Below are 229,162 nucleotides of genomic sequence, written 5' to 3' on the forward strand. Positions count from 1 at the left end.
GCACTGAAATGCCTGACCGTCATCGACGAATACACCCGCGAGTGCCTGGCGATTGATGTGGCCGGCTCGATCCGTTCAGCGCGGGTCGTGGAGGTTCTTTCCCGACTGATCAGCATCCACGGCGCCCCACAGGTCTTGCGGTCGGACAACGGGCCCGAGTTCGTGTCCTGCGCGCTACTGCGCTGGGCGGCCAGCCAGAATCTCGACATGGCGCTGATCGATCCGGGCAAGCCTTGGCAAAACGGGACGACCGAGAGCTTCAACGGCAAGTTTCGCGATGAGTGCCTGTCGATGGAGTGGTTCCGCCATCGGCTCGAGGCCAAGGTCGTCATCGAGCAATGGCGTCAGCACTACAATGAGGTTCGCCCGCATTCGAGCCTGGGTAACCAGACGCCAGCGGCGTTCAAAAAAGCCCGTTTATCAACCACCCAACCGGAGGCCGTTCTCCAGGAATAAGTGGTCCGAAGAATTCAGGCAGGTCAGACCGAGCGCGCCGCCAACTTCATCGAGTCCGACGAGTACCGCTACATCAGCCCGGTGTTCGAGTACGACGCCAGCGGCGCGCCGGTGCGCGTGCTGCATGTGGCGCTGACCAATTTCCCTGCCCTCGATTTGCAGCCCGGGCTCACCGCCGCCGTGGCGGCGAAGTATTCCGCCGCCCTTTCCTTCACCCCTCAGGAGAACCCAATGGATGAACTCCTCGAGCAGCTGCGTTACCTGCTCAACCTGCCCGTCGGCGCCACCGCCGAAGAAGTCACCGCCCAGCTGCAGAAGCTGATCGATCAGATCAAGTCGGGTCCGGCCCAGGCGGCAACCTCGTTCGACCTGGCGCAGTACCTCGCCGACCAGGGACGTGAGATTGCCGCGCTGAAGAGCGCCGCGCCCGATCCGGCCAAGTTCGTACCGATCGCCGCGCTCACCGCCGCCCAGGGCGAACTGGCGAGTGCCCGCGCTGAAAACGCCGCGCTCAAGGCTGCCGCCGCCGAGCAAGAAAAGGCCGAGGTGATCACCGCGGCGCTGTCTGCCGGCAAGTTGCTGCCGGCGCAGGAGGCGTGGGCGAAGACGGTCGACGTCGTCGCGCTCAAGGGCTTCATCAAGGATGCCCCGGTCGTCGCGCCGCTGAAGACCCAGACCAACGGCGTGCCGCCGAAGCCTGTTATCGGCGGTGGCGACTTTGCCGCTCCAGCCGGCGCGCAGGTTGATCCCGCCCAGCTCGCGATCCACCAGGCGGCGCTCACGTACCAGGCCGAGCACAAGGTCGATTACCTCGTCGCGGTGAAGGCCGTCGGCGGTCACTGATATCCACTCCGGGAGACATCATGAGTCAGCAAGCCATTTCCATTCTTTCCCTTCCGTTTCTGGCCAACGGCGCCGTTCAGGAGTACCGCGCTGTCGGCTTCAACGGCGCTCAGGCCTCGGCTGCCGGCCAGAAGGTGCTTGGCATCGCCGAATTCAGCGTCGCCTCGGGCGCCTACGGGCGAGCATGCCGTCTGGGCACCGCAGTTGCCGAGGCCGGCGGAGCCTTCGCAGTTGAGACTGCTCTGACTGTCGATGCCGTCGGTCGGGTGGTCGCAGCGGCTCCAATCGCCATCGCAGCGGGCGCGACGGCGGTCACATCGGCAGCAGCGAACGGCGCCACCGACATTACCGGCGGCGACCCGGCCCAGTACATCGTCGGCTACGCCATGCAGGCCGCAGGCGCTTCCGGCGACCTCGTCGAAATCGCGATGGCCTGATCCGCCGCCCCCTCTTCGCTAATCACCCCAAGGAACCGTCATGCCCAACGCTCTCTCTCCCTCGTCGGTCCGCGTCATCGATCCGATCCTGTCGTCTGTCGCCCAGGGCTACAGCAATCAGGAAATGGTCGGCAACGTGCTCTTCCCGACCGCTTTTGTCGCCGTCTCCGGTGGCCAGATTCTGGAGTTCGGCCGCGAGGCCTTCCGCCTGTATTCCTCGGCGCGCACGCCGGGATCGGCAACCCGTCGTGTCCAGTACGGTTATCTCGGCAAGCCCTTCGCGCTCTTCAATCACTCCCTGGAAGGCATGGTGCCGCGCGAGTATCAGCGCGACGCCTCGCTGGTGCCGGGCGTCGATCTGGGCAGTGGCGCCGTTCGCAAGACGATGAAGGCGCTCAAGCTGTCGGTCGAAGTCGAGCAGGCAGCGCTGGCAACGAATGCCGCCAATTACGGCGCAGGCAACAAGATCACGCTCGCCGGCGCCACGAAATGGAGCGTCTCCACCGGCGTTCCGCTGGCCGATATCGACACTGGCCGCGAGGCAATCCGCAGCCAGTGCGGCGTCTATCCGAACGTGCTGCTGCTCTCGGCCGTCGCCTTCAACGCCTGCAAGAACAATCCGAACATCGTCGCGCGCTTCCAATACACCAGCGCGCAATCGATCACGCCGGACATGCTGGCCGGGCTTTTCAACGTCAAGAAGGTCATCGTCGGCGCCGGCGTTTACTGGAACGACGCCAACGTCGCGACTGACATCTGGGGCAATAACGCCGTGCTGGCCTTCGTTCCCGAAGGCCAGCTCTCCGATCCGGATGAGCCGTCGTATGGCTACACCTACACGATGACGGGCAACCCCGCCGCCGATCAGCCGTACTACGACGACAACTCCAAGTCGTGGATCTATCCGGTGACCTACGAACGTGCGCCGGTGCTGTCCGGCATCAGCGCCGGCTATCTGATCCAGAACCCGGCCTGACCGCCTTCGCCATCAATCATTGACCAATCAGCCCCCGGTTCGTCCGGGGGCGTCAGGAGACTGCCGTGGGAACCTACATCGCCAACACCCCGATCAAGACCATGCCGAACGCCGAGACGAAGGAAATCGTCGTCGTGCCCGAAGGCGGCTCGCTCGAACTTTCCGACGCCGAGGCCGTTGACCTGCTCGCCATCAAGGCAGTGAGCGGCCCCGTCGACGCCAAGAAAGGCAAGTAGCCATGTCCTACGCCACCGCCGCCGACCTGCTCGCGCGCTTTGCGGCCGAGGAGATCGCCCAGCGTGTCGATCGGTCGACGCCGCGCCTGGTTGGCCCGGAGTTGCTGGCGGCCGCGGTGGCGGGCGAGAGCCTGGCGGCGTGGTCTGCCGCCGAGCGCGCCGCCGTGGCCAGCGCGCAAGCGCTGATTGCGCAGGCGCTGGCCGATGCCGACAGCACCATCGACGGCTATCTGGCCACGCGCTACACCGTGCCGATGGCCAGCCCGCCGGCGGCAGTGAAGCGCCTGGCGTGCGACATGGCGCGCTACTTCCTGCATGACGACCAGGCGTCGGAAACCATCCAGAAGCGCTACGACGCGGCGCTTTCCTTCTTTCGCGACGTCGCGGCCGGCAAGGTCTCGCTGGGCGATCCGGCCGACACGCCGGCCGCCAGCGGCGGCAATGTCGAGATGACCAGCGCGCCCGCCGTGTGGCGGCGCAGCGCGTCGGCGGACTTCATCTGATGGACGCCTGGATCAAGATCGAAGACGGGCAGATCAACGGCGCGCTGCGCCGGCTGATCGCGCTCGGCCGCGACGCCTCGCCGGCGATGCGCGACATCGCAGCCATTGGCGAGAACAGCACGCGCGCCCGCTTTCGCAGCGAGACCGGCCCTGATGGTGTGAAGTGGCAGCCGAGCCTGCGCGCTCAGCTGGCCGGCGGCCGCACGCTGACGAAGGATGGCCACTTGTCCGGGTCGATCAACGGCCGCGCCGGCGCCGACTTTGCCGAGTGGGGCGTCAATCGCATCTACGCGGCGATTCACCAGTTCGGCGGCACCATCCGCGCCAAGTCCGGCGGTGCGCTCAAGTTCCGGCTGCCGGGTGGCGGCTTTGCCGTCGTCAAGGCCGTGAAGATGCCGGCGCGCCCGTTCCTCGGCGTCAATGCCGACGACCGCGACGACATCCTCGACGCGCTCGCCCGGCGCATCAATGGCGCGATCGGAGGGGCTTCCCATGCTGGTTGAACTCGAAACCGGCCTCGTCGCGCTGCTGCGTGCGTCGCCGCTCGCCTCGCGTCTGCGCCAAGTCGATTCGCTGCCGGACCTCGACGGCGACAGCCTGCTCGGCCGCTTTGCCACCGACGCGCCGGCGGTCTATGTGGCGATGGGCTCGTTCCCGGTTGTCCGCGGCTATGCGCGGCCGAAGTTCGGCATCGCTTGCGTGGCCAAGAACAGCCGCAGCCAGCAGGCAGCGCGCCACGGCGACGGCGTCGCCATCGGCCTGTACGAAATGCTGGACGCGGTGATGACGCTGGTCGACGGCGCCACGGTCGGCATGGGCTTTGCCATAGCCGGCTTTGAGGTGCTCTCGTGCGACCAGGTCGCCAGCGAGGCGCTCTACCAGAAAGGTCTTTACGTTGGCGTAGTGCAGATCCAGGCATCCGCCGATGTACGCCTGCAGCTGCCGATCAACGAGGCGGACCTTGCCGCTTTCCGCACCTTCCACGCCGCCACCGACATCGACGCGCAGGCCAGCGCGGCCGAGCACAGCAAGTGGCTCCAGGAGCCGCCGGATTACAGCACGTCGGCACCCGGACTGACCGACACCCTAAAACTTCAGGAGTAAGCAGTGATGCCCGACCAAATCGAGAATGAAATCCAGGCAAAAGGTCTGACGGCGCCGCGCATCACGCCGGCGGACATCGAGGCGAACATCGCCAGCGAGCACTACTTCACCGCCGCCGATGGCTTGTTGTCGGTAGGCGGTTCTGGAGTGCAACACATCGAGGGGATCGATAACTTCAAGGCGCTCGGCTTGCTCACTTTCTGCGTCCTCGTACTGCGCAATGGCTTCACCGTCACCGGCGAGTCGGCTTGCGCCTCTCCCGACAACTTCGACGCCGAGATTGGCCGCAAGATCGCCCGCCAGAACGCCATCGCCAAGATTTGGCCGCTGATGGGCTACTGCCTCAAAGACCGCCTCGCCAACAAGGAGTAACTCAATGGAAAAAATCTTCGCTACGCCGAAGCCCGGCGTTCTCGTCCGGCACGAAAACGGAAAGCCGCTCGACCCCGCCGGCGAAGCCGTCGAGCGCACGTCGTACTGGCTTCGCCGCGAGCGCGATGGCGACGCCACGCTCGGCCCGGTGCCTGAGCAGCCCGCGGCCGCCGCCGAAACGGCCGTTAAAGCCAAGTCCTGATCAACGGAGCCCACCATGCCCGACAACATCAACTTCCTGACCATCCCCATCGATTGGCGGGTGCCCGGTCAGTTCATCGAAATCGACCACACCAAGGCGGTTCGCGGCCTGCCGGGAATGGCGCGCCGCATCCTCATCCTCGGCCAGCGCCTTGCCGCCGGCGCCGTTGCCGCTGGCGTGCTCACCCGGGTGACGCGCGCCGCCGATGGCGTCAATTACTTCGGCCGCGGCTCGCAGCTGGCGCAAATGATTGCCGCCGCCATCCAGGTCAATCCCTACACCGAAATGTGGGCCTTGGCCGCTGACGATCTGCCTGCCGGCGTGATGGCCACCACCACGATCACCGTCACCGGCGCGCCCACCGAGGCGGGAACGGCCTATCTCTACATCGGCGGTCGGCGGATCGCCATCGGCATCAGCTCGGGGCAGGCCGTTGCCGCCATTGCCACGGCCATCGCCGCGGCCGTCAATGCCGACCTCGATTCGCCGGTGACGGCCACCTCCGCCGCTGGCGTGGTAACGCTGACCGCCCGCCACAAGGGCGCCGACGCCGGCGCCATCGACGTGCGCTGGAACTACTACGACGGCGAGGCAATGCCGAAGGGCGTCACGATGGCCATCACTGCCGGCGTTGCCGGTAGCGGCAACCCCGACGTGCTCGCGCTGATTGCCGCCATGAGCACCGGCGCCTACTACAGCATCGCCATGCCGTGGAGCGACACCGCCAACCTGGTGGCGATGGAGACCGAGCTGCAGAGCCGCTGGGGCGGCATGGACATGCGCGCCGGCCACGTGTTCGCCTTCAAGTCCGGCACGGCCGCCACGCTGTCGACCTTCGGTTCCACCCGCAATAGTCCGCACAGCACGGTCTTCGGCCTCAACGGCTCGCCGACGCTGCCCTGGGTAATCGCCGCGCAGGCAGCGGCTGCAGTCGAGTTCTCCGGCGGCAACGATCCGGCGATTCCGTTCCGCGGCCTCTCCCTGCCCGCGGTGATGGCGCCGGCCGAGGCGGTGCGCTTCACGCAGACCGAGCGCAACCTGGTGCTGCACGATGGCATCAGCACGATCATCTTCGACGAGTCGGGCGCGGCGATGATCGAGCAGGTCATTACGACCTACCAGACCAACACCTTCGGCATGGACGATCGCAGCCTCCTGAAGCTGAACACCAAGTGGACGGTCGACTACATGCGCTACGTCTTCCGGTTCGCGGTCGCTCGCGACTATCCGGCGCACAAGCTGGCCGACGACGATGTGCTCGCTCGGATCGCGCCGGGGCAGAAGATCGCAACGCCGAGGCTGATCGAAAACACGCTGATCGCCGCCGCGGCCCAGTTGGAGTACGTCGGCCTGCTCGAAGACCTGGCGAGTTTCAAGAAAAACCTGAAGGTGCTGCGCTCGACTGCCGACGAGTGCCGCGTCAATGCCGTGCTGCCGCCGAACATCGTCAATCAGTTCGATGTCTTCGCCGGCGCCGTTCAATTCAATCTGTGAGGTAAACAATGGGACAACTGACTGGACGCGCCTACGTCACGATCGCCGGCAAACGCATGGCATCGAAGGAAGGCGCCAAGCTCGGCTTCGGCAATCCGGAGCGCACCGCCGAACTGGGCGACTCGGGCGTGCTCGGCTACAAGGAAAAGCCGACCGTGCCTTTCGTCGAGTGCTCGATCGCGCACAGCGCCGACACGTCGCTGCAGGAGCTGGCCGACATGGTCGACGTCGTCGTATCGTTCGATACCGACACGAAAAAGAGTTACGTGCTGCGCAACGCCTGGTGCGCGAAAGCGCTCGAGCTCGACAAGGGTGAAGTGGCCTTGCGCTTCGAAGGCATGAGCTGCGAGGAGGTGTGAGATGAGCGAGAAGACCGCAACGATTGACATCCCGCTGGCGCATCCGATCAGCTACGGCGAGAAGACGATTTCGCTGCTGCAGCTGCGCCGCCCGAAGGCCGGTGATTTCCGGGGGCTGAAGGGGATGGACAAGCCCTTCGACATGATCCTCGACTTTGCCGCCGCGCTCACCGATCTGACGCCGGCGGTGATCGACCGGCTGGACGTTGAAGACATGCCCAAGCTGATCGAGGTGGTCAGCGGTTTTTTGGGGGGATTCCCCGCAACTGGGAAGACGTGATGGGTGACATCGCCGTCACCTTCCACTTCCAGCCGTCCGAGTTGTGGGAGATGAGCGTCGATGAGTTCACGTTCTGGCACGCGCAGGCGGTGCGGGTCAACCGCCGCGACGAGGGCTGACGAGGTCGCTCAACATCCCGGCGGCGGCTGCGAACAGGCCGACGAAGATCAGCGCGGCAAGGCCGCCCTGCCAGCCGGCGGCGGCGATGCCGACGCCGATGAAGGCAAGCCCCAGCACCAGCCCGAGCAGCGCGACCATTGAGAACAGTCCCTTGAACAGAGCAAGCAGCGGATCAGCATAGCATGTCAAATAGCATGATCATGATGGGGGTGACCATCAAGCTGTTCGACCAGATGTCGGGCGGCATGCGCGGCATCGGTCAGCAGGTTGATGGGCTGCGCGACAAGTTCAAGCAGATGGGAAGCGCCGGACGCAACGCGATGGCAACGGGCTTTCTGGCTGGCGGAACCTTGATGAAATCGGTGTCGGCGTTCTCCGATCTGGAGGATGCGTCGATGCGTCTGAAGGTAACGATGACTGACCGCGACGGCCTCACGGGAGCCTTCGAGAAGGTCAACGCGCTGGCGATCAAGCTCGGCAACCTTCTCCCAGGAACGTCGGCCGACTTCCTGAACATGATGGCGGCGCTGAAAGCGCAGGGTATTACCGACGACTCCATTCTCGGCGGCGTCGGCGAAGCGGCGGCGAGAATGGCGGTTCTGCTGAAGAAGACGCCTGAGGAGATGGGGGTTTTCGCGGCCAAGCTGAAGACCGCCCTCGGCGTTGCCGACAGCGACATGCTCAAGTTCATGGACACGATTCAGCGCACCTACTTTCAGGGCGTTGACGCCACGGAGATGATGTACGCCTTCGCCCGCTCGGGCGGCGCGTTGAAGACTCTCGGGCAGCAGGGGCTGGCCGCCGGCAAGGCACTCGCGCCGCTCTACGCGCTCTGGGTCAAGGGTGGCTTGTCCGGCGAGACAGTCGGCACCGGCTTCGCCTCGATCAGCGCCTCGCTGCTCGATCGGAGCAAAGTCGGCAAGGCAAATGCGCTGCTCTCAGCCCACAACATGCCGACACTCAAGTTCACGGACAAAAAGGGGAACTTTCTTGGCATCGAAAATATGGTCAAGGAGTTCGACAAGCTGAAGGGGCTTTCCGCCGAGCGGCTGAACGCGGTACTCAAGGAAATCTTCGGCGGTGGCCAGGATCAGCAGATGATTGCCACGCTGGTGAAAGAGGGCGTCGATGGCTATCAGAAAATGGTCGAGGCGATGGACAAGCAGGCATCGCTGCAAAAGCGCACCGACATGCAGCTCGGCACTCTGAAAAACCTGTGGGATGCGGCGAGCGGCACCTTCACCAATACGATCGCCGGCTTTTCCGGGGCGATGGGCGACGACTTGAAGAACCTCGCCGATTGGTTCGGTAAGCTCTCCGAGGCCGTGGGAACGTGGATCACGCAGAACCCGGTTCTGGCGCAATGGCTCGGCCGGATCGCGCTTGCCTTCACTGGTCTCGCGATCGGCGGTGGCGTTGCGGCGCTGGCGCTGGCAGGTGTCGGAGCGGCCGTCGGCGGCTTGGCGACGGTGCTGCTGGGTGTCGGCGGGGCGCTGGCGTCCGCGCTGACCATTGTTTCGGCCTTCGGCGTCTTCATGCTGGCCAACCCGATCGTTCCCGCCGCGCTGCTGATCGGCGCCGCCGCCGGTATCATCATCGACAACTGGGCACCGATCAAGGCGTTCTTCGTCGACCTCTGGGAAGGCGTCAAAAACTCCTTCGCCGGCGCTATCGACTGGATTTCGAGCAAGATGCAGACGCTCGCCAATCTACTGCCGGGGTCTGGAAAAGGGTCTTCCGACTGGAAGCTGGGCGATGCCCGGCCCTCGGCAATCACGCCAGGCGGGCAAGACGCTACGGTCGGAGGCGAGATCCGCGTCCGCGTCGACCAGGACGGCCGCGTGAGTTCGGTCGCCGCGAGCACCAGCAACCCGCGCGTGCCGCTGAACGTCGATGCCGGCCGCACGATGGTGACGCCGTGAGCAAGCCCTACGTCGCGCCCTGGCGCAAGTCGCTCAAGCCGGGTTCGTTCCGCGGCGTGCCGTTCGGCGTGAAGAGTGCGCAGACGCAGGTCGGCCGGCGCGTGGCGATCCATGAGTACCCGCAGCGCGATGACGCCTACCCCGAAGACCTTGGCCTCAAGGCCGATGCCTTCACGATCGAAGCGATCATCGTCGGCCCGGACTATTTCAAGGCACGCGATGCGCTGATCGAGGCGCTGAAGCAGCGCGGCGCGGGCACGCTGATTCATCCGTACTACGGCGAGCGTACCGTCACGCTGGCCAGCCCGGCGCGAATCTCCGAATCTCCCGAGGACGGCGGCGTCGCCCGCTTCTCGCTCGACTTCATCGTCGCCGGCGAGAACACCGAACCGTCGGCGCGGCAGGATACGCAGGCCGCCGTCGAGTCGGCCGCTGACGACGCCAACGACGCGATCGCCGACGATTTTGCTAGCGACTTTTCCGTCGACGGCCTGCCTGATTTCGGGGTCGCCGCCGGCCTCAAGGCGGCTAAGGACGCCATGAAGTCGCTGGAAGCCGCGCGCCGCTCGCTGGTGCCTGACCTTTCGGTGCTGTCCGACGTGATGGCGGCAGCGAATGGCGTGGTCGGCAGTCTCAACAGTCTGATCCGCGCGCCGGCCGCCCTTGCACAGAGCATTCTCGGCGCGATCGGCACGCTCAAGGCGCTGGCGAAGAGTCCGCTCAACGCGCTCAATTCGTACCGCGGCCTGTTCAACTTCGGCAGCAGCCAGTCGCGCGTGCCGACGACGACGCCGTCACGGGTTCGCCAGGCGGCCAATCAGGCAGCAATGTCCAACCTGGTGCGCCGAGCGGCGTTGGTCGAGGCCGCCCGCATGGCAAGCCGGGCGAGTATCGCCACCGCCGACGAGGGCGCCGCGCTGCGCGAGGATCTGTCGGCGCGACTCGACGACGAAGCGGCCGGAATCGTCCCGGCGCCGACCGGAAACGGCACGCCAGCGCAGACCGTGGTCGAGGTGTCGGAGCCCGTCTATCAGGCGCTGACCGCGCTGCGCGTCGCCCTGGTACGCGACCTGACGGCACGCTCGATCAACGCCCCGCGCGTGACGAGCGCCACGCTGCCGGCGACACTGCCGGCGCTGGTGGCGGCCTACCGCATCCACGGCGACGCCACGCGCGAGGACGAGCTGATCGCGCGCAATCTGCGCGTGATCCGCCACCCCGGATTTGTTCCGGGCGGCGAGGCGCTGGAAATCATCTCGCGTTAAACCCTCGGGCAGTCTCGGGGCAGTGCGCCGGTTTTAACGCCGGTTAATTGGCCGATCGCGCGCGCGAACGTAGCCTCGCTGCATGGCTACGCAAGAAAACCTCTCAGGCATCGCAGAGCTCCGGGTCGCCGGCGCCTATTACGGCGGCTGGAAATCGCTGCGCGTCACTCGCTCGATCGAGCAGCTGGCCGGGACCTTCGAGCTGGAGATCGCCGAGTGCTGGCCGGGTTCGCTGCAGCGCCGGCCAATCCGCCCCGGGCAGCCGTGTCAGTTGCTGCTCGATGGCGATGTGGTCATCACCGGCTACGTCGATACCGTGATGGTGGATTTCGATGCGACCCGCCACACGCTGCGCGTGTCCGGCCGCGACAAGACGGCCGACCTGGTCGATTGCTCGGCCGTCTATAAGAGCGGCCAGTGGCACAAGGTCAAGATCGACCAGCTGGCGCGCGATCTGCTCAAGCCCTACGACATCGCGGTCATCATCGACGACGGCGTCGACATCGGCAGCGCGCTCGACTCGTTTTCGATCCAGGAGGGCGAGAGCGTTTTCGAGTGCCTGGAGCGTGCGGCGCGCCTGAAGGCGCTGCTGCTCACCAGCAACCCGGAGGGCGACCTGGTGATTACCCGCGCCGGCACGCGGCGGCTCGACTTCGGTCTGGTCGAAGGCGACAACATCAAGGCGGCGCGCGGCGAGTTCTCCTGGAAGGAACGCTTTTCCAGTTACACGGTGAAGGGCCAGGGACGCCTCGGCGCCGAGGGCGACCAGGCGCATTCATCGCCGTCGGCCAAGGTCGCCGACGACATCATCACGCGGCCACGGCCGCTGATCGTGCTGGCCGAGGCGCACAGCAAGAACGCGACGCTGAAGGATCGCGCCGAGTGGGAGCGCAACGTCCGCCGCGGCCGCAGCGCTCGCGGCTCGGTCACCGTGCAGGGCTGGGTCGATCCGGCCGGCAACATCTGGCAGCCGAACACCATCGTTCCGGTCACGTCGTCGATGCTCTTGCTCGACGCCGCTGAGATGCTGATCGTCGGCTGCACCTATACGCTCGACGACCAAGGCGGCACCCTCACCGAGTTGGCCATCTCGCAGCCGGAGGCCTTCCAGTTGCTCGAAGGTGTGACCCAGTCGCGCCTGTTCGGCAAGCTCAAGACGAAAGAACAGCGCGACCGGAAAGAGAAGGTCGAAGACTGGAGCGACCAATGATGGACGCACAGACGCTGGTCGCGCGCATGATGGCGCCGCTCGCCCGGCGCTTGCGCCTGATGGTCGGGCGCGGCGTGGTCACATCGATCGCCGATGGCGGCAAGGTGCAGACGGCGCAGGTGAAGCTGCTCGACGGCGAGGTGCGCGACGGGGTCGAGATCCTGCAGCAGTACGGCATGACCTCGATTCCGCCGGGGCAGCGCGAGGGGCTGTATTTCGCCGTCGGCGGCGATCGCGACCACGGCGTGATGATCTGCGTCGCCGATCGCAAGTTTCGCCTGCGCGAGATCGCGCCAGGTGAAGCCGCGCTCTACGACGATCTTGGCCAGCGCGTGCATCTGACGCGCGAGGGCATCGTCATCGACGGCGCCGGCCTGCCGGTGAAAATCTTCAACACGCCGCTGGTGACGATCGACGCACCGCTGGTGAGCATGACGGGCGACCTTGCCGTTGCCGGCAACATCGTTGCGCAGGGCGATATCAGCGACCACGGCACGCGCAGCATGGCCGGTATGCGCGGCACCTACAACGACCACACCCATCACGAAAACGGTGTCGGCGGCAACACCAGCAAGCCGTCGCAGGCGATGTCATGAGCGACCTGCGCAGCGTTTTCGTGGACATGGATCGCGGCGCCGATCTGGCGCTCGAGCAGTTCGCGCTGGCCACCGACGACGGGCTGGAAACGGCAGTCATCCTGTCGCTATTCACCGATGCTCGCGCTGCCGACGACGACACGCTGCCGCTCGGGCAGAGCGACCGCCGCGGCTGGTGGGGCGACGCGTATCCGCCGGTCGCCGGCGATCGCATCGGTTCGCGGCTGTGGCTGCTGCGTGCCTCGAAGCAGCTGCAGGCGTCGCTCACAGAAGCAAAAGAGTACGTCGAGCAGGCGCTGGCGTGGCTGGTGGCCGACGGTGCAGCGCGGCGCGTCGAGGTAGAAACCTTCGTCGCTCGCGATGAGGTGATGGGGATGATCGTCCGCATTCATCGGCCGGACGGCAGCGTCGCCCCGATCCGCTTCGAAACCCTCTGGAACCAGGTGTGAGATGCCTTTCGTTCGCCCCGATCTGCCAACCCTGATCGAGCGCGCCGTCGCCGATATCGAGAGCCGCTTTCCCGGCGCCGATGCGCGCCTGCGCCGCTCGAATCTCACCGTACTGTCCCGCGTGCATGCCGGCGCCGTGCATGGGCTGTACGGCTACCTCGACTGGATCGCCCGGCAGATTCTCGTCGACAAGTGCGACGACGACGTTCTCGAACGACACGCCGCGATCTGGTTGAAGTCCGGTCGCGTGTCGGCGTTCTACGCCGCGGGAGCGGCGACGGTAACGGGGAGCAACGGCACCGTCATCGAGGCCGGGGCGGTCTTCAGGCGGCAGGACGGCGCGGCCTTCGTGACCAAGGGCGAAACGACGGTCATCGGCGGCACGGCGGTGCTGGCGCTGGAGGCCAGTGAGCCGGGGCAGGCCGGTAACACGCCGGCAGGCTCGCCCCTGGGCATCGAGTCTCCGATCGACGGCCTTAACGCCACCGCGACGGTCGGGATCGACGGGCTTTCCGGTGGCGCCGACATTGAAGACATCGAGAGTCTGCGCGCCCGCGTGCTCGCCCGCATTCAGCAGACGCCGCACGGCGGCGCGGCGCATGACTACGTTGCGTGGGCGCTGGAGGTTCCGGGCGTGACGCGCGCCTGGTGCTATCCGCTGGAGATGGGCGACGGCACGGTGACGGTGCGCTTCGTCCGCGACAACGACGCAAGCCTGATTCCGGATGCGGCAGAGGTAGCGGCGGTTCAAGCCTACATCGATGCGCAGCGGCCGATCGGGATGGAGCTTTTCGTCGTCGCGCCGATCGCCGCTCCTCTCGCCTTTCAGATCCAGCTCACGCCGGCCACGGCCAGCGTCAAGGCGGCCGTCGAAGCGAGCCTGCGCGATCTGCTGATCCGTGAGGCCGAGCCGGAAGGCGGCGGCAACGAAGGCAAGATTCCGCTCTCGCACATCCGTGAAGCGATCTCGCTGGCCGCCGGCGAAACGGACCACGTGCTGCTCTCGCCCGTCGCCGACATCACGCTGAGCGTTGGCCAGATCGCGACCTTCGGAGGTATTGCATGGGTCTGAACGCTGCCGCTTACCGCGCCCAGCTGCAGGCGCTGCTGCCGCCCGGTGCGGCATGGCCGCGCGCCGCCGATGCGACCCTTACCCGGCTGCTAGATGCACTTGCCGAGGAGCTCGCGCGCGTCGATGCGCGCGGCTGGTCCGCGCTCGACGAAGCCGATGGACGCATGGCGCTGGAGCTGCTTGCAGACTGGGAACGCGTCTGCGGTCTTCCCGACACTTGCGGCGCCGGCGTGGCCACCACGCTCCAGGAGCGCCGCGCCGCAGTCGTCGCCAAGCTGACCGCGCTCGGCGGCGCCAGTCCGTCCTACTTTCTCGGCCTGGCTGAGGCGATGGGCTACACCGTCGAACTCGACGAGTTCAGGCCCTTCGTCACTGGCATCAATCGCTGCGGTGATCGCCTTGGCGGTGGCCATGCGGTGCGCCATCAGTGGCGCGTTCGCGTCACCGGCCCACGGTTTACCGCCTTTCGCACCGGCGCCAGTCAGTGCGGCGATCTGCTCGGCAAGATCGATCGCGCCGCCGATCTGGAGTGCAAGCTTAAACGCCTCAAGCCGGCACACACCCGGCTGATTTTCTCTTACGAAGGAGCCTGATCGATGAAATACGTTCCACCCATAGGTGCGGCGGCGGGCGCTCCGTACGTCGACGGCAATCCGGCCAGCGGAGTAGAAGGAAGCCCGGTTCCCTGCGCGGCGATTGAGCATCCGATGCGGGAGATCGAGGCCGTCATCACAGGCGCCGGCCTCGCCCCCGCGACTGGTGACCTCACGCAGCTGCGGCAAGCCATCGCCAAAATGATCCAGGCTGGCCAGCGCGCGGTCATCATCAACAACGCCGCCTTTGCCGGCGCTGTGACGGGATCCGGCAAGGCAGTCTATTGGGACTCGGCCAATAGCCGCTTCGACCTCGCCATCGCCGACGGATCGGGTAAGCAGTCGATAGTCGGTTTCGCCGATGTGCCCAACGCTGCAGTCGTGGCCTTTGGCGACGCAGTGCTGTTCACAGGGCTTACTCCCGGTGCGCGCTATTACCTCGACAGCGCGACGGCAGGGGCGATCACGACAACGGCGCCGACCAATGCGGTCTTCGTCGGCATCGCGCGCAATGCGACCGAGATGTTTGTTGATGTTGATGCGCCGGGCGCCTCGGGCATGCCGACCGGCGCAATCATCTACGTACCCGCCACGACCGCGCCTGCCGGCCACATCAAAGCCAACGGCGCGCTCCTCTCGCGCGCCGCTTACCCCGCGCTGTGGGCCTACGCACAGGCCAGCGGCAATCTCGCGGACAGCGATGGCGCGTGGCAAAACGGTCAGTTTTCGCCCGGCGACGGCTCGACGACTTTTCGCGTCCCGGATCTGCGCGCCGAGTTTTTGCGCGGTTTTGATGACGGTCGTGGGATTGATGCAGGGAGATTGATCGGCAGCGCGCAAGCAGGAGCTATACAGTCGCACAGTCACACAATGCCAATACAGCTAGTGCAGTGCAGCAGCGGCAATGCAAATATGACAGCGATTTCAGGTGGCCCAACAAACACGGGCGCAACGGGTGGCACAGAAACGCGCCCGCGAAACGTCGCAATGCTCGCATGCATTAAATACTAACCAGGGAGGCCACTATGCAAAAAATCGTTTCCCAGCTCGACGCCGAAGGGTATTTCATTGCGCCGGTCGTCGCCGATCCGTCTCCGCGCGAGCCGGGGGTCTACTTGATCCCGGCGGGGGCCGTTGATCTGCCCGTGCCGACCGTGCCACCGGGAAAACGCGCCAGGCTGGTCGGGCAAGCGTTTATTTTTGAGGATATCCCATCGCCGCCTCCCGAACCCTCGCCGCCGGCGGCGGACGCCAACGCTGTCCGCATCGCGCAGATCGACGCGGCGCTCGCTGAGATCGACCAGCGCAGCATCCGCCCTTCGCGCGAAATTGCGTCAGCGCTCGCCAGTGGCCAGCCGGTGCCACCATTTTTGATCGCAAAACTCGATGCGCTCGAAACCGAGGCGGTGGCGCTACGCACGGAGTTTCGGGCGCTGCTGGCCTGACACGGATTGTCGGCTTCTTTTTACGAGAGGCAATTCGTTATCAGGTATCGGTACAATCCCCGCGTTCAAAATATCGCGCAAAACGACGCTAAATTTCGCGCGCCGCTACACACGGAGCGCTGCCATGACCGCACCCCACCCCCTCGCCGTCCGCACCCTCCTCGACCTGATGGGCGCCACGCCGCCACGCCCGCATCTGGGCGACTCGGTTCTCCTGATCATCGACGCCCAGCGCGAATACGTCGACGGTGCCCTGCCGCTCGTCGGCATCGACGAAGCGCTGACAGCGGGCGGCAACGTGCTGGCGCGAGCGCGAGCCGCCGGCGCGCCCGTTGTGCACATCCTGCATCGCGCCGACGGCCCGCTCTTCAACCCGCAAGGCCACGGCTACCAACCGGCGCCGCCGCTGCTGCCGCGAGACGGCGAAACCGTCATCGAGAAAACGAAGGCCAACGCCTTCGCCGGCACCGCGCTACACGAGGCGCTCATCGCCACCGGGCGCAAAAGCCTCATCGTCATCGGCTTCATGACGCACAACTGCGTCAGCTCAACCGTCCGCGCCGCCAACGAAAAAGGCTTCACCTGCACCGTCGTCGCTCCCGCCACCGCCACGCGCGACCTGCCCGACGGCGACGGCGGCACGCTGCCCGCCGCCGCCGTGCAAGCCGCCTGCCTCGTTGGCCTCAGCGACACGCTGGCACGAATCGCCTGGACGACGGATGACCTGATCGGCTGAGCGCCCTCCCTGCCTTCGCTGCTCGCGGGGAGGCGCGGCGCATGACGCGGGGGCGCCAAACGCCCCCTCAGCGAACATGGCAAACGGCTAAATTTCTGGCTGACTAGCGTTTTGTCATCGGACTACAATCGCCCGGCGGCGACACCGCCACACGGTATCGCCCCTTGATTTGCAGAGACACGCCAGGTGGGTTTTCTCGCGGTTCAACCAGAAAGGATGCAGCCATGTCACACAAGACGGTCAAGCAGTGGGCATTGTTTGTTTTCTCCGCCGTGCTCATCAGCAGCGCGGCAATCGCTCAAACCAAGCCGAACGTGGTCATCCTCGCCACCGGCGGAACCATCGCCGGTGCGGGCGCCGACGTGACCAACAGCGCCACCTATCAGGCGGCCAAAGTGCCGGTCGACAAGCTGATCGCCGGCATCCCGCAACTAGGCAGCGTCGCCAACGTGCGCGGCGAACAGGTCTTCCAGATTGCCTCCGAGAGCTTCACCAACGCCAACCTGCTGACGCTCGGCAAGCGCGTCGCGGCGCTCGCCAGGCAGGACGACGTCGACGGCATCGTCATCACGCACGGCACCGACACGACCGAAGAAACGGCCTACTTCCTCAACCTCGTGGTGCATACCGACAAGCCCATCGTCGTTGTCGCCTCCATGCGCCCCGGCACCGCCATGTCGGCCGACGGCATGCTCAATCTCTACAGCGCCGTCACCGTCGCCGGCAGCAAGGACGCGCGTGGCCGTGGCGTCATGGTCGTGATGAACGACGAGATCGACAGCGGCCGCGATGTCACCAAGGCCGTCAACAACAAGGTCGAGGCCTTCAAGAGCCCGTGGGGGCCGCTCGGCTTCGTCGTCGAAGGCAAGAACTACTGGTTCCGCCGGCTCGACAAGCGCCACACCGTGAATTCCGAATTCGATATCGAGAAGATCAACGCGCTGCCGCTCGTCGAAATCGCCTACGCCGGCGGCAACGTGGACGACGTCGCCTACCGTGCCTTTGCCAAGGCTGGCGCCAAGGCCATCATCCACGCCGGCCCCGGCAACGGCTCCGTCTCCGGCGCGCTGGTGCCTGTGCTGCAAGAACTGCGCGGCAAGGGCATCCAGATCATCCGCTCCTCGCATGTGAACGCCGGCGGCTTTGTCCTGCGTAACGCCGAGCAGCCCGACGACAAATACGACTGGATCGTCGCGCACGACCTCAACCCGCAAAAAGCCCGCATTCTCGCCACCGTGGCCCTGACCGCCACCAGCGACACCAAGGAACTGCAACGGATTTTTATGGAGTATTGATGGGGTAGTCGGTATTTGGTGAAGGAAGGGACGTAAGGCTGAAGGTGGTTTTACGTCCTTCCGGAAAAATGATTAATTTGCCATCTTGAATTTGATGGGCTGAAAACGGCCAGGAACGGTCAGTCGGAATGTGCGCCCCAAAGCGGTCGCGCGCCAGTGCTGCTTTTTCTGGCTCTTTAGTAGAACTTAAGTCATAAGTCATCCAGATTTTCCGTAAAACCCTTGGTCGTACGCTATTTTTAGCGAAGAACGTCCGGCTAGTTAATGCTGCAACTTGCCAAGTTAGGGCGTAATTGCACTGTCCAAATTTAACGTTAGACATACCCCGAGGTATTCCATGCCTGAAATACTCAATGTCCGGGTTGAGCAGCAGCTAAACGAAGTCGGCGACGAGGTCTCTGCAATCATCGCAGTTATTCGGCCCATCCTTTACGGTCTTTTGCACGCGCTAAAACAGGAAGTGGTCCGAGAAGTCGGTGGCTACGCGGAGGTAAAGCTGTTCATGCTCCCGCGCCTCTATCGACCCGGGGATGGCGATTGCGGAATTTGCTTTGAATATGCAGTACACGATGCAATTCGCCGTCGAGACCAGCCAATTATTGAGAAAGTCAATGACAGCATGAGGCGTTACTGCCGAGTTCCGGGGCAGGACACGTCATCAATTCTGTTCGGTGCGGAAAAGTCAGGCGCCATCCAGTTGCTTGAGACCGCAGAAAACCTCTTAACCGACGATTCGCGCTTGCTCACTGGTGAACAAGCGCAACCTATCAAGCTGCGGCGGTACATAAATATGCTTTCCGCTGCTTTCAAGAAACCAACAACGCGATTGGCTTTGCCGTACAGCATCAGCGGCCTTTGGAAGGCGGACCTATTTCTTGGGATGCGAGATTCCGACCGCTGGGTGGGTACAACAGTAAAAATCAACCCTAGGCACCTCGAAGGAGCTAAGGGACTACGCATCGCAATCGTTCCATCCCAACAAGGTAGAAATGATCGTATTCAGGTCGATCACGGAAAAAATCTAGTGGTATGCCCACTCCCCTATGACGGTGCCTTTATGGAGTTGTTTTATGTTGCATGGGGAATAGTTCAACAATTCATTGCCGCAGATGCAAAATTACCTCGGGAGGTCAGCCTACCAATTGCATCTCATCGTATGGTTGCGAAACTATTGGAAGATCGCAGAGAATTCCCGCTAATCGATATTATTGAATCATTAGCACCGTTGGCGCAGCCTGAATTGCTTAATAGCGCAGAAGCTCAAGACCGCATTGATACTCTCGGCGATGTTACCCCCGACCTAACAACAGTAATTGCACCGGTGTCCCGTGAAATCGTCTAACCACTCCGTTAAGAGGGACCGCCCACAAGCTGCGTTTGTGGGTTCCTTTCGCGGCTTCGCCGCTCGGCGGCCCCTCACGTCAAACGTTGAACAACAGCTTTCCACAGGTGCCAATGTCCGCTTTGGATCGAATGCGGTCCTACGACAACGCACCCCATAATCACCGAATAAACTCCCGACTAACCGCCCGAAACGTCTCCGTGCCTGCGCGTTGCAGCCACTCGAAGGCGACCATTTCGCGCGAGACGATATCGGCGCCGTGGCGGCGCATGCGGTCGAGGGCCAGTGCCTTGTCGCTGGCGCGTCGGGAGCCGACCGCTTCTTCCACGACGAAAACCTCGCGCCCGAGGGCGAGCAGATCGAGCACGGTCTGCTGTACGCAAACGTGCGACTCGCTGCCGACGACCACGAACTGCCGGCGCTCGCCCCCCGGCGCCGCGAGAAAGCCGCCGCTACTCTCCGGCAACTCGGGGCGCCCCGCTGCCGCGCCACACTCCGCCACGGCGGAGAAGTAGATTTTCTCGACCACCGCGCTATCGCCGAGCAGCTCGCGCAGCGCCGGCACGGTCGCACCGAGGCCGCGCGGGTATTGCTCGGTACAGATCACCGGCACGCCAAGGCGCTTGGCCACCTGCACCAGCCAGCAACACGCGTCGAGCATCGCCTCGCCCTGTTCGATGAATGGCTGAAGGCGCTCCTGTACGTCGATGACGAGCAGCGTCGAACGGTCGGGGTGAATGAGCACGGCAGAACTCCCATCAAAGAGGTCCGCGAATCTTAGCGGCTCGCGCGCGGGGCGGGCAATTGGCCGCCGGCTCCGCGAATGGCAGCCACCTTCTGTGGCGGCGGGCTTATCAAAAATCCTGAAGTCATTGGACGGAAAAGTGATTTGGCCGGCGCGGGTCAGGTTGCTAGATTGGCTGCCGGCTCCCGGCTGACGGCGGACTCCATTCCCGGCGCCTCGCCCCGGAATTCCTTTGAATTCACGAATAGGAATCAGCACATGAAATCGCTTAAATCCCTGATTGCCATTGGACTCGTTCAGATTTTCGCCATTGCCGCATCCGGGTCGGCTTTTGCCGATCCGGCGCTCGATCAGATCAAGGGCAGCGGTGTATTCCGCGTCGGCACCGAAGGCACTTATGCGCCTTTTACCTTTCACAACAGCGCCGACACGCTCGTCGGCTTCGATGTCGAGATCGCCCAGGAGATTGGCAAACGTCTCGGCGTAAAGGTGCAATTTATCGAGAGCAAATGGGATGGCCTGATCGCCGGGCTCGATGCCAACCGCTACGACGCCGTTATCAACGAAGTAACGATCTCCGACGCACGCAAGGCGAAATACGATTTCTCGACGCCGTATATCGTCTCCAAGGCCGTGCTGATCGTGCGTAGCGATAATTCGACGATCAAATCCTTCGCCGACCTGAAGGGTAAAAAATCCGCCCATACACTGAGCAGCAATTTCGCCAGAATCGCCAGCGATAACGGCGCCGAACTTCTCGGCACCGATGGTTTCAATCAATCGATTGATCTCGTGATCTCCGGCCGCGCCGACGCGACGATCAACGATTCGCTCTCCTATCTCGATTTCAAGCACCACAAACCCGAAGCCAAGGTAAAGATCGCCAGCACGCTCGACGCCGCCGATTATCAGGGGGTATTGATCCGCAAAGGCAATCCCGATTTGCTGGCCGCCATCAATAAAAGCCTCGCCGATATCAAGGCCGACGGCACCTATCTGAAAATCTCGCAAAAATACTTCGGCACCGACGTTTCAAAATAATGCGTCGCTGCTGAGTGACTGAGCTACCGGGTTTTCAGGAAAAGGGTCGGAACGATGCCGCACTGGTTGTCGCTGATGGTGGATTCGTTCTGGCCCTTGTTGTACGCGGGCGTGGTGTTTACCGTCCCGCTCACGCTGCTGTCGTTTGCCGGCGGTTTGTTGCTGGGCTTTGCGGTAGCGCTGGCGCGCCTCTTCGGCCCCTCGCCGCTGGTGAAGGTGGCGCGCTTCTACGTCTGGTTCATTCGCGGCACGCCGCTGCTGGTACAGCTTTTCGTGATCTTTTACGGCCTGCCGAACATCGGCATCGTTCTCGACGCCTTCCCGGCCGCCTTGATCGGTTTCACGCTCAATGTCGGCGCGTATACCTCCGAGGTCATCCGCGCTGCTATCGCCTCGGTGCCGCGCGGCCAGTGGGAGGCCGCCTATTCGATCGGGATGAGCTGGACGCAGGCCATGCGGCGAACGATTCTGCCGCAGGCGACGGGCCTCGCCGTGCCGCCGCTCTCGAACTCCTTCATTTCGCTGATCAAGGACACCTCGCTCGCCGCCGCGCTGACCGTGCCGGAGATCTTTCAGGCCGCCCAGCGCATCGCTTCCGTCACCTACGAGCCTTTCATCCTGTATTCGGAAACCGCCTTGATCTACCTCTTTTTCAGCTCGGTGCTGTCGAGCGCGCAAACGCGCCTCGAAGCCCGCTTTGGCCGGCATTCCTCGCCGTTGGGAGCGGCGGGATGATTCGCCTCTCCGGCATCGTCAAACGTTTTGGCGACGCCCCGGCGCTCAAGGGTGTCGAGCTGTCGGTCGCCGAGGGCAGCGTCACGGCGCTGATCGGTCCCTCCGGCAGCGGCAAGAGCACGCTGCTGCGCTGTGTGAATCTGCTCGAAGTGCCGCAGCAAGGCCGCGTACAGGTCGGCGACGAGGCGATTTCGTTTGACGACACGCCGCGCCCCTCGCGCGAGGCCATCCGGCGGCTGCGCCGGCAGAGCGGCATGGTGTTTCAGTCCTTCCAGCTCTTTCCGCACCAGAACGTCGTGCAAAACGTCGCCGAGAGCCTCGTCACCGTCCTCGACTGGACGCGGGAGGAAGCCGAGGCGCACAGCCTCGACCTGCTGAAAAAAGTCGGCATGGCGCACAAAGCCAGAGAATGGCCGGCCAACCTCTCCGGCGGCCAGCAGCAGCGCGTCGCCATCGCCCGCGCACTGGCCGCCTCGCCGAAGGTCTTGCTCTGCGACGAGCCGACCTCGGCGCTCGACCCGGAACTCGCCGCCGAGGTGGTCGACGTGCTCAGACGGCTCGCGGCCGAGGGAACGACGATGCTCATGGCGACGCACGACCTGCGTCTGGCGGCGACCATCGCGCATCAGGTCGTCTTTCTCGAAGACGGTGAAATCCGCGAATCCGGCAGCGCACAGCACATCTTCACGCAGCCGAAACACCCGCGCACGCAGGCTTTCGTGTCGACGCTGCGCGAAACCGTGCTCGAAGACTGGTCGATCTGAGCGCCGCCGCGAGGCATAACGACACGTCGCGCGAGGGATAAGCTTCTGCGCTTTTCTTCGTTGGAGTGAGCCGGGCTTGCCCCTAGAGTTTTCCGTCAGCGCGCGCTGGCCGCGCATTTTTGCTCACGGAGAACCATGCCTACCTCAACCGCCAAGACCGGCGCCGCGATTCGCCTGACGGGTGTTACCAAACACTTTGCCGGCAGCGCGACGGCAGCGGTCCACCCCACCGATCTCGCCATCGAAGCCGGTGAAATCCACGGCATCATCGGCTTCTCGGGCGCCGGCAAATCGACGCTGCTGCGCCTCGTCAACCTCCTGGAGCGGCCCGACGCCGGCCTCGTCGAAGTGGGCGACGACGAGCTGAGCGCCTTGCCACCGCTCGCCTTGCGCGCCGCACGTCGGCGCATCGGCATGATCTTTCAGCAGTTCAACCTGCTGCATAACCTGAGCGTCGCCGAGAACGTCGCCTTCCCGCTGCGCATCGCCGGCGATTCGCCCGCCTCGATCAAGGCACGCGTTGCCGAGTGCCTCGATTACGTCGGGCTCTCCGCAAAAGCGGCGGCCTATCCGGGGCAGTTGTCGGGCGGGCAGAAGCAGCGCGTTGCCATCGCCCGCGCGCTGGCACCGAATCCGGGCGTACTGCTCGCCGACGAGCCGACCTCGGCGCTCGATCCGCGCACCACGCAGTCGATCCTCGACGTACTGGCCGATATCAACCAGCGTTTCGGCGTCACCGTGCTGCTCGTCACCCACGAAATGAGCGTCGTCCGCCGTCTCTGCCACCGCGTCTCGGTGATGGACGAAGGGCGCATCGTCGAGCAGATCGACCTGCGCACGGGCTTCACAGCGCCACGCAGCGAACTGGCGCGCTGGCTCTTTGCCAGCGGCGAAGCGTCGCCGGCAGAGGCCACTCAGCCGGCGACGGTTGCCGCCGCAACGAGCGCGCCGGCCACCGCACCGGCCAACACCTCTGCCGCTGTACCGGCGAACGCCGCCGCCCGCGCCATCGTCGTGACGCCCGCCAACGCACCGTTCCGCGAGGTCTACCATGCTTGAGAACCTGCTCGAACTGACGCCGGACATCATCACCGCCATCGGCGAGACGTTCTTCATGCTCGGCATCTGCCTGACGACGGCCGTCACGCTCGGCGGCGCGCTCGGCATCGCCGTCTACCTGACGGCGCCGGGCAACCCGCTGGCACGCTACCGGCGTTTCAACCTGACGGCGGACGCCATCATCAACGTCGTCCGCTCGTTTCCGTTCATCATCCTGCTGGTCGCCCTGTCGCCCTTCACGCGCTACATCGTCGGTACCTCGATTGGCCCGCTGGCGGCGAGCGTACCGCTCTCCTGCGCGGCGATTCCGTACTTTGCCCGTCTGGTCGAGCAGACGCTGCGGGATGTGCCGCGCGGCGTCATCGAAGCGGCCGAGGCCATGGGCGCCTCGCCCTGGCAGATCGTCTGGCGGGTGCTGCTGGTTGACGGACGCTCAGGGCTGATCCTGTCGACGACCGTTCTCGCCGTCAGCTTCCTTTCCTACTCGGCGATTGCCGGCGTCGTCGGCGGCGGCGGTATCGGCGATCTGGCCATCCGCTACGGCTACTACCGATTCCAGACCGACATCATGGCAGCGATGGTGGTGCTGCTCGTCGTTCTCGTCCAACTCATCCAGACCACCGGACAGTACCTCGCTCGTCGTGCCGACAAGCGCTGATTTTTCGAACCTCACGGAGATTGTTCATGAAAGTTCTACGTTCCCTGCTGATCGCCGTCGTCGCGGCCGCCCTGCCCCTTTCGCTCGTACACGCTGACGACAAAAAAGCGCTGACCATCGGCGCCACCGCCGGCCCGAACTACGACCAACTCAAATACGGCATCAAGCCCGTGCTGGAAAAGCAGGGCTATCACGTCAAGCTCGTCGAATTCAACGACTACGTGCAGCCGAACCTCGCGCTGGCAAGCGGCTCGCTCGATGCCAACCTCTTCCAGCACGTCATTTACCTGCGCAAATTCTCGGCTGACCAGAAGCTCGATCTGGTTGACGTGACGCAGGCGCCGATTGCGCCGCTGGGGCTGTACTCGAAGAAGGCGAAATCGCTCGCCGAGCTGAAGGAAGGCGCACGCATCACGCTGCCGAACGACCCGAGCAACCTCGCCCGCGCGCTGGTACTGCTGGAGCAGAACGGCGTCGTCAAGCTCAAGCCCGGCATCGACCCGCTGCGCGCGACGGAAAAAGACCTCGCCGAAAATCCGAAGAAGATCCAGCTGCTGCCGATTGAAGCCGCGCAACTGCCGCGTACGCTCGACGATGCGGATTTCTCGCTGATCACCGGCAACTTCGCCATCGCCTCCGGCCTCAAGCTGCAGGAAGCCGTCGTGCTGGAAAAGACGCCCGACTATTACCTCAATGTCGTCGCCGTACGCAGCGCCGACAAGGATTCGGAAAAGACCCGTGCCATCGTCGCCGCGTTCCACTCCCCGGAATACCGGCATGTGCTCGATACCCGCTTCCCCGGTTATGCCCGCCCGTCATATTTGAAATAAATAAGCCTGTGGCGGAAACCTCCGCCAATAGGCAAGCCGCGCCACCGCAGTATCGTGGCGCGGTTTTTTTTTGCCGCAAATAAAGCAAACGTCAGCAACGAAACAAATTGAAAAAATCAAGCGCAGCAATCGTTTTTACGCATAATACGCACGCACGCGCGGAAATATCTGCGCGGGGCGGCGACGCCTTTAGTCTGCCCTGCCCGCCTTTTCAGGAGAAAGGCAGATGGTGCGGAGTCATCGACGACGAGAGCCTTTACCCAGGCCACTATTTCAGTCCGATGGGCTTTTGATGGGAGCCAAGCCATGTTTTCTTCGCTAAAAGCGAAAATGATCACCTACGTGCTGATCATCATCGCGCTGCTTTCGCTACTCTTTTGCGGTGCGGCATACTGGAAAATGAAGTCCTCGCTGCTCGAATCGATCAATTCCGAGATCGAGCAAGCCGCCGCAGGAAAGGTCAGTTTCCTGACGGAATGGGTTTCCTCTCGACAACTGATCGTCGCCTCGACGCTGGGGCGCTTCAGCAATGGCGATCTCAAGCCGGTACTCGATCAGGCGAAGGTCGCGGGCGGTTTCGATGACATGTACATCGGCCAGCCCGACAAGAAAATGACGCAGTTTTCCAATGCCACGCCAGTACCGCCGGGCTACGACCCGACGGTTCGCCCGTGGTATGTCGCGGCGGCGGCCTCGCAGGAAGCGATTGCCTCGCCGCCCTATATCGACGCCTCGACCAAACTTCCCATCATTACCTTTGCCAAGGCGCTGCGGGAAAACGGCAATCTCGTTGCCGTCGCCGGTGGCGATGTCACGCTGAAACGTGTCGTCGATGAAGTCATCGCCGCCAAACTCCCCGGTGACGGCTACGCCTTCCTGATTACCCAGGACGGTCAGGTTATCGCCCACCCGCAAAAGGATTCGGGGCTGAAAAAAATCGGTGAGGTATTACCCGGATTCGACCTCGCTGCCCTGCCGAAAGACGGCACGATCAGCCAGCTGCAACTCGGCGATGAAAACACGCTGACCGCCCTCTTCCCGGTCGGCACGACGGGCTGGATTCTCGGCGTGGTCGTTCCCGAGGCGAAGGCCATGGCACCGATCAATCGGCTGCTCTACACGATGCTGACGCTGATGGGAGTCGGCCTGCTGATCGCCTTCTTCGCGACCTCTTTCGGCATCACGCGCATGATGAGCAGCATCACCCTGCTGCGCGACGCGATGCACACCATGTCGCTCGGCGGCGGCGATCTGACCGTCAACCTCAGCGTCGACAGCAAGGACGAAGTCGGCCAGACGAAGGACTCCTTCAACCGCTTCCTCGGCACGCTGCGCAGCATGGTCAGCGAGGTCAAGGAAAACTCGGGAAGCCTGCTCAGCGGCATCGAAAAGGTGGGGCAGGAGACCGACCGCATCAGCGAAGGCTCGAAGCAACAAGCGACCTTTGCCAGCGAAACCGCCGCTGCCGTCGAGGAAATGACGGCCAGCATCAGCCAGATCGCCGAGTCGGCCCGCAACGCCGAAAAAATGACGCAGGAGTCCGGTCGCGTGTCGCAACAACTGGTCGGCGACGTGCGCCAGACATCGGAGGAGATCGGGTTGATCTCAAGCACGGTCGAGCAGCTGCAAACAACGCTGAAAGGCCTCGACGCCCGCTCGCTGCAAATCAACAACATCGTCGCCGTGATCAAGGAAATCGCCGATCAGACCAATCTGCTGGCGCTCAACGCGGCCATCGAAGCGGCGCGCGCCGGCGAGCAAGGGCGAGGCTTTGCGGTCGTCGCCGACGAGGTCAGAAAGCTTGCCGAACGCACCGGCGTCTCCACCGTCGAGATCGGCAACATGATCCAGCTGATCCAGGACGAGACCAAGAGCGCCGTCACCAACATGGAAAGCGCAGTGCAGCAGGTCAATCGCGGCGTCGAGAAATCGCGCGCCGTCACCGAGTCGATCGAGCACATCGAACGAAGCGCGCAGGAAGTCGAGCGCGCCCTCAGTGCCATCGCCTCGGCGACCACCGAGCAATCGAGCGCCAGCCATGAAATCGCCAGGAACATCGAGCGGATTCACGAGATGACGGAAACCTCCGACCTGTCGATTCAGGAGACACACTCCGAAACCGAGAACCTGCGCCAACTGGCGCACGAGCTGCGCGTGCTGATGGAGAAATTCCGCGTCTGACGCGACCAGCAATCGTCACTGCCGGTCGCGGGCGCCGCAGCGCGCCCCGTCTCCAGCCTCGCGGCCCCTGTGCTTCGGCATGGGGGCCGCGTTGTTTGTATCTGCCCTTCCGGCATATCGACATAGCCCGAAAATTTAAGTGGCCGCCGTGTAGGGAAATATACTTCGACCCTCCTTTCACCCTGCCCGATAAGCGTTTCGCGCCTATGACCACCCCTGACAACACCCTGCTGCTCGATGGCGGCACGGGGCGAGAACTCCAGCGCGTCGGCGCGCCTTTCAAGCAGCCGGAATGGTCGGCGCTGGCGCTGATCGAAGCGCCGCACTTTGTCTCGCTCGTGCATCAACGCTACGTCGATGCCGGCGCCGACGTGATCACCACCAACAGCTACGCAGTCGTGCCATTCCACATCGGCGAAGCGCGCTTTGCGGCGCAAGGCGAAGCACTGGCGGCGCTGGCCGGACAACTCGCCCGAGCAGTGGCCGACGCGGCCCCACGGCCAGTGCGCGTGGCAGGCTCGCTGCCGCCGGTCTGCGGCTCGTACCGCGCCGACCTTTTCGATACGGCATCGGCCCGTCCGATTCTGGAAGTGCTGGTACGCGGCCTGCGCCCCTACGTCGATCACTGGCAGGCAGAAACCTTAAGCGCCATCGAAGAAGCCGAACTGGTGCGCGCCGTCATCGGCGACGATGGCAAGGCGCTGTGGCTTTCCTTCACCCTGCAGGACGATACGGTCGTCGCCGGCGATCCACGCCTGCGCTCCGGCCAGACCGTCGCTGATGCCGTTGCTGCCGCCCTGCGTCTCGGTGCCTCGGCGCTTCTGTTCAATTGCAGCCAGCCGGAAGTCATGGCCGATGCCGTTGCGGCGACGCAGGACAGACTCACGGCCGAGAAGGCGACGCTGCGCATCGGCGTCTACGCCAACGCCTTCCCGCCGCAGCGCAAGGATGCCGAAGCGAATTCCGGGCTCGACGAGATTCGCGCCGACCTCACGCCAGAGGGCTATCTCGCCTGGGCAGGCGCCTGGCGCACGGGCGGAGCATCGATCATCGGCGGCTGTTGCGGCATCGGCCCGGAACACATCGCGGCGATCCGGGCCGATCTCGATCGCTGCGCCTGAGCCAGCCGGCAACACCTGCCCTTTTCCGAACGACAGGTTTCGGACCTTCTCATCACTTCCCGGATCAATCAATGAACGCAAAACTCTACGCAGTGATCGCCGTCCTCGTCGCCGGATGGAGCGTGAACGCCTCCGCCGGCGAAACGCTGAACCGCATCAAGACCACCAAGACGCTGGTTGAAGTGGTCGACCAGAGCTATCCGCCGTTCTCCTTCCTCAACGACAAGAACCAGATGGACGGGTTTGATATCGACGTCGCCAAGGAAGTCGCCAAACGCCTGGGGGCGCGCCTGAAGATCGAGACGCCGTCCTGGGAAGTCGTCACGGCGGGCAACTGGCGCGGGCGCTGGGATGTCTGCATCTGCTCGATGACGCCCGACAAGCAGAAGGCGCGCGTGCTGGATTTCGTCGCTCACTACTACAGCGCGCCGGCCGTGCTCGTCACCGCCGACAAGAACTCAACGATCACGAGCGAAGCCGACATCAATGCCAGGCGCATCGGCGTCGAACAAGGCTCCTCGTACGAGCGTTACCTGCAAAAAGGCCTTGTCATCGAAGTGCCGGATGCCAAGCCCATCGTCTATCCCTTTGACCGTGTAACCATCGCCCCCTACGGCAGCGAAGACCTCGCCTATCAGGATCTGGCGCTCGGCGCCGGCAAGCGCATCGACGGCATCGTCTCGAACCTCATCACGGCCAAGGCGCGCATCGCCAAAACACCGGGGAAATTCAAGCTGATCGGCTCGCCGCTCTATCTTGAGCCGAACTGGGTCGCCATCGACAAGGGCGACGCGGAGTGGAAGGCCGAACTCGCCAGAATCCTCGCCGAGCTGAAAAAGGACGGCACGCTCAGCAAGCTGTCGCAAAAGTGGATCGGGCAGGACATCACCCAGTAATCACGCCGCTCCGCTCATCAGTTCGTACGATGCAAAAATCCCCCTGCCGCCGGACAGGGGGATTTATTTTTTACGGGAAATCGCGTGGTTCAGTTCTCGCCGCAAAGCCGCTTCAAGATTCGGGTAGCGCTCGTCTGGGGAACGCTGCTCACCGCCTTCGCCGCCTTTGTCGCCGGCTTCGATCTGCAGTTCTCGTTTGTCAGGGAAAAGCTGCCTTCCTTGCTCGGCCTGGAGCTGACGCCCGAAGGCATGCTGCAAGGCGTGCCCCTGACCCTGCTGGTCTGCGTCGGCGCCATGCTCATCTCGGTCGTCCTCGGGCTGGCTGCCGCACTGGGGCGCTTGTCGCACAGCGCGCTGGCGTATGGCATCGCGACCTTTTACACCTCGTTCTTCCGGGGCACGCCGTTGCTCGTCCAGATCCTGCTGATCTATCTGGGCATTCCGCAGTTGGGCCCGGTGCCGCCGGCCATCCCGTCGGGCATCATCGCCCTGTCGCTCTGCTACGGCGCCTACCTGAGCGAAATCTTCCGCTCTGCGATCACGGCCATCGCCCGTGGGCAGTGGGAGGCGGGGCGCGCCCTCGGGCTGACCGACCGCCAGATACTCGGCGAGATCATTCTCCCGCAAGCCCTGAAAATCGCCATTCCACCCAGCGGGGCGATGTTCATTTCCATGCTCAAGGACTCGTCACTGGTCTCCGTCATGGGCCTCTGGGAGATCATGTTCCTCGCCCAGAGCTATGGCCGCTCGTCGTATCGCTACATGGAGATGCTGCTTACGGCGGCCATCATCTACTGGGCACTGTCGCTGCTGCTTGAAATGCTCCAGGCGCATCTCGAACGTCGCCTGCACGGCAATCGGCCCGCCTGATCGTTCAGAACGCGCCGCCGCCCAGCGCCTTGTACAGGGTCACCTGATTGGACAACCCGGCCAGACGGACGCTGATCAGGTTCTGCTGCGCCGCGTACAGCGTGCGCTGCGAATCGAGAACGGCCAGATAGCTATCGACGCCGCGCTCGAACCGCGCCTGCGACAGCCGATAGCTCGCCGCGCTCGCCTCGACCAGCGCCTGCTGCGCCTGCGTTTGCTGGCGTAGCGGTACACCTTGCGTCAGCGCGTCGGCCACTTCGCGAAAGGCCGTCTGCACGGCTTTTTCGTACTGCGCCAGCGCGATCTGCTGATCGACCCGCGCCACATCAAGGCTGGCACTGAGCCGCCCGGCGTTGAAAATCGGCAGCGAGATTTTCGGAATGAAGCTCCAGCTCGCCGATCCGTCGTGGAAAAGCGCCGACAACTGATCGCTCGAATTACCGCCGCTGGCCGTCAACGTAATGCTCGGAAAGAAAGCAGCCCGCGCCGCACCGATGTTGGCGTTGGCCGCCTGGAGCTGGCGCTCGGCCTGCAACACATCCGGGCGGCGCTGCAACTGCGCGGACGGGATGCCCTCGGGAATCGGCGCGACGGCGGAGACGCTCGCCAGCGACTCCGTCTGCACCAGCGCCGGCGGAAAATCGCTGCCGACGAGCAAGGCAAGCGCATTGCGGTCGAGCGACACCTGTCCGGTGTAGCGGGCGACATCGGCACGCGCTGATTCGACGCTGGTCTGCACCTGGCGCACGTCCAGCTCGGAAGCGACGCCGAGTTCGAAGCGCCGCAGATTGAGCTGATACGACTCGTTCTGGCTGCGCAGGGTCTCTGCCGCCAGCGCCAGATGTTCGCGGTCGGCGGCAAGCGTGAGATAGGCGTTCGCCACCTCGGCGACGAGGCTGATCTGCGCGCTGCGCCGCGCTTCTTCGGTCGCCATGAAGAGATACAAGGCCTGTTCTTTCAGGCTGCTGATGCGCCCGAAAAAGTCCAGTTCATAAGCTGCAAAACCGAGTCCGGCGGTGTACTGGCGGCTGATCGCCGCCTGACCGGTCGACGACAGGCTGGCCGGTGTGCGCTGGCTGGTGCCGGCGATGGAGGCATCGATGGCAGGAAAGAGGTCCGCACGCTGAATCTGGTACTGCGCGCGCGCCTTCTCGATGGCGAGACCGGCGACGCGCAGATCGCGGTTGTTGGCCAGCGCCAGCGCGATCAGCTCACGCAGTTGCGGATCGGTGAAGAAGCTTTCCCAGCCGATGCTGGCGGCGGGCGCCGCCGTCACCTGAGTAGCCTCGCTGGCCGCGCCCTTAGCCTCCACCTCGCCACCCGACGCCTCGTTCGCGGCGACGCGTTGCGGTGGTGTAGCGGCGTCCGTTGCATTTGCCGCCGACGGCGCCTGCGCCGGCCATTGCGCCGGGATCGGCGCGGCCGGCGTGGCGTAGTCCGGCACGAGCACGGCGCAGCCGGAAGTCGTCAGGGCGGCGACGAGGCTCGCCAACAGGGTCTTGCGCATGCTAGTCATCCTTGCGCTCAGAATCGGCGCTGTCGTGGCGGGGCGTCGGCGTCACCGCCTTGCCCTTGAAAATGCGGCGAATGTTGACGAAGAAAAGCGGCACGAAAAGCACGGCCAACAGCGTCGCCGTCAGCATGCCGCCGATGACGCCCGTGCCAATGGCGTTCTGCGCACCGGAACCGGCGCCTTTCGCCAGCGCCAGCGGCAAGACGCCGAAGATGAAGGCCAGCGAAGTCATGATGATCGGCCGCAGGCGCAGGCGCACGGCTTCCAGACTCGCTTCGACGAGGCCCATGCCCTGCTCCATCAGTTCCTTGGCGAATTCGACGATGAGGATGGCGTTCTTCGCCGACAAGCCAATGGTCATCAGCAGACCGACCTGGAAGTAAACGTCGTTGGACAGCCCGCGCAGCGTCGTCGCCAGCAGCGCGCCAATCACTCCCAGCGGCACCACCAGCATGACCGCGAACGGAATCGACCAGCTCTCGTACAAGGCCGCGAGGCAGAGGAAGACCACCAGCAGCGAGATCGCGTAGAGCGCCGGCGCCTGCGCGCCCGACATACGCTCCTGATAGGAAAGCCCGGTCCACTCGTAGCCGATGCCGGGCGGCAGCTTGGCCGCCATTGCCTCCATCTGCGCCATGGCTTCGCCGCTGCTCAGGCCGGGCGCCGGCTGGCCGAGGATTTCGGTCGACGAAAGGCCGTTGTAACGCTCCAGTCGCGGCGAGCCATACGTCCAGTGCGCCGAGGCGAAGGAGGAAAACGGCACCATTTCGCCAGCGCTGTTGCGCGCATACCATTTGTTGAGGTCTTCCGGCTGCATCCGCGCCGCGGCGATCCCTTGCAGGAAGACACGCTTGACCCGACCCTTGTTGATGAAGTCGTTCACGTACGCGCTGCCCCAGGCCGTCTGCAAAACATCATTGATATCCGCCTGCGACACGCCGAGTGCGCCAGCCTTGGCCTGATCGATGTCGATCTTGTACTCGGGCGTGTCTTCCTGACCGTTCGGGCGCACACCAATCAGCGCCGGATTCTTCGCCGCCATACCGAGCAACTGGTTACGCGCCGCCATCAGCGCGTCGTGACCGAGGCCGCCGCGGTCCTCCAACTGCAAGTCGAAACCGCTGGCGTTGCCGAGTTCGACGACGGCCGGCGGCGCGAAGGCGAAGGCCAGCGCGTCGCGGAAACCTGCGAAATGCGCCATCGCCTTGCCGGCGACCGCCTCGGCCTTCAGTTCAGGCGAATGACGCTCGCTCCAGTCCTTGAGGTTGATGAAAGCCAGCGCGGTGTTCTGGCCGCTGCCGCCAAAGCTGAAGCCGACGACGGTGAAGATCGAATCGACCGCTTCTTTCTGGTCGGCGAGAAAGTGGTGTTCGATCCGCTCGACGACGCCAAGCGTGCGTTCCGCCGTCGATCCAGCCGGCAGGATGATGTCGGCCATCAGAAAGCCCTGATCCTCGTCCGGCAAGAAGGCGGTCGGCACGCGGGCAAAGAGTGCGCCCATGCCGACGACGATCAGCAGATAAACGAGCAGATAGCGCTTGCCACCCGCGAGGATGCGTCCCACGGCCGACTGGCTGACACGGTTGGTGCGTTCGAAGAGACGATTGAATCGGCTAAAGAAGCCAGCGAAAAGCCCGTCCTCGCCGGCGACGTGCCCCTTATCGACCGGCTTGAGCAGCGTCGCGCACAGCGCCGGCGTCAGCACCAGCGCGACAACGACCGACAGCACCATCGCCGAGACGATGGTGATCGAGAACTGGCGATAGATGACACCCGTCGAGCCGCCGAAGAAAGCCATCGGCACGAACACCGCCGACAGCACCAGTGCGATGCCGATCAGGGCGCCGGTGATCTGCTCCATCGATTTCTTCGTCGCTGCCTTCGGCGAGAGACCTTCCTCGCTCATCAGACGCTCGACGTTTTCGACGACGACGATGGCGTCGTCGACCAGCAGACCGATCGCCAGCACCATGCCGAACATGGTCAGCGTGTTGATCGAGTAACCCGCCGCCGCAAGCACGCCAAAAGTGCCGAGCAAGACCACCGGCACGGCGATGGTCGGGATCAGCGTCGCACGGAAATTCTGCAGGAAGAGGTACATCACCAGGAAAACCAGGACGATGGCTTCGAGCAGCGTCTTCACCACCTCTTCGATCGAAATCTTGACGAAGGGCGTGGTATCCCAGGCCATGACCGATTTGACGCTCGGCGGGAAAAACGGCGTCAGCTCCTTGAGCTTGGCCTTCACCGCATCGGCGACTTCGAGCGCGTTGGCGCCGGTGGCGAGCTTGACGGCGAGGCCGGTGGCAGGTTTGCCGTTGAAGCGGGAAACAACGTCGTAGGCTTCACCGCCGATTTCGACCGTGGCGACGTCACGCAGCCGTACCGTGGCACCACTCGGCGTCGTCTTCAGGAAAATGTCGCCGAACTGCTCCGGCGTCTGCAAGCGGCTTTGTGCCGTCACCGTCGCATTGAGCTGCTGCCCTTTCGGCGCCGGCAAGGCGCCCAACTGGCCGGCCGACACCTGCGCGTTCTGCGCGCTGATCGCGGCGCTCACATCGGCGGGCGTCAGGCTGAAATTCTGCAATCTGGCCGGATCGAGCCAGATGCGCATGGCGTACTGCGTGCCGAAAAGCTGCGTTTCGCCCACGCCGTTCACACGGGCGACCTGCTCCTGAACGTTGGCCGCGACGTAGTCGCTCAGATCGATGTCGGAGAGGCTGCCATCCTCCGAGAAAAAGCCGAGCACGAGCAGGAAGTTCGACGACGACTTCGACACCTGCACGCCGAGCTTCTGCACTTCCTGCGGTAGGAGCGGCGTCGCCAGCGCCAGCTTGTTCTGCACCTGCACCTGTGCGATATCGGGGTTGGTGCCAGCGCTGAAAGTCAGGGTGATGGTGACGGTGCCCGACGACTCGCTGGTCGACGCCATGTACGCCAGATGGTCGATGCCCTTCATCTTCTGCTCGATCACCTTGGTCACGGTGTTTTCGAGCGTCGCGGCCGAGGCCCCCGGATAGTTCGCCGTGATCGAGATGGCAGGCGGTGCGATCAGCGGATACTGGGCAACCGGCAACGAGCGGATCGCCAGCACGCCCGCCAGCATGATGACGATGGCGATAACCCAGGCAAAAATGGGCCGGTCAATAAAAAAACGGGACATGGTGACCTCGGCCTAGTGCTGCGCAGCAGCGGCCGGCGCGGCAGCCGAAACCGGAGTCACCAGAGGAACGGCCTTGACCGGCGCCCCCGGCGCAATCTTCTGCAAGCCGTCGACGATCAGCGTATCGCCCGCCTTGAGACCGTCGCTAACCAGCCATTTATCACCCACGACGCGGCGCGTGGTCAGCGTGCGCAACTCGGCCGTGCCATTGGCGCCCACCACCAGCGCCGTCGGATTGCCCTTGGTGTCACGCGTCACTGCCCGCTGCGGCGCAAGAATCGCCTGTTCGTCGACACCTTCTTCGAGCAGCGCACGCACGTACATGCCGGGCAGTAACTCGCCCTTCGGATTCGGGAATACCGCGCGCAGCGTGATGGTGCCCGTGCCCTTGTCGACGGTGATGTCAGAAAACTGCAACTTGCCGTCGAGCGCATAGGTGCTGCCGTCTTCGAGCAAGAGCCTGACGACGGCGTGCGAGTCGCCGGAACGCTTTAGCTTGCCGCTGGCAAACTCCTGGCGCAGACGCAAAAGATCGGCGCTCGACTGGGTGACGTCGACGTAAATCGGGTCAAGCTGCTGCACCGTCGCCAGCGAAGCGTCCTGATTGGCCGTCACCAGCGCGCCCGGCGTCACTGTCGAACGACCGATGCGCCCGGCAATCGGCGACACCACGCGCGTATACGCCAGATTGACGCGCGCCGTATCGAGCGCCGCCCGCGCCATCGCCACCTCGGCCTGCGCCTGCTTGAGCGCCGACTGACTGTCGTCGTAATCCTGCCGGCTCACCGCCTTGATGGCGACCAGCTCCTCGTAGCGCGAGGCCTTGTTGCGCGTGCTGTCGAGGTTGGCTTCGGCCTTCTCCAGACTCGCCTTGGCGCTGTCGAAGGTAGCCTGATAGGTATTCGGATTGATCTGATAGAGCGGCTGCCCCGCCTTGACCTCGCCGCCCTCGGTAAAGAGGCGCGCCTGGATGATACCGCCAACTTGCGGGCGCACCTCGGACACCAGATACGGCACCGTACGCCCCGCCAGTTCGGTCGTCAGCCGCAGCGGCTCGGCTTCGATCTTCAGCACGCCCACCTCCGGCGGAACCGCCGCCGTGCCCGCTACGGCGGCTTCCTGCTCACCGCAGCCGGAGAGCGCCAGGCCGGCGAAAAGCAGCGCCACAGCGCTCGCCGTTGCGCGTTGATTGACCGAAAACTTCATGACAGACCTTTCGTACGGATATCCGGGCCACGCCCGGGCGGAGAGGCAAATGCCGAAAAACGCTGAGTCGTTCCCGACAGTTCTCGACACGCTGGCAGCGGGCTTGGTTCGAGAAGCGAGCCTCTGGGGAATCTCTCGGCTCGTGAATCGATGAGTTCGTACATCGCACCTATCGCTGGCGCATCGCCCGAGCCGAGAATGAACATTCATTCTAGATAGAACGTTCATTCTAAACTATACTTCCCCGCACTGGCAACCTTGAGGCCGGCAGCCGATCAGCGGAGAACCACCATGACCCAGACGCCCACGTCCGATACAACTCGCGCCGATATGCGCAAGGCGCAGGTATTGAAAGCCGCGAACGAATGCTTTCGGCGGCAAGGATTCCACAACACCAGCATCGTCCAGATCTCGAAGGCGGCCGGCATGAGCGTCGGCCACATCTACCACTACTTCGAGAACAAGGAAGCGATCATCGCCGGCATCGTCGAGCAGGATCTCCTGCAGATCCTGATGTTCTGCCAGCGCATCCGCAAAGGTAGCGGCGGCGGTGACCTCATCGAAGCCATCGTGAACGACGTCGATTACCTCGAGCAGGACCTGAACGACCAGAACATTCCGCTGACGCTCGAAATCGTCGCCGAGGCGGCGCGCAACCCGAACGTCGCCCGGATCATTCAGGACGCCGACGAAACGGCCCGCCTGCGTTTTCGCGAACTGCTGGCGGAAGCCCTGAAACTGCGCGGTCTGGAACTCAGTGAGCGCGACATCGAAGGGCCGCTGGAAGTACTTCTGGCGTTCTTCGAAGGCTTCGCCATCCGCATCATCCGCAATCCAGGCCTCGACCCGAACACCTGCCTGCCCGCACTGCGCAGCGTCGTTCGCCACCTGCTCGAAGAAGCCGTCAGCACGGCCCAGCAAGCCGCCGCCTAAGCCCCCCCGCTGCCCCCACCGTGCGGGCGGGGGCGCGTCTTTGACGCCCTCTTACGCGATCTGCTGCAAAGCGGTCTTGATCGATGCCGCCAGCGGTGTCGTCGGCCGACCGATCAACTGGCTCAGTTGCCGCGAGGCATCAAACAAGCCGCCCCGGGCCGCGCCGGCATCCGAGTCGGCAAGCAAGGCGGCCAGCGCCGGAGGAAGCCCGGCGCCTTCCAGAGCCGCCTTGAAATCCGCCTCGCTAAGATTGACGTAAGGAATGCTCTTGCCCGCCTGCGCGCTCAGTTCGGCGGCAAACTCCGTCAGCGAGTAGGCCTCGTCACCGGCAAGTTCATAGACCTTGCCCGCCTGTTGATCGCTGGCGAGAACGACGGCCGCCGCCTCGGCGTAATCGGCGCGCGCCGCCGACGCAATGCGCCCCTCGGCGGCACTGCCGATGAACGCGCCGTGTTGCAACGCGGGCGGGATGCTCGCGACGTAGTTTTCGCTGTACCAGCCATTCCGCAGCACCACGCAGGGCACGCCAGACGCCGCCAGCAGAGCTTCGGTCGCCACATGCTCAGCGGCCAGACCGAGCGGCGAGCGGTCGGCGTGCAGCAGACTCGTGTAGGCCAGCAAGGACACGCCGGCGCGCCGGGCGGCATCGATGACGTTTGCGTGTTGGGCCGTGCGCTGCCCAACCTCGCTCGACGAGACAAGCAGGACTTTATCCGCGCCACGCAAGGCGGCGTCGAGCGTTGCCGGCTGCGTGTAGTCGGCTTGCCGAACCTGCACGCCGAGCGCCGCGAGGTCGGCGACGCGCGCCGGATCGCGGACAGCGGCGACCAGCTGCGCCGGTGGCACCTGACGGGCGAGAAGGGCGTGGATGACGAGGCGACCCAGTTGGCCACTGGCTCCGGTGACGACGATCATGAGGGCTGTCCTTTGGGCGTTGGCAAGAAGAAGTGCCAGAATAGCGACCAAACTTACTTTTTGTAAGTACGCACCTAAAGGTTAGTGATGAACGAGAACACAACCGACGCCTGCGCCACCGAGCCACGCCTGACCCTCAGCGAACACATGCGGCGCGGCAACCTTTTCGCCGCGCAATGTCCTTCGCGCGAAGTCCTCAAGCACGTCACCAGTCGCTGGGGCGTCCTTGTTCTCGTCGCGCTGCTCGACGGTACGCACCGCTTCAGCGACCTGCGCCGCAAGGTCGGCGGCGTCAGCGAAAAAATGCTCGCCCAGACGCTGCAATGGCTGGAAGGCGATGGGTTCGTGCAGCGCACCTCCTACCCGGTGGTGCCGCCCCGCGTCGAATACACCCTGACGCCCTCTGGCGAAGAAGTCGGCCGGCGCGTGCAAGGTCTGGCGGACTGGATCGAACTCAACCTGCCGCACGTCCTGCACACGCACCAGGTGCGAGCCAAGGCCGCGACGAAGAGCGACGAGGCCAGCCCGGCAATTCCTGCACTGGCGGGCAAACCCAAGGCCGTGAGCGTCGCCGAGCCCGGCGCCAGGCACGCCGCCGCAGACCGCTAGCGAATTCTGCCGGGAGGCCGGTTGCAGCAGGCGCCGTTGGCGGGCGCGGCGGCGTTGGCAAGCTCGTTGCACTCCAGGTATTTCCAGAAATCACGGGCGATAGCATGCAGCCCGGCGCGAAAGCGCACGCCCTCCTCTTCCGCCATCGCCTCGATGTGCGTGAGGGAAATGCGGCGCAACTCGTAATCGACACGCAAGCACGGCGAGGCGACGACGACGTCCTGAACCCCGGGGCTAGCCCGCAGGCGCTCGCACAAACGCGCAATGGCAGGCTCGCTGCCATGGGCAATTTTCAGCACACGCTGTTTCATGGTGGAACGCTTAGCGGACCAACAACTCGCCGCCCCGGATGGCCTGATCGGCGCGCGCAGCCCGGCTCATGGCGCCGGTACCTCACGCCATTTCTTGGCCGGCGCCACGTAGTGCGCAAAGCCGTGCAGGATTTCCGCGGGCGTTTGCGCGACGACGAGCATGTCGAGGTATTCGCGGCGCATGAAGCCCTCCCCGCTCATGTGCTGCGCCATGGCGAGCAGTGGATCAAAATAGCCCGCAACATTGAGCAGGCCGCAGGGTTTGGCGTGCACACCGAGCTGCGCCCAGGTCCACTGCTCGAACAGTTCTTCGAGCGTTCCCGCGCCACCCGGCAAGGCAACGAAAGCGTCCGACAGCTCCGCCATGAGCGCCTTGCGCTCGTGCATCGACCCGACGACATGCAAGTGGCTCAAGCTCTTGTGGGCGATCTCCCGCTCCACCAGCGCTTCGGGCATGACGCCCACCACCTCGCCGCCCGCCGCCAGCGCAGCATCCGCCACCGCCCCCATCAGCCCAACGCGGCCGCCGCCATACACCAGACGAATTCCCCGCTCGGCCAGCAAACGGCCGGTTTCACGGGCTTTCTCGTCGTAAATTGCCTGCGTACCGGAACTCGAACCACAAAATACCGCGACCGCGCTCACTTTATCGTTCATGACCTGTTGAAATTTCCGTAAGCCCACATAAGCCCGCTTAGCCCCATTCGTACCGCCCTTCTATGCCGCAACGAGCGCCCAGAAGGCCGGCGCGACGCGGGGCTGCGAGAGGCGAATCATAGCTGCGCGGTGGCGTTTCCGCGCACCTTGGCCGTGTACGAGAAGGCGGCTTCCCCTAAGGCCGTTCGAGAATCCGCGCGCCCGGCCCTTTGCTGCCCAGCGAGTCGCCGGGATTGCGCAAGGGGCAATCCTCGAGCGACAAGCAACCGCAGCCAATGCACTGATTCAGTTCATCGCGCAGCCGGGTCAGTCGCTTGATGCGCTCGTCGAGATCGTCGCGCCATTCGGAAGCCAGAGTCTTCCACTGCGCAGCACTGAGCTTGCTGCCGGGCGGGTAACGGCGCAGCGCCTCGCGAATTTCCTCCAGCGGAATCCCAGTGCGCTGCGCCACCTTGATCACCGCGATGTAGCGCAGAACGACCGGCGCGTAGCGGCGCTGATTGCCTTCCGTGCGCACGCTCGTGATCAACCCGCGCGACTCGTAGAAGTGGATCGTCGACACCGCGACGCCGCTGCGGCGGGCGATGACACCGATGGGAAGCAGTGGAGGCGCGCCGGCAGGATTTTCTTTTGTCATGTCTATTGACCTCAAGTTAAGTTGAGGTTTTATAGTCTATCCCAACCGACGGGCGGTTTGAGAAAAAGCCCGCGGCATAAGTTCCGTCAGGGAACGCGTCATCCATTGTCGTCGGGAGCAAGACATGCAGGACTCCTCGCAACACCCCGCGTCGAGCGCGGCTGGATCGTGGCGTTCGCTCGTCATCGCAGGGTTGTTCCTCGCCGCCGTCGCCGCCGGGCTGTGGGCATGGCGGACTCAGCACAATAGCGGCCACGGTTACACGACGCCCGGCGCCATCGACGTTGTCGCGGTGCAGCTCGTCACTGAATCCGCGCCGGACACGCTCAGCGCCTTGGGCGAACTGCGCGCCGTACGTCAGGTAAGCATCGCCAACGAAATCCCCGGCCGCATCGCGCGCATCGAGTTCTCGCCCGGTGAGAGCGTCAAGGCCGGCGCCCTCCTCGTCGAGCTCGACGATGCCAGTGAACAGGCCAATCTGCTGGCCGCGCAGGCCAGCGCGCGCTTCGCACAGCAGCAGTGGGAGCGCGCCAGCGAACTGGCGGAGTCGGGCGCCGTCGCCCGGGAAGTGCTCGAGCAGCGCCGTGCCGAGCGCGACCAGAGCGCGGCGCAAGTGCTGCAACTCGAGACGCGCATCCGCAAGATGCACGTTCGCGCGCCTTTTGCCGGCGAACTCGGGCTGCGCCAGGTCGATATCGGACAGTACCTCAACGCCGGCGACAAGCTCGTCACGCTGACCGATCTCGACTCGCTGTATGTGAACTTCGACGTGCCTCAGCAGGCGCTCGGCCGCCTGCGCGTCGGCCAGCACGTCGCAGTGCGCAGCGACGCGCCGGGCGCCACGCCGCTACCGGCACGCATCAGCGCGATCGAGCCGCAGGTCGGGCGCGACACGCGCAACGCCACGGTGCAGGCGACGCTCGCCAATCCGCAGCGCGCGCTGCGCCCCGGCATGTACGTCACGGTCGCCGTCGAGCTGCCGGCCGAAGCCGACGCACTGTTGATCCCGGCGACCGCGGTGCTCACTTCGGCCATCGGCGACGCCGCCGTCGTCGTACGCGATGTCGACGCGCAGGACACCGGCAAGGCCGAGATCGTGCCAGTCACGCTCGGCCGGCGCATCGGCGACCGCGTGCTGGTCAAACAGGGGCTCAAGGCTGGCGACCTCGTCGTCAGCGAAGGCCAGTTGCGCATCCAGCCGGGCGCCGCCGTGCATCTGGTGCATCCGCCGGCGCGCCCAGCCGCCGCGCCCGCCGGGAGCGGCCAATGAGCTGCACCGACCTGTTCATCCGCCGGCCGATCCTGTCGGTGACGCTGAGCCTGCTGATCCTGCTCACCGGTATCGCCGCGCTGTTCGCGCTGCCGATGCGCCAGTACCCGAAGATGGAAAGCGCGACCATCGTCGTCGACACGCGTTTTCCCGGCGCGACGCAGGAGGTGATGCAGGGCTTCGTGACGACGCCGATCGCGCAGGCCATCGCCACCGCCAACGGCATCGAATACCTCAGGTCGACCTCGACCACCGGCAACAGCCAGATCAAGGCCAAGCTGGTGCTCAACGCCAATGCCGACCGCGCGATGACCGAAATCCTCGCCAAGGTGCAGCAGGTGAAATACCGCCTGCCGCAAGGCGCCTACGACCCGGTCATCGAGAAGATCACCGACGGCGTTTCCGCCGTGCAGTATCTGGCCTTCGTCGGCGAGCAGCAGAGCATCGCGCAGATCACCGACTTCGTCGCGCGCGTCGCGCAGCCGCTGATCACCTCGGTGCCGGGAGTCGCTTCGACCGAACTGCACGGCAGCCAGACCTTCGCCATGCGCCTGTGGGTCGATCCGCTCAAGCTGGCGGCGCACGGTCTTTCTGCCAGCGACCTGCTCGCCGCGCTGCGCAGCAACAACGTGCAGGCGGCGCCGGGCGCGCTGAAGGGCGCCGAAACGCTGATCCCGATCACCGCCGCCACCGATCTGCGCAGCGTGCAGGCCTTCCGCGACATGGTGATCAAGCGCGCCGACAACAGCGTCGTGCGCCTGTCGGATGTGGCGACGGTCGAACTCGGCGGCCAGAACTACGACAGCAGCTTCCTCAACGACGGCAAGCTTGCCGTGTCGCTGTCGGTGGCGCCGACGCCCGACGGCAATCCGCTGACCATCGTCGCCGGCGTCAACGCGCTGCTGCCCGAGCTGCAACGCGCCGCGCCGCCGGGCCTGCAGGTGGTCAACTCATTCGACACCGCGCGCTTCGTGCACGCGTCGATCGACGAAGTGATCCGCACGCTGCTCGAAGCGATCGTCATCGTCGTGCTGGCGATCTTCCTCTTCCTCGGTTCGCTGCGCGCGGTGCTGATCCCGATCGTCACCATTCCGCTGTCGCTGGTGGGCACGGCGGCACTGATGCTGGTCTGCGGCTTTTCGCTCAACCTGCTGACGCTGCTGGCGATGGTGCTGGCGATCGGGCTGGTGGTCGATGACGCCATCGTCGTCGTCGAGAACATCCATCGCCACATCGAGGACGGGCTGTCGCCGCCGCGCGCGGCGCTGGTCGGCGCGCGCGAGATCGTCACGCCGGTGATCGCGATGACGATCACGCTGGCCGCGGTCTATGCGCCGATCGGCCTGATGGGCGGACTGACCGGCGCGCTCTTCCGCGAGTTCGCGTTCACGCTGGCGGGTTCGGTGATCGTCTCCGGTCTGATCGCGCTGACGCTGTCGCCGATGATGAGCAGCTACCTGCTCGGCGCACGCGTCGCGGAAGGGCGCTTCGCGCAGCGCGTCGAACAGGCGATGCACGGGCTGGCGCAAGGCTACGACCGCCTGCTCGGACACACGCTGCACGCGCGCTCGGGCGTGCTGCTGGTCTGCGCCGCAGTGCTGCTCGGCATCGTCGTGCTCTTCCTCGGCGTCAAGCGCGAGCTGGCGCCGCGCGAAGACCAGGGTTACGTCTTCATCCAGACCAAAGCGCCGCAGTACGCCAACCTCGCCTACACCGAGCGTTTCGCGCACGATGTGCAAGGCTTCTTCCGCGCGCTGCCCGACTACGCGACGAGCTTCATGGTCAACGGCGCCGGCAGCCAGAACATCGGCTTCGGCGGCGTCGTGCTCAGCCCATGGGCCGAGCGCCAGCAGAGCGCCGATCAGGTGCAGAACACGCTGAACGGCCGCGCGCCGGGAATCACCGGCGTCTCGCTCACCGCCTTCCAGCCGGCGCCCCTGCCGGCGGGCAGCGGCGGCCTGCCGGTGCAGATGGTGCTGCGCGCGCCCGACGATTTCCCGGCGCTCTACCGGACGATGGAGGAGATCAAGAGCGCGGCGCGCAAGAGCGGCCTCTTCGCCTTCGTCGAGAGCGACCTCGCTTTCGACAGCCCACAGGCGCGCCTTGCGATCAACGCCGCCAAGGCCGGCGAGATGGGCGTGTCGATGAGCGCCATCGCCGACACGCTGGCGACGCTGGTCGGCGAGGCGACGATCAACCGCTTCAACTGGTTCGACCGTTCCTACGACGTCATCGCACAGGTGCCGCAAGGCAAGCGCCGCGCGCCCGACGACCTCGCCGGCTACTACGTGCGCGCGCAGTCGGGAGCGCTGGTGCCGCTGGCGACGCTGGTCGAGGTGCAGGTCAGGCCGGCGGCGAACCGCCTGCCGCAGTTCAACCAGATGAACGCGGCGACGCTGTCGGGCGTGCTGCTGCCCGGCGTCACCATGGGCCAGGCCGTCGACTACCTCGAGCAATTGCCGCTGCCGGCCGGCGCGCGCATCGACTGGCTGTCCGACAGCCGCCAGTACGTGCACGAAGGCAATCGGCTGACGCTGTCGTTCGCGTTTGCGCTGGTGGTGATCTTCCTCGTGCTGGCGGCGCAGTTCGAGAGCCTGCGCGACCCGCTGGTGATCCTGGTGACCGTGCCGCTGGCCATCTGCGGCGCGCTGACGCCGCTGTGGCTCGGCTACACCACGCTCAACATCTACACGCAGATCGGCCTGGTGACGCTGATCGGGCTGATTTCCAAGCACGGCATCCTGATGGTCTCGTTCGCCAACGACATCCAGAAAAACGAGGCATTGCCGCCGCTCGAAGCGATCCGCAAGGCCGCCGTGATCCGCATGCGGCCGGTGCTGATGACGACGACGGCGATGATCGTCGGCCTGGTGCCGCTGCTCTTCGCCAGCGGCGCCGGCGCCGGCAGCCGCTTCGCGATCGGCATCGTCGTCGTCAGCGGCATGCTGATCGGCACCTTGTTCACGCTGTTCGTGCTGCCAACGATCTACAGCCTGCTGGCGCGCGATCACCATGCCCACGCCAGCTCGCTGCGCGCGCGCGAACTCGCCGACGCGCCAGCGACCAGCGCGGAGCTGCGCCATGCGTGAACGCCGACTCGTTCCGCTGGCGGCAATCGCGCCGACCCTGCTGCTCGGCGCCTGCGCCGTCGGCCCGCACTACGTCGCGCCGCCGTTGCCCGCATCCGCCGCGCAGCCCTTCATCAGCGCCGGCGCAACGGCGAGCGCCGCGCCGCTGCCCGAGCGCTGGTGGCGGCTGTACGACGACCCGGTGCTCGACGCACTGGTGCAGCGCGCCTTCGCCGCCAATACCGATCTGCGCATCGCCACCGCCAACCTCGAACGCGAGCGCGCGGTGCTTGCCGCCGCCGCAGTCGCCCGCCTGCCGGCGACGCAGCTCAGCGCCGCGCGCACCGACGGCGACAACACGTCTTCAAGCGGCAACGGCAGCGTGCTGCCGCAGCGGCAATGGACGACGAGCGGCGGCCTCGCCGTCGCCTGGGAAGTCGACCTGGCGGGCCGCGTGCGACGCCTGGTCGACGCGGCGAACGCCGACGTCGAGGCGGTCGCGGCGGCACGCGACGGCGTTCGCGTCGCCGTCGCCGCCGACACCACGCGCCAGTACCTGGTCGTCTGCACGCTCGCCGAATCTGTGGCGGCGGCGCAGGAGTCGATTGCCGTCGCGCAACAGACGCTCGCGCTGAGCGAACAGCGTGAACGCGCCGGCGCCGCCGCGCGCCTCGAGGTCGAGCGCGCCGCCGTGATCCGGGCCAATGCCGCAGCGGCGCTGCCGCCGCTTGCAGCGCGCCGGCACAACGCACTGCTGGCGCTGGCGGCCTTGCTCGGCGGCACGCCGGCCGACATTCCGCCGGCCGCCGCGGCCTGCGCCAAGGCGCCGCCGCTGGCCGCGCCGATTCCGGCAGGCGATGGTGCTGATCTACTGCGCCGCCGACCGGACATCCGCCAGGCCGAACGCCGGCTGGCGGCGGACACCGCGCGCATCGGCGTCGCCACCGCCGACCTCTATCCGCGCATCTCGCTCGCCGGCGCCGGCAGCTATGCGCAGCGCGCCGGCCAGAGCAACGACAGCTGGAGCTTCGGCGTCGGCCCGCTGCTGTCGTGGAGCTTCCCCAACATCAGCGCCACGCGCGCGCGCATCGGCCAATCCGAGGCGCAGAGCCGGGCGTCGCTGGCGGCCTTCGACGGCAGCGTGGTGAACGCGCTGCGCGAGGCCGAGCAGGCGCTGTCCAGCCTCGACGCCGAACAGCAGCGCCAGAACCGGCTTGCCGAGGCCGAACGGCACGCACGTAGCGCCTACGCGCTGGCCGAGGCGCGCTATCGCGCCGGCAACGTCTCGCAACTCGAACTGCTCGACGCCAGCCGCGAGGAGATCGCTGCCCGCTCGACGCGACTGGAATCGGCGGTCGCGCTCAACGGCGCGCGCATCGACGTCTTCCGCGCGCTCGGCGGCGGCTGGGAAAGCGACAGCGCAGCCCCCTCAACTCATCCATCGACGCCCTGAAAGACCGCCATGCCGAACGCTGTTTCCCGTTTGCTCAATTTCCTCCGGACCACCCTGCTGCGCCCGTCGGTGCGCTATTCGCTGCTGGCACTGCTTGGCACCGGTTTCATCACCGGTATCGCCTTCATCGGCGGTACGCACTACACCTTCGAGGCGACCAGTTCACCCGGATTCTGCGCCGATGCCTGCCATGAAATGGCGACGGTGGCTGCGGAATACCGGCAAAGCGCGCACTACAACAACCGCAGCGGCGTCCGCGCCGACTGCGCCGACTGCCATATTCCCAAGCCGCTCGGACCGAAAGTGGAAAAGAAGCTCCTCTCGGCCAAGGAGCTGTGGGGCAAGATCACTGGCACCATCAACACACCCGAGAAATTCGCCGCCAAGCGCCTCGAACTCGCGCAGCACGAATGGGCGCGCATGAAGGCGACCGACTCGCGCGAGTGCCGCAGCTGCCATCAGGTGCAGGGCATGTCGGCCGACAAGCAGACGCCGCGCGCCAGTGCCATGCACGCGATGATCGGTCAGGACGGTCAGAGCTGCATCGACTGCCACAAGGGAATCGCCCACCAGCTGCCCGAGAACATTCCCGACGGTGAATGAGGCCCACGCCGCTCACCGCCACCCCTTGCCAATCTCGTGAAAGGAAGCCTCATGCAGCCATCGACCCGCCTCGCCCGCGTTCTTCCGCTCGTTCTCCCGCTCGCGCTCGCCTGCGGCGCCGCGTTTGCCGCGCCCGACTGGAGCAAGATTCCGGCGCGCGAGATCACGGTGTTCCACGCCGGCGCAACCTCGTTCGAGTGGATCGGCAGCGAGCACCCCGGCGCCAGCATCGTCAAGGCCGGGCAGCCGTGCATCATCTGCCACGAAACGAAGAAGGGACTCGACTACACGGCCAAGAAGCTGGCGGCGCGCGAACCCGACGCGCAGGCGATGCCGAAGACGGTGAGCTTCCCGGTGAGCGTGCAGGCCGCCGTCGAGCAGGGTACGCTCAATGTGCGTCTGTCCTTCATTCCGCCGGCCGACGCCAAGGCCGGCAACGACGCCGCCAACGAACTCAAGGCGGCGATCATGCTGCTCGACGACAAGGTGCCGCAGGCCAACCTGGCCGGCTGCTGGACGAGCTGCCACAAGGACATGCGCGGCATGCCCGGCGGCGACGCCAAGAAGGGCAAGTACGTCAGCGCCGGCAGCTTCGAACTGCTGCAGTGGAAGAGTGGCAAGACGCTGGCGGCGCTGCCGGCCGGGGTCAAGGTCGACAGCGGCAAGGACGGCGCCAGGACCACCGTCACCTTCACGCGCAAGCTCGGCGGCGCTGTCGTCGAGGGACGCAGCGTTCCTTTCGGCATCGCCATCCACGCCAATCGGGCGGCCGGCCGCATGCACTATGTCTCGCTCGGCTACCGGCTGGGCATCGGCGCCGCCGGTGAAGTGCAGGCGGTAAAACAGTAGGCGGACTCAGGCCACGAAAAAACAGCGGGCCAACGGGTTAGTCTCCCCCGTTGGCCCGCTGTGGCATCACCGAAGCTCAGCGCAGCGCGAACAAAGCTGCCAAAGACAGCCGCTAGGCCGTCGCCCCTGCGGAAACAATCGGCGGGTAATCGCCGTAGCCATCGGGCCAGGGCGTGAGGATCTCCGAGCCGGTGTCGGTAACGACCACCATGTGCTCCCACTGCGCGGAAAGCGAACGGTCCTTGGTGATCACCGTCCAGCCGTCGGGCAAGGTGGCGATGGCCGCTTTGCCGGCGTTGATCATCGGCTCGATGGTAAAGATCATACCCGGCTGTAGCGTCAGACCGGCGCCCGGACTGCCGTAGTGGCAGACCTGCGGATCGTCGTGATAGGTCTGCCCGATGCCGTGACCGCAATACTCCCGCACGACGCTGAATCCCGCCTTGTGCGCAACGGTCTGGATGGCGTGACCGACATCGCCGAGCGTTGCCCCCGGCCGCACCTGCCGGATGCCCGCCAGCATGGCCTCGTAGGTCGTGCGCACGAGACGTCTGGCAAGAATGCTCGGCTCGCCGACGAAATACATGCGGCTGGTGTCGCCGAACCAGCCGTCCTTGATGATGGCGACGTCGATATTGACGATGTCGCCATTTTTCAGTTTCTTGTCCGACGGAATACCGTGGCAGATGACGTGGTTGACCGAGGTGCACACCGTCTTCGGGTAGCCGTGATAACCGATGTTGGCAGGGATCGCGCCTTGCACGTTAACGATGTAGTCATGGCACAGGCGGTCGAGCTCGTCCGTCGTCACGCCCGGTTTGACGTGTTCGGCGATCATGTGCAGGACATCTGCGGCCAGTTGGCCGGCGCGACGCGCCATGGCGATCTCGGCGGCGGAACGCAGGGGAACGTTAACGGCTGCCATCACGCAGCCCTCGCCGGTAGCGGCGTCGCGAGGACGGGCGCTAGCGCAGCAGACTCGGCAAAGGCTGCGGGACCGGCCTGAATGAGCAACTGGCAGATCTCGCCATAACGCAGGCCCGGATTCAACTCGGAGAGCATCCCGACACGCAGCCAGTGCTCGGCCTGCGCGTTGATCGAGCGGCTCAGGGCGCCGCTCGCCAGACGCAGGTTTTCATGCATCTGCTCGGATATTTTGACGATTCCCAAGGTTTCACCTGTATATGTAACGTAGTCGTTCCGTATACTAGCGAAGGAGAGGCCGTCGACCCAAATATTTCGTCTCGCCGCCATGACACGCGAAGTGGCGAGGCCCGCCAACGAGTCCGGCGCCGGCTAGCCTTCCGATAGCGGCCTTGGCTCGGCCGGCAGCAGCAGATTCAGCGCCACGGCGAGTACGCCGCACAGGCTGATGCCCTGCAACGAAAAGCTGCCGATATGCACGCCCAGACCGCCAATGCCCGTCACCAGCGTCACCGAGACGATGCAGAGATTACGGGCGCTGGAGAGATTGACGCGGGCATCCATCAGCGTTTTCAGACCGATGCCGGCAATCGAGCCAAAGAGCAACACCATGATGCCGCCCATGACCGGCATCGGGATCGTCTGCAACAGCGCGCCGAACTTGCCGACGAAGGCCATCAGGATGGCGAAGCCGGCGGCCCAGGTCATCACCACCGGGTTGTAGTTCTTCGTCAGCATGACGGCACCGGTGACTTCGCCGTAGGTCGTCACCGGCGGGCCGCCAAACATTCCGACGATGTTCACCGCCAGGCCGTCACCCAGCAGCGTGCGATGCAAGCCTGGATCCTTGGTGTAATCCTTGCCGCTGACCGAGCCGATGGCGAGGACGCCGCCGACGTGTTCGACAATGGGCGCAATGGCCACGGGAATCATGAACAGGATCGCCGCGACGTTGAATTCTGGCGTCCCCAGGCTCGGTGCCGCGATCCACGGCGCGTTGATCACTTTGTTGAAATCGACGATGCCGAGCATCAGCGAAACCGCGTAACCGACGGCCACGCCAACCAGAATCGGCACCAGCTTCAGCAAGCCCTTGGCGCGAATTGCCGTGAGCATCGTCGCCAGCAGCGACAGCGCGGCGACGGCGATGGCCGTCTCGTACGGCACCACCTGCTGATCGCCCGCCTTGCCGCTCGCCATGCTGACCGCCACCTGCGCCAGTCCAAGGCCGATCACCATCACTACCGGCCCGATCACGACGGGCGGCAGCAGATGGTGAATGAGCCCGACGCCGCGCCATTTGACGAGCGCCGCCGCAACGTAATAGAAAAAACTGGCTGACGCGAGCGCCCCCAGCGTCGCCGGCATCCCCCACGTCTGCACCGAGTAAATGATCGGCGCTATGAACGCAAAGCTGGAGCCGAGGTAGATCGGCACCTGTCGTTTGGTGACAAGCTGAAAGATCAGCGTGCCAACACCCGCGCCGAGCAGCGCCAGACTCGGATTGAGCCCGGTGAGCAAAGGCACCAGCACCGTCGCGCCAAAGGCGACGAAGAGAATCTGCGCGCCCGAAAGCGCGGTTCGCCAGACGGGATCGGGCGCAGCGCTCATGCCTGCGCTCATGCCTCTTTCGTTCCGAAAATCTTGTCGCCGGCGTCGCCCAGGCCCGGAATGATGTAGCCCTGCTCATTGAGGTGGCTGTCGATGGCCGCCGTGTAGATCTGCACCTCCGGGTGCGCTGCGTCGAGTGCCTTGATGCCTTCCGGCGCTGCTACCAGCACCAGCGCCTTGATCTGCTGACAGCCGTAACGCTTCAACATGTCGATGGTGGCGATCAACGAACCGCCGGTCGCCAGCATCGGATCGATGATGATCGCCAGACGCTCGTTCAACTGACCGACGAAGCGCTCGAAATACGGCTCCGGCACCAGCGTTTCGTGGTTACGGGCGATGCCGACGACGCTGACGCGAGCGCTGGGGATCAGATCGAGAACGCCATCGAGCATGCCGATACCGGCGCGCAAAATCGGCACAACCGTGACTTTTTTGCCCTTGATCTGCTCGATTTCGACCTCACCGCACCAACCCTTGATCCGACAGGACTCCAGCTCGAAATCGCGGCAGGCTTCGTAACTCAGCAGTCGGGAAAGCTCGGCCGTCAGCTCGCGGAATTTCTTGGTGCTGATCTCGCCCTCTCGCATCAGGCCAATTTTGTGTTTGATCAACGGGTGGCGAACTTCGATCACCGGCATGAGCTTCCTCGCGTGAGTTTTTTATCAAAGGCAGAAGGTTAATCGATTCGTCCGCACAACGCACTGCGATAAACCCTTTTTATTGCCCACTCCGACACCGTCAATGACGAGGGAATGACAGGGTTTCCGCCGCCGCAGGCCACGGCACCGACGCCGGCCGGGAATCCCCGGCAGCGCATCAGTATCCGGCCTATCGTGCGCAGCGATGAAGGCCGCGACAAAATTCGGAGAATCATTAATGGAGGAGTATTGCTAAAGGTAGCCACTCGCCGAGCACGCGCGAAATAAACCGCTCGCCCAAGCACTGCGACACGAACGCGGAACGTGGACGACAAAAAACCCGCTCTCGGGCGGGTTTCAGGCGCTGCCGGACAGCTTCGATAAGCCGGGGGCAGGTAAATCAGGAAATTGGTGGGCGGTACTGGGATCGAACCAGTGGCTTCCACCGTGTGAAGGTGGCACTCTACCGCTGAGTTAACCGCCCGATAGAGAAGAGGCGCGCATTTAACCATAGCTCGCGGCGGCGGTCAATTTGCGCGCGCCACTTTGTGAACATTCGCCTCCTTCCGCCCTCCCAAGCTCCCGGAGCGCCACCCGCCACGCCGCCAAAGCAGCACCTGCAACGCAGACGAGCGGCAGCGGACGCGTATAATCACGCCTTTATTTTCAGCGGAACGCACACGATCATGGAAGCCGAACAGCTCAACGCCCTCGCCAGCCGCTTTGCGGATCTCGCCCAGCGGGCGAACGAACTGCGGAGGTATCTTTGACTACGATCAAAAGCACGAGCAACTGATCACCGTCAGCCGCGAACTCGAAGACCCCAAGGTCTGGGACTCGCCCGAGCGCGCCCAGGAACTCGGCCGTGACAAGAAAGCGCTGGAAGGCGTCGTTCTGACGCTTGACCGCGTCGCCGTTGGCCTCACCGATGCGCGCGATCTCTTCGAGATGGCCCGCGAAGAAGGCGACGACGACACGTTGCTGGCTGTCGGCGTCGACATCGACGGCATCGAAAAGGATGTTGCCGGCCTCGAATTCCGCCGCATGTTCAACAACCCGGCCGATCCGCTCAACTGCTTCCTCGACGTTCAGGCCGGTGCCGGCGGCACCGAAGCGCAGGACTGGGCCTCGATGCTGCTGCGCATGTACGTGAAGTACGGCGAGCGCAAGGGCTTTGCGGTCGAAGTGCTCGAAGAGTCCGAGGGCGAAGTGGCCGGCATCAAGACGGCGACGATCAAGCTCTCCGGCGAATACGCCTACGGCCTCTTGCGCTCGGAATCCGGCATCCACCGACTGGTGCGCAAATCGCCGTTTGACTCGAATGCGCGCCGTCACACCAGCTTTTGCTCGATCTTCGCCTACCCGGAAATCGACGACTCCTTCGAGATCGACATCAACCCGGCCGATCTGCGCATCGACACCTATCGCGCCTCCGGCGCGGGCGGACAGCACATCAACAAGACCGACTCGGCGGTGCGGATCACACACATTCCGTCGGGCATTGTCGTGCAGTGCCAGAACGACCGCTCGCAGCACCGCAACCGCGCCGAGGCCATGGCCATGCTCAAATCGCGCATGTACGAAGCCGAACTGCGCAAACGCCAGGCCGAGCAGCAAAAGCTCGAAGATGCCAAGACCGATATCGGCTGGGGGCACCAGATCCGCTCTTACGTCCTCGACCAGTCGCGCATCAAGGACTTGCGTACCAATGTCGAAATCGGCAACACGCAGGGCGTTCTCGACGGCGACCTCGACGTCTTCATCGAAGCGAGCCTGAAACAAGGCGTCTGATCGCCACGCCGGACACCGCCACGTGTCCGGTCATTCTGGCGCCTTTCGCCGACTTCCTTGCCCGCCACCGCCCTGCTCACCCTGACCCTCCGCGACCTGCCACCCGACCTGACCTAGCCATGACCGACCACACCCCCGCGACACCCGCTTCCGCCTCGCCCGCCGCTGCCAGCGACGAGAACCACATCATCGCCGAGCGCCGCGCCAAACTTGCCGAATGGCGCGCCCAAAGCACCGCCTACCCGAACGACTTCCGCCGCGAAGACACGGCCGGCGCCATCCACGCCGCCTGGAGCGACACCAGCGGTGAAGCGCTCGAAGCGACGCCGGTCGCCGTCAAGATCGCCGGTCGCATGATGTTGAAGCGCGTCATGGGCAAGGCTGCCTTCGCCAGCCTGCAGGACGTTTCCGGCCGCATTCAGATTTACGTCGCCGCTGACCGCGTCGGCGCCGAGACGCTCGCCGACTTCAAGCGCTGGGACATCGGCGACATCGTCGGCGCGGTTGGCGTGCTCTTCCGCACGCGCACGGGCGAACTGACGGTGCAATGTTCCGAACTGCGTCTGCTCTCCAAGTCGCTGCGCCCGCTGCCGGAGAAATTCCACGGGCTCACCGATCAGGAGCAGAAGTACCGCGCGCGCTACCTCGACCTCATCACCAACGACGAGTCGCGCGCCACCTTCATCGCCCGCAGCAGGCTCGTGCAGTCGATCCGCAACTTCATGAGCAAGAACGACTTTCTCGAAGTCGAGACGCCAATGATGCACCCGATCCCCGGCGGTGCAGCGGCGCGCCCGTTCAAGACGCACCACAACGCGCTCGATATCGACATGTTCCTGCGCATCGCGCCGGAGCTGTACCTCAAGCGACTGGTGGTCGGCGGCATGGAAAAGGTCTTCGAGCTTAACCGCAACTTCCGCAACGAAGGCGTCTCGCCGCGACACAACCCCGAATTCACGATGATGGAGTTCTACGAGGCCTACAGCGAGTACCACAAGCTGATGGACTTCGTCGAAACCCTCCTGCGCCACGCCGCCCGCGAAGCGCTCGGCACCGAGGTATTCGAATACCAGGGACGCACGCTCGATCTGTCGCAACCCTTCGCCCGCCTGACCATCGTCGAAGCCATCCGCCAGCAGCGCCCCGACATCACGCTCGAGCAACTGGCCGACATCGACTGGCTGCGCCAGCAACTCGCCGCCCGCAAGGTGGCGACACGCCCCGACATGGGACTGGGCGCGCTGCAACTGATGATGTTCGAAGAGGTCGCCGAAGCCGAACTGTGGTCGCCGACCTTCATCGTCGACTACCCCGCCGAAGTCAGCCCGCTGGCGCGCCGCAGCAACAGCAACCCGGAGATCACCGAGCGCTTCGAGCTTTTCATCGTCGGCCGCGAAATCGCCAACGGCTTCTCCGAACTGAACGACCCGGAAGATCAGGCCGCGCGTTTCCTCGAACAGGTCAAGGCCAAGGACGCCGGTGACGAAGAGGCAATGTACTACGACGCCGACTACATCCGCGCGCTCGAATACGGACTGCCGCCGACCGGCGGCTGCGGCATCGGTATCGACCGTCTGGTCATGCTGCTGACCGACAGCGCCAACATCCGCGACGTCATTCTCTTCCCGCAAATGCGGCCCGAGTAAGACGACGCAGGCGGGCGATTCCGCCATCCCCCCCGCCGCACGGTTCGCGCCGTGCGGCGCTGTTTTCCGGCATTGCTCGCCGTCGACGAATTGCCCACAGACGAGAAGCGGCAAAGATACCGTTCCACTGTCTCTTATGAGTTTTCGGTGAACTCCCCGTGCTAGAACCCGCAACGCTCTGTCTGGCGCCCGATGGCACGCCGTTTTCAGAAGCCTACGGCGACGTCTATCACACACGCACTGGCGGGCTTGGCCAGGCCTGCCATGTCTTTCTCGGCGGCAACGACTTGCCCCGCCGCTGGCAGGGGCGAGACGGCTTCGTCATTCTGGAAACCGGCTTCGGCCTGGGACTGAACTTTCTGGCCACCTGGGCCACTTGGCGAGCCGATCCCGAACGCAGCCAGACGCTGCACTTCATCTCCTGTGAAAAGCACCCCTTTCTGCGCGACGATCTGCAACGCGCACATGCGCTTGCAGAAACCGGCCACACCGATCCAGATGCCATCCAAAGCGAGGCGGCGCAGGACGGGACTGCGCCGCCAGAATCATCGCGCGCTGAAACTCAATTCGCACAGGCGATTCCGAATCTGGCAGACACCCTCTGCCTCCACTGGCCAACGCTGACCGAGGGGCGCCACGACATCGCCTTCGAGGAAGGCCGCGTCCGGCTGACGCTGCTTTTCGGGGATGCCAGCGATACGCTGCAACACCTGCCCGAGCTCGCCGACGCCTTCTTTCTCGACGGATTTTCCCCGGCCAAAAACCCGGAGTTGTGGTCTGCCGAACTGCTTGCGCTTGTCTCGCAGCACGCCGCGCCGGCCGCCTCACTGGCAACCTGGTCGGTCGCTTCGGGCGTACGCCACGCCCTTGCCGATCAAGGCTGGCAACTGAAAAAAACACCGGGATTCCGCGGCAAACGCGAGATGCTGCAAGGACGCCGCTCGGAGCCCAACGAGCCAAGCGGCGAATAACGCGGGAATGACTGCACCGGCGTCAGCCCAGGCCGGCACCAGACGTTAACCATGTACCTGCCTAACCCGGAAAGTCCGCGCCATGAATCCTGACACCGATCACAGCAAAGCGACGGCACTCAACCGCCCGCACCCACTGATTCTGGTCGCCGCCGTCGCCGTTACCGCCGCCAGCCTCGCCGCCACCGCGCATTTCGCCGGCTGGCTGCCGGCGAACACCAGCACGACCGTTGTTGCAGCGAACGCCCCCAGCACCGTAACGACGCCGGCGCCCCCGTCGGCCGCTCCCGCCGCGAGTGAAACGCCCGTCCCCCCCGCCGCCCCAATTGTCGCCGCCGCCCCCGCGCCCGGGCCGAGCGCCAACCCTGCCCCCACCAAAACCGCCCCGCCCGCCGCACACAAGCCTCGGCACGCCCGCGATGCAGATGAGGACTTCCCTCCCGTCGCGCCCGCGCGGCCGGCGCAGGTGCAATACCGCGCCAACGAGCAAGGCGCCTACATGATCGAATCGGCGCCGGCACCGCTCTATCGCGCCCCCGTCTGCCGCGACTGCGGCGTGGTCGAAAGCGTGCGTGAAATTCGCCACCAAGCCCAGGCCACTGGTCTTGGCGCCGTTACGGGCGGCGTCATTGGCGGCGTTGTCGGCCATCAGATCGGCAACGGCCATGGCCGCGAACTGGCGACGGTGGTCGGCGCGATCGGCGGCGCCTTTGCCGGCAACGAGAGCGAACGCACTCTACGCGGTGAGCGCGAATATCAGACGACCCTCCGCATGGATGACGGCACTCTCCGCACTTTCAGCGATGACGAAGCTCCGCCCTGGCGTCGCGGCGACCGCGTCCGCGTCGGCAGCGGGCAGATCACGCCGTACTGAGCACCTGTCTCCTTCGCCGCCCTCGCCCTCCGAACCTGCCGAACGGACGAAAAAAAGCCCGACACATGTCGGGCTTTTTCGATTCTGGCCGGTGCAGCGGCGAAATGTGCAGCGCTCCGGGCAGAGCGCCTTACTTGAGTTGCTCGTACAGCAACGACAGAATCTTGCGCGCCGTATCCGAACGATCAACACCGCCTTCACGCGACAACACCTGCACGGTCGACACGGCGCCATCATCACGCAGGTAAACACGGTATTGCGTCTGCGGATCGGCGTCGGTCGGCTTGCCCTTCCAGAACGCCAGCTTCGACAGGAAGCCGTCCTCTTTCTTCTGGTTGTCGACATCCGGATCGACGTAGCGAACGAAATACAACCCCTTGGAGCGGTCGCGGTCCTCGACAGTGAAGCCCACCCGATCGAGCGCCAGACCGAGGCGGCGCCAGGCGCGGTCGAAGGACTCGTCCACTTGAACGCTGCCAATGCCGTCGTTGCCGCGCGCGAGCTTGGCCTTTTCGACGAGCTTTTCTTGCGACGCCGCCACGGCAGCGGCCGCTTTCTTCTCGTCCGTACCGAAGCGGACCATCAGGCGGCGCAACATTTCAGCCTCGAGTTCGGGGTCGGCCGGACGCGGCTGCCAACGCGTCTGGTCCTTGCCTTCGGTAACGTAGACTTCATACATGCCGCGGTGGCTGATGAAAACGTCCGTCGTACCGGGCTCGCTGCCCGGCTCGAGACGCGTGCGGAATTTGTCGCGTTCGGGCGTCGAGTACAGCGAATCGAGTACCTTGCCCAGTAGATTGCGCAGCATGTCTTGCGGAATCTTGGCGCGGTTCTCGGCCCAGTCGGTTTCGAGCACGCCCGCTTCCGGCACTTCGACGGCGACGACGAAGCCCATTTCCTGCCAGAAATCCTTGACCGTATCCCAGACCTTGTCGGGCGAACCGGCGACGACCAGCCAGCGTTGCGTGCCGGCGCGTTCGATGCGCGTCTTGTCGACCGTCGGCAGCACATCGCTTTGCTGCTGCGCCCGCGCTTGCGGCGAACGCTCGGCGGTGTAGGCCGAGAAGGTTGCCCCTCCCTTGCCGGCGACATCCGGCACCGAGAAACGGTCGTCACGCGTCGGTGCGACCAAATCCGGCGGGACTTCCAGCGTCGGCGCCTTGGCGTTGGCGGAGGATTTGTAGTCGATCTTCTTCGACTCGAAGAGATTCCCACCGCATCCAGCGACAGCCACGGCGACGGCGGCGACAGTCAGCCGCGAGGTAATCGACGCAGAGGACAAACGGGCGTTACGACGCTTCATGCAAGGACTCCTGCCTGGCGCAAGGCTGCGCGAACACGTTCATGATTATCAGGGGACAAGGGCAACAACGGCAGACGGATGCCTTCGCCGATCAGGCCAAGCTGCTGGCAGGCCCACTTGACGGGAATCGGGTTGGCCTCGCAAAAGAGCTTCCGGTGCAACCCCAGCAAACGGAAATTGATGGCACGAGCGGTAGCGACATCTCCAGAGAGCGCGGCGGCGCACATCTCGTGCATGAGGCGCGGCGCCACGTTGGCGACGACGGAAATGTCACCCTTGGCGCCCATCAGCATCAAGGCGCAGGCGCTGACGTCGTCACCGCTATACACCGCGAAATCGGCGGGGACACGGGCAAGAAGATCGAGGCCGCGTTCGACGTTGCCCGTAGCATCCTTGATGCCGACGATGTTCGGAATCTCCGCCAGACGCAGCACGGTGTCGTTGGCGAGATCGGCCACGGTGCGACCGGGAACGTTGTAGAGAATGATCGGCAGATCGACCGCTTCGGCGATGGCCTTGAAGTGCTGATACAGACCTTCTTGCGTCGGCTTGTTGTAATACGGCGTGACCGACAACGCGGCCGAGGCACCAGCCTCCTTGGCAAAGCGCGTCAGGGCAATGGCTTCGGCGGTGGAATTGGCACCAGCGCCCGCAATCACCGGGATGCGGCCAGCGGCCTGTTCGACGGTGACGCGAATCAGTTCGCAGTGTTCGTCGACATTGACCGTCGGCGATTCGCCGGTGGTGCCGACGATAACGATGGCATCGGTACCTTCCTCGACATGAAAGTCGACCAAGCGGCGCAAACCCTCAAGGTCAAGACTGCCATCGGCGTGCATCGGGGTAACTATCGCAACGATCGATCCGGTAATCATGGAAGCGAAATCCGTCATGAAAAAACAAGCGGGGAATTCTAACTGAAGGTGCTGTGCATGCCTATGAAAACGGCCGCACGCAAACGGGGCGTCAAGGCGGCAGAACTCACAGCTCAGCCAATGCGCGCAGATGTGCCGTCACGCTGCGCGCCAGCGCCGAGAGCGAATAGCCGCCTTCGAGCGTCGACACAATACGCCCTTGCGCCGTCTCGGCGGCGAACTCGCGCAGGACGTCGGTCACCCACGCGTAGTCTTTCTCGGTCAGGCGCAGATTACCCATTTCGTCCTCGTGATGCGCGTCGAAACCCGCCGAAATGAAGAGCATTTCAGGCTGGAATTCGCGCAAACGCGGCAACCAGACCTCGCTGACGACACGCCGGAACTGCTCGCTATCGGCGCCGGCGGCCAACGGCACGTTGAGCATGTTGGGCGAGGCCGAGTCGGCACCGCTATAGGGGAAAAACGGATGCTGGAAGATGCTCGCCATCAGCACGCGGGGGTCGTTGCGGAAGGCGTCTTCCGTCCCGTTGCCGTGGTGCACATCGAAATCGATGATCGCCACGCGCGAGAGGCCATGCGCCTCCAGCGCATGCGCCGCCGCGACGGCGATGTTGTTGAAGAAGCAAAAGCCCATCGCCTGCTCGCGCTCGGCGTGATGTCCCGGCGGGCGCACCGAACAGAAGGCGTTTTCCACCTCGCCGGCCATCACCAGATCGACGGCCAGTATCCCGGCACCCGCCGAACGCAAGGCGGCCTGCCAAGTGTGAGGACAGAGCGCCGTGTCAGGATCAAGATGGACAATGCCGTGCTCCGGCATGCGCTGCCGGAGTTGCTCGATATACGCGAGAGGATGCACGCGCGCGAGCTGCTCCAGCGTTGCCAGAGGCGCGTCGTGATGCAGGAAATACGCTTCGAGCCCCTGGGCAATCAAATGGTCATTGATTGCACTCAGCCGTGCCGGCGACTCGGGATGGTACGACCCCATATCGTGCAAATGGCAATCGCGATGGGTAATGAATGCGGTACTGGTCACGCAGACCTTTCCGGGGCAATCGGGGTTAATCGCCGGCCTTGGCGTCCGGCAAGAGAAGCACGGAAGGAGAACGCGACAAACGCCATGCCGCGTCAATCCGGGGGCCATTATCAACCCAATATTGCGCACCGAACAAGGCACTGTCATCGGGCATTGGCCAGCGCCCCCGTTACAGAACCGCCGCGCCCGCCGCTTGACCCACAACCCCGGCCGCCAGTACCCTGCGCGGCTTGATGATTGCAGCAAGCGCACCGTTGGTGCCTTGCCTGCGCCGCGTCACTCAAGCAGACGCGCCGCCGCCCTTTCTTCCCCGTATCGCGGAGATCGCTGCTTGAAACCGTTTCGCCTGCTGCTGCCGCTCCTCTGCGCGGCCATCGCCTCTCTCGCCCACGCCCACGCCGAAACGTCGGGCCACCCCCACGCCCACGCCGCCGCAACCACCAGCAAGGCCCATAACCATACTGCGCTTCCGGCGACGCACACCCACCGTGGCGCCGCAGCGCACGCCAGCAGCGCCCCCTTCGGTGCCGACGAGGAAGTGACGAGCTTCATTGCCGACATGCAGGCGCGGCATGGTTTCGACGGCGACACATTGCGTCGTTATTTCGCATCGATCAGCCCGAATGCGCAGGTCTTGCGCGCCATCGCTCCGGCGGCAGCCCCGGAACAGCAGCGCTCGTGGGAGCGCTACCGCGCGCGTTTCGTCAATGAGCGACGCACGCGCAACGGCCTGCGTTTCTGGCGCGACAACGCCGATACCCTGCGCCGCGCCGAAGCGGAATTCGGCGTACCGGCGGAAATCGTCTGCGCGATCATCGGCGTCGAAACCGAATATGGCGCCAACACCGGGCGTTTCGGCGTGTTTGAAGCGCTGGCGACGCTCGCCTTTCACTATCCCGCGCGCAGCGAGTTTTTCCGCGATGAGCTGGAAGCCTTCCTCTTGATGAGCCGTGACGCCGGCGCGCCAGTGCTCGCGCAGCAAGGCTCGTACGCCGGCGCCATTGGCATTCCGCAATTCATGCCAAGCAGCGTCCGGCGCCATGCGCTCGACTACGACGGAGACGGCCGCATCGATCTCGCGCACAGCCGTGCCGACGCCATTGGCAGCGTTGCACGCTTCCTCGCCAATCACGGCTGGCAGCGCTACGCACCCGTTGCCGCGCCGGCGCGCGTCAGCGGCGATCCGACACCTCTGCTCGCCGCCGGACTCAAACCCTCACGCAGCGTCGCCGAACTGGCGCGAGCAGGCGTCACCACGAACGCCGACAGCACGCGACCGGCAGCACTGATCGATCTCGTCAGCCCCGACGCTGAGACCGAATACTGGGTGGGATTCGAAAACTTCTGGGTCATCAGCCGCTACAACCGCTCCAGCTTTTATGCCATGGCGGTGTATCAACTCGCCGAAGCGTTGCGCACGGAACGCGCCGAAGACGCACAGCGCGCCGACCCCGGCACCGCCCGCTGAGTCGGTTGCTCTCGCCGAATCGGCCGAATCCGCCGAGCCTGCCGATTTCGCGGCGACGGCAAGTGCGCCCGATTTAAAGCAGACTGTCGGAATCGAGGCCGGCGCTGTCGATCATCTGGCGCAACTGGCCGAGCGCCTCGATCTGAATCTGCCGCACGCGCTCGCGCGTGAGCTGCTCATCGGCGGCGATGGCTTCGAGCGTGCAAACTTCAGTGCCGTTGAGGCCATAGCGACGTTCGATGACGCGGCGCTGGCGCGCGTCGAGTTGCGTCACCCAGCGTTCGAGCAGTTCCCCGACCTCGGCCGAGCGCAGCACCTCTTCCGGGTCGGGCGTACCCTCATCCGCCACGGCATCGACCACGCTGCGCTCGCTGTCGTTATCAAGCGGCGTATCGAGCGAGGCGACATGCTCGTTCTGCAACAACGCGCGCCTCACATCCGCCTCGGAGCGACCAATCATCGTGGCGATGCGCTCGACGCCGATATCGCGCCCGTATTCCGCTTCGAGACGCCGCACGGCGCGCAGGACGGCGTTGATCTCTTTCACCACGTGTACCGGCAGGCGGATAGTGCGCGACTGGTTCATGATCGCCCGCTCGATGCTCTGCCGAATCCACCAGGTCGCGTAGGTGGAGAAACGGTAGCCGAGATCGGGCTCGAATTTCTCGATGGCGTGGATGAGGCCAAGATTGCCCTCCTCGATGAGGTCGAGAAGAGGCAAACCCCGTTCGCTGTAGCGTTTGGCGATATTGGCGACGAGCCGCAGATTGCGCTCGATCATCATCTGGCGCGCCGCAAAGTCGCTGGCCCGCGCCTGACGCGCGCAGGCCAGCTCTTCACTCGCTGACAACAAGGGGCGCGCACCGATCTCGTTGAGGTAAATCAGCGTGACGTCGTTGATCAACTCGACTTCCGCGCCCGACAAGGCGGCAAGCCCCTCCGCCACGGGGGCGGGCATCACGAGATCGTCAGCGAACGCATCATCGGGAGATGCGGCAATGTCAGCGTCGAGCGACTCCGGCGGAGGAATTTCTTCTTCGGCGGAGTCGCGATCGGCGCTCATGGTCAGCGTGGCGGCAAGTATTTCAACGGATCGATCGGCTTGCCCTGCCGCCGGATTTCAAAGTGCAACTTGACCTGATCGGCGTCGGAATCGCCCATCTCGGCGATCTTCTGCCCTTTCTTGACCGCCTGCCCTTCCTTGACGAGGATGGCGCGGTTGTGGGCATACGCCGAGAGGTAGGTGCCATTGTGCTTGATGATCACCAGCTTGCCGTAGCCGCGCAAGCCCGAGCCGCTATAGACGACCTTACCGTCGCCAGCGGCCAGAATGGCGTCACCCGCTTTGCCCGCGATATCGACGCCCTTGTTGGCGGCCTCGCTGAAGGTGCCGATCGTCTTGCCTGTGGCCGGCCACTGCCAGCTGATTTCATCCGGGCCGGCGGCGTCCGTCTTGCTGTCGGGCTTGGCCTCCGTCTTGGCCTCCGTCTTGGCCTCGGCCTTGGCTACCGCAGTCGCTGCGGGTGCAGCCGCCGGTGCCGGATCAGCCGTCTTCGGTGTCGCGGCCGGGGTCGATTTGGCTGCCGCCAGCGCCTGCTCGGAATACGGCTCCTTGCCGCCCTTCGGCCCGCGCTTGAGGGTATCTGAATTCCCGTCGAGCGAGCGCTTCTCGACGCTTTGCGTCAGCACGACCGGCTTGGCCACGGCGACATCGCTATCGGCCGTGCCCGGCGCTTTCACGCGCAGTTGCTGACCGACGAGGATGAGGTTGGGGTTCTCGATGCCGTTCCAGCTGGCGAGTTCGCGGTAATCCAGACCGTTATCGAGGGCAATGCCGTAGAGCGTATCGCCTTTTTTAACGACATAAACATCTTTCGGCACGACCGCAGGCGCCGGCGCCGCGGCGACCGCCGTCGATCCGCCGCGCTCGACATACGGCGCCGGCGCGTGGCTGGCGCACGCGGCGACCAGCATCGTCACGGCAAGACTGCCAACCGTGCGGCGCCAGCGGCGCTGACTAGGAAGGTGATGCGTGAGCACGTTCATTCCACTCCCGAACGTAACGGAACGAATCGGACATCATCCAGGCGCGTTTCGACAAAGCCCTCCGCCCCACGTTCTATCAATGACAAATGCTGGCCGGTGGATCCCACCGGCAGGATCATTCTGCCGCCCAGCGCGAGTTGCGACAAGAGCACGGGCGGGATCTGCGGTGTTGCCGCCGCGACGATGATCGACGCGAAGGGTGCCGCTTCGGGCACACCGAAATGGCCGTCACCGTGTTTGAGTCTGACCTTGAACTGCTGGATTTTTCGCAGATTGAGCCGCGCTTTCTCGATCAGCGTCGCGATGCGCTCGATGGCATATACCTCGTCGGTCAGCTGAGCCAGCACCGAGGCCTGATAGCCGCAGCCGGCACCGACCTCAAGCGTCCGCCCCAATTCGCGCCCACCGGCGCGCAAGGCTTCGATCATGCGCGCCACGACGTAAGGCTGCGAAATCGTTTGCGAACACCCAAGCGGCAGCGCGGTGTCTTCGTAGGCGCGCGAGGCCAGTGCTTCTTCGACGAAGAGGTGGCGAGGCACCGCCGCCAGCGCGGCGAGAACGCCCTCGTCGCGGATGCCGCGTTCGCGCAGACGCACGATCATGCGCGCGCGCGTCCGGTCGGAGGTCATGCCAATACCGCTGGCGGTCACACTCATGATTGCAGCCAGCGCTGCCAGCGCCCCATTTGTGCGGTATGCGTCAGATCGATCTGCAACGGCGTCAGCGAGACCCGATTGTTCGCCACGGCGTGGAAATCGGTTCCCTCGCCGGAATCCTGTGCCGCGCCGGCAGCGCCGACCCAGTAGACCGTCTCCTGGCGCGGCGTCTGAGCGCGGACGACAGGCTCGGCCTTGTGCCGTTTGCCAAGCCGCGTCAGGGCACGGCCTTGCAGTTGCTCGTAGGGCACGTCGGGCACATTGACGTTGAGCAGCATCGGCTCGCCCAAGGGACGCGCCAGCAAGGACTCGACGAGTTCGCGGGCGACCTGCGCGGCGGTTTCGAAATGCACGCCATGCCGGCTGGCAAGCGAAATCGCCAGCGAGGGAATCCCCAGCAGGAAGCCCTCCGTCGCTGCCGCCACCGTCCCCGAATACACCGTGTCGTCGCCCATGTTGGCGCCGTGATTGATGCCGGAAACCACCATATCCGGCAGGGTGTCGAGCATCCCGGTGACGGCCAAGTGTACGCAATCGGTCGGCGTGCCGTTCACGTAATAGAAGCCATTGGCCGTCTTCCGCAAGGACAGGGGTCTGTCGAGCGTCAGCGAATTGCTGGCGCCACTGCGGTCGCGCTCCGGTGCCACCACTGTGATCTCGGCCAGAGAGCCGAGCGCCCGGGCCAGATGTTCAATCCCCGGAGCGAAATAACCGTCGTCGTTGCTCAGCAGAATACGCATGTCGGCCCAAAAAAAAGCCCGCCGCGAGTGCGGACGAGCGACGCGCCGATTCTAACGCAGGCGACGGCGAATGTCGCGCCAGCTGTCAGAAGAAGGCAGGCGTTGCCAACACCAGGACTGCCGCGTCAACAGCCGCCGCCCGGTGCCGCGCACATCAGCCGCTTGGCATACGCCAGAGCAATCCACAGCCAGAAGAGAACGGCGGCCGTCAGCCAGGGTACATGGCGGTCGAGGATGACGCGCGGACAAAGGCCGCGCACCAGACGGCGAGCCGGCGACGAGATGATCGACAACAGCCGGTACACCGGATTGCTCCCACGCGCCGCGCCGGCCAGAAGGCCGACGACCCCCTGCGCCAGCAGCGACAGCAAGGCCACCTCCACCAGCGCGCGGACGATACTGACGAGCAGGACTTCAGCCGGCATGAATCAATCCCCTCCCTCCTCGACGCCGTACTCGCGGTCGAGACGATTCATGTAGTACGCGTAGAACCAGACGATGAACACATAGACGACGAGCGCGCCCTGCGCCCCCATGTAGAAGCCAAGCGGAAAGCCGAGGAAAGTAACCCCGTTAAGTTCGCGTGCGAAATAGCTCGCGACAAAGGTCACGAGAAACCAGAGCAGCAGCAGCATGGCGGTGACGATCATGTTGCGTCGCCAGTAGCGTGCGTTGCGTGTCGTCGACATCAGCCTGCCTCCCTTATCCGCATCTCATCCCCTGATTCAACGCATCGTGCGCGGATAACGCACGCTCTCGACGAAATCCTGTATCCGCTGGCTCGGCGGCGAAGTCAGCAGACTGACGACGACGAGCGTGACAAACCCCGCCGCGACGCCCCACACGCCCGCCGATACCGACTGGATGCCAAACCACGGCGCCATGCCGATACCGTGAATGCCAAGCCAGGGGATGGCATCGAACTGGACGCGCACGAGGTAATACACCGTCAACGCCAGCCCCACCAGCATCGCACTGACCGCACCGGCCCGGTTCGCGCGCTTCCAGAAAATGCCGCAGACGAGCGCCGGAAAAAATGCCGCGGCCGCAATCGAGAACGCCCAGGAAACCATGAAGAGAATGCTGGCCGGCTTCTGCGCCGCTACCGTCGCGGCGACCACGGCGACGATCAGCAGCATGGTTTTCGACACCAGCAGGCGCCACTGCGTCGTCGCTCCCGGCCGGATGATTTTGTAATACACGTCATGCGACAAGGCACCGGCAATCGTCAGCAGCAAGCCATCGGCCGTCGACAGCGCCGCCGCCAGCGCACCCGCCGCCACCAGCCCCGACACCACGTAAGGCAAGCCGGCAATTTCTGGCGTCGCCAGCACGATCACATCCGGGTTGAGCGTCAACTCCGCCAGTTGCAGCAGACCATCGCCGTTCATGTCCTCGATCGCCACCAGCCCGACCTTGCTCCAGGCGGCAATCCAGCCCGGCAACTCGCTGATGCTGCTGCCGATCACTCCGGAGTAGATCTCGTACTTGGCGAATACCGCATACGCTGGCGCCGTAAAGTACAGCAGCAGAATGAAAAACAGCGACCAGAACACCGAGCTGCGCGCCTCACGCACGGTAGGCGTCGTGTAATAGCGCATCAGCACATGCGGCAGCGCCGCCGTTCCCACCATCAGGCAAAACACCAAGGCGAGGAAATTAAGCCGCGAGGTGTCGCGCTCCTCTTCGCTCGCGCCCGGAAACGGAGTCGCATGATGAATCGGCGGCGCCCCCCGCTCGGCCGCCTGGCGCATCGAGCCCTCCCAGTAATCGCGCGCTTCGGCGGCGGTCTGCGGCAACTCGCGCCGCTGCCGCTCGACGACGACGATGTCGCGCATGCTGGCATCGCCGCTTTTCATTTCGCTGATCGCCGCCGACAGGCGCTGCCGTTCTTCGCTCAACGATTCGGGCAGGTGGTCGATGCGAGAGGCAAAGGCGTCGGCACGCTCGCGATACAGGCGGCGTACCTCCAGTTCGGCGGGCGCGTTGAAAATCGTCGTCTCCAGCGCCTCGACCCGCTCCAGCACCTCGCCATAGACCAGCTGCGGCAAGGGCAAGCCAGTCGCCTTGTACGACAGCATCGCCACCGGCACGATGTACGCGACGATCAGGATCACGTACTGCGCTACCTGCGTCCAGGTCACCGCGCGCATGCCACCGAGAAACGAGCAGACGAGGATGCCGGCGAGGCCGACGAAGACGCCCACCTCAAACTGCAAGCCGACAAAGCGGCTGGTGATCAGGCCGACGCCGTAAATCTGCGCGACGACATAGACGAACGACGCCAGTACCGTCGCGCCCACCCCGACCAGCCGCGCTGCATTGCCGCCATAGCGTTCGCCGAGAAAATCGGGGATCGTGTATTGCCCGAAGCGGCGCAGATACGGTGCCAGCAGCAAGGCGACCAGCACATAACCGCCGGTCCAGCCCATGACGTACGCCAAGCCCTGATAACCAGAGAGGAACAGCGTTCCGGCCATGCCCATGAAGGACGCCGCGCTCATCCAGTCGGCACCGGTCGCCATGCCGTTGTAGAGCGCCGGAATGCGCCGGCCGGCGACGTAGTACTCCGACACATCCGAAGTACGTGCAATGACGCCAATCGAGGCGTAGAGAATGATCGTCAGAAAGAGAAAGGAATAGCCGATCCAGTGCGGTGGCAGGCCGAAGCGTTCGAGCACGCCGAGCAGCAGCACGAGCAGCAGGAAGCTCCCCGTATACACGAGGAAATAGCGGCGCAGACGTTGCGAGATATCAGACATGGGCAAACACCAACGGCTCAGCCGGAACGCCGCATCCAGCGGCGTGCCTTCTCGATATCGACGAAACTGGCCGGCGTCTTCGCACCGCGCGCCGTCGCTCGCGCCATCGCCGCTTGCAGCAGCATGGCCGTCGCCAGCGCGTCGGACACCGCGTTGTGCCGCTGGATGTTGTCGATATCGAACAAGGCCAGCCAGTCATCGAGCATGACCTGCGCATCGATGCGCTCGCGAAAGAGATCCGGCAAAACCCACGCCAGATCAATCCAGCAGGCGTCGAGACGCACGCCCAGATGCTCGCGCACGGCACGCTCGATCATCGTCTGGTCGAACAGCGCGTGATAAGCGACCAGCGGCGCGTGCCCGCAGTAGTGCAGAAAGCCGAGCAAGGCATCCGGCGGCTCCGTCCCTTCGCGCTGCGCCGAGCCACCGATGCCGTGGATCAGGATGTTGTCGGAGGTACTGACCTCCTCCTGGCGCAGGATGACCTCAAAACTGTCGGCAGGGTCGATACGGCCGTTGACCACAGCCACCGCGCCAATGGCAATCAGGCGATCCCGCTTCATGTCGAGACCACTGGCCTCGACATCGACCACCACGTAGCGCGTGCGGTAATGCGAGCGACGCGTATCGAGTGGCGGCGCCGCCTGCCAGTCCGCCAGAGTCTGCGCGCGCACCGCTGACAATGCCACCGGCGCAGGCGCTGCGCCGCTCCCGCGCAAACGCGCCAGCCAGTTCTTCACAGCATTCCCCGGCACAGCGGCGAAGGCCGTGCGTAGGCGCAGCGAGAAGCGGCGAGAAAGAAAGCGCACGACATCACGTCACACCTGAAAATCGAGCTTGAGCCGTTGTTGCAGCTTGCGCGCCTGACGGAAGGCCTCTTTCAGAATGCGCCGATCCAGCTCGTTGAGCTCGTCCGGGTCAATCCGGTTGTTGCCGGCGCGGCCCTGCTCCAGCTCAAAGTTCTGGTGCCGCAAACGCAGGAGCTGAATGAAATTCAGGCTCTCGACGAGCCCCGCCGACTCATCGCTCGATACCTTCTGCGCAGCACCGGTCAAGCGCAGGCGCTGCGCGGTGTTGGTCGCGCCGACGCCGGCCGCCAGGGCGAAAACACGGGCGGCGTCGACAAACAGCCGCGCGCCATATTTCTTGAGGTCGATCGTGCCATGAAACGCGGGATCGGCGTCGGTAACGAAATCGCGGATCTTGCCGAGCGGCGGCGTCACGCTCAGAGCGTTCTGCGCCATCATGCGCAAGAACAGCCGATTCTCCTGCGTTGCCTTGAGCAGACTCAGACGCAGGCGGTGCGCCAGATGGAACTGCCCGTAGAGCGGGCGAAAATCGAAGAATATCGACGCGTTGAGCAACGCCTTCGGCTCCGGCGTGCGCACCCAGCCAAGGAATTTCTCTTCCCACTCCTCAACGGTCAGACACCACTCGGGGTTGCCCGCCATGATCTTGCCGGGACAGAGAGGGAAGCCGACGCGATCGAGGTCGGCATTGATGTCGCGGGCAAAATCGAGCAGGCGCAGCTGCGTCTGCTCGCGGTCCATGATGTCGGTGCACACGAAAATCAGGCCATTATCCTGATCGGTGCTGAAGGTCTGCTCGTCGCGCCCCTCCGAGCCGAACGATAGCCAGGCCCAGTCGATCCCGTAGAGATCGTGTCGGTCGAGGTTGAGCTGGATGACGCGCCGGGTGAGCGTGTCGTTCAGCGCCGAGATGAACTGCGTCAACTGCTCCGCGCCAACGCCTTGCGCCAGCATGTTCAGCGCCAGCCGCCGCACGTCGCTGGCCGCCTGACAAAGCAGGCGGATATCCGGCGCTGTCTCGATGGACTGGCGAATCTGCCGCAGGCCGACCCGCTGCAAGGCAAAGAGATCGCGCTCGGAGACAACGCCCTTGAGCCGCCCGCCTTCGTCGATCACCAGCACATGGCGGATGCCATGCATGGCCATGGCCAGTACGGCATCGTAGGCGGAACTCGCCATCGGCAAGGTATGCGGATCGGGCGACATCACGCTGGCAATCGGCGACTCGAGCGGGACGCCGGGCAGAACGACGCGCTTGAGCACGTCGGACTGCGTGAAGATGCCGGCGGGCCGCCTTTCCGCATCGACGACGATGATCGACCCGATGTGCGATGCCGCCATGATGCCGATCACCTCGCGCAAGCTCGTCTCGGGGCTCGCGCAAATGGCTTCCTTGGTGATGATCGACGAGAGTGGCGAATTCATCGTCTGCTGCTCGGCGGCACGCTGCGCGAATTCCTGCTGAAGCTGCTGCCGCGACTGATTGGCCAGCGTCGCGATGTACTGCGTGCAGAAGAGGTTGAAGACCGGACTCATGCGCATCACGGCGAAGTAGTCCTCCACCGCCAGCTCGTAGCAGAAGACGTCCTCCAGAGCCGTGTAGACGTTGGTCGACGGGCGTTGCGCCGTCACCGCACCAATGGGAAAACACTCCCCGGGAGAGAGCGTCATCGTCGTGTAATCGATCAGCCCCACCTCGCCGGCGCCGCGCACCAGCACCTTGCCGCGCTGCAAGAGGTAGAAATTGCGCAAGACGCCCATTTCTGGCGAGGCGATCGGCGCGTCTTTTTCGTAGTAGGCGAGCTTCAGGCGCTCCGCCAGGTAGTGCAGCGCCTCGGCTTCCATGCGGTCGAAGGGCGGATGGCGGCGCAGGAATTCCAGGGCAGCGGCGACCAGCATCTGCGTTGCGCTGTTACTCATCCTCGCCTCCTCTCATCGCCCGGCCCGGCGCATTGAAATGAACAGGCCGGCGGTGTGCATCCGCCGGCCCGGGCGCGGCGTCGAGCGCCGCTTTTCGCCATTTTCACGATCGCCTCGCCGCTTGTGACGGCTTACCCGATCTGTCTCCTGCCACCTCAAAACTGTGCGGCACCCGCGTAAGAACGGGCGCCATCGCTGCCCGTGCTTAGGCGACGTTGCGCTTGAGTTGATCGAGGATCGCCGGGTTTTCCAGCGTCGAGGTGTCTTGCGTCACCTCTTCTCCCTTGGCCAGCGAACGCAACAGGCGGCGCATGATCTTGCCGGAACGCGTCTTCGGCAGGTTTTCGCCGAAGCGGATGTCCTTCGGCTTGGCGATCGGGCCGATTTCCTTACCGACGTGATCCTGCAAATCCTTGATGACTTTCTTCGCCGCATCGCCTTCCGGACGGACGCCCTTGAGGACGACGAAGGCGCAGATCGCCTCGCCCGTCAGGTCGTCAGGGCGGCCCACGACGGCGGCCTCGGCAACCAGCGGGTGCGAGACGAGCGCCGACTCGATTTCCATCGTACCCATGCGGTGACCGGAAACGTTGAGGACGTCGTCGATACGGCCGGTGATGGTGAAGTAACCGGTCTGCGCGTCGCGCATCGCGCCATCACCCGCCAGATACAGTTGGCCGGCGAAATCGTCGGGGTAGTAGGAACGCTTGAAGCGCTCGGGATCGCCCCAGATCGTGCGAATCATCGCCGGCCAGGGGCGCTTGACGACGAGAATGCCGCCCTTGCCCCAATCGAGCTCGGTGCCGGTTTCATCGACAACCGCCGCCTGAATGCCGGGGAAAGGCAGTGTGCACGAACCGGGCACCAGCGGCGTCACCCCCGGCAGCGGCGTGATCATGTGGCCGCCGGTCTCGGTCTGCCAGAAGGTGTCGACGATCGGGCAGCGGCTGCCGCCGACGTTCTCGTAGAACCACATCCAGGCAGCGGGGTTGATCGGCTCGCCCACCGAGCCGAGCAGACGCAGCGACGACAGATCGTAGTTGCGCGGGTGCACCGTCGGCGTCGCCTCGGCCGCCTTGATCAGGGAGCGCACCGCCGTCGGCGCCGTATAAAAGATCGATGCCTTGTGATCCTGCACCATCCGCCAGAAACGCCCGGCATCGGGATACGTCGGCACCCCTTCGAAGACGATCTGCGTACCGCCGCAGGCGAGCGGGCCGTAGGCGATGTAGGTGTGCCCGGTGACCCAGCCGATGTCGGCGGTGCACCAGAAAACGTCGTCGGGCTTCAGGTCGAAGGTCCACTTCATGGTCAGCACGGCGTGCAGCAGGTAGCCGCCGGTCGAATGCTGCACGCCCTTCGGCTTGCCGGTCGAACCGGAGGTGTAGAGCAGGAAGAGTGGATGCTCGGCCTCGACCCACTCCGGTTCGCAGACGTCGGACTGACCAGCGACGAAATCGCCCCAGAAAACGTCACGCCCGGCCTGCATGGCACAGTCGGCGCCGGTACGCTGCCAGACGACGACCTTCTTGATCGATTCGCAACCGCCCATCGCCAGCGCTTCGTCGGCGATCGGCTTGAGCGGCAGCGCCTTGCCGCCACGGCACTGACCATCAGCCGTGATCAGGAAGACAGCGCCGGCGTCGTTGATGCGGTCGCGCAGGGACTGCGCCGAGAAGCCGCCGAAAACGACCGAATGCGTCGCACCGATCCGGGCACACGCCTGCATGGCGACGACTCCCTCGACCGACATCGGCAGGTAGATGACGACGCGATCCCCCTTGCGCACCCCGGAGGCCTTCAGCGCGTTGGCAAAGCGGCTAACACGGGCGAGCAATTCGCGATAGCTGATGCGTGACACACTGCCGTCATCGGATTCGAAGATGATGGCCGTCTTGTCGCCGAGACCCGCCTCGATGTTGCGGTCCAGACAGTTGTACGAGACGTTCAGGACACCATCGTCGAACCAGCGGAAAAACGGTGCGTTCGATTCGTCGAGAACACACGTGAAAGGTACCTTCCAGCTCAGATGCTCACGCGCCAGACGCGCCCAGAAGCCGGCGTAATCCTTCTCGGCTTCAGCGCACAGCGCACGATAGGCCTCCATGCCGGAAATCGTGGCCTGGCTGACGAAATCGGCGGGGGGCGTAAAAACCTGCAAGGAATCGGCTTGGGACATCGTGGGCTCCTGAATAATATTCTTCTGGGGACGGCGATTGGCGCGCTGACGGGCTTGCGGGGCAAGCGCTGCAAGGGCGGCTCAGGCGATCATACCTGCAGGACGTCGCGCTGTGAATTTGCCGTGCATTCGCTCCGGAAAGAGCGGTTTCGAGCGATTTGACGCGCCAAATCTTACAGCGCCCTTACGCGTTTTCGCTGCAGCGCAACATCCGCCCTGACGGGCAGTGGCCGGAGCAATGATGTAAAATCGCCCGTCAAGAGTCGTCAAGTGCGCTCGCTGCGCAGTTTTCCGCGTCATTGGCCAACTGCACGGTTCTTGTGATTTTCACCCCCACCACCTGACCATTCCCCATGCCCAAACGACCGCTCGAAAGCACTCTCGAATCGGCCATTTTCTGGAGCCGCTGGCTGCAAGCCCCGCTATACCTCGGCCTGATCGTGGCCCAGGTGGTGTACGTGTATCTCTTCATGGTCGAGCTCTCGCATCTCGTCCAAGGCGTCTTTGAAAGCGGCAATGTCGACGAGACGCAGATCATGCTCGTCGTCTTGGGCCTGATCGACGTCGTCATGATCGCCAACCTCCTGATCATGGTCATCATCGGCGGCTACGAAACCTTCGTCTCGCGCCTTGACCTTGCCGAGCATCCCGATCAGCCGGAATGGCTCTCGCACGTGAATGCCGGCGTCCTCAAGATCAAACTGTCGACGGCGATCATCGGCATTTCGTCGATCCACCTGCTCAAAACCTTCATCAACGCCGCCAACATGAGCGAGCACGCGATCAAGTGGCAGGTCATCATCCACATCGTTTTCCTTCTCTCCGCGCTGGCCATGGTCTGGGTCGACAAGCTCATGAACCAGACGCTGGCCATCTCGAAAGCCCACGAATAAACCGTCGGCGCACCGGGCGGCGCTTCCCTCACTTTCTTCAAAACAAGCGGCACCGGACGGGCGCCGTGCAGGAGATTTGCTCATGACCGTGATTCGTCAGCAGGACTTCATCGATAGCATCGCCGACGCCTTTCAGTACATCAGCTGCTATCACCCGCTCGATTATCTGAACGCTCTCGCCGAAGCTTACGAGCGCGAACAAAGTCCCGCCGCCAAGGATGCCATCGCCCAGATCCTGACCAACAGCCGGCTGTGTGCGGAAGGTCGGCGCCCGATCTGTCAGGACACCGGTATCGGCGTCGTATTCCTCAAGGTCGGCATGAACGTGCGATGGGATGCCACGTTGTCGCTTCAGGAAATGGTCGATGAAGGCGTGCGCCGCGCCTACACGCACCCGGACAATCCGCTGCGCGCCTCCGTGCTGCTCGACCCGGCCGGCGCCCGCAAGAACTCGAAAGACAACACGCCGGCCGTGCTGCACGTCGAAATCGTTGCCGGTGATGGCCTCGAAGTGATCTGCGCCGCCAAGGGCGGTGGCTCCGAAAACAAAAGCAAGTTCGTCGCCCTGAACCCCTCCGACTCGATCGTCGACTGGGTGATCAAGACCGTGCCGCTGATGGGCGCTGGCTGGTGTCCGCCGGGCATTCTCGGCATCGGCATCGGCGGCACGCCGGAAAAGGCGATGCTGCTGGCCAAGGAATCGCTGATGGCGCCGGTCGACATCCACACGCTGATCGAGCGCAGTCAGAAAGGCGAAAAGCTCAGCCGCGTCGAGGAACTGCGTCTCGAACTCTTCGAGAAGGTCAACGCGCTCGGCATTGGCGCGCAAGGTCTTGGCGGCCTGACCACCGTGCTCGATGTGAAGATTCTCGACTACCCGACGCACGCCGCCAGCCTGCCGGTAGCGATGATCCCCAACTGCGCGGCTACCCGCCACGTGCATTTCCACCTCGACGGCAGCGGCCCGGCACGGCTCGATCCGCCAGCGCTCTCCGACTGGCCGCAGGTGACCTGGGCGCCGGATCTCGAGAAAGCCACGCGGGTCAATCTCGATACGCTGACACCGGAGGAAGTCGCCGCCTGGCGGCCGGGACAGACCCTGCTGCTCAACGGTCGCCTGCTGACCGGCCGCGATGCGGCCCACAAGCGCATTCAGGAAATGCTGGCGCGCGGCGAGCCGCTGCCGGTCGACTTCACCAACCGCGTCATCTACTACGTCGGCCCGGTCGATCCGGTGCGCGATGAGGCGGTCGGCCCGGCCGGCCCGACGACGGCAACGCGCATGGATAAATTCACCGAGATGATGCTGGCGCAAACCGGCCTCATCTCCATGGTCGGCAAGGCGGAACGCGGCCCAGCGGCCATCGCGGCGATCAAGAAGCACCGTTCGGCCTATCTGATGGCCGTTGGCGGCGCGGCGTATCTCGTATCGCGCGCCATCCGCTCGGCCAAGGTACTCGCCTTTGCCGATCTCGGCATGGAGGCAATCTACGAATTTGAGGTCAACGACATGCCGGTCACCGTCGCCGTCGACGCGAACGGCGAGTCGGTGCATGAAACCGGACCGAGGACATGGCAGGCAAAAATCGGCAAGATCCCGGTCAGCGTCGCCTGAGCGCAGCGCTGATGCTTGCCGCCGACACGCGCTGCCATCGAGTCCGCGCGTGATCGGCGTCTTTGATAGCGGGCTGGGCGGGTTGTCCGTTCTGGCGGCGATTGCCCGCGCCCTGCCGCGCGCCGACCTCACGTATTTCGCCGACAGTGCCTACGTGCCCTATGGCGAGCGCGACGACGCCTTCATCCGCGCGCGCGCCCTGGCGATTGGTCAGCACCTCGTTGATCGCGGTTGCCGTGTGCTCGTCGTTGCCTGCAATACGGCCACGGCCGTCGCCGCGACGGCCTGCCGCGAGCATTTTCCGGGCGTTCCGGTCGTCGGCGTCGAACCGGGCGTCAAACCGGCCGCCGCCAGTTCGCTCAATCGGCACATCGCCGTCCTAGCCACCTCGGCCACCGCGCGCAGCGAGCGCCTCGCCCGCCTGATCCGGCAGCACGCGACCGGAGTCCGTGTGGATGTCGAAGCCTGTCCTGGCTGGGCCACCCGCGTTGAAAGCCTGCAGCAAAACGATCCAGCCTTCATCGCCGAAGCCCGCGCGCGCCTCGAACGGCTGCTCGCCGCCGGGGCCGACCGCATCGTTCTGGGCTGCACGCACTACACCTTCCTCGCCCCGACGCTGAAAACGCTGATCGATGGGCGCGCCCAGCTGGTCGATGTCGCCGATGCCGTCGGGCGGCAATGCGTGCGGCGTGCCGGAGGGATCGCACGCGGCGATGGCCAGCTCGAACTGCTCGCCAGCGCCCAACCCGAACGTCTGCAAAACATGCTTCCCGCGCTCGGTCTCGACTGGCTTGCGCAGCACGCCGTGGCGCCGGCACAGCATGTCGATGTCTAAGCGGCCTTGATCATGCCCGGCATCGTTTCGCCTACGCCGCCCGCGCATCCATCAGCGCATCCATCCGCCTCCGCGCCCGTAATCAAGACGGGGCATATCGCTGTCATCGGCGGAGGCCCGGCCGGTCTGATGGCCGCCGAGACGCTCGCCCTCGCCGGATACGGTGTCGACCTCTACGACGCCCTGCCCTCCGTTGGGCGCAAGCTGCTGATCGCCGGCAAAGGCGGACTGAACATCACCCACGCGGAGAACGAGCTCGATTTCCGCCGCCGTTACGGTGCGCGGCAAGCCGAGATCGCCCCCTTGCTCGACGCGTTTGGCCCGACAGCGTTGCGCGACTGGATGCACGCCCTGGGGATCGATTCCTTCGTCGGCAGCTCCGGGCGCGTTTTTCCGGTCGGAATGAAAGCGGCGCCGCTTCTGCGCGCCTGGTTGCGGCGCCTGCGCGCGGCTGGCGTGCAACTGCATATGCGCCATCGTTGTCTGGGCCTCGTCCGCGACAGTGCTGACAACACCGTTGCGCCGCGCTGGCGCCTGGCGACGCCCGAAGGTGAATGCGTGATCGAACCGACGGCGACCGTGCTGGCGCTCGGTGGCGGCAGCTGGCCGATGCTCGGCGCCGATGGACGCTGGGTTGAATGGTTACGCGCTGCCGGTATCCCGGTAGCCTCCCTGCTACCCGCCAACTGCGGCTTTGAACGCCCCTGGAGCGACTTCTTTCGCGAACGCTTCGCTGGCGAACCGCTCAAGAACGTCGCCGTCCGCGTCGGTGCTGCTTCGCCCATTGAAGCCGCCGCGACGACGGACACACCACCCGCTGGCCCGCCAGCGTCCTCCCGTGAAGCAACACGCGGCGACAACTGGCGACGCGGTGAATTCATCGTCACCACCCACGGCGTTGAAGGCGGACTCATCTACGCGCACGCCGCCGCCTTGCGCGACACCATCGCTGCCGTGGGGCACACGACGCTGTGGCTCGACCTCCTGCCCGACCGCACCGCGGCCGAGGTGCGGGCAGAGGTAGCCCATCCGCGCGGCCGGCGCTCGCTGGGCAGTCATCTCGCCTCACGGCTGGGTCTGAAGGGCGTCAAAGCGGCCCTCCTGCGCGAATGCGCCAGCACCGAAGAGCTGGCCGATCCGGAACGTCTGGCGGCGGCGATCAAGTGCCTGCCGCTCACGCTGCACAGCCCGCGCCCGCTCGCGGAAGCGATCAGCAGTGCCGGCGGCGTGCTCTTTTCCGCGCTCGACGAGCACCTGATGCTACGCGCCCTGCCGGGCATTTTCTGTGCCGGCGAAATGCTCGACTGGGAAGCACCGACGGGCGGCTATCTGCTCACCGCCTGTTTCGCCAGCGGCCGGGTTGCAGGCAGCGGCGCCGCGCGCTGGCTCGCCGGTGCGCCCGCATTGCCGAGGAACACGCCATGACTCACGCCTCCTTCCCCGCGACCCAGGCGACGCGCTACGACATCGCCGCCTGGATCATCGCCGCGTTACTGATGCTGCTGCTTCTCGTCATGCATCTCCTGCCAGCGCTGCTGGCAGGGCTGCTGGTGTACGAAGTCGTCCGGCTGCTGGTGCCCGTATTCGCGCGCCACGTCTCGAACGGCACCGCCAAAGGCGTGGCGGTCGGCTTGCTCGTCCTGCTCATCGGCGGCGTGACCGCTGCCGCCGTCTTTGGCATCGCCGCGCTCTTGCAGAGCGAAGGCGGCAGCCTCTCCGCCCTGCTCTCGCGCATGGCCGACATCATCGACGCCTCGCGTGAACAGCTCCCCGCCTGGCTCGCCTCCGCCCTGCCAGACAACGCGCAGGAACTGCGCGAGGCACTGACGAGCTGGTTGCGCCAGCACGCCGAGGAAGTCCAGCGCATCGGTCGTGAAACCGGCCACCTCGTCGCCCATCTGCTGATCGGTATGATCGTCGGCGTGCTCGTCTCCCTGCGCGAAGCCAGCAGCACGGACGTACCGCACGGGCCGCTGGCCCGCGCGCTTTGCGAGCGCACGGCACGACTGGCGCACGCCTTTCGCTGCATCGTCTTCGCGCAGGTACGCATCTCGGCGATCAACGCCTCGCTGACGGCGCTTTATCTGGCCATCATCCTGCCCTTGTTCGGCGTCCATCTGCCGCTGGTCAAGACACTGATCGTCCTGACCTTCGTCGTCGGCTTGCTGCCCGTGGTCGGCAATCTGGTCTCCAACACCGTCATCGTCGTCGTCAGCCTTGCCCACTCGCCGCACGCTGCCGTCGCCTCGCTCACCTTCCTCGTCCTCGTGCACAAGCTTGAGTACTTCCTCAACGCCCGCATCGTCGGCGCCCAGATCCGCGCCAGCGCCTGGGAACTGCTCACCGCCATGCTGCTGATGGAGAGCGCCTTCGGGCTCGCCGGGCTGGTCGCCGCGCCGATCTTTTACGCCTGGCTGAAAGACGAACTGAGCGAGCGTGGCCTCATCTGAGGCCGCCACCGAGCCGGTCGTTCAAGAGCCGGCGATGAAGGCATCGAGGGCTTCCGCCGGGAGCGGCCGGCTGAAGAGGTAGCCCTGATAGACGCGGCAGCCAAGCTCTTCGAGAAAAACGCACTGCGCTTCCGTCTCGACGCCTTCGGCGATGACCTCCATCGCCAGCCCCTGCCCCATGGTGATGATGGTGCGGGTAATGGTTTCGTCGTTTTTCCGTCCCGGCAGATTGCGCACGAAGGACTGGTCGATCTTGAGCTGGTCCAGCGGTAGCCGCGCCAGATACGACAAGGACGAATAACCGGTGCCGAAATCGTCCATCGAGAACTGAACGCCCAGCGCCTTGATCGCGTGCATCTTGGCGATGGTGTTCTCCACGTCCTCCAGCACCAGACTCTCCGTGAGTTCGAGCTTGAGCAGCGCGGGATTGGCGCCACTCGTTTCCAGAACCCTCTGCACCTGCGCGGCAAAATCCAGCTGACGGAATTGCCGCGCGCTGACGTTGACCGCCACCTGCACGCCGCGCGTGCGGGCATTGCCCTGCCAGTGTTTCAGTAGCTCGCAGGCGGTCTCCAGCACCCACAGACCAATGGGCAGGATGAGGCCGGTTTCTTCGGCCAGAGGTATGAAATCGTTCGGCGACACCATGCCACGCTGCGGGTGCTGCCAGCGCAACAAGGCCTCGACGCCGATCAGGCGACGCTCGATGTCGACCTGCGGCTGGTAGTGCAGACGGAACTGCCGGCCCTTGAGGGCCTGGCGCAACTCGCTTTCCAGCGTTGCCCGACGATCGAGCGCCGCCTGCATCGCCGGGTCGAAAAAGCGCAGCGTGTTACGCCCGGAGTTCTTCGCGTGATAGAGCGCGAGGTCGGCGTGTTTGAAGAGGTTTTCCGCCGTATCGCGCTCGTGAAACAGGGCGACGCCGATACTGCCGCCGCAGTGGTATTCCTCGTTCTTCAGCAGGAATGGCGTATCGATGACCTCGCGCAGCTTCTCGCCCAGAACCTTCGCCTGATGCGTCGCCCCGGCGAGTTCTTCGCCGAGGTCTTCGAGCAGCACGACAAATTCGTCGCCGCCCTGCCGCGCGACGGTGTCGCTCTCGCGCACCACCCGCCGCAGGCGCTGCGCCACTTCGATCAGCAGGAGGTCGCCGACATCGTGCCCGCGTGTGTCGTTCAGCGCCTTGAAGTTGTCGAGGTCGATAAAGAAAATGGCGCCGTAATGACCACTGCGTACCGTCGCAGCCACGGCCTGCGCCAGCCGATCCTGCAACAGCCGGCGGTTGGGCAGATGCGTCAGCGCATCGTAATAGGCAAGCCGGTGGATCTCCGCCGCCGCCTCGCGGTCCTCGGTGATGTCGGAGAAATTGCCGACGAAATGCGTGATCGTGCCGTCGGGCGTCACCACGGCAGTCACCGTCAACAGCTCGGCGTAGATCTGACCATTTTTGCGTCTATTCCAGATTTCGCCTTGCCAGTAGCCTTTTTCGTGGAGCAGCTGCCACATGCGTTCGTAAAACTGCCGGTCCTGCCGTCCGGAATTGAGCATCGCCGGGGTCTGGCCGATGGCTTCCTCCGGCGCGTAGCCGGTCAGGCGACTGAAGGCCGGATTCACCCGCAAAATAATGCCCTGCGGGTCGGTGATGATCATGCCGCTTTGCGAAGCAAAGGCGACAGAGGCGATCCGCAGCTCGTTCTCCGCGCATTTGCGCCCGGTGACATCGCGCGTGATGCCGATGAAGTGATTGAGCCGCCCCTGCTCGTCGAGCACCGGCGAAATGCTCAGATCGTTCCAGAAGACAGAACCGTCCTGACGGTAATTGAGGATTTCCCCGGAGAATTCCTCGCCACGGTCGAGCGCCGCACGTATTGCGTCGATACTGCGCGGATCGGTCAGCGGCCCTTGCAAAAACCGGCAATTGCGCCCGATGACCTCGTCGCGCGCGTAGCCCGTAATCTCCAGAAAGGCCTCGTTCGCCGTCAGGATGCGCTGATCGTGACTGGTGATGACAACGCCCTGCGACACCGCTTTCAGCGCGGCGTCGCTCAGACGCAGTTGCTCCTGATGCAGCTTGACCGCCGTGATGTCGGTGACCAGCACGAAAAACCCGAGCACTTCGCCCTCGACTTTGTGCGCGATGTACTGCGCCCAGGTGTAGCTGAGTTCGCCGTTGGCCTTGATCAACGTGCGCTCGAATTGCTGGTCCTTGCCGCGCAAGACAGCGCGGATGTAGGGCTCGTTCTTGGCAAACAGCTCGGCCCCCAGCAACTCCTGCATGCGGATGCCCTGCATCTGCTCGATCGTACGACCGAACCAGGCGAGATAGCCCTCGTTGGCAAAGGTGCAACGCAGTTCGCGCGTCCAGTAGCCGAGCATGCCGGGAATGTGATTGGCGATGGCGCGCGCGAAGTTCTCGCTAAGCAGCAAAGCCTGTTCCGCCTGTTTGCGCTGGCTGATATCGGTGACCGCCAGACAGACCGCGACCTGCTCACCGTTGTGCACGCCGCGCACACAATCGAGCCGGACGTGAACCGGGGCGCCATCGCGGCGCTGGCGCAGGAGAAATTCGTCATTCTGGTGTTCGTCGCGAGACAGCGTGCGGGCCAGAAGATCCTGCCACTGCGGCCGCGCCTCGGGCGCGAGGAGTGAGGAAAAAGCGCGTTGCAGAACCTCCTCCCGCGCGCAGCCAAGAACGCGCTCGCAGGCGCGGTTGAGTGCGGCAATCCGCCCGTTTTGCGAGATGCTGACGTACCCCACGGGCGCCTGCTCGTAGAGGTCGCGATAGCGAATCCCCGCAGCGTCCAACTCGGCGCGAAGCTCGCGCAGCATTTCCTTGTGCGCGTCGAGTTCCTGGCGGCACAGCAGCAGCTCGCGCTGCACATCATCGATCGCGCGACGCGATGCGCTTTCATGCGCCGTGCCGACGCCCCCTGGCCCGGGATCGGCTCGCGGGGGCGAATGAGGCTGCGTCGCTGGCTCCGGCGGAATCATCAGCCACCTCCTTGTCCGAGCGCAGCCCCCCCCGCCAGTCCGCAGGCCGGCAGACGCCACACTCGAGGGTAAATCACACGACACGTCGGCTAAGGACGCCTCGGGAGTCGACAGCGTGCGGTTCACACAATTCCCGGAGCAATGAACTCCCGGAACGATCTCGCCGGGCGATGAAGGCCGCAGCTAGCCGTGCGCAGGGCGCGGGCTGAATTCGTCCGCCGGCGTGGGCACCCCGAAGAAATAGCCCTGAAAGGCGCCGCAGCCCGCCTCGCGCAGGAGGCGGCGCTGCACCTCGCTCTCCACCCCTTCGGCGATCACCGGTACGCCGAGCCCGGCGCCGAGCGCGACGAGCATGCGCACAAGCGCCAGCGCGTCGGCATCGCTGCCCAGGCGGCAGACGAAAGACCGGTCAATCTTCAGTTGTTCGAGGGGCATACGGTGCAGACAGGGCAGCGACGAATAGCCGACGCCGAAATCGTCGAGCGAAAAGGCGACGCCGAGCCCGCGAATCTCACGCACCCGCGCGAAGACCATTTCGTCGGCTTCGAGCAGGATGTCTTCCGTCAGCTCCAGACGCAGTTTCGTCGGATCGGCACCGCTCTCGTGCAGCGTCCGGCGCAGGGTGTCGACAAAATCGGCATGACGGAACTGACGACGGCTCACGTTTACCGCCAGCGTCAGCGAGCGCATTTCCGGCATCGCCGCCCAGATCGCGAGCTGCCGGCACGTTTCGCGCAGAACCCACTCACCGAGGGGAATGATCAGGCCGGACTCCTCGGCGAGCGGGATGAAGGCCGCCGGCGCGAGGAGACCGCGCTGCGGATGTTGCCAGCGCACCAGCGCTTCGGCCCCCAGCGACTGCCCGCCGGCGTCGACCTGCAACTGATAGTGCAAACGCAGTTCGCCGGTGGCGATACCGTGGCCGAGCTCGCTCTCCAGCTGCGTCCGCATTTCCAGCGCCTGCTGCATCTGCGGATCGAAAAACCGCACCGCATTACGGCTCGCCGCCTTCGCCTGATACATGGCGACGTCGGCGTGTCGCAAGAGATCATCGACGCTGGCGTCGTGGCCGAGAAAAAGCACCACGCCAATGCTGCAGGTGCAGTAATACCTCTCCGGCAGGTTCGACAACACGAAGGGACGCGCCAGCGTTGCCAGCAGCTTGCCGGCGATCTCCTCGGCTTGCGCGGCGGCCTGCCGGGGCTCGTCGGCAAGTCCTTCGAGCATGACGACGAATTCGTCGCCCCCCAGACGGGCGACGGTATCGCCTTCACGCACCGTCGCCTCGAGACGACGCGCCACTTCCACCAGCAACTGGTCGCCGACTTCGTGGCCCTGCGTGTCGTTGAGCCGCTTGAAATGGTCAAGGTCGAGGAACATCAGCGCCCCGCGCCGTCCGCTACGCGCGCTGGCCGCCAGCGCCTGCGCCAGCCGGTCGTGCAGCAAGCGACGGTTGGGCAAGCCGGTCAGCGGATCGAAAAAGGCCAGCGCATGAACCTGCGCCTCGGCCTCCTTGCGCTCGCTGATATCGAAAAACGCCGCGACAAAATGGCTCACCTCGCCGGCGGCCGAAAGAACAGCCGTGATCGTCATCCATTGCGGCACAATCCGGCCATTCTTGTAGCGATCCCAAATCTCGCCCTGCCAGAAGCCCGAGTCGCGCAGCGATTCGTTCATGGCGCGATAGAACTCGGCGTCGTGCTTGCCCGAGCGCAGCAAGGCCGGCGTCTGACCGATGGCCTCCTCGGCCGCGTAACCGGTCATCCGCGTGAAGGCGCCATTGACACGCATGATGCGTCGCTCGACGTCGGTGATGATGATGCCTTCCTGGGTGTGAAAGGCTGCGGCTGCCGTCTGCAACTCATCGACGTGCTTGATGGGGGTGATGTCCTCGTGCGCGATGACGGCGCCCTCGTAATCGTCGAGGCGGCTGACGCGCATCTCCAGCCAGCGCGGTTCGACCAGTGCGCCCGTCGGCAGGCACAGCACGCCCAGATACTCCAGGCGCTCGCTCAGACAGCGGCCGGCGAGGACGTTGGCAATCGCCGTCAGCGCGGCGCGCTCGCTCGACTCGTCGCTGGCACAGAGCAGACCGTTCGGGCAAAGCGAAAAATAGTCGCGGCCTACACTGTCAGCAAAATGCTGCGATGCCGTCCCCAACCAGGCCGACTCACGCCCGAGACGCTGCCAGGCGTCGTTAACGCGAACGATGACGCCATCGCTATCGAGCACGCAGACACACTCGCTCAGCGAATCGAGGATGCTGCGATTGAGCTTGTCGCTGCCGCGCAGCGCGCCCTCGGCCGCCTCGACCGAGACGATCAGCGCATTGACGCTCGCCGCCACTTCGCCGATCTCGTCATCCGACCGCTGCGGCAGGGCGCTCCGCGGTATCTCGGCGCGGCTCATGGCGCGCAGGTGCAGCGCGATGTCGGCCAGCGGCAGCAACTCGCGACGCAAGAGCAGCCAACACAGCGCCGCCGCCAGCAGGGTCAAGGCGGCAGCCAGCACAAACAAGGCAACGCGTATTTCGCGAACGGGAGCGAATGCCTCGTCGGTCGGCAAGACGGCAACCAGCATCCAGCCCAGAGCCGGCACCCGGCGTGCCGCAACCAGCTCCTCAACGCCGCGCGAATTGACCGAAACACCGGCCACTTCCTCGCCGCGCATGATGCGGTCGTGCAACACGTTGCGGCCCGGAGGCGGCACCGGCTGCATGACGCGCGACGGATCGGTTGCCGTGATCACCAGCCCGCGCGCCGGCGCAATCAGCAAATAGCCGCCCGTGCTGCCGTAATGCTGCCCGCGCAGCGTATCGAGAAAATTCGGGTGCTCCAGATCGTTCTCACCGACAAAGGCACCGTGAACGCCACCATCGGCGTCGACAATCGGATACACCACCGAGAGCACCCGCGCCCCGTCACGCCCGTCGGCCAAGGCATCGCTCAGATGCGGCTTGCCATCCTGCAGGGCTTCGCGTACGTCGGCGCGCTGCCCCAGATTACGGCCGACGCGCTGCAAGTCCTCGGGCAGACTGGCGATGACCTTGCCGTCGCGGTCGACCACGAAGAGCCCGCGATTGAAATTACCGAGCAGCGCCGGCCGCTCTTCAAGAAAGCGCTGCGCCCGCGGCGCGCTGCGATAGACCGATGTAACAAGGCGCGTCGCACCGGCGGCAATGAGTTGCTGCTGCTTGAGCAATTCGCGCTGTACATCGTCCGCGACAAAGCTCGCCGCCGACTGCTGCTGCGCTATCAGCGACTTCTCAATATCGGTCTTCAGGAAATGGCTGGCGAGGAAAGCCGACGACCACGAGACGGCAGCCAGCATGGCCAGCGCCGTCAGCGTGATGCGCAAACGCAGCGAGGAGCGCCAACGCCCGGAAACTCCGGCGCGGGCGCGCGGCAGGGCAGCGGCATCGGGCGAGGAGTTCTGAGGGGGGAACATGGCTGGAAAAGTCGTGCGCGCGCAATCACACAATCACATGATCGGCGAATACTAGCGCGCCCGCCGCCCTCATCCAAGAACAAAAGCATAGTGGCGGCGGCACCTCGCAGCGCGCCAAATTCCTCCGGCCGACGACTCCTGCTATAGTTCGGCCTCTCTTCGCGCGCCCTGCACGCACGCGGCCATCATCACTGCCCGCCAACCGCCATCTCCGCCCGGCGGCCCTGTTTTTTGCGCGGCACCACGCCTCCGACCGTCGATGAACTCCCTGCCCTATCCGCCCGAACTGCTGCGCGACATCGCGCGGCGGCGTACGTTTGCCATCATTTCCCACCCTGACGCCGGCAAGACGACCTTGACCGAAAAGCTGCTGCTGTTCGGCGGCGCCATCCAGCTCGCCGGCACCGTCAAGGCACGCAAGTCGGCGCGCCATGCGACGTCCGACTGGATGGAGGTGGAAAAGCAGCGCGGCATCTCGGTCACCAGTTCGGTGATGCAGTTCGAGTACCAGGGCCACGTGGTGAACCTGCTCGACACACCGGGCCACGAAGATTTCTCGGAAGACACCTACCGCGTGCTCACCGCCGTTGACGCGGCGGTGATGGTCATCGACGCGGCCAAGGGCGTCGAGGCGCAGACGATCAAGCTGCTCGAAGTCTGCCGCATGCGCAACACGCCGATCATCACCTTCGTGAACAAGTTCGACCGCGAAGTGCGTGAGCCTTTCGAGCTGATGGAAGAGATCGAGGAAGTGCTCGGTATCGAGTGCGCGCCGATCACCTGGCCGATCGGCATGGGCAAGACCTTCCGCGGCGTCTACCACCTGCTCGACGACTCGCTACTGCGCTTTGCGGCGGGCGAAGAGAAGAAGAGCACGGCCGAAAAGCTCGACGGCATCGACAACCCGCTGCTCGACACGCAGTTTCCGCTCGAAGTCGGCAAGCTGCGTGAAGACGTCGAGCTGCTGCGCGACGCCAGCAGCCCCTTCTCACTCGACGACTTCCGCGCGGGCCGGCAAACGCCTGTCTTCTTCGGTTCGGGTATCAACAACTTCGGCGTGCAGGAAATACTGCAGGCGCTCATCGACTGGGCGCCGCCACCGCAAGTGCGCGACGGCGGCACGCGGCAGGTGCAGCCGGGCGAGGCGCCTTTCTCCGGCTTCGTCTTCAAGATCCAGGCGAACATGGATCCGCGTCACCGCGACCGGATCGCCTTCTTCCGCGTCTGTTCCGGCCGTTACTCGTCGGGGATGAAGGTCAAGCACGTGCGGCTCGACCGCGAAATCAAGCTCGCCAACGCGCTGACCTTCATGGCCAACGAACGCGTGCTGATGGACGACGCGGTCGCCGGCGACATCATCGGCATCCACAACCACGGCAACCTGCACATCGGCGACACCCTGACCGAAGGCGAAACGCTTGGCTTCAAGGGCATCCCGTACTTCTCGCCGGAGCTCTTCCGTCTGGCGCGTCTGCGCGACCCCCTGAAGAGCAAGCAGCTGCAAAAAGGCTTGCAGGAGTTGGGCGAAGAAGGCGCCATTCAGGTCTTCGAAAACCTCGCCACCGGCGCCCTGCTGCTCGGTGCCATCGGCCAGCTCCAGTTCGAAGTCGTCGCACAGCGCTTGCAGACCGAGTACAAGGTCGACGCGATTTTTGAACCGGCCGACATTCACACCGCCCGCTGGCTGACCTTCCCCGACGACGCCACGCGCCGCAACTTCGAGCGCGAACAGCAGCACCGCATGGGCCGCGATGTCGACGGCAATCCCGTCTACCTCGCCAGCTCGCGCTACAACCTCGACGTGACGCGCGAGAAGTGGACCAAAGTCGGCTTCCACGCCTCGCGCGAACACGGGCAGGTCATGGGCTGAGACTTTATACCGCGCGTCCCCGGGCGCACCTCCGGGCACGCGCATCTGCTAGCGCGACGGCAAACTGCCAGACACCACGCAAGAAAGCCTGCTCCCAACGCGGGCGAACCCGTGCGTCAACGCAAAAAAGCCGCTGGCCCCTCGAGGCGCCAGCGGCTTTTTTCTGGGTGGTCGACGCGCTTACCAGCCCGTGATCACCGCCCCCTTGAACTCGGTGTCGACATACTTCTTCACTTCGGGGCTGTGGTAGGCCTTGAGCAGCAGCGGCAGCCAGGTCGCGTTGCGGTCGGCTTCGCGAATGACGATCACATTCACGTAAGGCGACTTCGCTTCTTCGAGCAGGATGGCGTCCTTCTGCGGATTCAGGCCGGCCGGCAGAGCGAAGTTGGAGTTGATTGCCGCAGCGTCAACGTCGCTCAAGGCGCGCGGCAGTTGTGCCGCATCGATCTCGCGCAGGCGCAGCTTCTTCGGGTTGTCGATGACGTCGAGCGGCGACGCCTTGAGACCAGCATCCGGCTTCAGCTTGATCAGGCCCTTCGCAGCCAGCAGGAGCAGCGCGCGACCGCCATTGGTCGGATCATTCGGAATCGCGATCTGGGCCCCCGCGGGCAGGTCGGCGAGCGACTTGAACTTCTTTGAATAAACCCCCATCGGGAAGGTCACGGAGTTACCGACGCTGACCAGCTTGTAGCCACGATCACGCACCTGATTATCGAGGTAAGGCTGGTGCTGGAAGATGTTGGCGTCGAGATCGCCTGCCGCAAGGGCCGCGTTCGGCTGCACGTAATCGGAGAATTCGACGATGCGGATCTTCAGCCCTTGTTTTTCCGCAACTTTCTTGGCCTGCTCGAGAATTTGCGCGTGCGGGCCGGCGGTGACGCCGATCTTCAGCTCTTTCTCGGCAGCGGAGGTAGTGAAGCTGGCGGCAGCGACCAAGGCCAGCAGCAGTTGCGGCGCGCGACGCGCCAGCGAGGGAAAGAAAGCCATGCTTATCCTTTCAGGGGGGAAAATGGTTTCAGCGACAAAGGTTCAGCGATATGTCTTAACGATGATCCACGCGACTGGCGACCACATCGCCGAAGGTTTGCACCAGTTGCACGACGACGATCAGGATCAGCACGACCATCGCCATGACTTCGGGCATGAAGCGCTGATAGCCGTAGCGGATGCCGAGATCGCCCAAGCCGCCGCCACCAACCGCGCCGGCCATGGCCGAGAAACCGATCAGATTCACCAGCATGATCGTCAGGCCGTTGATGATCCCGGGCAGCGCTTCAGGAACGAGCACTTTGCGTACGACTTGCAGCGGCGTCGCGCCCATCGCCTGCGCCGCTTCGACGAGACCGGCATCGACCTCACGCAGCGCCCCTTCGATGAGCCGGCCGACGAAGGGAATCGCCGCGATGGCCAGAGGCACCACCGCCGCCGCCGTACCGATGGACGTGCCGGTGATCAGACGCGTCAGCGGAATGATGGCGACCATCAGGATGATGAAAGGTGTCGAGCGCACCGCATTGACCACGAGGCCCAGCGTGCGGTTGAGCAGCGGGCGTTCGAGGACGTTGCCGGGCGCCGTGATCGAGAGGATCAGACCAAGCGGAATGCCAACCGCCGTCGCGATACCGCCGGCGATGCCGACCATGATCAGCGTCTCGACGAAGGAATCCCAGAAGAGCGAAAGCAATTCACTGGACATGCGCCACCTCCACGCGAACATCGCGCTCGGCGAGCCAGGCCCAGGCGGCTTCGAGCTGCGCCGCCTCGCCCTTGGCCAGCACGAGCAGGCTGCCGAAGGGGCGGCCGCGTATTTCATCGATCTGACCGTGCAGAATATTGATGTCGACGCTGAAGCGGCGGCTCAATTCGGAGATCAGCGGCGCATCGGTCGACTGCCCGGAGAAGAACAAACGGCGCAAGGCCGCCCCATCGGCCAGATGCGGCTGCGACAGGCGTTCGAGAAGTCCGGGCGGTGTCTCATGGCCGATGACATCGCGAATCAGGGTCTGCGTCAGCGCCATCTGCGGCTGCGTGAAGACGCTGAAGACGTCGCCCTGCTCGATGATGCGCCCACCGTCGAGGACGGCGACACGGTCGCACAGATCCTTGATTACCTGCATTTCGTGGGTAATGACCACCACCGTCAGCCCCAGGCGGCGATTGATGTCGCGCAGAAGTGCGAGAATCGAGCGCGTCGTCTCGGGGTCGAGCGCCGAGGTCGCCTCGTCGCAAAGCAGGACTTTCGGCTGGCTCGCCAGCGCGCGGGCGATGCCGACGCGCTGCTTCTGCCCCCCGGACAACTGCGCCGGATAGCGCCCGCGGTGATCGCCGAGGCCTACGAGATCGAGTAGCGGTGTGACGCGTTCCTCGATGGCGGAACGCGTCATGCCGATCAGTTCGAGCGGCAGCGCGACGTTATCGAAAACAGTCCGCGACGACAGCAGGTTGAAGTGCTGGAAGATCATGCCGATTTCGTGACGCGCCGCCCGCAATGCCGCCGCGTCGAGCACGGTCAGATCGCGTCCGGCGACCAGCACGTGGCCTTCGCTCGGTCGTTCCAGCAGATTGATGCAGCGAATCAGGGTGCTCTTACCGGCGCCGCTGCGGCCGATGATGCCGAAAATCTCGCCGGGATCGATCTTCAGGTCGATACCGCTGAGCGCTTCGACGCGCCCGGCGCTACCGGCGTAGAACTTGGTGATGCCTTGCAATTGAATCATGGTCTTCTGTGGGTGGTGCAGTTCGCGGCGCGGTGGAGAAAGCGCCCGCCGTGCTGAACTGCGGCTGGCACCTTAGCACCATCGCCGGCGACCACTAAGGAATAAAGAGTTCTCAGCTTATGCCCATCGGTGACTAGGACAATCATATCGCCGACACATGGCGGCGAAACCCAGGCGCACCAGGAGCAACGCTAGTGCGGTCGACAGGCAGAAGAAAAAACGCGAGGGACCGGTCGCAGCGCAACCGGCCCCTCGCCGCGTCTGACTAGCGCCGATCAGGCGTGCAATGCCCGCTTGTCGCAGGCCAGAGCCGCTTCGTGAATGGCTTCCGACAGGGTCGGGTGACCGTGGCAGATGCGGGCGATGTCTTCCGAAGAGGCGCCAAATTCAAGCGCCGTGACGCCTTCCATGATCAGCTCCGAAGCGTTCGCACCGACAATATGCAGGCCAAGCACGCGGTCGGTTTTAGCACAGGCCAGCATCTTCACGAAACCGCCCGTCTCGCCCATGCCGAGCGCACGTCCGTTGGCCATGAAGGGAATCTTGCCAACCTTGTAGTCGACACCTTCATCCTTCAACTGCTGTTCGGTCTTGCCGACCCAGGCGATTTCCGGGCTGGTGTAGATGACCCACGGGATGGTATCGAGATTGCAATGCCCCGCTTGCCCGGCCATCAACTCGGCAACCATGACGCCCTCTTCCATCGCCTTGTGCGCCAGCATCGGCCCGCGCACGACGTCACCCACCGCCCACACATTCGGCAGATTGGTACGGCATCGGTCGTCGACGACCACGCGCCCGGAAGCGTCGAGAGCCAGCCCGACGGCCTCGGCATTCAGTCCGTCGCTGTTCGGCGCGCGACCGACCGAGACGATGAGGCGGTCGGCTTCCAGCGTCTGCGCCGTGCCATCGGCGTCGGTGTAGGCGACCGACACGGAGTTTTCCCGCGTGTCGACGGCACCGATCTGGACACCCAGACGGATCGTCAGACCTTGTTTGGCAAAGGCGCGCGCGGCCTCGCGGGCGACATCGTTGTCGGCACTGGCGAGGAACTTGGGCGAAGCTTCCAGCAAGGTGACCTCGGTACCCAGACGGCTCCAGACACAGCCCATTTCGAGGCCGATCACCCCCGCGCCGATGATCGCCAGCTTCTTCGGTACGGCGTCGATGGCGAGCGCGCCGACGTTATCGCAAACCAGTCGGTTATCGACGGTAATGCCCGGCAGATGCCGCGCACGCGATCCGGTGGCGACAACGACCTGCGTGGCCTCGACGATCTCGTCGCCGACTTTCACTTGCCAGTTCGCGCCCTCACGCCCGACGAAGGCGCCGCGCCCCGGCAGGAACGTAACCTTGTTCTTCTTGAACAGGCTGCGGATACCACCGGTCAGTTGGCTGACGATGCCGTCCTTGCGCGCCTGCATGCGCGCCACGTCGATTTCTGGCGGGGCGATGCGAATCCCCTGCTCTGCAAAGCGGTGTGCCGCCTCTTCAAAAAGATGAGAGGTGTGCAGCAACGCCTTGGTCGGGATGCAGCCAACGTTGAGGCAGGCGCCGCCCAGACGCGGTTCGCCTTTCGGGTCGGCGTACGGATTGTCTTCGCAGCAGGCGACCGAGAATCCGAGTTGTGCCGCGCGGATGGCCGCGACATAGCCGCCGGGGCCGCCGCCAATGACCAGAACGTCGAATTGCTTGGGCATGATTTTCTCCCTGAAATGTGAATCCGGCGCCCTTCTGCGTCGGGTGAAAACAGACACGCGCCGCGCCCCGCATCCGCCATCGTTGGCCAATACGGGCCGCGCTGCAGCGCGTGGCTTAAACGCCGAGCAGCAGGCGTGCCGGGTCTTCCAGTGCTTCCTTCATGGCGACCAGGGCCAGCACGGCTTCGCGCCCGTCGATGATTCTGTGATCGTAGGAGAGCGCCAGATAATTCATCGGACGAATGACGATCTGCCCATCGACGACGACCGGGCGGTCCTTGGTCGCGTGAATGCCGAGAATCGCCGACTGCGGCGGATTGATGATCGGCGTCGACAGCATCGACCCGAAGACACCACCGTTGGAAATCGAGAAAGTGCCACCCGTCAGATCTTCCAGCGTCAGCTTGCCTTCCTTGGCCTTCTGGCCGTATTCGGCGATCTTCTTCTCGATCTGGGCGATGGAGAGTTGATCGACATCGCGCAGGATTGGCACCACCAGCCCGCGCGACGAACTGACGGCAATGCCCACGTCGATGAAGCCGTGGTAGACGATGTCGTTACCGTCGACCGAGGCGTTGATGATCGGGAATTTTTCCAGCGCGGCGACCGCCGCCTTGACGAAGAAACCCATGAAGCCGAGACGGACGCCGTGCGTCTTCTCGAACTTCTCGCCGTATTGCTTGCGCAGGGCGATGACATGGCTCATGTCGACCTCGTTGAAGGTCGTCAGGATGGCGTTTTCGTTCTTCGACTGGACGAGGCGTTCAGCGATGCGCGAGCGCAGGCGCGACATGGGCACGCGCTGTTCCGGGCGGTCACCGACCGGCAATTCAACCGGCAGCGTCACCGCCGGCACTGGTGCGGCGGCAACCGGGCGGGCTGGTTCGGCGAGGGCGTCTTCCTTGGTCACACGACCGCCGCGACCGCTGCCCAGCACATCGGAAGCCGTCAGTCCTTTTTCTTCGAGAATCTTGCGCGCCGCCGGCATCGCCGTCGCGCGCGCGGCCGCAGCCGCCGCCGACGACAGGGGCGCGGCGACGGGCGCGGCGGCCGCTGCCGGAGCTTCCTGACTCGCCGCGGCCTGCGCTTCGGTGTCGATGCGGGCGATGAGTTCGCCCGAGGCGACCGTATCGCCATCTTTCTTGACGATTTCGACCAGCACGCCCGCCGCCGGGGCGGGCAATTCCAGGACAACCTTGTCGGTCTCGATGTCGATCAGATTTTCGTCGCGAGCCACCGCGTCTCCGGCCTTCTTGCGCCAGGAGACCAGCGTCGCTTCGGCGACCGATTCGGAAAGCTGCGGTACTTTGACGTCGATGATCATGCTCGCTCCGATGCAGTATCGATGGGTCGCAGGGCTGGCGGCACGGCTGCCAGCGGAGACGACCACGTGGGGTAATGGGTAATTACGGATTCAGTTTGGGAGTCGCCTGGTACTCGATCTCGCCGAGGGCGGAATCGATCACGGCCTTTTGTTGCGCGTTGTGCTTGGCCAGATAGCCCACCGCCGGCGACGCCGAGGCCGGGCGAGAAACGAGCAGCAAGCGTTGGTTCTCGCTGAGCGAATGCGATAGATGCTGCCGCGACGCCATCCAGTACCAGGCGCCCTGATTGCGCGGCTCTTCCTGGCACCAGACCACCTCGCTGGCATTGGGGTAGCGCGCCAGCTCTGCCTTGTAGAGCGCCTCGGGGAAGGGATAGAACTGTTCGAGGCGGACGATGGCGATGTGACCGATCTTGCGCTCGCGCCGGGCGGCCAGGAGTTCGTAGTAAATCTTGCCGGAGCAAACGACGATACGCGTCACCGCTGCCGGATCGAGCGGATCGACTTCGCCGATGACACGACGGAATTCGCCGTTGGCCATCTCATCGAGTGTCGACGTCGCGTCCTTGTGGCGCAGCAGGGATTTCGGCGTAAACACCACCAGCGGCTTGCGCTGCGGGCGCACGCCCTGACGGCGCAACAGGTGGAAGACCTGTGCCGGCGTCGTCGGCTGGCAGACTTCCATATTCATTTCGGCGCAAAGCGTCATGAAGCGCTCGATCCGTGCCGACGAGTGTTCCGGCCCCTGCCCTTCGTAGCCGTGCGGGAGCAGCAGAACCAGGCCGCAGGCGCGCCCCCACTTGGTTTCGCCCGACGTGATGAACTGGTCGATGACGACCTGCGCGCCGTTGGCGAAGTCGCCGAACTGGGCTTCCCAGACGACGAGGTCGTACGGCGTCGAGGTACCGTAGCCGTATTCGAAGGCAAGAACGGCCTCCTCCGACAAAACCGAGTCGAAGCACTGGAATTCGGCCTGCTTCTCCTGCAAATGCGACAGCGGGTAGAAGTTACCCTCCTCGCGCACCTCGCGCGCCTGGTCGTGCAAGGCGGCGTGGCGATGGAAGAAGGTGCCACGGCCAACGTCCTCGCCGGAGAGGCGAACGCCGTAGCCGGATACGAGCAAAGTCGCATAGGCGAGGTTTTCGGCCATCCCCCAGTCGAACGGCAGGCGACCTTCGCCCATCGCCCGACGGTCGTCGATGATCTTCTTCACCCGATTGTGCAGAACGATGCTATCGGGCACCGTCGTCAGACGCTCGGAAAGGCGACGGATCTCGCCTTCAGGCACACGCGTATCGACGTTCTCGATGTACTTCGCGGGCAGGAAGGATGCCCAGTCGATCGTCAGCGGATGCTTGTAACCGGCGATTACCGGGTTGTAGAGCAGTTCGCCACGATCAAGGTGCTCGCGGTAGTCGCTGATCATGCGATCCGGCCCGTCGGCTGCCAGCACGCCTTCGGCAACCAGCCGATCGGCGTAAAGACGGCGCGTACCGGGGTGTGCGGCAATCTTGCGATACATCAGCGGCTGCGTGACCATCGGCTCGTCCTGCTCGTTGTGGCCGAGTTTGCGGTAGCAGACGATGTCGACGACGACATCCTTGCGGAAGGTCTGGCGGAATTCGATGGCAATGCGCGTCGCCAGCGCCACGGCCTCGGGGTCGTCGCCATTGACGTGAAAAATCGGCGCGTCGGCCATCTTGAAGATGTCCGTGCAGTACAGGGACGAGCGCAGATCGCGCGGGTCAGAGGTAGTGAAACCGATCTGGTTGTTCACCACCAGATGCACGGCGCCGCCAACACCGTAGCCGCGCGTCTGTGCGAAGTTGAGCATCTCCTGGTTGACGCCCTGCCCGGCCACCGCTGCGTCACCGTGGATGATGACGGGGAGAACCTTGTCCTTGCCGAGCTTGCCGCGCCGCCGTTGACGGGCGAACACAGCGCCGACGACGACCGGATTGACGATCTCGAGGTGCGACGGGTTGAAGGCCAGCGTCAGGTGGCACGGTCCTCCCGGCGTCGACACATCGGACGAATAGCCCATGTGGTACTTGACGTCGCCCGACGAGAGATCCTGCGCCTTCTTGCCCTCGAACTCGGCAAACAGCATCGCCGGCGACTTGCCGAGAATGTTCACCAGCACGTTCAGACGGCCACGGTGCGCCATACCGACGACCATTTCATCGACGCCGCCGGTGCCCGCAACGCGCACCAGTTCGTCCATGGCGACGATCAGCGCTTCGCCACCTTCGAGCGAGAAGCGCTTCTGACCGACGTAGCGGGTATGCAGGTATCGCTCGAGCGTCTCGGCCGCCGTCAGGCGCTCGAGAAAGCGCTTCTTCTGGTCCGGCGCGTAAGAGCCGGTGGCGCGGATCGTCTCCAGACGCTGCTGCAGCCAGCGCTTTTCGGCAATCTGCGACATGTACATGTACTCGACGCCGATGGGACCACAGTAGGTCTCGCGCAAGGCGTCGTAAATCTGCCCGAAGGTCGCCCGCTCGGGAACACCACGGAACGAACCGGCGTTGAAGACGGTATTCCGGTCGGCGTCGGACAAGTCGTAGTTCGCAGGGTCAAGCTCCTGCATTTCCGGGCGCGGCTGACGCTTGAGCGGATCGAGGTTCGCCCAGCGCGCGCCAAGAAAGCGATAAGCGTTGATCAACTGGAGCAGGCCGACCTGCTTGCGGTCATCGACCGGCTGACCGGCGGTGGTGCGGTAGCCACCCTTCTTCGCCAAATCGGCGAAGGCATTGATCACCGGCGTATGCGCGACATCGCGTGCAGCAGCGCCGGGTTGCTGCGCCAGCTTGTCGAAGTGTTCGCGCCAGGCTTCAGGCACTGAAGCAGGATTGTCGAGATAGCTCTCGTAAAGGGCTTCGACGAACGGAGCGTTGCCGCCGAAGAGAAAGGAATTACCAATCAACTGCTTCATCATGACTTCCACCTGCTATCGGTAAGCGCTAGTACGAGCTTGCCGGCCCCCGCCGCGGGGCGAAACTGCCGGCAAGCACCGGCGACAGCGCCGACAAGCGCCGCCGCACCGAGACATCAGCGCTGGTCGATCGGGGCCACGTTGCGCCGCGCCGCGCCGATATACAGCTGACGCGGACGACCGATCTTGTATTCCGGGTCGATCAGCATTTCTTCCCACTGCGCCATCCAGCCCACGGTGCGCGCCAGAGCAAAAATGCAGGTGAACATCGACGTCGGGATGCCAAGCGCCTTCTGCACGATGCCGGAGTAGAAATCGACGTTCGGATAAAGTTTCTTCTCGATGAAATACTCGTCTTCAAGCGCGATCTTTTCGAGCGTCAGGGCGAGCTTGAAGAGACGATCATTTTCCAGGCCCAGTTCGGTGAGAACGTCGCCGCAGACCTTGCGCATCAGCTTGGCGCGCGGGTCGAAGTTCTTGTAGACGCGGTGACCGAAGCCCATCAGCTTGAAGCTGTCGTTCTTGTCCTTGGCACGCTTGATGAACTCGTCGACGCGCGAAACGTCGCCGATCTGTTCGAGCATGTTGAGGCAGGCTTCGTTGGCGCCGCCGTGCGCCGGTCCCCACAGGCAGGCGATGCCGGCTGAGATGCAGGCGAAAGGGTTGGCGCCCGAGGAACCGGCCAGGCGCACGGTCGAGGTCGACGCGTTCTGCTCGTGGTCGGCGTGCAGCGTGAAGATGATGTCGAGGGCGCGCACCAGCACCGGATTCGGCTTGTACTGCTCGCACGGTGTGCCGAACATCATGTGCATGAAGTTCGCCGTGTAATCGAGGTCGTTGCGCGGGTACATGAAGGGCTCGCCCATCGAGTACTTGTAGGCCATGGCGACGATGGTCGGCATCTTGGCGACGATGCGGTTGAAGCTGATGTTGCGGTGCTCGGCGTCGTAGAAATTCATGGCGTCGTGGTAGAACGCCGACAGCGCGCCGACCACGCCGACCATGACCGCCATCGGGTGCGCGTCACGCCGGAAGCCCTGGAAGAACTTGACGAGCTGTTCATGCACCATCGTGTGCTGCTTGATGGTCATCTCGAACTTGCCCTTCTGCTGCTGGTTCGGCAGTTCGCCGTTTTTCAGCAGGTAAGCGACTTCGAGGAAGTTACAGTGATCGGCGAGTTGCTCAATGGGATAGCCGCGATACAGCAACTCACCCTTGTCACCATCGATGAAGGTGATTTTCGATTTGCAGCTTGCCGTCGACAGATAGCCGGTGTCGTAGGTGAACAAGCCGGTTTTGGCGCCCAGAGTGCGGATGTCGACGCAGTCATTGCCGTGCGTCGGCGTCATGATCGGGAATTCGGCGGGTTCCCTCCCCTCAATAATCAGACTTGCCTTGCGTTCGGTGGTCATGTTTTTGAGTCCCTATTCAGTTGAATGAGTTCAAGGGGAATACTGCCAGCGTCGTCTCCGCACCCCGTCTTACGCCGGATTCCTTGTCCGGCTTGAGCGCAACATGGCCAGTACGGCAGCCTGTTGCGGGTTTTTCGGCTCCTGGTCGCCGTTGATCAGCGGCCAGAGAGCGAAATCTTCGAGATCTGCCAACTCGGCAAATTCCTGTGCCTGCGCTTCGTCAAGATCGGCGAAACGCGTGTCAAGAAAATGACCGAGTAGCAGGTCGAGTTCGAGTAAGGCGCGCCGGGTACAACGCCAGCGCAACCGGTTCAGAGCATCGCGATCCACTGCGAAGGCGCCGTCAGACAGCCCGCCGGACCATCATTTCCTTGATTTTGCCGATCGCCAGGGTCGGGTTCAGCCCCTTCGGGCAGACGTCGACGCAGTTCATGATCGTGTGGCAACGGAAAAGACGGTACGGGTCGTTGAGGTCGTCGAGACGCTCGCTGGTCGCTTCGTCGCGCGTGTCGGCGATGAAGCGGTAGGCGTTGAGCAGACCCGCCGGACCGACGAAGCGGTCCGGGTTCCACCAGAACGACGGACACGAGGTCGAGCAGCAGGCGCAGAGGATGCACTCGTAAAGGCCGTTGAGCTCTTCACGGTCTTCCGGCGACTGCAGGCGCTCGCGCTCAGGCGGCGGCGTGTCATTGATCAAGTAGGGCTTGATCGAGTGGTACTGCTTGAAGAACTGGGTCATGTCCACGATCAGGTCGCGGATGACCGGCAGGCCGGGCAAGGGACGCAGCACCACCGGCGACTTCAGCGTTGACACCTCGGTCAGGCAGGCCAGCCCGTTCTTGCCGTTGATGTTCATCGCATCCGAACCGCAGATGCCTTCGCGGCAGGAACGACGGAAGGACAGCGAGTCGTCCTGCGCCTTCAGCTTGACCAGCACGTCGAGCAGCTTGCGGTCGGTCACCGGATTCACTTCGACCGAGTAGTCCTGCATGCGCGGCGCGTCGTCGCGGTCCGGATCGTAGCGGTAAATCTTGAACTGGAGCGTACGGTTCGTCATTCTTATCAACTCCTTGCGACGCGATTCAGTAGGATCGCGTCTTCAGCGCGATGGATTCGACGGTCAGCGGTTCGAGCTTCACCGGCTTGTAGGCGAGGCTGTTACCGTCGCGACTCCACAGGGTGTGTTTCAGCCATTCAGTATCGTTGCGGCCGTTCGGACGCTCGGCCGTATCCGGCGCGTCGTCGCGTACGTGTGCGCCGCGCGATTCGAGACGGGCATTGGCCGAGATCATCGTCGCCTTGGCCACCTCGATCAGGTTGTCGAGTTCCAGCGCCTCGACACGGGCGGTGTTCCACACCTTCGACTTGTCCTTGATCGACACCTTGCCGACGCGCTGTTCGACGTCGAGAATCATCTCGACGCCTTCGGCGAGCTTGTCCTTGAAGCGGAAAACGCCGCAGTGCGCCTGCATCACGCGCTGCAGCGCGAGGCGCGTTTCGTACTCGCTCTCGCCACCGTTGCGTGCGTCGAGACGTTCCAGACGCTCGCGCGTGCGCTCGATGGCGTCGGCCGGCAGCGGGCGATGTTCAGCCGGCATCTGCTTGAGGTCTTCGACGACCGCCTCGCCGGAGGCCTTGCCGAAGACCAGCAGGTCGAGCAGCGAGTTGGTACCAAGCCGGTTGGCGCCGTGCACCGAGGCGCAGGCACATTCGCCGGCAGCATAGAAGCCGGGAACCGGAACGGCAGGATCGTCGCCGAGCGGAACGACGACCTGACCCTTGTAGTTGGTCGGAATGCCACCCATCTGGTAATGGCAGGTCGGCACTACCGGGATCGGCGCCTTGATCGGGTCGACACCGGCGAACTGGATCGAGATTTCGCGGATTCCCGGCAGCCGCTTCATGATCGTTTCCGGCGGCAGGTGGGTGATGTCGAGCAGGACGAAGTCCTTGTGCGGACCACAGCCACGGCCTTCGTTGATCTCGGTGGTCATCGCGCGCGAGACGACGTCGCGCGACGCGAGGTCCTTGGCGTTCGGTGCGTAGCGTTCCATGAAGCGCTCGCCCGAGGCGTTGCGCAGGATGCCGCCTTCGCCGCGCACCCCTTCGGTGATCAGCACACCGGCGCCAGCGACGCCGGTCGGGTGAAACTGCCAGAACTCCATGTCCTCGAGCGGAATGCCGGCACGCGCCGCCATACCGAGACCGTCGCCGGTGTTGATGAAGGCGTTGGTCGACGAGGCGAAGATGCGGCCGGCACCGCCGGTCGCGAAGATCGTCGCCTTGGCGTGGAAGATGGTGACTTCGCCGGTTTCCATTTCCAGCGCGCTGACGCCGAGCACGTGGCCATCAGCGTCACGGATCAGGTCGAGCGCCATCCACTCGACGAAGAACTGCGTGCGTGCGCGCACGTTGCGCTGGTAGAGCGCGTGCAGCATGGCGTGGCCGGTGCGGTCGGCGGCAGCACAGGCGCGGCGCACGGGCTTTTCGCCGAAGTTCGACATGTGGCCGCCGAACGGACGCTGGTAGATCTTGCCTTCGTCCGTACGGTCGAAGGGCATACCGAAGTGTTCGAGCTCGACGACGACTTCCGGTGCCTTGCGGCACATGAACTCGATCGCGTCCTGGTCGCCGAGCCAGTCGGAGCCCTTGACCGTGTCGTACATGTGCCAGGTCCAGTGATCCGGCTCGGAATTGCCGAGCGAGGCGGAAACACCGCCTTGCGCCGCGACGGTGTGCGAGCGCGTCGGGAAGACCTTCGACAGCACGGCCACCTTGAGGCCGGACTCGGACAGCTGGATGGCCGCGCGCAGGCCGGCGCCACCGGCACCGACGATCACCGCATCAAACTTGCGTACCGCAATATTCGAATAGCTCACTTACACTCTCCACAGAATCTGCACGGCCCAGCCGGTATAGCCGATGGTCACCGCCAGCGTCGCCAGCAGCAGCAGCAGGCGCACCCCAGTGTTCTTGACGTAATCCAGCCAGATGTCGCGCACGCCGATCCAGGCGTGCCAGAACAGTGCGACCAGATAGATGAAGGTCAGGAAGGCCATGATGCGGTTGTCGAAGATGCCGCGCCATTCGAGATACGTGGACGGCTGCACGATCGCCATGATGACGAGAATCAGCGTCGCGTAGAGCGCCATCACCAGCGCCGTGCCGCGCTGCAGCAGCCAGTCACCGAATCCGTAGTGGGCGCCAACGAGTTTACGTTTGATCATAGGATGAACGCTCCGATCACCAGCATCAGGGTCGTGCTGGCAGCAAACACCACCTTCGTGGAAAACCGCGCCCCCTCAAGATCAACACCCTTGTGCAGATCGATGAGGAGGTAACGCAGCCCCGCCAGAAAATGCTGGATATAAAACCAGATAAAACCAAGGAGGATCAGCCTTATCACCAGATGATCCCCCAGCGCCTTCACTTCGGCGAAGGACTCGGGCGTCGCCAGACTCCGCTCGAACAGCCAGAGGAAAACAGGCAACAGCAGGAACAGGCCGGCTCCGGTCAGGCGGTGGATGATCGACAACACCCCGGGAAGAGGTAGCCGGATCGTCCAGATGTCCAGGTTTTTAGGACGCTTTTTTGTTTTGATTGCCACATCTGCCATGAAGATCACTCCTCGTATTGCGCGATTGTTCGCCAGCGATCAATCGCAGGGGACCGCCGCCCGATTACCGGTCGCCGGCCCGAACCTTACTACCGCAAAGCATCCACACATGGCGCCCGCCACCTACCCTGACGGGACACGCATACCCGAAGAAGAACGACGGCCGACGCCCGGAGGAGCGAGCCGACACGCTTCGACGAGGGAATTTCAGCATCCTGCCGTCCTGCGTCCGCCACGCGCCACACGGCGCGCAACGCGACAACCCGAAACGAAACCGAAAGCGCTTATGGCGCCCCTCGCCCACCTCGACCGGGACAGACCTGCCGACGCAGACCCCGGTTGCGCGTTGACCGCGACTCGCGGCGAATTGTGCCCGAAGAGGAACGTGCGGTTCAGAAGGTTGAATTCAACGGATGCTGCGCCGCGAATTATAAACGATTCAACCCGCCGATTCTCTTGAAACAAAGCCTGCATGTGCCTAGCCGCCTCGTTTCTCAGCTAAGCTCATTGTGATAATGATGATTCGCCGTGGAATAAAACCCCCGCCGCCACTCGACGGGTTTATCTCCATATGTAAATGCGACACGCTCGACGAGCAACAAGGGCGAACCCTCCGCCACATCGAGCGCCGCGGCACTGACACGATCCGCCGACACGGCGCGCAAGCGCTCGTCGGCACGAATCATGCGCACGCCGTAGCGCGACTCAAAAAGGCTGTACAGCGACTCGTCGTTGGCATTGAGAAAATCCAGCGAAAAATCAGGGAAGAGTTCAGCCGGCAGATAAACCTCGTCGAACACTACCGGCTTGTCAGCAAAGTAGAGAACGCGACGCAAGATGACGATGGGCGTACCGACCGCCATACCGAGAATGCGCGCCACGTCCGTACCGGCGCGCGCCCGCGTGCATTCGAGCGGAACGCTGCGCGAGGTCGGCAAGACGCCTTCGTTCGCCGCCAGGCGAAGAAAGCGAAAAAAAGAATGGGGATCATTGTGGGTGGCAACAAACGTGCCTTTCCCTTGTCGACGAACGAGCAGATTATCTGCTGCCATTTCGTCAATCGCCTTGCGCACGGTACCTTGACTGACACCGAAGCGCTGCGCCAGATCCGATTCACTCGGGATAGCATCGCCGGGCCCCCATTCTCCCGATTCCAGGCTGGCAAGGATGAGTTCCTTGATCTGCCGATAGAGCGGACTGAATGTGGGCGAAAGTGGCAAAGTGCGCGCGGGAGGGCGATTCATGGCGCAAGATTTCAGCACAAAAATCTTTCGACGTCTATCCTACTATTGACATCTTATATAAGACATATCATTGACAGGGCCAGAACCGGCTCTTATCATTTTTCGGCTTAGCACTCCCTCGCCCGTCACTTTCAGGAGCCGCACCATGTCCAAAGCCCCCCTGCGCGTTGCCGTCACCGGCGCCGCCGGCCAAATCGGTTACAGCCTGCTTTTCCGCATCGCCGCTGGCGATATGCTGGGCAAAGACCAGCCCGTGATTCTCCAACTGCTCGACCTGCCGCAAGCACAACAGGCGGTCAAGGGCGTGATGATGGAACTCGACGACTGCGCCTTCCCGCTGCTCGCCGGGGCGGTGGCCACGGATGATCCGAACGTCGCCTTCAAGGATGCCGACGTCTGTCTGCTGGTCGGCGCCCGTCCGCGCAGCAAGGGAATGGAACGCGCCGACCTGCTCACCGCCAACGGCGCCATCTTTACCGTGCAAGGCAAGGCCATTGCCGAAAACGCCAAGGAAGACGTCAAGGTTCTGGTCGTCGGCAATCCCTGCAATACCAACGCCTACATCGCCCGCGCTGCGGCGATCAAGGTCGGCCGCACCAACCCGGCCAACTACCACGGCATGCTGCGTCTCGACCACAACCGCGCCCTGTCGCAACTCGCTGCCAAGACCGGCAAGCCCGTCGCCGCGCTCAAGCAACTCGTCGTCTGGGGCAACCACAGCCCGTCGATGTACGCCGACTACCGTTTCACGACCGCCGACGGCGCAAGCGTCAAGGCGCTGATCAACGATCCGGTGTGGAACAACGACGTCTTTCTGCCGACCGTCGGCAAGCGCGGCGCCGCGATCATCGAAGCGCGCGGCCTCTCGTCGGCCGCCTCGGCCGCCAACGCCGCCATCGATCATGTGCACGACTGGGTGCTCGGCTCCGACGACTGGGTGACGATGGGCGTTCCTTCGGACGGCTCCTACGGCATTCCGGAAGGTGTCGTTTTCGGCTTCCCGTGCTGCTGCCGCAACGGTGGCTACGAGATCATCAAGGGGCTCGAGATCGACGACTACTCGCGCGGCAAGATCGACCTCACGCTCAAGGAGCTTGAGGAAGAACGCGCCGCCGTCGCCTCGATGCTCTGATCGCGACTCGGCCACACAAAAAGGCTGCGGATTGTCCGCAGCCTTTTTTATGCCCGTTTTCCCGGCTGGACGGTTCGAGAGGCGATCAGCAGCGGACTACAATGACGCGCCAGCGCCGCTTTCCGTCGCTTTTTACGTATCTTCGGTCAGTCGCCCCTGCGACACTTCCTCCGGTTTTCCGCCTTTCCCCCTGACCACGCCCGAATACACGCCAATGCGCCATCCCCAAGACGTTCTTTTTACCGGCGAGAAGCCCGTGCCGATTCTGCCCGCCGTCGACCACTACGCCGGCGCCGAAAAGCTCATGCACAAGGCGCTGCAGTTGCAGCAGCAACTCGGCCCGATCTTCGACATCACCTTCGACTGCGAGGATGGCGCGGCGACCGGCAACGAAGCGGCCCATGCGCGCATGGCCGCCGCACTGATTGCCTCGGACGACAACCGCTTCGGCCGGGTCGGCGCGCGCATTCACGACATTACCCACCCGCACTGGCAGGATGACATCGACTTGCTGGTGGCGGGCGCCGGGCAGCGACTGGCGTTTCTCACCCTGCCCAAAGCCCGCAGCGCCGACGATGTACGGGTACAGATCGCCGCCGTGCGCGCAGCTGAAATCTGGCACGCCAGCGAACGCGCGATCCCGGTTCACGTCCTGATCGAAACCCATGGCGCACTACGCGACGTGTGGGAGATCGCCGCACTGCCCGGCGTCGAATCGATTGATTTCGGGCTCATGGACTTCGTCAGCGCGCATCGCGGCGCCATCCCGGCGTCTGCCATGAAAAGCCCCGGGCAGTTCGCCCACCCCCTCATCGTCCGCGCAAAAAGTGAAATCGCTGCCGCCGCTCTGGCGAATGGCATCATTCCTGCGCACAACGTAACGACCGAGCTTAACGACCTCGACTGGATCAGTAACGACGCCCGGCGAGCGCGTAACGAGTTCGGTTTCCTGCGCATGTGGAGCATCCACCCGAAGCAGATCGTGCCCATCGTCGAAGCGATGCGCCCCGACTTCTCGGATGTCGATACCGCCTGCGCCATCCTCTGCGCCGCGCAGGACGCCGACTGGGGCCCCATCCGCCATGACGGAACGTTGCACGACCGCGCCTCCTACCGCTACTGGTGGGAATTGCTCGAACGCGCCCGCGTGTCCGGCATGGCACTCCCTGACGCGGCACACCGATTTTTTTAGCGAGACGCCATGAAATCGCTGACCGACGCCGTCCTGAAGTTTCGCAACGAGCGCGATTGGGCGCAGTTCCACACCCTGCGCCACCTGATCGTCTCGCTCAACCTCGAAGCGGCGGAACTCCTCGAACTGACGCAGTGGAAAAGCGACGCGGAAATCGAGGCACTGATCGCGCCGGAGAAAACCGGCCACAGCGCAGCACGCTCCGCCGACACGCAGTCAGTCGCGGAGGCCAAGGACGCCGCCGAAATCGCCGCACAACGCGACGCGCTGGCGGACGAATGTGCCGACGTCCTGCTCTACCTGCTATTGATTGCGGATCGCGCGGGGATCGACCTCGACAGGGCCGCGCGCAACAAGCTGCGCAAGAACGCGCTGAAATACCCGGTGGAATTGAGTCGCGGCTCCTGCCGCAAATACACCGAACTTGCCGCACTCGCCCCAAGCACTGAAAAGACGGCATCAGCCACGCCGAACGACTAGGCGGCAGCGCCCCAAGACATACACGGAAAAGCCGAGGCCACAGATCAGACCGCGCGACCGCCCTACTCGGCCAACTGTTCGAGGGTAAAGCCGGCGCCTTCGTCGCGCCCCAGATGCTCGACGAGATACGGCAGCGTTTCCTGCAACTGCGCGTGCAGCGTCCACGGCGGGTTGAGGATGAACAGCCCACTGCCGTGCATGCCAAAACCGTCGCTCGACGGCGTATTCACACGCAAAGCGGCGTGCAGCCACGACTTCACCGGCAGGCGCTTCAGACGCTCGGGCAATTCGTGTGATTCGCGCCGCGTCAGTTGCGGATACCAGACGGCGTAGATGCCGGTCGAAAAGCGCTCCAACGCGTCGCGCAAGGCGATGACCACGCGCTCGTAATCGCGCTTTTCCTCGTAGGGCGGATCGATCAGCGTCAGGGCACGGCGCGGTGCCGGCGGCAGGAGCGCTTTAAGACCATCGAAACCATCGCCCGCATCAATCGTCACGCGCCGTCCAGCATCGGCAAACGCCGCCTGCAGATTGCGCACGTCGGTGGGATGCAACTCGAAGAGGCGCGAGCGATCATCGGCTCGCAAGAGCGGCGCGGCAATCAGCGGCGAACCGGGGTAGCGGCGCAAGACGCTCTTGGCGGCGCCGTTGAAGGCTCGCACCTGCGCCAGATAATCGGCCACTGCCGGCGGCAGGTCGTCACGCCCCCACAAGCGGCCAACGCCGTCGCGGTACTCGGCAAGCTTGAGCGCCTGCCCGGCATCGAGCGCATAAGCGCCGGCCCCCGCGTGCGTGTCGATGTACCAGAACGCCTTGTCCTTCTGCGTCAGATACTTGACGAGCTGGACGAGAATCAGGTGCTTGAGTACATCGGCGTGGTTGCCGGCGTGAAAAGCGTGGCGATAGCTAAGCATGATGAGCGAGCGGGCGCGGGCAAGCGGCCAGCAGCCGCTACGCCGGCATCACGCCGACGCGTCCTCCTTCGGCGGCAGGGCGATCTGGTTGTCGGTGCTGCGCAGATAGTCGTTGAAGACGTGCGCTGCCGTGAGCTGCTGGTAGCTGCCGTCGGCCAGCCGGTGCGACGTGTCTTTCAGACGATAGGTGTAGTGGCCGCAGGTCCACACGTCGAAATTGCGCATGTGTGTGCACAGACAGGTCTTGTCGAGGACAGCAAGCTTCTTCGCATCCGGATGGGCGGCCTGCTCGCGATTCCACGAATCGATGTACGAGCACGCACCGTTGCTATCCAGCAGGTAGCCGTAGGCCTCGCAGTTCGGCCGCGTGCCAGCGCCGATGGCCGGGCTATTGCTCAACATGCGCATCGGATAACCGGTCGGCGAAATCATGTTGACGACGATCTGCTCGGCTTGGGCCTGGAAGTACTCCTGCTGTGCTTCTTCGGGCAGACCGCATTCGCGCGTGACGGTAAAGCGCGTCGCCACCTGCACGGCTCCGGCACCGTTTTCGAGGAAGAACGCGGCATCGCTGCCGGTGAAGATGCCGCCAGCGGGAATCAGCGGGATATCGAGCTTCTCGGCGGCGAGATAGTCGCGAATCTCGGTGAAGATGGTCGCCAGATCGTAGTTCGACCAATCGAGCCCGAAGCCCAGGTGGCCGCCGGCCAGCGGACCTTCGACGACGACGAAATCCGGCAGACGCTGCGTACGCGCCGACTTCTTGAGAAACAGCACGAGCGCGCGCAAGGACGAAACGATGATGCCCAATTTGGCGTCGCGAAAACGCGGGTGATCTTCCATCAGGGCAAACGACCCCAGATGCAGACCGGCCGCCAGGGTGATGCCGTCGATGCCGGCATCCAGCGCCGCATGCAGACGTACGCGCAGGGTTTCTTTCGGCGCGTTCATCGTCAACTTTTCCATACAGTTGATGAAGATCATGCCGTCGCCGCGCTTGGCTTCCATCGTGCTGGCGACGTGCATTTTCGTCGCCTCGGCAACGCGCCCCAGATCGAATCGAACCATCGACTTGTCGGGGTTATCGACATTGAACTTGTACTGTTGCAGCTTATCTTTGACAAAGCGCGTGTTGAAACGACGATCGGCAACGGTCTTGATCATTGCATCCGAAATGTGGCCGATACCGCCGAGCCGGGCGGCTTCCACCGCCAACTCCGCCGTCGAAATATCGACGCCCATTCCCCCGATCATGATCGGCACCAATTCCCGCCCACCCAGTTGCAGGCGGAAGTCATCCACACGCTTCATCACTCGTCCTTGTTGATCGCCGGCAACCGCCGGGCGAGCCGCCCTCGGCCCCGCGAAAACCCCGATTGCTCGTTGATTGTCTGCCGTCTGACTGCTGACTGACAGGGGGCGAATGATAGCGTGGATCGGCCTTGCGCTGGCAGGGAAGATGCACAGAAACGCCCCATGAAGGGGCATGCGCGCTGCACAGAGACTGAGCCGAATTCCCCTCCTACCGGCACCCTAACACCGCTGCATGAACGTTTGACTTGACGAATGCAAGCCCATATAATGCGAACCATTCTCAACAAATGAGATAAACGTCCGCCAGCCAGGAAACATCGCCCGCCGATGGAGCCAAGCCAGCCGAGAAAAGCACTTCACCCTTTCTTGGAGCTTGGTCAATGTTTCCGTTCAGAAAACGCAGCCTGGCCTTGCTGGTCGCCATGACCTGCAACGCCGTGCAGGCTGAAGAGAACCTGCCGCTGCGCGATGTCGTCGTCACGGCGACGCGCAGCGCTGCCGATATCGACAGCATTCCGGCCACCGTCACCGGCATCGACCGCAAGACGCTCGACCGCCGCCTGCCCGCCGACGAGGCCGATCTGTTCAAGGACGAAGGCGATATCGCGTTCGCCCGCGATCTGCGCCGCCATGGCGCAACCCGCGTCAACATCCGCGGCATCGACGACAACCGCGTCGTCCAGATGATCGACGGTGTCCGCATCGGCGACTACTACAACGGCGGCGGCCCGACGAATTTCACCGTCAGCGCCTCCCCGACGGTCATGCCGGACTTTCTCAAGCGCGTCGAAATCGTCCGCGGCGCCGCTTCCAGCCTCTACGGATCGGACGCCATTGGCGGCGTCGTCGGCTACGTCACGCTCAACCCCGCCGATCTGCTGGAAGACGGCGCAACGCGTGCCGCCCGGCTGCGCGCCGGCTACAACGGCAACAACAACAGCGTTAGCCAGACCGTACTCGGCGCGCTACGCAGCGAAGGCGCCACCCCCAACGAACTCCTCGTCGGCTACAGCCACGCCAAAGGCGATGAGTTTTCCAGCCGTGGCGATATCGACGAAACATCGAAATATCGCACCAAACCCAACCCGACGAGCACCGAAGACAACGGCGCACTGGCGAAGCTGATCCTGCGCCCCGCCACCGGGCACAAAATCAGCGCCATGCTCGAAGGGCGCGACCAGACGACGACCACCGATCTCAAGCGTCTGGCGGGCTCATTGCCACGCGTCACCTGGGCGCATGGCGATGATCAGGGGCGCCGTGTGCGCGGCAGCCTCGAGTGGGAGCACACGCCCGAAAACGTCGCCTGGTACGACCGCCTGACCGCTCGCCTGTACTACCAGGAAACCGAAACCCGCAACCACAACTTCCAGCGCCGTACCGGCACCACCAGCGGCTGCTCGGCCGTCAGCGCAGGCAGCAACAACTGCTACATCGAAAACGACTACAACGTCGACCAGACGCACAGCGGCGCCACTCTGCAACTGGAAAAAACCCTGAAAACGGGCGACATCTCGCATCTGCTGACCTACGGCGCCGACTTCGCCCGCGTGCGTACTGAAGAAATGCGCGACGGACGCATCTGGAACCAAACCACCGGCACCTTCACCAAGACCCTCGCCGGCGAGACCTACCCGCTACGTGACTTCGCCAACGGCACAACCGACACGCTGGGCCTTTTCGTTCAGGACGAAATCAGCAATCTTGCCGGCGGCAAGCTGTCGCTGACGCCCGGCCTGCGCTACGACCGGACGCAGCTCAAACCGGACGTCGACGCCCTCGCCCAGAAGACGCTTACCCAACTCGGCCGTCAGGCCGCCGAGCAGACACATGGCTCGTTCTCGCCGAAGCTCGGCGCCATCTGGCGCTTTGACCCGGTGCTCTCCGGCTTTGGCCAGATAACGCGGGGATTCCGCGCCCCCAACTACAACGAGGTCAACGGCGCATTCCGCAATTCGGCGCAATCGTACGCAACCGCGCCGAACCCTGACCTCAAGCCAGAGACGAGCGTCGGCGTCGAACTCGGTCTGCGCGTCACGACCCGCACGCTGCGCAGCCAACTGAGCGTCTTCGACAACCGCTACAAGGACTTCATCGAAAACGTCCGCCTCAACTGCCCCGGCGATTCGCGCTGCATTTCCGGACTCGCCACCACCTACACCGCAGTCAACCGCAGCAAAGTCCGCATCTACGGCGCCGAGCTTCGCAGCGCCTGGGATTTCGCGCCGGGCTGGAGCACCAGCGGCTCGCTCACCTACGCCCATGGCACCAATGAAGATACTGGCCAGCCGCTCAACAGCGTCGAACCACTCCGGCTGACCGCCAGCCTCCTCCGCGACTTCGGCACCTGGGGCGCTGAAGGCCGCGTGCGTGCCGCCGCGCACAAATCGCGCATCGACGAATCGAGCGCGCAGTGGTTCCACCCGCCAGGCTATGCCGTCTCCGACCTGTCGCTGTGGTGGAAGCTTGACCGCAAGACGCAGCTCACTGTCGCGGTCAACAACGTCTTCGACAAGAAGTACTGGTTGTGGAGCGACATCCGCCAGGCCGACGACAGCAATCCGCTCGGCGTCGCCTTCTACAGCCAGCCCGGACGCACGTTGAGCGTCGCCCTGCAAGCCGACTTTTAGGCCACGCCCGCCGTGCGCGAAGCCGCCCCGCATGCGCCGGCGGATAGCCAAGGCTCATCACTCCAAGGATCCCTGATGCCTGTGTTGCGCCTTCTTGCCACGCTCGCCACCCTCGCGCTGCTGCTGCCTGTCAGCTATGCGCGAGGGGAGGCGGTTCTTTTCGTGTCGACCAGCCCGGTGCCGCCGGGCAAGTTTCTCAGGCTCACCGACATCGCCGCCGCCCAAGGGCTGCGCCTCGAGCACCGCGTCGCCGAACGCTTGCCAAGCGATCCGGACGGCAGCCTCTTCGCTGGCTACGACGCCGTCTTTTTCGACACGCCGCGCGACCACCTGCAAGCCTTCGTGCGCACGCGACTGAGCCGCGCACTGCCGACGCTGAGCGTGCCGCACCTGTGGTTGCACGAAAGCCGCCCTAGCGGCGGCGGGTTTTCCAGCGCCGACATGACGCGGCTACAGGCTTACTACGTCAACGGTGGCCACCAGAACTTCGAGAATTTCTTCCGCACGCTGGCGGCCCGCCTGCGTGCACAGCCCGTCGACGGCATTCCGCCGCCGCACGTCTTCCCGAAAGCGGCGATTTATCACCCGCGGGCGCCCCAAACCGTCTTTGCCGACCCCGCCGCCTATTTCCGTTGGCGAGGAATCGATCCCACGCTGCCCGCGGCCGAGCGCCCGCCGATCATCGCCATCGCGCTGCACCAGACTTACGTCGCCAGCGAACAGACCGCCTTCATCGACGATCTGATCGCCCGTATCGAAGCGGCCGGCGCGATCGCCCTCCCTTACTACAGCTCCGTCATGGAGCCGCAGGCGCCGATGCTGAGCGTCGCCGGCCAGCGCGTCGCCGATGCCCTCATCAACACGCAGATCGTGCTCGACCCGGAGGGCCGACGGGCCGAACTGGCAGCGCTTGGCATCCCGGTCATCCAGGCGCTCTCTTATCGCAAAGGCGACGAAGCTGACTGGCGCACCGACGCGCAAGGTCTGCCGCTGGCCGACATCCCGTTCTTTCTCGCGCAAGGCGAATACGCCGGCATCATCGACCCGATCATCGCCAGCAGCACGCGCAAAAGCGACGAGCAGCTAGTCGCCATCGCCGAGCAATCCGCCGCGGTCGTGACCAAGGCGCTCAATCTCGTGCGCCTGCAACGCCTCGCCCCGGCCAACAAGAAGGTGGCAGTCCTTTTCTGGAACTACCCGCCCGGCGAAAAAAACCTCTCCGCCTCCTACCTCAACCTGCCGCGCAGCCTCGTCGCGACCCTCGCCGCCTTGCACGCCGCCGGTTACGACACCCCACCGCAGGAGGAAGAACAGCTCACCCGTCAATTGCAGCGCCTGCTCGCCCCCTACTACCGCGACGACCAGTTGGCCGGCCTGCTGCGCGACGGGCTGGCGGATCGCCTGCCGCTCGCCACCTACCAGCAGTGGTTCGGGCAACTCCCGCCCAGTGTTCAGCGCGATATCACCGAACGCTGGGGATCTCCCGAAAAATCCTCGATGGTGATCAGCGAAAACGGGCAACGCGTCTTCGTCATCCCGCGCCTGCTGCTCGGCAAGCTCACCATCACCCCACAGTCGCCGCGCGGTGAAAAACTCGACGATCGGGAAAAAGCGCTCTACCACTCGCCGAAAGCCACCCCCTCGCACGCCTACCTGGCGCACTACCTCTGGCTGCGGCAAGGTTTCCACGCCGACGCGCTCATCCATTTCGGCACGCACGGCACGCAGGAATGGCTGCCCGGCAAGGAGCGCGGCCTTGCCACGAGCGACTATCCCCTGCTCGCCGTCGGCGACGTACCGGTGATTTATCCCTACATCGTCGACAACATCGGCGAAGCCCTGCAAGCCAAGCGACGCGGCCGTGCCGTCATCGTCACCCACCAGACGCCCGCCTTCATCCCGGCCGGCCTGCACGAAACGACGGTGAAACTGCACGATCTGCTGCACGCCTGGCTGGCGCAGGACGATGGCGCGGTGAAGCAAAAGCTCGCTGCCGACCTCCTCGCTGGCGTCAAAAAGGAGCGTATCGACCGCGACATGGGCTGGAGCGACGCGCGCATTGCAACCGACTTCCGCGCCTTCGTCGACGCCCTGCACAGTCATCTGCACGAACTCGCGCAAACGGCGCAGCCCCTGGGGCTGCATACCTTCGGCACGGCGCCGCCGGAGATGCAGCGCATCGGCACCGTGCTGCTGATGCTGGGCCGCCCCTTCAGCGAGGCCGCCGCGCGAGCAGCCGGCGTGCGCGCCGACGATCTCGACGAGGTGTACGTCAGCGACTACAGCCGCCTCGCCGACTCCATTCCCTATCGCCTGCTCAAAGGCGCGCTCGACGGCACGCAGCCTCCCCCGAGCGACCCGACGCTCGCCGCCCTGCTCGAACAGGGCAAGCGCTGGTATGCCGATCTTGGCGCGGGCGGCGAACTAGCGGGACTGCTGTCGGCACTGGCCGGTGAACACCGTCCGACCTCCTACGGCGGCGATCCCGTGAAAAACCCCGACGCCCTGCCAACGGGCCGCAATCTGTACGGATTCGATCCCTCACGCGTGCCGACGCCGCAAGCCTGGGCCGCTGGCAAGGACGCCGCCGAAGCACTGATCGCGGCGTACCGCGCCAAATCCGGCCATCCGCCAAAGAAGCTCGCCTTCTCGCTGTGGTCGGTCGAGACCATGCGCCACCAGGGAATCCTCGAAGCGCAAGCGCTCTGGGCGATGGGTGTCGAGCCGCAATGGGATGCCGGCGGCCGCCTTGTCGACGTCAAACTCGTCCCCCGCGCGGCACTCGGGCGCGCCCGCGTCGACGTCGTCCTGTCGGCGACCGGCCTATACCGCGACCACTTCCCCAACGTCATGAAACTGCTGGCAAAAGCCGCCGAACTGGCCGCCCGCGCCGACGAGAGCGACAACCCGCTCCTTGCCAACAGTCGCGCCATCGCCGCGCGACTGGAAGCGCAGGGCGTTCCCGGCGCCGCCGCGCAAAAGGCCGCTGAAACACGAATTTTCTCCTCCGAATCCGGCCGCTACGGCACCGGGCTTGACGACGCCACGCTCGCCACCGACACCTGGAAAGGCAAGGCCGATGGCGACCGCACGCTGGCGGCGCTCTACCTCTCGCGCATGCAATTTGGTTACGGCAGTGACGAAGCCGACTGGGGCAGCAAAGGCATTGCCGGCGCCAGCGGCGAGGCGGCAAAGATCAATCTCTACGCCGAGCACTTGAAGGGTACCGAAGGCGCCGTGCTGTCACGCAGCTCCAACCTCTACGGCATGCTGACGACCGACGATCCTTTCCAGTACCTGGGCGGTATCGCGCTCGCCGTGCGGCAACTCGACGGCAAAGCGCCCGAACTCTTCATCGCCAATCTGCGCGGCAACGCAAGCGAGGGCCAGGGCAGCCGCGTCGAAGCGGCGGACGCCTTTCTCGCCAAAGAACTGGCGACGCGCAACTTCCACCCCGGCTACATCAAGGGGCTGATGGCCGAAGGCTATGCCGGCACCTTGCAGGTGCTCGACTCGGTCAACAACTTCTGGGGCTGGACCGCCGTCGCGCGCGAAGTCGTCCGCGACGACCAATGGCAGGAATTCGCCGACGTCTACGTGCGCGACAAGCACCATCTTGGGCTCAAGGACTGGTTCGAAAAGAACAACCCCAATGCTCTGGCGCAAAGCATCGAACGCATGCTCGAAGCCAGCCGCCAAGGCTACTGGGCCGCCGATGCCGCCACCGTTGCCGAACTCAAGCAACGCTACCGCGAGCTGGCCGTGCGCCACGACATCGTCTCGAGCAATAGCGAATTCAACCGTTACGTCGGCGTCGGCGAGGGGCGTCCGCTCAGCGCAGCCGCCGCCGCGAGCCGCCAAAGCGCGCCGGCAAAAGCCAGCAAGACGCCCGCCACCACGAGGGCGAAGCCTGATGCGACTCGTGCCGCCCCCCAACCCCAGGCCGCCACGCCGGCGACGGTCAAGGGCATCCAGCTCGCCGCCGTCCGCCCGACGCCGGCAGAACCCGCACCGCTCGCCGCCATCGGCCTTGCCTTGTTACTCGGCGCTTTCGGCGGCGGCGCCTGGCGCGCCGCGTCAACGCCGATCCGCCTGCGTTCTCTCACCCGCTACTCCGGAGCCTCCGCGCATGCAAACCCTGATTGAAAGCACGATGTACCAGTTGAGCCAGCTGTTTCTGCTACCGGCGCTGGCGCTCATCACCCTGCTCTTCTTGTACTCCTTCTGGCTGCTCGGACAGTTCATCGTGCAGTCGCGGCGGCGACGACAGGGCGGCGGACGCCCCCTGCTCGAGCACTTTTACGCCAAACCCGATCTTTCGCCCGACGAACTCGACCTCGCCGCGCACACCTTCCTCGAAAAACCGAGGATCGCCGCACGCGTTGCGCCGATGCTCGGACTGGTGGCGACGATGATTCCAATGGGACCAGCGCTCAAATCGCTGGCCGACGGGCAACTCGCGCAAGTCTCGGAAAACCTGACCGTAGCCTTCTCGGCAGTGATTCTGGCCTTGATCGCCGCCAGCCTGACCTACTGGATGGCCAACGTTCACCGCCGCTGGCTGGCGGAAGAAATGCTCGAAATCGAGGCCCTGCGTCGGCGGAGCGTCGCATGATGAAGCTCCTGCACGAAGCCGAAAGCGACGATCCGATCCTCTCGGTCGTCAACATCATCGACATCTTCCTCGTGATCATCGCCGCGCTGCTCATCACCGTCGCGCAGAACCCGATACTCAACGCGTTCACCAAGCATTCGCTGACGGTGATCACCGACGCCGGCAAGCCGACCATGGAAATGCTGATCAAGGACGGCGAAAAGGTTGAGCGCTACAAGGCCAGCGGCGCCATGGGCGAAGGTCAGGGCGACAAGGTCGGCGCCGCCTATCGCATGAAGGACGGTTCGATGATCTACGTCCCGGAAAACGGCGAAAAGGTGCAGCCATGAGTCGACCGGAACGACACCCGCACCCGCATAGCATTCTCGAATGCCTGCTCGCCGAGCGCTTCGGCGTCGAGTACCAACCGCTGGTCTGCGTCAAAAGCGGCGAGACACGCTGCCACGAAGCGCTGGCTCGCTTTGTCGACGCGGCCGGGGTGGCCCTGCCGCCGGAACCGGTGTTCGAAGCGCTGCACGACAATCCGCTGCTGCTCCTGCACGCTGAACTGCGCACCAAGCAACTGCAACTCGACGAGGCACCGACGGACGGCCTGATTTTCGTCAACCTCGACCCCGACAGCTTCGCCGCCGGCGATATCGGCGACGGCCACAACGTCTTTACGCCGATGCTCGCTGCGCACCGCGAGCGACTGGTCGTCGAAGCCATCGAGAATCTGCATTTGCAGGACGTCATCCTCTCCTGCCGCATGATTGACGCGCTGGCCTCGGCCGAGATCCGTATCGCCGTCGACGACCTTTCCTCGTCGCGCGGGCTGATTTCCTACGCTTCCCTGATGAACGCGACGGTCGTCAAATTCGACCGCTCCTGGCTCAACGGCGAACTGACGCCCCGCCAGCGCAAGCTGCTCGTCTGGGCGCTGGCGCAAGCCAAGGACCTCGGCCTGACCACCGTGCTCGAAGGCGTCGAGACGGAAGCCCACTGGCAGCAAGCGAAAACGCTCGAATTCGATCTCGTCCAGGGATTCCTCTTCGCCGAGCGCTTCATCCGGCGTGGCTGCACGGCACGCACCGCCGGCACGCCGACGCCCACCAGCGCGCCGACGCCCGTCCTCCCCCACGCCAGCACGCGCGCCCTGCTATCCCGACCGAGCCGTCATTAATGCCCCGAACCGAGAGGAATGCCGCCATGCACACACCGCCCTTCCCGCTTCTCGCCGGACGCGAAGCCACCCTGCCGAGCACCTTTCCTGTCGCCGAGGCTTTCACGCACCACCGCGTTCCCCTCGCCGTCACCAGCGCCGGCTCACGTCGGCGCAAGCTTTGGGAGCTGGATCACCGCTTTCACTGTCCGCTCGTCGGCGTCTGCTTCGAGGTCAACGCACTACGCGAAGTCGTGGCACGCCATTTCCACTGCACTGCCGACACCAGCGATTTCTCGATCCATACCAGCGCCGTCAGCGCCTGCCAGGAACGCAGCCCCTTGGCCGAAGTGCTGCACAAGCTCCTCGAAAAACGCTTTCAACTGAGCATCCGCCGCTTCGCCGAGGCAAAAACCACGGATGCCCTGCGCGCACACTGGCATGAAGCCACGCGTAGCGGCAGCGACCTGCCGGCCGCTCTCTGGTCGATCTGGACACACCCGGCCTGCGACAAAGCATTGACGCAAGAGGTCTATGCCGATATCCACATGATCCAGCATCAGGTCGGCACCGGTACGCGGGCGGATCTGGCACAGCTGAAAACCCTGCGCCACGACAATCAAAAGCTGCGCGAGCAACTCGACGCCACCCGCCGCGACGCCGACGCGCTGCGTAGCGAAAAAGCAGCCGAAACGCTGGCACTGCGGCAGCAACTCGCCGAACTACACGCCGAACTGGCAGGCAAAAGCGCGCAAGAAGACGCCCTCAAGCGCGAACTCCAGCAACTGCACCAGCTCCGGCCGGCATTGAAGGAACTCAACGCCCTGCGCGAACGGGCACAGGCGGCAGAAGCCAAGGCCAGCGAGTTGAGCCGCGCCAACATCCTGCTGCGCAAAGAACTGAGCGCCGCGCAACGCCAACGCCCGGCGACCTGCGCAAGCGCCGCAGCTGCAACGAACGAGCCCAGCCCACTCACACAAGCCAGCGACACGGCGAAGCTCGACGGCAAATGCGTGCTCTGCGTCGGCGGGCGCACCGGCGCGGTCGACGCCTGCCGGCAGGTCGTGGAAACACGCGGCGGGCGTTTCCTGCACCACGACGGAGGCGTCGAAGAAAACCCGCATCGCATCGACGCGGCCGTCGCCGCCGCCGACCTGATCATCTGCCAGGCGGCATGCATCAGCCACAGCGCCTACTGGCGCGTCAAAGAACAGTGCAAACGCACTGGCAAACGCTGCCTCTTCCTCAAGACGACCGGCATCTCCAGCCTCTCGCGCCTGCTCGATACGGCCGGGAAAACGCTGGAAGCCCCCGCCGGCGACGAGATTGCTGTCTGAGACGAGAAGGCTGCCTCAATGCGCAGCTTGAAGCCTTCCTCTACCGAGGGAACGCACCCAATCTACCGGAGAACAGGGCAATGCCTTGCCCTCCAGACACCGGCGCAAAACCTTACAAACGATAAACATTATCGATTACAATAATAACAATTCTCAATTGGAGGCAGCTTTTTGTCGCTCGCACACGCTCATCCGGGCAGCACTTCCGGCATCCAGCGCACCGCCTATGGCGCGCCACGGCTTTCGAAAAGCGGCATCCTCGCCGTGCTGGCGGCGCACGCTGCGCTACTGAGCCTTGCCATCCACCTCGATGTACTGCCCTCGCCGGTACCGATGCCGGCGCTGATGGTCAGCCTGCTGCCCGCCGCGACGGCCGCTGCGCAACCCACACCGAGCGAGCCCCCGCCACCGCGTGCCAAGCCGACACCAGCGACGAAGCCGCAACCCAGCCGCACACTCACCACCAACGCCACGTCGCCCGCAACGACCAGCGCCCCCCCTGAGCCGCCGCCCGCCGCACCGCCTGTGGCGCCCGCGCCCGCCGCCCCCGCGCCCGTCAGCCCGCCCCGCTTTGACGCCGACTACCTGAAAAACCCGGCGCCCAACTATCCGCCGATGTCCCGCCGCATGGGCGAAGAAGGCAAGGTGCTGCTGCGCGTTTTCGTCGACGCCGGCGGTCGCCCGACGCAGATCGAGATCAAGAGCAGCAGCGGTTCGCCGCGTCTCGATCAGGCGGCGAGCGAAGCCGTCTGGCGCTGGCAGTTTGTCCCCGCACGACAAGGCGACGAGGCACGCGCGGCGTGGGTCGTCGTTCCCATCGTTTTTACCCTGAAAGGCTGATATGGAATCCCCGCTTGGCTTTGGCCACTTTCTCACCCATGCCGACGGCGTCGCCATGGTTTTGCTGACGATCATGCTCTTCGCCTCGGTCGGATCGTGGTTCCTCATCGCCAATAAAGGCTTGCAGGCACTTCGCCAGCGACGCAGCAGCACGCGCTTCCTCGCTGATTTCTGGGAGGCTCCCAACCTCGAAGCCGTTGCCGCACGCCTGCGCGAAAGCGGCGTCACCGAGCCCTTCTCGCACCTCGTGCACCACGGCTTTACGGCCATCGAGCAATACAACCGCCGGCAAAGCAGCGGCTCGGCCGCCAGCCTGATCGATGCCGGCGCGCCCGACGACCTGCTGACGCGGGCGCTCAAGCGCGCCATCGACGAGGACCGCAGCCGTCTCGAATTCGGCCAGACCTTCCTCGCCACGGTCGCCTCCAGCGCCCCCTTCGTCGGCCTCTTCGGCACCGTCTGGGGCATCTACCACGCGCTCATCGCCATCGGCATTTCCGGCCAGGGAACGCTCGACAAGGTCGCCGGCCCAGTGGGTGAAGCCCTGATCATGACGGGGATCGGCCTCGCCACGGCAATCCCCGCTGCTGTCGCCTACAACGCCTTTGCCCGCGCCAACCGCAACACGCTGGCCGAACTCAACGCTTTCGCCTACGACGTCTTCGCCTTCCTCGCGACCGGCATCAAGACCTCGCCCATGCTCACCGATGCACGCACCACCAGCGAAAAGGTGATCGCCCTGTCGCGCGCTCACCACGCCGCCGATGCCGCCGGTCTGGCCCTGCGTTAGGAGACTCTGCCATGGCCTTTGCCAGCCTCGACGCGGGCGACGACAACGCCCCGCTTGCCGAAATCAACATGGTGCCGCTCATCGACGTCATGCTCGTCCTGTTGATCATTTTCATCGTCACCGCGCCCCTGCTGACCCACGCGGTCAAGCTCGACCTGCCGCATGCGGCGTCCTCGCCCAATCAAACGCAGGCCGAGCACGTGCAGGTCGCCATCGACGCGCACAAACAGCTGTTCTGGAACGGTGAAGCCGTCGACGACGCGACCTTCGCCCGCCGCCTCGATGCCGCCGCTGCCGTGCAACCTCAGCCCGAGCTGCATCTGCGCGCCGATCGCACGACGCCGTACGAAACGGTCGCGCAGGTCATGTCGGAAGTTGCCCGCCACGGTCTCACCCGCATTGGCTTCGTCACCGATCCGACAACGCCCTAAGCCCACGGGGAGGCGCCGCCCCCCCATCCCTCCCACTCCCCCGCCGTTGTGCAACGCCCACCGCCCAAGGAGCCACGCCATGACCGAGATCGTCGATATCACCGAAATCAGCGAGAGTAGCCTTCTGTCCGAAGAATCCAGCCTCCTGAGCGCATCGGCGACAGCGGTCGCTCCAGCCCATCTGGCCGCCGCCGCCCTGGCGCATCTGGCCACGCACATGCAAACGCGCTGCCCGCGCTCGGCGGCGCTGGCCGTCATGCTGCTCGAACGCCTCGCCGTCGACGAACGTGCTGACGCCCACCTGCGTACCCACGCCCGCCAGCTGGCGGACGTTCTCGAACGCGACCCGCTGCTTGAAACCCCTGTCAGCGACGCGCAGGCGACACGCGCCGAGCCACGCGAACCATACGGCTCACGCGACTCAAGCCGCAACGAACCGTACAGCCCCTCCCCGCGCCCTTCGCACGCCGCCCCCCTGACGACGGCCGAGGCCGTGCAATGAACGCGATCAATCACGCCGAGCGGGAAGCCCTGCTCGCCGCCGCCGAAACGCCGGCGGAGCGGCATCTATCGGCGCAACTCGCACACGAACGTCGCCAGTGGCAGGGGCGAGAGGATGTCTTGCGGCAGCAGATCGCCCGTCTCCAGCAACGCGTCGAGACGCTCGCCCGCATGGCGGCACACACCGCCGCACTGCAACGGCGTCTGGCGCGTTTCGAGTCGGGCGTCATTTTCAACGAGATGGGACGGCGCATCGGCGAGCTGGAAGCCGCACTCGCCCATCTGCGCACACTGGGCGGCGACAGCCTTGATCGTCCGCAGCTCTGTCCCTAGAGGGCCGGCCAGACGCTGCACCGCGCAAAACCACGATATTGTCGAACAGTCGCCAACGCCGCGCCCATCCCGTACGACATTTGCCCCCTACCCGACACGGAGTTCCCCCATGCCATCCGAACCGCGCCTCACCCCCCCCTCCACCGACGCCAGCAACACGCCCGGACAACGCCCCGAAAGGATCGACAGCCGCACGCTGCTACGTGACGGCCGCGAACTGATCATTGCCCATCAGGGCGAGGAATATCGCCTGCGCCTGACGCGACAGGAAAAACTGATCCTGACGAAGTAGTTGACGCAGCAGTGCCGCCCCCAGGCGCGCTCTCCAGTGTCAACTCAGGCCACCTCAGGCCCCCGTGACGCCGCTTCCGCCTCGCGACGCAAGGCCGCACCCTCGATGATCGCCAGCACGGCAGGATGCGTCACCCGCCGCTCGACCGAAATTGCGAAGTAGCTTTCACGCACCGCATCGGTCGTGCCGACGAGTTCGACGCCGTAATTCGCCATGACTTCGTCACGTACTGCCAGCGTTACCGGGAACACCCCGACGCCCGCACGACCAAAGGCTTTCATGAGGCCACTGTCGTCAAACTCGCCCACCACGCGCGGCACGATGCGCTGACGCTCGAACCACGCCAGCAGACGCTGGCGCAAGGCCGAGTCGTCGCCGGGCAACAAGAGGGGTTGTCCATGCAGCGAATGCGGAAAATCCTTGTCGAGCTGCGCCGCCAGCGACGGAATGGCGAAAAAGCCTGTACCGTTTTCGCCCAGCCGATGGTTGTAGCCACGCACGTTGATGCCCGACGGCAAGGGCCGGTCGGCCAGAACGATGTCGAGCCGATGCAAGGCCAGATCGGCCAGCAGACTCTCGAGCTTCCCCTCCCGACAGACAAAGCGCATCGTCTCGGCGCCCGCCAAGGCCGGAGCGAGCATGCGATAGGCGAGACTCTTCGGCACGGCATCAGAGACGCCGACACGAAAATTCCGCGCCCGTCCCGCCGGCAGACTGCGCAAGGCATCGGACAACTCACCCGCCACCGAGAACATTTCGTCGGCGTAGGAAAACGCCATCCGCCCCGCCTCCGTCAACTCGATTCCCTTGCCCGCCGGGCGAAACAGCTTGACACCACAACGTTCCTCGAACTGCCGCAACTGCGTCGACAAGGTCTGTGGCGTCAGGTGAAGCCGCTCGCTGGCGCGCGCCACACCGCCCCATTTAGCCACCGCCCAAAAGTAATGCAGATGTTTGAAGTTCATCGCTTCTCATCAATTTTATGGATGAGTCGATTCTAAAGACTCGATTTTATTTTATCAACGCCAGTCTCTAATATGCCCAGACACGGGAAGCCCCCGACTACCGGAGTCACGCTGCCATGAAACGGATATTCCTCTTTCTGCTGACCAACCTGGCGATTGTCGCCGTTCTCAGCATTTCGCTACGCCTCCTGGGCGTCGACCACTACCTCGATGCCAATGGGCTCAACATATCGTCGCTGCTGATCTTCGCGGTCGTCATGGGTTTTGGCGGCTCGTTCATCTCGCTCGCCATTTCCAAATGGTCGGCCAAGCGCATGACGGGCGCCCAGGTCATCGAGACGCCGACCTCGGAAGCCGAGCGCTGGCTGCTCAACACGGTACGCCAGCAAGCGACCGCCGCCGGCATCGACATGCCGGAAGTCGCCATCTACGACAGCCCCGAACCGAACGCCTTCGCCACCGGCATGAGCCGCAATTCGGCGCTTGTCGCCGTCAGTACCGGACTCCTCCGTGGCATGACGCACGACGAGATCGAGGCGGTGCTGGCACACGAAATCAGCCACGTCGCCAATGGCGACATGGTGACGCTCGCCTTGGTGCAGGGCGTCGTCAACACCTTCGTCTTTTTCTTCGCCCGCATCTTTGGCTACTTCGTCGACCGCGTCATCCTCAAAAACGAAGAAGGCCACGGCATCGGCTACTGGGTAGCGAGTATGGTCGCCGAACTGGTGCTCGGCGTGCTGGCGATGATCGTCGTGCAATGGGTCAGCCGTCATCGCGAATTCCGCGCCGACGCCGGTTCTGCCGCCCTCGCCGGCCGCGACAAGATGATCGGCGCCCTGCGTCGCCTCGACGCCGCTCACCCGCAACCCTTGCCGGAGCAGATGTCGGCCTTCGGCATCGCCGGCAAGAACGGCGGTGGACTGAGCGCCCTCTTCATGTCGCATCCGCCCATCGCCGAGCGTATCGCCGCCCTGCAGGCGCTGCGCTAAGGCAGACGGCGCCGGCAAAACACCGCTGGGGCCGTTGCCGTACGCACCGCTCCATTGCCGAGCCACCTCAGCGCGCTCGCACTCCCTGCCGCCCCTCGCCATCACCACCGAAAGCTCCTGATGCCTTCGCCAAATCGTTCGCTACAGCGCCCGCTTGCCGCAGCGTGCGCCCCGTCGGGCCGCCTGCGCTCATCGCGCCGGCAGCTCGCCGCGCTGTCCGCAACGTCCGCACTCTCTGCACTCGCCATTTCCCTCAGTGTCGCCATGCCCGCTCCAGCGAGCGCGGCCGAAGCGCAACGGCAAGCAGGAGCGGCCATCAGCGGCGAGACTTACTCGCTCGAACAGCTGCTGAACCTCGCCAAAACCGTCAATCGCGGCGTCCTAGCCGCCCGCGATCAGGTCGACGCGGCCCGCTCGGGCATTCGTACCGCAGGCGCCTTTCCCAACCCCGAAATCGAATACCTGAGCGGCAAATCGAACGCCCGTATTCCCGGCACGACGGCGGGCGATCTGCGCACGATCACGGTGACACAACCCCTGCCGCTGCCGGGGCAGCGCGGCCTGCGCGAAGACGCGGCAACGGCCGCCGCCGATGCGGCGAGCGCCGATCTCCTCGCCTTCGAAGCGGAGACGGCGGCACGCGTCAAACTGGCCTACTTCGACGTTCTGCGTCGTGACGCCGAAGCCCGCGCCGCGCAGGAAGACGCCGCCCTCATGGCGCAGATCCGCAAACGCATCCAGCTACGCGTCGAGACCGGCGAGTCGGCGCGGTACGAGCTGATCAAATCCGACGCAGAACTCCTCAACGCCCGCAAATCCGAAGCCAGCGCCGCCCTGCGCGCGCAACAGGCACGCGCCGCCCTGCGCGAAGCGGTCGGCGAAGGACTCCCCGCCAACTTCAGTGTTCGCGGCGACCTCGAAGCGGACAGCGGACGCGGCGGCGAATTGCCGACACTGGCCGCCCTGCGCGAAGAAGTCCTCTCCCGCAATCCCGAACTCACCCGCGCCCGTGCCGAGCGGCAGCGGGCCGAACATCAGTTATCGCTGGAACGCAGTCTACGGCTGCCGAGCGTCGCCGTACGCGCCAGTCAGGAGCAAGACCCCGAGCTGCGTTCCTCGCGCATCGGGCTCGTCCTGACCGTTCCCCTGTGGGATCAGCGCAGCGGCCCGGTCGGCGAGGCGAGCGCGCAACTTGCCCGCGCCGGCAACGCGCTGGCGGCGCGCGAATTCGCGCTGACGCAGGCGCTGGAAACGGCCTATCGCCAATTCGAGATCGCCAACACGCAAGTCGCGGCGCTCGAAGGCGGCATCGTCCGCCAGGCCGAATCGGCGCTGCGCGTCGCCGAGGCCGCCTACCGCTTCGGCGAGCGCGGCATTCTCGACTACCTCGATGCGCAACGCGTCTTTCGCGCCGCGCGGAACGAACTGATCACTGCCCGCTACGAGCTTGTCGCCGCCCGCGTCGACATCGAACGTCTGCGTGCCAACCGCTAGCTCTGCGGCCGTGCGTCGCGAAAGGAAGTCCATGTACCCCACGAAACTCCCGCTGCTGCTGCTCTCCCTGACGCTCCTTGCCGCCTGCGGCAAGGAGGAGCCCAAGGTGGTCGCCCAGGCCCCGGCCGACCCCATGCTCGTCATCGCTCCGGCCGCGCTGCTGCCGCAGTTGAAGATCGGCGAAGTCGTCACCGCCCCGGTCACGGAAAACGTCCGCGTCGCCGGCAAGATCGACTTCGACGAGCAACGTCTGGCACGCATCGGCGCCACCGTCACCGGCCGTGTCAGCGAACTGATCGCCGTTCCCGGACAATCGGTGCGCGCCGGCGAACCGCTGGCCATGCTCAACAGCACCGAACTGGGCGCCGCGCAGCTCGCTTACCTGAAAGCGCGGGCACAGGCCGATCTGGCCAGCAGCGCCGCCGAACGCGCGCGGTCGCTGTATCAAGGCGACGTCATCGGCAGCGCCGAACTGCAACGTCGTGAGAGCGAACAGTCCATCGCCGCCGCCGAGCGACGCGCCGCCAGCGACCAGTTACGCGTGCTGGGGCTGCCCGCCGCCGCCATCCGCCGTCTCGATGCCGAAGGCGCCATCAACTCGCTAAGCCCCGTCGTCTCCTCGCTCGCCGGCGTGGTCGTCGATCGCCGCGTGACGCAAGGGCAAGTCGTCGGCCCGACCGATACCCTCTTCACCGTCGCCGACCTCTCGCGCGTCTGGGCCGTCGCGCAAGTCCCCGAAGAACAGGCGAGCAAGGTCAAGCCGGGCCAATCGGTCAGCATCGAAGTCGCCGCACTCGATGGCGAGCAGATCACCGGCCGCCTGATTCACGTCGGCGAAACGGTCAATCCGGAAACGCGCACGGTGCTCGTGCGTACCGAACTCGACAACCGCGAACACCGCCTCAAACCCTCCATGCTGGCCACCATGCTGATCGCCGGCAAGGCCGTCGAACGCCCGGTCGTCCCCGCCGCCGCCGTCGTGCGCGAGAACGATGCCGACCACGTCTTCGTCGTCGTTGGCAACGCGCCGGCGCAAAACAAATCCGCCGATAGCGCGACGCCGACAGCCAAATCCGCCGACGGCACGGCGGCTGAAGCCCCCGTGCTCAACCAGTTCCGCCTGACGCGCGTCGAGCTCGGGCCGGAATCCGGTGGCCAGCGTGCCGTACTCTCGGGCGTCAAGCCCGGCGAGCGCATCGTCGTCGACGGTGCCTTCCACCTCAATAACGAGCGCAAGCGCAAGGAGCTGGAAGGCTCATGATCGAATCGCTCATCCGCGCGGCGCTCAAGCAGCGCCTGATTGTCATCGTCCTGGCGGCAGCGTTGCTCGTCTTCGGCGTCGACGCCGCCCGTCGTCTCTCGGTCGACGCCTTCCCTGACGTCACCAACGTCCAGGTGCAAATCGCCACCGAAGCCTCCGGCCGCTCGCCAGAGGAAGTCGAGCGTTTCATCACGGCACCGCTGGAAATCGCCATGACCGGCCTGCCCGGCCTGACCGAGATGCGCTCGCTGAACAAGCCCGGCCTGTCGCTGATCACGCTGGTGTTTACCGACGACACCAAGGTCTATTTCGCGCGCCAGTTGGTGATGGAACGCCTGCTCGAAGTCGGCAGCCGCATGCCGGAGGGCATCACGCCCGTACTCGGCCCGGTATCGACCGGTCTGGGCGAGGTCTATCAATACACGCTGGACCGCCCCGACGACGGCAATCGCACGCTCGATCAGGCCGAGCTGATGCAGCGGCGCATCGCGCAGGACTGGGTGGTTCGCCCGCTGCTGCGCTCGATTCCGGGCGTCGCCGAAATCAACTCGCAGGGCGGCTACGTCAAGCAATATCAGGTACTCGTCAATCCGGACAAGCTGCGCTACTACAAGCTGACCGTGCAGGACGTCTATCAGGCCGTTGGCCGCAACAACGCCAACTCCGGTGGCGGCGTGCTGCCACACTACGCCGAGCAATACCTGATTCGCGGCGTCGGGCTGGTGAAAGACCTCGACGACATCCGCTCCATCGTCCTCAAGGAAGTCGGCGGCGTACCGGTCTACGTGCGCGACGTCGCAGACGTCGATTTCGGCCACGACGCGCGTGTCGGTGCGCTGATCAAGAACGGCGTCACCGAATCGGTCGGCGGCGTCGTCATGATGATGGCCGGCGGCAACGCCAAGGACATCGTCGGCCGCGTCAAGGAACGCGTGCAGGAGATCAACAGCAAGGGAATGCTCCCCGGCGGCCTGCAGATCGTGCCCTACTACGACCGCTCCGAACTCGTCGACGCCGCCCTGTGGACGGTGATCAAGGTGCTGATCGAAGGCGTCGTACTCGTCGTCATCGTCCTGCTGCTCTTCCTCGGCGACCTGCGCTCGTCGCTGATCGTCGTCGCCACACTGGTGCTGACGCCGCTGCTGACCTTCATCGTCATGAACCGCTACGGGCTATCGGCCAACCTGATGTCGCTCGGCGGCATGGCCATCGCCATCGGTCTGATGGTCGACGGATCGGTCGTGGTGGTCGAAAACGCCTTCGCCCACCTCGGACGGGCACGGGAAAACGGCGCCACCGGCGAAAGCCCGATCCGCATCATCCTGCGCTCGGTGGTCGAAGTGGCGACGCCGGTGATCTTCGGCATCGGCATCATCATCCTCGTCTTCCTGCCGCTGATGACGCTGCAAGGCATGGAAGGCAAGATGTTCGCGCCGCTCGCCTACACCATCGCCATTGCGCTTGGCATGTCGCTGATTCTCTCGCTGACGCTGACGCCGGTGCTCTCATCCTACCTGCTGAAAGGCGGCGCCGAACACGACACCTGGCTGATCGCCAAGGTAAAGCCCTTCTTCCGCACAATTCTCGCGCGGGCGCTCGACAACGAGAAACGGACGGTCGCCATCGCCATTGCCGCCTTCGTCGGCGCCCTGGCGCTCTTCCCCTTCCTCGGCACGGCCTTCATTCCGGAAATGAAGGAAGGCTCCATCGTGCCCGGTATTAACCGCGTGCCGAACATCTCGCTCGACGAGTCGATCAAGATGGAAATGGAAGCCATGCGCCGCGTCATGCAGGTACCGGGCGTCAAATCGGCCTTTTCCAGTGTCGGGCGCGGTGAATCGCCGGCCGACGCGCAAGGCTCCAACGAGTCGACGCCCATCGTCAGCCTCCTGCCGCGCGACCAGTGGCCGTCCGGCTGGACGCAGGACACCATCGCCGAAGCCATCCGCGAAAAGCTGTCGACGCTGCCCGGCGTGCAGATCGTCATGGCGCAGCCGATTTCCGACCGCGTCGACGAGATGGTCACCGGCGTGCGTTCGGACGTAGCGATCAAGATCTTCGGTGACGACCTCGACACGCTTAAGAAAACTGCCGAGGACATCTCGCGCATCGCCCAATCGGTGCAAGGCGCGCAGGATCTCCGGGTCGAGCGCATCAGCGGCCAGCAATACCTGCAGATCGACATCAACCGGCAAGCCATCGCCCGCCACGGCCTGAACGTCTCCGACGTCAACACCGTGATCGAGACCGCCATCGGCGGCAAGAGCGCGACGCAGGTTTTCGAAGGCGAACGCCGCTTCAACGCCGTCATCCGTCTGCCGGCGAACTTCCGTAACAACGTCGAGGCGATTGGCGACATCATGGTGCCGGCACCAAATGGCGCGCAGTTGCGCCTGACCGACATCGCCGACATCAGCGTCGCCGACGGCCCCGCGCAAATCTCGCGCGAAACCGCCAAACGTCGCATCGTGGTGGGCGTGAACGTCAAAGACCGCGACCTCGGTGGTTTCGTCGCCGAGTTGCAGAAGAAAGTCGACGCGCGGGTAAAACTGCCGGAAGGCTATTACCTCGAATGGGGCGGCCAGTTCCAGAACATGGAGCGCGCCCTGTCGCATCTGGCGATCATCATTCCGATCACCATTGGCGCGATCTTCTTCCTGCTCTTCCTGCTCTTTGGCTCGATTCGCTACGCGACGCTGATCATCACCGTCCTGCCGTTTGCCTCAATCGGCGGTCTGGTCGCGCTCTTCGTCACCGGCGAGTATCTTTCCGTGCCAGCCTCGGTCGGCTTCATCGCCCTGTGGGGGATCGCCGTGCTGAATGGCGTCGTCCTCATCACCTGCATCCGCAATTTGCGCCACGAGGGCCGCAGCATCCGTGCGGCGGTCATCGAAGGCACGCAAATGCGTCTGCGACCGGTGCTGATGACCGCCACGGTCGCCATGCTCGGTCTGATACCCTTCCTCTTCGCCACCGGCCCCGGCTCGGAAGTCCAACGACCGCTCGCCATTGTCGTCATCGGTGGCCTCATCACCTCGACCCTGCTCACCCTCGTCGTCTTGCCGACGCTCTACCGTTGGTTCGATGAAGAACCGGCCGAAGCGTAAAGGAACCCCCATGAAGGAAATCAAGGCCGTCATCCGCCCGAACAAACTCACCACGTTGCGCGAATCGCTGCGCGGCATCCCCGGCTTTCCCGGCATGACCGTGAGCAAAGCCGAGGGCTGCTCGGCGCCATCGCGGCACAGCCCAAGCTCGATCAAGGAGGAGCTGACCGATTTCACGCCGAAAGTCCGCATCGAGATCGTCGCCCCCGACGAAGTGGCGGAGGCCATCTACAACGCCATCGTCAGCGTTGCGCAGACCGGCCATATCGGCGACGGGCTGGTCTGGATGACCGACATCGAACGGGCCAGCTTCATCCACAAGACGACAGGTCTCTGAGCAGCCGGGACTCCTCGCACGCACCGCGCGGCGCCCGCTCGCGCTCCCTCGCTCACTCCCGAATCGCTGCGGCGCCCGACACGGCCCCCCGCGTTGGCGCACGCAGCGATAAAATCGCGGCAACAGGGTGGCCGTCGCCACCCTGACCTTATTTCGGGAAACGAGGGCCATGAGCAGCAAACTGAGAGATTTTTACGCCGAGAATTCACGGATGGTGACGCTGATCCTGCTGGTCGTCGTCTTTTCCGCCCTGACCTACGGCATCTATCAAACCATCGAAGTGATCATCAATCAGCCCAATAGCGCGCTGAAAGCGGCGCCCGTCGCAGCGAGCAGCGAGGGCGTTGCGACGACACCGCCGCCGGCCAGCGACGCGCGCTAGATCAGCAGCCGGATGTCGCCCGCGCCGGCGACGATCTTGCCGACCGGCGCCGCGTGTCCGAAATCCATCTGCAACAGCACCGCCAGCACTTCGCTGACGCCCTCGGCGGGGCAACACACCAGCAAACCAACGCCGGGCTGCGCGTCGGCCAGCAACAGCCGCGATATGGCACTGCGCGCAGCATCGGGAGCGGCAGCGAGTTCATCCGAGGCATCCGATTCGACTGACTCGTCCGCTGGCGCCGGGGCGGCAGCCAGTGCCTGAGCGGGCGTCGTCGGCGCAACGTCGTGCGCCGCCTCGCCTGCGGCGGCAAGACCGGCATTTCCAGCAAGCGGCGGGTCTCCAGCGACGCACTGCAAACGCGCGCCATGGCGTGCGAGATTGCGCTGCGCAGCAAGACCGGCGCCCGTCTGCACCGCCCGTTCAGCCGCGCCGGCATGTAGCGGCAACACTGCAGCATCGATGCACGCATGCGCGCCCCCCGGAACGGTGGCGCACAGATCGAGCAAGCTGCCCAGCACGCCGCGTTCGCCAATACCTGCCAGCACATGCACGCGCTCGAAACACGCCAGCAAGGGCGCCGGCGTCAGCAACTGGCTGGCCGAGGCAAGAACGCTTGCGCGCTCGCTGCCAGACAGACCGCCAGCCCGCCACATCTCCAGCAGGATGCCGATGCCTTGCGCCTTCGCGAGGATGATGGTGTCGCCCTCACGGGCGCCCCGCTGCCCGACACGCGCCGGCGGCACGCGGGCAATCGCCAGCGCAGCGCAGACAGCATCGCCACGCACCGTTCGGCATTCGCCGGGGTGCACGCCCAGACGAATTTCGGCAGCCACAGCCTGTGCTCCACGCAATAGCGCGGCGGCACCTTCGTCGTCGAGCGAGCCCTCGGTAGCGAACAGCAGGCAGGTAGGCCGCACGCCGACACCAAGCACACCCGACAAGGCATGAGCCGCCGCGATACGTCCGCTCGCTTCGTCATCCCCCGGCAAGGAGGGCACGCTGGCGGCGGCCAGCACGAGCGAGCCAAAGCCACCAATCGTCACCCAGCGTGCCGCGCGTGCATCGCCGTTCGCAGCGGCGGCAAAGCTCGCGCAAATTTCGTCGATGATGCGCGGCCGGCTATCGGGGGGTAGCTCAGGCGACGACGACGGCCCGGTGATAGGCTCGGCCATCTGCAAGGCACGTAGCGCATCTTCGGCCAGACGCCGGGCGTCGGCCGGATCGATGCGGGCATGAAAGCTCTGTGGCGGCGGTTCGAGATGCGCACGCCGCAGCGTCGCTACCGGCACCTCAGCGAGCATGCTCTCGGGTGGCAGCCCGCTCGCTGGCGAGGGAAGATGGGCCTGCTCCCGCCTGGCGGCGCGGCCCTTGCGGGTAGTCTGCGTGGCGGGAGTTTCCAGCGCCGCGTCAGGTACATCGGGCGAATTCACCTCATTCCCGGCCGCACTCGCGGCGGGTGAAGCGCCAGCAGCGACGCGCCGCCGCGCGGCTAAGGCGCGCAGATCCGCCGCAGGGGCCGGGGTGTCCGGAGGAGATTTGCGGCGCATGACTCTCGGCTCGGCGGGAGTATCGGGGCAAACGCCGCCATCGGCGTTCAGACCACTTCGAAGCCGGCCGTCTCGACGGCCTCACGGAAATCCTGCAGATCGACGATTTCCGGGTCGTAGTCGATTTCTGCCTGTCCCGGATTCAGCGTGACGACGACGCGCTCGACGCCGGCCATGGCGCGCAGGACGCCGTTGAGGTTTTGTTCGCACGTCTGACAGATCATGCCGTCGATCTTGAGGGTGATTTTTTCCATAGTTCGCAGGGCTCCGTATCACTGATCAGTTACCGGGCAAGGCTCCGGCAACGCAGGCGCCATGATAACGCGAAGCCTGCCCGGCACGCAGTCGCACAACAACTCACTCGCGTGCCTCGTCTCGCGACTCAGCCTTCCCGGGCAGGCAGCGCTGGAAGCTGCGGACGCCAGCGCCGCAAGAGCAGCGAACTGGAAACGACCGAGACCGAACTCATTGCCATCGCCGCCCCGGCGAACACCGGGTTCAGCCAGCCGAAGGCCGCCAGTGGCAACCCGATAAGGTTGTAGATGAAAGCGAAAAAGAGGTTCTGCCGAATCTTGCGCCGGGTCGCGCGCGACAGATCGATCGCATCGACCACCGCGTTGAGATCGCTGCGCACCAGCGTCAGATCGGCGGCCTCGATGGCCGCGTCGGAACCAGCGCCAATGGCAAAGCCGACATCGGCCGCAGCCAGCGCGGGCGCATCGTTGATGCCGTCGCCGACCATACCGACGCAGGCTGCTCCGGCGGCCTTGAACTCGCACACCGCCGCCGCCTTGTCGGCTGGCAGCACGCCCGCCCGAAACTCATCGATACCGACCGCCGCCGCAATGCTCGCCGCCGTCAGCGCGTTATCGCCCGTCAGCATGACGACGCGCACGCCGAGATCTCGCAAGCGAGCCACGGCGGCGCGCGAACTCGGGCGCAGGCGATCCGCCACCGCCAGCAAGGCCAGCGGCTGCGTTTCCCGAAAGAGCGCGACGACGGTCTTGCCATCACTTGCCAGCGCCGCCACGGAAGCCGCCCAAGGCATCTGAGACCCCGCATCCCCAGTGGCGAGCGAGGCCGCCGTCGCTGCGCTGCCGTCCTGCGCTGAAGAGCCAGGCGGACTCGCCTCCACCCAGTCGGGCGCCCCCAGCCGCCATCGCTGCGCGTCGATCATCGCCGCCACACCGCGCCCCGGCACGGCGATGAAATCGCCAAGCGGGCGCAGGGCAACGCCGACCTCCGCCGCGCGCCGCAGCACTGCGCGCGCCAGCGGGTGCTCCGATCCTTGCTCGAGGCTGGCGGCAAGGATCAGTGCCTCGTCCACCGAAAGGCTGGCATCGAGCACGACAATATCGGTGACGGTAGGCTCGCCTGTCGTCAGAGTGCCGGTCTTGTCGACAAGCAACGTTTTCAGATCGGCAGCGCGTTCGAGTGCAGCGACGTCGCGCACGAGAATGCCGGCGCGGGCGCCCTGCGCAACGCCGACCGACACCGCCGTCGGCGTCGCCAGTCCGAGCGCACACGGACAGGCGATGACCAGCACCGCAACCGCGTTGATGAGCGCAGGCGCCAGGTCGCCGGAATAAAGCAGCCAGCCGCCGAACGTGAGCAAGGCCAGCAGGCAGATCAAGGGCACGAAAACGGCCGAAATGCGGTCGGCCAACTGCTGCACGGGCGCCTTCGACGACTGCGCTTCGGCAACGCGGCGGATGATGCCGGCGAGCAAGGTATGCTCACCGACGCTGCTGGCGCGACAGCGCAACATGCCTTCGGCGTTGGCGGTCGCCGCAAATACCGTATCGCCGGAGTGCTTGGCCACCGGCATGCTCTCGCCCGAGAGCATCGACTCATCGACGTTCGAAGCCCCATCGAGCACCTCGCCATCGACGGGAATGCTCTCGCCGGGACGCACGACGAAGATATCGCCGACCACGAGCAAGGCGGCGTCCATCTCGATCAGACGCCCGCCCCGCTCCACCCGCGCCGTTTTCGGTTGCAGACGCAGCAGGGCTTCAATCGATTCGGACATGCGCGCCCGCGCCCGCGCTTCGAGGAGCTTACCGAGGAGAACGAGCGTCACGACCGCAGCGGAAGCCTCGAAGTACACGGGCAGATGCGCCATGTGCGGATCGGCCAGCCCCAGCAGCGTGACGACGGCACTGAAAACGTAAGCCATCGTCGAGCCAAGGGCGACGAGGACATCCATGTTGGCCCCCCCCGCACGCAGGGATTTCCAGCCGCCCGCGTAAAAGCGCCAGCCGGCCCAGAACTGCACCGGCGTTGCCAGCAGCAGCTGCCACCATCGCGGAAGCCACTCCTCGTGGGCCGACGGCGCCAGCAACATACCCAGCATCGGCGCAACGAGCGGGAGACTGAGCACGGCGGCGGCGACGAAGCGTCGTTGCAGGGCTCGCACGGCTTCCTGCTTGCGCACTTTTTCTTCGGCGCGCGACCGACCATCGGCAAGGCGCGCGACAAAGCCAGCCGCACCGACGGCCAGGGCCAGGCTGGCCGGGTCCGTCGCCCCCTCGTTGTAACGGATGCGCGCACGCTCGGCGGCCAGATCCACATGCGCGCTGACGCCGGGCAGGCGATTGAGGACTTTTTCCAGACGCGCCGAACAGGCGGCGCAGGTCATGCCCTCAATGGCGAAGTCGACCGTCCGCTGTGACGCCCCGTCGCCGCCATCCTCCCGACGCTCCGGCGTACTCAGCGTGCCCGGCGCATTGGGCGTACCCGGCACATTCGGCACATTCGGCGTACCCCGCGCAGTCATGACGTCTCCTAGAAATACGCCCCGGCACGCAGCAGATTCACGAGACCAACGAGCCCAAAGGTGGCGACCACGCTGCCTGCCAACAGTCGCACACCGGGGCGCGTCAACCAGCGGCGCAAGCGACTCGCCAGCAGGCCCGCCAGCAGGAGATTCGGCAGCGTACCCAGGCCGAACGCGAGCATCGACAAGGCCCCGCGTGTCGCCGAACCGCTGCTCAAGGCACTGATCAGCGCGCTATAGACAAGGCCGCACGGCAGCCATCCCCAAAGCATACCCAGCGGCAGCGCCTGCGCGACGGAGCGCACCGGCAGAAAACGACGCGTCAGCGGGCTGATGCGCCGCCACAGGGATTGCCCCAGGCGTTCGACGAAAGCCAGTGAACGCGTCGCGCCGGCGAGGTAAAGGCCGAGCGCCAGCAACATGAGGTTTGACAGCGCGTAGAGAAAAAGTCGCAGCGGCAACTGTCCAGCGAGGATCAGGCTCATGCCGCCAAGCGCCCCGGCCAGCGCGCCAGCGACGACGTAGCTGCCGATCCGACCGGCGTTATAAGCCAGATGCAAGGACAGCGACGCCTGCCCGGAAGGCAGCGGGGATCGTGTGAAATGCGGGGAATGCCGGGAATCCTGGGGGGGCGCGGAGACAGGTTGTGACGCCGCCTCACTGCCACGCGCAGGCGAAAAAGCGACGGGCGACGCCTGCGCCGGCGAGCCAGCTGCCGTACCGAGCGACAAGGCGCCCACGATGCCGCCGCACATGCCGACACAGTGGCCGCCACCGAGCAGACCGACGAGAAACAGCGCGAGGAAACTGTTATCGGGCATCGCTCTGACGGCAGTCGCCGGTTGCCCGCCACGCCCTCAAGGCGCGGCGGGACAGGGTCAAAACAGCGCTCAGATCACCTTCGAGTAGCGCGTACGCTGGCGGTCGGCACGCAGGTAGCGGTCGAACACCATCGAGATCGCGCGCACCAGCATGCGGCCAGCCGGCAGCACGGTAATCCACTTGTCGTCGACACGGACCAGATCGGCCTTGGCGAGTTCGCGCAGATCTTCGAGTTCGGCGGCGAAGTACTTCTTGAAATCGATCAGGTGAGCGATCTCGATTGACTCGAGCGACAGTTCGAAGTGGCACATCAGGGACTGGATGATGGCACGACGCAGAATATCGTCGGCGTTCAACTCGATGCCCCGGAAAACCGGCAGCATGTCGTTGTCGAGGCGGTCGTAGTACTCGTCGAGCGTCTTCACGTTCTGGCTGTAGGTCGGACCGACCTTGCCAATCGACGTGACGCCGAAGGCCAGCAGATCGCAATCGGCGTGCGTCGAATAGCCCTGGAAGTTGCGGTGCAGGCGGCCCTGACGCTGCGCGACGGCAAGCTCGTCGTCCGGCTTGGCGAAGTGGTCCATGCCGATGAAGACATAGCCCGCGTCGGTCAGGCGGCGAATCGCCAGCGCCAGAATCTGCAGGCGCTGATCCGGCGTCGGCAGGTCGGCGTCGAGGATGCGGCGTTGCGGCTTGAACAGGCTCGGCAGGTGCGCGTAGTTGTAGATCGACAGACGATCCGGGCTGGCGGCCAGCACGCGATCCAGCGTCCGGTTGAAGCCGATGACGGTCTGCTTGGGCAGGCCGTAGATGAGGTCGACGCTGATCGACTTGAAGCCATTGGCGCGCGCAGCGTCCATGACGCTGAAGGTTTCTTCTTCGCTCTGAATGCGATTGATCGCCTTCTGCACGTTCTCGTCGAAATCCTGAACGCCGATGCTCATGCGGTTGAAGCCCAGCTCGCCGAGCAGCGCCACCGTGTCGCGGCTGACGTTGCGCGGATCGACTTCGATCGAGAACTCGCCCCCTTCGACCAGATTGAAATGCTTGCGCGTCGACGCCATCAGCTGACGGATTTCGTCGTCGGCGAGGAAGGTCGGCGAACCACCGCCCCAGTGCAGTTGTGCCACATCACGATCACCGTCGAGGTAGCTCGCCTGCAGCGACATTTCCTTGTCGAGATACTGCAGATACTTGGCCGAACGACCGTGATCCTTGGTGATGATCTTGCTGCAGCCGCAGTAGTAGCAGATCGTGTTGCAGAAGGGGATGTGAAAGTATAATGAGAGCTGTTTTTTGACCCCACCGATGTTGCGCTTGCCCAGCCACAGCTTGTAGGCCTCCGGATCGAAGGCTTCAACGAAGCGGTCCGCCGTCGGGTACGACGTGTAGCGAGGCCCGTTGACGTCGAAGCGACGGATGATTTCGGGATCGAAGATTACGTTGGCTGCAGCATTGGTCATGTTGTCTCTCAGCACGATATCCGGTGGAATCTCGGTGGTTCGGCACCCCTTGTACGCGTGGCACGCCGGGCGGTGTTGGGTGGCGGGATTATCAAGCGCGAGTGCAGCGAGCAGGTTGACGTGGATCAAACGGCCTCATTGGCCCGGAATGTCGAAGGAAGCCCATGCCCCAGAACAACGCGGCGAAAAAAATTACGCTTGAGGTCGTCAAGACCGCTTGTTCCAACTGCAATCTGCGCGAATTGTGCATGCCGCTCGGCCTGAGCCGTCAGGAAATCGAACGGCTCGATGAGATGGTTTCCTCCCGCCGTCGTCTGCGCCGCGGCGAGCACCTGTATCGCGCGGGCGAACATTTCGACGCCATCTACGCGATCAGGAGCGGCTTCTTCAAAACCGACGTCCTCATCGAAGACGGTCGCGATCAGGTCACCGGCTTCCAGATGACCGGCGAACTGCTCGGCCTCGATGGAATCAGCACCGAAGCGCACTCATGCAACGCCGTGGCGCTCGAGGACAGCGAAGTCTGCGTCATTCCCTTCTCGCACCTCGAAGGCCTGTCGCGCGAGATCCGCACCCTGCAGCACCACTTCCACAAGGTGATGAGCCGCGAAATCGTCCGCGACCACGGCGTCATGATGCTGCTCGGCACGATGCGCGCCGAAGAGCGACTCGCCGCCTTCCTGCTCAATCTCTCCCAGCGTTTTACCGCGCGCGGCTACTCGCCAGCCGAGTTCTACCTGCGCATGACGCGCGACGAGATCGGCAGCTACCTCGGCCTCAAGCTCGAAACCGTCAGCCGCGCCTTCTCGCGCTTCCAGGAAGAAGGCCTGATCGCCGTACAGCAGAAGTACGTGCGCATTCTTGACACCGACGGCCTGAAAAAGCTGATGTCGCATCAGCGCGGCTAAGCCCCGACGCCGCACACCTGCCCCACGGGCACCACGCCACTCCGCTGCCCTTCGGCGCGGAACTGCGGTGTTCATCGCCGCCCCTCGCCATGTTGGCCCCGTCGTTGACCGGACGCGCTCACGCCCCCTCGTCCGACCTCGCCCGGTCCACCACGCGGACCCCTCTGACGGCAGACGCCGCCATCACGCACCGCCCCACCGCCAACGACATCGTCGCCCTGCCCTCGCGGGCCGGCAGCAGCTAACGTGAAAATCCGGCATAGCTTCTAAGATTTTCTTCGTTGGGAATCAAATTCCATCCGGCTAAGGTTTCGCCACCCGCGACAGGCGGGACGAACCTTCGGCCAGGAATACATCTGGATGGCTCTTCATCCGCTCCTGGCAGTCCTTTCAACCGGCGCGCGCTGCCCGACGCGACCGACATCAGGAGCCTCATCGTGAGCAACCAGAAAGCCAACTACCGCTACGAAACCCTGCAAGTGCACGCCGGCCAGACGCCCGCTCCCGGCACCAACTCGCGCGCCGTGCCGATCTACCAGACCACCTCCTACACCTTCAACAACGCCGAACACGGTGCCAACCTGTTCGCGCTGAAGGAATTCGGCAACATCTACACGCGCATCATGAACCCGACCACCGACGTTTTCGAACAGCGCATCGCCGCGCTCGAAGGCGGTGTCGCCGCGGTCGCCACGGCTTCGGGACAGGCGGCGCAGTTCCTCGCCATCACGGCCATCGCGCAGGCCGGCGACAACATCGTGTCGACCAGCTACGTCTACGGCGGTACCTACAACCAGTTCAAGGTGACGCTGCCGCGCCTGGGCATCCACGTGAAGTTCGTCGAGGGCGACAATCCCGAGGACTACAAGGCGGCGATCGACGAGAAAACCAAGGCGATCTACGTCGAAACCATCGGTAACCCGCGCTTCAACATCCCCGATTTCGAAGCACTGGCGAAGATCGCGCACGATGCCGGCATCCCGCTGATCGTCGACAACACCTTCGGCGCCGGCGGCTACATCGCGCGTCCGATCGACCACGGTGCCGACATCGTCGTCGAGTCGGCAACCAAGTGGATCGGCGGTCACGGCACCTCGATCGGCGGCGTCATCGTCGATTCGGGCAAGTTCAACTGGGGCAATGGCAAGTTCCCGCTGTTTACCGACCCGGCGCCCGGCTACCACGGCCTCAACTTCTGGGAAGTCTTCGGCTCCGGTGGCCCCTTCGGCAACATCGCCTTCGCCATCCGCGTCCGCGTCGAAGGCCTGCGTGACGTCGGCCCGGCGCTCTCGCCGTTCAACGCCTTCCAGCTGATCCAGGGCGTCGAAACCTTGTCGCTGCGCGCGCAGCGCCACGTCGACAACGCGCTCGAACTGGCACAGTGGCTGAAGGCGCACCCGCAGGTGGCGTGGGTCGAGTACAACGGCCTTGAGGACAGCCCCTACCACGAACTGGCGAAGAAGTACCTGCGCAACGGCTTCGGCGGCGTGCTCAACTTCGGCATCAAGGGCGGCGCTGCGGCGGCACGCAAGTTCATCGACAACGTCGAACTCGCCAGCCACCTGGCCAACGTCGGCGACGCCAAGACGCTCGTCATCAACCCGGCCTCGACCACGCACCAGCAACTCTCCGAAGCCGAGCAACTCTCCGCCGGCGTGCGTCCCGACCTGATCCGCGTTTCGGTCGGCATCGAGCACATCGAAGACATCAAGGCCGACTTCGACCACGCCCTGCGCCGCTCGGCGCTCGAGGCGGCTGCGTGAGCGAACGCGGCGCATTCGCTCCGGCACAACGGCTGGCCTTGAGCCAGCCGTTTGTGCTTGACTCCGGCCAACAGCTACCGGGGCTGGAGATTGCCTACCGTAGCTGGGGCCGACTGTCGGCGAACGCCGATAACGCGGTGATCGTCTGTCACGCCCTGACCGGCAACGCCGACGCCGACGATTGGTGGGCGCCGCTGTTCGGGCCGGGGCGAACGCTCGACCCGGACAAGCACTTCATCGTCTGCAGCAACACGCTCGGCAGCTGCTACGGCACGACCGGCCCGAACACGCTGGCCGACGATGGCAAGCCCTGGGGCGCACGTTTTCCGCGCATCACCATTCGCGATCAAGTGCGCGCGCAGATCGCGCTCGCCGACGCACTCGGCATCGCCGGCATCCGCTTCGTTATCGGCGGCTCGATGGGCGGCCTGCAAGCACTGGAATGGGCCGTCCTCGACGCAAAGCGTACGCAAGCCGTCGTCTGCATCGCCGCCTCCGGGCGGCACTCCCCCTGGTGCCTCGTCTGGAGCGAGGCACAGCGACTCGCCCTGCGCGCCGATCCCTTGTTTCGCGATGGCCATTACACGGCCGACGCGCCGCCCGTTGCGGGGCTGGCCGCCGCCCGGGCGATTGCCATGGTCAGCTACCGCAGCCCGCAATCGCTCGAACAGCGCTTCGCGCGCGACTCCGGTCGCGCTGTCTTTGGCCAGCGCGCCGAGACCCCCGACGATTTCGCCGCCCGCGACTGGCTACGCCACCACGCCCGTAGCCTCGTCGAGCGCTTCGACGCCAACAGCTACCTGACACTGATCGACGCTCTCGATACCCACGATCTGGCGCACGGTCGCGGCGACTACGCGAGCGTGCTGCGACAGATCGAGCAGCCCGTACTGATCGGCTCGATCACCTCGGACGCGCTGTACCTGCCGGCGGAGCAACGTTTCCTCGCCGACACACTGCCTAACGCCCGCCTGCTCGACATCCACTCGGAGCACGGCCACGACGGCTTCCTGATCGACGCGCAGCACTTCGAACCCGCCATCCGCCACTTTCTGGCGGCGCACGCCCCGGCGGAAACGCCACCGCGCGAACGTCCGCCCCGGAGCGCCCACCCCTATCGCCCGCACGCGTCTGAACTGCGCGTCGCCTAGCCGCCACCGCTAGCGGACAACACCGGCGCGGCGCCGACGCGCCTTCCTGTTGCCCACGCCTGCGACCTATTTCGATCTTTTCCACCTTTTCCCACCACCTGCCAGCCACTCACGCAATGCCACACGACGCCAAACCCGCCGTCCTCGGCCTCATCGGCAATACGCCGCTGGTCGAAGTCACCCGCCTCGACACCGGACTCTGTCAGCTCTTCCTCAAACTCGAATCGCAAAATCCCGCCGGCTCGATCAAGGACCGCGTCGGTCTGTCGATGATCGAAACGGCCGAACGCGATGGTCGCCTGCTGCCCGGCGGCACCATCATCGAGGCCACCGCCGGCAATACCGGGCTGGGCCTCGCGCTGGTCGCCCGCGCCAAGGGCTACCGCATCATCCTGGTCGTGCCCGACAAGATGTCGACCGAGAAAATCCTCCACCTCAAGGCGCTGGGAGCCGATGTGCGCATCACCCGCTCCGACGTCGGCAAGGGCCACCCCGACTATTATCAGGACTACGCCGCGCGTATCGCCGCCGCCATTCCGGGCGCCTTCTTTGCCGATCAGTTCAACAACCCCGCCAATCCGGCCGCCCATGAGCAATCGACCGGACCCGAGATATGGGCGCAGACCGGGCACGATGTGGACGCCATCGTCTGTGGCGTCGGCTCATCCGGCACGCTCACCGGGCTGACGCGCTTTTTTGCGCGCGCCAATCCGGCCGTAGAGTTCGTCCTTGCCGACCCGCAAGGCTCGGTGCTGACCGACTATGTGCATCACGGCAAATTCGGGGCAGCCGGCTCATGGGCCGTCGAAGGCATCGGCGAAGACTTCATCCCGCCCATCGCCGATTTCTCCGGCGTCAAACACGCCTACCTGATTCCCGACGAAGAGAGCTTTGCCACCGCCCGCGAGCTGCTGCGGGCCGAGGGCATTCTCGCCGGCTCGTCGACGGGCACCCTGCTCGCCGCCGCGCTGCGCTTCTGCCGCGAACAGAAGACGCCGAAACGCGTCGTCTCCTTCGTCTGCGATACCGGCACCCGCTACCTGTCGAAAATCTACAACGACAACTGGATGGTCGACCAAGGCCTGCTGCATCGCCCGCTCTTCGGCGATCTGCGCGATGTCATCGCCCGCCGCTTCGAAGACGGCTCGGTGGTCAGCGTCGCCCCCGACGACACGCTGCAAACCGTCTTCCAGCGCATGCGCTACGCCGAGGTGTCGCAACTGCCGGTCATCGACAACGGTCGTATCGTCGGCCTGATCGACGAATCCGACGTACTCTTCCGCGTCCAGGCCGACAGCACCGCCTTCAAGAGCGCCGCTCGCTCGGCGATGTCGGAATCGCTGGAAACCCTGCCGCCGGACGCCAGCCTCGACGCGCTGCAAAAAACGCTCGATCGCGGCCTCGTCGTCATCATCGCCGACGAACAGCGCTTCTACGGCCTCGTCACCCGCTTCGACCTTCTCAACCATCTGCGGAAGAAATTTGCATGAGCACCCCCGCCACACCGGTCACGCGCCACGGCTTCGGCACCCGCGTCATTCACGCCGGGCAGTCGCCCGACCCCACGACCGGCGCCGTCATGCCGCCGATCTACGCCAACTCCACCTACGTTCAGGACAGCCCCGGCGTACACAAAGGCCTCGACTACGGGCGCTCGCACAACCCGACGCGCTGGGCCTTTGAACGCTGCGTCGCCGACCTCGAATCGGGGGTGCAGGCCTTCGCCTTCGCCTCCGGGCTGGCGGCGATTGCCACGGTGCTGGAAACGCTCGACGCCGGCGCCCACATCATCGCCGGTGACGATCTCTACGGCGGCACCTACCGCCTGCTCGAACGCGTGCGTCGTCGCAGCGCCGCCCTCTCGTTCAGCTTCGTCGACCTGACCGACCTCGACGCGCTCGCCGCCGCCGTGCGGCCAGAAACGCGCATGCTGCTGATCGAGACGCCGAGCAACCCGCTGCTCAAGCTCGCCGATCTCGATGCGCTGGCGGCCTTTTGCCGGCAACACAATCTCATCGCCGTGGCTGACAACACCTTCGCCACGCCCTGGGTGCAGCGGCCGCTGGAGCACGGCTTCGACATCGTCGTGCACTCGACGACCAAGTACCTGAACGGCCATTCGGATGTAATCGGCGGCGTCGCCATCGTCAGCGGCGAGGCGCGGAACGCGGCCCTGCGGGAGAGCGTCGGTTTCCTGCAAAACGCCGTCGGCGCCATCGCCGGCCCCTTCGACGCCTTCCTCGCCCTGCGCGGCCTCAAGACGCTGAACGTCCGCATGCAGCGGCATTGCGACAATGCCCTCGCCCTCGCCGGCTGGCTGGAAGCGCACGACAAAGTTCGCCGCGTGCGCTATCCGGGGCTCGCCTCACACCCGCAACACGCACTGGCACAGCGGCAGATGCGCGGCTTCGGCGGCATGATTTCGCTCGAACTCGCCACCGATCTCGCCGGCGCCCGGCGTTTTCTCGAAGCCACCGAGCTATTCACCCTCGCCGAGAGCCTCGGCGGCGTCGAAAGCCTGATCGAGCATCCGGCGATCATGACGCACGCGACCATTCCGGCCGCGCAACGGGCAGCGTTGGGCATCAGCGACTCGCTGGTGCGCCTGTCGGTCGGCATCGAAGACCTGCCCGACCTGCAACACGACCTCGCACACGCGCTCGACGCCGTGTAAGGCTCGTCTCCGGGGGCGAAACCGCTTACGGCGCGCCCCCGGCCACACTCCTGCCGGCGCGGCAACTCGCCAGTTGTCCGGAGCGATCCAGCGCACTCAGCCAGGCCGCCAACTGCTGCGCGAGATCATCGCTCGTCGCGACGAGGGCACGAACGCCGCCGGCCGCATCGGCGCTGCCGGCGGCCTGCCGCAGCGAAAACGACTGCCGCGCAATCAGCCGGCGTTCGCCGTCGACCAGCGACGCCTCGCCCTGCAAGCGCCCCTGACTGACGGCCGCCTGCTCAAAGACCTGCGCGAATTCCTGCACGTCGACGCGCACCTGACAATCGAGCGCTGCATTGCTGTTCAGCCCCGCCGTGCCGAGGCTTTGGCGCAAACGCTGCGCCAGCAGCTGCGTCGGCGAGCCTGCCCAGCGGCTGGCGGCGTATTCGCGCAGACGCAGGCTGTCGTCGTAAGCCAGACGATAGACGATGGCCGGACTGTCGAGCCAGGCGGGCGCCTTGACCTCGACGCTCACATACGAAAATGCAGTCCCCACCCGCGCAGCCGGCGGGCCGAAATCATAGACAGTCGCGGGCGCCGTCGCCCGCCCGCCGACGGCGCAAGCGCCGAGCAGCAAGGCAGCGCCAATGCTCAACAGCGGGGCCAGCGGTTTTTGCCGGGGCGAATGCCGTAGTGGGTGCGGTTGCGAGTGCTGTTGCAAGGTAGTCACGGACTTCCTCTCCTTCACGGGGTCTGCCGAAGCGGCGGCGCCACGAAACCGGCTTCGCCAGGCCCGGGCGCGGCGGCGGGCGGGCCAAAGACGAGACTTTGCGGCGACGATTCCAGTTGCTGCAAAACACGGTTGAGCTGGCGCGAGGTCGTCGCCAGATCCGTCAACACCTCATTGACGCGGGCCGGCAAGGCGCCGGCACCGCCCGACGAAGCATCGCCGAGAGCACGGTCGAGCTTGTCACTACTGGCCTTGACGCTGGCGAGCGTGGCGCGGGCGTCGGCAACCAGCGGCGCGGCCTCGGCGGAAGCGCTTTCCAGACGGTTCAGCGAGACACTGAGCGCGCGCACGTTCTCCGGCGACAGCAGTTGCCGCAGTTGCGCCGCCACCTGGGCAACGTCGCGGGCGCCGTTATCGGCACTCGCCAGCGCACTGGTGAGGTGTTGCCGGTTCTCGCCGCCCAGCAACAGATTCATCGACGTCAGCAGATCGCGCGCCTGCCGCATGGCCTCGCCGCCGACTTGCGACAGCTCTTCGATCAGCGAGGTCTGCATGGCAATGCGTGGCGGATTGTCGGCATTACCAAGCAGCGGCGTCGGATCGCCGCCGGTATCTTCGAGCAGGACGTAGGCAATGCCGGTAATTCCCTGATAGTCGAGCTTGGCGGTCGTTCCGCGCGTCACCGGGACGTTTTCGTTGACGCTGATGCGCACGAAGATGTTGCGCGGATCCTTCGGATCGAGCGTGATCGATTGCACCTTGCCGACGCCGATCCCGCGATAGCGCACCTGCCCCTGCGGCCCCAGACCGGTGACGTTCTGACGGGCGACGACGATGTAATCGCGCGTCACTTCGCGCTTGCCGCCGAACCACCACAGCGAAGCCACGACGGCAAGCAGCAGTGAGAGGGTGAATACACCGGCGATCAGCGCGTGTGAGCGGTTTTCCATGGCAACTCCATTAGCGGGCGGCGGCTTGCAAGGCCGCCTGTGCGCGTTCGGACGCAAAAAAACGGCGGGTAAAAGGATGATCCATCGACGCCACTTCGGCGAGCGTGCCGCAGGCGACGATACGCTGGTCAGCCAGCGCGGCAACACGCGTCGCCAATCCCGCCAGGGTGTCGAGGTCGTGCGTCACCATGACGACGCTGAAGCCGAGTTCGCGTTGCAGCGTGCGGATCAGCGTGACAAAGCTGGCGCTCCGATCCGGGTCGAGTCCCGCCGTCGGCTCGTCCAGCACCAGCAACTCGGGCTCGAGCGCCAGCGCACGCGCCAGCGCCACCCGCTTGACCATGCCGCCAGAGAGCTCGGCCGGCATCAGCGCGCCATGCGATGGCTCCAGCTCGACCATCGCCAGCTTCACGCGCACCAGATCGTTGATCAGGTCTTCGTCGAGCTGGCGCAACTCACGCAGGGGAAACGCGATGTTGTCGGCGACCGACAGCGCCGAATACAGCGCCCCCTGCTGGAAGAGCATGCCGAAGCGGCGACGCACCCGGCGACGCAACTCCGGATCGTCGCTCTGCACGGGGGAGCCGAACAATTCGACCGTTCCCTGACTCGGCGCCAGCAGGCCGACGATCTCCCGCAACAGCGTCGTCTTGCCGCTGCCGGAGCCGCCCACCAGACCGAGCATTTCGCCGGCGGCGACCGTCAGATCGATATCGCGATGCACGACGGTCTCGCCGAAACGCGTCCACAGGCCACGAATCGCGATGACCGGCGCGTTCTCCGGACTGGCGGCGGGGAGGGAATGATGGCCGAGCATCAGGGAATCCCCTGACTGCGCGTCAGCACCGCGAACACGGCATCGACGATGATGACAGCGGTAATCGAGGTCACCACCGAACTCGTCGTTCCGGCGGACAGGCTCTCGGTATTCGGGCGAACGCGCAGCCCGAAATAGCAGGCGACAAGCCCGACCAGCACGCCGAAGGCGACGCCTTTACCCAGGCCGATGAAAATGTTGGCCACCGGCACCACCTTCGGCAAAGTGTCGATGAAATAGGCGTAGGAAAGCCCCATCTCGAGATGCGCCGAAACCATGCCGCCGAGCATGCCCGCCGCCGAGCACCACAGGACAAGCAAGGGCGTCGCCAGCGACAGCGCCAGCACCTTCGGCAACACCAGCCGCAAGGAGCTTGAAATCCCCATCGTCGCCAGCGCGTCAATTTCTTCGGTCACGCGCATGACGCCGATCTGCGCCGTCATGGCCGAGCCGGAACGCCCGGCCACCAGCACGGCCACCAGCACCGGCCCCAGTTCGCGGATGACGCTGATGCCGAGCAGATTGACGATGAAAACATCCGCACCGAAGGTCTTCAGTTGCAGCGACGACAGATACGACAGCACAACGCCGATGAGAAAGCCGACCAGAGCGACCACCGGCAGCGCCTGCGCACCGCTCTTGTACAGCGTCGCCGAAAACTCGCGCCAGGGAATATCGCGGGGATGCCCGATCAGATAGATCAGATCGAGCACTATCTGTCCGATCAGGGCGATGACGCCGAGACTGTGCTCGAGCAGCGTCAGCGTGCCTCGCCCGACCAGCAGCAAGGGAGTCGCCGGATCGTAGGGGGCGCGGACGGCGCGCACAGGCAGCGTGACGCCCGCCGCCCGCACCAGAACGCGTCGGTGCGTCTCGGAGATCGCTGTCTCATCCGGCCAACGTTCTCCCCAGGCCCGCCACAAGAGCAAGGCGCCGACGCTATCGAGGCGCGTCACCGCCCGCAAATCCCAGTGCGCCGAACGGGCGTTCAGCTGCCGCAAACGCGCGTCGAGTACGGAAAGCTGCGGACCGAGCGTCGCCAGAGTCCAGTCGCCGGCCAGCCGCGCTTGCACAAGGCCCCCCTGCACCTCGTCGTCAAGCGTGGCCGGGCTCATCGCTGCGCTCAGCCGTCGAAGTTGCCGGCGCGCCGCCGCAGGCGCAGTCCGGAGCCGATGCGCTCCCAGGCCACCGCCTCGTCGGCCAGCGCCGCGGCCGTCAGCGGATTACCCGCCAGCCACTCCGCCGGCACATCCAGCTGATAGGCGCCAGACACGTACTTGAGCGTCAGCGGCGGCAGCGGCCGATCATCGCGCGGGCGGTGGAGCAAGGCCGCCAAACGCAGGCAGAACACCAGTTGCCAGGCATCATCGAGCGGCGGCAGGGCCGCGATCTTCTCCAGCTTGCCGCGCTGCCCCAAGATCAGCAGCGCCAGCAACGCCTGATCTTTCTTGGAAAAACCCGGCATGTCGGCAAAGGTGACGATGTACGCGCCGTGCTTGTGGTAGCCGCTATGCGCAATCGAAATGCCGATCTCGTGCAAGCGCACCGCCCAGCGCAGCACGTCGAGCGCGCTTTCGTTCTCCGGCGCGCGCAGGTCGCGTAACTGGCCGAGCAGACCCTGCGCCGTCCGCTCGACGCGCGCCGCCTGCAACACGTCGACCTGATAGCGCCGCATGAACTCGCTGACGGTCGAATCGCGCATGTCGAGCCGATGAAAGCGCCCGAGCAGATCGTAGAGAACGCCGAGACGCAAGGCGCCGTCGGCGTAAATCATCGTTTCGATATCGAGTTCAGCGAAAATGGCGCACATGATCGCCAGCCCGCCGGGGAAAACCGGCAGCCGGTCCGAGCGCAAGCCGTCGAGCGACAGCGCATCCGTAGAACCGGCGCGGATCAGGCGATTGCGCAGCTCTTCGAGTCCGGCGCGCGTAATGCCGCTGGCACCGCCGGGATTCAAGCGGTTCAGTTCGAGAATCTCCGCCAGCGCGCGGGCCGTCCCCGACGAGCCGACCGCCTCGCGCCAACCGAAGCGCCGGTAGTCGCTGGCGATGCCCTGAATCTCACGCCGTGCCGCCAGCTCGGCATCACGGAAGCGGCGCTTGTCGACACCCCCCCCCGGAAAGAAGCGCAGCGAGAAGCTGACGCAGCCCATGTACTGCGACTCCAGCAGCAGGGGCTCGATCTGCTGGCCGATGATGAATTCGGTCGAGCCGCCACCGATGTCGACGACGAGGCGCTTGTGTTCGACCGCCGGCAAGGAATGCGCGGCGCCCAGATAGATGAGGCGGGCTTCTTCCCGGCCGCCGATGATTTCGATGGGGAAGCCGAGCGCCTTTTCCGCCGCCGGCAGAAAATCGTGCGCGTCCTTGGCGACGCGCAGCGTATTGGTCGCTACCGCCCGCACCGCCTCCGGCTGAAAACCGCGCAAACGCTCGCCAAAACGCCGCAGGGCGAGCAAGGCGCGCTCGCGCGAGGCGGCGTCGAGCCGCTTGTCCGCCGTCAAGCCGGAAGCCAGCCGCACTGGCTCCTTGAGCGAGTCCAGGGGATAAATCTGATCATCAACCACCCGCCCGACCTGCAAACGGAAACTGTTGGAACCGAGATCGACGGCGGCGATCAGTTCGTAAGCCATGTTCTGCGCCTTGCGCCAGGAGATGGCGCATTCTAGCACCGCGCCTTGCCGGCGCTGCCGCCCGCCCGCGTCACAACGCCATTCGGGTCGGAGCGGTTACACTTGGACGTCTATTGCCCAGCGGGGATATTCCATGCGTTTTACCGGCACCGATACCTATGTCGCGACACGCGAACTGTCGCTGGCGGTCAATGCCGCGATCACCCTGCAGCGACCGCTGCTGATCAAGGGCGAACCGGGCACCGGCAAGACGCTGCTCGCCGAGGAAGTCGCCGCTGCGCTCGGACTGCCGCTCTACCAGTGGCACGTGAAATCGACGACGCGCGCGCAGCAGGGTCTGTACGAATACGACGCCGTCGCCCGCCTGCGCGATTCGCAACTGGGCGAGGCGCGCGCCAGCGAGATCGGCCACTACATCGTCAAGGGCGTGCTGTGGCAGGCTTTCGAAGCCGAGACGCCATCGGTGGTGCTGATCGACGAGATCGACAAGGCCGACATCGAATTCCCCAACGACCTGCTGCGCGAACTCGACCGCATGGAGTTCTACGTGTACGAGACGCGCCAGCTGATCCGCGCGCGGCAGCGGCCGCTAGTGTTCATCACCTCGAACAACGAGAAGGAGTTGCCCGACGCCTTCCTGCGCCGCTGCTTCTTCCACTACATCCGCTTCCCCGACCGCGAGACGATGCAGCGCATCGTCGAGGTGCACTACCCCGGCATCAAGCAGGCGTTGCTGCGCGAGGCACTCGAGGTCTTCTTCGAGCTGCGCGAGCTGCCGGGACTGAAGAAGAAGCCGTCGACCTCGGAACTGCTCGACTGGCTGAAACTGCTATTGGCCGAAGACATTCCGCCGGAAGCGCTGCGCAGCAGCGACCAGAAACTCGCCATCCCGCCGCTGCACGGCGCGCTGCTGAAGAACGAGCAGGACATCCATCTGTTCGAAAAGCTGGTGTTCATGGCGCGGCGCGGGCGCTGAGTCCTGTTCCCGCATGCTCGTCGACTTCTTCCTCCACCTGCGCGAGCGCGGGGTGAAGACCTCGCTGCAGGAGTTCCTCGTCCTGCTCGAAGCGCTGCGCCGCAACGTCGCCGGCTACAGCATCGAAGATTTCTACCTGCTGGCACGCACGACGCTGATCAAGGACGAAGCGCAGTTCGACCGTTTCGACCGCGCCTTCGGCGAGTACTTCAAGGGCATCGAAGCGCTGCCCGGCATGGAAACCGGCATTCCCGAAGAATGGCTGCGCCAAGCGGCCAAACGCCTGTTGAGCGACGAAGAACGCGCCGCGCTGGAAAAACTCGGCTGGGACAAGCTGATGGAAACGCTGAAGCAGCGCCTCGCCGAGCAGAAGGAGCGCCACGCTGGCGGCAACAAGTGGATCGGCAGCGGCGGCACATCGCCCTTCGGCCACGGCGGCACGCACCCGGAAGGCGTACGCATCGGCGGCAGGAGCGAAAACCGCTCGGCGCTGAAGGTGTGGGAGAAGCGCGAGTTCAAAAACCTCGACGACAGCGTCGAACTCGGCACGCGCAACATCCAGGTGGCGCTGCGCCGGCTGCGCCGCTTCGCGCGCGAGGGCGCTGCCGAAGAGCTCGACCTCGACGGCACCATCGACGGCACCGCGCGCAACGCCGGCTGGCTCGACCTCAAGCTGCGCCCGGAACGGCACAACGCGGTGAAGGTGCTGCTCTTCCTCGACGTCGGCGGCTCGATGGACGACCACATCGCCACCTGCGCGACGCTGTTCTCGGTCTGCCGCAACGAGTTCAAGCACCTCGAGTACTACTACTTCCACAACTGCGTCTACGAGCATGTGTGGCGCGACAACGTCCGCCGCCGCACCGAGCGCACGCCGACCGTCGACGTGCTGCACCGCTACGGCCGCGACTACAAGCTGATCTTCGTCGGCGACGCGACGATGAGCCCCTACGAAATCGTCCATCCCGGCGGCAGCGTCGAGCACGACAACGCCGAGCCCGGCGCCGTCTGGCTGGCACGCCTGACCGACGCCTTCCCGCACGCCGTCTGGCTCAACCCCGAGCCGGAAGCACACTGGCCCTACCGCGAGTCGATTTCACTGATCCGCCAACTTCTCGCCGGCCGCATGTTCCCGCTGACCGTGGACGGGCTGACGCGCGGCATGCGCGAACTGAGCAAGGCCTGAACGCGCGCCCGCCTGTACCGCGGATCGATACGCCGGGCGAGCCATCCCGCGCGACAACTTGCCCGTCACTCGCGCAGTGGAATAGTATTACGGACGTAATTACATCGGAGTCCACCATGTTCAGCCTGAAACTCACTCAGATCGGCAATTCTGTTGGCGTGGTACTGCCGAAAGAGCTTCTTTCCCGCCTTCACCTGGAAAAAGGCGACACCATCTATGCGACCGAGTCCCCGGAAGGCGTCCGTCTCACCGCATTTGACCCGGCATTCGCCGAACAAATGGAACTGGCAAAGCAGGTGATGAAATCGCGTCGCAATGTGCTGCGAGAACTCGCCAAATGAAAAAAAGGCGCTGGATCGAAGAAGCTGTCGTCTGGGCGATTCACGAAGCACAACTCGCAGAGCATGGCGGTCAGGTTGGTATCCGTGACAGGGGACTGCTGGAATCGGCCCTTGCGCGACCGCGAAATCTTGCAATCTATGGCAGCCCGGACGCTGCCGACCTTGCCGCTGCCTATGGCTTCGGCATTGCACGCAACCACCCATTCATCGACGGCAATAAACGTACGGCATTCGTTTGTTCCGAGCTTTTCCTGTTAATGCATGGAATTGAATTACAGGCCGATGACGCGGCCTGCGTCTCCATCATGCTCGCCCTCGCCGCCGGCGAACTTCCAGAAGCCGACTTCGCTGCCTGGCTGCGCGCAACGAGCACTGCCCGCTGACGGTTGCCATCATCGCGACGGCGCCGGCTGACCGAGCTATTACCGATAATGGCTTTCAGCCTGCGGGCTCTCCACAGGTACTATCTGCCCTCACCCACCCGAAAGAAGCCCGTACCGCATGTCTGCCGAAGTCAAAGAAAAACCCGTCTACGCCATCGCCGCCTCGGTGCAACTACCCAACGTCAGCGACAGCGAGTTCGAAGCCTCGCTGACCGAGCTGCGCGAACTGGCGAAGACGCTTGGCTATACCGTCGTCGAAACCTTCACTCAGAAGCGCGCCGGCTTCGACACCACCGGCTATCTCGGCGTCGGCAAGCGCGAGGAAATCCGCTGCTTCGCCAACATCGACAGCGGTCACGAAGCCACAGACGAGGACGGCGAGCCCCACGCCCCCGTACCGACGCGTGCGCCGTCAACGCAGAAGATCGAAGCGCTGTTCGTCGACCACGAGATTTCGCCCTCGCAGGCGCGCAATCTCGAAAAGGAGACCGGCTGCGAGGTGATGGACCGCACCATGGTCATCCTCGAAATCTTCCACCGCAACGCGCGCTCGCGCGCCGCCAAGGCGCAGGTGGAAATCGCGCGTCTCGGCTACATGGCGCCGCGCCTGCGCGAGGCGGCCAAGCTGGCCGGGCCGCAGGGCCGGCAGCGCAGCGGCGTCGGCGGCCGCGGCGCCGGTGAATCGCACACCGAACTCGACCGGCGCAAGATCCGCGACCGCATCGCCGAACTGCAGCTGGAAATCGTCGCCATGGAGGCCGAGCGCAAGACGCAGCGCGCCCGTCGTCAGGAGCGCCAGGGACTGGCCAGCGTGGCGCTGGTCGGCTACACCAACGCCGGCAAATCGACGCTGATGCGCGCCTTGACCGGCAGCGAGGTGCTCGTCGCCAACAAGTTGTTCGCCACGCTCGACACCACCGTGCGCACGCTCTACCCGGAAAGCGTGCCGCGCGTGCTGGTCAGCGACACCGTCGGCTTCATCAAGAACCTGCCGCACGGGCTAGTCGCGTCGTTCAAGTCGACGCTCGACGAGGCGCTCGACGCCGGCCTGCTGCTGCACGTGATCGACGCCAGCGATCCCGGTTTCCAGCGCCAGCTGGAGGTGACTGACACCGTGCTCGCCGAAATCGACGCCGACGTGCTGCCGCGCCTGCGCATCTTCAACAAGATCGACCACGTTGGCGATGCCGCGGCACAGGCCGAACGCGAGGCCGCGCTGCGCGAGCAGTATCCGGGCTGCGTGGTGATGAGCGCACGCCGGCCGGACGACGTGGCGCGGCTGCACCAGCGCATCGTCGCCTTCTTCCAGCAGGATCTGGTCGAGGCCGAACTGTTCCTGCCGTGGACGGCGCAGCAGCTGCGCGGCGCCATATTCGCCAGCTGCCAGGTGCTCGACGAACGCGCCGAAGCGGACGGCGCGCACTTCCGCGTGCGCGGCGAAGCGGCGGCGATCGACAGCCTGCGCGAACGTCTCGCGCAGTTGCCGTAGGCGCGGCAGCAGCGCTTCCCGGTCGTCAGCGGCGGCGATGAGCTACCGGGTCAAACTCCTCGGCGCCGCCAGCGACCTGACGGCCGAAGAATGGCAGCAGCTTGCCACCGGCGGCGACCCGTTCGTCAGCCGTGAATTCCTTGGCGCCGCCGAAGACAGCGGCGCCGCCTCACCCGCTTTGGCTTGGCAGCCGCTGCATCTGGCGCTGCGCGAGGCCGACGGACAGCTTGCCGGCCTGTTGCCGCTCTATCTGCGCCAGCATTCCTTCGGCGACTTTTCGCGCGACTGGAACTGGCCGCCCGCCTGGCAGCGCGCTGGGCTCGACTACTACCCGAAGCTGGTCAGCGGCATTCCCTTCACCCCGTCGCCAGGGCCGCGCCTGCTGGCGCGTGGCGACGCCCCGGCAACGCTGCGGCCGGCGCTGATTCAGGCGGCAATCGAAGTCGCCAGCGAATGCCATGCTTCTTCGTGGCAATGCCTGTTCGTCAATGAGGCCGAGCACGCCCTGCTCGCCGACGCCGGCCTGCTGTTGCGCCGCGGCGTGCAGTTCCACTGGATCAATCGCGGTTACCGCGACTTCGCCGACTTCCTCGCCACCTTCTCTGCCGACAAGCGTAAGAAGATCCGGCGCGAACAGCGCGCCGTGGCGGAAGCCGGGCTGCGCCTCGAAACGCGCCACGGCGACGAGATCGACACCGCGCTGTGGCCGGCGCTGCACCGCCATTACCGCGACACCTTCACGCGCTACGGCAACCATCCGGCCTTTCCGCTCGAATTCTTCGAGCGCGTCGGCGGCGAACTCGGACGGCGCATGGTGGTGTTCATCGCCTGGTGCGACGAGCAGCCGGTCGCCTCGGCGATCTGCTACCGCAGCGACAGCGTGCTCTACGGTCGCCACTGGGGCAGCGACATCGACTGCCCCGGCCTGCACTTCGAACTGAGCTACTACCAGGGAATCGGCTACGCCATCGCCAACGGCCTCACGCGCTTCGAGGCCGGCGCCCAGGGCGAACACAAGCTCGCCCGCGGCTTCGAGCCCTGCGCCACGTGGTCGGCCTTCTGGATCGCCGATCCGCGCATGCGCGGCGCACTGGCCGACTTCATCCGTCGCGAGGATAAGGCGGTGCAGGATTACGGCGCTGAAATGGCACGGCACCTCCCCTTCCGGGCCGCCTGATCACGCGGCGTGCGCTCGCCCACCACCGTTGCCAGAAACTGCCCGAAGCCACCGGGCAGCGCGCACAACGCGGAAGCTTCAAGGAAACGTAACCTTCGCTTGCCAGAATCGGGCATCACGTCTCCACCTTTGAAGAAAGAAGCACGATGCCCCGCATTCTCCCAACTCGCCGCACTCACCGTTACCTCGCCCTCTCCGTACTTGCCGGATCGCTGGCCTTCAGCTCGCTGACCCTCGCCGCCGAAGCCGCTCCCGTCGAACAGCCGAGCTACCGCTACACCCTGATCGACACCTTCGCCGTCAAAGGGCGGCAAGGCGTCGTCAGCGATGGCAAGTTCTACTACGTCAGCGGCAGCAAGGCGCTGTACAAGTACGACACGAACGGCCAGTTGCTAAAGTCCAACGAAACGCCCTTCGAAGGCTATCCGGTCGCCGCCAATCACATCGGCGGCATCGACGTCTTCAACGGCGAGATTTTCGTCAGCGCGGAGAATTTCGCTGACGGCGTCGGCCGCGACATCCAGATCGCCATTCACGATGCCGAGACGCTGAAGCTCAAGCGCAGCTTCGCTTTCGATCCTGAAAGCGGGCAGCAGGAAGTCTCCGGCATCTGCGTTGACCCCGACAAACGCAGCGTCTGGATGGTGTCGTGGGTCGGCGAGGAAAGCGGTCGTTACCTCTACGAATACAGCCTCGACACCGGAAAATACCTGCGCAAGGTTCACCTGCAACCGGTGCCGCAGTGGATTCAGGGCATTCACTACTGGAAGGGGCAACTTTTCGTCACCGCCGACGACGGCGACGCCGATTTCGACGAGCCCGACCACCTCTATCGCGTCGACGTCACCGACAAATCCTACGCGCCGGTGATCCGCGAAAAGACCTTCAGCGAGGTCAAGCGGCAGGGCGAGATCGAAGCCGGCGGTGTCGATCCGAAAACGGGCGAATTCCTGGTGCTGATCAACCGTGGCTCGCGCATTGTTCTCGGTATGGTGAAGGGCTTCTATCCGGGCTACGACCGCGAAATCTCCGAGGTCTACCGCTTCCGCATGGAGCCGCAGGCCAGTACTCCGGCAAAGAAGAAGTAACGCCGCAGCCCGCAACCTGCCCTCGCCCGGCGCCGCCGCGACTCAGGCCGCAGGCGGCGCTTCGTCGTGCGTGGCGACGCCGAATACCAGTGCCTTGATACGCGCCAGCTCGTCGCGGGCGGCGGCGGCTTTTTCAAACTCGAGATTCTTCGCCGCCTCCTGCATCTCTTTCTCCAGCCGTTTCAGTTCGCGCGACAGCTGCTTCTCGCTCATCGCTGCGTAGTTTTCCTGCTGCTGCGCCGCCTTCAGCTCACGCTGCGCGCCTTCCGCGTCGTAGACGCCATCAATGATGTCCTTGATGCGCTTGGAAACGCTCTTCGGCGTGATGCCGTTCGCCTCGTTGAAAGCCAGCTGCTTGGTGCGCCGCCGCTCGGTTTCGGCCATCGCGCGCCGCATCGAGTCGGTGATGCGGTCGGCGTAGAGGATCGCCGTGCCATGCACGTGCCGCGCGGCGCGGCCGATGGTCTGGATCAGCGAGCGTTCGGAACGCAGAAAGCCTTCCTTGTCGGCGTCGAGAATCGCCACGAGTGACACTTCCGGGATGTCGAGGCCTTCGCGCAGCAGGTTGATGCCGACGAGCACGTCGAACTCGCCAAGGCGCAGGTCACGGATGATCTCGACGCGCTCGACGGTATCGATGTCCGAGTGCAGGTAGCGCACCTTGATCCCCTGCTCGCTGAGGTAGTCGGTGAGGTCTTCGGACATGCGCTTGGTCAGCGTCGTCACCAGCACGCGTTCGCCGACGGCGAGACGCTTGCGAATCTCCGAGAGCAGATCATCGACCTGCGTCGATGCCGGGCGGACGATGATCACCGGATCGATCAGGCCAGTCGGGCGCACCACCTGCTCGACCACCTGCCCCTGGTGCGTGCGCTCGTACTCGGCCGGCGTCGCCGAGACGAAGATCGTCTGCCGCGTCATGCGCTCGTATTCCTCGAACTTGAGCGGCCGGTTGTCGAGCGCCGAGGGCAGGCGGAAGCCGTAGTTCACGAGGTTTTCCTTGCGCGAACGGTCGCCCTTGTACATGCCGCCGACCTGCGAAATGGCGACGTGCGACTCGTCGATGAACATCAGCGCGTCGGGCGCGAGGTAGTCGAGCAGCGTCGGCGGCGGCTCGCCGGCCTTACGCCCCGACAGGTAGCGCGAGTAATTCTCGATGCCCTTGCAGAAACCAAGCTGGTCGAGCATTTCGAGGTCGAAGCGCGTGCGCTGCTCGATGCGCTGCGCCTCGACCGCGCGGTTCTCGCGCTGGTAGAAGGCGATGCGATCGTGCAGCTCTGCCTTGATCTGCTCGATTGCCCGCACGACGGTGCCGCGCGGCGTCACATAGTGCGAAGACGGAAAGATCGTGAAACGCGTCATCTTCGTTTGCAGGTGGCCGGTCAGCGGATCGAAGAGCTGCAAACCTTCGATTTCGTCGTCGAAGAGCGAAATACGCACGGCGTGTTCGGCGTGTTCGGCAGGAAAGACGTCGATGACGTCGCCGCGCACGCGGAAAACGCCACGATGGAAGTCGAGTTCGTTACGCTCGTACTGCATTTCCGACAGACGCTTGATGATGTCGCGCTGGCCCATGCGGTCGCCGACGCGCATGGTCAGGATCATCTGGTGGTATTCGTCGCGGTCGCCGATACCGTAAATGCACGAGACGGTCGCGACGATGATGCAGTCGCGCCGCTCAAGCAAGCTTTTCGTCGCGGAAAGCCGCATCTGCTCGATGTGCTCGTTGATCGACGAATCCTTCTCGATGAAGAGATCGCGCGCCGGCACATAGGCTTCCGGCTGGTAGTAGTCGTAGTACGAGACGAAATACTCGACCGCGTTTTCCGGAAAGAACTCGCGAAATTCCGAATACAGCTGCGCCGCCAGCGTCTTGTTGGGCGCCAGCACCAAGGCCGGGCGCCCCGTACGGGCGATGACGTTCGCCATCGTGTAGGTCTTGCCTGAACCGGTCACGCCGAGAAGCGTCTGGTAGAGCAAACCATCATCGATGCCGCCGATCAGCTGGCGGATTGCCTCCGGCTGATCACCCGCCGGAGGAAACGGCTGATGCAAGCGATACGGACTGCCGGGAAAGGTGACGACAGGATGCTCGCCGACGGGCACCTCGGCACCGGGTTCGGCCGGCGAAGGCAGCTTGGCGGCACGCGCGGAACGGGGCGAGTTCGGGGAAGACGATGTTTCGGACATGGTAGAATTTGCGCGTTTTTTTGCCGGCCGGATAGGCGGAAGTGCTGTTGGGCGCCAGACGGTCGGCGGGGTTCCGCATTATTTCGTAAATCGCAGCGCGAAGCACGGCGACTTTCACCGCCCGCCGACGCGCCGCATCCACCGGCGCCCAGCCGCGCCTACAGGAGCATTGATGAGCACCTCGATTTTCGCCGCCGTGGAGATGGCTCCGCGCGACCCGATTCTCGGTCTTAACGAGTCTTTCAACGCCGATACGCGCACGACCAAGGTCAACCTCGGCGTCGGCGTCTACTTCGACGACAACGGCAAGCTGCCGCTGCTCGGCGCCGTGCGCGCTGCCGAGAAGGTCCGCCTCGAAGCCATGCCGCCGCGCGGCTACCAGCCGATCGAAGGCACGCCGGCGTACAACCAGGGCGTGCAGAAGCTGATCTTCGGTGCCGATTCGGCACTGCTCGCCGACGGCCGCGTCGTCACCGCGCAAGCGCTCGGCGGTACTGGCGCACTGAAGATCGGTGCCGACTACCTGAAGCACCTGCTGCCAAACGCCACGGTGTATATCAGCGACCCGAGCTGGGAAAACCACCGTGCCCTGTTCGAAGCCGCCGGCTTCCCGGTCGCTACCTACCCCTACTACGACGCGGCGACGCGCGGCGTTGATTTCGCCGCCATGAAAGCCTGCCTGTCGACGCTGGCCCCCGGCTCGATCGTCCTGCTGCACGCCTGCTGTCACAACCCGACCGGCGCCGATCTTACCGCCGCGCAGTGGGCGGAAGTGATCGAAGCGGTGCGCGAGCGCAATCTCGTCGCCTTCATCGACATGGCCTATCAGGGCTTCGCCGACGGCATCACCGAAGACAAGGTGGCGCTCGACCTGTTCGCCGCCTCGGGCCTGCAGTTCTTCGTCTCCAGCTCGTTCTCGAAGTCCTTCTCGCTCTACGGCGAACGCGTCGGCGCGCTGTCGGTCGTCACCGCCAGCCGCGACGAGTCGACGCGTGTGCTGTCGCAGGTCAAGCGCGTCATCCGCACCAACTACTCCAACCCGCCGACGCACGGCGGCGCCATCGTTGCCAGCGTGCTCGCCAGCGCCGAGCTACGGCAGCAGTGGGAAGACGAGCTCGCCGGCATGCGTCTGCGTATCCGCGCCATGCGCACCGGCCTCGTCGACAAGCTGGCCGAACGCGGCGCGAAGCAGGACTTCTCCTTCGTTGCTCGCCAGCGCGGCATGTTCTCCTACACCGGTCTCTCCGTTGCGCAGGTCGACCGCCTGAAGAACGAATTCGGCATCTATGCCGTCGGCACCGGTCGCATCTGTCTGGCCGCATTGAACTCGAAGAACATCGACTACGTCGCCGACGCGATCACCGCTGTCCTCTGAGTTTGCTCCACCGCACGAAAACGCCAGCTTCGCGCTGGCGTTTTTTTTGGGCGCACCAAAACGCTGGATAATCACACCCAAGGAATTTTCCACACGGAGGCATCCGATGGCACACCATCGCTACCGCATCACCGTCGAGCCGCTCGCCGACGACACCAGCAGCGACGCGGCAGCATCCGCGCTGCATTTCGAGGTCGCCAACCACGACGACATTCTCCACGTTGTCGAACGCTTGCGCGCCCGCGCAGACCTGCCGCCGGACACCGCTCCTGCCCTCGGCGTCGGCCTCAAGCTCTTTGGCGAGGTGCTGCTCGAACACCGGACCCACCCGCTCTTTCGCGAGCTCTATCCGCACTTCGGGGAGTTCATGCGCACGCTTAAAGGCAAGGGCGGCGGCGCGGGATGACGCAGCGCACGCCTCTTCGGCTACAGCGCAGCGGCCTTTCCCTGACGTAAAAAGCGTCGAAAAAAAGGGCCGGCGCCCCTCAAACCAAGGCCCCCTCACGCGCCGCTGCCGCAAAAACCTCCCACTGCCGGCAGGTCAGCGCCGCCATCTTGCTGGCTGCGTCGAGAAGTTCCTCCTGCCAATCGGTCGGCTGCGCGAAGGCAAGCAGGTCATCGGCCGTCGCGGCGCCCGAGTGTCCGGAGGCGCGCAGTTGATCCCAAGCCAGCAGGTGCCCCATGGTGATCGCCACCTCCTTGAGACGGTCCAGCTTGTGGCCCCAGTCAGCGATGGCGACGCGGTCCTCCGCGCTTTGCAAGCCCTTGAGCAAAAAGGGAACCCCGGCCAGCTGTACGGGCTGTAAGAAGGCGTGGGTTGCTGCCTGCATGCGCCGCTGCACACCGACGACGCGACTCGCCTCGTCGGGCCACGACGGCTGCGCGATGCCGCGTCTCACCAAGGCAGGCCGCAGGGCAGAGGGCTTGGCTTCCTTGAGATCGAGCAGATAATTGCCGTCCGGCGAACCTTTGCCGGCGACGAGGATGACGTAGCGTTCGACACCGAGGCTGCCTGTCCCGGCGATGCGGCGCGCCACATCGTGCACGGCGAAAAACTCCGGAACCGGCTGCGTTGCGGCAAAGCGGTCCATGAATTCAGTCACCCGCGCCGTCTGCTCGGGGGATGCCGGCAAGAGCTTGCTGTCGTCGATCTTCAGGCGACGCTGATGTCCCTTGAGTATCGTCCGCTTGTCGAGAAAGCTCACACGGGTGCGCGATTGCAGGGCATCGAGCAAGGCCTTGACCAGCCCGCCCGATGTGTCGCGCTCGACCCACATAGGTTTGCCGTCGATCAGCGCGGCCCGATAGGCGGCGAGGCAACTCCGGCTGACGGCCAAGGCCTCGGCGCGCGTCGCCTTGAGCGCGTCGGCACCGCATTGCAGGCTGGTGAGCAGACGCAGCATGTCCCAGGTCGCGGGGGCCAGCGCGGCTTCGTCGTAATCGTTGATATCGAAATAAACGAGCCGGTTGTCGGCCTTGTAGCTGCCGAAGTTCTCGAAGTGCAGGTCGCCGCAACTCCACGCCAGCGGCACATCACGAAACAGTGCCGAGTCCGGCAGGGCGTCGTAAAACAGGTGGCAAGCACCGCGCAAAAAAACAAAAGGGCTCTGCGCCATCTTGCTGTATTTGAGCGCCCGCAATGTGGGGTCGCGCCCGGCGTTCTGGCGGACGATTTCCGCCACGACATCGAGGGAAGCGGAGGCCACATTCACGGCATGAGCCGCGTGCCCTGCGCTCTGCGCACTCGCCGCCTTCGCGGCAGATCCGGTGGTGAGCGGCACTGCGTTTCCGGCAGGCGACGTTGGCGCCGGCGACTCAGGCAAGGCCGGCGATGCCGGCGTATCGCTCACGACTCCGACTCAGGTTTCTTGCCAGGCTCCGGCGGCGGAAAACCGGGGAACTGAATGCCGGTAAACATCGAGCGCGTCTGCTGCTGCAATTGATCCTGCATCTGCTGGAACATCTTGCGGCTCTGATCGACGTAGGCGCTCATCATGGTCTGCATCGCCGGCCCCTGAAAGTTGAGGAACTGCGACCACATGTCCTGATGCAGCGGATGGTTCTCGCCGAAGGTGCCACGCGACTGCTCTTGCAGCTTCTGCTGAAAATCGGTGAACGCCTTGATATTCGTCTCAAGGTACTTGCCGACCATGCCCTGCATCGCATGGCCGTAAAAACGGATCATCTGCGCCAGCACGTCGGTCGAGAACAGCGGCAAACCGCCGCTTTCTTCTTCGAGAATGATCTGCAACAGGATGCTGCGCGTGATGTCTTCGCCCGTTTTCGCATCGACGACGCCAAACGCCTCGCCCGTGAGCACCATCGCCTTCACTTCGGCCAAGGTGATATAGGCGCTCGTCTTGGTGTCGTACAGACGGCGGTTGGGGTATTTCTTGATCAGACGCGACTTCTCCGTCATGACTGCGCTCGCTCTCAAAGGGTGAAAAACGCCGGGCGATTATAGCCCGCGCCGGACGGCGTGCCGGCGCGGGGCAGTGGCGTGTCGAAACCTAGGCCATGTGCAGGCCGCCGTTGATGTTGAGCGTTGCGCCGGTCATGAAGGCAGCCGGTTCGGAGGCGAGATAGGCGACCAGGGCGCCGATTTCCTCGGGCTTGCCCAGTCGCTTCATGGGAATGGTATCGATGATCGCCTGCCGCACGTCCTCGCGGATCGCCATGACCATGTCGGTCCCGACGTAACCGGGGGCAATGGCATTGACCGTCACCCCCTTGGCCGCCAACTCCTGCGCCAGCGCCTTGGTGAACCCGATGCAGCCGGCCTTGGCGGCCGAATAGTTGGTCTGCCCCGCCTGCCCCTTGACGCCGTTGACCGACGAAATGTTGATGATGCGCCCCCAGCCGCGCTCGGCCATCTTCGGCGAAATCGTGTGGGTAACGTTAAACAGGCTGTTCAGATTGGTCTCGATGACGGCATTCCACTGCCCCACCTCCATCTTCGGGAAAAAGCGGTCGCGCGTGATACCGGCATTGTTCACGAGGATATCGACAGGCCCCACCTGCGCCTCGATCGCCACGACCATCGCCGCACAGGCCTCGTAGTTCGACACGTCGGCGCCAAAAAGCGGGATATCGAGACCTTCCGCCTTGCGCGCCTCAAGCCAAGGCGCGACGGCCGGATCGCCGGGGAAATAATTGCCGACCACGCGATGACCGGCTTTCAGCAGTTCCTTACAGATGGCGGTACCGAGACCGCCGACCGCGCCAGTAACGAGAGCAATGCGTTGCGTCATGGTGGGCTTACCTTTCTATCGAAGGGAAAAGAAAAAAACGGGAAAAACATTTGCCATCGTTCACGCCGGCTCCCGCACATAGCGCCCCGGCGCCGGCTCGCGCGGCGGGTAGCGCGAACTGCCCAGCGCCGTACGCGCCGCACGTTCGCCGCCGGTGTGCTGGCGAAACCAGCCGCTCCAGTCGTTCCACCAACTACCGCAATTCTCCGTCGCCGCCGCCAGCCACTCGTCGGGCTGCGCCGGCAGCGCCGGATTGAGCCAATAGCTGCGCCGGTTGCGACGCGCAGGATTGACGACGCCGGCAATATGGCCGCTGGCGCCGAGCACGAAGCGCGTCGGCCCGCCCAGCAGGTGCGCGCTGCGATACGCGCCGTGCCAAGGCACGATGTGATCTTCGCGCGCGGCCAGCACATACGTCGGCAAACACACGGCAGAAAGATCGACCGGCACCCCGCACATGCGCAGCCGCCCCGGCTCCCGCAGGGCGTTCTCGTGATAGAGATGGCGCATGTACCAGCAGGCGAATGGCCCCGGCAGATTGGTGCTGTCGGCGTTCCAGAACAGCAGGTCGAACGCCGGCGGCGAGCGCCCCAAGAGATAGTTGTTGGCGACGTAGTGCCAGACGAGATCGTTGGCGCGCAGCGCCGAGAAAACGCCCGCCAGCTCTGACGCTGGCAAAAGCCCTCCCTGCCCGATCGCCTGTTCACGCGCCGCCAGTGCCGCCTCGTCGATGAATAGGGACAATTCGCCAGCCTCGGAAAAATCCAGCAAGGTGGTCAGAAGTGTCAGGCTGGCGACCGGCGCTTCGCCTCGCGCCGCGAGAACGGCGAGCGTACTCGCCAGCAAGGTGCCGCCGACACAAAACCCCAGCGCGTTCACGTCCTCGCCCCGACAAATGGCTCGAACCGCCCGCAGCGCCGCCAGCGGCCCGAGACGCACGTAATCGTCCCAGCCGAGATGCCCCTGCGCCGCACTGACGTTGCGCCAGGAGACAAGAAACACCGTATTGCCCTGCTCGACGGCATGACGGACGAAGGAGTTCTGCGCCTGCAAATCGAGGATGTAGAACTTGTTGATGCATGGCGGCACCATCAGCAATGGCCGCCGTGCAACGCGCCGCGTCAGCGGCGCGTACTGGATCAGCTGGATCAGCTCGTTTTCGAAGACGACGCTGCCCGGCGTCGCCGCCACGTTCTCCCCAAGCGAAAACGCCGCTTCGTCGCACGTCGTGATGCGCCCCCGCGCGATGTCGTCGAGCAGATGCCGGATTCCCTCATTGATGCTCTCGCCCTGTGTCTCTAGCGCGCGCTGCATGAATTCCGGGTTCGTCAGCGCAAAATTCGCCGGCGACATGGCGTCAACATACTGGCGAACCAGAAAGCACAGCCGCTGCTGCGACTTGGCGTCCGGGAACGGCACCAGTTCGGCGAGAGCGTGCAGAAACTCAGCCAGCAGCAGATAGGATCGCCGCAAATAGTCGAACACGGGATGCGAAACCCATGCGGTGGCGGCAAATCGCCGGTCATCCGCCGCCCCGCCCGTCTGCGGCAGAGGCTCGCCAGCCAGCAGTGCATTCAGCAAGGCCCACTGCCGCTCGATATACGCCTGGCGCAGCTGATGCAGACGCTGCGCATCAATACCCGCGGCCGCCACATCTCCCGCCATCAGCCGCAGCAACTCGCCGACCAACGCCTGTCCCGCCAGCACGAAGCCTTGCAAGGCAGGGAAACCGGGGGGCGGCAAAGGCGACATGAGGCTTCCTTCTGGCGAGGGGGAAGTCTGACACCCCCCGGCGATCCTGTTGCCGGATCAGCGTCAGCGAGTCATGGGGCTTGCGTGGGCAAGGAGGAGTGCCGAATCTGGCGGTTGCAGCGGTCGCCCGGATCGTGAAGCGGAGTTCTGTGGAATGCGGCGTCTCACGACATGTGCATGCGATTCTGCATTGCACCATGGGCAGTGTCAATGCGACCGGCGACGGGCGATTCAGGGATAATGGCGCCCATGTATATCGTCGCGATCGCCTGGCTTTACGTCACCGTGCTGATGGCCCTCACCGAGCATTCGGTGGTGGCCGGCGTGCTGACCTTCGTCTTCTACGGCCTGTTGCCGACCGCCCTACTCATTTTCATCACGGGCGGCCCGACGCGGCGACGCCGGCGTCTACTCAAAGCCGCCGAGCAAAGCGCCGACGAGAGCGATGGACGAGACACCCAGCGCGATCAATAGGCTCTGCTGCACAGTGGCACGCAACTCCGCCCGCCGGTGCAGCCCCGGGATAAGGTCGGCGACGGCAACGTAGATCATGCTCGCCGCTGCCAGCGCCAACAGGGTCGGCGTAAAGTCGCGCGCCGTGCCAAGCGTGGTGTAGGCGAGCAAGGCGCCGACCAGCGTCGCCAGACTGGACAGCAGATTGAAGGCGAGCGCGCGGGCCCGGCTGTAGCCGGAATTGATCAGGACGACGAAATCGCCCAGTTCCTGCGGGATTTCGTGCGCGATGATCGCCAGCGAGGTGACGATGCCAAGCTGCGTGCTTTCCAGAAAGGCGGCAGCGATCAGCACGCCATCGACGAAGTTGTGGAAGGAATCGCCGATCAGGATCATCAGCCCCGAGCGGCCATGATCATGTCCGGCGTGGTCGGTGTGCGGCGCGTGCGTTTCGCAATGCTCGTGGTGGCAATGCCGCCAGAGCACCAGCTTTTCGAGCAGGAAGAAAAGGAAAATCCCGCCAAGAACGGTGGCCGTCGTGCGCTCGATGTTGCCGTGCTCAAGAGCATGCGGCAGCAGTTCGAGGAAAGCCGCCCCGAGCAAGGCGCCGATGGCGTAAGAGACGAGCGCCGACACCGTCGCCGGCGAAAACTGGCGCACGATCGCTGCGGCGCCGAGCACGCTGAGCGCCCCGCCGCCAAAGCTCATCAGCAGAATCCAGCCGAGGGTTGACATATCGGTGTGGCCGAGAAAACGCGACATTATACGGGCATCCTTTACAATGTCCGCTTTTCAGCCTTCTCCCCCGAGCCATGATCCGCACCCGTTTCGCCCCCAGCCCCACCGGCTATCTGCACATCGGCGGCGCCCGCACGGCGCTTTTTTCGTGGGCGTTTGCCCGTCACCACGGCGGCAAATTCGTTCTGCGCATCGAAGATACGGACGTCGCCCGCTCGACGCCGGAGGCCGTTCAGGCCATTCTCGACGGCATGAACTGGCTCGGCCTCGACTGGGACGAAGGCCCCTTCTACCAGATGCAGCGCATGGATCGCTACAAGGCGGTCATCCAGCAAATGCTTGAGGCGGGCACCGCCTACTACTGCTACACGACGCCCGAAGAACTGGAAAAAACCCGCGAACGGCAACGCGCCATGGGGCTGAAGCCCCGCTACGACGGCCGCTGGCGGCCGCAGCCGGGCAAATCCCTGCCGACGCCGCCGGCAGGTGTACAGCCCGTCGTCCGCTTCTGTAACCCGACCGAGGGTGTGGTGGCATGGGACGACCTCGTCAAAGGCCGTATCGAAATCGCCAATGCCGAACTCGACGATCTGATCATCGCCCGGGCCGACGGCACGCCGACCTACAACTTCTGTGTCGTCGTCGACGACTGGGACATGGCGATCTCGCACGTGATTCGCGGTGACGACCACGTCAACAACACGCCCCGCCAGATCAACATTCTCAAGGCACTGGGTGCGACGCCGCCGCAGTACGCGCACCTGTCGATGATCCTCGGCGACGACGGGCAAAAGCTCTCCAAGCGCCACGGCGCTGTCAGCGTCATGCAATACGACGAAGACGGCTACCTGCCGGAAGCCGTGCTCAACTACCTCGCCCGCCTCGGCTGGTCGCACGGTGACGAAGAAGTCTTCACGCTCGCGCAGTTCTGCGAATGGTTCGAACTCGACCGCATCACGCCATCGGCCGCTCAGTTCAATACCGAAAAGCTCAACTGGCTGAACGCACACTACCTGCGCCAGCTTGATAACGAACGACTCGCCGCCCTGCTCGCCCCGCGCCTCGCCACGCTGGGCGTGACCGTGAGCAACGCACCCGCCCTCGCCGACGTGATCGCCCTCTACAAGGAACGCGTCTCGACGCTGAATGAGTTCGCCGAAGCGGCCGCGATGTTCTATCGCGAACCGGAGCCGTCTGCCGAATTGCTGGCCCAGCACATCACTACCGAGAGCCGTCCGCTCATCGCCGACTTTCTCGCGGGCGCGCGCGAAGTCGCCTGGGAAGCGCCGGCAATTGGCGTCTTGATCAAGGCAACCGTCACCGCGCACGGCCTGAAAATGCCGAAGCTGGCGATGCCTCTGCGCGTGCTGCTGACAGGCCAAACGCACACGCCGTCGGTCGACGCCGTCGTCGCTGTATTCCCGCGCGAAGTCGTCGTCGCACGTCTGGAAAAAGCACTCGCCTGAGCCTGAACAAGCCTCTCACCGCGCCGCCAATCCGTGCGAATGGCGGCGCGGCGTGACGAAACACCGGCGCGCCAATTCACGACTCCGCGCGCGAGCCAGGCGCAGCCTCAAAATTCACTCCGCCGCCCCGGACGAAGAGCGCAAAAACCGCGGCGAAAATCAAGGCAAAACCGGGAATTTTTCGCGCTTTACACCGCCCCCTCGGCTCCCTATAATGCGCGCTTCCTTCGGGGGGGTATAGCTCAGCTGGGAGAGCGCTTGCATGGCATGCAAGAGGTCAGCGGTTCGATCCCGCTTACCTCCACCACCAAAAGGAACGGCCGGTCACCCGCCGCCAACGACGTCAGTTGTAGCCGACCTCGTTCGCGTCCCCATCGTCTAGAGGCCTAGGACACCGCCCTTTCACGGCGATAACCGGGGTTCGAATCCCCGTGGGGACGCCATCCGCATTCGAAAAAAGCGCTGATTCTCACGAATTAGCGCTTTTTTTATCACCACGCCCCACAACAGCCCAAGCGAACGGGTGCGAGAAGCGCGATCAGCCGACGCGCTTGCCCTCCAGAAAAGCCCGCGCATCTTCCGGGCTCAGGGGCTTGGCGATGAGGAACCCCTGAAACTCGTCGCAGCCATACGCCGCCAATTGCTCCAGCTGGCGAGGGTTCTCGACACCTTCGGCGACGATCCGCAGGTGCAAGCAGCGCCCCAGCGCAATGATGCTGCGCGGAATGGCCATGGCCTCGCCGCCTTGCTCGCAGTCGGTCACGAACGAACGGTCGATCTTGACGATATCAATGGGCAAGCGGCGCAGATACGTCAGCGACGAATAGCCCGTACCAAAATCGTCCAGCGCAATACGCGCGCCCAGTGCGCGCAACGACTCGATGATCGTCATCGTTTGTGAGAGGTCGCCGAGCAGTGCGCTCTCGGTGATCTCCAGTTCCAGCCTTGCAGCGGGCAGACCGGTTTCGGCGAGAATCGCCTCGACGCGTGCTGCGAGATGCGGATCGCGAAAGAGCCGTGGCGACAGGTTGACCGCCACCGACACCGGCAAAGGCCACGACACCGCCTCCTGACAGGCTCGCCGCAGCACGAAATCGGTCATCGACTCGATCAGCCCCGTCTCTTCGGCCAGGGGAATGAAGCGCTCGGGAGAAATTGGCCCTAGCTCGGCGCTATTCCAGCGCATCAAGGCTTCAAAGCCACAGGGAACGCCGTAGGGATCGATCTTCGGCTGATACGCCACCGATAGCTCATTCGCCTCCTGCGCGCGCCGCAGCGCTGAGTCCAGGGCCAGACGCTGGTGCGCGGCCGTATTCATTTCGCGGGTGAAAAACTGGAACTGCCCTTTACCCAGCGCCTTGGCGTGGTGCATCGCGGCATTGGCATGACGCAACAGCGTCCCGATATCGTCGCCGTTCTCCGGGTACAGGCTGACGCCGATGCTGCAATTGACGCGCAGTTCTCGCCCGTCGATGAAGAGTGGCTCGCTGATGGCGCGTTGCACGCGCTCAAGCGTGCCCATCGTGTGGTGCAAACCGGAATGTTCGGCGAGGACGAGCACAAACTCGTCGCCGCCATAACGGGCAACCGTATCGATGGCGCGCAAGGCCTCGCGCAAGCGCTGCGCCATGCGGATGATGAGCGTATCGCCCGCCGCGTGGCCGAGGCTGTCATTGACGTATTTGAAGTTATCGAGATCGACAAAGGCCGTCACCACGCGTGAGCTGCCGCGCTTGGCCGCCGATATCGCCTGATGGAGGCGGTCGCGCAGGAGCGTGCGGTTCGGCAAACCGGTCAGCAGATCGTGCGTCGCCTGATGTTCCAGGCGCGCCTGATATTCGCGGCGCTCGGTCACGTTTTCAACGGTGCCTTCGTAGTAGAGCAGGCTGCCCGCCGCGTCGTGGACGGCGTGCGCGTTCTCGGCAATCCAGATGCGCGTACCGTCGGCGCGATAGACCTCGGAGACGAAATCGATCACCCGTCCCTCTTCGCGGATGAGACGAGCAAATTCCTCGCGCCGCGCCGGATCGACGTACAGACGCTCGGCGATGTTGCGCAGACTGGCCACCAGTGCGCTCGGCGAGGCGTAGCCATAGAGTTTGGCCAACGCCTGATTGGCCGCCAGATAGCGGCCATCGCGGGTGGTCCGGAACATGCCGACGACGAGATTCTCGAACATGCTGCGAAAGCGCCATTCGGCGTCGTCGCGCCGGCGCTCGCTGGCGACCTGCTCGCTGTCGTCCTCGATCAGCGCCTCGACCAGCCATTCGTCCGCCGGCGGGAGGGCAACGCCGTCGGCCGTGACCGTGCGCTGCGCCGCGGCGCGCTGGTGACGCGAGCGACTTTTTTCTGCGCGCAGTACGACGCCGCTTTCGCGCACGCGATGCACGCTGCCATCGCGCCGGCGCAACGAATAGCGCACACGGTAGCGTTCACCTTCGCCAACGGCGGCAATTTCGGCACGCACGCGCTCCCGCTCATCGGGCAGGATCAGTTGATCGTGCGCAATCCCCGCCACCGCTCCGGTCGCGCCATCGCCCCACAGCAATTCGGCGACGGCGTAGCCGGTCAGCGCTTCACTCCGGTGGCTGACGAAATAGAAGGCGCCGCTATCGCGCCCGTAGCGAACCAGCAGCCCGTCCACGGCCGCCAGCGGCACCTGACACTCCTCGCAGCGCGTCGCCTTGGGCAGCGCTACCGACCTGCGCAAATCCATCGACGCCTTCGTCCCCACACTCATATACCCGCGCGACCGCATGTCTGCCCCTCGACCGGAAGGCAAGGGCGAACATTGCCCGCGACGGGGTCAAAGGGGATACAACAAGATAGATGAATGCGCATGACGGAGCTTCGCGAAGAACCACTTGGGGCCCGGAGACACAAGGCGACGCAAGCCCCATGCAAAAATCCGGCCAGCCTCTTCCGGCACAGCCGAGGTGCCAGGCCTCCAGCACAGAAGGCACTCAGGCAGACCGCCCACGGCGCAGCCTCGCCGCGAGGAGAAAAGCCGCAGACCACGCACACCAAGGAACGCGCGCCCCCGCTGACAGGGCGCCATACGCCCCGTCAGCCGAAGGAAGAGGCGCGCCGGGCAACGCACCAATACGGGGCGCGCCCCAAAACAGCGCACCGCAGCGGCCACGTGCCGCCGGGAGGATAGTTACTCCGCTGGCGAACGCCAGATCAGCGACGCCATCCGCCCGCAGCTTCCATCACGGCGGTAGGAGTAAAAGCGCTCCGCGTCGCGGAAGGTGCACGCCTGCCCCCCCGTGATCTGCGCAACGCCTAGGCGGCGCAATCGTTCGCGGGCCAGGGCGTAGAGATCGGCCAGCCACTTGCCCTCTCCCTGCGCGCGGAATGCCGCGCTGTCTGCCGCATCCACCGCAAGAAACGCGGCACGTACCTCATCACCAACGACGAAGGCCGTCGAGCCGATGGCCGGCCCGAAAAAAGCGTACAAACGCTCCGGAGGGCACGCCATCGCCGCCACCGTGCGTTCGATGACGCCGCCACACAAGCCACGCCAGCCGGCGTGCGCAGCGCCCACCACCGAGCCCTCCCGATCACAGAGAAGAACCGGCAAACAATCGGCCGTCAACACGGCGCAGACCACCCCAGCCTGCCGGGTGATTGCAGCATCCGCACGCGGCGGCACGGCATCCGGACTCGCCGGCGAAAACAACTCGACGACCTCGACGCCATGCACCTGCTCCAGCCAGTGCGGCGGCGAAGGCAGCGCCGTTGCCAGCAGCGCGCGGTTGGCGGCCACGGCACGCGGATCGTCCGCCACGTGCATGGCGAGATTGAAACCTGCGAAGGCCCCCTGGCTGAAGCCTCCCTGACGCGTGGTCAGCAGCGTACGCACCGACGGCGGCGCCGACCAGTCCGCCGCCCAATGACCAAACGCAGGCGATGCCGACGAATCAGCCACGCCGCGAACGCTTCCTGGCTAAGGCGCCGCCGTCAGAGGGGGCGCTATCGTCTTCCGTCGCCAAAGAGGTAAGGGCGGCAGATTCGCCCTCGTCTACGCACTCGTCGTGAAGCTCGTCGTCGCTTACCAGTTCGTCAAAGGCCTCGTCATCGTCCTCGACGAACGATTCCTCACCATCGGCGCCCTCGGCTTCGTCACCGGCCACGTCGCACCCCTCGTCGTAGTCGCCCTCTTCGCCCTCTTCGTACTCATCGCCGCGCACATAGAAAACCTGCGGGCCGTCGCCCTCGTCCCAATCGTCGTCAAATTCGTCCGCCTGCGCCGCGTCAATCGCGGCCTGCGCCGCCTCTGCAGCAGCGCGCAAGTCGTCGAGCAGGCCCGCGAAATCCTCGGGAATCGGCGACGTCCATTGCATCGTGCGGCCAGTGACGGGATGCACCAAGCCCAGACGCCAGGCATGCAGCGCCTGCCGATGAAAAACGGCACCCACGGGGATGCGGCTGGCGCCGCCGCCGTAAACCGGATCACCGACCAGGGGATGACCAATCGACGCCATGTGCACCCGGATCTGGTGCGTGCGCCCGGTTTCCAGGGCGCACTCGACGAGCGTACAGCCGATGAAGCGTTCGAGAATCCGGTAGTGCGTACGGGCCGGCTTGCCGCCGCGCACGACCGCCATTTTGGTGCGCTGGGTGGGATGGCGGCCAATCGGCGCATCTACCATGCCGTCGCGCTCGCACTCGCCACGCACCAGCGCGCGATAACGCCGTTTGACCGTACGCGCCTGCAACTGCCGCACCAGATCGGTCTGCGCTGCGAGGGTCCGGGCGACGACCAGAAGGCCGCTGGTGTCCTTGTCCAGACGATGAACGATGCCGCCACGCGGCACCGCCGCCAGTGCTGGGGAATAATGCAGCAGGGCGTTCAGCAGGGTGCCGTTCCAGTTGCCGTTGCCCGGGTGAACGACAAGACCGGCCGGTTTGTCGATCACCAGCAGGGAGTCGTCCTCGTAGATCACCGAGAGCGGGATATTTTCAGCGGTAGCGGATTCGCTGCACACCTCCTCGACAGCGTCAACCACGAGCGTCTCGCCGCCCCAGAGCCGGCGACGCGTCTCGGTCAGCGTTTCACTGCCCAGACGGACACGCCCGTCGCGAATCCAGCCTTGCAGGCGATTGCGCGAATGCTGCGGCAACAGGCGGGCAAGAATCCGATCCAGCCGTTCGCCCCCACAATCCGAGGGGACGATCAAGGAAAGGGGAACGCTTGCGCTATAATCGCCGCGCCCCGATGCCGAATTCATCGGCGTCTTTTTCTGCGGAATGCTCATCATGCGTAGTTTAGCGGTTATCGCAGCGCTTTTCCTTACGGTCCTCGTCAGCGGTTGCGGCCTGCTGCCTGACAAGAAGGACGAAACCAGCGGCTGGTCGGCCAACAAGCTCTACGCCGAAGCGAAGGATGCCCTCAACGAAGGCTCCTACGACAAGTCGATCAAGTATTTCGAGAAGCTCGAATCGCGCTATCCCTATGGCCGTTTTGCGCAGCAAGCGCAGATGGAAGTCGCTTACGCCTACTGGAAATCCAGCGAGCCTGCATCCGCCATCGCGGCCTGCGACCGCTTCATCAAGCTGCACCCGAATCATCCGAACGTCGATTACGTCTATTACCTGAAGGGACTCGTCAACTTCAACGAAGACCTCGGACTGCTTGGCTCGATCAGCGGGCAGGATCTCACCGAGCGTGACCCGAAGGGTCTGACTGACGCCTTCGACTCCTTCCGCGAACTGGCGACGCGCTTCCCGGACAGCAAATACACGCCCGACGCGGTGGCCCGCATGAAGTATCTGGTCAACGCCATGGCCTCGCACGAAGTCCACGTCGCACGCTACTACATGAAGCGCGGCGCTTACCTCGCGGCGATCAATCGCGCGCAGGGCGCACTCAAGAATTACCCGAACGCACCGGCCATCGAAGAAGCCCTCTTCATCATGGTCAAGGGCTACGACCAACTCGGCCTGACCGACCTGCGCAACGACGCCGAACGCGTCATGCGCAAGAACTTCCCGAACAGCGAGTTCTACACGCGCGGCATCGAGCGCAGCGAACCATGGTGGAAGCTCTGGTAAGCCGGAGCGCGAAGCCTCGCCGGTGATCGGCGAGCACCGGAAATTCCATTCGCGTAGAATCCCCGACAAGCCGCCGTTGTGGCCAAGCGCGACAACGGCGGCGTGGCAGCACCTTACATCCATCCTTAGCGGGAGAAGAAAGGCATGTCGGTCAGGGATCTCTATCTGCACAAACGCACCACGCCGGACGAAGCCATGTCGCACGTTCGCAGCGGCGACTTCATCATCGTCCCCACCGGCGTCGGCGAACCGCCAGCGCTATTGCATGCGCTGTCCGCCCAGCGGCGACGCTTCCGCGACGTCAAGGTGGCGCAGATTCTCCCGCTCGGCAAATACGACTACTTCGACGCCGAGACCGCTGACTGTGTGCGCCACGTCGCCTTCTTCTTCAGCGGCGCCACGCGGGCGGGCGGGCAAGCGGGCCTGATCGACTACATCCCCAGCTATTTTTCGGAAATGCCGGGTCTCATCGAGCGCGGCATGATCCCCGCCGATGTCGTTCTGTCGATGGCCTCGCCGATGGATCAGCACGGGTATTTCTCGCTCAGCCTCGGCGCTGACTACACCATGGCTTCCGTTGCGCGTGCCCGCGCCATCGTTCTGGAAGTCAATCCGAACGTTCCCTTCGCCAACGGCAACTGTCACATCCACATCTCGCAAGTGGCCGCGCTGGTGGAAAGCGAAACGCCGCTGTTCGAAGTCGGCCTGCCCAAAATCGGCCCGGTACAGGAAGCCATTGCCCAATACGTTGCCGACCTGATCGAAGACGGCTCGACGCTACAGATCGGCTACGGCGGCATTCCCGACGCCGTCGTCATGCAACTGACGCACAAGCACGACCTCGGCATCCATACCGAGATGATCGGCGACGGCATCCTCACCCTGCTCGAAAGCGGCGCCGTCACCAACCGCAAGAAGAACTACCTGCCCGGCAAGATGATCGCCACCTTCGCGCTCGGCTCGAAGAAGCTCTACGAGTTCATGCATCGCAATCCGATGCTCGAAATGCACCCCGTCGATTTCACCAACGACCCGTATCTGGTATCGCGCAACGACAACCTGATCAGCATCAACGCCACCTTGCAGATCGATCTGGTCGGCCAGTGCGGCTCGGAAACCTTCGGGCCGCTGCCCTACTCCGGCACCGGCGGACAAGCCGACTTCGTGCGCGCCGCCAATCGTTCGCGCGGCGGCAAGGCCTTCATCGTTCTGCCCTCAACCGCCAAAAACGATACGCTCTCGCGCATCGTCCCGACGCTATCTCCGGGAACGCACGTCACCACCAGCAAGAACGACGTCAACTACGTCGTCACCGAGTACGGCGTTGCCCAGTTGCGCGGCAAATCGGCCAAACAGCGGGCGCGCGAACTGATCGCCATTGCCCACCCTGACTTCCGTGCCGAACTGACGGACGCCGCACGCAAGATCAACCTCCTCTGAACCCCCGCCACCGCAAGCACGGCGCGCCTACGGCCGTGCTTGCGGTGGCGGGCTGTCGGCAACAAGCCAGAGAAGGCGCGGCGGGCTATCGACTATCGGAGCCATCTCGGCCTTCGCTTTAGCACCGTCGCAGCTTTGCGCCACCGCGCCATCGCCGGCAACACCAGCAGCGGCTAGCGGCAAACGACCTCCAACGACGACCGCTGCCTGAGCGAATTCGCGGGCCAGTCCGCACATGGCGTCGCAGGGCGCATCAAGCACGAAAAACCCGGGCTCGGGCGGCCAGTCGCCGGCATCGGCGAGCGCGACGCTACGCGCCAGGCGCCAGCCCGTCGACCGCAGACGCGCCGCCAATGCCGCATCGGCGGCGGCGTTCTGTTGCGGCGACCGCAAACGCCCCTGCGGATTGTGAGCGGTCAGAATCGCCCAGTACGTGACGCCCATCGTGCGGCACCAGGTAACGAAGGCGCGATTAACACCGTCGATGCGCAGATCGAAATAGTCCGGCGAACCGCCGTTGCCCACGCGGCTTCCCGCCGCAGCTGCCGGGGCTATCGGAGCTATCGGAGCTATCGGAGCTATCGGAGCTATCGGAGCTATCGGAGCTATCGGAGCATTAGCGAGCAGCGACGACAGCGAAAACTCCGGCCCAACCCCGTCGAGCCTGCTCGCGACGCGGTAGCAAGTCGCCCCGAACGCCGCCGCCAAATGGGGATCGGCCGCCGCCTCTGGCCGTTCAGACGTCAGCGGAATCGTCATCGGCGGCGAGCGACGCCATGTCGCCGAGTTGTTCCTGCGCTTCCGCCAGCGGCAAAGCTTCCACGCTGCGCAGCTTGCGCTCGATCTGGCGCGTCCGAACGCCGGCCGCGTCGATGCTGCGGGTTGCCAGTTCGAGCTTCTTGCGTGTCGCCTCCAGCGCTTCGCCAAATTTGCCGAATTCGGTTTTGACCGCACCGAGCACCGCCCACACTTCCGAGGAACGCTGCTCGATGGCGAGCGTGCGAAAGCCCATTTGCAGGCTGTTGAGCATGGCCGCCAAGGTTGTCGGCCCCGCCAGACTGATACGAAAATCGCGTTGCAAGGTCTCGGCCAGCGCCGGGCGGCGCAAGGCTTCGGCGTACAAACCTTCGATCGGCAGGTAAAGGATGGCGAAATCCGTGGTGTGCGGCGGCTCCAGGTATTTCTCGCGGATACTCTTCGCTTCGGCGCGCAAACGTGCTTCCAGCGCCTTCGCCGCCACTTCGACGGCTATCGGGTCGGCACGGTCCTGTGCGTCAAGCAGGCGCTGATAGTCCTCAATTGGAAACTTGGCGTCGATGGGCAACCAGACGGGCGGCCCGCCGTCGCCGGCGACGCGGCGAACCTCTCGCCCCGGCAGACGAATGGCGAACTCGACGCGCTCGCTGCTGCCCGGCCGCGTCGCCACGTTGCGCGCGTACTGCTCGGCGGTCAGCACTTGCTCGAGCAGGGCTTCCAGTTGCACCTCGCCCCAAGTACCGCGCGTCTTCACATTGGTCAGCACGCGTTTCAGATCGCCGACGCCGGCAGCCAGCGTGTGCATCTCGCCGAGGCCGCGCTGTACCTGCTCCAGACGCTCGCTGACAAGGCGAAAGGACTCGCCGAGACGCTGTTCAAGGGTCGCGTGCAGTTTCTCGTCGACGGTCTGCCGCATCGCTTCCAGACGCGCCGCGTTGTCGTTCTGCAGCGACGACAGACGCGCTTCGACGGCCTGACGCAATTGCTCAAAACGCGCGTCCATGCTGCCCGTCATGCGTCCCAGCTGCTGGCCGAAACCCTCCAGCTGCTGCGCCTGCTGCGCGCCAAGGCGGGCCAGCGCAGCGCCCATGACCTCGCTCTGGCGGGCGACGGCCTCGGCGTTCTCGACACGGCTATCGCGCGCGCTCTGACTCGACTCTTGGCGCACCCGCGCCAGCTCTTCGCGCAAATCGCGTTCCAGCCGTTGCACGCTGGCGTCGATGGCAAGAAGACGCGAGGTTCTCGCCAGCACCACTACGATTAACAGCACCACCGCCGCCAGCACGACGCCGGGCATGACCCACTCGTTCATTACGTCACTCGTTGGAAAAGGCTCCTCGCGCCGCATTGGCGCGCTTCAGCCGTCCGCGAATCGTACCGGCTTTGTCGCCGGCGCGCAGTTACAGACTGGAGAGCAGCAACAGCATGTGCTCCTGATAGCGCAGCAACTCCGGCACACGTGCCAGCGCCACCTCGCGCTCGCCAGCTCGCGCCAGCGCCAGCAACTCCCGCCCAAGCGCATGAATCCGCTCGTGCAGACGACCAATCTCGTGAAAATCGGCATGTTCGCCATAGCGCAAGGCACCGCGCCCGGCGAACCAGCGCCCGAAGGGGCATTTGCTCGGGTCCAGCTCGATGGAGCGCTGGCCGTCGAAATTACCGAGCAAATCGATCAGGCGGTCGAGCCAGCGGCGCTGACTCTTGGCGACGACGATCAGCCACGGATCGAGGTAGTCCTCCGAGGTGTGATTGAGCGCCGACCACTCCTTCGCCTCACGCCAGTGGCCGATCCACTCCGGCAGCGCCTCGGCGGGCATCGGCCGGGCGATGCCGTAGCCCTGACAAATATGGCAACCGATGCTCAGCAGCAAGGCGCCGTGGTCCATGCTTTCGACGCCTTCGGCGATCACCTGCCGATTGAAGGCCTGAGCAAGCCTGACGACCCCCTCGACAATGCCGAGGTCATTGGGGTCGTCGAGCATGTCGCGCACGAAGCTCTGATCGATCTTGAGAATGTCGACCGGTAGATCGCGGAAATACGTCAGCGACGAATAGCCGGTACCAAAGTCGTCGAGCGCAAAGCGCACGCCCAGTTCGCGACAACTGGCGAGCGTTCGGGCCGCTTGCCCCATGTCGCTGAGGGCGGCTGTCTCAAGTATCTCCAGTTCGAACTTGCCCGGCTGGGCGCCGGGATGACGTTCCAGCGCCAGACGCAAGCGCTCGGTGAAGTTGCTCTGTAGCAGATGATTGGCGCTGACATTGGCGCTGACCGAAATCATCAGGCCCTCGGCGTGCCAGATTTCCATCTGCCGCAAGGCGGAATCGATCACCCACTCGCCCAGATCGATCTCGAGATCGCTGCCTTCGAGATGCGGCAGGAAGAGTCCGGGCGCCAGCATTCCCTCTTCCGGATGCTGCCAGCGAATCAGCGCTTCGGCACCGAGCACCTCGCCGGTAATGAGATCGACCTTGGGCTGGAAGTGCAGAAGGAATTCGTTGCATTCCAGCGCCTGATGCAGGCGTTGAATCTGTTGCCAGCGCGCCTGCAATTTGCGGTCGTGCTCGGCGTTGAAGACAAAAAAGCGGTTCTTGCCCGCCTCCTTGGCGCGGTACATGGCCTGATCGGCGTGCCGCAACAAGGTATCGGCATCATCGACGTCCGGCGGCGACAGCGTCACGCCGATACTCGCCGAGACGCTGATCATCGCCCCGTCGATGGCGACGGGCGCGCTGACCGCGGCCAACACCCGATTGAGCACGGCATGGCATTCCTCGCTGCCGGGCAGATCGGTGATGAGCAGCACAAACTCGTCGCCGCCCAGACGCGCCAGGGTATCGTCGGCCCGCAGCAAACCTTTCAGCCGTGCCGTGATCTCGATCAACAGGCGGTCGCCCGCGCCGTGGCCGTGCGTGTCGTTGACCGGTTTGAAGCCGTCGAGATCGAGGTAGCACACCGCCACCGGCCTCTCGCTGCGATGCGCGCGCGCAATCGCCTGCCCCAGACGATCCGCCAGCAGTCGCCGGTTCGGCACGCCCGTCAGCGTGTCGTAGTGCGCAATACGATCCAGCTCTTCTTCGTGCTGCTTGAGCACGCTGATGTCGGAGAAGACGCCGATGTAGTGCTGCACGCGGTTTTCGTCGTCGCGCACCGCCGAGATGGAGAGCATCTCGGGGTATATCTCGCCGTTCTTGCGCCGGTTCCACAACTCGCCGCGCCAGAAATCCTGCCGGACGAGCGTATCCCACATATCCGAATAAAAAGCCGGCCCCTGTCGCCCCGAAGCCAGGAGGCTGGCGAACTGACCGACGGCGTCCTCGCGCGTGAAACCGGTGATGCGCGTGAAAGACGGATTGACATCGACGATGCGCGAATCGGCATCGGTGATCATGATGCCTTCCTGACTGTTGGTGAAAACCCGCGACGCCAGCCGCAGATCGGCATCGGATGCCTTGCGCGCCGTGATATCCCGGATCACCGAAAGCAGCCGCACCTGGCTACCGATCTGCGCCAGCCGCAGAGCAACTTCCACCCAGAACAAGTGCCCATCACTCTTGCGCGCCAGCCATTCAAAGACTTGCGGCCCTTCCTGCTTGACGCGCTCGATCCACACGGCGATTTCAGCGGTAGAAAACGGCGGAGTCCCCGAACTCAGCGCATCGGGATGCAAGCCGACGATGTCCTCACGACTGAAGCCATACATCTCGCAACTGCGCTTGTTGCAGTCGATGACGACGCCCGTCGCTTCGTCGTGAATGAAAATCGCGTCGCTGATCGAGTTGAAAATCTCGCGAAAACGGTTTTCGCTCTCCAGCAAGGTCTGCTCGGCCTGCCGGCGCACGCTGACGTCGGCGATCACGCCGACCAGACCGGCATCGTTGGCGTCCAGATCGTAAAAGCGCCGCCCGGAGAGATTGCCCCAGAACTCACTCTGATCCGCTCGCACATACCGGCGCTCAAGGTCGATGTTCATCAGCTTGCCGGAAGCGAGATCGCGCATCTTTTGCAGGCCGAGGGAACGTTCCGTCGGGTGGACGAGAGCGACGTACTCCTCCCCGATCAGGCGATCAAGCGGCATGGCGAACATCTCGGACATACGACGATTGGCGAAGGAAATCCTGCCCTGCGTGTCGACCAGAAAGATCGCCACACTTGAAGTGTCGAGGATCTGCTGGATCATCGACTCGCGATTGGCGAGATCCTCATTGACGTTCGCCAAGGCCAGTTCCGCCTGCCGGCGCTCCTCGATCTCCTGACGCAAGACGCCGACCAGATCGACCGCCATCGCGTCAAAGGTGCGCGACAGTTCGCCGAATTCGTCCTGCGCGTTACTACTGCAGCGCACCGACAGATCGCCTCGCGACACCGCCTGAACGGCTTCGCGCAAGGTCGTCAGCGGACGCAGCACGCGCTGCACGAGCAGAGTCGCCAGCGCAAAGAGAATGAGCAGTGTCGCCACCGGCAAGGCAATGACGAGAAAGTGAAACCACGACTCCAAGCGACGCTGCTGCTCCAGCGCATTATCCGACCAGCGGTGGATATCGGCGATCAGGAGTTGGTTATAGCTGATCAGATCGCTCATCAGCGAGCCAACCCGACGGCGCTGCGCGTCATTTTCCGCCGTACTCTTGGCCGCGACGATCTGTTCGACAATCTCCGGCAACGGCTGCGCGCTGATCAGCAGTTCGCGTTTTAGCTGGTCGTCGGGAGTTGCCGCCCCGGTCAGCGTATCAATGACCGAGTGATAACTCTCCCACCACTGCTGCAGCGGCCCGTCCTCGGCATGCAGCGCGTACTCCTCGGCGTAGACCAGCATCGCCGACGATTGTCGGACGAGTTGCCGGGTCTGCGCCTGCCGCTCGGCCACCTGATCCAGATCGACGCGCACGCGCCAGAGCGCCCCGCCCAGCACCAGCACGGTGATGATGGCCGCCGATACCGCCACCGATAGCAGCGTTCTAATTTGCACGACGCCGTCCTTCCACTCTTGCAGGCCGTGTCCTCAAACCTTGAAGCGCCCGATCTGCGCACGCAAGCCGACGGCGATCTCTTCGAGTCGTTCCGCCGTCTCGGCGGTGCCGCGAATCGTCGAGCTGGTTTCCTCGACCATCTGCGCGATTTGCTCGACTCGCTGCGCGATCGACGTGCTCGCCGCGCTTTGCTCACGCGTTGCCCCGGCCACCTCACGCACGCGCTCCAGCGTGCGGTGGGCGCCGTGCTCGATTTCGCGCAAGGATTCCGCCGCCGAATCAGCCAATTGCACGCCCTCATCGACCTTCGGCAGCGCCGCGCTCATCGCCTCGACCGCCCCGGCCGTATCGACCTGAATACCGACGATCATCTGTTCGATCTCGGTCGTCGCCACGGCCGTACGCTCGGCCAGCTGGCGCACTTCATCGGCAACGACGGCAAAGCCGCGCCCCTGCTCACCGGCACGCGCTGCCTCAATGGCCGCATTCAGCGCGAGGAGGTTGGTCTGCGCGGCGATTTCCTTGATTACGTTGGCGATGGTCGAGACCTGTGCGGCACGCTCCTGCAAGGCGTGAATCCGCCCGGAAGCGTCGCTGACGGTCGACGAGATCGCGCGCATTGCCGCCGACGCTTCATTGACGCGCTTGCCACCTTCGCCAGCCAGCGCCATCGCGCCGCGAGAGTCTTCTTCGGTGTCATGAGCGCTATCGGAAATATGGTTGGAGCTGACCGTCATTTCTTCGATGGCCGCCGCCATTGACGATGTGGCGTCGGCCTGATGCCCGGCCGCCGTCGCCACTTCGCTGGAGGCGTGGCTGATCTGCTCGGCATTGCTCACCAGATGATCGGCACTCTTGCCGATCTCGGCCACCAACTCGCGCAAGGCCAGCACCATGCCGCCAAGCGCATGCAGTAGACTTCCCGGCGCCGGGCCGGAAAGATGCGCCGTCAGATCGCCCGCCGCGACGTTCTGCATCACGGCCACCGCCGCGGCCGGTTCCCCCCCCAACTGGCGCAGGATGCTCGAACTCACCCGCCAGCCAACCAGCGCCAACGATGCCAGCAAGAGCAATGCGATAGAGCCGAACAGCAATGCCCCCTGGCGGAAGGCGATACCGACGTCGTCGATATAGATGCCGGTCCCCACGACCCAGCCCCAGGGCTGGAAGAGCGCGGCGTACGACAGCTTGGGCTCGGCCTTCTCCTGACCGGCGCGCGGAAACCAGTAATCGACGAAGCCGCCGCCGCTCCTGGCCGTCTGGACGAGTTCCTGAATCAGGAATTTGCCGTTGGCGTCCTGCATCTCGCGCCGGTTCTGCCCTTCGGTTTCCGGCTTCGGCGGCAACAGGATGTAGTTGTGCTCGGTATCCAGTACGAAGAAATAATCGCTGCCCTCATAGCGCAAACCGCGCAAGGCTTCGCGCGCGGCATTTTTCGCCGCCGCTTCGCTCAGCGTGCCGTTCTGCGCAAGTTTCTGGTGATACGCCAGCACGCCAACGGCGACTTCCACCAGATTTTTGGTCTTTTGCTTGCGATCCTCGAGCAAGCTGTGCTGCAACTGAAAAAGCGCAACAAGGCACAACACCAGCAAGCCCAGCAGCGTTAACGCCACAAGCAGTTGCATGCGACGCGAGACGCGCCACGACGACAGACTGAACATGCCACCCTCCTCCGTTGATTCTCATGGGGTGCGCGCCGCTCCCCGATAGCCGAATGGCAGCCGTTCAGCAACGAGACAAGTCGTCGCTCAGCCTTCAGCGCAACGAGAAATCAACACCACTGGCTTTAGCCTTATCACCCGCATCGCCTTTCCCTGCATCGTCTGCCACGGCGGACGGTTTCAGGAATACGCGCTCGGATGGCGCACCGGATTTTTCTACCAGCCATTCACGCACTTGCTCAGCACGACGATCTGCCAGATCACGCAGATCGTCGTCATCAATGACCGTATTGGCGAGGATTAGTTTCTCCATTTCACCGGCGGGGAGGGATTTGACGAGGCCGACGAAATTTCTCGGCTTAGGGAATTTAGCCGCTTGATAGACACGCGCAAGCAAGCTTTCGCGCTCGCCCGGCGCAATGGCGATTTCATCGCTGGCGCCGCTGGCAATACCTTTCTTGAGGAGGTCTTCGCGTTTGAAGCGACGCATCGCGCGATCGAGCTGCGCGGCTTTCAGTCCTTCGCGGTCATGCGCACGATCCGCGCTACCGGTAATTTCGAGACGCAAGGCAGGACGGTCGAGCAAGGCTTTGGATAGTTTGTCGAGGCGCTGCTGCGCCGTCGCATCGAGAGCGACGCGACCCGGCGCAAAATCGATGTGCGCGAGTTCTTCGCCACCGTCGAACAGCGCCCCCAGCAAAGCGAAGGGCGAAGTCACCGCCTTCACCAGAAGATTGACGATCACCTTGACGACGAGGCCGCCAACGCTGAACTGCGGATCGTCGAGCGAGCCCGAAATCGGCAGATTGACGTCGATTTCACCCGCCCGATTTTTGAGCAACGCAACCGCCAGCGACACTGGCAAGCTCGTCGCGTCCGGGCTATCGACGCGGTCACCAAAAGTTAACTGATCGAGGAATACCCGGTTTTCCGCACTCAACTGGCGATTTTCGATACGGTATTTGACGAATAGCGACAGCTTCCCTTTGGCAATCGCGTATCCCGCGTATTTCCCCGAGTAAGGCGAAAACGAGGTCATTTCGACGCCCTTTACCTCCGCCTCCAGATCGAGGAATGGGTTCCTCGACAAAGGATTAAGGCGTGCCTTGATCACCAGAGGCGTGATGCGGTCATAACTGCCGCGCAGGTCGAGCGTTGCCGTGCTGTCGGGCGCCGAAGACAAGCCGCTGATGCGACCACCGATCTGCCGCAAATTAGCCGAATAGTTCGGCTTGACGAAGTTGTCGGTGAAATTGACGTTGCCGCCCTGCAAGGTCACCTTGCCGATACGGATCGGCATCGACGACGTCGCCGAGGCGGGGGGCGTTGGCTCCGGCGCCGTCGCTTTGCCGGTGCCGCTCGCGCCTCCGGCAAGCGCCGCAGACGCCGGCACCAGCGATACGGCCGGCGCGGCGGGTGCGCCAACAGGCGTTGCCGGGCGGACGATCTGCGTGAGATTGAGCCGTCCTTCGCGACTGACAATGGCACGCGCGAAGAAGTCGGAGAGGGCAATTTCATCAATCGCCAGCGAGTCCGGCGTCAAACGCGCGTCGACGCCGCCGAAATAGAGCGATTTCCAGCGCAGGAAGTCGGCTGCATTGATCTTGTCGACGGCAAAGAAATCGCCCACCGTTGCCTGCCCGGTAAAGCCGCCCGACCACGCGGGCGCCAGACCCTCCGGGGTAGCCGAGGCGACCGCCCCCTTCTTCGGCACCGCCGTCTCGGCGCGCGCATGCAGTTGCAGCGCACCTTTGACGGCTAACTGACCGCGCGTCACGGCGATGTTCAGGCGCTCGGTGAAATACGGCTGCAGCGGCAACAACTCGACGCCCTTGATGTCGAGTTGCAAACGACTATCGAAGGGCGCCAGACCGACATCGCCAGCAATATCCGCCGCCCCCTTCTTGTTGATGCGGAACTTCGCCGTCACATGCGCGTGCGCGCCCGGTGCCGTCGAAAAATCGTCCACCGCCAAGGTCAGCCGCTCGATCACCTGCGTCGCAGCAGGCGTTACCGCCTGATCCTCAACGCGCAGGTTGATGTCGTCGCCTTGCAGGTGTTTGACGGCGACGCTCCACGCCAGCGACGTCGCCTCGCCAGCGGGTTTCGCGGCGTGACGTTGCGTCTTCTGCGGTGCGTTTGGCCGGGGCGACGAGGCATCGACACGGGCTGCGGCCATCTGGCGTAGATGCGGCGGCGCGATGAAATCGATTGTGCCGTCCGCGTTACGCCGCACCAGCGCGTGCGCGCCGTCGACCTTGAGTTCGCCGAGCGAGATGTGCCGCTTCGCCAGATCAAGGCGCCCCTCGCTGAGCGTCAGCGCCGACACCGTGAGACGCTCGCCCGCGTCGACGCGTGCCGACGCGGAAAACTCGGCGGCCGCCCCCGCCTGACTCGTCAGCCCGCGCAGAGTGAGGTCGAGCTTATCGACATCCGCACGCAACGGCCGCGCCTGGCTGTCGTCGCGCCAATGCAGCGTCGCGTTGCGCACGCTGGCTTCGCCAAGCGACCAGACGAACGGCGCTGCCGCTGTCGGCTTTTGCGTCGGCGCTTCAGCTTCGTGTTTGGCGGGCGGGGCGACGGACGCGCCGGCTTTGACGGACGAGGTCGAACCGGCGTGCGCAGAAGGTGAAGAGGGTTTAGACGGATCGGAGGAAACAGCAGCAGAAGGGCGCGCAGGCGGTGGCGAAGCACTGGCCGCGGAGGGGCGGTGCAGCGCCGGCGAGGCGGGATGCAACGCCAACCAGTTGAGCGTGCCATCAGCGCGCGCGTGCGCGAAAACTTCCGGATGCGTCAGCGCGATGCGGTCGATATCCAGCCTGCGCTGCCCCGGATCGAAGCCCGTCAGCGTGAGTTCGAGACGTTCCAGACGCAACAGCGGCTCACCACCAACGGCGTCGAGCTGCACATCGGAGAGCGTCGCGTTCCCCGACAAGGAGAGCGAAGGCGGCGCATCCACCGGCATGCGGAAGACGAGCTTCAGATCGCCATCGAGCAGCGCCGCCTTGATGCGCACGGGCATAGAAGCGGCCAGCGAAGCCGGCAGGTAATCCAGATAACGCGTCAGATCCAGCGCCTTGAAGTCGATGTCCAACTCACTCTCGCGCGACTCGGCGAAGGGCTTGCTGCGCCCGGAGAGCGCGAACGGCGCCCCGTCGATCCTGGCGGCAAACGCCGGATCGACAAAGCTATCGACGCTTTGGGGCATGCTCGAAATGACCGGCAGCTTAAGCTCGATGTCGCTGATACGGTGCTGCTCGTCGGCGACACGGTCGTCAAAATCGATGCTGCCACCGCTGATCTGGATATTGCTCACCGAGAAGGCCGGCGTCGGCGACGACGGGCTGGCGAGGAACGCGTCGATGAGGTCGGAGACGTTGTAGCGTTGCGCCTGCACGCGTCGCAAGTGCACGCGGGGATTCTCCAGACGAAGCTCTTCGATCACCGGTGCAGCACGAAACAGCGAAGCCGCCGAGACGTTCACATAGAGACGGTCAAAGGCAAACAGCGGCGCTTCCGCGCCAGCCGTTCCCTGCCCCACCGCCGCCTCTTCTGAAGGCACGACGTCCTGCACCGCCAGACCCTCAATCTGCAGCGACAAGGCATAGGGATTGAAGCGGATGTCCGCCACGCTCACCGGGCGATGCAAGGCCTGACTCGCCTGTTCGACGAGCAGCGACTTGACGAGGGACGGTACGACCAGAAAGCCGAGCACGCCAAAGAGCAGGAAAAGCAGCAGCGCCGCCGCGCCGAAGAGGCGCACACGCGGCGACTGAAGCAGGCCGGGCAGACGGGAGGAGTCGATCATGGCGTGCTGGGTCGTGTCATTGGCGGCCCAATTTAACACGAAGCCCCGGCACTGCCTACGCGCGGGCGCCGTTCAGGCGACGCACCGCGAGCCCTCTGCGCGTCCTGTGCCTGCCGCGCTCCAGCCCGCCCGCCGCATGCCGTACGGAATGCCCGCCAAAGCGCTTTCGCGCTAGAATCCGTCGCTGTTTCCGCCTGCCCGCCGCCATGAAAACCCTCGTCATCGAAGACAGTGCCAGCAGCCGTCGCATCCTCTGCGGCCACCTTGAGCGACTGGGCTTCAGCGTCTTTGCGGCGGCCGACGGCCATGAAGGCGTCGCCCACTTTCGCGCACAACGTCCTGACCTCGTCCTGCTCGGGCTGAAGCTGGGCGATGTCGACGGATTTACCGTCATCCGCCGCATCCGCCAGATCGAAGCACCGGGCGAATGGACACCTATCGTTTTCCTGACCGAAGCCGGCGACGATGCCGCCTTGCAACGCGGCGTGGCCGCTGGTGCCGATGACTTCCTGACGCGGCCGGTCAGCGACGTTGCGCTCGGCGTCAAGGTGCGCGCCATGCAGCGCATCCTGCAGATTCGCCAATCGATGCTGGTCATCACCCGCCAGCTCGACACCGCCAATCAGGAACTCAACCGACTCGCTTCGCTCGACGGACTGACCGGCGTCGCCAATCGCCGGCTTTTCGACATCACGCTCGAACGCGAATGGCGGCGCGCCATGCGGCAGGGAACGGCGCTCTCGGTGCTGATGGTCGACATCGACCTCTTCAAGCAATTCAACGACCGCTTCGGCCACCCAGCCGGCGACGAATGCATCCGCCGCGTTGCCGGCGCACTGGCGACGGTGCTCGACCGTGGCGGCGATCTGCTGGCGCGTTACGGCGGCGAGGAGTTCGCCGTCGTTCTCGCCGAGACGACGCTCGATGGCGCCTGCTTCGTCGCCGAGCGCATGCGCGAAGCCATTGTGACCTTGGCGCTGGAGCGTTCCGACGTTCCCTTGGGCCGGGTCAGCGCGAGCTTCGGCGTAGCCTGCGCCGTGCCGATGCCGGAAACCGCCGCCAGCGTCCTGCTCGCCGCTGCTGACCGCGCGCTCTATCGCGCCAAACGCGACGGCCGCAATTGCGTGCGCGCCACCGACTCCCTTGATCCGGAAAACGCTCTTCAGGAGACCTCCGCGTGAACGCGTCCGCCATCACCCGCATCGTCATCGTCGACGACAACGACCTGATGCGCACCGTCCTGCGCGGCATCCTCCGCTCGGACACCTACGAAGTGATCGGCGAAGCGCGTAACGGCGCCGTGGCGCTCGACATGATCGACCGCCTGCGCCCGGAAGTGGTCTTTCTCGACGTGATGATGCCGGAGATGGATGGCCTCGAAGCCTTGCAGGCGATCAAACTGGCGCAGCCGGAAACGGTCGTCATCATGGTCACCGGCAAACCCAGCGTGGATAACGTGCAGGAGTCGATCCAGCACGGCGCGGCAGGTTTTATCGTCAAACCTTTCAACGCCGGCAAGGTTCTCGCCACGCTGGCGCAGGCACTGGCCAGCGCACGCCGCACCGTCACCTCCTGATGGGCAGCATTGTGGGCAAGGCGCGCCGCTTGCCGCGTTAAAACACGCACCTTGAAAGAGGTGCCTTAAAAAACGTTTTTCCAGGCCCGCAAGGCCGCAAAGATCCCGGCAGGATTGTCCGCCGCCGGCACGGGAAGCTGTCCGGAGTGTGCGGATTGCGAGGACTTCGCGCACCAGTCGCGCACCGAGGCGATCACGCCGGGGGCATCGCAGCGCAGGAAGGGATTGGTCGCTTTTTCCAGGGCAATGGTCGAGGGCACGCTCGGCACACCTCTGGCACGCGCCTCGGCGACAAGGGCCGCCCGCTCGGCAATCGCCGCGTTCCCCGGCTCGACCTGCTGCGCGAAACGCAGATTGGCGGCGGTGTACTCGTGCGCGCAATACACCTCGGTCGTCTCAGGCAGCGCAGCCAAGGTTGTGAGCGACGCGAACATCTGCTCAGCCGTGCCTTCGAAGAGACGGCCGCAGCCGGCACCAAACAGCGTATCGCCGCAAAAAAGTCTGCCGGCGCCATAATAGGCGAGGTGTCCACGCGTATGTCCGGGAACCGGGAGGACGGCGAAGGAGGCGGCAAGGGCGTCAATCGTGAGGGTTTCGCCCCCGCGCAACGGCTCGGAAAGCGCTGTGATAGACTCCGCCGCCGGTCCGAATACCGCCGTGCGCACGCCCTTTTCCGCCGACACCTCCAGCAAACCGGCAATGCCTCCCTGATGGTCGGCATGATGGTGCGTGATGAGGATCGCGGCCAGTTGCAAGTGTTCGCGCGCCAGCACGGCGAGTACCGGCGTGGCATCGCCGGGATCGACCACCAGCGCCTGATTGCCGCGATGCAGCAACCAGATGTAGTTGTCGGCGAATGCCGCAATCGGCATGGGCGACACAGTGTCGGGAGAGGTGGGCATCGCGTTTTTTTGCATCGGGCAATTCTGGGAGATCGTCGCGAAATGTCAATTCCGGGACTCGACGCATGGCTGGAGACGCCGCAGGGCCGCTACGTCATGGCGTGGGAAGAGGCCCGCCTGACCGCGATCACTGCCGACGTCTTCGGCTACAACGCGCTCCAGTTCGGCCTGCCGCAATACGGCCTCCTCGACGGCAACCGCATTCCCTTGCGGCAGAAAATCGGCGAATCCGGCGCCGTCGATGCGCGCTGCGACCTGCGCCAACTGCCGTTTCCCGCAGCCAGCATCGACCTGATCGTCATGCCGCACGTCCTCGAGTTTTGCAGCGACCCGCATCAGATCCTGCGCGAAGTCGAGCGCGTGCTGATCCCGGAAGGACAGTTGCTCATTACCGGCTTCAACCCTTTCTCGCTCTGGGGGCTGCGCCGCCGTCTGCCACGACGTCCGGATGGTTTCCCCTGGAACGGCGACTATCTGTCGCTGGTGCGTCTGAAAGACTGGCTCAAGCTGCTCGGCTTTGAACTCGACCGGGGCGCCTTCGGCTGCTACGCGCCCCCCTTCAACGATGCCGACTGGCTGCGCCGCAGCCATTTCATGGAGGCCGCCGGCGACCGCTGGTGGGGGTTTGCCGGCGGTGTCTATTTATTGAGGGCGATCAAACGCGTGCACGGCATGCGCCTGATCATGCCCGCCTGGAACCCGCGACGCGTGCCGCGCAAAGCCGCCTCCGCCGTCGCCCGCAAGGAGATACATCACGATGAGTTGTGAATCCGCCACGTCGACCGCTGCGCCGGTCGCGACCTCCCTCGTCACCATTTACGCCGACGGCGGCTGCCGCGGCAACCCCGGCCCCGGCGGCTGGGGCGCGCTCTTGATCGCTGGCGACAACGAGAAAGAACTCTGGGGTGGCGAAGCCCACACCACCAACAACCGGATGGAACTGACCGCTGTCATCCGTGCGCTGGGCGCTCTCAAGCGGCCAACGACGGCCCGCGTACTGACCGACTCGCAGTACGTGCAAAAAGGCATCAGCGAGTGGATATTCAACTGGAAGAAAAACGGCTGGCGCACCTCGGACAAAAAGCCCGTGAAGAACGCCGACCTCTGGCAGGAACTCGACACCCTCGCCCGCCAGCACCGCATCACCTGGTCGTGGGTCAAGGGACACGCTGGCGAACCGGGTAACGAACGCGCCGACGCGCTGGCCAATCGCGGCATCGACGACGTTGTCGCCGGACGCATCGCCTAAGCTTCGCCACGTTTCCTTACTGCTCGTCCAACCGCTCAGGTCTATCCATGCGCCAAATATTCCTCGATACCGAAACCACCGGCCTCGAACACAAGCTGGGGCACCGCGTCATTGAAATCGCCGGCGTCGAAATGAAAAACCGCCGCCTGACGCACCATCATTTCCACTACTACCTCAACCCCGACCGCGACATCGACGAAGGCGCGCAAGCCGTGCACGGCATCAGCCGCGAGTTCTTGCAGGACAAGCCGCGCTTTGCCGAGATCGCCGCCGAGTTCCTCGATTTCATCCGCGGCGCCGAACTCGTCATCCATAACGCGCCCTTCGATATCGGCTTTCTCAACGCCGAACTGGCGCGCCTCGACATGGCGCCCGTCACGACGCTTTGCGCGGGTGTTTGCGACACCCTGCGCATGGCCAAAGACCTGCATCCGGGCAAGCGCAACAACCTGAACGCGCTCTGCGAGCGCTATCAGGTCGACAACTCGCACCGGACCCTGCACGGCGCCTTGCTCGACGCGGAAATCCTCGCCGAAGTCTACGTCGCCATGACGCGCGGCCAGGAAAGCCTGCTGATGGACCTTGGCAGCACGCCAACGCCGGAAGCAACCGTCACCGAAAGCGTGCAGCCCCGCGCACACGCTGCCGCCCTGCGCGTCTATCGCGCCAGCGACGACGAAATCGCCGAACACGCACGCGTCCTCGCCAGCATTCAGAAAGAGAGCAAAGGCCACTGCCTGTGGCTGGCGGACGCCGACTGAGCGCACCGCCGGCGGGGGAGTGCGACGGCGGGATTGCACTCAAACAGCATCGCTCTATACTCCTCAGAAAAACGGGCAACGACCCGTCGAGGAGACAAAACATGAATACCGCCTTGTCGGCGCCGGCCTTGCGTCAGGCGCGTCTACGCCTGCTCGAGCGCGGCGACTGCCCCAGCGAGTTGCTCGGCGAACGCCTCGCCCGCTCGTGGCGACGCAGCATGGCGGCGGGGCTGCTTCCCTCCAGCCACGTCAACGACGACGAGAACCTCTGTGGTGGCCATTTACTGCACGCCCTCGCCCACCAGCAGGAGTTGCTGGCGCATGCGCGGCCGGTCATGGACTACCTCTTCGAGCAGGTACGGCATAGCCGGAGCATGGTCGTTCTCGCCGACCATCAGGGTGTCTTGATGCGCACGCTGGGTGACGCCGACTTTCTCGACAAGGCCGAACGCGTCGCACTCTCCGCCGGCGTCTCCTGGCATGAGCGCCAACGCGGCACCAACGCTATCGGCACGGCGCTGGCTGAAAACGCCGCCGTCGAAGTGCATGGCGCTGAACACTACCTCGAACGCAACGCCTTCCTGACCTGCGCGGCAGCGCCGATCCTCTCGGCCAGCGGCGAGCTTCTTGGCGTGCTCGACATCTCCGGCGACCAGCGACGCCGCCACCCGCATACGCTCGGCCTCGTCAACACCGCCGCGCGCATGATCGAAAACCGCCTCCTGCTCGCCGACGAGCGATGCCGCTTCCGGCTGCATCTGCACGCGCACGCGGAAGGCATCGGCAGCGTCGCCGAAGGTATCGTCGCGCTCTCCGAAGATGGCTGGATCATCGGCGCCAACCGCGCCGCGTTAAGCCTGCTGCGCCTGACACCCGCCGACCTCGGCCGCACGCCGCTGACGCAAGTGTTCGACAGTGATCTGGAGACGCTGCTCGCACACAGCCGGCGCCAGCAGAAGCGGCCAATGCAGCAACACCTGCGCGATGGCAGCCCGCTCTTCGTCGAGGCGCACGGCGCGCTCAGCCCCGTCGGCCGCGCCAGCGTCTGCACGAGCGATGGCGCCGCCGAGACACGCGATGACGCACTCAGCCGTCTCGACACCGGAGATACGCGCTGGCACGGCGCCACCGAGAAAGTTCGGCGCATCCTTGGCAAACCCATTCCGCTTCTGATCCACGGTGAATCTGGCGTCGGCAAGGAACTGCTGGCACGCGCCGCCCACGACAGCGGGCCGCGACAGCAGCACCCCTTCGTAGCCATCAACTGTGCCGCCATTCCCGAAAACCTCATCGAAGCGGAGCTGTTTGGCTACCTGCCCGGCGCCTTTACCGGCGCCCGCCGCGAAGGCAGCCCCGGACGCCTGCGCGAGGCGCACGGTGGCACGCTGTTTCTCGACGAAATTGGCGACATGCCCCTGCTCATGCAAAGCCGCCTACTGCGCGTCCTGCAAGAACGTCAGGTCGTGCCGCTGGGCGGCAGCGTGCCGATTGATGTCGATTTCGCGCTGGTCTGCGCCACCCACCGCACCCTGCGCGACGAAGTCGAGCGCGGCAACTTCCGCAGCGACCTTTACTACCGCATCAACGGCCTGACCCTGCACCTGCCAGCCCTGCGCGAACGCAGCGATTTTTCGGCGCTCAGCGAGCGACTGCTGCGCGATCTCTGTCCGCAGCGGCGGCTCCACGTCGCGCCGGATTTGTTCGCCCGTCTTGTCCAGTACCGCTGGCCTGGGAATCTGCGCCAGTACGCCAGCGTGCTACGCACCGCCTGCGCCATGCTGGATGAAGACGAATGCCGCATCGACTGGCCGCATCTGCCGGACGACGTGAGCGAAGAGTTAAGAACCATCGCCGCCGATGCGCCTGCCGTCAAAGCGGACGGTGGCGCCCACAACCTCGCGCAACTGTCGCGGCTGGCCATTCGCCAGGCGCTCGAGACCTGTCAGGGCAACATCTCGCAGGCCGCCCGCCGGCTCGGAATCAGCCGCCAGACGCTCTATCGCAAGCTGCACGATTGAGCCGACGACGCCGTCAGCGCGACAATGACATGCGGGTTTTTTCTGCCAATTGAGGCAAAGCACTTGATCGGCAAGCGAAAAGTGGGGCCGCGAAACGCTATAATGCCCGACTCGTCCCTTTGGTTTGCCGAACCATCGCCGTCCGGCCCACCAACCAAAGTCACGGCTCTCTTCATTACCACTGAAAACTGACTGGAGAAGGTATGCGCTTCGCTTGCAAAACGCTCGTCCTCGTCAACGCTCTCGCCTGTGCCGGGCTGGTTCAGGCCGCTGACATCAAGATCGGCATTGCCGAAGCCCTGACCGGTGGCGCAGCGCAATACGGCGTCGCCATCAGCAACGGTTTTCAGCTGGCCGCCGAAGAAATCAACGCCAAAGGCGGCATCAACGGCAACAAGATCACGCTGGTGATCGAGGATGAGCAAGGCAAGAAAGAAGAAAGCATCAACGTTTTCAAGAAGCTGATCTTCCAGGATAAAGTCCTGATGATCTTCGGACCGACGCTCTCCAATTCCATGTTCGCCGCCGGCCCCGTGGCCAACGCCGCCAAGACCGTCGTCTTCGGCACTTCGGTGACGGCCAACGGCATCACCGATGTCGGCCCCTACGTGTTCCGTAATTCCGTCATGGAATCGGATGTGCTGCCCGTGACCGTCGCCACCGCGACCAAGCACTATCAGCTGAAAAAAGTAGCGGTGATCTACGGCAACGACGACGCCTTCACCAAGAGCGGTTACGACGTTTTCAAGAAGGTGCTCGAAGAGCAGAAGCTGCCGGTGACGACGACCGAAACCTACGTCAAGGGCGACGTCGACTTCAAGGCGCAACTGACCAAGATCAAGGGCTCGAACCCTGACGCCGTGGTCTGTTCCTGCCTCGCCGAAGAGGCTGCCAACATCATGTTGCAAGCGCGTGGCCTCGGCATCAAGGCGCCGTTCATCGGCGGCAACGGCTTCAATTCGCCGAAGCTCTTCGAGATTTCCAAGCTGGCGGGCGAAGGTACCTTCGTCGGCAGCCCGTGGTCCAATACCAACCCGGCGCCGGCCAATCAGGCTTTCGTCGCCGCGTACCAGAAAAAATACAAGGCTGAACCCAACCAGTTCGCCGCTCAGGCTTACGACGCGCTGAACGTAGCCGCCGCCGCCCTGAAAGATATCAAGCTGTCGGGCGATATCGTCGCCGACCGCGAAGCGCTGAAAAATGCGCTGCCGAAAGCCACCATCAGTGGCGCGACCGGCCCCTTCAAGTTCCGTCCGGCCAAAACCCGGAGCGGCCAGCCTGGCGGCTGGGATGCGGATCAAAAACCGTTCATTTATCTGGTCAAGGGTGGCAAGTTTACGCTCTATAGCAGCAAGTAAGCCTGTCGCACCCAACAATGCGGGGCGGATGAAAATCTGCCCCGCATTGTATTTGGCCCCCTGCGGAACCCTCCGATGCTTGAACAACAACTTCTCAACGCCTTGACGCTCGGCAGCGTCTACGCGCTGTTCGCCCTGGGGTTTACCCTGGTGTTCGGCGTGCTGGCGGTCATCAACCTCTCCCATGGAGCGGTTTTCATGGTCGGCAGCTATGCCGCCCTCGCTCTGGTGACGCATTTCGATGCGCCGCTCTGGCTCGCCATCCTCGGCGCCATGCTGATCAGCGGCACCATCGGCCTGCTGGTCGACGTGCTGATCCTCAAGCCACTGCGCGCACGCAACGCGCCGCACTTGATTCCGATGATCGCCACCATCGGCGTCGGCATCATGCTCACCAGCGCGGCGCAAGGCATGTTCGGCGCTGAAGTCCTGCGCTTCCCCGAAGAAACGCTGCCCGCCGGCGAGTTCATCGTCGGCAACGTGCACGTCCGGGCGCTCGAACTGGCCATCGTCGCCATCGCCTTCATTCTCATGGCGGTGCTGTTTACGCTGATCAAGCGGACACAACTGGGCCGCGCCCTGCGGGCAATCGCCGAATCGCCGAAAGCGGCCTGGCTGCTGGGCATCAACGTCGAAGGGCTGTTTCACGTCACGTCCTTCGTCGCCGCGGCACTGGGCGGCGTCGCTGGCGTGCTGATCGGCCTCGACTTCAACGCGATCACGCCGCAGATGGGCCAGCCGATCCTGCACAAGGGCATCGCCGTCATCATTCTCGGCGGCATGGGTGACATTCGCGGCGCGCTGATCGGCGGTCTCTTCCTCGGTTTCGCCGAGGTGATCAGCAAAGCCTACCTGTCGAGCCAGATGGGCGACGCGGTGGCCTTCGGCCTGCTCTTCCTGATCCTGCTGGTGCGGCCTTCGGGGCTGTTCGGGCGCAAGCTGGAGAGAAAAGCATAATGGAGTGGTTCAACGATTTCTGGTCGACCTACAGCACGCTGGTGTTCTCGGTCGGCGTACACGCCCTCCTGGCGCTGTCGATCTGGCTGACGCTGTCCTGCGGCCTGCTCTCGCTCGCCAACGCCGCCTTCATGGGCATCGGCGCCTACGTTTCGGCGCTGCTCACGCTGCAACTTGGCTGGTCCTTCCCGGCCGTCCTCCTAGCCGGCGGACTCGCGCCGGCGCTGGTGGCGCTGATCATCGGCGCGCCGGTCTTGCGTCTGTCGGGCGTCTATCTGGCGATGGCGACGCTAGCCTTTGGCGAAGTGGTTCGCATCACCGTGCTCAACCTCGAGATCACCGGCGGCCCGGAAGGCCTGAACGGCATCCCGCTGCTGACCGAAGGCTGGCATATCGCCCTGATTCTGGCGCTGACGCTGTACGGCCTCGCCCGCCTGCGCCGTTCCAAGGTCGGCCGGGCCTTTGAAGCGATCAAGGAAGACGAGGTGGCCGCCCGCCTGATGGGCATCGACGTCGATCGCTACAAGCTGCTCGCCTTCGTCCTCGGGGCCGTCATCGCGGGCGTCGCCGGGGCGCTGAATGCGCACTTCACGTTCTTCATCAGTCCGCGCGAATACGGTTTCGAGAACGCCGTCGACATCATCACCATGGCCGTCCTTGGCGGCACCGCCAACCTGATCGGCCCGGTTCTCGGTGCTTCGATCATCACGCTGCTGCCGGAACTTCTGCGCTCGCTGCATGACTTCCGCTCCTTCGTGAATGGCGCCGTGCTGGTGCTGGTGGTGCTGTTCCTGCCCAAGGGCATCTGGGACCCGCGCCGTTTTCGTGGCTGGCTGCAACGAGTCAAGGGAGGTCGGGCATGAGCGATCCCACGCTGCTGTCCATCCGCAACGTCGGCAAACACTTCGGCGGCCTGCATGTTTTGCAGGATGTCAGCTTTGAAGTGCCGGCGGGTAGCATCTACGGCCTGATCGGCCCCAACGGCGCCGGCAAGACGACGGTATTCAACCTCGTCACCGGCCTGCTCGAACCGAGCAACGGCACCATCGAGTTCATGGGAAACAGCCTCGTCGGCCTGCCGCCGCAGCGCATCACCCACCGCGGCATCGCCCGCACGTTCCAGAACATCCGCATCTTCAAGGAGATGAGCCTGCTCGAAAACGTCATGGTGGGCATGCACGACCACCTGAACTACAGCCCGGCCGCCATCTTTTTCAACACCGGCGCCTGCCGCAGCGCGGAAAAGCGCGCCCGCGAGCGCGCCTTCGAGCTGCTTTCGTGGGTCGGTCTGGAGCACAAGTCGGACATGCTCGCCGACAACCTCTCCTACGGCGACCAGCGCAAGCTTGAATTCGCCCGCGCGCTGGCCACGGAACCGAAGCTCCTGCTCCTCGACGAGCCGGTGGCCGGCATGAATCCCTCCGAAAAGACGATCCTGATGGAGGAAATCCGCAACATCCGCGACCGTGGTTACGGCGTTTTCATGATCGAGCACGACATGCGCTTCGTCATGGGGCTGTGCGACCGCATCGCCGTGCTCAACTTCGGTCGCATCATCGCCGAAGGCACGCCGGATGAGGTGCGCAACAATCCCGACGTGATCGAAGCCTATCTCGGCAAGGAGGACGAAGCATGAGCGTGCTCTTGCGCGTACGCGACCTCGCCGTCGCCTATGGCCACATCGAGGCCGTCAAAGGACTGACCTTCCACCTCAACACGGGCGAAATCACCGCGCTGGTCGGCGCCAACGGCGCCGGCAAAAGCACGACGCTGCTGGCGCTCTCCGGGCTGCTCAAACCGGCACGCGGCAAGATCGAATTCGACGGCGAAGACATCACGGCGCTGCCGGCGCACCAGATCGTCAAGCGCGGCGTCGTGCAGGTGGCCGAAGGCCGCGCCATCCTGACGACGCTGACCGTCGCCGAAAACCTTGTTCTGGGCGCCTACACGCGCACCGACAAGGCGGAGATCGCCGCCTCGCTCGACGAGGTATACGCTCTCTTCCCGCGCCTGAAGGACCGCGCCGACCAGTTCGCCGGCAACCTTTCCGGCGGCGAACAGCAAATGCTGGCCATCGGCCGCGCGCTGATGGCGAAGCCGAAACTGCTGCTGCTCGACGAACCGTCGATGGGATTGGCGCCGATCATGGTGCAGGAGATTTTCCGCACGCTCGTCGAGATCAACCGGCGTGGCCTGACCATCCTTCTGGTCGAACAGAACGTCCGCCAGGCGCTGAAGATCGCCCGCCACGGCTACGTCATCGAGACCGGGGAAATCGTCCTTGCCGACTCCGGCGAAAACCTGCTCGCCAACCCGAAAGTGGAAGAAGCCTACCTCGGAGGCTAGACAATGACGCCTGTCACGGCGGTGGCGGCGGAGCTTCCCGCCGTCTTTCGCGACCTCGAACCCTCCGCCGTCTGGCGTCATTTCGCCACGCTCTGCCAGATCCCCCGCGCCTCCAAAGCCGAGGCCGCGCTGCGCGCCCACCTGTACGACTGGGCGCGCGCCGCAGGGCTGACACCGAGCATCGACGCTGCCGGCAATCTGCTGATTCGCAAGGCAGCGAGCCGAGGCCACGACGAAGCCCCGGGCGTCATCCTGCAAGCGCATCTCGACATGGTCTGCCAGAAGAACGGCCGTAGCCCGCATAACTTCGCCCGCGACGCCATTCACCCTGTCGTGCGCGATGGCTGGCTGCTCGCAGAAGAAACGACACTGGGCGCCGACAACGGCATCGGCGTCGCCCTGATCCTCGCCGTGCTCGCCGACAGGCAACTGCCGCACGGCCCCATCGAAGCCCTCCTTACCATCGACGAAGAAGCCGGCATGGGCGGCGCGCGTGGCCTCGCCCCGGACCTGCTGCAAGGCCGTCTGCTGCTTAACCTCGATACCGAGGAATGGGGCGAGTTCTACCTGGGCTGCGCCGGCGGCATCGACGTCGACGTCAGCCGCCCCGACACCCCGAGCGCCCTGCCCGAAGGCACGGAGGGCTGGCGCATCCGTCTGGAGGGGCTGCGCGGCGGCCATTCGGGCGTCGACATCCACGAGCAGCGCGGCAACGCCATCAAATTGCTCACCCGCGTGCTGTGCGCCCTCGACAAGGCCATTCCCCTGCGTCTGGCGAGCCTGCGCGGCGGCAGCGCGCGCAACGCCCTGCCGCGCGAAGCACACGCGACGCTGGCGCTCCCCACGGGCAGCGAAGCCCGACTGCAACGCCACCTCAGCGACTGGCAAAGCCGGCTACGCCGCGAACTGGCGGGCGTCGACGACGGCGTCCGTCTGGAGTGGGAACGCTGCACGCTCGCCGCCGTGGCGGAAAGCGACGCCCCGGGAGCTGTGCTGGCACCGGCAGAACAAGCCGTCTGGCTCGCCTCACTGCACGCTGCCCCGTACGGTGTGCGGCACATGAGCCGGCAGCTTCCCGGCGTGGTTGAGACCTCGAACAACCTCGGACAAGTCGAACTGACCCCCGCGGGTGGGCGCGCCAACTTCATGGTGCGTTCGCTGCACGAAGCGGGCAGCCAGGCCCTCGCCGACGAAATCGCCAGCCTCTTCGCGCTCACCGGCACGCCGGTAACGCAATCCGGCGCCTACCCCGGCTGGACGCCCAACCCGCACTCGCCCCTGCTGGCGCAATGCCAGCGGGTCTATGCGCAGGAATTCGGCCAAGAAGCGCGCGTACAGGTCATCCACGCCGGACTCGAGTGCGGCATCATCGGCGCCGCGTATCCCGGCCTCGACATGGTTTCCTTCGGCCCGACCATTCGCGGCGCCCACGCGCCCGGCGAGCGCGTCGACATCGCCTCGGTAGCACTCACCTGGCGATTGCTGACGCAGATCCTGGCTGCGCTGGCCGAACGGCCCGCGCCGCCAGCCGCGAGCCGCTAAACGCGCGACGGCCAGCGCCGCACCCATTTGCACGACTCGCGCCCTTGCACTCGTCACGCCTATCGCGCGAGTGAGTCGTGCAGATCGCACGGCGCCCCCACTAAATCGAAAGCCCCTTTTTTACAGCCATTCGATTAAACCTGTTGACGAAGTGGCAATCCATCATTATCATGCGCGCTTCGTTGTTCCTCGATAGCTCAGTCGGTAGAGCGCCGGACTGTTAATCCGTAGGTCCCTGGTTCGAGCCCAGGTCGGGGAGCCAGAAATTCAAAGGCCCGCAGAAATGCGGGCCTTTTTATTTTCGGTTGCTGTTTTATTCTGTGGGTTATTTCGCGCCTAACGCGCAAGACTGGCTCGCGGGCCTATTCCCCCAGATACCCTCACAGAAACTCTGTGGGACGCGCGCATCCTAACTGGCAGGCCGGCGCCTCCCAGCCTGAGCTATTCAGCGAGCCCGGGAGCCTCCCTGCGCAGAGAAAAGCCCCCCCCCGCACGCGGCTGGCGGGGCTTTCTGCTCAGTCCTGCACGATCCTGATCCAGACAAAAAGCAACTGCCCTTGCGACTCGGCGAGCTGCGCCAGTTCGGCCAAGGCAGTGAGGAGCTCAAAGACCCCCTCCTCGCCGTTTTCATTCCCCTCGAAGGCCTCCGTGGCCGCCAACTCGGCGGCGACGGTCTCCAGTGCCTCCTCGTCGAGTTCAACCAACGCATCGGCCAGGGAAGTATCGATGCGCAGGATAAGGGTTTCGTTATCGCCTTCGACGACGCAAACCGGCTCGCAATAATCCATTGCCACATGCAAGGGATCGCCGGTCAGCAGGGAATGCAGGGCCGCCAGACGGGCAGTATCCAGCCCCGGCGATTCAATGCCGCTCCATTCATGCAAGGGCGACGCAGACGCCGCCAGATCGGAGTATTCGTCTTCGTCGGCAGAAACAATGCAGGTCATGAATTCCATGGTGGGTATTCTCCGGGTAATTAACGGACGATCACACGATATGGACAGGCACTACCAATATCACTGATCGTCTTATTCCGCCGGCACACCTATTTGCTAACGGAGCAGCAATCCTTGCACAAAGGTTTGCCGAAGCGACCTGTAAAATGAAAAATGCATGATCCGGCATTACCGAAATCATGCATTTCCCGTTACGACAGGAAATATCGGGCACATGGCCCGATACGACACGCCGCAGATCAGTTGTCCGAACGCTGTGCGCGACGACGATCCTGCTCCGTCAGGTGACGCTTGCGGATGCGGATGTTCTTCGGCGTGATCTCGACCAGTTCGTCGTCGTCGATAAACTCGACCGCCGATTCCAGCGTCAGCGCGACCGGCGGCACCAGACGAACGGCCTCATCGGTCCCCGAAGCGCGCACATTGGTCAGCTGCTTGCCCTTGATCGGATTGACGACAAGATCGTTTTCACGACTGTGGATGCCGATGATCATGCCTTCGTAGAGGCGATCGCCCGGCACCGTGAACATACGGCCACGATCCTGCAGCTTCCACAGCGCGTAGGCGACAGCCTCGCCCTGCTCGGCCGAGATCAGCACGCCATTGCGGCGGCCGGGGACTTCGCCCTTGACCGGCGCGTAGTCGTCGAAGACGTGGCTCATCAAGCCCGTGCCGCGCGTCAGGTTGAGGAATTCGCCCTGGAAGCCGATCAGGCCACGCGCCGGAATGCTGTACTCCAGACGGACGCGGCCGCGACCGTCGGAAACCATATCCTGCAACTCGCCACGACGGTAGCCGAGGGCTTCCATCACGCCCCCTTGGTGCACTTCTTCGACGTCGAGCGTGAGCAACTCCCAAGGCTCCAGACGCTCTCCATTGACTTCCTTGTAGATCACGCGCGGACGACCGACCGCCAGTTCGTAACCTTCACGACGCATCGATTCGAGCAGGATGGTCAGGTGCAACTCGCCGCGACCGGAGACGATGAAGCTGTCGCTGTCTTCGGTATCTTCGACGCGCAACGCCATGTTGGTCAGCAGTTCTTTTTGCAGACGCTCGCGGATCTGGCGGCTGGTAACGAACTTGCCTTCAGTGCCGGCGTAAGGCGAGGAATTGACCATGAAAGTCATGTTCAGCGTCGGCTCGTCGACCTTGAGCATCGGCAGCGCTTCGGGCTGATCGTTGTCGGTGATCGTGCAGCCGATCGACAGTTCTTCGATCCCCGTCACCAGCACGATATCGCCAGCCACCGCTTCGTCGAGCGCGACGCGCTCAAGACCGCGGAAACCGAACACCTGATTGACCTTGGCGCTCTTCGGCGAACCGTGTTCAAAATTGCCGTTCGCATCGGGCTGGCCGTAGAGAACGGTCACTGACTGCGCCGACTTCAGACGCCCACGCTGGATGCGGCCGATACCGATGCGCCCGACGTAGGTCGAATAATCGAGTGCGGAAATCTGCAGTTGCAGCGGCTCATCGATTTCGCCGGCTTCGGGCGGCGGCACGTGCTTGAGAATGGTCTCGAAGAGCGGGCGCATATCCGGCGAAGGCTGCGCCAGATCGAGCGTGGCAAAGCCATTGAGCGCCGAGGCGTAGACCACCGGGAAATCGAGTTGCTCGTCATTGGCGCCGAGCTTGTCGAAAAGGTCGAAAGTGTGATCAACCACCCAGTCCGGACGCGCGCCATCGCGGTCAACCTTGTTGATGACGACGATGGGGCGCAGACCAAGCGCCAGGGCCTTCTTGGTAACGAAGCGCGTTTGCGGCATCGGGCCTTCGACGGCATCGACCAGAAGCAGAACACCGTCGACCATCGACAGCACGCGCTCGACTTCACCGCCGAAGTCCGCGTGCCCCGGGGTATCGACGATATTGATGTGCACGCCTTCGTAGTCGACCGCCGTGTTTTTGGCGAGAATCGTGATGCCGCGCTCTTTTTCGAGGTCGTTGGAATCCATGACCCGCTCGACCAGATGTTGGTGCGCAGCGAACGCACCCGCCTGTCGCAGCAATTTGTCGACCATGGTGGTCTTGCCGTGGTCAACGTGGGCGATGATGGCGATGTTGCGAACTGGACGGGACATGGAGGCAAGACCTTGAAAAAAGGGCAGAGATTTTACCATGAAGACACCCCCAAGGCCGTGACTTTCATACAAGTTTCATCTTCGCGCCATGCGAGGACGCCACGAGACGCCGCCTTGGCAAGGTTTGACACAGCCGGTAACCTTCGCCCGATCCCCGACGCAAGCCCCTTGTTGCGCCGTTCCTCCTGCCACGAAACGATTCCCGACATGTCCAATCCGATCCGCACCGCCCTTGCCTGGCAAACACGCGTCAGCTACTCCGACATCACCTACGACTTCGCCGACGGCATTGCGCGCATTGCCATCAACCGGCCGCACAAGCGCAACGCCTTCCGCCCGGAAACGGTCAGCCAGCTGATCGACGCCATGCACCGCGCGCAGTTCGACCGCGAAGTCGGCGTCATCGTCCTCACCGGCGCCGGCCACGAAGCCTTCTGTTCGGGCGGCGACCAGACGGTGCGCGGCGACGACGGCGGTTACCATGACGAGGACGGCACCCCGCACCTCAACGTGCTCGACCTGCAGATGCAGATCCGCCGCTGCCCGAAACCGGTGGTGGCGATGGTCGCCGGTTACGCCATCGGCGGCGGCCACGTGCTGCACCTCGTCTGCGACCTGTCGATCGCCGCCGACAACGCGCGCTTCGGCCAGACCGGCCCGCGCGTCGGCAGCTTCGACGCCGGTCTCGGCGCCGGCCTGCTGGCGCGCACCATCGGCATGAAGAAGGCCAAGGAAATCTGGCTGCTGTGCCGCCAGTACGACGCGCAGCAGGCGCTCGACATGGGGCTGGTCAATACCGTCGTACCCCTTGCCGAGCTGGAAGAAGAAACCGTGCGCTGGTGCCAGGACATGCTGCGACTGTCGCCGATGGCGCTGCGCATGATCAAGGCCGGCTTCAACGCCGACACCGACGGTCTGGCCGGCATCCAGGAACTCGCCGGTAACGCCACCGGGCTTTTTTACATGAGCGAAGAAGGACTCGAAGGCCGCAACGCCTGGCTCGAAAAGCGCGCGCCGGATTTCAGCAAGTTCCGCCGCCGCCCCTGATGTGAGCGAGCGCCCTTTTCCGCCGCCCCTGGCCCGCCGCTCCATCGTCAGCGCCCAGCCCGTCGCCGTCCTAGACGGGAAGGCGGCGGGTAACAGCACGCACAGCGCCTCGGAAATCGCCGCATGACGCCCGCCACGCCCGGCGCCGATCAACGGATCGTGGCGGCACGCCTGCTGCGCTACCGCCTGCCGCTAGCGTCCCCCTGGCTCTGCGCCGCCGGCGGTTTCACGCAGAGGGAAGGCTGGCTGCTGCGCCTCACTCTCAGCGACGGCCGCCAAGGCTACGGCGAATGCGCGCCGCTCGCCGGCACCCCGGGCGAATCGCCACTCGCCGCCTGCCGGCAACTGAAGCGCCTGTGCCGCCAACTCCCCGGACAGACGCCCAGCACCGTCTGGCAAACGCTGCGCGCACTGGCGCCCGCCGCCAATCACCCCGCCCCGCCATCACTCGTGGGCCGCCTCGCCCCGACCGTCCGCGCCGCCCTCGAATCCGCCATCCTCGATCTGTGGTCGCAGCAACGTGGCGAAAGCCTGCGCGCGGCTTTGCCCACCCTCGCCGGCGCCGAGGGCACCGCTACCGCACCGCCCGTCGTTAAACCGGCCTGCGCCGATAGCGTGCGCGTGAACGCGACGCTGGGCGCACTCGCCCGTTTCTCGGACGCAGCGCTCGCCGACGCACTGAACGCGGCGGCCAACGAGGGCTTCGGCATCGTCAAACTGAAAGTCGGCGTCGCCGCCGTCGACAGCGAGATCGATACCCTGCGCCGCGCCGTACAGGCGATGGACGGCACGCTCACGCTGCGCCTTGACGCCAACGGTGCCTGGAACGAAGAGGAAGCGACACGCTTCATCGACGCCTGCGTCGGACTGCCGGTCGACAGCCTCGAAGAACCGCTGGCGCTGCCGGCGACGCAGTGCGCCCCGCCACGCCGTGGATCGGTGCAGCGCCAACACGCACTCGGCACGCACCTCGAAGCACTCACCCGCCTGCAGGCACGCAGCCCCTTCCCGCTGGCCTTCGACGAGTCGTGGCCGATCATTGCCAACCTCCGGCAATGGGGGCGCCCGGCGGACGGCAGCGACGTTGATGATCCGTCAGGGCTAGCGCTGCCGCTACGCCGTCTGGTCATCAAGCCGCCGCGCCAGGGCGGCCTGCTGCCTTCGCTACTCCTCGCCCGCCACGTTCTCGCGCAGGGGCTGGAGGTCGTCGTCACCAGCAGCATCGATTCGAGCTGCGGCATTCTCGCCGCCGCCCAACTGGCTGCCTGTATCGACGCCGAACAGCCTGCCCACTTGCCACACTGCGCACCGCCCACGCACGGACTCGCCACGGCGCGCTGGCTGGCTAGCGACACAGGGGAAAGCGCCACCGTCGCGCACGGCCGCCTCCACCTCCCGACATCCGTCGGCCTCGGCTTCACACCATGGCCAGCACTGGCCACCTCGTTCACCTAAACCCAGCACAGCAACGACGACGCCACGGCTGCCCCAGCGCCAGCCACCGCGCGCAGTCGCCTACACATTCGGCGACAAGGCGCGGGCGAAAAAACGAGGCACGCGCCCGCCGCGTATAATCGTGAGCTTTTGCACCGCTTGCACCCACGCCTGATCGACCCGCACCACCACCTTTCGTCTACTAATCGCGGCAGCCCCACCGAGAAATCGGCAACGGCCCCCTCGCCGCCCCCATCCCGAACGATCACCGCTCCTGCGCCCACCGATGACGCGACTCGCCACCCTGCTGACTGACCGCGCAGCCCGCACCCCGCAGGCCGTTGCCGTGCGCACGGCGCAGGGCGACTTCAGTTACGCGCAGCTATACCAGCAGGCCACACGCGACGCGCGGACGCTCATGAACGACGAGAGTCACGCGGGCACTCTTGCCGACACAGCGCCAAACGCTCTCACCGCCATCACGGCCATCGCAGGCGGAGCCTGGGATCTGCTGCGTGCGGCATTCGCCTGTTCGTTTGCCGGCACCGCCCTGGCACCACTCGATCCGGCGAACGCGGAGCGGCGCTGGCAGACGCTCGCCGAACTGGGCGGTCGTCACATCCGCCGCCGTACGCTGCCACCAAGCGGCGCAGCGCAAGTCGTCCCAAGCGCCCACGACAACGTTGAGCCGCAGCCCAACGCCCTCCCCGCACCGCCCCCCACCCGCCACGACGCGCCCGCGCTGATCATCGCCACGAGCGGTAGTGAAGGAGCGCCCAAGGCCGTCATGCTCTCGCATGCCAACCTCGCCGCCGCCGCAGGTGCTGCCAATGCGCGCCTGCCGCTTGCCGTCGGCGACGTCTGGCTGGACTGCCTGCCGCTCTACCACATTGGTGGCATGTCGATCCTGCATCGCTGCCTGCACGCCGGAGCGACGATCTCGTTGCACGAGCGCTTTGACGCCGCGACAGTCTGGGAGGACATTGCCAGCGGCACGATCAGCCACGTCTCGCTCACCCCCGCCATGCTCTCACGCCTGCTGGACCTGCCGCACAGCGATGCTGGCGGCGACAGCGCAGGCGCCTCGCCACGCCCGCCGGCCACGTTGCGCTACGCGCTGATCGGCGGCGCCGCACTGTCGCGCCCCCTTTACGAACGCGCCCGCGCCGCCGGCTGGCCGCTCTGCCCAAGCTGGGGCATGAGCGAATCCGCCGCACAGGCCGCCACGCTCGTCGCCAGCGACACGCCCTGGCAGGAAGGCGACGTCGGCACGCTATTGCCCGGCCTCGAAAGCCGCTGCGACGACAGCGGCCGCCTTCACCTGCGCGGCAAGCAGATAATGCTGGGCTACCTCACGCCGACGCTGGCGCCGGGAGTCGGGCTGACGGACGGCTGGTTCGCCACCTCCGATCTCGGCCAGATCGACGCCGCCGGACGCCTGCGCATCATCGGTCGCGCCGACGACATGCTGATCAGCGGCGGTGTCAACGTGCACCCGCTCGACGTCGAATCGCAACTCGCCGCCTGCCCCGGCATCCGCGACATTGCCGTGACGGCAATTGCCGATCCGGTCTGGGGCGATCTGCTGGTCGCCGTTTTCGTCGGCGACGCCAGTCCGGAGAGCGTGCGTGAATTTGGTCGCCAGCAGTTGCCGACCGCGCAACGGCCACGCCGTGTCCTGCGTGTCGCGCAGTTGCCGCGTAACGCCATGGGCAAGATCGAACGCGCCGCCTTGCGCGCACTGGCGCAGGAGGCAACGTGAGATTGCCCCCTCTCCTCGATCCGGCGCAGCGGCACGTACTGCGCGCCCGCCTTGCTGCGCAACTCGTCACTCAACTCGCCGACGCCCCGCCGCACGCGCTGATCAGCCTGACGCTGACGCTGGGTGAGGGCCACTGCCGCTGGCTCGACGCCCGCCTCGACGACCAGCACGCCTTCTGGTGGGCCCGCCCGGACGCCGACGAATGGCATCTGGCGCTCGGCCAGGCGATGATCGTCACCAGCGCCGGACCCAACCGCTTCACCGCCCTGCAAGCCGCCTTTGCCGGCATTTCCGCCGACTGGCGGCACCATGCTCGTGACTGCGGAGATAGTGGCAACAGCGCAGCCCGCCGGCTCCCCGCCGCCCATCTGGGCTTCGCCTTCGACGATGAAGCGCAGGACGATCTGCCCAACGCCCGGCTGATTGTTCCCGCCGTCCTGCTGGTCAGTCGCGGCGGCAAGATCACGGCGACCTTCAGTTGCCCGGCACGCGAGGGCGAGGCGGCGGTCGATGCCTGGCTCGACACGCTGCGCCGTAGTTTTGTGGCGATCCCCAACAGCGCCGCTGGCACCGCGCACCGCCCGCCGAACCTCCCGCCACAACGCCAGCCCGCGCCGCTCGACGACCGCGCTTTCCTCGCCCGTGTGACGGCTGCGCTGGCAGAAATCGCCAGCGGCCGGGTACGCAAGCTCGTCGTATCGCGCCGCGTTCGCCTGCGCGCGAAGCAGCCGATCGCGCTCGCTCCCGTTCTCGCCGCCTTCGCGGAACGCCACCCGGCGTGCACCGTGTACGCCGTGACCCGGCCGGGCATGGCCTTCATCGGCGCCACCCCGGAGCGCCTGATTGCGCTCGACGACGGTATCGCGCGCGCCGACGCACTGGCCGGCACCGCCTGGGCCGCGCCGGAAGCCGCGGCGTTGCGTACGGGCGAAGCCGCGCCAACCGAGTCATTCGCGCTCGACGACGACAAAAACAGTCGCGAGCAGGGGCTCGTCGTCGATGCCGTACGCAGCGCACTGGCGCCCCTGTGCCAGACGCTTGAGCAAGCGGCGGCGCCGGAAGTTCTCCGCCTGCGTGACCTGCAACATTTGCGCACGCAATTCGCCGGACACGTACGCACGGGCGTCGACCTCTTCGACCTCATCGCCGCGCTGCACCCCACGCCTGCCGTCGGCGGCACGCCATCACTGGCCGCCCAACGCTGGCTGCGAGCCCACCGCGACACCCGGCCTGCATGGTTTACCGGCGGCGTTGGCTGGATCGACGCGGGCGGTAACGGCGAAGTCGTCGTCGCCCTGCGCTGCGCGCGGATTTCCGGCGGGTTCGCCGACTGCTATGCGGGAGTGGGCATCGTCCCCGGATCGCGCCCCGAACAGGAATTCGCCGAAACCGAAATCAAGCTCACCGCCGCGCTCGACGCCCTACAGTGTCGCCCCCACCCGGCGCTCGAGTCCGCCCCCACGCCGCGCACCGGAACCTGATGACGCAAGCTCCCTCGCCCCCCCCCCTGCCGGCCGCAAGCGATACCGGCCTCGTCAACCTGCATTGGGCGCAGACGCTGGCGGACGGGCTCGCCGCCGCCGGGCTACGCGATGTCGTGCTTTCGCCGGGCTCACGCTCGACGCCGCTGGCCCTGGCGTTTTTGCGCCATGCCGATCTCGCTTGTACGGTTGTCATCGACGAGCGCAGCGCCGCCTTTTTTGCCCTTGGCCGCGCCAAGGCCAGCCAGCGGCCTGTCGCGCTGCTGTGCACCTCCGGCTCGGCCCCTGCCAACTGGCACCCAGCCGTCGTCGAGGCCGCGCAGGGCAATACGCCGCTCGTGCTCCTCTCCGCCGATCGTCCGACGGAGCTACATGGCTGGGGCGCCAATCAGACGACCGCGCAAACGCGCCTCTTCGCCGACCACGTACGCGCCGCATACGCTCTCGACGCGCCGACCGCCGGCTTTTCGGTCGCCTGGCTGCTACGACTGGCGCACCGCCTCATGCGCGAGAGTCTGTCGCCGCGGCCGGGGCCAGTGCACGTCAACATCGCCTTCCGCGAACCGCTGCTGCCCTCACCGCTCCCGACCGGCGCGCCACCGCGTCCGGCGAACCCGCCAACGCTCCCCGCCGCCCTCGCGGCAAATGCCGTCGTCGATCACACTGCGGCGCCCGAAACCTTCGGGCGACTTGAGCCCATTGACCGCCCCCACCCACGCGAGCAGCCAGGGCAATTCGACCAACTCGCCCAACTCGACCCAATCGATCGACTCGCGGCCAAACTCTCGGGACGACGCGGCATCATCGTCTGCGGCGGCGGCATGGCGCCCGCCGGACTGGCCGAGGCAGTCACCGCGCTGGCGGCGGCGCTGGATTGCCCGATCATCGCCGAGCCGCTTTCCAATCTGCGCTTTGGCCGGCACGACCGCCGCCGCGTCTGCGTGCGGCAAGAATCCGTCCTGCGCAGCGCCGATGGCGCACACAGCGAACGCCCCGACTGGATCATCCGCTTGGGCGATTTCCCGGTCGCACGGCGCTTGCAGGAATGGCTGGCAGCGTTGGCACCGGAGACACACGTCGTCATTGCCGCGCCCGGCCTCTGGATCGACCCGCACCATGCGGCCAGCGACTACCTGCACGGCGACGCCACGGCCTTATGCCGCGCGCTGACGGTGCGCATCCAGTCGCCCGCTCCGGCGCACTGGTGCGCCGCGTTTATCGACGCCAACGCCCGCATCGACCGTGCGCTGGAGCGCCTCACCGAACAGGAGCGCGTGACAAACGGCGGTCTCTGGGAAGGGCTGCTGGTTCCGGAGATCCTCGACCGCCTGCCCGATGGATTCCAGGTGTTTTGCGGCGCCTCGATGGCCGTACGCGACCTCGACAGCTTTTCCGGGGGCGGAGAAAAAACGCTGCAATTCTTCGCCAATCGAGGCGTCAGCGGCATCGACGGCAACATTTCGACAGCAGCCGGTCTCGCCGTCGAACGGCCAACGCTGGCGCTGATCGGCGATCTCACCGCCATTCATGATCTGGGTGGATTGGCGCAGGCGAAGGGCAAGCCGCTCATCGTCGTCGTCATCAATAACGGTGGCGGCGGCATCTTCGAGTACCTGCCGGCACACGCACTCCCGGAGTTTGAGCGCGGCTGGCTGACGCCGGAGCCGGTCAACTTCGCCCACGCGGCCGCCACCTGGGGAATCGCCTTCCGACGCGCTGAAACGCTGGCGGAATTCCGCCACGCGTTCAACGCGGCGCTGACGCCGGAACTCAGCACCACGCCCAATGCGCCAGCCACCCTCGCGCCCTGCCTCATTGAAGTGGTGATCGACCGGCAGTTCAGCGTCGAGCGCCACCGGCACTGGTGGCAAAGCCTCGCCAGCAATGGCGAGGCCTGAAAATCGCTAAGACGCGCCGGTTACGGCACAACACACGGCTACCGATAGCGAACGTGCCGCAACGCCCCGGCGAAGGCGGACGCCCGCAGGCACCGCCCTCGCCGGAGAGACGCAGTTAGGCGCCGAGCGCTTCCTTGAGTTGCTCGAGCGCGGCCGGATCTTCGATCGTCGTCAGATCGCCGGGATCGCGGCCTTCGGCCAGTGCCTGAATCGAGCGGCGCAGCAGCTTGCCCGAGCGCGTCTTCGGCAGCACCGTCACGAAGTGCACGCGACTTGGCCGGGCGATGGCGCCGAGGCTTTCGTCGACCTTCTTGAAGACCTCTTTCTCCAGCGCCAGACGCTGCTCAGGCGTCGCCACGCGACGCGGGTCCTTGACCACCGCGAACGCCATCGGCATCTGCCCCTTGAGCGTGTCGGCGACGCCGACGACCGCCACTTCGGCAATCGCCGGATGGCCCTGCACCGCTTCCTCGATCTCGCGCGTGCCGAGACGGTGGCCGGCGACGTTGATGACGTCGTCGGTACGGCCGAGGATGAAGTGATAGCCCTCATCGTCGCGGATACCCCAGTCGAAGGACGAATACACCAGCGGATCGCGGAACAGCGAGAAGTAGGTCGACACGAAGCGATCATCGTCACCCCATACCGTCGACAGGCAGCCCGGCGGCAGCGGCGGAACGATGCCGACGATGCCCTTTTCGTTGGCATCGCACTCCGTGCCGTCTTCGCGGAAGATCTTCAGGTTATAGCCATAGACCGGGAAGCTCGGCGTGCCGTACTTGATCTTGGTCTTCTCGACGCCCGGCATGGCCGCCAGGATCGGCCAGCCGGTTTCGGTCTGCCAGTAGTTGTCGATCACCGGCAGGTTCAGTTCGCCCATGATCCACTCGTGCGTCGGCTGATCGAGCGGCTCGCCGGCGAGGAACAGGTGCTTGAGGGAGGACAGGTCGTACTTGTGCATGAAGGCCGGGTCCTGCTTCTTCAGCACGCGCGCCGCGGTCGGCGCCGAGAACATGACGTTGACCTTGTAGTCCTCGACGATCTTCCACCAGATGCCAGCGTCCGGACGCAGCGGCGTGCCTTCGTACATGATCGTCGTCATGCCGGCGATGAGCGGCGCGTAGATGATATAGGAGTGACCGACGACCCAACCGATGTCGGAGGTCGTAAACATCGTCTCGCCCTCGGCACCGCAGTAGATGTGCTTCATCGTCGACGCCAGCGCGACGCAATAGCCGCCGGTATCGCGCTGCACGCCCTTCGGCTTGCCGGTGGTACCCGAGGTATAGAGGATATACGACGGCTCGGACGATTCGAGCCAGGTCACCGGTACTTCGGCGTCGATGAATTGCGCGCGCAGCGTCGCGTAATCGACATCGCGCCCGTCGACGCGGTTGAACGACGAATCGAGGCCGCGATCGACCATCAGCACGTGCGCCGGCTTGTGCTTGGCCAGCGTAATCGCCTCGTCGAGCAGATGCTTGTAGGGCACTGCCTTGCCGCCGCGCATGCCGGCCTCGGCAGAAACAATCAGCTTCGGCGCCGCGTCATCGATACGCGTCGCCAGCGAACCCGAGGCGAAGCCACCGAACACCACCGAGTGGATCGCGCCGATACGCGCACAGGCGAGCATGGCGAACGCCGCCTCGGCGATCATCGGCATGTAGATGAGAACGCGGTCGCCACGCTCGACGCCGAGGCTCAGCATGATCGCCGCCATGCGCTCGACTTCGCGCTTCAGTTCGCCGTAGGTGTAGGACTTCTCCTCGTTGGTCTCGGTCGAGATGTAGACCAGCGCACGCGCATCGGGGCGCTTGGCGGCGTGCCGGTCGACCGCGTTGAAACAGAGATTGGTGCGGCCGCCGACGAACCACTTGGCGAAAGGCGGACGCGAAAAATCGAGGACGCTCGAAAACGGCGTTTCCCAATCGACCAGCTTCGCCTGCTCCGCCCAGAAAACATCAGGCTGATCGACGGACTGGCGATGAAACTCCTTGACTGTGCTCATGGAACTCCCTTGTGAAATCGTAGTAGACCTGCCTGCGCAGGCTTATTACGGGTGGCGCAGGCACTGCGCGTGCCACCCGGGCATTGACGGCGCGACTCAACGGAAACGGACCCCGCAGACTCTTCATGAGCCTGATCAGCCAGATACGAACCCGGCGCGAAAGGTTCGCCGGACGTAGCGAACGGCGGGATCTCCACCGTCTCGCGATCTGCCATCCCAGACCCAGTGACGCATGCCGGCAATCGTCCCTCGCAGAGACGAGCGCACCGGCAAACACCAAGACAATTGCCTGCCGCCTGCTGGGCGGCTCCCGAACGAACGCACGTTGCGCCGGCCGGGGCGAATGCTGCAACAAGGCGCGAATGCTGCTGGCCCTGCTCACTGCACATCCACGCTGACCCACCGATCTGAAGCGACTTTTAACATCACGTAACAAAATCGATGAAATCAGACGGATTTCATAAGTACGGGCAAGTATAAACACAAATCAGGGGCAGCAGTAAGGCCCCCCTCCCCCCTGCGCCAGACCCTTGATAACGCTCGATACATCAGCCAACTCGGTCGACGGACGCGGCGGCTGTTGCTGCTTCCTGGGCATGCACGGGGACTGCCGACGCGTGTTCGAAAGCCCCGCCAAACTCGCGCATTCATGCACGGCGAACTGATAATGAATGCAGCTTTCCGCGAATCGCCCGCGTACGATGCATTTCCCACATGAAAAACGCGAGATGACGTTCTATTCGCGGCAGCGGCCAGCGCATGTCAAATGCCATTAAACTGATTGCGTTCATAAGCTTGCGATTTTTTCTTCGATCGCCACATCGCAATAACCCCAATGGCGGCGTTTACATCGGCGGCCTTTTCGACTACATTCGCCCCCCATGTCTGTCAAACGCCTCTTCACTGCCGCCCTTTTTGCCATCAGCCTGGCAACAACCGGTGCCGCAGGTGCCGTCGAGCAGCAAAAACCCCTTGAAGAACAGTCGCTGTTCGAGCGCTACACCAGCAGTGCTCAGGATCTCATCCTCAAGGGACTCGAACTCGTCGGCATCAACTACCGTCACGGCGGCACCAATCCGGATACCGGCCTCGATTGCAGCGGCTTCGTCCAGTTGGTGTACCGCGAAGCCGCCGGCCTCATCCTGCCGCGCACGGCGCGCGAGCAAAGCCAGGTGGGTGCCGTCGTCGATAAAAACGAGCTGAAGCCCGGCGATCTCGTGTTCTTCAACACGATGCGTCACGCCTTCTCGCATGTCGGCATCTATCTCGGCGACAACCGCTTTCTGCACGCTCCCCGCACCGGCGCCGAAGTACGCGTCGAAGACATGCGTCAGAGCTACTGGGTCAAGCGCTTTGACGGTGGCCGTCGCGTCGTCGAACGCTAACTTGCCCGCCGGGCGCACCGCCGCGGTGTCGCCTTCCCCGCCAGTGGCAACTGGCCCGTTGTGATTCCGTGATTTCCTGGCTCACCGCGCATTCCGCCTTCCCGGATACCGCACACGCCCTGCGTGAGCCAAACGGTCTGCTGTGCGCGGGCGGCGACCTTTCCCCCGCACGTCTGCTCGACGCCTACCGGCACGGCATCTTTCCGTGGTTCTCGCCGGGCGATCCGCTCCTCTGGTGGAGTCCGGACCCGCGCATGGTACTTTTCCCCAGCGAGTTCAATTGCTCGCGCTCATTGCGCAAAACCTTGCGCGGCGGACGCTTCGAGGTGCGACTCGACAGCGCTTTCGCCGCCGTGATGGAAGCCTGCGCCAACGCCGCGCGCCCCGGCCAATCGGGCACATGGATATCCCCGGAGATGCGCAACGCCTACGGGCGCCTCCACGAACTTGGCTACGCGCATTCGGTCGAAACGTGGGTGGATGGCGAACTGGCGGGCGGCCTCTACGGCGTCTGCATCGGGCGCATGTTCTACGGCGAATCGATGTTTGCGCACGTCCGCGACGCCTCGAAGATTGCCTTGGCGCACCTCGTCCGTTTTCTCGACACACAAGGGGTTGGCATGATCGACTGTCAGATGAAGACCGGCCACCTGGCGTCGCTCGGCGCCCGTGAGATCGCCCGCAGCGACTTCACCGCGCGACTTGAGGAACTCGTCGCCGATGCGTCGCCGGCGAAGCGCTGGCCGGTCGACGGCGCACAGCAGCCCTGGCGCTGACCGCCATGTCACGCCTCAACGACTCGGAACTCCCTTTCTCACTGTTGCAGTTTTATGCAACAGCGCCATATGCCTGTAGCTACCTGCCGAACGAAAAAGCGCGTTCGCAGGTAGCCACGCCCACCCACCTGATCAGCACCGAGGTGTATGGCGAACTGGTGCGTTCCGGCTTCCGCCGCAGCGGCGTCTTCACCTATCGACCGCTCTGCGACACCTGCCACGCCTGTGTCCCCGTACGCGTCGCGGTCGGCCGCTTCCTGCCGGATCGCTCACAGCGTCGCTGCCTGAAAAAATACGCCGGGATGCTCGCGCGCGAAGTCCCTCTCGCCTACGACGCCGCCCACTTCGCGCTTTACCAGCGCTACCAGTCGGTCCGCCACCCTGGCGGCGGCATGGACCACGACAGCCGCGAGCAATACACGCACTTCCTGTTGCAGAGCCGCGTCGATACCCGACTGGTTGAGTTCTCCGAAAACGGCGTCCTGCGCATGGTGAGCATCATCGATGTGCTTAGCGACGGCCTGTCGTCGGTCTACACCTTCTACGATCCGGATGTACCAGGCGCCAACTTCGGCGTCTATAACGTCCTCTGGCAACTCGACCAGTGCGCCACGCATGCGCTGCCACACCTCTATCTCGGCTACTGGATTCACGGCAGCCGCAAAATGGCCTACAAATCCCGCTTTCAGCCGCTGCAAGGGCTGATCGACGGCGAATGGCAGAGCCTGCCGCAGACGTCCAACCCTGACGCAAACGACGCCCCGCTCAGCCGCCACACCTGATCGCCCTGCGGAAAGAAGCGCTCAACGCCCGCCGGCGGACGCGATGCGGTAAAATCCGGGCGATGCTCTATTCCCTCATCCGCAAATTCTTCTTCTCCCTTGATGCCGAGACCGCCCACGGAATCGGCATGTCCGGCGCCAGCTTTGCACATTCGGCGGGCCTCTCCTGCCTGCTCTCCGGCAAGGTTCCCAATTGTCCGGTCGAAGTCATGGGGCTGCGCTTCCCCAACCCCGTCGGTCTGGCCGCCGGCCTCGACAAAAACGGCGAACACATCGACGCGCTGGCGGCTTTGGGCTTCGGCTTCATCGAAGTCGGCACGGTGACGCCACGCCCGCAGCCCGGCAATCCGCGCCCTCGCCTCTTCCGCATCCCGGAACAGCAAGCGATCATCAACCGCATGGGCTTTAACAACGGCGGTGTCGACGCCCTGCTCGCCAACGTCGCGGCAGCACAGTTCACCCGCCGTGGCGGCATTCTCGGCATCAACATCGGCAAGAACTTCGATACGCCGATCGACAGAGCCGCCGACGACTACCTGATCGCGCTCGAAAAAGTCTACGACGCCGCGAGCTACGTCGCCGTCAACATCTCCAGCCCGAACACCAAGAATCTGCGCGACCTGCAGCGCGACGACGCCCTCGATGACCTGCTTGGACGCCTGAAAGCCGCGCAGGCATCGCTCGCCCAGCAGCGCGGACGCTATGTGCCGATGGCATTGAAGATCGCCCCGGACCTCGACGACACGCAGATTTCGGCCATCGCCGACCTGCTGCGTCGGCACCGCATGGACGGCGTCATCGCCACCAACACCACGCTCTCTCGCGCCGGCGTCGAAGGCTTGCCGAATGCCGAACAGGCGGGCGGCCTCTCCGGCGCACCGCTTCTCGCGGCGTCGACGAAAGTACTGGAAAAGCTGGCTGCCACCCTGGCCGGAGAAGTGCCGATCATTGGCGTTGGCGGCATTTTGCAAGGCGCCGACGCACAAGCGAAGATCGCGGCGGGCGCCAGCCTTGTGCAGTTCTACTCCGGCTTCATTTATCGCGGCCCCCAGTTGATCGGCGACGCCGTCCGCGCCATTGCCGCCGCACGGGTGACTACGCCGCGCTAAGCCCGACGATGACGCGCGCGAAACAACCAAATCAGCGCGGAAAATCATATACATCTACTCCCAGCGTGGTTGAACCGGGTCGGCCCTTAGTGGATAATCCGCCCTCCCCGAAAACCTCCACCCCATGACCCACTACCTGTTCATCCTCATCGGCGCGGTGCTCGTCAACAACGTCGTCCTGGTCAGGATTCTCGGCCTCTGCCCGTTCATGGGCGTGTCCAAAAAGCTGGAAACGGCCTTCGGCATGGGGGCGGCCACCACCTTCGTGATTACGCTGAGCACCGGTGCCAGCTACATCATCGACCATTACCTGCTGATTCCTTTCGGGCTGGAATACCTGCGCACGCTGTCGTTCATCGTCACCGTCGCCGCCATCGTCCAGCTGACCGAAATGGTCATTCAGAAAACCAGCCCGATGCTGCATCAGGTGCTCGGCATTTACCTGCCGCTCATCGTCACCAACTGCGCGGTCCTTGGCATTCCGCTGCTGAACGTCAGCAGCAAGAGCGACTTTGTCGATTCGCTGCTCTTCGGCGCCGGCAGTTCGGTCGGCTTTTCACTGGCGCTGATTCTTCTCGCCGGCATTCGTGAACGTGTCGACGGCGCGGATGTGCCGCGCTACTTCAAGGGCACCGCGATCGCGCTTGTGACCGGCGGTCTGATGAGTCTCGCCTTCATGGGCTTCGCCGGGCTCGACAAGTACCAATGATGATCTACGCCATTCTCATCATGGCCCTTGGCGCCGTCGTACTCGGCGCCTCGCTGGGCTTTGCGGCTGTCAAATTCCGTGTCGAAGGCGATCCACTGACCGACAAGATCGACGCCATCCTGCCGCAAACGCAGTGCGGCCAGTGCGGCTATCCCGGCTGCAAGCCCTACGCCGCCGCCATCGCCAAGGGGGAAGCAGACATCAACCTCTGCCCGCCGGGCGGCGCCGACGGCGTGCAAAAACTCGCCGAACTGCTCGGCCGCGAAGCCAAACCGCTCGATGCCGAAGAAAAGCCGAAGCAAACCGCGCTCATCGACGAACAACGCTGCATCGGCTGCACGCTGTGCATTCAGGCCTGCCCGGTCGATGCCATCGTCGGCGCCGCCAAACAGTTGCACACCGTGGTCGATCCTCTGTGCACCGGCTGCGAACTCTGCCTCAAGCCCTGCCCGGTCGAGTGCATCGCCATGAATCCGGTCGGCGAAAGCCTCGACAACTGGAAGTGGAAACCGCCCGTTTTCACCCTGCAACGCCAAGCCTGACGCCCCCTCGATGCCGCATAAACTCTTCCGCTTCAATGGTGGCGTCAAACCCGCGACGCACAAAACCGATTCCGTGCGCGCCCCCATCGGCCGCGCGCCGATGCCCGAGCGCCTCGTCGTCCCCCTGCACCAGAACATCGGCGGCAAGCCGCAGCCCTGTGTCGCTCTCGGCGACCGAGTACTGAAAGGGCAAGTCATCGGCACGGCGGACCACTGGGTCTCCGCCGCCGTTCACGCGCCGACCTCCGGCACCGTGCGTGCCATCGAGCCGCAACTGGCGACGCACCCGTCCGGCCTGCCGACGCTATCGGTCGTCATTGAGGCCGATGGCAAGGACGAATGGATCGAACGCCGCCCCGTCGACTACGCGTCGATGGCGCCGGAAAGCGTGCGTGAACTGCTGCGCGACGCCGGCCTCGTCGGCCTCGGCGGCGCTGTTTTCCCCAGCCACGCCAAGCTCAGCGCGTCGAAGAAGACGCCGATGGAAGAGCTCGTCATCAACGGCGCCGAGTGCGAGCCCTTCATTACCTGCGATGACATGCTGATGCGCGAGCGCGGCGAAGAGATCGTGCGCGGCGCCGGCATCTTTCGCGACCTGCTCGAACCGAAGCGCGTCCTCATCGGCATCGAAGACAACAAGCCAGAAGCCATCGCGGCGATGCGCGAAGCGGTGGCGGCAGCCGGCGAATCCTTCGAAGTCATTGCGGTACCGACCCGCTATCCCGCCGGTGGCGCCAAGCAGCTGATCAGCGTCCTGACGGGGAAGGAAGTCCCCAGCTCCAAGCGCTCCACCGACATGGGCGTGCAGTGCTTCAACGTCGCCACGGCGAGCTCCGCCTACCGCGCACTGACCTTCGGCGAGCCGCTCATTTCGCGCATCGTCACGCTGGCCGGCAACGTCGAACAGCCGCGCAACTGGGAAGTGCCGCTCGGTATGACCATCCGCGACTTCATCGCCCTCGGCACGCCGCGCGCCGACACCAACCGCTACCTCATGGGCGGCCCGATGATGGGCTTCGAACTGCCCGGCCTCGACGCGCCACTGATCAAGGCAAGCAACTGCATCATTGCCGCTTCGCCCAAGCTCTTCCCGCCGCCGCCACCGGAAATGCCGTGCATCCGCTGCGGTTCCTGCGCACGCGCCTGCCCGCACGAACTGCAACCCTTCGAGCTGTACTGGTTCTCGCGCGCGGCTAACTTCGGCAAGGCGCAGGAATACCACCTCTTCGACTGCATCGAATGCGGCTGCTGCGCTTTCGTCTGCCCCTCGCACATTCCGCTGGTGCAGTACTTCCGCTACGCCAAGGGCGAAATCTGGGGACGCGAGCGCGACAAGAAGGCCGCCGAATCCGCCCGTGCCCGTTTTGAATTCCGTAACGAGCGTGACGAACGCGAAAAAGCCGAGAAGGCCGAACGCCTGGCCCGCGCGGCGGCCGCCAAAGCTGCCGATAACCCGCTGGCCAGCGCCACCGCCGCACCGACTGCCGCTTCCCCTGCCGCGACACCAGCGCCCGCCGCGGCGGTGACCGCTGCCGCTGCAGCGGCGCCAACCAGCCCCGCCGTACCGGGCGAAGCCCCCGCCGCTACCGGCGAAGCAAGCGAGGCAGAACGTGCGCGCAAGGCGATGATTGCCGCCGCCGTCGAGCGCGCGCGGGCGCAACGCGAAGCCGCTGCGGCTGCCCGCCCCCACGACGCAGCCACTTCGCCGGAACAATGAGTCAGTCACGATGAGCCGCTATCTGTCGACCTCCCCCTACCAACTTGGCAACGCCAGCGTCCGGCGCGTCATGCTGCTGGTGCTGGCCGGCTTGCTGCCGGGTATCGCCGCCTATGTCTGGGTGTTCTCGCCGATCATCCTCGTGCAGATCGCCATCGCCAGTGCCTTCTCTCTGCTCGGCGAAGCCCTCATGCTCAAGGTTCGCGGCAAACCGCTGTCGCTTTTCCTCGGGGATGGCAGCGCCCTCGTCACCGCCTGGCTGATCGCGCTGGCCTTGCCGCCGCTGGCCCCATGGTGGCTGGTTGCGGTAGCGGCGCTGTTCGCCATCGTCATCGCCAAGCAACTCTACGGCGGCCTCGGGCAAAACCCTTTCAACCCGGCGATGATCGCCTTCGCTGCCTGCATCGTCTCCTTCCCCGCGCTGATGTCGATGTGGCCGTCGGTGACGCTGAAACTCAGTTTCATCGATCAGGTGCAGGTCGTCTTTGGCCTGATGCCGCACGTCGACGCAATGAACGGCGCGACGCCGCTCGATTCGCTCAAGACCTCGCTGAAACTCAACGAAGGCGGCGTCAACGTGCCGTCGCTCCTCGCCACGCAAGAGGTCTTCGGCTACTTCGCCGGGCGCGGGTGGGAATGGGTGACGGCTGGCTACCTTCTCGGTGGTCTCTGGCTGTGGTGGCGCGACATCATCCGCTGGCAGGCGCCACTGGCCTTCCTTGCCGGCCTGGTCGCCATTTCCGGCGCCTTCTGGCTCTGGCAGCCGGCGCAATACGCCAGCCCGCTCTTCCATCTCTTCTCCGGCGGCTCGCTGCTCTGCGCCTTCTTTATCGTCACCGACCCGGTCTCCGGCGCGACGACGCCGCGCGGCCAGCTGATTTTTGGCTTCTCCGCCGGCATTCTCGCCTACCTGATCCGGGTCTTTGGCGGCTACCCCGATGGCGTCGCCTTTGCCGTGCTGCTGCTTAACATCTGCGCGCCGCTGATCGACCGCTACACGCAGCCGCGCATCTTTGGCTTGAAGGGAACGCGATGAGCCCGTCGGGAAAAATGCCCACCGCGCCCGTCATGGCGGCACGCACGGCTGTCATCCTGATCATTTTTGTCGCGGTTTTCACCGGGCTGCTCGCGGCGGTCTATCTGCGCACGCAGCCTACGCTCGAAGCCACGGCGCTGGCAGAAAAGACAAAGCTGATCAACGACGTCCTGCCGAGCAGCGCCTACGATAACAATCCGCTGCAAGACGCCCTGCAACTGCCGGCAATTGCCGCCTTCGGGCTCGACGAGCCGTCGACCGTCTATCGCGCCCGCCGTGCCGGTGAGCCCGCCGCCGTCGTTCTCGAAGCCGTCGCTCCCGATGGCTATTCCGGCAAGATCCGCCTGCTCATGGCCGTCGGCAGCGACGGCAAGATCTACGGCGTACGCGTAACGCAGCACCGCGAAACGCCGGGGCTGGGCGACTACATCGAGCCGAAGAAGGACAAGAACAAGGAACGCCCCTGGATCACGCAATTCAATGATCTGTCGCCGGTCGACCTGAGCGAACGCGAGTGGCACGTCAAAAAGGACGGCGGCCGTTTCGACTCCATCGCTGGCGCCACGGTGACGCCGCGCGCCGTCGTCAAGGCGATCCGCCGCGCCGCGCTGTGGGTCGCCGAAAACCGCGAGCAGGTGTTCCAGTGACGACGACCGCCGCACCGCGCGCCGCCCGGCAGAAAGGACTCGCCGCATGATGACGTTTGATGAACTCCGCCGCATTGCCGGCAACGGCATCTGGAAGCAGAACTCCAGCCTCGTGCAGATTCTCGGCATGTGCCCGCTGCTGGCAGTGACGACCAACCTCGTCAATGGCGTCATGCTCTCGCTGGCGACGATCATCGTCATGTCGCTGTCGGGCGCCGTCATCTCGGCGCTGCGCAATTTCATCCCCCACGAAATCCGCATCCCGGTCTTCATCCTCATCGTCGCCGCGCTGGTGACGATGGTCGATCTGCTCTTCAACGCCAGTCTGCACGAACTGTATCTGGTGCTGGGCATTTTCATCCCGCTGATCGTCACCAACTGCCTCGTGCTGGCGCGTGTCGAAGCTTTTGCGGCCAAGAACCCGCCGCTGCAATCGGCCTTTGACGGTGCCTTCATGGGCGTCGGCATGTTGTGGACGCTGGGCCTGCTCGGCGGTATGCGCGAACTGATCGGCAACGGCACGCTGTTCTCGGGCATCGAACTGGTCGTTCCGGGCCTCAATCACTGGCAACTTCTGCCCGCCGACTATCCGGGCTTCCTCCTCGCCGTGCTGCCGCCCGGTGCCTTCATCCTGCTTGGCTGCATGGTGGCGTGGAAAAACTGGGTGGAAGCCCGCGCGCTCGAGCGGCGCCGTCAAACGCCACCACCAGCGCCCGCCGTGCCGGCGCCGACGCTGCCCGCCGCCTCATGAAAGCGGCGGAGCGCTTCGAGTTCTTCCGACGCTTGCGCGACGCCAATCCGGCGCCGCAGACAGAACTCGAATACGCCTCGCCCTTTCAGCTACTGATCGCCGTCATCCTGTCGGCGCAGGCCACCGACCGCAGCGTCAATCTGGCGACTCGCCGCCTGTTCGCTGACGCCCCAGACGCCGCCAGCCTTCTGGCGCTGGGCGAAGAGAAACTGGCGGACTACATCTGCCGCATCGGCCTTTACCGCACCAAGGCAAAAAACGTCATCGCCACCTGCCGCCAGTTGCTGGCGCAACACAACGGCGAGCCGCCCAACTCGCGCGAAGCCCTCGAAGCGCTGCCCGGCGTCGGCCGCAAGACGGCAAACGTTGTCCTCAACGTCGTCTTTGGCGAACCAACCATCGCCGTCGACACGCACCTCTTCCGGCTCGCCAACCGCACCGGTCTTGCCCCCGGAAAGACACCGCTGGCCGTCGAAACTGCCCTGCTACGCCTAATTCCCAAAGAATTCCGCCAGCACGCACACCATTGGCTGATCCTGCACGGACGCTACATCTGCAAGGCACGCCGGCCGGAATGCTGGCAGTGCTCACTGACTGACCTCTGCCGCTACCGCGAAAAAAGCCCCGCCCCATGAGTCTCGCCACCGCTCTCGTCACCGGCAATGAGCCCTTGCCGCTCCTCGCCGAAACCGCCGTCGCGCAAGCCCTAGCCCGCGCCGGCCTGACGACGGCCAACAGCGTCCTGCTGTTTCTCACGCCCGACTTCTCCCGCGTCGGCCAAGCCTGTGTCACCGCCGCTGCCCGCGCGGCCTCCTGCCTTCAGGTCGCCGGGGGGATCGCTGCCGGCGTCTTTACCGAGCATGGCGCCGTACTCGACCGCCCGGCCGCCGCCGTGATGGTTCTGGGCGGTGCTTTCTCTCTCATTGCCACGGACGAGGCCAGTGCAAAGGAGAGCGCGCTGCTCTCCTTCGCCGGTGGCGCCATGCCGCCCCACTGGCAGAACCCGCCACCGCGTTTCGGCGCCAGCTTCAAGGGCGGCATTGGCCATGGCGAACCGGCCGCCTGGCAAGCCGGGCGCCTCACCAACACACGCAGCTGTACGCTTGCCATCAGCGGCGGACGCGTTGATCTCGGCATTTCCTCGGGTCTGCGCCTGATCGGCACGCCACACGGCGTCGATGCCGCACGCGGCTACGACTTGCACTCGGTCGGCGGATGCACGGCACTGACCAGCCTGCTACGGGCGCTGGGCAGCGCTGGCAACGATGTCGCCGCAGCCTCGCCGCAAGCCTGCTGTGCCGTGCTCATCGACGACAACCACCCCGGCGATGCGCCGACCGCGCTGGCGGCAGGCCGCTTCCGGCCGTTGCCCATCGTCGTCGTCAACGCCGACGAATCGCTCACGCTTACCGAGCACGTACGCCCCGGGCAACGCCTCGCCTGGGCCATACGCGAACCGTCGACCAGCGCCGCCGACATGCGCCATACGCTCGACCGCCTGGCGGCGGACAGCCGCGACGCGAAGGGCGCGCTTCTCTTCTCATGCATTGGTCGCGGCCCCTATTTTTATGGCGGGGAAGACACTGATCTGGCGCTGTTTGCCGAGTACTTCCCCGGACTGCCCCTGCTCGGGGTATACGGCACGGCGCAGATCGCCCCCGGCTGTGCCGGCAGCAACCGCCAGTTGCGGCACGGCGCCGTCGCCGCGCTGCTTGCTGATCACTAGGGAGCCACACGCATGTTCTCCCCCTCGCGCGACGACGTCCGCCTGTTTTTCTGCACCACCTATCGCAAGCTGCATGAGCGTCTGCCACTCGATGGCGCCGAAGTCCTTGCCGCCACGGTGATCGAGCAGCATCCCGAACTGCATGCCCTGCTCGCCGACCGGGAAGCCGCGCAGCAGGCCGACGCTGGCACGGGGGCCGCCCAGCCCTTTCTCCACCTTTCCTTGCATCTGGCAATCGCCGAGCAACTGTCCATCGACCAGCCGCCCGGCATTCGCGCGCTGCACGGCAAACTCTGCGCACGTCTTGACGCGCACGATGCCGAACACAGACTCATCGACTGCCTCGCCGAAACGATCTGGCAAGCGCAACGCGACGGTACGGCGCCCGATGGCGAAGCCTATCTGGAGCGACTCCGACGTAGCGCAAGCGCCTGATTTTGCGTCGTCTCGGGCTCGTCCGGACGCCTTGCGGCGTCACGAGGCTACGGGTAAGATGAACTGAAACTTCCGCGTCTTCTCAAAGAATCAGTCGCTTAGCGCGCTTAGCTCAGAAGACATACAAAGAGGGCAGCCATGCTTGACCATCCGTTGCCAACCATCGACGCCTGGGTAGCGTACTTCAGCGGCACCGAGCTGCCGATCCTGCGCCAGACCGTCCGCCGCCTTGAGTTGGCCCATGCCAACATCGATGAGGTCAATGGTCGCGATATTGCCCATATCGTCCTGCAAGACCCGCTGCTCGCCGTGCGCGTCTTGGCCTACATCCAGCCCTTCCGCGGTCGCCACCTGCGTTCGGACATCACCACTATCGCCAGCGCCGTGATGATGTTCGGCATCGAACCGTTTTTCCGCAAATTCGAAAACCCGCTGACCATCGAAAGCGTCCTGCGCGACGAGCCACAAGCCATGCTCGGCGTGTTGCACGTCCTGCGGCGTGCGCAGCGCGCCTCAAACTACGCCCACGACTGGGCGTATGCCCGGCACGACATCAACATGGAAGAAGTGGCGCTGGCCGCCCTGCTCCATGACCTCGCCGAAGTGCTCATGTGGTGTTTTGCGCCGCATCTGGCGATCAAGATCCGGCGCCTGCAACAGGCCGACCACACGCTGCGCAGCGCCGTCGCACAGGAAATGGTTCTCGGCGTTCGCATCCCGGAAATCCAGCTGGCGCTCTGCTCGGCCTGGCACCTGCCCGATCTGCTGAAGAGCCTGATGGACGACGAACACAGCCAGCAACCGCGCGTACAAAACGTGGCGCTGGCCGTCAATCTTGCCCGCCACTCCGCTAACGGCTGGCACGACGCGGCCTTGCCCGACGACTACACCGCCATCGCCAGCCTGCTGCACATCAGCCACGAGACCCTGATGACGCGGCTGAAAGTCCCGCCGGACGCGATCCCGCCAGCCCGGACCGCGCCGCCAGCGCTCGTTGCCGCAGAAATTCCGCCGGATGAGGAAAGCGATGTGCCGCCCATAGCGCCGGTCTCGCCGATCTCGCCAGCGCCGTCAGACGACAGCGGTAGCGCATCGCCGCCAGCGGCAGCGACCTGACCCCAAACGACCTGCCCCATCAGGCAGGTAAGCCCACCGGTGGGTTAAGCGGCTGCGCAAACGCCGCCAGAAAGGCAAACGAGGTTGCCGGGTCGTCGGCCAACGCAAGCAACTCCTGCGTCCGCTGCCGCCAGTTGTCAAAATCCGGCGTACCCGGGAGCTCGCTCATATCGCGAAAACCCATGCTCCACTCCGGGAAAATCCGCCGCGACAAGGCTCCCCGCGCGCTGATCCGCACCGTGTGGTGGCGCGGATCGCGGTAAATCTTCGCGATCAGCCCCTCAACGACCGAACGGCGCCCTTCCAGCATCTGCATGAAACAGCCGTGCTGGTAGAGCAGAATTCCCGTCACGCCCAGCGCCGCGTTACGCTGCCGGGAAGTGTCGAGCAGCTGCGCCAAGGCCGCCCGATCGAGCGGCGTCACGGCTTCGCTCACGTACACGAGGAAATACAGTGGATCATCGGGCGCCGTCAGAAACGGGGCAATTTCGCGCCTGACGATATCGATAAAGGCTTCCTCTGCCAGTGGCCGGTGGAAATAGAATCCCTGCACGTAATCACAACCATGGGCAGAGAGTTCGGCCAACTGGGCGGCAGTTTCCACCCCCTCGGCGACGAGCCGCATGCCGAGCGAATGCCCCATGCCGATCACCGTCGACGTGATGATGCGGCTGTCGCGCCGCTTGTCGAGGCCGTCGATAAATTCGCGGTCGATCTTGAGCAGGGAAACCGGCATGCGCAGGAGTTGCGCGAGCGACGAATAGCCAGTGCCAAAATCGTCGACGGCGGCACGCAAACCCAGTTCGGCGAGGCGCCGTAGCATGCGCAAATTGGCGTCGACGTCGTCCATCAAGGCCGTTTCGGTAATCTCGATGACGATGCGCGACGGATCGGCACCGGTTTCCCGCAACGTCGCCTCAAAAACATCGGCGAGGGCCGGATCGTCAAGCTGGCGTGTCGACACATTCACCGACAGATACGGCACGGCCTCGCCAAAAATCGTCGCCCACCGCGCCGCCGCGAGGCACGCCTGGCGGAACACCCAGGCACCAATGGGAATGATCGCCCCGGTTTTCTCGGCGACCGGAATGAAAACGGCCGGCGAAACAGGCCCATCGGATGGCGTCCAGCGCAGCAGCACCTCAGCGCCAGCGACGCGCCCCGAGGTCACCGAGACGATGGGCTGAAACAGCACGGAGAACTCGTCTCGCTCGAGCGCCACGCGCAAGCCACGGGTGAGCACCAGACGCTGGCGGGCCTCTTCGTGCAGATCGCCGCTGAAGAAGCGCCAGCCGTCACCGCCCTGTCGCTTGACGGCGAACATCGCCGCATCGGCATCGCGCAGCATCTCATCGGCGCTGTGTTTCGCCCCGTCACCGATGGCTACGCCGATACTCGCCGCGATGAAGACCTCCTGTGCGTTGACGACAAAAGGCTGGCGCAACTGCTCGTTCAGGCGCTGCGCTAGGGTCGACATCGCGACGGGATCGTCGATCTGCTCGCAGAGAATAACGAACTCGTCGCCCGACATGCGCGCCAGCGAGTCATCCGGGCGCAGTTGCGCCTCTAGCGTGGCGGCTGCCTGTTTGAGCAAGGCGTCGCCACTGTCATAGCCATAGCTATCGTTGATCGGCTTGAAACCATCCAGATCCACGAAAAGCACGGCGACGCTGCGACCGTGCCGGCTGGAGCGATCCAGTGCGTTCGCCAGACGTTCGCGGATCAGCGCGCGATTCGGCAGGCCGGTAAGCGCGTCGTGTGTCGCCTGCCACACGCGTTCTTCTTCTGCCTGCTTTTGTTCGCTGAAATCATGCAGCGAGGCGAGGAGAATCCAGTCGCCGTTTTCGCGATATTTGCTCAGCGATGCCTTGAGCGGGAAACAGCTGCCGTCCTTGCGGCAGCCGGTCAGCTCACCGCGGCCACGCATCGAGCGTTCGCTTTCGGCCGCATTGGCAAAATCGCGCACGTATCGGCTGTGCGCGGCACGCAAATCGGCGGGCAGGAGTCGCCCGACCGACTGGCCGACGAGTTCGTCGCGCGTATAGCCAAACATCTGGCACAGGGAAGTGTTCGCTTCGAGAATGATGCCGTGCGCGTCGACGGCCAACATGCCCGTATCGGCCACCTCGAGAATACGTCGCACAACGCGTGCCGGCGTCGGCTTCGGTGTCTTCATCACCCGCTCCGCAGAACAGCGCACAACGCGACCAGCGGTCGCAGTGCGCAAAACTTACGCAGTCTCGTCATGAACGGCTCCGATCCGTAGCAAGAAGTCGTTTCTCGGAATCAGACCAAATCGTCACGCTGAATCATCGGCCAAACCACCCGCCAACTGACCTCACGAAAGGCGGCGCCGACGCGCGCGGGAGTCAGGCAAACGACGGATGGCGGATGGTGCAATCAGACCGCGTCGTCTGCCGACACCGTCGGCGCCGCGCTGACAGCGGGGGCGCCCCAGGCCGCAAGATATTCGCGCCAATGCGCCTTATCGAGACGCGCCAGCTCGCTGCGGACAAATGCCACCTCGGCTTCGTACTCGTCGCGCGCAATTTCGCCGCGCATCAGCCGGAAGCGCGTCGCCACGAGGTAGGTGTTGACCACATCCGTCTCGCAATAATCGCGGATCTCAGCGCCACGGCCTTCGCACCAGGCCTCCCAGACCTTGCTGCCGTCCATGCCGAGCTTACCGGGAAAGCCGATCAGCTTGGCCAGATCGTCGAGCGGAGCGGCGGCACGCGGCTGATACATCGCCAGTACGTCCATCAGGTCGAGGTGACGCATGTGGTAGCGGCTGATGTAGTTGTTCCACTTGAAGTCGCGGCTATCGGCGTAATCGCCGTCACCGAGATCCCAGTAACGCGGCGCCACGACACCGTGAATGAGGCCGCGATAGTGCAGTACCGGTAAATCGAAACCGCCGCCATTCCACGAGACGATCTGCGGCGTGAACTTGTCGATGCCGTCAAAGAAGCGCTGGATGATCTCGCCCTCACCCTGCTCCGGCTCGGCCAGCGACCAGACGCGAAAATCGCGTCCGGCGCGCAACACACAGGAGATGACGACCACCCGCTGCAGGTGCAACGGCATGAAATCGCTGCCGTTCTGCGCCCGCCGCTGCTGGAAGGCAAGCTCCGCCACCTCGCTGTCGGAGAGCGTGTCATCCAGACCATGCAGACGACGCAGGCCCGGCACATCGGGAATCGTCTCAATATCGAAAACGAGGACGGGCTTCATGGAAAGACGCCTCAGGCCGGAAAGACGCCGGTCGACAGGTAGCGGTCGCCCCGGTCGCAGATGATGCTGACGATGGTGGCGTTCTCCAGCTCGGCGGCAAGCCGCAGCGCGACGACCAACGCGCCGCCCGAGGAGACGCCGGCAAAAATGCCTTCCTCGCGCGCCAGACGACGCGTCAATTCTTCGGCCTCGCCCTGACCGACAGATTCGATCCGGTCAACGCGCGAGGGCTCGAAAATCTTCGGCAGATACGCCTGCGGCCACTTGCGGATGCCGGCGATCTGGGACCCCTCTTCCGGCTGGCAACCGACGATGCAGACATCCGGATTGCGCTCCTTGAGGTAACGCGACACGCCCATGATCGTGCCGGTGGTTCCCATGCTGCTGACGAAGTGGGTGACGCGTCCCGCCGTCTGCTCCCAGATTTCCGGCCCCGTACCCTCGTAATGCGCGAGCGGATTGTCGGGGTTGGCGAACTGGTCGAGGATCACGCCATGGCGCTCGTCGCGCAGACGCACGGCGACGTCGCGCGCCAGCTCCATGCCGCCATCGCGGGGCGTCAGCACCAGTTCGGCGCCATAGGCACGCATCGTCTGACGCCGTTCGAGGCTCTGGTTTTCCGGCATCACGAGCACCATCCGGTAGCCGCGCATGGCGGCGGCCATGGCCAGCGCGATGCCGGTATTGCCCGAGGTTGCCTCGATCAGCGTGTCGCCGGGACGAATATCGCCGCGCGCTTCAGCGCGCAGGATCATCGACAGCGCCGGACGATCCTTGACCGAGCCGGCAGGATTGTCGCCTTCGAGCTTTGCCAGAACGACGTTGCCACGCGCGGCGGCGAGCGCACCGGGAAGGCGTTGCAAGCGAACCAGCGGCGTACCGCCGACGTGATCCGCCAGGGTGTTATAGGCGTTCATCGAGCCAGTCCACGTATTTCTTGACGCCTTCTTCGACGGAGAGGAACGGCGCGTCATAACCCGCCGCGCGCAGACGCGTCAGGTCAGCCTGAGTGAAGCTCTGGTACTTGCCCTTCAGTGCTTCGGGGAAAGCGATGTATTCAATGGCACCCTGCTCGACCAGCTGCGCCAAGGGCAGCGCCGACTCGCCGCCACGCGCGCGACGCGCATTGACGCTGGCAACGGCGACGTCGTTGAAACTCTGCGCCCGGCCGGTGCCGAGATTGAAGATGCCCGACTTGCGCGGATGATCGAAGAACCACAGATTGACCGCAACGACGTCGTCGACATGGACGAAATCGCGACGCTGCTCGCCATTGGCGTAGCCGTCGCAGCCTTCGAAGAGTCGCACCCGGCCGTCGGCGCGCAGCTGATTGAAATGGTGGAACGCCACCGAAGCCATGCGCCCTTTATGCGTCTCGCGCGGGCCATAGACGTTGAAGTAGCGAAAACCCACCACCTGCGACGACGCCTCCGGCAAGCGCTGCCGGACGATCTGGTCGAAGAGGAATTTCGAGTAACCGTAGACGTTCAACGGCGCCTCGCACGCGCGCTCCTCGCGGAAGACGCCACCGCCACCGTAAGTCGCTGCCGACGACGCATAGAGCAACTGCACTTCCTGATCAAGACACCAATCGAGCAAAGCCAGCGAATAGCGGTAGTTGTTCTCCATCATGTAGCGTCCGTCGGTCTCCATCGTGTCGGAGCAGGCGCCCTCATGAAAAATGGCATCGACATCGCCATCGAACTCACCGGCTTGCAGACGCTCAATGAATTCCTGCTTGTCGAGATAATCGGCGATCTCGCAGTCGACCAGATTCTTGAACTTGTCGGCGCGCGTCAGGTTATCGACGGCAATGATGTTCTTTTCACCACGCTGGTTGAGCGCATGAACAATGTTGGAACCAATGAATCCGGCAGCGCCGGTGACGATAATGGTCATGCAGAAATCCTCAGATCAAGGCCGCGTCGAGTTCGGCGCGCGACACAGTCGCCGTGCCCAATTTGGCCACCACGACGCCGGCCGCCACGTTGGCGACATGAATGGCGTCTGCCCAGCCAGCGCCCTGCGCCAGCATGACAGCGAGTGCCGCGACGACGGTATCGCCGGCGCCCGACACATCATAGACCTCGCGCGCGACAGCGCCCTGATGCAGGGCTCCACCGGCATGGAACAGCGTCATCCCCTCCTCGCTGCGCGTCACCAGCAGCGCCTCGAGACCAAGCTCCTGGCGTAGCGTCTCGGCGCGCCGGTTGAGGTCCGCCTCGTCCTTCCAACGACCGACGACTTCACGCAATTCGCCGCGATTGGGAGTGATCACCGTCGCGCCGGCATACCGCGAGTAATCGTCCCCCTTCGGGTCGACGAGCACCTTTTTGCCCGCCGCTCGCGCCAGACGAATCATTTCGGTGATGTGTACCAAGCCCCCCTTGCCGTAGTCGGACAAGGCGACGACGTCACACTCGGCAAGGCGCGCTTCATACTCCGTCAGTTTGGCACGCAAGGTCTCGGAGGACGGCGTGGTCTCGAAATCGATGCGCAGCAACTGCTGCTGGCGGCCGATGACACGCAGCTTTACCGTCGTACTGATGGTCGGATCGACGTGCAGACTGGCACGGATGCCGCCTTCGCGCATCAAGCGATCGAGCGTCTCGCCGGGCTCATCGCGCCCGACAACCGACAACAGGGAAACCTGTGCACCGAGCGCCGCCGCGTTGCGCGCGACGTTGGCCGCCCCACCGGGGCGCTCTTCGGAACGCTCGACCTTGACGACGGGTACCGGCGCTTCAGGGGAAATGCGGGAAACGTCGCCAAACCAGTACCGATCCAGCATCACATCGCCGACGACCAAGAGGCGGGCGGCAGAAAAATCCGGCAATTGCATCAGCGACGTCCGATAGCGTGATATTCAATGCCGAAACTGCGCGGCAGCTTGGGTTCGTAGAGGTTGCGCCCGTCGAAGATGAGCGGCGTTTTCAGGCGCGCTTTGACGGCCACGAAATCGGGGCTGCGGAATTCCTTCCACTCGGTCACGATGATCAGCGCGTCGGCATCGTCGAGCGCTTCCAACGGGCCAGAAGCCAGCGTCAAACGCGTCTCACCGTCAAAAATACGCTGCGCCTCGTGCATCGCAACGGGGTCGTAAGCAGCCACCGTCGCGCCGGCGGCGAGCAGATCGCCGATCAACTGACGGCTCGGCGCCTCGCGCATATCGTCAGTGTTCGGCTTGAACGCGAGCCCCCAGACAGCGAAGCGGCGGCCAGAAAGATCGTCGCCAAAACGCGCACGCACCTTGTTCGGCAGGACGCGTTTTTGCGCGTCATTGGCCTCTTCAACCGCGTTGAGCACCTTCAGCTCGATACCGGCATCGAGACGCGCCGTGCGCTGCAGCGCCTGCACATCCTTCGGGAAGCACGAACCGCCGTAACCACAGCCCGGATAGAGGAAGTGGTAGCCGATACGCGGGTCCGAGCCCATGCCCTGACGCACCATTTCGATGTCGGCGCCCAGAACGCCGGCCAGGTTGGCCAATTCGTTCATGAAGCTGATGCGCGTCGCCAGCATGGCGTTGGCAGCGTATTTGGTCAGTTCAGCCGAACGCACATCCATGATGATCAGGCGTTCATGGTTGCGCTGGAACGGCGCGTAGAGCGCGCGCATCAGGTCAATCGCCGCCGGATCTTCGGCACCGATGACAATGCGGTCGGGACGCATGAAGTCTTCGACCGCCGCGCCTTCCTTGAGAAACTCCGGATTCGACACCACCGAGAAGGCGGTGTCGACGCCCCTCTGCGCGAGTTCTTCCGCGACAGCGGCTCGCACCTTGTCGGCGGTGCCCACCGGGACCGTCGACTTGTCGACGATGACCTTGAATTCACTCATGTGGCGGCCAATCGAGCGGGCCGCGGCAAGTACGTATTGCAAGTCGGCCGAGCCGTCTTCGTCGGGCGGCGTGCCAACGGCGATGAACTGGATCGTGCCGTGTGCGACAGCTTCTTCGACATTGGTCGTGAAGCGCAGACGCCCGGCGGCCACGTTGCGCCGGACCATATCGAGCAGGCCCGGCTCGAAAATCGGAATACCGCCGTCGTTCAGCGTCTGGATCTTGCGCGGATCGACATCAAGACAGAGAACGTCATTGCCGACCTCGGCAAGACAGGTGCCGCTAACCAGCCCAACATAGCCGGTCCCAACTACGGTGACTTTCAAGATTGCTCCTAAGGGGTCAGATCGAATTCCTCGGTGCGTTTGGGCGGATAGGTTTCCCAACCGCCGCACGCCGGGCAGCGCCAATAGAACTGGCGCGCCTTGAACCCGCAATTATCGCACTGATAGCGCGCCAGGCGACGCGTGTAGCCCTGCACGATGCCTTTCGCCAGCTCGAGATCGGCGCGCACTTCCGGCGGCGCCACCAGCAAGCGGGCCTCGATCAGCTTGTCGAAGCCGAGCAGGGTCGGATTGCGCTTCAGCTCGTCGCGAACGAGGCAATACGCCGCATCGGCGCCGTCGCCCTCCAGCACCAGCTGGAACACGACGTCGAGCAGGTCGAGCGACGGATAGTGTTCCAGGTAGCTGCGCAGCAGTTGCAGCCCCTCTTCCCGACGATCCTGACGACGATAGGCATCGAGCAGACGCTGCGCGACCAGCGCCAGATAGGCGGGGTCCTGTTGTTCGATACGCTGCCAGGCCTCGATTGCCTGCCCGTCATTGCCGGCCTGCGCCTCAAGATCGCCGAGCAGCAGGCTGGCGCGTACGCACTTGCGGTTATGCTCGATCGCTGTATCCAGATGCTGCCGCGCCGCCTCACGGTGCGAGCGCATCATGTCGGCGGCGGCCAATTCGCAAAAATACTCGGCAATTTCCTTGTGTGAAGCGACATCAGGCAACTCGGCGGCGATGGCGATGGCTTTCTCCCACTCGCGTTCGAGCTGGTAAATCTCCAGAAGATTACGTTTGGCGTCTTCGTCGAGATCGCTACCGCGAAGTTTCTCGAACACCTGCTCGGCGCGGTCAAGCAAGCCCGCCTTGAGAAAATCCTGCCCCAATTCGGCGAGTGCCTGCAGCTTCAGCTCCTGCGGCAGATCGTCGCGATCGACGAGCGACTGGTGCATGCGAATCGCTCGCTCGGTTTCGCCACGACGACGGAACAAACCGCCCAAGGCAAAGTGCAGTTCGACGGTCTGCGGATCGACCTTGACCGCGTCGACAAAGGCCTCGATAGCCCGATCCGGCTGCTCGTTCAACAGGAAATTGAGCCCCTGAAAATAGGAACGCGGCAGCGCCCGCGATTCCTTAACCAGATGGCGAATATCAATGCGCGCCGCGACCCATCCCAGCGCAAAAAACAGGGGAAACAGCAACAGCTGCCAGTATTCGAATTCGATCATTTCTGCGCAGGAGAGTTGGAAAGATCGGCCGGGGCAGCCGCCACCAGCGCCGCCGCCCGCCGCAAACTACCCAATTCGCGACGCATGCGATAGACGACGCCAAGCAGGGACAGGATTCCGAGCACGGCACCGGCAACGAAAAAGGCGAGTACGACGATAATCATCGGCGCCTGCCACTGCGTGGCAAAGAAAAAGTTGATGCGAACCGGATCGGTATTTTTCAGGGCAAAGCCGAGCAAAAAGAGAAAAATGCCGAATCTCGTCGCCCACAGCAAGGCACGCATCGCTCATTCTCCGATCCGAAAAAAAAGGCGGCGACTTTCGTCGCCGCCTCGCAATCTACCACAGCTGAAACACTTCAGGACGCGCCATCAACGCGCTCACGCAACTCCTTGCCGGCTTTGAAGTGGGGCACCCATTTTTCAGGCACGCTCACTTTTTCCCCCGACTTGGGGTTCCGGCCGACTCGCGGCGGCCGGTAGTTCAGCGCGAAACTGCCAAAACCGCGAATCTCGATGCGATCGCCAT

At 64.6% G+C, this 229,162-nt stretch carries 206 protein-coding genes and 4 tRNA genes (1 of these 210 cut by a window edge); 127 read left to right on the plus strand and 83 right to left on the minus strand.

Going from position 1 to position 229,162, the window contains the following annotated elements; genetic code table 11:
• From GHK24_RS00005 to GHK24_RS00070, 14 genes are all read left to right on the plus strand, one after another.
• The coding region (locus GHK24_RS00005) for an integrase core domain-containing protein (RefSeq protein ID WP_153467039.1) at positions 1-456 on the plus strand (456 nt) is incomplete at its 5' end.
• The gene (locus GHK24_RS00010) at positions 457-1,299 is read left to right on the plus strand and encodes a phage protease (RefSeq protein ID WP_153467044.1); all 843 of its coding nucleotides are present in this window, start codon (positions 457-459) and stop codon (positions 1,297-1,299) included.
• A gap of 20 nt (positions 1,300-1,319) precedes the next feature.
• Positions 1,320-1,736, plus strand: a complete 417-nt coding sequence (locus tag GHK24_RS00015) for a DUF2190 family protein (protein WP_153467047.1) — start codon at positions 1,320-1,322, stop codon at positions 1,734-1,736.
• Positions 1,737-1,776: 40 nt separating this feature from the next.
• The gene (locus tag GHK24_RS00020; RefSeq protein WP_153467050.1) at positions 1,777-2,712 is read left to right on the plus strand and encodes a major capsid protein; all 936 of its coding nucleotides are present in this window, start codon (positions 1,777-1,779) and stop codon (positions 2,710-2,712) included.
• A gap of 65 nt (positions 2,713-2,777) precedes the next feature.
• Positions 2,778-2,948, plus strand: a complete 171-nt coding sequence (locus GHK24_RS00025; protein ID WP_153467054.1) for a hypothetical protein — start codon at positions 2,778-2,780, stop codon at positions 2,946-2,948.
• A gap of 2 nt (positions 2,949-2,950) precedes the next feature.
• On the plus strand, positions 2,951-3,451 hold the full coding sequence (locus GHK24_RS00030) for a gp436 family protein (RefSeq protein ID WP_153467058.1): 501 nt from the start codon (positions 2,951-2,953) through the stop codon (positions 3,449-3,451).
• Positions 3,451-3,954 carry a phage virion morphogenesis protein gene (locus tag GHK24_RS00035; RefSeq protein ID WP_153467062.1) on the plus strand — a complete coding sequence of 168 codons (504 nt, stop codon included), beginning with the start codon at positions 3,451-3,453 and terminating at the stop codon, positions 3,952-3,954. Before GHK24_RS00030 ends, GHK24_RS00035 begins: the two co-directional genes overlap by 1 nt.
• On the plus strand, positions 3,944-4,555 hold the full coding sequence (locus GHK24_RS00040) for a phage protein Gp37 (protein WP_194286344.1): 612 nt from the start codon (positions 3,944-3,946) through the stop codon (positions 4,553-4,555). The genes GHK24_RS00035 and GHK24_RS00040 overlap by 11 nt, the downstream gene beginning before the upstream one ends.
• Positions 4,556-4,561: 6 nt before the next feature.
• Complete coding sequence (locus GHK24_RS00045) at positions 4,562-4,927, plus strand: Gp49 family protein (protein WP_153467067.1); 366 nt, start codon at positions 4,562-4,564, stop codon at positions 4,925-4,927.
• A 4-nt stretch (positions 4,928-4,931) separates the two neighbouring features.
• Positions 4,932-5,129 (plus strand): DUF2635 domain-containing protein, encoded by a 198-nt coding sequence (locus tag GHK24_RS00050; protein ID WP_153467070.1) that lies wholly within the window; start codon positions 4,932-4,934, stop codon positions 5,127-5,129.
• 15 nt (positions 5,130-5,144) lie between these two features.
• Positions 5,145-6,623 carry a phage tail sheath subtilisin-like domain-containing protein gene (locus tag GHK24_RS00055; RefSeq protein ID WP_153467073.1) on the plus strand — a complete coding sequence of 493 codons (1,479 nt, stop codon included), beginning with the start codon at positions 5,145-5,147 and terminating at the stop codon, positions 6,621-6,623.
• Between the two features lie 8 nt (positions 6,624-6,631).
• Positions 6,632-6,982 (plus strand): phage tail tube protein, encoded by a 351-nt coding sequence (locus tag GHK24_RS00060; protein ID WP_153467076.1) that lies wholly within the window; start codon positions 6,632-6,634, stop codon positions 6,980-6,982.
• Between the two features lies 1 nt (position 6,983).
• Positions 6,984-7,262 (plus strand): phage tail assembly protein, encoded by a 279-nt coding sequence (locus GHK24_RS00065; protein WP_153467079.1) that lies wholly within the window; start codon positions 6,984-6,986, stop codon positions 7,260-7,262.
• Complete coding sequence (locus GHK24_RS00070; protein WP_153467082.1) at positions 7,262-7,381, plus strand: GpE family phage tail protein; 120 nt, start codon at positions 7,262-7,264, stop codon at positions 7,379-7,381. Before GHK24_RS00065 ends, GHK24_RS00070 begins: the two co-directional genes overlap by 1 nt.
• Here GHK24_RS00070 and GHK24_RS00075 read toward each other — a convergent pair.
• Complete coding sequence (locus GHK24_RS00075) at positions 7,359-7,520, minus strand: hypothetical protein (RefSeq protein ID WP_153467085.1); 162 nt, start codon at positions 7,518-7,520, stop codon at positions 7,359-7,361. The genes GHK24_RS00070 and GHK24_RS00075 overlap by 23 nt on opposite strands.
• A 44-nt stretch (positions 7,521-7,564) precedes the next feature.
• On the opposite strand from GHK24_RS00075, the gene GHK24_RS00080 reads away from it, so the two are divergent.
• From GHK24_RS00080 to GHK24_RS00130, 11 genes are all read left to right on the plus strand, one after another.
• Entirely contained in the window at positions 7,565-9,304 is a 1,740-nt protein-coding gene (locus GHK24_RS00080) for a phage tail tape measure protein (RefSeq protein WP_153467088.1), read from the plus strand.
• Positions 9,301-10,569 carry a DNA circularization N-terminal domain-containing protein gene (locus tag GHK24_RS00085; protein ID WP_194286345.1) on the plus strand — a complete coding sequence of 423 codons (1,269 nt, stop codon included), beginning with the start codon at positions 9,301-9,303 and terminating at the stop codon, positions 10,567-10,569. The genes GHK24_RS00080 and GHK24_RS00085 overlap by 4 nt, the downstream gene beginning before the upstream one ends.
• Positions 10,570-10,651: 82 nt before the next feature.
• Complete coding sequence (locus GHK24_RS00090) at positions 10,652-11,779, plus strand: phage baseplate assembly protein (protein WP_153467093.1); 1,128 nt, start codon at positions 10,652-10,654, stop codon at positions 11,777-11,779.
• Entirely contained in the window at positions 11,776-12,375 is a 600-nt protein-coding gene (locus GHK24_RS00095) for a phage baseplate assembly protein V (protein WP_228384462.1), read from the plus strand. The genes GHK24_RS00090 and GHK24_RS00095 overlap by 4 nt, the downstream gene beginning before the upstream one ends.
• On the plus strand, positions 12,372-12,824 hold the full coding sequence (locus GHK24_RS00100; protein ID WP_153467096.1) for a phage GP46 family protein: 453 nt from the start codon (positions 12,372-12,374) through the stop codon (positions 12,822-12,824). The genes GHK24_RS00095 and GHK24_RS00100 overlap by 4 nt, the downstream gene beginning before the upstream one ends.
• 1 nt (position 12,825) lies before the next feature.
• The gene (locus tag GHK24_RS00105) at positions 12,826-13,896 is read left to right on the plus strand and encodes a baseplate J/gp47 family protein (RefSeq protein ID WP_153467099.1); all 1,071 of its coding nucleotides are present in this window, start codon (positions 12,826-12,828) and stop codon (positions 13,894-13,896) included.
• Positions 13,887-14,489, plus strand: a complete 603-nt coding sequence (locus GHK24_RS00110) for a YmfQ family protein (RefSeq protein WP_153467102.1) — start codon at positions 13,887-13,889, stop codon at positions 14,487-14,489. The genes GHK24_RS00105 and GHK24_RS00110 overlap by 10 nt, the downstream gene beginning before the upstream one ends.
• A gap of 3 nt (positions 14,490-14,492) precedes the next feature.
• Complete coding sequence (locus GHK24_RS00115; RefSeq protein ID WP_153467105.1) at positions 14,493-15,500, plus strand: phage tail protein; 1,008 nt, start codon at positions 14,493-14,495, stop codon at positions 15,498-15,500.
• A 14-nt stretch (positions 15,501-15,514) separates the two neighbouring features.
• Positions 15,515-15,934, plus strand: coding sequence for a hypothetical protein (locus GHK24_RS00120; protein WP_153467108.1), 420 nt, complete (start codon positions 15,515-15,517; stop codon positions 15,932-15,934).
• 124 nt (positions 15,935-16,058) lie between these two features.
• Positions 16,059-16,670, plus strand: coding sequence for a cysteine hydrolase family protein (locus tag GHK24_RS00125; RefSeq protein WP_153467112.1), 612 nt, complete (start codon positions 16,059-16,061; stop codon positions 16,668-16,670).
• 224 nt (positions 16,671-16,894) lie between these two features.
• Complete coding sequence (locus GHK24_RS00130) at positions 16,895-17,965, plus strand: asparaginase (protein WP_153467115.1); 1,071 nt, start codon at positions 16,895-16,897, stop codon at positions 17,963-17,965.
• On the opposite strand, the gene GHK24_RS00135 is transcribed toward GHK24_RS00130, so the two are convergent.
• Positions 17,952-18,287, minus strand: coding sequence for a hypothetical protein (locus tag GHK24_RS00135; RefSeq protein ID WP_153467118.1), 336 nt, complete (start codon positions 18,285-18,287; stop codon positions 17,952-17,954). The genes GHK24_RS00130 and GHK24_RS00135 overlap by 14 nt on opposite strands.
• A 15-nt stretch (positions 18,288-18,302) precedes the next feature.
• Here GHK24_RS00135 and GHK24_RS00140 point away from each other — a divergent pair, with 15 nt between their 5' ends.
• Entirely contained in the window at positions 18,303-19,307 is a 1,005-nt protein-coding gene (locus GHK24_RS00140; protein WP_153467121.1) for a hypothetical protein, read from the plus strand.
• 160 nt (positions 19,308-19,467) lie between these two features.
• Here the strand turns inward: GHK24_RS00140 and GHK24_RS00145 are convergent, their stop codons facing one another.
• Positions 19,468-20,052, minus strand: coding sequence for an isochorismatase family protein (locus GHK24_RS00145; RefSeq protein ID WP_340666059.1), 585 nt, complete (start codon positions 20,050-20,052; stop codon positions 19,468-19,470).
• Positions 20,053-20,130: 78 nt separating this feature from the next.
• Here GHK24_RS00145 and GHK24_RS00150 point away from each other — a divergent pair, with 78 nt between their 5' ends.
• The 10 genes from GHK24_RS00150 to GHK24_RS00195 all read left to right on the plus strand — a co-directional run bounded on the left by GHK24_RS00150 (position 20,131) and on the right by GHK24_RS00195 (position 30,207).
• Positions 20,131-21,093: an amino acid ABC transporter substrate-binding protein gene (locus tag GHK24_RS00150; protein WP_228384463.1), complete on the plus strand. Its 963-nt coding sequence runs from the start codon at positions 20,131-20,133 to the stop codon at positions 21,091-21,093.
• A 54-nt stretch (positions 21,094-21,147) separates the two neighbouring features.
• Positions 21,148-21,828: an amino acid ABC transporter permease gene (locus GHK24_RS00155; protein ID WP_153467124.1), complete on the plus strand. Its 681-nt coding sequence runs from the start codon at positions 21,148-21,150 to the stop codon at positions 21,826-21,828.
• Positions 21,825-22,592, plus strand: a complete 768-nt coding sequence (locus GHK24_RS00160) for an amino acid ABC transporter ATP-binding protein (protein ID WP_153467127.1) — start codon at positions 21,825-21,827, stop codon at positions 22,590-22,592. The genes GHK24_RS00155 and GHK24_RS00160 overlap by 4 nt, the downstream gene beginning before the upstream one ends.
• A 135-nt stretch (positions 22,593-22,727) precedes the next feature.
• Positions 22,728-23,651 (plus strand): methionine ABC transporter ATP-binding protein, encoded by a 924-nt coding sequence (locus GHK24_RS00165; protein ID WP_153467130.1) that lies wholly within the window; start codon positions 22,728-22,730, stop codon positions 23,649-23,651.
• The gene (locus GHK24_RS00170) at positions 23,644-24,309 is read left to right on the plus strand and encodes a methionine ABC transporter permease (RefSeq protein WP_153467133.1); all 666 of its coding nucleotides are present in this window, start codon (positions 23,644-23,646) and stop codon (positions 24,307-24,309) included. The genes GHK24_RS00165 and GHK24_RS00170 overlap by 8 nt, the downstream gene beginning before the upstream one ends.
• Before the next feature lie 26 nt (positions 24,310-24,335).
• Positions 24,336-25,139 (plus strand): MetQ/NlpA family ABC transporter substrate-binding protein, encoded by an 804-nt coding sequence (locus tag GHK24_RS00175; protein WP_153467136.1) that lies wholly within the window; start codon positions 24,336-24,338, stop codon positions 25,137-25,139.
• A 306-nt stretch (positions 25,140-25,445) separates the two neighbouring features.
• Entirely contained in the window at positions 25,446-27,320 is a 1,875-nt protein-coding gene (locus GHK24_RS00180; protein WP_153467139.1) for a methyl-accepting chemotaxis protein, read from the plus strand.
• A 206-nt stretch (positions 27,321-27,526) separates the two neighbouring features.
• On the plus strand, positions 27,527-28,441 hold the full coding sequence (locus GHK24_RS00185) for a homocysteine S-methyltransferase family protein (protein WP_153467142.1): 915 nt from the start codon (positions 27,527-27,529) through the stop codon (positions 28,439-28,441).
• A 71-nt stretch (positions 28,442-28,512) separates the two neighbouring features.
• Positions 28,513-29,337: a transporter substrate-binding domain-containing protein gene (locus GHK24_RS00190; protein ID WP_153467144.1), complete on the plus strand. Its 825-nt coding sequence runs from the start codon at positions 28,513-28,515 to the stop codon at positions 29,335-29,337.
• 84 nt (positions 29,338-29,421) lie between these two features.
• The gene (locus GHK24_RS00195; protein WP_209022511.1) at positions 29,422-30,207 is read left to right on the plus strand and encodes an amino acid ABC transporter permease; all 786 of its coding nucleotides are present in this window, start codon (positions 29,422-29,424) and stop codon (positions 30,205-30,207) included.
• A 4-nt stretch (positions 30,208-30,211) separates the two neighbouring features.
• On the opposite strand, the gene GHK24_RS00200 is transcribed toward GHK24_RS00195, so the two are convergent.
• The 3 genes from GHK24_RS00200 to GHK24_RS00210 are packed head-to-tail and all read right to left on the minus strand — an operon-like array spanning position 30,212 to position 36,089.
• Positions 30,212-31,714: an efflux transporter outer membrane subunit gene (locus tag GHK24_RS00200; RefSeq protein WP_153467147.1), complete on the minus strand. Its 1,503-nt coding sequence runs from the start codon at positions 31,712-31,714 to the stop codon at positions 30,212-30,214.
• A gap of 1 nt (position 31,715) precedes the next feature.
• The gene (locus GHK24_RS00205; RefSeq protein WP_153467151.1) at positions 31,716-34,883 is read right to left on the minus strand and encodes an efflux RND transporter permease subunit; all 3,168 of its coding nucleotides are present in this window, start codon (positions 34,881-34,883) and stop codon (positions 31,716-31,718) included.
• Between the two features lie 12 nt (positions 34,884-34,895).
• A complete protein-coding gene (locus GHK24_RS00210; RefSeq protein WP_153467154.1) occupies positions 34,896-36,089 on the minus strand; it encodes an efflux RND transporter periplasmic adaptor subunit in 1,194 nt (397 codons plus the stop codon).
• A gap of 291 nt (positions 36,090-36,380) precedes the next feature.
• Here GHK24_RS00210 and GHK24_RS00215 point away from each other — a divergent pair, with 291 nt between their 5' ends.
• Complete coding sequence (locus GHK24_RS00215) at positions 36,381-37,022, plus strand: TetR/AcrR family transcriptional regulator (RefSeq protein ID WP_153467159.1); 642 nt, start codon at positions 36,381-36,383, stop codon at positions 37,020-37,022.
• A gap of 51 nt (positions 37,023-37,073) precedes the next feature.
• Here GHK24_RS00215 and GHK24_RS00220 read toward each other — a convergent pair whose 3' ends face one another.
• Positions 37,074-37,937 carry an SDR family oxidoreductase gene (locus GHK24_RS00220; RefSeq protein WP_153467201.1) on the minus strand — a complete coding sequence of 288 codons (864 nt, stop codon included), beginning with the start codon at positions 37,935-37,937 and terminating at the stop codon, positions 37,074-37,076.
• Positions 37,938-38,024: 87 nt separating this feature from the next.
• On the opposite strand from GHK24_RS00220, the gene GHK24_RS00225 reads away from it, so the two are divergent.
• Positions 38,025-38,546, plus strand: coding sequence for a winged helix-turn-helix transcriptional regulator (locus tag GHK24_RS00225; protein WP_153467204.1), 522 nt, complete (start codon positions 38,025-38,027; stop codon positions 38,544-38,546).
• On the opposite strand, the gene GHK24_RS00230 is transcribed toward GHK24_RS00225, so the two are convergent.
• The 3 genes from GHK24_RS00230 to soxR all read right to left on the minus strand — a co-directional run bounded on the left by GHK24_RS00230 (position 38,543) and on the right by soxR (position 40,151).
• On the minus strand, positions 38,543-38,857 hold the full coding sequence (locus GHK24_RS00230; RefSeq protein ID WP_153467207.1) for a hypothetical protein: 315 nt from the start codon (positions 38,855-38,857) through the stop codon (positions 38,543-38,545). The two genes, GHK24_RS00225 and GHK24_RS00230, sit on opposite strands and share 4 nt — an antisense overlap.
• 66 nt (positions 38,858-38,923) lie before the next feature.
• Positions 38,924-39,514 carry an LOG family protein gene (locus GHK24_RS00235; RefSeq protein ID WP_153467210.1) on the minus strand — a complete coding sequence of 197 codons (591 nt, stop codon included), beginning with the start codon at positions 39,512-39,514 and terminating at the stop codon, positions 38,924-38,926.
• A gap of 175 nt (positions 39,515-39,689) precedes the next feature.
• Positions 39,690-40,151, minus strand: a complete 462-nt coding sequence (gene soxR, locus GHK24_RS00240) for a redox-sensitive transcriptional activator SoxR (RefSeq protein ID WP_153467213.1) — start codon at positions 40,149-40,151, stop codon at positions 39,690-39,692.
• A gap of 124 nt (positions 40,152-40,275) precedes the next feature.
• Here soxR and GHK24_RS00245 point away from each other — a divergent pair, with 124 nt between their 5' ends.
• From GHK24_RS00245 to GHK24_RS00265, 5 genes are read left to right on the plus strand one after another with little or no spacing between them, the layout of a single operon-like run.
• Positions 40,276-41,421, plus strand: coding sequence for an efflux RND transporter periplasmic adaptor subunit (locus tag GHK24_RS00245; RefSeq protein ID WP_153467216.1), 1,146 nt, complete (start codon positions 40,276-40,278; stop codon positions 41,419-41,421).
• Positions 41,418-44,510, plus strand: a complete 3,093-nt coding sequence (locus GHK24_RS00250) for an efflux RND transporter permease subunit (RefSeq protein ID WP_153467219.1) — start codon at positions 41,418-41,420, stop codon at positions 44,508-44,510. The genes GHK24_RS00245 and GHK24_RS00250 overlap by 4 nt, the downstream gene beginning before the upstream one ends.
• Positions 44,503-45,942, plus strand: a complete 1,440-nt coding sequence (locus GHK24_RS00255) for an efflux transporter outer membrane subunit (protein WP_153467221.1) — start codon at positions 44,503-44,505, stop codon at positions 45,940-45,942. The genes GHK24_RS00250 and GHK24_RS00255 overlap by 8 nt, the downstream gene beginning before the upstream one ends.
• 9 nt (positions 45,943-45,951) lie before the next feature.
• Complete coding sequence (locus GHK24_RS00260; RefSeq protein ID WP_153467224.1) at positions 45,952-46,545, plus strand: NapC/NirT family cytochrome c; 594 nt, start codon at positions 45,952-45,954, stop codon at positions 46,543-46,545.
• Between the two features lie 51 nt (positions 46,546-46,596).
• The gene (locus GHK24_RS00265; RefSeq protein WP_153467227.1) at positions 46,597-47,394 is read left to right on the plus strand and encodes a DOMON domain-containing protein; all 798 of its coding nucleotides are present in this window, start codon (positions 46,597-46,599) and stop codon (positions 47,392-47,394) included.
• A 112-nt stretch (positions 47,395-47,506) separates the two neighbouring features.
• On the opposite strand, the gene map is transcribed toward GHK24_RS00265, so the two are convergent.
• From map to GHK24_RS00290, 5 genes are all read right to left on the minus strand, one after another.
• The gene (gene map, locus GHK24_RS00270) at positions 47,507-48,319 is read right to left on the minus strand and encodes a type I methionyl aminopeptidase (protein WP_153467230.1); all 813 of its coding nucleotides are present in this window, start codon (positions 48,317-48,319) and stop codon (positions 47,507-47,509) included.
• Complete coding sequence (locus GHK24_RS00275; protein WP_153467233.1) at positions 48,319-48,564, minus strand: ParD-like family protein; 246 nt, start codon at positions 48,562-48,564, stop codon at positions 48,319-48,321. Before GHK24_RS00275 ends, map begins: the two co-directional genes overlap by 1 nt.
• Before the next feature lie 126 nt (positions 48,565-48,690).
• Entirely contained in the window at positions 48,691-49,929 is a 1,239-nt protein-coding gene (locus GHK24_RS00280) for a uracil-xanthine permease family protein (protein WP_153467236.1), read from the minus strand.
• Between the two features lie 8 nt (positions 49,930-49,937).
• Positions 49,938-50,570: a uracil phosphoribosyltransferase gene (gene upp / locus GHK24_RS00285; protein ID WP_153467239.1), complete on the minus strand. Its 633-nt coding sequence runs from the start codon at positions 50,568-50,570 to the stop codon at positions 49,938-49,940.
• Between the two features lie 409 nt (positions 50,571-50,979).
• Positions 50,980-51,054, minus strand: a tRNA-Val gene (locus tag GHK24_RS00290).
• A 202-nt stretch (positions 51,055-51,256) separates the two neighbouring features.
• On the opposite strand from GHK24_RS00290, the gene prfB reads away from it, so the two are divergent.
• The 4 genes from prfB (at position 51,257) to GHK24_RS00310 (ending at position 55,852) form a co-directional block, all read left to right on the plus strand.
• Positions 51,257-52,361 (plus strand): peptide chain release factor 2 gene (gene prfB / locus GHK24_RS00295; RefSeq protein WP_153467242.1). Its coding sequence is split into 2 segments (ribosomal slippage): positions 51,257-51,337 and positions 51,339-52,361, totalling 1,104 coding nucleotides; the frame shifts between segments, so codons are not numbered across the junction.
• Positions 52,362-52,480: 119 nt separating this feature from the next.
• Positions 52,481-54,007: a lysine--tRNA ligase gene (gene lysS / locus GHK24_RS00300; RefSeq protein WP_153467245.1), complete on the plus strand. Its 1,527-nt coding sequence runs from the start codon at positions 52,481-52,483 to the stop codon at positions 54,005-54,007.
• Positions 54,008-54,165: 158 nt separating this feature from the next.
• Positions 54,166-54,978: a tRNA (5-methylaminomethyl-2-thiouridine)(34)-methyltransferase MnmD gene (locus GHK24_RS00305; RefSeq protein ID WP_340666060.1), complete on the plus strand. Its 813-nt coding sequence runs from the start codon at positions 54,166-54,168 to the stop codon at positions 54,976-54,978.
• Positions 54,979-55,060: 82 nt separating this feature from the next.
• Positions 55,061-55,852, plus strand: a complete 792-nt coding sequence (locus tag GHK24_RS00310; protein WP_153467248.1) for an outer membrane lipoprotein — start codon at positions 55,061-55,063, stop codon at positions 55,850-55,852.
• A gap of 130 nt (positions 55,853-55,982) precedes the next feature.
• On the opposite strand, the gene bamC is transcribed toward GHK24_RS00310, so the two are convergent.
• From bamC to GHK24_RS00325, 3 genes are all read right to left on the minus strand, one after another.
• Positions 55,983-57,155, minus strand: a complete 1,173-nt coding sequence (gene bamC, locus GHK24_RS00315; protein ID WP_153467251.1) for an outer membrane protein assembly factor BamC — start codon at positions 57,153-57,155, stop codon at positions 55,983-55,985.
• A complete protein-coding gene (dapA, locus tag GHK24_RS00320) occupies positions 57,152-58,030 on the minus strand; it encodes a 4-hydroxy-tetrahydrodipicolinate synthase (RefSeq protein ID WP_153467254.1) in 879 nt (292 codons plus the stop codon). The genes bamC and dapA overlap by 4 nt, the downstream gene beginning before the upstream one ends.
• A 106-nt stretch (positions 58,031-58,136) precedes the next feature.
• Entirely contained in the window at positions 58,137-59,063 is a 927-nt protein-coding gene (locus tag GHK24_RS00325; RefSeq protein WP_340666061.1) for a histone deacetylase family protein, read from the minus strand.
• 331 nt (positions 59,064-59,394) lie between these two features.
• On the opposite strand from GHK24_RS00325, the gene mltB reads away from it, so the two are divergent.
• Positions 59,395-60,531 carry a lytic murein transglycosylase B gene (gene mltB, locus GHK24_RS00330; protein WP_228384464.1) on the plus strand — a complete coding sequence of 379 codons (1,137 nt, stop codon included), beginning with the start codon at positions 59,395-59,397 and terminating at the stop codon, positions 60,529-60,531.
• 73 nt (positions 60,532-60,604) lie between these two features.
• On the opposite strand, the gene rpoS is transcribed toward mltB, so the two are convergent.
• From rpoS to acs, 10 genes are all read right to left on the minus strand, one after another.
• Complete coding sequence (rpoS, locus tag GHK24_RS00335) at positions 60,605-61,594, minus strand: RNA polymerase sigma factor RpoS (RefSeq protein WP_153467260.1); 990 nt, start codon at positions 61,592-61,594, stop codon at positions 60,605-60,607.
• 2 nt (positions 61,595-61,596) lie between these two features.
• A complete protein-coding gene (locus tag GHK24_RS00340) occupies positions 61,597-62,577 on the minus strand; it encodes a peptidoglycan DD-metalloendopeptidase family protein (protein WP_153467263.1) in 981 nt (326 codons plus the stop codon).
• Positions 62,574-63,233, minus strand: a complete 660-nt coding sequence (locus GHK24_RS00345) for a protein-L-isoaspartate(D-aspartate) O-methyltransferase (protein ID WP_153467266.1) — start codon at positions 63,231-63,233, stop codon at positions 62,574-62,576. Before GHK24_RS00345 ends, GHK24_RS00340 begins: the two co-directional genes overlap by 4 nt.
• Positions 63,230-63,973, minus strand: a complete 744-nt coding sequence (gene surE, locus GHK24_RS00350; RefSeq protein WP_153467269.1) for a 5'/3'-nucleotidase SurE — start codon at positions 63,971-63,973, stop codon at positions 63,230-63,232. The genes GHK24_RS00345 and surE overlap by 4 nt, the downstream gene beginning before the upstream one ends.
• 125 nt (positions 63,974-64,098) lie before the next feature.
• A complete protein-coding gene (locus GHK24_RS00355) occupies positions 64,099-64,398 on the minus strand; it encodes a hypothetical protein (protein ID WP_153467272.1) in 300 nt (99 codons plus the stop codon).
• Between the two features lie 3 nt (positions 64,399-64,401).
• The gene (locus tag GHK24_RS00360; RefSeq protein ID WP_228384465.1) at positions 64,402-64,662 is read right to left on the minus strand and encodes a DUF4212 domain-containing protein; all 261 of its coding nucleotides are present in this window, start codon (positions 64,660-64,662) and stop codon (positions 64,402-64,404) included.
• A gap of 36 nt (positions 64,663-64,698) precedes the next feature.
• A complete protein-coding gene (locus GHK24_RS00365) occupies positions 64,699-66,735 on the minus strand; it encodes a sodium:solute symporter family protein (protein ID WP_153467278.1) in 2,037 nt (678 codons plus the stop codon).
• A gap of 17 nt (positions 66,736-66,752) precedes the next feature.
• Positions 66,753-67,544 carry a 3'-5' exonuclease gene (locus GHK24_RS00370; protein ID WP_340666062.1) on the minus strand — a complete coding sequence of 264 codons (792 nt, stop codon included), beginning with the start codon at positions 67,542-67,544 and terminating at the stop codon, positions 66,753-66,755.
• Positions 67,545-67,553: 9 nt separating this feature from the next.
• Positions 67,554-69,464, minus strand: coding sequence for a DUF294 nucleotidyltransferase-like domain-containing protein (locus tag GHK24_RS00375; RefSeq protein ID WP_153467281.1), 1,911 nt, complete (start codon positions 69,462-69,464; stop codon positions 67,554-67,556).
• 205 nt (positions 69,465-69,669) lie between these two features.
• Complete coding sequence (gene acs / locus GHK24_RS00380; RefSeq protein WP_153467284.1) at positions 69,670-71,643, minus strand: acetate--CoA ligase; 1,974 nt, start codon at positions 71,641-71,643, stop codon at positions 69,670-69,672.
• Between the two features lie 353 nt (positions 71,644-71,996).
• Here acs and GHK24_RS00385 point away from each other — a divergent pair, with 353 nt between their 5' ends.
• The 5 genes from GHK24_RS00385 (at position 71,997) to GHK24_RS00405 (ending at position 77,436) form a co-directional block, all read left to right on the plus strand.
• Positions 71,997-72,536, plus strand: a complete 540-nt coding sequence (locus GHK24_RS00385; protein WP_153467287.1) for a TIGR00645 family protein — start codon at positions 71,997-71,999, stop codon at positions 72,534-72,536.
• Between the two features lie 82 nt (positions 72,537-72,618).
• Positions 72,619-74,151, plus strand: coding sequence for a fumarate hydratase (locus GHK24_RS00390; RefSeq protein ID WP_153467290.1), 1,533 nt, complete (start codon positions 72,619-72,621; stop codon positions 74,149-74,151).
• 49 nt (positions 74,152-74,200) lie between these two features.
• Positions 74,201-74,986 carry a glutamate racemase gene (murI, locus tag GHK24_RS00395; RefSeq protein WP_340666063.1) on the plus strand — a complete coding sequence of 262 codons (786 nt, stop codon included), beginning with the start codon at positions 74,201-74,203 and terminating at the stop codon, positions 74,984-74,986.
• Positions 74,987-75,067: 81 nt separating this feature from the next.
• The gene (locus tag GHK24_RS00400) at positions 75,068-76,411 is read left to right on the plus strand and encodes a TIGR03862 family flavoprotein (RefSeq protein WP_340666082.1); all 1,344 of its coding nucleotides are present in this window, start codon (positions 75,068-75,070) and stop codon (positions 76,409-76,411) included.
• On the plus strand, positions 76,408-77,436 hold the full coding sequence (locus GHK24_RS00405; RefSeq protein ID WP_153467298.1) for an AI-2E family transporter: 1,029 nt from the start codon (positions 76,408-76,410) through the stop codon (positions 77,434-77,436). The genes GHK24_RS00400 and GHK24_RS00405 overlap by 4 nt, the downstream gene beginning before the upstream one ends.
• 21 nt (positions 77,437-77,457) lie before the next feature.
• Here GHK24_RS00405 and GHK24_RS13740 read toward each other — a convergent pair whose 3' ends face one another.
• Positions 77,458-80,427 carry a sensor domain-containing protein gene (locus GHK24_RS13740; RefSeq protein ID WP_153467301.1) on the minus strand — a complete coding sequence of 990 codons (2,970 nt, stop codon included), beginning with the start codon at positions 80,425-80,427 and terminating at the stop codon, positions 77,458-77,460.
• Positions 80,428-80,610: 183 nt separating this feature from the next.
• A complete protein-coding gene (locus GHK24_RS00415; RefSeq protein ID WP_153467304.1) occupies positions 80,611-83,874 on the minus strand; it encodes a bifunctional diguanylate cyclase/phosphodiesterase in 3,264 nt (1,087 codons plus the stop codon).
• A gap of 259 nt (positions 83,875-84,133) precedes the next feature.
• Between GHK24_RS00415 and GHK24_RS00420 the strand changes: the two genes are divergently transcribed.
• A complete protein-coding gene (locus GHK24_RS00420; protein WP_153467307.1) occupies positions 84,134-85,744 on the plus strand; it encodes a peptide chain release factor 3 in 1,611 nt (536 codons plus the stop codon).
• Positions 85,745-85,924: 180 nt separating this feature from the next.
• On the opposite strand, the gene GHK24_RS00425 is transcribed toward GHK24_RS00420, so the two are convergent.
• The 13 genes from GHK24_RS00425 to GHK24_RS00485 all read right to left on the minus strand — a co-directional run bounded on the left by GHK24_RS00425 (position 85,925) and on the right by GHK24_RS00485 (position 100,689).
• On the minus strand, positions 85,925-86,731 hold the full coding sequence (locus GHK24_RS00425) for a MetQ/NlpA family ABC transporter substrate-binding protein (RefSeq protein WP_153467310.1): 807 nt from the start codon (positions 86,729-86,731) through the stop codon (positions 85,925-85,927).
• Between the two features lie 55 nt (positions 86,732-86,786).
• Positions 86,787-87,440 (minus strand): methionine ABC transporter permease, encoded by a 654-nt coding sequence (locus tag GHK24_RS00430; RefSeq protein WP_153467313.1) that lies wholly within the window; start codon positions 87,438-87,440, stop codon positions 86,787-86,789.
• On the minus strand, positions 87,430-88,461 hold the full coding sequence (locus GHK24_RS00435) for a methionine ABC transporter ATP-binding protein (protein WP_153467316.1): 1,032 nt from the start codon (positions 88,459-88,461) through the stop codon (positions 87,430-87,432). Before GHK24_RS00435 ends, GHK24_RS00430 begins: the two co-directional genes overlap by 11 nt.
• Positions 88,462-88,736: 275 nt before the next feature.
• Positions 88,737-90,161: a dihydrolipoyl dehydrogenase gene (gene lpdA / locus GHK24_RS00440; protein ID WP_153467321.1), complete on the minus strand. Its 1,425-nt coding sequence runs from the start codon at positions 90,159-90,161 to the stop codon at positions 88,737-88,739.
• A gap of 115 nt (positions 90,162-90,276) precedes the next feature.
• Positions 90,277-91,485: a 2-oxoglutarate dehydrogenase complex dihydrolipoyllysine-residue succinyltransferase gene (odhB, locus tag GHK24_RS00445; protein ID WP_153467324.1), complete on the minus strand. Its 1,209-nt coding sequence runs from the start codon at positions 91,483-91,485 to the stop codon at positions 90,277-90,279.
• Between the two features lie 82 nt (positions 91,486-91,567).
• Positions 91,568-94,420 (minus strand): 2-oxoglutarate dehydrogenase E1 component, encoded by a 2,853-nt coding sequence (locus GHK24_RS00450; protein WP_153467327.1) that lies wholly within the window; start codon positions 94,418-94,420, stop codon positions 91,568-91,570.
• A 113-nt stretch (positions 94,421-94,533) separates the two neighbouring features.
• On the minus strand, positions 94,534-95,829 hold the full coding sequence (gltA, locus tag GHK24_RS00455) for a citrate synthase (protein ID WP_153467331.1): 1,296 nt from the start codon (positions 95,827-95,829) through the stop codon (positions 94,534-94,536).
• Positions 95,830-95,898: 69 nt separating this feature from the next.
• Positions 95,899-96,159, minus strand: a complete 261-nt coding sequence (locus GHK24_RS00460) for an FAD assembly factor SdhE (protein ID WP_340642652.1) — start codon at positions 96,157-96,159, stop codon at positions 95,899-95,901.
• 13 nt (positions 96,160-96,172) lie between these two features.
• Positions 96,173-96,886 (minus strand): succinate dehydrogenase iron-sulfur subunit, encoded by a 714-nt coding sequence (locus tag GHK24_RS00465; protein ID WP_153467337.1) that lies wholly within the window; start codon positions 96,884-96,886, stop codon positions 96,173-96,175.
• A gap of 25 nt (positions 96,887-96,911) precedes the next feature.
• A complete protein-coding gene (gene sdhA / locus GHK24_RS00470) occupies positions 96,912-98,708 on the minus strand; it encodes a succinate dehydrogenase flavoprotein subunit (RefSeq protein ID WP_340666064.1) in 1,797 nt (598 codons plus the stop codon).
• Positions 98,709-99,056 carry a succinate dehydrogenase, hydrophobic membrane anchor protein gene (gene sdhD / locus GHK24_RS00475; RefSeq protein ID WP_153467340.1) on the minus strand — a complete coding sequence of 116 codons (348 nt, stop codon included), beginning with the start codon at positions 99,054-99,056 and terminating at the stop codon, positions 98,709-98,711.
• Positions 99,053-99,445 (minus strand): succinate dehydrogenase, cytochrome b556 subunit, encoded by a 393-nt coding sequence (gene sdhC, locus GHK24_RS00480; protein WP_153467343.1) that lies wholly within the window; start codon positions 99,443-99,445, stop codon positions 99,053-99,055. Before sdhC ends, sdhD begins: the two co-directional genes overlap by 4 nt.
• Positions 99,446-99,939: 494 nt before the next feature.
• On the minus strand, positions 99,940-100,689 hold the full coding sequence (locus GHK24_RS00485; RefSeq protein WP_153467346.1) for a GntR family transcriptional regulator: 750 nt from the start codon (positions 100,687-100,689) through the stop codon (positions 99,940-99,942).
• A gap of 145 nt (positions 100,690-100,834) precedes the next feature.
• Here GHK24_RS00485 and GHK24_RS00490 point away from each other — a divergent pair, with 145 nt between their 5' ends.
• The 3 genes from GHK24_RS00490 (at position 100,835) to GHK24_RS00500 (ending at position 103,493) form a co-directional block, all read left to right on the plus strand.
• Positions 100,835-101,821: a malate dehydrogenase gene (locus tag GHK24_RS00490; protein WP_153467348.1), complete on the plus strand. Its 987-nt coding sequence runs from the start codon at positions 100,835-100,837 to the stop codon at positions 101,819-101,821.
• A 214-nt stretch (positions 101,822-102,035) separates the two neighbouring features.
• Positions 102,036-103,013, plus strand: a complete 978-nt coding sequence (locus GHK24_RS00495) for an HpcH/HpaI aldolase/citrate lyase family protein (protein ID WP_153467351.1) — start codon at positions 102,036-102,038, stop codon at positions 103,011-103,013.
• 9 nt (positions 103,014-103,022) lie between these two features.
• A complete protein-coding gene (locus tag GHK24_RS00500) occupies positions 103,023-103,493 on the plus strand; it encodes a nucleotide pyrophosphohydrolase (protein WP_153467354.1) in 471 nt (156 codons plus the stop codon).
• A 62-nt stretch (positions 103,494-103,555) separates the two neighbouring features.
• Here GHK24_RS00500 and GHK24_RS00505 read toward each other — a convergent pair whose 3' ends face one another.
• Both GHK24_RS00505 and GHK24_RS00510 read right to left on the minus strand, forming a co-directional pair.
• Positions 103,556-104,407 (minus strand): 23S rRNA (adenine(2030)-N(6))-methyltransferase RlmJ, encoded by an 852-nt coding sequence (locus tag GHK24_RS00505; protein ID WP_153467357.1) that lies wholly within the window; start codon positions 104,405-104,407, stop codon positions 103,556-103,558.
• A 48-nt stretch (positions 104,408-104,455) separates the two neighbouring features.
• A complete protein-coding gene (locus GHK24_RS00510; protein ID WP_153467360.1) occupies positions 104,456-105,718 on the minus strand; it encodes a nitronate monooxygenase in 1,263 nt (420 codons plus the stop codon).
• 383 nt (positions 105,719-106,101) lie between these two features.
• On the opposite strand from GHK24_RS00510, the gene GHK24_RS00515 reads away from it, so the two are divergent.
• The 12 genes from GHK24_RS00515 to hemP all read left to right on the plus strand — a co-directional run bounded on the left by GHK24_RS00515 (position 106,102) and on the right by hemP (position 118,631).
• Positions 106,102-108,351: a TonB-dependent hemoglobin/transferrin/lactoferrin family receptor gene (locus GHK24_RS00515; RefSeq protein ID WP_153467363.1), complete on the plus strand. Its 2,250-nt coding sequence runs from the start codon at positions 106,102-106,104 to the stop codon at positions 108,349-108,351.
• A gap of 75 nt (positions 108,352-108,426) precedes the next feature.
• A complete protein-coding gene (cobN, locus tag GHK24_RS00520; RefSeq protein ID WP_153467365.1) occupies positions 108,427-112,497 on the plus strand; it encodes a cobaltochelatase subunit CobN in 4,071 nt (1,356 codons plus the stop codon).
• Positions 112,481-112,966 (plus strand): MotA/TolQ/ExbB proton channel family protein, encoded by a 486-nt coding sequence (locus GHK24_RS00525; protein ID WP_153467368.1) that lies wholly within the window; start codon positions 112,481-112,483, stop codon positions 112,964-112,966. Before cobN ends, GHK24_RS00525 begins: the two co-directional genes overlap by 17 nt.
• Positions 112,963-113,295, plus strand: a complete 333-nt coding sequence (locus tag GHK24_RS00530; protein WP_228384466.1) for a DUF2149 domain-containing protein — start codon at positions 112,963-112,965, stop codon at positions 113,293-113,295. The genes GHK24_RS00525 and GHK24_RS00530 overlap by 4 nt, the downstream gene beginning before the upstream one ends.
• Positions 113,292-114,128, plus strand: a complete 837-nt coding sequence (locus GHK24_RS00535; RefSeq protein ID WP_153467371.1) for an EAL domain-containing protein — start codon at positions 113,292-113,294, stop codon at positions 114,126-114,128. Before GHK24_RS00530 ends, GHK24_RS00535 begins: the two co-directional genes overlap by 4 nt.
• 26 nt (positions 114,129-114,154) lie before the next feature.
• The gene (locus tag GHK24_RS00540) at positions 114,155-115,444 is read left to right on the plus strand and encodes a DUF2325 domain-containing protein (RefSeq protein ID WP_167680583.1); all 1,290 of its coding nucleotides are present in this window, start codon (positions 114,155-114,157) and stop codon (positions 115,442-115,444) included.
• Between the two features lie 171 nt (positions 115,445-115,615).
• Entirely contained in the window at positions 115,616-116,284 is a 669-nt protein-coding gene (locus GHK24_RS00545; RefSeq protein WP_228384467.1) for an energy transducer TonB, read from the plus strand.
• Position 116,285: 1 nt separating this feature from the next.
• Positions 116,286-117,074: a MotA/TolQ/ExbB proton channel family protein gene (locus GHK24_RS00550; RefSeq protein WP_153467377.1), complete on the plus strand. Its 789-nt coding sequence runs from the start codon at positions 116,286-116,288 to the stop codon at positions 117,072-117,074.
• Between the two features lie 11 nt (positions 117,075-117,085).
• Positions 117,086-117,505, plus strand: coding sequence for an ExbD/TolR family protein (locus GHK24_RS00555; RefSeq protein ID WP_153467380.1), 420 nt, complete (start codon positions 117,086-117,088; stop codon positions 117,503-117,505).
• Positions 117,506-117,584: 79 nt separating this feature from the next.
• The gene (locus GHK24_RS00560; RefSeq protein ID WP_153467383.1) at positions 117,585-118,007 is read left to right on the plus strand and encodes a hypothetical protein; all 423 of its coding nucleotides are present in this window, start codon (positions 117,585-117,587) and stop codon (positions 118,005-118,007) included.
• Positions 118,004-118,339, plus strand: a complete 336-nt coding sequence (locus tag GHK24_RS00565; protein WP_153467386.1) for a hypothetical protein — start codon at positions 118,004-118,006, stop codon at positions 118,337-118,339. Before GHK24_RS00560 ends, GHK24_RS00565 begins: the two co-directional genes overlap by 4 nt.
• 109 nt (positions 118,340-118,448) lie before the next feature.
• The gene (hemP, locus tag GHK24_RS13745) at positions 118,449-118,631 is read left to right on the plus strand and encodes a hemin uptake protein HemP (protein ID WP_153467389.1); all 183 of its coding nucleotides are present in this window, start codon (positions 118,449-118,451) and stop codon (positions 118,629-118,631) included.
• Between the two features lie 44 nt (positions 118,632-118,675).
• Here hemP and nhaR read toward each other — a convergent pair whose 3' ends face one another.
• On the minus strand, positions 118,676-119,596 hold the full coding sequence (gene nhaR, locus GHK24_RS00575; RefSeq protein ID WP_153467392.1) for a transcriptional activator NhaR: 921 nt from the start codon (positions 119,594-119,596) through the stop codon (positions 118,676-118,678).
• 116 nt (positions 119,597-119,712) lie between these two features.
• Here nhaR and htpX point away from each other — a divergent pair, with 116 nt between their 5' ends.
• The 6 genes from htpX to GHK24_RS00605 all read left to right on the plus strand — a co-directional run bounded on the left by htpX (position 119,713) and on the right by GHK24_RS00605 (position 127,169).
• Positions 119,713-120,588 (plus strand): protease HtpX, encoded by an 876-nt coding sequence (gene htpX, locus GHK24_RS00580; RefSeq protein WP_153467395.1) that lies wholly within the window; start codon positions 119,713-119,715, stop codon positions 120,586-120,588.
• A gap of 120 nt (positions 120,589-120,708) precedes the next feature.
• Positions 120,709-122,082 carry a TolC family protein gene (locus tag GHK24_RS00585; RefSeq protein WP_153467398.1) on the plus strand — a complete coding sequence of 458 codons (1,374 nt, stop codon included), beginning with the start codon at positions 120,709-120,711 and terminating at the stop codon, positions 122,080-122,082.
• Positions 122,083-122,113: 31 nt separating this feature from the next.
• The gene (locus GHK24_RS00590; RefSeq protein ID WP_153467401.1) at positions 122,114-123,343 is read left to right on the plus strand and encodes an efflux RND transporter periplasmic adaptor subunit; all 1,230 of its coding nucleotides are present in this window, start codon (positions 122,114-122,116) and stop codon (positions 123,341-123,343) included.
• A complete protein-coding gene (locus tag GHK24_RS00595; protein ID WP_153467404.1) occupies positions 123,340-126,450 on the plus strand; it encodes an efflux RND transporter permease subunit in 3,111 nt (1,036 codons plus the stop codon). Before GHK24_RS00590 ends, GHK24_RS00595 begins: the two co-directional genes overlap by 4 nt.
• A 10-nt stretch (positions 126,451-126,460) precedes the next feature.
• Positions 126,461-126,787: a P-II family nitrogen regulator gene (locus tag GHK24_RS00600; RefSeq protein WP_153467408.1), complete on the plus strand. Its 327-nt coding sequence runs from the start codon at positions 126,461-126,463 to the stop codon at positions 126,785-126,787.
• A 169-nt stretch (positions 126,788-126,956) separates the two neighbouring features.
• Positions 126,957-127,169 (plus strand): hypothetical protein, encoded by a 213-nt coding sequence (locus GHK24_RS00605; RefSeq protein WP_153467411.1) that lies wholly within the window; start codon positions 126,957-126,959, stop codon positions 127,167-127,169.
• Here GHK24_RS00605 and GHK24_RS00610 read toward each other — a convergent pair.
• The 5 genes from GHK24_RS00610 to hemN form a co-directional block, all read right to left on the minus strand.
• Positions 127,166-128,602: a hypothetical protein gene (locus GHK24_RS00610; protein WP_153467414.1), complete on the minus strand. Its 1,437-nt coding sequence runs from the start codon at positions 128,600-128,602 to the stop codon at positions 127,166-127,168. The genes GHK24_RS00605 and GHK24_RS00610 overlap by 4 nt on opposite strands.
• A gap of 164 nt (positions 128,603-128,766) precedes the next feature.
• Positions 128,767-128,973, minus strand: coding sequence for a heavy-metal-associated domain-containing protein (locus GHK24_RS00615; protein WP_153467417.1), 207 nt, complete (start codon positions 128,971-128,973; stop codon positions 128,767-128,769).
• A 128-nt stretch (positions 128,974-129,101) separates the two neighbouring features.
• Positions 129,102-131,498, minus strand: a complete 2,397-nt coding sequence (locus tag GHK24_RS00620; protein WP_153467420.1) for a heavy metal translocating P-type ATPase — start codon at positions 131,496-131,498, stop codon at positions 129,102-129,104.
• An 8-nt stretch (positions 131,499-131,506) separates the two neighbouring features.
• Positions 131,507-132,319 (minus strand): sulfite exporter TauE/SafE family protein, encoded by an 813-nt coding sequence (locus GHK24_RS00625; RefSeq protein ID WP_153467423.1) that lies wholly within the window; start codon positions 132,317-132,319, stop codon positions 131,507-131,509.
• Between the two features lie 69 nt (positions 132,320-132,388).
• Positions 132,389-133,783, minus strand: coding sequence for an oxygen-independent coproporphyrinogen III oxidase (gene hemN / locus GHK24_RS00630; protein WP_153467426.1), 1,395 nt, complete (start codon positions 133,781-133,783; stop codon positions 132,389-132,391).
• A gap of 164 nt (positions 133,784-133,947) precedes the next feature.
• On the opposite strand from hemN, the gene fnr reads away from it, so the two are divergent.
• The 5 genes from fnr to GHK24_RS00655 all read left to right on the plus strand — a co-directional run bounded on the left by fnr (position 133,948) and on the right by GHK24_RS00655 (position 140,279).
• Positions 133,948-134,691, plus strand: a complete 744-nt coding sequence (gene fnr / locus GHK24_RS00635) for a fumarate/nitrate reduction transcriptional regulator Fnr (protein WP_153467429.1) — start codon at positions 133,948-133,950, stop codon at positions 134,689-134,691.
• A 437-nt stretch (positions 134,692-135,128) separates the two neighbouring features.
• Entirely contained in the window at positions 135,129-136,454 is a 1,326-nt protein-coding gene (locus tag GHK24_RS00640) for an O-acetylhomoserine aminocarboxypropyltransferase/cysteine synthase family protein (protein WP_340642650.1), read from the plus strand.
• A complete protein-coding gene (gene metX, locus GHK24_RS00645) occupies positions 136,451-137,605 on the plus strand; it encodes a homoserine O-acetyltransferase MetX (RefSeq protein WP_167680593.1) in 1,155 nt (384 codons plus the stop codon). The genes GHK24_RS00640 and metX overlap by 4 nt, the downstream gene beginning before the upstream one ends.
• Positions 137,606-137,721: 116 nt before the next feature.
• Positions 137,722-139,095 carry a pyridoxal-phosphate dependent enzyme gene (locus tag GHK24_RS00650; RefSeq protein ID WP_153467432.1) on the plus strand — a complete coding sequence of 458 codons (1,374 nt, stop codon included), beginning with the start codon at positions 137,722-137,724 and terminating at the stop codon, positions 139,093-139,095.
• Positions 139,092-140,279 (plus strand): trans-sulfuration enzyme family protein, encoded by a 1,188-nt coding sequence (locus GHK24_RS00655; RefSeq protein ID WP_153467435.1) that lies wholly within the window; start codon positions 139,092-139,094, stop codon positions 140,277-140,279. Before GHK24_RS00650 ends, GHK24_RS00655 begins: the two co-directional genes overlap by 4 nt.
• 25 nt (positions 140,280-140,304) lie before the next feature.
• On the opposite strand, the gene GHK24_RS00660 is transcribed toward GHK24_RS00655, so the two are convergent.
• From GHK24_RS00660 to ppx, 5 genes are read right to left on the minus strand one after another with little or no spacing between them, the layout of a single operon-like run.
• Complete coding sequence (locus GHK24_RS00660) at positions 140,305-140,991, minus strand: ABC-type transport auxiliary lipoprotein family protein (protein WP_153467438.1); 687 nt, start codon at positions 140,989-140,991, stop codon at positions 140,305-140,307.
• Positions 140,992-141,005: 14 nt separating this feature from the next.
• Entirely contained in the window at positions 141,006-141,941 is a 936-nt protein-coding gene (locus GHK24_RS00665) for an MlaD family protein (protein ID WP_153467441.1), read from the minus strand.
• A gap of 10 nt (positions 141,942-141,951) precedes the next feature.
• Positions 141,952-142,758, minus strand: coding sequence for an ABC transporter ATP-binding protein (locus GHK24_RS00670; protein WP_153467444.1), 807 nt, complete (start codon positions 142,756-142,758; stop codon positions 141,952-141,954).
• Positions 142,758-143,873 (minus strand): ABC transporter permease, encoded by a 1,116-nt coding sequence (locus GHK24_RS00675; RefSeq protein ID WP_153467447.1) that lies wholly within the window; start codon positions 143,871-143,873, stop codon positions 142,758-142,760. Before GHK24_RS00675 ends, GHK24_RS00670 begins: the two co-directional genes overlap by 1 nt.
• An 8-nt stretch (positions 143,874-143,881) precedes the next feature.
• Positions 143,882-145,390 carry an exopolyphosphatase gene (gene ppx / locus GHK24_RS00680; RefSeq protein ID WP_153467450.1) on the minus strand — a complete coding sequence of 503 codons (1,509 nt, stop codon included), beginning with the start codon at positions 145,388-145,390 and terminating at the stop codon, positions 143,882-143,884.
• 133 nt (positions 145,391-145,523) lie between these two features.
• On the opposite strand from ppx, the gene GHK24_RS00685 reads away from it, so the two are divergent.
• The 7 genes from GHK24_RS00685 to GHK24_RS00715 all read left to right on the plus strand — a co-directional run bounded on the left by GHK24_RS00685 (position 145,524) and on the right by GHK24_RS00715 (position 152,030).
• Complete coding sequence (locus GHK24_RS00685) at positions 145,524-146,366, plus strand: AAA family ATPase (RefSeq protein ID WP_153467453.1); 843 nt, start codon at positions 145,524-145,526, stop codon at positions 146,364-146,366.
• A gap of 13 nt (positions 146,367-146,379) precedes the next feature.
• A complete protein-coding gene (locus GHK24_RS00690) occupies positions 146,380-147,552 on the plus strand; it encodes a vWA domain-containing protein (RefSeq protein WP_153467457.1) in 1,173 nt (390 codons plus the stop codon).
• A gap of 116 nt (positions 147,553-147,668) precedes the next feature.
• Complete coding sequence (locus GHK24_RS00695) at positions 147,669-147,893, plus strand: AbrB/MazE/SpoVT family DNA-binding domain-containing protein (RefSeq protein ID WP_153467460.1); 225 nt, start codon at positions 147,669-147,671, stop codon at positions 147,891-147,893.
• Positions 147,890-148,276, plus strand: a complete 387-nt coding sequence (locus GHK24_RS00700) for a type II toxin-antitoxin system death-on-curing family toxin (RefSeq protein ID WP_153467463.1) — start codon at positions 147,890-147,892, stop codon at positions 148,274-148,276. Before GHK24_RS00695 ends, GHK24_RS00700 begins: the two co-directional genes overlap by 4 nt.
• A 118-nt stretch (positions 148,277-148,394) precedes the next feature.
• Positions 148,395-149,765: a GTPase HflX gene (gene hflX, locus GHK24_RS00705; RefSeq protein ID WP_153467466.1), complete on the plus strand. Its 1,371-nt coding sequence runs from the start codon at positions 148,395-148,397 to the stop codon at positions 149,763-149,765.
• Between the two features lie 37 nt (positions 149,766-149,802).
• Positions 149,803-150,942 carry a GNAT family N-acetyltransferase gene (locus GHK24_RS00710; protein WP_153467469.1) on the plus strand — a complete coding sequence of 380 codons (1,140 nt, stop codon included), beginning with the start codon at positions 149,803-149,805 and terminating at the stop codon, positions 150,940-150,942.
• A gap of 146 nt (positions 150,943-151,088) precedes the next feature.
• Entirely contained in the window at positions 151,089-152,030 is a 942-nt protein-coding gene (locus GHK24_RS00715; RefSeq protein ID WP_228384468.1) for a hypothetical protein, read from the plus strand.
• Positions 152,031-152,072: 42 nt separating this feature from the next.
• Here GHK24_RS00715 and uvrB read toward each other — a convergent pair whose 3' ends face one another.
• Positions 152,073-154,220, minus strand: a complete 2,148-nt coding sequence (gene uvrB / locus GHK24_RS00720) for an excinuclease ABC subunit UvrB (RefSeq protein WP_153467473.1) — start codon at positions 154,218-154,220, stop codon at positions 152,073-152,075.
• A gap of 172 nt (positions 154,221-154,392) precedes the next feature.
• Between uvrB and GHK24_RS00725 the strand changes: the two genes are divergently transcribed.
• A complete protein-coding gene (locus GHK24_RS00725) occupies positions 154,393-155,595 on the plus strand; it encodes an amino acid aminotransferase (protein ID WP_153467475.1) in 1,203 nt (400 codons plus the stop codon).
• Positions 155,596-155,701: 106 nt separating this feature from the next.
• On the plus strand, positions 155,702-156,001 hold the full coding sequence (locus GHK24_RS00730; RefSeq protein WP_153467478.1) for a DUF3861 domain-containing protein: 300 nt from the start codon (positions 155,702-155,704) through the stop codon (positions 155,999-156,001).
• Between the two features lie 79 nt (positions 156,002-156,080).
• On the opposite strand, the gene GHK24_RS00735 is transcribed toward GHK24_RS00730, so the two are convergent.
• The 4 genes from GHK24_RS00735 to GHK24_RS00750 all read right to left on the minus strand — a co-directional run bounded on the left by GHK24_RS00735 (position 156,081) and on the right by GHK24_RS00750 (position 160,598).
• The gene (locus GHK24_RS00735) at positions 156,081-157,307 is read right to left on the minus strand and encodes a DUF2252 domain-containing protein (protein ID WP_340642649.1); all 1,227 of its coding nucleotides are present in this window, start codon (positions 157,305-157,307) and stop codon (positions 156,081-156,083) included.
• 134 nt (positions 157,308-157,441) lie between these two features.
• Positions 157,442-158,014 carry a polyhydroxyalkanoate synthesis repressor PhaR gene (gene phaR, locus GHK24_RS00740; RefSeq protein WP_153467481.1) on the minus strand — a complete coding sequence of 191 codons (573 nt, stop codon included), beginning with the start codon at positions 158,012-158,014 and terminating at the stop codon, positions 157,442-157,444.
• 91 nt (positions 158,015-158,105) lie between these two features.
• Positions 158,106-158,846, minus strand: a complete 741-nt coding sequence (phbB, locus tag GHK24_RS00745) for a beta-ketoacyl-ACP reductase (RefSeq protein ID WP_153467484.1) — start codon at positions 158,844-158,846, stop codon at positions 158,106-158,108.
• Positions 158,847-158,906: 60 nt separating this feature from the next.
• Positions 158,907-160,598, minus strand: a complete 1,692-nt coding sequence (locus GHK24_RS00750; protein ID WP_153467487.1) for a PHA/PHB synthase family protein — start codon at positions 160,596-160,598, stop codon at positions 158,907-158,909.
• 249 nt (positions 160,599-160,847) lie between these two features.
• Here GHK24_RS00750 and GHK24_RS00755 point away from each other — a divergent pair, with 249 nt between their 5' ends.
• Positions 160,848-161,072, plus strand: a complete 225-nt coding sequence (locus GHK24_RS00755; protein WP_153467490.1) for a hypothetical protein — start codon at positions 160,848-160,850, stop codon at positions 161,070-161,072.
• On the opposite strand, the gene GHK24_RS00760 is transcribed toward GHK24_RS00755, so the two are convergent.
• A complete protein-coding gene (locus tag GHK24_RS00760) occupies positions 161,007-161,813 on the minus strand; it encodes a ZIP family metal transporter (RefSeq protein ID WP_228384469.1) in 807 nt (268 codons plus the stop codon). The genes GHK24_RS00755 and GHK24_RS00760 overlap by 66 nt on opposite strands.
• 50 nt (positions 161,814-161,863) lie before the next feature.
• On the opposite strand from GHK24_RS00760, the gene gltX reads away from it, so the two are divergent.
• From gltX to GHK24_RS00775, 3 genes are all read left to right on the plus strand, one after another.
• Positions 161,864-163,255 (plus strand): glutamate--tRNA ligase, encoded by a 1,392-nt coding sequence (gltX, locus tag GHK24_RS00765; RefSeq protein ID WP_153467493.1) that lies wholly within the window; start codon positions 161,864-161,866, stop codon positions 163,253-163,255.
• 231 nt (positions 163,256-163,486) lie between these two features.
• Positions 163,487-163,562 (plus strand) — tRNA-Ala (locus GHK24_RS00770).
• Between the two features lie 60 nt (positions 163,563-163,622).
• Positions 163,623-163,698 (plus strand) — tRNA-Glu (locus GHK24_RS00775).
• A 95-nt stretch (positions 163,699-163,793) separates the two neighbouring features.
• On the opposite strand, the gene GHK24_RS00780 is transcribed toward GHK24_RS00775, so the two are convergent.
• The 3 genes from GHK24_RS00780 to rluD form a co-directional block, all read right to left on the minus strand.
• Positions 163,794-165,971, minus strand: coding sequence for a putative bifunctional diguanylate cyclase/phosphodiesterase (locus tag GHK24_RS00780; RefSeq protein WP_194286346.1), 2,178 nt, complete (start codon positions 165,969-165,971; stop codon positions 163,794-163,796).
• A 444-nt stretch (positions 165,972-166,415) separates the two neighbouring features.
• Positions 166,416-167,186, minus strand: coding sequence for a peptidoglycan editing factor PgeF (gene pgeF, locus GHK24_RS00785; protein ID WP_340666065.1), 771 nt, complete (start codon positions 167,184-167,186; stop codon positions 166,416-166,418).
• A complete protein-coding gene (gene rluD / locus GHK24_RS00790) occupies positions 167,179-168,519 on the minus strand; it encodes a 23S rRNA pseudouridine(1911/1915/1917) synthase RluD (RefSeq protein ID WP_422917812.1) in 1,341 nt (446 codons plus the stop codon). Before rluD ends, pgeF begins: the two co-directional genes overlap by 8 nt.
• On the opposite strand from rluD, the gene GHK24_RS00795 reads away from it, so the two are divergent.
• Together GHK24_RS00795 and GHK24_RS00800 are read left to right on the plus strand one after the other, a co-directional pair.
• Positions 168,518-169,312 (plus strand): outer membrane protein assembly factor BamD, encoded by a 795-nt coding sequence (locus GHK24_RS00795; protein WP_153467499.1) that lies wholly within the window; start codon positions 168,518-168,520, stop codon positions 169,310-169,312. The genes rluD and GHK24_RS00795 overlap by 2 nt on opposite strands.
• Positions 169,313-169,456: 144 nt before the next feature.
• A complete protein-coding gene (locus tag GHK24_RS00800; protein ID WP_153467502.1) occupies positions 169,457-170,752 on the plus strand; it encodes an acetyl-CoA hydrolase/transferase family protein in 1,296 nt (431 codons plus the stop codon).
• A gap of 27 nt (positions 170,753-170,779) precedes the next feature.
• On the opposite strand, the gene GHK24_RS00805 is transcribed toward GHK24_RS00800, so the two are convergent.
• From GHK24_RS00805 to GHK24_RS00825, 5 genes are all read right to left on the minus strand, one after another.
• Positions 170,780-171,277 (minus strand): DUF3293 domain-containing protein, encoded by a 498-nt coding sequence (locus GHK24_RS00805; RefSeq protein WP_153467505.1) that lies wholly within the window; start codon positions 171,275-171,277, stop codon positions 170,780-170,782.
• A 211-nt stretch (positions 171,278-171,488) separates the two neighbouring features.
• The gene (locus GHK24_RS00810) at positions 171,489-172,820 is read right to left on the minus strand and encodes a DNA recombination protein RmuC (protein WP_153467508.1); all 1,332 of its coding nucleotides are present in this window, start codon (positions 172,818-172,820) and stop codon (positions 171,489-171,491) included.
• Positions 172,821-172,908: 88 nt separating this feature from the next.
• Positions 172,909-176,475: an EAL domain-containing protein gene (locus tag GHK24_RS00815; RefSeq protein ID WP_153467511.1), complete on the minus strand. Its 3,567-nt coding sequence runs from the start codon at positions 176,473-176,475 to the stop codon at positions 172,909-172,911.
• A gap of 33 nt (positions 176,476-176,508) precedes the next feature.
• The gene (locus GHK24_RS00820; protein ID WP_153467514.1) at positions 176,509-178,137 is read right to left on the minus strand and encodes a methyl-accepting chemotaxis protein; all 1,629 of its coding nucleotides are present in this window, start codon (positions 178,135-178,137) and stop codon (positions 176,509-176,511) included.
• A 94-nt stretch (positions 178,138-178,231) separates the two neighbouring features.
• Positions 178,232-181,945 carry a DUF748 domain-containing protein gene (locus tag GHK24_RS00825; RefSeq protein WP_153467518.1) on the minus strand — a complete coding sequence of 1,238 codons (3,714 nt, stop codon included), beginning with the start codon at positions 181,943-181,945 and terminating at the stop codon, positions 178,232-178,234.
• Positions 181,946-182,151: 206 nt separating this feature from the next.
• Between GHK24_RS00825 and GHK24_RS00830 the strand changes: the two genes are divergently transcribed.
• Together GHK24_RS00830 and GHK24_RS00835 are read left to right on the plus strand one after the other, a co-directional pair.
• The gene (locus tag GHK24_RS00830; protein ID WP_153467521.1) at positions 182,152-183,126 is read left to right on the plus strand and encodes a GGDEF domain-containing response regulator; all 975 of its coding nucleotides are present in this window, start codon (positions 182,152-182,154) and stop codon (positions 183,124-183,126) included.
• The gene (locus GHK24_RS00835; RefSeq protein WP_340642647.1) at positions 183,123-183,521 is read left to right on the plus strand and encodes a response regulator transcription factor; all 399 of its coding nucleotides are present in this window, start codon (positions 183,123-183,125) and stop codon (positions 183,519-183,521) included. Before GHK24_RS00830 ends, GHK24_RS00835 begins: the two co-directional genes overlap by 4 nt.
• A gap of 65 nt (positions 183,522-183,586) precedes the next feature.
• Here GHK24_RS00835 and gloB read toward each other — a convergent pair whose 3' ends face one another.
• Positions 183,587-184,438 (minus strand): hydroxyacylglutathione hydrolase, encoded by an 852-nt coding sequence (gene gloB, locus GHK24_RS00840; RefSeq protein ID WP_228384470.1) that lies wholly within the window; start codon positions 184,436-184,438, stop codon positions 183,587-183,589.
• Positions 184,439-184,465: 27 nt separating this feature from the next.
• Between gloB and GHK24_RS00845 the strand changes: the two genes are divergently transcribed.
• From GHK24_RS00845 to GHK24_RS00895, 11 genes are all read left to right on the plus strand, one after another.
• Positions 184,466-185,191 carry a class I SAM-dependent methyltransferase gene (locus GHK24_RS00845; protein WP_153467524.1) on the plus strand — a complete coding sequence of 242 codons (726 nt, stop codon included), beginning with the start codon at positions 184,466-184,468 and terminating at the stop codon, positions 185,189-185,191.
• Positions 185,181-185,672, plus strand: a complete 492-nt coding sequence (gene rnhA, locus GHK24_RS00850) for a ribonuclease HI (RefSeq protein WP_153467527.1) — start codon at positions 185,181-185,183, stop codon at positions 185,670-185,672. Before GHK24_RS00845 ends, rnhA begins: the two co-directional genes overlap by 11 nt.
• Before the next feature lie 47 nt (positions 185,673-185,719).
• Entirely contained in the window at positions 185,720-186,433 is a 714-nt protein-coding gene (gene dnaQ, locus GHK24_RS00855) for a DNA polymerase III subunit epsilon (protein WP_153467530.1), read from the plus strand.
• A gap of 101 nt (positions 186,434-186,534) precedes the next feature.
• Positions 186,535-188,451: a sigma-54-dependent Fis family transcriptional regulator gene (locus GHK24_RS00860; protein ID WP_153467533.1), complete on the plus strand. Its 1,917-nt coding sequence runs from the start codon at positions 186,535-186,537 to the stop codon at positions 188,449-188,451.
• A 203-nt stretch (positions 188,452-188,654) separates the two neighbouring features.
• A complete protein-coding gene (locus GHK24_RS00865) occupies positions 188,655-189,809 on the plus strand; it encodes an ABC transporter substrate-binding protein (RefSeq protein ID WP_153467536.1) in 1,155 nt (384 codons plus the stop codon).
• A 75-nt stretch (positions 189,810-189,884) separates the two neighbouring features.
• Entirely contained in the window at positions 189,885-190,766 is an 882-nt protein-coding gene (locus tag GHK24_RS00870; RefSeq protein WP_153467539.1) for a branched-chain amino acid ABC transporter permease, read from the plus strand.
• Positions 190,766-191,629, plus strand: coding sequence for a branched-chain amino acid ABC transporter permease (locus GHK24_RS00875; protein WP_153467542.1), 864 nt, complete (start codon positions 190,766-190,768; stop codon positions 191,627-191,629). The genes GHK24_RS00870 and GHK24_RS00875 overlap by 1 nt, the downstream gene beginning before the upstream one ends.
• Positions 191,626-192,402 carry an ABC transporter ATP-binding protein gene (locus GHK24_RS00880; RefSeq protein WP_153467546.1) on the plus strand — a complete coding sequence of 259 codons (777 nt, stop codon included), beginning with the start codon at positions 191,626-191,628 and terminating at the stop codon, positions 192,400-192,402. The genes GHK24_RS00875 and GHK24_RS00880 overlap by 4 nt, the downstream gene beginning before the upstream one ends.
• On the plus strand, positions 192,399-193,112 hold the full coding sequence (locus tag GHK24_RS00885; protein ID WP_153467549.1) for an ABC transporter ATP-binding protein: 714 nt from the start codon (positions 192,399-192,401) through the stop codon (positions 193,110-193,112). The genes GHK24_RS00880 and GHK24_RS00885 overlap by 4 nt, the downstream gene beginning before the upstream one ends.
• A gap of 3 nt (positions 193,113-193,115) precedes the next feature.
• Positions 193,116-194,654 (plus strand): aminoacyl-histidine dipeptidase, encoded by a 1,539-nt coding sequence (locus GHK24_RS00890; protein ID WP_153467552.1) that lies wholly within the window; start codon positions 193,116-193,118, stop codon positions 194,652-194,654.
• Positions 194,655-194,840: 186 nt separating this feature from the next.
• Positions 194,841-194,916: transfer RNA gene (locus tag GHK24_RS00895), tRNA-Asn, on the plus strand.
• 253 nt (positions 194,917-195,169) lie between these two features.
• Here the strand turns inward: GHK24_RS00895 and GHK24_RS00900 are convergent.
• A complete protein-coding gene (locus GHK24_RS00900) occupies positions 195,170-195,610 on the minus strand; it encodes a hypothetical protein (RefSeq protein WP_153467557.1) in 441 nt (146 codons plus the stop codon).
• Between the two features lie 239 nt (positions 195,611-195,849).
• The gene (gene typA / locus GHK24_RS00905) at positions 195,850-197,694 is read right to left on the minus strand and encodes a translational GTPase TypA (RefSeq protein WP_153467560.1); all 1,845 of its coding nucleotides are present in this window, start codon (positions 197,692-197,694) and stop codon (positions 195,850-195,852) included.
• Between the two features lie 207 nt (positions 197,695-197,901).
• Between typA and menB the strand changes: the two genes are divergently transcribed.
• The 5 genes from menB (at position 197,902) to menD (ending at position 205,316) form a co-directional block, all read left to right on the plus strand.
• The gene (menB, locus tag GHK24_RS00910; RefSeq protein WP_153467563.1) at positions 197,902-198,741 is read left to right on the plus strand and encodes a 1,4-dihydroxy-2-naphthoyl-CoA synthase; all 840 of its coding nucleotides are present in this window, start codon (positions 197,902-197,904) and stop codon (positions 198,739-198,741) included.
• Positions 198,742-198,864: 123 nt separating this feature from the next.
• On the plus strand, positions 198,865-200,196 hold the full coding sequence (locus GHK24_RS00915; RefSeq protein WP_153467566.1) for a mandelate racemase/muconate lactonizing enzyme family protein: 1,332 nt from the start codon (positions 198,865-198,867) through the stop codon (positions 200,194-200,196).
• Positions 200,197-200,461: 265 nt separating this feature from the next.
• A complete protein-coding gene (locus GHK24_RS00920; RefSeq protein ID WP_153467569.1) occupies positions 200,462-201,937 on the plus strand; it encodes a class I adenylate-forming enzyme family protein in 1,476 nt (491 codons plus the stop codon).
• Complete coding sequence (locus tag GHK24_RS00925; RefSeq protein ID WP_153467572.1) at positions 201,934-203,418, plus strand: isochorismate synthase; 1,485 nt, start codon at positions 201,934-201,936, stop codon at positions 203,416-203,418. The genes GHK24_RS00920 and GHK24_RS00925 overlap by 4 nt, the downstream gene beginning before the upstream one ends.
• The gene (menD, locus tag GHK24_RS00930) at positions 203,418-205,316 is read left to right on the plus strand and encodes a 2-succinyl-5-enolpyruvyl-6-hydroxy-3-cyclohexene-1-carboxylic-acid synthase (RefSeq protein WP_153467575.1); all 1,899 of its coding nucleotides are present in this window, start codon (positions 203,418-203,420) and stop codon (positions 205,314-205,316) included. Before GHK24_RS00925 ends, menD begins: the two co-directional genes overlap by 1 nt.
• A gap of 115 nt (positions 205,317-205,431) precedes the next feature.
• On the opposite strand, the gene GHK24_RS00935 is transcribed toward menD, so the two are convergent.
• Complete coding sequence (locus GHK24_RS00935; RefSeq protein WP_153467578.1) at positions 205,432-207,324, minus strand: propionate--CoA ligase; 1,893 nt, start codon at positions 207,322-207,324, stop codon at positions 205,432-205,434.
• 881 nt (positions 207,325-208,205) lie between these two features.
• Here GHK24_RS00935 and GHK24_RS00940 point away from each other — a divergent pair.
• From GHK24_RS00940 to GHK24_RS01005, 14 genes are all read left to right on the plus strand, one after another.
• On the plus strand, positions 208,206-208,709 hold the full coding sequence (locus GHK24_RS00940; protein ID WP_153467581.1) for a C40 family peptidase: 504 nt from the start codon (positions 208,206-208,208) through the stop codon (positions 208,707-208,709).
• Positions 208,710-208,777: 68 nt separating this feature from the next.
• Entirely contained in the window at positions 208,778-209,485 is a 708-nt protein-coding gene (gene aat / locus GHK24_RS00945; protein ID WP_340666066.1) for a leucyl/phenylalanyl-tRNA--protein transferase, read from the plus strand.
• A gap of 5 nt (positions 209,486-209,490) precedes the next feature.
• Positions 209,491-210,267, plus strand: a complete 777-nt coding sequence (locus tag GHK24_RS00950; RefSeq protein WP_153467587.1) for an arginyltransferase — start codon at positions 209,491-209,493, stop codon at positions 210,265-210,267.
• A 62-nt stretch (positions 210,268-210,329) separates the two neighbouring features.
• A complete protein-coding gene (locus GHK24_RS00955; protein WP_153467590.1) occupies positions 210,330-211,376 on the plus strand; it encodes a quinone-dependent dihydroorotate dehydrogenase in 1,047 nt (348 codons plus the stop codon).
• Positions 211,377-211,500: 124 nt separating this feature from the next.
• Complete coding sequence (gene rsxA, locus GHK24_RS00960; RefSeq protein WP_153467593.1) at positions 211,501-212,085, plus strand: electron transport complex subunit RsxA; 585 nt, start codon at positions 211,501-211,503, stop codon at positions 212,083-212,085.
• Positions 212,085-212,627, plus strand: coding sequence for an electron transport complex subunit RsxB (rsxB, locus tag GHK24_RS00965; RefSeq protein ID WP_153468778.1), 543 nt, complete (start codon positions 212,085-212,087; stop codon positions 212,625-212,627). Before rsxA ends, rsxB begins: the two co-directional genes overlap by 1 nt.
• Positions 212,628-212,637: 10 nt before the next feature.
• The gene (gene rsxC / locus GHK24_RS00970; RefSeq protein ID WP_153467596.1) at positions 212,638-214,344 is read left to right on the plus strand and encodes an electron transport complex subunit RsxC; all 1,707 of its coding nucleotides are present in this window, start codon (positions 212,638-212,640) and stop codon (positions 214,342-214,344) included.
• Between the two features lie 10 nt (positions 214,345-214,354).
• The gene (locus tag GHK24_RS00975) at positions 214,355-215,380 is read left to right on the plus strand and encodes an RnfABCDGE type electron transport complex subunit D (RefSeq protein WP_153467599.1); all 1,026 of its coding nucleotides are present in this window, start codon (positions 214,355-214,357) and stop codon (positions 215,378-215,380) included.
• A 14-nt stretch (positions 215,381-215,394) separates the two neighbouring features.
• Complete coding sequence (gene rsxG, locus GHK24_RS00980; protein ID WP_228384471.1) at positions 215,395-216,027, plus strand: electron transport complex subunit RsxG; 633 nt, start codon at positions 215,395-215,397, stop codon at positions 216,025-216,027.
• Between the two features lie 49 nt (positions 216,028-216,076).
• Complete coding sequence (locus GHK24_RS00985) at positions 216,077-216,778, plus strand: electron transport complex subunit E (RefSeq protein WP_153468781.1); 702 nt, start codon at positions 216,077-216,079, stop codon at positions 216,776-216,778.
• Positions 216,775-217,413, plus strand: a complete 639-nt coding sequence (nth, locus tag GHK24_RS00990) for an endonuclease III (RefSeq protein WP_153467605.1) — start codon at positions 216,775-216,777, stop codon at positions 217,411-217,413. Before GHK24_RS00985 ends, nth begins: the two co-directional genes overlap by 4 nt.
• Positions 217,410-218,504, plus strand: a complete 1,095-nt coding sequence (locus GHK24_RS00995) for an FIST C-terminal domain-containing protein (protein ID WP_153467608.1) — start codon at positions 217,410-217,412, stop codon at positions 218,502-218,504. Before nth ends, GHK24_RS00995 begins: the two co-directional genes overlap by 4 nt.
• A gap of 12 nt (positions 218,505-218,516) precedes the next feature.
• Positions 218,517-218,939: a DUF1841 family protein gene (locus GHK24_RS01000; protein ID WP_153467611.1), complete on the plus strand. Its 423-nt coding sequence runs from the start codon at positions 218,517-218,519 to the stop codon at positions 218,937-218,939.
• Positions 218,940-219,077: 138 nt separating this feature from the next.
• Positions 219,078-220,055 (plus strand): HDOD domain-containing protein, encoded by a 978-nt coding sequence (locus GHK24_RS01005; protein WP_153467614.1) that lies wholly within the window; start codon positions 219,078-219,080, stop codon positions 220,053-220,055.
• A 19-nt stretch (positions 220,056-220,074) separates the two neighbouring features.
• Here the strand turns inward: GHK24_RS01005 and GHK24_RS01010 are convergent, their stop codons facing one another.
• The 9 genes from GHK24_RS01010 to GHK24_RS01050 form a co-directional block, all read right to left on the minus strand.
• A complete protein-coding gene (locus tag GHK24_RS01010; protein WP_153467617.1) occupies positions 220,075-222,231 on the minus strand; it encodes an EAL domain-containing protein in 2,157 nt (718 codons plus the stop codon).
• 224 nt (positions 222,232-222,455) lie between these two features.
• Positions 222,456-223,289, minus strand: coding sequence for a 3'-5' exonuclease (locus tag GHK24_RS01015; RefSeq protein WP_153467620.1), 834 nt, complete (start codon positions 223,287-223,289; stop codon positions 222,456-222,458).
• A gap of 11 nt (positions 223,290-223,300) precedes the next feature.
• Positions 223,301-224,206 (minus strand): cysteine synthase CysM, encoded by a 906-nt coding sequence (cysM, locus tag GHK24_RS01020; protein ID WP_153467624.1) that lies wholly within the window; start codon positions 224,204-224,206, stop codon positions 223,301-223,303.
• Complete coding sequence (gene rfaD, locus GHK24_RS01025) at positions 224,193-225,188, minus strand: ADP-glyceromanno-heptose 6-epimerase (RefSeq protein ID WP_153467627.1); 996 nt, start codon at positions 225,186-225,188, stop codon at positions 224,193-224,195. Before rfaD ends, cysM begins: the two co-directional genes overlap by 14 nt.
• A gap of 10 nt (positions 225,189-225,198) precedes the next feature.
• Entirely contained in the window at positions 225,199-226,131 is a 933-nt protein-coding gene (gene rfaE1, locus GHK24_RS01030) for a D-glycero-beta-D-manno-heptose-7-phosphate kinase (protein ID WP_153467630.1), read from the minus strand.
• Positions 226,131-227,456, minus strand: coding sequence for a UDP-glucose dehydrogenase family protein (locus GHK24_RS01035; RefSeq protein WP_153467633.1), 1,326 nt, complete (start codon positions 227,454-227,456; stop codon positions 226,131-226,133). Before GHK24_RS01035 ends, rfaE1 begins: the two co-directional genes overlap by 1 nt.
• Positions 227,457-227,464: 8 nt before the next feature.
• On the minus strand, positions 227,465-228,631 hold the full coding sequence (gene lapB, locus GHK24_RS01040; RefSeq protein ID WP_167680860.1) for a lipopolysaccharide assembly protein LapB: 1,167 nt from the start codon (positions 228,629-228,631) through the stop codon (positions 227,465-227,467).
• Positions 228,631-228,918 carry a LapA family protein gene (locus tag GHK24_RS01045; RefSeq protein ID WP_153467640.1) on the minus strand — a complete coding sequence of 96 codons (288 nt, stop codon included), beginning with the start codon at positions 228,916-228,918 and terminating at the stop codon, positions 228,631-228,633. The genes lapB and GHK24_RS01045 overlap by 1 nt, the downstream gene beginning before the upstream one ends.
• Before the next feature lie 74 nt (positions 228,919-228,992).
• Positions 228,993-229,162: the 3' portion of an integration host factor subunit beta gene (locus GHK24_RS01050; protein ID WP_153467642.1), read on the minus strand. 115 nt of this gene lie beyond the right edge of the window; 170 of the gene's 285 nt are visible here — the last part of the coding sequence; its start codon lies beyond the right edge, outside the window — the gene reads right to left on this strand; it ends in the stop codon at positions 228,993-228,995.

The organism is Rhodocyclus gracilis (assembly GCF_009617575.1).
GTDB classification, from domain to species: Bacteria; Pseudomonadota; Gammaproteobacteria; order Burkholderiales; family Rhodocyclaceae; genus Rhodocyclus; species Rhodocyclus gracilis.

What these genes read in the sequence shown, in the direction of transcription:
- GHK24_RS00015 (WP_153467047.1), top strand. Translation starts at nt 1,320, where the DNA reads ATGAGTCAGCAAGCCATTTCCATTCTTTCCCTTCCGTTTCTGGCCAAC.
- GHK24_RS00020 (WP_153467050.1), top strand. Translation starts at nt 1,777, where the DNA reads ATGCCCAACGCTCTCTCTCCCTCGTCGGTCCGCGTCATCGATCCGATC.
- GHK24_RS00030 (WP_153467058.1), top strand. Translation starts at nt 2,951, where the DNA reads ATGTCCTACGCCACCGCCGCCGACCTGCTCGCGCGCTTTGCGGCCGAG.
- GHK24_RS00035 (WP_153467062.1), top strand. Translation starts at nt 3,451, where the DNA reads ATGGACGCCTGGATCAAGATCGAAGACGGGCAGATCAACGGCGCGCTG.
- GHK24_RS00040 (WP_194286344.1), top strand. Translation starts at nt 3,944, where the DNA reads ATGCTGGTTGAACTCGAAACCGGCCTCGTCGCGCTGCTGCGTGCGTCG.
- GHK24_RS00045 (WP_153467067.1), top strand. Translation starts at nt 4,562, where the DNA reads ATGCCCGACCAAATCGAGAATGAAATCCAGGCAAAAGGTCTGACGGCG.
- GHK24_RS00050 (WP_153467070.1), top strand. Translation starts at nt 4,932, where the DNA reads ATGGAAAAAATCTTCGCTACGCCGAAGCCCGGCGTTCTCGTCCGGCAC.
- GHK24_RS00055 (WP_153467073.1), top strand. Translation starts at nt 5,145, where the DNA reads ATGCCCGACAACATCAACTTCCTGACCATCCCCATCGATTGGCGGGTG.
- GHK24_RS00060 (WP_153467076.1), top strand. Translation starts at nt 6,632, where the DNA reads ATGGGACAACTGACTGGACGCGCCTACGTCACGATCGCCGGCAAACGC.
- GHK24_RS00065 (WP_153467079.1), top strand. Translation starts at nt 6,984, where the DNA reads ATGAGCGAGAAGACCGCAACGATTGACATCCCGCTGGCGCATCCGATC.
- GHK24_RS00070 (WP_153467082.1), top strand. Translation starts at nt 7,262, where the DNA reads ATGGGTGACATCGCCGTCACCTTCCACTTCCAGCCGTCCGAGTTGTGG.
- GHK24_RS00075 (WP_153467085.1), bottom strand. Translation starts at nt 7,520, where the DNA reads ATGGTCGCGCTGCTCGGGCTGGTGCTGGGGCTTGCCTTCATCGGCGTC.
- GHK24_RS00080 (WP_153467088.1), top strand. Translation starts at nt 7,565, where the DNA reads ATGTCAAATAGCATGATCATGATGGGGGTGACCATCAAGCTGTTCGAC.
- GHK24_RS00090 (WP_153467093.1), top strand. Translation starts at nt 10,652, where the DNA reads ATGGCTACGCAAGAAAACCTCTCAGGCATCGCAGAGCTCCGGGTCGCC.
- GHK24_RS00095 (WP_228384462.1), top strand. Translation starts at nt 11,776, where the DNA reads ATGATGGACGCACAGACGCTGGTCGCGCGCATGATGGCGCCGCTCGCC.
- GHK24_RS00100 (WP_153467096.1), top strand. Translation starts at nt 12,372, where the DNA reads ATGAGCGACCTGCGCAGCGTTTTCGTGGACATGGATCGCGGCGCCGAT.
- GHK24_RS00105 (WP_153467099.1), top strand. Translation starts at nt 12,826, where the DNA reads ATGCCTTTCGTTCGCCCCGATCTGCCAACCCTGATCGAGCGCGCCGTC.
- GHK24_RS00110 (WP_153467102.1), top strand. Translation starts at nt 13,887, where the DNA reads ATGGGTCTGAACGCTGCCGCTTACCGCGCCCAGCTGCAGGCGCTGCTG.
- GHK24_RS00115 (WP_153467105.1), top strand. Translation starts at nt 14,493, where the DNA reads ATGAAATACGTTCCACCCATAGGTGCGGCGGCGGGCGCTCCGTACGTC.
- GHK24_RS00120 (WP_153467108.1), top strand. Translation starts at nt 15,515, where the DNA reads ATGCAAAAAATCGTTTCCCAGCTCGACGCCGAAGGGTATTTCATTGCG.
- GHK24_RS00125 (WP_153467112.1), top strand. Translation starts at nt 16,059, where the DNA reads ATGACCGCACCCCACCCCCTCGCCGTCCGCACCCTCCTCGACCTGATG.
- GHK24_RS00130 (WP_153467115.1), top strand. Translation starts at nt 16,895, where the DNA reads ATGTCACACAAGACGGTCAAGCAGTGGGCATTGTTTGTTTTCTCCGCC.
- GHK24_RS00135 (WP_153467118.1), bottom strand. Translation starts at nt 18,287, where the DNA reads ATGTCTAACGTTAAATTTGGACAGTGCAATTACGCCCTAACTTGGCAA.
- GHK24_RS00140 (WP_153467121.1), top strand. Translation starts at nt 18,303, where the DNA reads ATGCCTGAAATACTCAATGTCCGGGTTGAGCAGCAGCTAAACGAAGTC.
- GHK24_RS00150 (WP_228384463.1), top strand. Translation starts at nt 20,131, where the DNA reads ATGGCAGCCACCTTCTGTGGCGGCGGGCTTATCAAAAATCCTGAAGTC.
- GHK24_RS00155 (WP_153467124.1), top strand. Translation starts at nt 21,148, where the DNA reads ATGCCGCACTGGTTGTCGCTGATGGTGGATTCGTTCTGGCCCTTGTTG.
- GHK24_RS00160 (WP_153467127.1), top strand. Translation starts at nt 21,825, where the DNA reads ATGATTCGCCTCTCCGGCATCGTCAAACGTTTTGGCGACGCCCCGGCG.
- GHK24_RS00165 (WP_153467130.1), top strand. Translation starts at nt 22,728, where the DNA reads ATGCCTACCTCAACCGCCAAGACCGGCGCCGCGATTCGCCTGACGGGT.
- GHK24_RS00170 (WP_153467133.1), top strand. Translation starts at nt 23,644, where the DNA reads ATGCTTGAGAACCTGCTCGAACTGACGCCGGACATCATCACCGCCATC.
- GHK24_RS00175 (WP_153467136.1), top strand. Translation starts at nt 24,336, where the DNA reads ATGAAAGTTCTACGTTCCCTGCTGATCGCCGTCGTCGCGGCCGCCCTG.
- GHK24_RS00180 (WP_153467139.1), top strand. Translation starts at nt 25,446, where the DNA reads ATGTTTTCTTCGCTAAAAGCGAAAATGATCACCTACGTGCTGATCATC.
- GHK24_RS00185 (WP_153467142.1), top strand. Translation starts at nt 27,527, where the DNA reads ATGACCACCCCTGACAACACCCTGCTGCTCGATGGCGGCACGGGGCGA.
- GHK24_RS00190 (WP_153467144.1), top strand. Translation starts at nt 28,513, where the DNA reads ATGAACGCAAAACTCTACGCAGTGATCGCCGTCCTCGTCGCCGGATGG.
- GHK24_RS00200 (WP_153467147.1), bottom strand. Translation starts at nt 31,714, where the DNA reads ATGCGCAAGACCCTGTTGGCGAGCCTCGTCGCCGCCCTGACGACTTCC.
- GHK24_RS00205 (WP_153467151.1), bottom strand. Translation starts at nt 34,883, where the DNA reads ATGTCCCGTTTTTTTATTGACCGGCCCATTTTTGCCTGGGTTATCGCC.
- GHK24_RS00210 (WP_153467154.1), bottom strand. Translation starts at nt 36,089, where the DNA reads ATGAAGTTTTCGGTCAATCAACGCGCAACGGCGAGCGCTGTGGCGCTG.
- GHK24_RS00215 (WP_153467159.1), top strand. Translation starts at nt 36,381, where the DNA reads ATGACCCAGACGCCCACGTCCGATACAACTCGCGCCGATATGCGCAAG.
- GHK24_RS00220 (WP_153467201.1), bottom strand. Translation starts at nt 37,937, where the DNA reads ATGATCGTCGTCACCGGAGCCAGTGGCCAACTGGGTCGCCTCGTCATC.
- GHK24_RS00225 (WP_153467204.1), top strand. Translation starts at nt 38,025, where the DNA reads ATGAACGAGAACACAACCGACGCCTGCGCCACCGAGCCACGCCTGACC.
- GHK24_RS00230 (WP_153467207.1), bottom strand. Translation starts at nt 38,857, where the DNA reads ATGAAACAGCGTGTGCTGAAAATTGCCCATGGCAGCGAGCCTGCCATT.
- GHK24_RS00235 (WP_153467210.1), bottom strand. Translation starts at nt 39,514, where the DNA reads ATGAACGATAAAGTGAGCGCGGTCGCGGTATTTTGTGGTTCGAGTTCC.
- soxR (WP_153467213.1), bottom strand. Translation starts at nt 40,151, where the DNA reads ATGACAAAAGAAAATCCTGCCGGCGCGCCTCCACTGCTTCCCATCGGT.
- GHK24_RS00245 (WP_153467216.1), top strand. Translation starts at nt 40,276, where the DNA reads ATGCAGGACTCCTCGCAACACCCCGCGTCGAGCGCGGCTGGATCGTGG.
- GHK24_RS00250 (WP_153467219.1), top strand. Translation starts at nt 41,418, where the DNA reads ATGAGCTGCACCGACCTGTTCATCCGCCGGCCGATCCTGTCGGTGACG.
- GHK24_RS00255 (WP_153467221.1), top strand. Translation starts at nt 44,503, where the DNA reads ATGCGTGAACGCCGACTCGTTCCGCTGGCGGCAATCGCGCCGACCCTG.
- GHK24_RS00260 (WP_153467224.1), top strand. Translation starts at nt 45,952, where the DNA reads ATGCCGAACGCTGTTTCCCGTTTGCTCAATTTCCTCCGGACCACCCTG.
- GHK24_RS00265 (WP_153467227.1), top strand. Translation starts at nt 46,597, where the DNA reads ATGCAGCCATCGACCCGCCTCGCCCGCGTTCTTCCGCTCGTTCTCCCG.
- map (WP_153467230.1), bottom strand. Translation starts at nt 48,319, where the DNA reads ATGGCAGCCGTTAACGTTCCCCTGCGTTCCGCCGCCGAGATCGCCATG.
- GHK24_RS00280 (WP_153467236.1), bottom strand. Translation starts at nt 49,929, where the DNA reads ATGAGCGCTGCGCCCGATCCCGTCTGGCGAACCGCGCTTTCGGGCGCG.
- upp (WP_153467239.1), bottom strand. Translation starts at nt 50,570, where the DNA reads ATGCCGGTGATCGAAGTTCGCCACCCGTTGATCAAACACAAAATTGGC.
- lysS (WP_153467245.1), top strand. Translation starts at nt 52,481, where the DNA reads ATGACCGACCACACCCCCGCGACACCCGCTTCCGCCTCGCCCGCCGCT.
- GHK24_RS00310 (WP_153467248.1), top strand. Translation starts at nt 55,061, where the DNA reads ATGAATCCTGACACCGATCACAGCAAAGCGACGGCACTCAACCGCCCG.
- bamC (WP_153467251.1), bottom strand. Translation starts at nt 57,155, where the DNA reads ATGAAGCGTCGTAACGCCCGTTTGTCCTCTGCGTCGATTACCTCGCGG.
- dapA (WP_153467254.1), bottom strand. Translation starts at nt 58,030, where the DNA reads ATGATTACCGGATCGATCGTTGCGATAGTTACCCCGATGCACGCCGAT.
- rpoS (WP_153467260.1), bottom strand. Translation starts at nt 61,594, where the DNA reads ATGAGCGCCGATCGCGACTCCGCCGAAGAAGAAATTCCTCCGCCGGAG.
- GHK24_RS00340 (WP_153467263.1), bottom strand. Translation starts at nt 62,577, where the DNA reads ATGAACGTGCTCACGCATCACCTTCCTAGTCAGCGCCGCTGGCGCCGC.
- GHK24_RS00345 (WP_153467266.1), bottom strand. Translation starts at nt 63,233, where the DNA reads ATGAGTGTGACCGCCAGCGGTATTGGCATGACCTCCGACCGGACGCGC.
- surE (WP_153467269.1), bottom strand. Translation starts at nt 63,973, where the DNA reads ATGCGTATTCTGCTGAGCAACGACGACGGTTATTTCGCTCCGGGGATT.
- GHK24_RS00355 (WP_153467272.1), bottom strand. Translation starts at nt 64,398, where the DNA reads ATGCCGGCTGAAGTCCTGCTCGTCAGTATCGTCCGCGCGCTGGTGGAG.
- GHK24_RS00360 (WP_228384465.1), bottom strand. Translation starts at nt 64,662, where the DNA reads ATGTCGACGACACGCAACGCACGCTACTGGCGACGCAACATGATCGTC.
- GHK24_RS00365 (WP_153467278.1), bottom strand. Translation starts at nt 66,735, where the DNA reads ATGTCTGATATCTCGCAACGTCTGCGCCGCTATTTCCTCGTGTATACG.
- GHK24_RS00375 (WP_153467281.1), bottom strand. Translation starts at nt 69,464, where the DNA reads ATGAGTAACAGCGCAACGCAGATGCTGGTCGCCGCTGCCCTGGAATTC.
- acs (WP_153467284.1), bottom strand. Translation starts at nt 71,643, where the DNA reads ATGTCCCAAGCCGATTCCTTGCAGGTTTTTACGCCCCCCGCCGATTTC.
- GHK24_RS00385 (WP_153467287.1), top strand. Translation starts at nt 71,997, where the DNA reads ATGCCCAAACGACCGCTCGAAAGCACTCTCGAATCGGCCATTTTCTGG.
- GHK24_RS00390 (WP_153467290.1), top strand. Translation starts at nt 72,619, where the DNA reads ATGACCGTGATTCGTCAGCAGGACTTCATCGATAGCATCGCCGACGCC.
- GHK24_RS00405 (WP_153467298.1), top strand. Translation starts at nt 76,408, where the DNA reads ATGACTCACGCCTCCTTCCCCGCGACCCAGGCGACGCGCTACGACATC.
- GHK24_RS13740 (WP_153467301.1), bottom strand. Translation starts at nt 80,427, where the DNA reads ATGATTCCGCCGGAGCCAGCGACGCAGCCTCATTCGCCCCCGCGAGCC.
- GHK24_RS00415 (WP_153467304.1), bottom strand. Translation starts at nt 83,874, where the DNA reads ATGTTCCCCCCTCAGAACTCCTCGCCCGATGCCGCTGCCCTGCCGCGC.
- GHK24_RS00420 (WP_153467307.1), top strand. Translation starts at nt 84,134, where the DNA reads ATGAACTCCCTGCCCTATCCGCCCGAACTGCTGCGCGACATCGCGCGG.
- GHK24_RS00425 (WP_153467310.1), bottom strand. Translation starts at nt 86,731, where the DNA reads ATGGCTTTCTTTCCCTCGCTGGCGCGTCGCGCGCCGCAACTGCTGCTG.
- GHK24_RS00430 (WP_153467313.1), bottom strand. Translation starts at nt 87,440, where the DNA reads ATGTCCAGTGAATTGCTTTCGCTCTTCTGGGATTCCTTCGTCGAGACG.
- GHK24_RS00435 (WP_153467316.1), bottom strand. Translation starts at nt 88,461, where the DNA reads ATGATTCAATTGCAAGGCATCACCAAGTTCTACGCCGGTAGCGCCGGG.
- lpdA (WP_153467321.1), bottom strand. Translation starts at nt 90,161, where the DNA reads ATGCCCAAGCAATTCGACGTTCTGGTCATTGGCGGCGGCCCCGGCGGC.
- odhB (WP_153467324.1), bottom strand. Translation starts at nt 91,485, where the DNA reads ATGATCATCGACGTCAAAGTACCGCAGCTTTCCGAATCGGTCGCCGAA.
- GHK24_RS00450 (WP_153467327.1), bottom strand. Translation starts at nt 94,420, where the DNA reads ATGATGAAGCAGTTGATTGGTAATTCCTTTCTCTTCGGCGGCAACGCT.
- gltA (WP_153467331.1), bottom strand. Translation starts at nt 95,829, where the DNA reads ATGACCACCGAACGCAAGGCAAGTCTGATTATTGAGGGGAGGGAACCC.
- GHK24_RS00465 (WP_153467337.1), bottom strand. Translation starts at nt 96,886, where the DNA reads ATGACGAACCGTACGCTCCAGTTCAAGATTTACCGCTACGATCCGGAC.
- sdhD (WP_153467340.1), bottom strand. Translation starts at nt 99,056, where the DNA reads ATGATCAAACGTAAACTCGTTGGCGCCCACTACGGATTCGGTGACTGG.
- sdhC (WP_153467343.1), bottom strand. Translation starts at nt 99,445, where the DNA reads ATGGCAGATGTGGCAATCAAAACAAAAAAGCGTCCTAAAAACCTGGAC.
- GHK24_RS00485 (WP_153467346.1), bottom strand. Translation starts at nt 100,689, where the DNA reads ATGAATCGCCCTCCCGCGCGCACTTTGCCACTTTCGCCCACATTCAGT.
- GHK24_RS00490 (WP_153467348.1), top strand. Translation starts at nt 100,835, where the DNA reads ATGTCCAAAGCCCCCCTGCGCGTTGCCGTCACCGGCGCCGCCGGCCAA.
- GHK24_RS00495 (WP_153467351.1), top strand. Translation starts at nt 102,036, where the DNA reads ATGCGCCATCCCCAAGACGTTCTTTTTACCGGCGAGAAGCCCGTGCCG.
- GHK24_RS00500 (WP_153467354.1), top strand. Translation starts at nt 103,023, where the DNA reads ATGAAATCGCTGACCGACGCCGTCCTGAAGTTTCGCAACGAGCGCGAT.
- GHK24_RS00505 (WP_153467357.1), bottom strand. Translation starts at nt 104,407, where the DNA reads ATGCTTAGCTATCGCCACGCTTTTCACGCCGGCAACCACGCCGATGTA.
- GHK24_RS00510 (WP_153467360.1), bottom strand. Translation starts at nt 105,718, where the DNA reads ATGAAGCGTGTGGATGACTTCCGCCTGCAACTGGGTGGGCGGGAATTG.
- GHK24_RS00515 (WP_153467363.1), top strand. Translation starts at nt 106,102, where the DNA reads ATGTTTCCGTTCAGAAAACGCAGCCTGGCCTTGCTGGTCGCCATGACC.
- cobN (WP_153467365.1), top strand. Translation starts at nt 108,427, where the DNA reads ATGCCTGTGTTGCGCCTTCTTGCCACGCTCGCCACCCTCGCGCTGCTG.
- GHK24_RS00525 (WP_153467368.1), top strand. Translation starts at nt 112,481, where the DNA reads ATGCAAACCCTGATTGAAAGCACGATGTACCAGTTGAGCCAGCTGTTT.
- GHK24_RS00530 (WP_228384466.1), top strand. Translation starts at nt 112,963, where the DNA reads ATGATGAAGCTCCTGCACGAAGCCGAAAGCGACGATCCGATCCTCTCG.
- GHK24_RS00535 (WP_153467371.1), top strand. Translation starts at nt 113,292, where the DNA reads ATGAGTCGACCGGAACGACACCCGCACCCGCATAGCATTCTCGAATGC.
- GHK24_RS00540 (WP_167680583.1), top strand. Translation starts at nt 114,155, where the DNA reads ATGCACACACCGCCCTTCCCGCTTCTCGCCGGACGCGAAGCCACCCTG.
- GHK24_RS00550 (WP_153467377.1), top strand. Translation starts at nt 116,286, where the DNA reads ATGGAATCCCCGCTTGGCTTTGGCCACTTTCTCACCCATGCCGACGGC.
- GHK24_RS00555 (WP_153467380.1), top strand. Translation starts at nt 117,086, where the DNA reads ATGGCCTTTGCCAGCCTCGACGCGGGCGACGACAACGCCCCGCTTGCC.
- GHK24_RS00560 (WP_153467383.1), top strand. Translation starts at nt 117,585, where the DNA reads ATGACCGAGATCGTCGATATCACCGAAATCAGCGAGAGTAGCCTTCTG.
- GHK24_RS00565 (WP_153467386.1), top strand. Translation starts at nt 118,004, where the DNA reads ATGAACGCGATCAATCACGCCGAGCGGGAAGCCCTGCTCGCCGCCGCC.
- hemP (WP_153467389.1), top strand. Translation starts at nt 118,449, where the DNA reads ATGCCATCCGAACCGCGCCTCACCCCCCCCTCCACCGACGCCAGCAAC.
- nhaR (WP_153467392.1), bottom strand. Translation starts at nt 119,596, where the DNA reads ATGAACTTCAAACATCTGCATTACTTTTGGGCGGTGGCTAAATGGGGC.
- htpX (WP_153467395.1), top strand. Translation starts at nt 119,713, where the DNA reads ATGAAACGGATATTCCTCTTTCTGCTGACCAACCTGGCGATTGTCGCC.
- GHK24_RS00585 (WP_153467398.1), top strand. Translation starts at nt 120,709, where the DNA reads ATGCCTTCGCCAAATCGTTCGCTACAGCGCCCGCTTGCCGCAGCGTGC.
- GHK24_RS00590 (WP_153467401.1), top strand. Translation starts at nt 122,114, where the DNA reads ATGTACCCCACGAAACTCCCGCTGCTGCTGCTCTCCCTGACGCTCCTT.
- GHK24_RS00595 (WP_153467404.1), top strand. Translation starts at nt 123,340, where the DNA reads ATGATCGAATCGCTCATCCGCGCGGCGCTCAAGCAGCGCCTGATTGTC.
- GHK24_RS00600 (WP_153467408.1), top strand. Translation starts at nt 126,461, where the DNA reads ATGAAGGAAATCAAGGCCGTCATCCGCCCGAACAAACTCACCACGTTG.
- GHK24_RS00605 (WP_153467411.1), top strand. Translation starts at nt 126,957, where the DNA reads ATGAGCAGCAAACTGAGAGATTTTTACGCCGAGAATTCACGGATGGTG.
- GHK24_RS00615 (WP_153467417.1), bottom strand. Translation starts at nt 128,973, where the DNA reads ATGGAAAAAATCACCCTCAAGATCGACGGCATGATCTGTCAGACGTGC.
- GHK24_RS00620 (WP_153467420.1), bottom strand. Translation starts at nt 131,498, where the DNA reads ATGACTGCGCGGGGTACGCCGAATGTGCCGAATGTGCCGGGTACGCCC.
- GHK24_RS00625 (WP_153467423.1), bottom strand. Translation starts at nt 132,319, where the DNA reads ATGCCCGATAACAGTTTCCTCGCGCTGTTTCTCGTCGGTCTGCTCGGT.
- hemN (WP_153467426.1), bottom strand. Translation starts at nt 133,783, where the DNA reads ATGACCAATGCTGCAGCCAACGTAATCTTCGATCCCGAAATCATCCGT.
- fnr (WP_153467429.1), top strand. Translation starts at nt 133,948, where the DNA reads ATGCCCCAGAACAACGCGGCGAAAAAAATTACGCTTGAGGTCGTCAAG.
- GHK24_RS00650 (WP_153467432.1), top strand. Translation starts at nt 137,722, where the DNA reads ATGCCACACGACGCCAAACCCGCCGTCCTCGGCCTCATCGGCAATACG.
- GHK24_RS00655 (WP_153467435.1), top strand. Translation starts at nt 139,092, where the DNA reads ATGAGCACCCCCGCCACACCGGTCACGCGCCACGGCTTCGGCACCCGC.
- GHK24_RS00665 (WP_153467441.1), bottom strand. Translation starts at nt 141,941, where the DNA reads ATGGAAAACCGCTCACACGCGCTGATCGCCGGTGTATTCACCCTCTCA.
- GHK24_RS00670 (WP_153467444.1), bottom strand. Translation starts at nt 142,758, where the DNA reads ATGCTCGGCCATCATTCCCTCCCCGCCGCCAGTCCGGAGAACGCGCCG.
- GHK24_RS00675 (WP_153467447.1), bottom strand. Translation starts at nt 143,873, where the DNA reads ATGAGCCCGGCCACGCTTGACGACGAGGTGCAGGGGGGCCTTGTGCAA.
- ppx (WP_153467450.1), bottom strand. Translation starts at nt 145,390, where the DNA reads ATGGCTTACGAACTGATCGCCGCCGTCGATCTCGGTTCCAACAGTTTC.
- GHK24_RS00685 (WP_153467453.1), top strand. Translation starts at nt 145,524, where the DNA reads ATGCGTTTTACCGGCACCGATACCTATGTCGCGACACGCGAACTGTCG.
- GHK24_RS00690 (WP_153467457.1), top strand. Translation starts at nt 146,380, where the DNA reads ATGCTCGTCGACTTCTTCCTCCACCTGCGCGAGCGCGGGGTGAAGACC.
- GHK24_RS00695 (WP_153467460.1), top strand. Translation starts at nt 147,669, where the DNA reads ATGTTCAGCCTGAAACTCACTCAGATCGGCAATTCTGTTGGCGTGGTA.
- GHK24_RS00700 (WP_153467463.1), top strand. Translation starts at nt 147,890, where the DNA reads ATGAAAAAAAGGCGCTGGATCGAAGAAGCTGTCGTCTGGGCGATTCAC.
- hflX (WP_153467466.1), top strand. Translation starts at nt 148,395, where the DNA reads ATGTCTGCCGAAGTCAAAGAAAAACCCGTCTACGCCATCGCCGCCTCG.
- GHK24_RS00710 (WP_153467469.1), top strand. Translation starts at nt 149,803, where the DNA reads ATGAGCTACCGGGTCAAACTCCTCGGCGCCGCCAGCGACCTGACGGCC.
- GHK24_RS00715 (WP_228384468.1), top strand. Translation starts at nt 151,089, where the DNA reads ATGCCCCGCATTCTCCCAACTCGCCGCACTCACCGTTACCTCGCCCTC.
- uvrB (WP_153467473.1), bottom strand. Translation starts at nt 154,220, where the DNA reads ATGTCCGAAACATCGTCTTCCCCGAACTCGCCCCGTTCCGCGCGTGCC.
- GHK24_RS00725 (WP_153467475.1), top strand. Translation starts at nt 154,393, where the DNA reads ATGAGCACCTCGATTTTCGCCGCCGTGGAGATGGCTCCGCGCGACCCG.
- GHK24_RS00730 (WP_153467478.1), top strand. Translation starts at nt 155,702, where the DNA reads ATGGCACACCATCGCTACCGCATCACCGTCGAGCCGCTCGCCGACGAC.
- phaR (WP_153467481.1), bottom strand. Translation starts at nt 158,014, where the DNA reads ATGACGGAGAAGTCGCGTCTGATCAAGAAATACCCCAACCGCCGTCTG.
- phbB (WP_153467484.1), bottom strand. Translation starts at nt 158,846, where the DNA reads ATGACGCAACGCATTGCTCTCGTTACTGGCGCGGTCGGCGGTCTCGGT.
- GHK24_RS00750 (WP_153467487.1), bottom strand. Translation starts at nt 160,598, where the DNA reads ATGTCGCCTTTGCCGCCCCCCGGTTTCCCTGCCTTGCAAGGCTTCGTG.
- GHK24_RS00755 (WP_153467490.1), top strand. Translation starts at nt 160,848, where the DNA reads ATGTATATCGTCGCGATCGCCTGGCTTTACGTCACCGTGCTGATGGCC.
- GHK24_RS00760 (WP_228384469.1), bottom strand. Translation starts at nt 161,813, where the DNA reads ATGTCGCGTTTTCTCGGCCACACCGATATGTCAACCCTCGGCTGGATT.
- gltX (WP_153467493.1), top strand. Translation starts at nt 161,864, where the DNA reads ATGATCCGCACCCGTTTCGCCCCCAGCCCCACCGGCTATCTGCACATC.
- GHK24_RS00780 (WP_194286346.1), bottom strand. Translation starts at nt 165,971, where the DNA reads ATGGATTTGCGCAGGTCGGTAGCGCTGCCCAAGGCGACGCGCTGCGAG.
- GHK24_RS00795 (WP_153467499.1), top strand. Translation starts at nt 168,518, where the DNA reads ATGCGTAGTTTAGCGGTTATCGCAGCGCTTTTCCTTACGGTCCTCGTC.
- rluD (WP_422917812.1), bottom strand. Translation starts at nt 168,519, where the DNA reads ATGATGAGCATTCCGCAGAAAAAGACGCCGATGAATTCGGCATCGGGG.
- GHK24_RS00800 (WP_153467502.1), top strand. Translation starts at nt 169,457, where the DNA reads ATGTCGGTCAGGGATCTCTATCTGCACAAACGCACCACGCCGGACGAA.
- GHK24_RS00810 (WP_153467508.1), bottom strand. Translation starts at nt 172,820, where the DNA reads ATGAACGAGTGGGTCATGCCCGGCGTCGTGCTGGCGGCGGTGGTGCTG.
- GHK24_RS00820 (WP_153467514.1), bottom strand. Translation starts at nt 178,137, where the DNA reads ATGTTCAGTCTGTCGTCGTGGCGCGTCTCGCGTCGCATGCAACTGCTT.
- GHK24_RS00825 (WP_153467518.1), bottom strand. Translation starts at nt 181,945, where the DNA reads ATGATCGACTCCTCCCGTCTGCCCGGCCTGCTTCAGTCGCCGCGTGTG.
- GHK24_RS00830 (WP_153467521.1), top strand. Translation starts at nt 182,152, where the DNA reads ATGAAAACCCTCGTCATCGAAGACAGTGCCAGCAGCCGTCGCATCCTC.
- gloB (WP_228384470.1), bottom strand. Translation starts at nt 184,438, where the DNA reads ATGCAAAAAAACGCGATGCCCACCTCTCCCGACACTGTGTCGCCCATG.
- GHK24_RS00845 (WP_153467524.1), top strand. Translation starts at nt 184,466, where the DNA reads ATGTCAATTCCGGGACTCGACGCATGGCTGGAGACGCCGCAGGGCCGC.
- rnhA (WP_153467527.1), top strand. Translation starts at nt 185,181, where the DNA reads ATGAGTTGTGAATCCGCCACGTCGACCGCTGCGCCGGTCGCGACCTCC.
- dnaQ (WP_153467530.1), top strand. Translation starts at nt 185,720, where the DNA reads ATGCGCCAAATATTCCTCGATACCGAAACCACCGGCCTCGAACACAAG.
- GHK24_RS00860 (WP_153467533.1), top strand. Translation starts at nt 186,535, where the DNA reads ATGAATACCGCCTTGTCGGCGCCGGCCTTGCGTCAGGCGCGTCTACGC.
- GHK24_RS00865 (WP_153467536.1), top strand. Translation starts at nt 188,655, where the DNA reads ATGCGCTTCGCTTGCAAAACGCTCGTCCTCGTCAACGCTCTCGCCTGT.
- GHK24_RS00870 (WP_153467539.1), top strand. Translation starts at nt 189,885, where the DNA reads ATGCTTGAACAACAACTTCTCAACGCCTTGACGCTCGGCAGCGTCTAC.
- GHK24_RS00875 (WP_153467542.1), top strand. Translation starts at nt 190,766, where the DNA reads ATGGAGTGGTTCAACGATTTCTGGTCGACCTACAGCACGCTGGTGTTC.
- GHK24_RS00880 (WP_153467546.1), top strand. Translation starts at nt 191,626, where the DNA reads ATGAGCGATCCCACGCTGCTGTCCATCCGCAACGTCGGCAAACACTTC.
- GHK24_RS00885 (WP_153467549.1), top strand. Translation starts at nt 192,399, where the DNA reads ATGAGCGTGCTCTTGCGCGTACGCGACCTCGCCGTCGCCTATGGCCAC.
- GHK24_RS00890 (WP_153467552.1), top strand. Translation starts at nt 193,116, where the DNA reads ATGACGCCTGTCACGGCGGTGGCGGCGGAGCTTCCCGCCGTCTTTCGC.
- GHK24_RS00900 (WP_153467557.1), bottom strand. Translation starts at nt 195,610, where the DNA reads ATGGAATTCATGACCTGCATTGTTTCTGCCGACGAAGACGAATACTCC.
- typA (WP_153467560.1), bottom strand. Translation starts at nt 197,694, where the DNA reads ATGTCCCGTCCAGTTCGCAACATCGCCATCATCGCCCACGTTGACCAC.
- menB (WP_153467563.1), top strand. Translation starts at nt 197,902, where the DNA reads ATGTCCAATCCGATCCGCACCGCCCTTGCCTGGCAAACACGCGTCAGC.
- GHK24_RS00915 (WP_153467566.1), top strand. Translation starts at nt 198,865, where the DNA reads ATGACGCCCGCCACGCCCGGCGCCGATCAACGGATCGTGGCGGCACGC.
- GHK24_RS00920 (WP_153467569.1), top strand. Translation starts at nt 200,462, where the DNA reads ATGACGCGACTCGCCACCCTGCTGACTGACCGCGCAGCCCGCACCCCG.
- menD (WP_153467575.1), top strand. Translation starts at nt 203,418, where the DNA reads ATGACGCAAGCTCCCTCGCCCCCCCCCCTGCCGGCCGCAAGCGATACC.
- GHK24_RS00935 (WP_153467578.1), bottom strand. Translation starts at nt 207,324, where the DNA reads ATGAGCACAGTCAAGGAGTTTCATCGCCAGTCCGTCGATCAGCCTGAT.
- GHK24_RS00940 (WP_153467581.1), top strand. Translation starts at nt 208,206, where the DNA reads ATGTCTGTCAAACGCCTCTTCACTGCCGCCCTTTTTGCCATCAGCCTG.
- GHK24_RS00950 (WP_153467587.1), top strand. Translation starts at nt 209,491, where the DNA reads ATGTCACGCCTCAACGACTCGGAACTCCCTTTCTCACTGTTGCAGTTT.
- GHK24_RS00955 (WP_153467590.1), top strand. Translation starts at nt 210,330, where the DNA reads ATGCTCTATTCCCTCATCCGCAAATTCTTCTTCTCCCTTGATGCCGAG.
- rsxA (WP_153467593.1), top strand. Translation starts at nt 211,501, where the DNA reads ATGACCCACTACCTGTTCATCCTCATCGGCGCGGTGCTCGTCAACAAC.
- rsxB (WP_153468778.1), top strand. Translation starts at nt 212,085, where the DNA reads ATGATCTACGCCATTCTCATCATGGCCCTTGGCGCCGTCGTACTCGGC.
- rsxC (WP_153467596.1), top strand. Translation starts at nt 212,638, where the DNA reads ATGCCGCATAAACTCTTCCGCTTCAATGGTGGCGTCAAACCCGCGACG.
- GHK24_RS00975 (WP_153467599.1), top strand. Translation starts at nt 214,355, where the DNA reads ATGAGCCGCTATCTGTCGACCTCCCCCTACCAACTTGGCAACGCCAGC.
- rsxG (WP_228384471.1), top strand. Translation starts at nt 215,395, where the DNA reads ATGCCCACCGCGCCCGTCATGGCGGCACGCACGGCTGTCATCCTGATC.
- GHK24_RS00985 (WP_153468781.1), top strand. Translation starts at nt 216,077, where the DNA reads ATGACGTTTGATGAACTCCGCCGCATTGCCGGCAACGGCATCTGGAAG.
- nth (WP_153467605.1), top strand. Translation starts at nt 216,775, where the DNA reads ATGAAAGCGGCGGAGCGCTTCGAGTTCTTCCGACGCTTGCGCGACGCC.
- GHK24_RS00995 (WP_153467608.1), top strand. Translation starts at nt 217,410, where the DNA reads ATGAGTCTCGCCACCGCTCTCGTCACCGGCAATGAGCCCTTGCCGCTC.
- GHK24_RS01000 (WP_153467611.1), top strand. Translation starts at nt 218,517, where the DNA reads ATGTTCTCCCCCTCGCGCGACGACGTCCGCCTGTTTTTCTGCACCACC.
- GHK24_RS01005 (WP_153467614.1), top strand. Translation starts at nt 219,078, where the DNA reads ATGCTTGACCATCCGTTGCCAACCATCGACGCCTGGGTAGCGTACTTC.
- GHK24_RS01010 (WP_153467617.1), bottom strand. Translation starts at nt 222,231, where the DNA reads ATGAAGACACCGAAGCCGACGCCGGCACGCGTTGTGCGACGTATTCTC.
- GHK24_RS01015 (WP_153467620.1), bottom strand. Translation starts at nt 223,289, where the DNA reads ATGAAGCCCGTCCTCGTTTTCGATATTGAGACGATTCCCGATGTGCCG.
- cysM (WP_153467624.1), bottom strand. Translation starts at nt 224,206, where the DNA reads ATGAACGCCTATAACACCCTGGCGGATCACGTCGGCGGTACGCCGCTG.
- rfaD (WP_153467627.1), bottom strand. Translation starts at nt 225,188, where the DNA reads ATGACCATTATCGTCACCGGCGCTGCCGGATTCATTGGTTCCAACATT.
- rfaE1 (WP_153467630.1), bottom strand. Translation starts at nt 226,131, where the DNA reads ATGCAATTGCCGGATTTTTCTGCCGCCCGCCTCTTGGTCGTCGGCGAT.
- GHK24_RS01045 (WP_153467640.1), bottom strand. Translation starts at nt 228,918, where the DNA reads ATGCGTGCCTTGCTGTGGGCGACGAGATTCGGCATTTTTCTCTTTTTG.